General features: G+C 70.2%; 191 protein-coding genes, 1 tRNA gene and 1 pseudogene (1 of these 193 only partly in view). 106 read left to right on the forward strand and 87 right to left on the reverse strand.

What is annotated here, in order from left to right; all coding sequences use genetic code 11:
* The coding region (locus tag DX914_RS15115) for a beta strand repeat-containing protein (protein WP_196778938.1) at window positions 1-2,805 on the reverse strand (2,805 nt) is incomplete at its 3' end.
* A 757-nt stretch (window positions 2,806-3,562) separates the two neighbouring features.
* Here DX914_RS15115 and DX914_RS15120 point away from each other — a divergent pair.
* Window positions 3,563-4,189, forward strand: coding sequence for a helix-turn-helix domain-containing protein (locus DX914_RS15120; RefSeq protein ID WP_115860252.1), 627 nt, complete (start codon window positions 3,563-3,565; stop codon window positions 4,187-4,189).
* Between the two features lie 247 nt (window positions 4,190-4,436).
* Here DX914_RS15120 and ung read toward each other — a convergent pair whose 3' ends face one another.
* The 4 genes from ung to ftsE form a co-directional block, all read right to left on the reverse strand.
* On the reverse strand, window positions 4,437-5,144 hold the full coding sequence (ung, locus tag DX914_RS15125; protein ID WP_115860254.1) for a uracil-DNA glycosylase: 708 nt from the start codon (window positions 5,142-5,144) through the stop codon (window positions 4,437-4,439).
* Window positions 5,141-5,974 carry a response regulator gene (locus tag DX914_RS15130; protein WP_115860256.1) on the reverse strand — a complete coding sequence of 278 codons (834 nt, stop codon included), beginning with the start codon at window positions 5,972-5,974 and terminating at the stop codon, window positions 5,141-5,143. Before DX914_RS15130 ends, ung begins: the two co-directional genes overlap by 4 nt.
* A 93-nt stretch (window positions 5,975-6,067) precedes the next feature.
* Complete coding sequence (ftsX, locus tag DX914_RS15135; RefSeq protein WP_115860258.1) at window positions 6,068-7,012, reverse strand: permease-like cell division protein FtsX; 945 nt, start codon at window positions 7,010-7,012, stop codon at window positions 6,068-6,070.
* Window positions 7,009-7,695 (reverse strand): cell division ATP-binding protein FtsE, encoded by a 687-nt coding sequence (gene ftsE, locus DX914_RS15140; protein WP_115860260.1) that lies wholly within the window; start codon window positions 7,693-7,695, stop codon window positions 7,009-7,011. Before ftsE ends, ftsX begins: the two co-directional genes overlap by 4 nt.
* Before the next feature lie 306 nt (window positions 7,696-8,001).
* Here ftsE and DX914_RS15145 point away from each other — a divergent pair, with 306 nt between their 5' ends.
* Entirely contained in the window at window positions 8,002-8,439 is a 438-nt protein-coding gene (locus DX914_RS15145; RefSeq protein WP_115860262.1) for a hypothetical protein, read from the forward strand.
* A 111-nt stretch (window positions 8,440-8,550) separates the two neighbouring features.
* On the opposite strand, the gene rhlB is transcribed toward DX914_RS15145, so the two are convergent.
* Entirely contained in the window at window positions 8,551-10,290 is a 1,740-nt protein-coding gene (gene rhlB / locus DX914_RS15150) for an ATP-dependent RNA helicase RhlB (RefSeq protein ID WP_115860264.1), read from the reverse strand.
* A gap of 255 nt (window positions 10,291-10,545) precedes the next feature.
* Between rhlB and trxA the strand changes: the two genes are divergently transcribed.
* On the forward strand, window positions 10,546-10,878 hold the full coding sequence (gene trxA, locus DX914_RS15155) for a thioredoxin (RefSeq protein ID WP_115860266.1): 333 nt from the start codon (window positions 10,546-10,548) through the stop codon (window positions 10,876-10,878).
* 240 nt (window positions 10,879-11,118) lie between these two features.
* Window positions 11,119-12,816, forward strand: a complete 1,698-nt coding sequence (gene rho, locus DX914_RS15160; protein ID WP_115860268.1) for a transcription termination factor Rho — start codon at window positions 11,119-11,121, stop codon at window positions 12,814-12,816.
* Window positions 12,817-13,433: 617 nt separating this feature from the next.
* Here rho and DX914_RS15165 read toward each other — a convergent pair.
* The 3 genes from DX914_RS15165 to DX914_RS15175 all read right to left on the reverse strand — a co-directional run bounded on the left by DX914_RS15165 (window position 13,434) and on the right by DX914_RS15175 (window position 17,273).
* Complete coding sequence (locus tag DX914_RS15165; protein ID WP_147300694.1) at window positions 13,434-15,230, reverse strand: XVIPCD domain-containing protein; 1,797 nt, start codon at window positions 15,228-15,230, stop codon at window positions 13,434-13,436.
* A gap of 226 nt (window positions 15,231-15,456) precedes the next feature.
* Window positions 15,457-16,281 carry a hypothetical protein gene (locus DX914_RS15170; protein ID WP_147300695.1) on the reverse strand — a complete coding sequence of 275 codons (825 nt, stop codon included), beginning with the start codon at window positions 16,279-16,281 and terminating at the stop codon, window positions 15,457-15,459.
* Between the two features lie 101 nt (window positions 16,282-16,382).
* The gene (locus DX914_RS15175; RefSeq protein ID WP_115860274.1) at window positions 16,383-17,273 is read right to left on the reverse strand and encodes an energy transducer TonB; all 891 of its coding nucleotides are present in this window, start codon (window positions 17,271-17,273) and stop codon (window positions 16,383-16,385) included.
* Window positions 17,274-17,539: 266 nt separating this feature from the next.
* Between DX914_RS15175 and DX914_RS15180 the strand changes: the two genes are divergently transcribed.
* Window positions 17,540-19,378, forward strand: a complete 1,839-nt coding sequence (locus DX914_RS15180) for a monovalent cation:proton antiporter-2 (CPA2) family protein (protein WP_115860276.1) — start codon at window positions 17,540-17,542, stop codon at window positions 19,376-19,378.
* Between the two features lie 112 nt (window positions 19,379-19,490).
* Here the strand turns inward: DX914_RS15180 and DX914_RS15185 are convergent, their stop codons facing one another.
* The 4 genes from DX914_RS15185 to DX914_RS15200 form a co-directional block, all read right to left on the reverse strand.
* Window positions 19,491-22,805, reverse strand: coding sequence for an ankyrin repeat domain-containing protein (locus DX914_RS15185; RefSeq protein WP_115860278.1), 3,315 nt, complete (start codon window positions 22,803-22,805; stop codon window positions 19,491-19,493).
* Window positions 22,798-23,052 (reverse strand): YcgL domain-containing protein, encoded by a 255-nt coding sequence (locus DX914_RS15190; protein WP_115860280.1) that lies wholly within the window; start codon window positions 23,050-23,052, stop codon window positions 22,798-22,800. The genes DX914_RS15185 and DX914_RS15190 overlap by 8 nt, the downstream gene beginning before the upstream one ends.
* 793 nt (window positions 23,053-23,845) lie before the next feature.
* A complete protein-coding gene (gene cydB, locus DX914_RS15195; RefSeq protein WP_115860282.1) occupies window positions 23,846-24,853 on the reverse strand; it encodes a cytochrome d ubiquinol oxidase subunit II in 1,008 nt (335 codons plus the stop codon).
* Between the two features lie 46 nt (window positions 24,854-24,899).
* Window positions 24,900-26,315, reverse strand: coding sequence for a cytochrome ubiquinol oxidase subunit I (locus DX914_RS15200; RefSeq protein ID WP_115860284.1), 1,416 nt, complete (start codon window positions 26,313-26,315; stop codon window positions 24,900-24,902).
* 175 nt (window positions 26,316-26,490) lie between these two features.
* Here DX914_RS15200 and DX914_RS15205 point away from each other — a divergent pair, with 175 nt between their 5' ends.
* The 3 genes from DX914_RS15205 to hemF all read left to right on the forward strand — a co-directional run bounded on the left by DX914_RS15205 (window position 26,491) and on the right by hemF (window position 30,624).
* On the forward strand, window positions 26,491-28,878 hold the full coding sequence (locus DX914_RS15205; RefSeq protein WP_115860286.1) for a S9 family peptidase: 2,388 nt from the start codon (window positions 26,491-26,493) through the stop codon (window positions 28,876-28,878).
* A gap of 107 nt (window positions 28,879-28,985) precedes the next feature.
* Window positions 28,986-29,660: a hypothetical protein gene (locus tag DX914_RS15210; RefSeq protein WP_115860288.1), complete on the forward strand. Its 675-nt coding sequence runs from the start codon at window positions 28,986-28,988 to the stop codon at window positions 29,658-29,660.
* 55 nt (window positions 29,661-29,715) lie between these two features.
* Entirely contained in the window at window positions 29,716-30,624 is a 909-nt protein-coding gene (gene hemF / locus DX914_RS15215; protein ID WP_115860290.1) for an oxygen-dependent coproporphyrinogen oxidase, read from the forward strand.
* A gap of 315 nt (window positions 30,625-30,939) precedes the next feature.
* Here the strand turns inward: hemF and DX914_RS15220 are convergent, their stop codons facing one another.
* Both DX914_RS15220 and polA read right to left on the reverse strand, forming a co-directional pair.
* Entirely contained in the window at window positions 30,940-31,416 is a 477-nt protein-coding gene (locus tag DX914_RS15220; RefSeq protein ID WP_115860292.1) for a DUF421 domain-containing protein, read from the reverse strand.
* 371 nt (window positions 31,417-31,787) lie between these two features.
* Window positions 31,788-34,559: a DNA polymerase I gene (gene polA, locus DX914_RS15225; protein ID WP_115860294.1), complete on the reverse strand. Its 2,772-nt coding sequence runs from the start codon at window positions 34,557-34,559 to the stop codon at window positions 31,788-31,790.
* 108 nt (window positions 34,560-34,667) lie between these two features.
* On the opposite strand from polA, the gene DX914_RS15230 reads away from it, so the two are divergent.
* From DX914_RS15230 to DX914_RS15240, 3 genes are all read left to right on the forward strand, one after another.
* Window positions 34,668-34,964, forward strand: coding sequence for a DUF2782 domain-containing protein (locus DX914_RS15230; RefSeq protein ID WP_115860296.1), 297 nt, complete (start codon window positions 34,668-34,670; stop codon window positions 34,962-34,964).
* 2 nt (window positions 34,965-34,966) lie between these two features.
* Window positions 34,967-35,407, forward strand: coding sequence for a GNAT family N-acetyltransferase (locus tag DX914_RS15235; protein WP_115860298.1), 441 nt, complete (start codon window positions 34,967-34,969; stop codon window positions 35,405-35,407).
* Window positions 35,408-35,634: 227 nt separating this feature from the next.
* Window positions 35,635-37,359, forward strand: coding sequence for a hypothetical protein (locus tag DX914_RS15240; protein ID WP_115860300.1), 1,725 nt, complete (start codon window positions 35,635-35,637; stop codon window positions 37,357-37,359).
* Window positions 37,360-38,096: 737 nt separating this feature from the next.
* On the opposite strand, the gene uvrD is transcribed toward DX914_RS15240, so the two are convergent.
* Entirely contained in the window at window positions 38,097-40,277 is a 2,181-nt protein-coding gene (gene uvrD, locus DX914_RS15245) for a DNA helicase II (protein WP_115860302.1), read from the reverse strand.
* Window positions 40,278-40,337: 60 nt separating this feature from the next.
* Here uvrD and DX914_RS15250 point away from each other — a divergent pair, with 60 nt between their 5' ends.
* Both DX914_RS15250 and DX914_RS15255 read left to right on the forward strand, forming a co-directional pair.
* Window positions 40,338-41,297 (forward strand): M61 family metallopeptidase, encoded by a 960-nt coding sequence (locus DX914_RS15250; protein ID WP_115860304.1) that lies wholly within the window; start codon window positions 40,338-40,340, stop codon window positions 41,295-41,297.
* Between the two features lie 269 nt (window positions 41,298-41,566).
* Window positions 41,567-41,797 carry a hypothetical protein gene (locus tag DX914_RS15255; RefSeq protein WP_115860306.1) on the forward strand — a complete coding sequence of 77 codons (231 nt, stop codon included), beginning with the start codon at window positions 41,567-41,569 and terminating at the stop codon, window positions 41,795-41,797.
* A 56-nt stretch (window positions 41,798-41,853) separates the two neighbouring features.
* On the opposite strand, the gene DX914_RS15260 is transcribed toward DX914_RS15255, so the two are convergent.
* Window positions 41,854-42,492 (reverse strand): TIGR00645 family protein, encoded by a 639-nt coding sequence (locus DX914_RS15260; protein ID WP_115860308.1) that lies wholly within the window; start codon window positions 42,490-42,492, stop codon window positions 41,854-41,856.
* A 180-nt stretch (window positions 42,493-42,672) separates the two neighbouring features.
* On the opposite strand from DX914_RS15260, the gene DX914_RS15265 reads away from it, so the two are divergent.
* The 3 genes from DX914_RS15265 to DX914_RS15275 are packed head-to-tail and all read left to right on the forward strand — an operon-like array spanning window position 42,673 to window position 46,444.
* A complete protein-coding gene (locus tag DX914_RS15265; RefSeq protein WP_115860310.1) occupies window positions 42,673-43,368 on the forward strand; it encodes a glutathione binding-like protein in 696 nt (231 codons plus the stop codon).
* Between the two features lie 47 nt (window positions 43,369-43,415).
* Complete coding sequence (locus DX914_RS15270; RefSeq protein ID WP_196778952.1) at window positions 43,416-45,611, forward strand: S9 family peptidase; 2,196 nt, start codon at window positions 43,416-43,418, stop codon at window positions 45,609-45,611.
* Window positions 45,608-46,444, forward strand: coding sequence for a transglutaminase-like domain-containing protein (locus DX914_RS15275; protein ID WP_115860314.1), 837 nt, complete (start codon window positions 45,608-45,610; stop codon window positions 46,442-46,444). The genes DX914_RS15270 and DX914_RS15275 overlap by 4 nt, the downstream gene beginning before the upstream one ends.
* Before the next feature lie 75 nt (window positions 46,445-46,519).
* On the opposite strand, the gene DX914_RS20085 is transcribed toward DX914_RS15275, so the two are convergent.
* Window positions 46,520-47,038: a hypothetical protein gene (locus DX914_RS20085; protein ID WP_147300696.1), complete on the reverse strand. Its 519-nt coding sequence runs from the start codon at window positions 47,036-47,038 to the stop codon at window positions 46,520-46,522.
* Window positions 47,039-47,171: 133 nt separating this feature from the next.
* On the opposite strand from DX914_RS20085, the gene DX914_RS15285 reads away from it, so the two are divergent.
* Both DX914_RS15285 and DX914_RS15290 read left to right on the forward strand, forming a co-directional pair.
* Window positions 47,172-47,690: a cytochrome c oxidase assembly factor Coa1 family protein gene (locus DX914_RS15285; RefSeq protein WP_158549346.1), complete on the forward strand. Its 519-nt coding sequence runs from the start codon at window positions 47,172-47,174 to the stop codon at window positions 47,688-47,690.
* Between the two features lie 70 nt (window positions 47,691-47,760).
* Window positions 47,761-49,563, forward strand: coding sequence for a DUF885 domain-containing protein (locus DX914_RS15290; protein WP_115860320.1), 1,803 nt, complete (start codon window positions 47,761-47,763; stop codon window positions 49,561-49,563).
* 51 nt (window positions 49,564-49,614) lie between these two features.
* On the opposite strand, the gene DX914_RS15295 is transcribed toward DX914_RS15290, so the two are convergent.
* A complete protein-coding gene (locus tag DX914_RS15295) occupies window positions 49,615-55,299 on the reverse strand; it encodes an alpha-2-macroglobulin family protein (RefSeq protein WP_115860322.1) in 5,685 nt (1,894 codons plus the stop codon).
* A gap of 171 nt (window positions 55,300-55,470) precedes the next feature.
* On the opposite strand from DX914_RS15295, the gene DX914_RS15300 reads away from it, so the two are divergent.
* A complete protein-coding gene (locus tag DX914_RS15300) occupies window positions 55,471-56,148 on the forward strand; it encodes a helix-turn-helix domain-containing protein (RefSeq protein WP_115860324.1) in 678 nt (225 codons plus the stop codon).
* 25 nt (window positions 56,149-56,173) lie between these two features.
* Here the strand turns inward: DX914_RS15300 and DX914_RS15305 are convergent, their stop codons facing one another.
* Complete coding sequence (locus tag DX914_RS15305) at window positions 56,174-56,857, reverse strand: YdcF family protein (RefSeq protein ID WP_115860326.1); 684 nt, start codon at window positions 56,855-56,857, stop codon at window positions 56,174-56,176.
* 174 nt (window positions 56,858-57,031) lie between these two features.
* On the opposite strand from DX914_RS15305, the gene DX914_RS15310 reads away from it, so the two are divergent.
* From DX914_RS15310 to DX914_RS15325, 4 genes are read left to right on the forward strand one after another with little or no spacing between them, the layout of a single operon-like run.
* Window positions 57,032-58,216 carry a beta-ketoacyl-[acyl-carrier-protein] synthase family protein gene (locus DX914_RS15310; protein ID WP_115860328.1) on the forward strand — a complete coding sequence of 395 codons (1,185 nt, stop codon included), beginning with the start codon at window positions 57,032-57,034 and terminating at the stop codon, window positions 58,214-58,216.
* Window positions 58,213-58,995, forward strand: coding sequence for a beta-ketoacyl synthase chain length factor (locus DX914_RS15315; RefSeq protein WP_115860330.1), 783 nt, complete (start codon window positions 58,213-58,215; stop codon window positions 58,993-58,995). The genes DX914_RS15310 and DX914_RS15315 overlap by 4 nt, the downstream gene beginning before the upstream one ends.
* On the forward strand, window positions 58,988-59,812 hold the full coding sequence (locus DX914_RS15320; protein ID WP_115860332.1) for a glycosyltransferase family 2 protein: 825 nt from the start codon (window positions 58,988-58,990) through the stop codon (window positions 59,810-59,812). Before DX914_RS15315 ends, DX914_RS15320 begins: the two co-directional genes overlap by 8 nt.
* Before the next feature lie 21 nt (window positions 59,813-59,833).
* Window positions 59,834-61,087, forward strand: coding sequence for a cation:proton antiporter (locus tag DX914_RS15325; protein WP_115860334.1), 1,254 nt, complete (start codon window positions 59,834-59,836; stop codon window positions 61,085-61,087).
* A 2-nt stretch (window positions 61,088-61,089) separates the two neighbouring features.
* On the opposite strand, the gene DX914_RS15330 is transcribed toward DX914_RS15325, so the two are convergent.
* The 10 genes from DX914_RS15330 to DX914_RS15375 form a co-directional block, all read right to left on the reverse strand.
* Window positions 61,090-61,578 carry a DUF4156 domain-containing protein gene (locus tag DX914_RS15330; protein ID WP_115860336.1) on the reverse strand — a complete coding sequence of 163 codons (489 nt, stop codon included), beginning with the start codon at window positions 61,576-61,578 and terminating at the stop codon, window positions 61,090-61,092.
* Between the two features lie 110 nt (window positions 61,579-61,688).
* Window positions 61,689-62,429 (reverse strand): 3-oxoacyl-ACP reductase FabG, encoded by a 741-nt coding sequence (gene fabG, locus DX914_RS15335; RefSeq protein ID WP_115860338.1) that lies wholly within the window; start codon window positions 62,427-62,429, stop codon window positions 61,689-61,691.
* 103 nt (window positions 62,430-62,532) lie between these two features.
* Window positions 62,533-63,018, reverse strand: coding sequence for a hypothetical protein (locus DX914_RS15340; RefSeq protein ID WP_147300697.1), 486 nt, complete (start codon window positions 63,016-63,018; stop codon window positions 62,533-62,535).
* 76 nt (window positions 63,019-63,094) lie between these two features.
* Window positions 63,095-63,529, reverse strand: a complete 435-nt coding sequence (locus tag DX914_RS15345; protein WP_115860342.1) for a hotdog family protein — start codon at window positions 63,527-63,529, stop codon at window positions 63,095-63,097.
* Entirely contained in the window at window positions 63,516-65,858 is a 2,343-nt protein-coding gene (locus DX914_RS15350) for an MMPL family transporter (protein ID WP_115861203.1), read from the reverse strand. The genes DX914_RS15345 and DX914_RS15350 overlap by 14 nt, the downstream gene beginning before the upstream one ends.
* Window positions 65,855-66,445, reverse strand: a complete 591-nt coding sequence (locus DX914_RS15355) for a LolA-related protein (protein ID WP_231118299.1) — start codon at window positions 66,443-66,445, stop codon at window positions 65,855-65,857. The genes DX914_RS15350 and DX914_RS15355 overlap by 4 nt, the downstream gene beginning before the upstream one ends.
* A 34-nt stretch (window positions 66,446-66,479) precedes the next feature.
* A complete protein-coding gene (locus tag DX914_RS15360) occupies window positions 66,480-67,511 on the reverse strand; it encodes a lysophospholipid acyltransferase family protein (protein ID WP_115860345.1) in 1,032 nt (343 codons plus the stop codon).
* Window positions 67,508-67,798: an ApeI family dehydratase gene (locus DX914_RS15365; RefSeq protein ID WP_115860347.1), complete on the reverse strand. Its 291-nt coding sequence runs from the start codon at window positions 67,796-67,798 to the stop codon at window positions 67,508-67,510. The genes DX914_RS15360 and DX914_RS15365 overlap by 4 nt, the downstream gene beginning before the upstream one ends.
* A gap of 60 nt (window positions 67,799-67,858) precedes the next feature.
* Window positions 67,859-68,548, reverse strand: coding sequence for a COG4648 family protein (locus DX914_RS15370; RefSeq protein ID WP_115860349.1), 690 nt, complete (start codon window positions 68,546-68,548; stop codon window positions 67,859-67,861).
* Window positions 68,549-68,586: 38 nt separating this feature from the next.
* Window positions 68,587-68,856 carry a phosphopantetheine-binding protein gene (locus DX914_RS15375; RefSeq protein ID WP_115860351.1) on the reverse strand — a complete coding sequence of 90 codons (270 nt, stop codon included), beginning with the start codon at window positions 68,854-68,856 and terminating at the stop codon, window positions 68,587-68,589.
* Window positions 68,857-68,979: 123 nt separating this feature from the next.
* On the opposite strand from DX914_RS15375, the gene DX914_RS15380 reads away from it, so the two are divergent.
* From DX914_RS15380 to DX914_RS15390, 3 genes are all read left to right on the forward strand, one after another.
* Window positions 68,980-70,365 carry an NAD(P)/FAD-dependent oxidoreductase gene (locus tag DX914_RS15380; protein WP_115860353.1) on the forward strand — a complete coding sequence of 462 codons (1,386 nt, stop codon included), beginning with the start codon at window positions 68,980-68,982 and terminating at the stop codon, window positions 70,363-70,365.
* Between the two features lie 14 nt (window positions 70,366-70,379).
* On the forward strand, window positions 70,380-71,381 hold the full coding sequence (locus tag DX914_RS15385) for a chorismate transformation FkbO/Hyg5 family protein (protein WP_196778953.1): 1,002 nt from the start codon (window positions 70,380-70,382) through the stop codon (window positions 71,379-71,381).
* A gap of 226 nt (window positions 71,382-71,607) precedes the next feature.
* Entirely contained in the window at window positions 71,608-71,856 is a 249-nt protein-coding gene (locus DX914_RS15390) for a hypothetical protein (protein ID WP_115860355.1), read from the forward strand.
* Window positions 71,857-72,173: 317 nt separating this feature from the next.
* Here DX914_RS15390 and DX914_RS15395 read toward each other — a convergent pair whose 3' ends face one another.
* Window positions 72,174-73,730: a dipeptide ABC transporter ATP-binding protein gene (locus tag DX914_RS15395; protein WP_115860357.1), complete on the reverse strand. Its 1,557-nt coding sequence runs from the start codon at window positions 73,728-73,730 to the stop codon at window positions 72,174-72,176.
* Window positions 73,727-74,566, reverse strand: coding sequence for an ABC transporter permease (locus tag DX914_RS15400; RefSeq protein WP_115861207.1), 840 nt, complete (start codon window positions 74,564-74,566; stop codon window positions 73,727-73,729). The genes DX914_RS15395 and DX914_RS15400 overlap by 4 nt, the downstream gene beginning before the upstream one ends.
* Window positions 74,567-74,672: 106 nt before the next feature.
* Here DX914_RS15400 and DX914_RS15405 point away from each other — a divergent pair, with 106 nt between their 5' ends.
* The 8 genes from DX914_RS15405 (at window position 74,673) to hemB (ending at window position 82,724) form a co-directional block, all read left to right on the forward strand.
* Window positions 74,673-75,116, forward strand: a complete 444-nt coding sequence (locus tag DX914_RS15405) for an RrF2 family transcriptional regulator (RefSeq protein ID WP_115860359.1) — start codon at window positions 74,673-74,675, stop codon at window positions 75,114-75,116.
* Window positions 75,113-75,340, forward strand: a complete 228-nt coding sequence (locus tag DX914_RS15410) for a DUF2292 domain-containing protein (RefSeq protein ID WP_115860361.1) — start codon at window positions 75,113-75,115, stop codon at window positions 75,338-75,340. Before DX914_RS15405 ends, DX914_RS15410 begins: the two co-directional genes overlap by 4 nt.
* Window positions 75,341-75,463: 123 nt before the next feature.
* Entirely contained in the window at window positions 75,464-76,948 is a 1,485-nt protein-coding gene (locus DX914_RS15415) for an OprO/OprP family phosphate-selective porin (RefSeq protein ID WP_115860363.1), read from the forward strand.
* 32 nt (window positions 76,949-76,980) lie between these two features.
* Window positions 76,981-77,985, forward strand: a complete 1,005-nt coding sequence (locus DX914_RS15420) for a sulfate ABC transporter substrate-binding protein (RefSeq protein ID WP_115860365.1) — start codon at window positions 76,981-76,983, stop codon at window positions 77,983-77,985.
* Between the two features lie 186 nt (window positions 77,986-78,171).
* Entirely contained in the window at window positions 78,172-79,041 is an 870-nt protein-coding gene (gene cysT / locus DX914_RS15425) for a sulfate ABC transporter permease subunit CysT (RefSeq protein ID WP_115860367.1), read from the forward strand.
* Window positions 79,031-79,885 (forward strand): sulfate ABC transporter permease subunit CysW, encoded by an 855-nt coding sequence (gene cysW, locus DX914_RS15430; RefSeq protein ID WP_115860369.1) that lies wholly within the window; start codon window positions 79,031-79,033, stop codon window positions 79,883-79,885. The genes cysT and cysW overlap by 11 nt, the downstream gene beginning before the upstream one ends.
* A 130-nt stretch (window positions 79,886-80,015) precedes the next feature.
* Complete coding sequence (locus DX914_RS15435; RefSeq protein ID WP_115861209.1) at window positions 80,016-81,059, forward strand: sulfate/molybdate ABC transporter ATP-binding protein; 1,044 nt, start codon at window positions 80,016-80,018, stop codon at window positions 81,057-81,059.
* Between the two features lie 672 nt (window positions 81,060-81,731).
* Window positions 81,732-82,724 (forward strand): porphobilinogen synthase, encoded by a 993-nt coding sequence (gene hemB / locus DX914_RS15440; RefSeq protein WP_115860371.1) that lies wholly within the window; start codon window positions 81,732-81,734, stop codon window positions 82,722-82,724.
* A 61-nt stretch (window positions 82,725-82,785) separates the two neighbouring features.
* Here hemB and DX914_RS15445 read toward each other — a convergent pair whose 3' ends face one another.
* Window positions 82,786-83,694, reverse strand: a complete 909-nt coding sequence (locus tag DX914_RS15445; protein ID WP_115860373.1) for a TolB-like translocation protein — start codon at window positions 83,692-83,694, stop codon at window positions 82,786-82,788.
* A 48-nt stretch (window positions 83,695-83,742) separates the two neighbouring features.
* On the opposite strand from DX914_RS15445, the gene aroE reads away from it, so the two are divergent.
* From aroE to DX914_RS15465, 4 genes are all read left to right on the forward strand, one after another.
* Window positions 83,743-84,588, forward strand: coding sequence for a shikimate dehydrogenase (gene aroE, locus DX914_RS15450; protein ID WP_115860375.1), 846 nt, complete (start codon window positions 83,743-83,745; stop codon window positions 84,586-84,588).
* A 4-nt stretch (window positions 84,589-84,592) separates the two neighbouring features.
* Window positions 84,593-84,922, forward strand: a complete 330-nt coding sequence (locus DX914_RS15455; RefSeq protein WP_158549348.1) for a DUF952 domain-containing protein — start codon at window positions 84,593-84,595, stop codon at window positions 84,920-84,922.
* Between the two features lie 62 nt (window positions 84,923-84,984).
* Window positions 84,985-85,329 carry a hypothetical protein gene (locus DX914_RS15460; protein WP_115860379.1) on the forward strand — a complete coding sequence of 115 codons (345 nt, stop codon included), beginning with the start codon at window positions 84,985-84,987 and terminating at the stop codon, window positions 85,327-85,329.
* An 8-nt stretch (window positions 85,330-85,337) separates the two neighbouring features.
* Complete coding sequence (locus DX914_RS15465) at window positions 85,338-85,595, forward strand: YkgJ family cysteine cluster protein (RefSeq protein ID WP_115860381.1); 258 nt, start codon at window positions 85,338-85,340, stop codon at window positions 85,593-85,595.
* 9 nt (window positions 85,596-85,604) lie between these two features.
* Here the strand turns inward: DX914_RS15465 and DX914_RS15470 are convergent, their stop codons facing one another.
* The 8 genes from DX914_RS15470 to DX914_RS15505 form a co-directional block, all read right to left on the reverse strand.
* Window positions 85,605-86,963, reverse strand: a complete 1,359-nt coding sequence (locus tag DX914_RS15470; RefSeq protein ID WP_115860383.1) for a DUF58 domain-containing protein — start codon at window positions 86,961-86,963, stop codon at window positions 85,605-85,607.
* Window positions 86,960-87,952, reverse strand: a complete 993-nt coding sequence (locus tag DX914_RS15475) for an AAA family ATPase (RefSeq protein WP_115860385.1) — start codon at window positions 87,950-87,952, stop codon at window positions 86,960-86,962. Before DX914_RS15475 ends, DX914_RS15470 begins: the two co-directional genes overlap by 4 nt.
* Window positions 87,949-89,097 (reverse strand): DUF4350 domain-containing protein, encoded by a 1,149-nt coding sequence (locus DX914_RS15480; RefSeq protein WP_115860387.1) that lies wholly within the window; start codon window positions 89,095-89,097, stop codon window positions 87,949-87,951. The genes DX914_RS15475 and DX914_RS15480 overlap by 4 nt, the downstream gene beginning before the upstream one ends.
* Complete coding sequence (locus DX914_RS15485) at window positions 89,094-90,809, reverse strand: DUF4129 domain-containing protein (RefSeq protein ID WP_115860389.1); 1,716 nt, start codon at window positions 90,807-90,809, stop codon at window positions 89,094-89,096. The genes DX914_RS15480 and DX914_RS15485 overlap by 4 nt, the downstream gene beginning before the upstream one ends.
* On the reverse strand, window positions 90,806-91,840 hold the full coding sequence (locus DX914_RS15490; protein WP_115860391.1) for a stage II sporulation protein M: 1,035 nt from the start codon (window positions 91,838-91,840) through the stop codon (window positions 90,806-90,808). The genes DX914_RS15485 and DX914_RS15490 overlap by 4 nt, the downstream gene beginning before the upstream one ends.
* Window positions 91,837-92,517: an RDD family protein gene (locus DX914_RS15495; protein WP_115861211.1), complete on the reverse strand. Its 681-nt coding sequence runs from the start codon at window positions 92,515-92,517 to the stop codon at window positions 91,837-91,839. The genes DX914_RS15490 and DX914_RS15495 overlap by 4 nt, the downstream gene beginning before the upstream one ends.
* 130 nt (window positions 92,518-92,647) lie before the next feature.
* Entirely contained in the window at window positions 92,648-93,196 is a 549-nt protein-coding gene (locus DX914_RS15500) for a gamma carbonic anhydrase family protein (RefSeq protein WP_115860393.1), read from the reverse strand.
* 232 nt (window positions 93,197-93,428) lie between these two features.
* Entirely contained in the window at window positions 93,429-94,742 is a 1,314-nt protein-coding gene (locus DX914_RS15505) for a DUF4303 domain-containing protein (protein WP_115860395.1), read from the reverse strand.
* Between the two features lie 146 nt (window positions 94,743-94,888).
* Between DX914_RS15505 and DX914_RS15510 the strand changes: the two genes are divergently transcribed.
* Both DX914_RS15510 and xth read left to right on the forward strand, forming a co-directional pair.
* Window positions 94,889-96,310 carry a coniferyl aldehyde dehydrogenase gene (locus tag DX914_RS15510; RefSeq protein WP_115860397.1) on the forward strand — a complete coding sequence of 474 codons (1,422 nt, stop codon included), beginning with the start codon at window positions 94,889-94,891 and terminating at the stop codon, window positions 96,308-96,310.
* A 48-nt stretch (window positions 96,311-96,358) separates the two neighbouring features.
* Complete coding sequence (gene xth / locus DX914_RS15515; protein WP_115860399.1) at window positions 96,359-97,129, forward strand: exodeoxyribonuclease III; 771 nt, start codon at window positions 96,359-96,361, stop codon at window positions 97,127-97,129.
* Between the two features lie 672 nt (window positions 97,130-97,801).
* Here xth and DX914_RS15520 read toward each other — a convergent pair.
* Entirely contained in the window at window positions 97,802-98,077 is a 276-nt protein-coding gene (locus DX914_RS15520; protein ID WP_115860401.1) for a GlsB/YeaQ/YmgE family stress response membrane protein, read from the reverse strand.
* Window positions 98,078-98,201: 124 nt separating this feature from the next.
* A complete protein-coding gene (locus DX914_RS15525) occupies window positions 98,202-99,563 on the reverse strand; it encodes an AMP-binding protein (RefSeq protein ID WP_115860403.1) in 1,362 nt (453 codons plus the stop codon).
* A gap of 163 nt (window positions 99,564-99,726) precedes the next feature.
* On the opposite strand from DX914_RS15525, the gene DX914_RS15530 reads away from it, so the two are divergent.
* The 8 genes from DX914_RS15530 to DX914_RS15565 all read left to right on the forward strand — a co-directional run bounded on the left by DX914_RS15530 (window position 99,727) and on the right by DX914_RS15565 (window position 105,991).
* The gene (locus tag DX914_RS15530; RefSeq protein WP_115860405.1) at window positions 99,727-100,326 is read left to right on the forward strand and encodes a 4'-phosphopantetheinyl transferase family protein; all 600 of its coding nucleotides are present in this window, start codon (window positions 99,727-99,729) and stop codon (window positions 100,324-100,326) included.
* Window positions 100,327-100,462: 136 nt separating this feature from the next.
* A complete protein-coding gene (gene rsmG / locus DX914_RS15535) occupies window positions 100,463-101,125 on the forward strand; it encodes a 16S rRNA (guanine(527)-N(7))-methyltransferase RsmG (RefSeq protein ID WP_115860407.1) in 663 nt (220 codons plus the stop codon).
* 138 nt (window positions 101,126-101,263) lie between these two features.
* Entirely contained in the window at window positions 101,264-102,079 is an 816-nt protein-coding gene (locus DX914_RS15540; protein ID WP_115860409.1) for a ParA family protein, read from the forward strand.
* On the forward strand, window positions 102,076-102,981 hold the full coding sequence (locus tag DX914_RS15545; protein WP_115860411.1) for a ParB/RepB/Spo0J family partition protein: 906 nt from the start codon (window positions 102,076-102,078) through the stop codon (window positions 102,979-102,981). The genes DX914_RS15540 and DX914_RS15545 overlap by 4 nt, the downstream gene beginning before the upstream one ends.
* A 262-nt stretch (window positions 102,982-103,243) precedes the next feature.
* Window positions 103,244-103,678 (forward strand): hypothetical protein, encoded by a 435-nt coding sequence (locus DX914_RS15550; protein ID WP_115860413.1) that lies wholly within the window; start codon window positions 103,244-103,246, stop codon window positions 103,676-103,678.
* Between the two features lie 162 nt (window positions 103,679-103,840).
* Window positions 103,841-104,806, forward strand: a complete 966-nt coding sequence (locus DX914_RS15555) for an NAD-dependent epimerase/dehydratase family protein (RefSeq protein WP_115860415.1) — start codon at window positions 103,841-103,843, stop codon at window positions 104,804-104,806.
* Window positions 104,807-104,909: 103 nt separating this feature from the next.
* Entirely contained in the window at window positions 104,910-105,650 is a 741-nt protein-coding gene (locus DX914_RS15560) for a glycosyltransferase family 2 protein (protein WP_115860418.1), read from the forward strand.
* A 5-nt stretch (window positions 105,651-105,655) separates the two neighbouring features.
* Window positions 105,656-105,991 carry a lipid-A-disaccharide synthase N-terminal domain-containing protein gene (locus tag DX914_RS15565; RefSeq protein WP_115860421.1) on the forward strand — a complete coding sequence of 112 codons (336 nt, stop codon included), beginning with the start codon at window positions 105,656-105,658 and terminating at the stop codon, window positions 105,989-105,991.
* 22 nt (window positions 105,992-106,013) lie between these two features.
* On the opposite strand, the gene DX914_RS15570 is transcribed toward DX914_RS15565, so the two are convergent.
* Complete coding sequence (locus DX914_RS15570; RefSeq protein WP_115860423.1) at window positions 106,014-106,412, reverse strand: GFA family protein; 399 nt, start codon at window positions 106,410-106,412, stop codon at window positions 106,014-106,016.
* A 285-nt stretch (window positions 106,413-106,697) separates the two neighbouring features.
* On the opposite strand from DX914_RS15570, the gene rpmB reads away from it, so the two are divergent.
* The 3 genes from rpmB to DX914_RS15585 all read left to right on the forward strand — a co-directional run bounded on the left by rpmB (window position 106,698) and on the right by DX914_RS15585 (window position 111,317).
* Window positions 106,698-106,934 (forward strand): 50S ribosomal protein L28, encoded by a 237-nt coding sequence (gene rpmB, locus DX914_RS15575; protein WP_115860425.1) that lies wholly within the window; start codon window positions 106,698-106,700, stop codon window positions 106,932-106,934.
* Between the two features lie 11 nt (window positions 106,935-106,945).
* Window positions 106,946-107,110, forward strand: a complete 165-nt coding sequence (gene rpmG, locus DX914_RS15580; RefSeq protein ID WP_115860427.1) for a 50S ribosomal protein L33 — start codon at window positions 106,946-106,948, stop codon at window positions 107,108-107,110.
* Between the two features lie 769 nt (window positions 107,111-107,879).
* Window positions 107,880-111,317 carry a hybrid sensor histidine kinase/response regulator gene (locus tag DX914_RS15585; RefSeq protein ID WP_115860429.1) on the forward strand — a complete coding sequence of 1,146 codons (3,438 nt, stop codon included), beginning with the start codon at window positions 107,880-107,882 and terminating at the stop codon, window positions 111,315-111,317.
* Between the two features lie 3 nt (window positions 111,318-111,320).
* Here the strand turns inward: DX914_RS15585 and DX914_RS15590 are convergent, their stop codons facing one another.
* From DX914_RS15590 to acs, 5 genes are all read right to left on the reverse strand, one after another.
* Window positions 111,321-111,782 (reverse strand): SRPBCC family protein, encoded by a 462-nt coding sequence (locus DX914_RS15590; RefSeq protein WP_158549350.1) that lies wholly within the window; start codon window positions 111,780-111,782, stop codon window positions 111,321-111,323.
* A 46-nt stretch (window positions 111,783-111,828) separates the two neighbouring features.
* Complete coding sequence (locus DX914_RS15595; protein ID WP_115860434.1) at window positions 111,829-112,332, reverse strand: hypothetical protein; 504 nt, start codon at window positions 112,330-112,332, stop codon at window positions 111,829-111,831.
* A gap of 105 nt (window positions 112,333-112,437) precedes the next feature.
* Window positions 112,438-113,796, reverse strand: a complete 1,359-nt coding sequence (locus DX914_RS15600; protein WP_115860437.1) for a PQQ-dependent sugar dehydrogenase — start codon at window positions 113,794-113,796, stop codon at window positions 112,438-112,440.
* Window positions 113,797-113,857: 61 nt separating this feature from the next.
* Window positions 113,858-114,526 (reverse strand): response regulator transcription factor, encoded by a 669-nt coding sequence (locus DX914_RS15605; protein ID WP_115860440.1) that lies wholly within the window; start codon window positions 114,524-114,526, stop codon window positions 113,858-113,860.
* A gap of 95 nt (window positions 114,527-114,621) precedes the next feature.
* Entirely contained in the window at window positions 114,622-116,574 is a 1,953-nt protein-coding gene (acs, locus tag DX914_RS15610; protein WP_115860442.1) for an acetate--CoA ligase, read from the reverse strand.
* A gap of 227 nt (window positions 116,575-116,801) precedes the next feature.
* Between acs and DX914_RS15615 the strand changes: the two genes are divergently transcribed.
* The 4 genes from DX914_RS15615 to DX914_RS15630 all read left to right on the forward strand — a co-directional run bounded on the left by DX914_RS15615 (window position 116,802) and on the right by DX914_RS15630 (window position 121,010).
* Window positions 116,802-118,220 carry a DcaP family trimeric outer membrane transporter gene (locus DX914_RS15615; RefSeq protein ID WP_115860444.1) on the forward strand — a complete coding sequence of 473 codons (1,419 nt, stop codon included), beginning with the start codon at window positions 116,802-116,804 and terminating at the stop codon, window positions 118,218-118,220.
* Between the two features lie 17 nt (window positions 118,221-118,237).
* On the forward strand, window positions 118,238-119,902 hold the full coding sequence (locus tag DX914_RS15620; RefSeq protein ID WP_115860446.1) for an MFS transporter: 1,665 nt from the start codon (window positions 118,238-118,240) through the stop codon (window positions 119,900-119,902).
* 153 nt (window positions 119,903-120,055) lie between these two features.
* Window positions 120,056-120,586: a hypothetical protein gene (locus DX914_RS15625; protein ID WP_115860448.1), complete on the forward strand. Its 531-nt coding sequence runs from the start codon at window positions 120,056-120,058 to the stop codon at window positions 120,584-120,586.
* 25 nt (window positions 120,587-120,611) lie between these two features.
* Window positions 120,612-121,010 (forward strand): cupin domain-containing protein, encoded by a 399-nt coding sequence (locus DX914_RS15630; protein ID WP_115860450.1) that lies wholly within the window; start codon window positions 120,612-120,614, stop codon window positions 121,008-121,010.
* On the opposite strand, the gene DX914_RS15635 is transcribed toward DX914_RS15630, so the two are convergent.
* A complete protein-coding gene (locus DX914_RS15635; RefSeq protein ID WP_196778939.1) occupies window positions 121,007-122,068 on the reverse strand; it encodes an arginase family protein in 1,062 nt (353 codons plus the stop codon). The two genes, DX914_RS15630 and DX914_RS15635, sit on opposite strands and share 4 nt — an antisense overlap.
* 78 nt (window positions 122,069-122,146) lie before the next feature.
* Between DX914_RS15635 and DX914_RS15640 the strand changes: the two genes are divergently transcribed.
* Complete coding sequence (locus tag DX914_RS15640; RefSeq protein ID WP_115860452.1) at window positions 122,147-122,764, forward strand: CGNR zinc finger domain-containing protein; 618 nt, start codon at window positions 122,147-122,149, stop codon at window positions 122,762-122,764.
* A gap of 131 nt (window positions 122,765-122,895) precedes the next feature.
* Window positions 122,896-123,396 carry a hypothetical protein gene (locus tag DX914_RS15645; protein WP_147300698.1) on the forward strand — a complete coding sequence of 167 codons (501 nt, stop codon included), beginning with the start codon at window positions 122,896-122,898 and terminating at the stop codon, window positions 123,394-123,396.
* Between the two features lie 4 nt (window positions 123,397-123,400).
* Here the strand turns inward: DX914_RS15645 and DX914_RS15650 are convergent, their stop codons facing one another.
* From DX914_RS15650 to DX914_RS15665, 5 genes are all read right to left on the reverse strand, one after another.
* Window positions 123,401-124,201 carry a penicillin-binding transpeptidase domain-containing protein gene (locus tag DX914_RS15650; protein ID WP_147300699.1) on the reverse strand — a complete coding sequence of 267 codons (801 nt, stop codon included), beginning with the start codon at window positions 124,199-124,201 and terminating at the stop codon, window positions 123,401-123,403.
* A 28-nt stretch (window positions 124,202-124,229) separates the two neighbouring features.
* Window positions 124,230-124,565, reverse strand: coding sequence for an EF-hand domain-containing protein (locus DX914_RS15655; RefSeq protein ID WP_115860459.1), 336 nt, complete (start codon window positions 124,563-124,565; stop codon window positions 124,230-124,232).
* 176 nt (window positions 124,566-124,741) lie between these two features.
* Window positions 124,742-124,912, reverse strand: coding sequence for a hypothetical protein (locus tag DX914_RS20280; RefSeq protein ID WP_158549352.1), 171 nt, complete (start codon window positions 124,910-124,912; stop codon window positions 124,742-124,744).
* Window positions 124,909-125,514: a redoxin family protein gene (locus DX914_RS15660; RefSeq protein WP_115860461.1), complete on the reverse strand. Its 606-nt coding sequence runs from the start codon at window positions 125,512-125,514 to the stop codon at window positions 124,909-124,911. Before DX914_RS15660 ends, DX914_RS20280 begins: the two co-directional genes overlap by 4 nt.
* A 191-nt stretch (window positions 125,515-125,705) precedes the next feature.
* Window positions 125,706-126,911: a DesA family fatty acid desaturase gene (locus tag DX914_RS15665; protein ID WP_115860463.1), complete on the reverse strand. Its 1,206-nt coding sequence runs from the start codon at window positions 126,909-126,911 to the stop codon at window positions 125,706-125,708.
* 266 nt (window positions 126,912-127,177) lie between these two features.
* Here DX914_RS15665 and mutM point away from each other — a divergent pair, with 266 nt between their 5' ends.
* The 3 genes from mutM (at window position 127,178) to DX914_RS15680 (ending at window position 131,508) form a co-directional block, all read left to right on the forward strand.
* Window positions 127,178-127,990, forward strand: a complete 813-nt coding sequence (mutM, locus tag DX914_RS15670) for a bifunctional DNA-formamidopyrimidine glycosylase/DNA-(apurinic or apyrimidinic site) lyase (RefSeq protein WP_115860465.1) — start codon at window positions 127,178-127,180, stop codon at window positions 127,988-127,990.
* A 116-nt stretch (window positions 127,991-128,106) separates the two neighbouring features.
* Window positions 128,107-128,670, forward strand: coding sequence for an ECF-type sigma factor (locus DX914_RS15675; protein WP_115860467.1), 564 nt, complete (start codon window positions 128,107-128,109; stop codon window positions 128,668-128,670).
* 12 nt (window positions 128,671-128,682) lie between these two features.
* A complete protein-coding gene (locus DX914_RS15680) occupies window positions 128,683-131,508 on the forward strand; it encodes a serine/threonine-protein kinase (RefSeq protein WP_115860469.1) in 2,826 nt (941 codons plus the stop codon).
* 409 nt (window positions 131,509-131,917) lie between these two features.
* Here DX914_RS15680 and DX914_RS15685 read toward each other — a convergent pair whose 3' ends face one another.
* The 3 genes from DX914_RS15685 to DX914_RS15695 all read right to left on the reverse strand — a co-directional run bounded on the left by DX914_RS15685 (window position 131,918) and on the right by DX914_RS15695 (window position 134,424).
* Window positions 131,918-132,538, reverse strand: a complete 621-nt coding sequence (locus DX914_RS15685; RefSeq protein ID WP_115860472.1) for a thymidine kinase — start codon at window positions 132,536-132,538, stop codon at window positions 131,918-131,920.
* 99 nt (window positions 132,539-132,637) lie between these two features.
* On the reverse strand, window positions 132,638-133,417 hold the full coding sequence (locus DX914_RS15690; RefSeq protein ID WP_115860475.1) for an SEL1-like repeat protein: 780 nt from the start codon (window positions 133,415-133,417) through the stop codon (window positions 132,638-132,640).
* A gap of 221 nt (window positions 133,418-133,638) precedes the next feature.
* A complete protein-coding gene (locus tag DX914_RS15695) occupies window positions 133,639-134,424 on the reverse strand; it encodes an SEL1-like repeat protein (protein ID WP_115860477.1) in 786 nt (261 codons plus the stop codon).
* Between the two features lie 132 nt (window positions 134,425-134,556).
* Here DX914_RS15695 and DX914_RS15700 point away from each other — a divergent pair, with 132 nt between their 5' ends.
* From DX914_RS15700 to DX914_RS15730, 7 genes are all read left to right on the forward strand, one after another.
* On the forward strand, window positions 134,557-136,539 hold the full coding sequence (locus tag DX914_RS15700) for a UvrD-helicase domain-containing protein (protein WP_115860479.1): 1,983 nt from the start codon (window positions 134,557-134,559) through the stop codon (window positions 136,537-136,539).
* 38 nt (window positions 136,540-136,577) lie between these two features.
* Window positions 136,578-137,069, forward strand: a complete 492-nt coding sequence (locus tag DX914_RS15705) for a GNAT family N-acetyltransferase (RefSeq protein WP_115860481.1) — start codon at window positions 136,578-136,580, stop codon at window positions 137,067-137,069.
* 116 nt (window positions 137,070-137,185) lie between these two features.
* Window positions 137,186-137,602 (forward strand): RidA family protein, encoded by a 417-nt coding sequence (locus DX914_RS15710; protein WP_231118300.1) that lies wholly within the window; start codon window positions 137,186-137,188, stop codon window positions 137,600-137,602.
* Window positions 137,603-138,202: 600 nt separating this feature from the next.
* Complete coding sequence (locus DX914_RS15715) at window positions 138,203-139,123, forward strand: 5'-nucleotidase, lipoprotein e(P4) family (protein WP_115860485.1); 921 nt, start codon at window positions 138,203-138,205, stop codon at window positions 139,121-139,123.
* A 384-nt stretch (window positions 139,124-139,507) separates the two neighbouring features.
* A complete protein-coding gene (locus DX914_RS15720; RefSeq protein ID WP_147300700.1) occupies window positions 139,508-140,413 on the forward strand; it encodes a hypothetical protein in 906 nt (301 codons plus the stop codon).
* A gap of 245 nt (window positions 140,414-140,658) precedes the next feature.
* Window positions 140,659-143,556, forward strand: a complete 2,898-nt coding sequence (plsB, locus tag DX914_RS15725) for a glycerol-3-phosphate 1-O-acyltransferase PlsB (protein WP_425480698.1) — start codon at window positions 140,659-140,661, stop codon at window positions 143,554-143,556.
* A 243-nt stretch (window positions 143,557-143,799) separates the two neighbouring features.
* Window positions 143,800-145,092, forward strand: coding sequence for a hypothetical protein (locus DX914_RS15730; RefSeq protein WP_147300701.1), 1,293 nt, complete (start codon window positions 143,800-143,802; stop codon window positions 145,090-145,092).
* 148 nt (window positions 145,093-145,240) lie between these two features.
* Here the strand turns inward: DX914_RS15730 and DX914_RS15735 are convergent, their stop codons facing one another.
* The 4 genes from DX914_RS15735 to DX914_RS15750 all read right to left on the reverse strand — a co-directional run bounded on the left by DX914_RS15735 (window position 145,241) and on the right by DX914_RS15750 (window position 147,418).
* Window positions 145,241-145,867 carry a hypothetical protein gene (locus tag DX914_RS15735; RefSeq protein ID WP_115860491.1) on the reverse strand — a complete coding sequence of 209 codons (627 nt, stop codon included), beginning with the start codon at window positions 145,865-145,867 and terminating at the stop codon, window positions 145,241-145,243.
* On the reverse strand, window positions 145,864-146,496 hold the full coding sequence (locus DX914_RS15740) for a hypothetical protein (RefSeq protein WP_115860493.1): 633 nt from the start codon (window positions 146,494-146,496) through the stop codon (window positions 145,864-145,866). The genes DX914_RS15735 and DX914_RS15740 overlap by 4 nt, the downstream gene beginning before the upstream one ends.
* Window positions 146,493-147,107 (reverse strand): hypothetical protein, encoded by a 615-nt coding sequence (locus DX914_RS15745; protein ID WP_115860495.1) that lies wholly within the window; start codon window positions 147,105-147,107, stop codon window positions 146,493-146,495. The genes DX914_RS15740 and DX914_RS15745 overlap by 4 nt, the downstream gene beginning before the upstream one ends.
* Window positions 147,108-147,208: 101 nt before the next feature.
* Complete coding sequence (locus DX914_RS15750; protein ID WP_115860497.1) at window positions 147,209-147,418, reverse strand: YdcH family protein; 210 nt, start codon at window positions 147,416-147,418, stop codon at window positions 147,209-147,211.
* Between the two features lie 175 nt (window positions 147,419-147,593).
* Here DX914_RS15750 and DX914_RS15755 point away from each other — a divergent pair, with 175 nt between their 5' ends.
* The 4 genes and pseudogenes from DX914_RS15755 to DX914_RS15770 all read left to right on the forward strand — a co-directional run.
* Window positions 147,594-147,911, forward strand: a complete 318-nt coding sequence (locus DX914_RS15755) for a hypothetical protein (RefSeq protein WP_115860499.1) — start codon at window positions 147,594-147,596, stop codon at window positions 147,909-147,911.
* A 160-nt stretch (window positions 147,912-148,071) separates the two neighbouring features.
* Window positions 148,072-148,989, forward strand: a complete 918-nt coding sequence (gene ttcA / locus DX914_RS15760; protein WP_115861217.1) for a tRNA 2-thiocytidine(32) synthetase TtcA — start codon at window positions 148,072-148,074, stop codon at window positions 148,987-148,989.
* Window positions 148,990-149,043: 54 nt separating this feature from the next.
* A complete protein-coding gene (locus tag DX914_RS15765) occupies window positions 149,044-149,949 on the forward strand; it encodes a recombination-associated protein RdgC (RefSeq protein WP_115860501.1) in 906 nt (301 codons plus the stop codon).
* Window positions 149,950-150,155: 206 nt separating this feature from the next.
* Window positions 150,156-150,935 (forward strand): annotated as a pseudogene (locus DX914_RS15770) (M48 family metallopeptidase); the annotation flags it as partial.
* A 402-nt stretch (window positions 150,936-151,337) separates the two neighbouring features.
* Here the strand turns inward: DX914_RS15770 and DX914_RS15775 are convergent.
* A complete protein-coding gene (locus DX914_RS15775; protein WP_115861219.1) occupies window positions 151,338-152,213 on the reverse strand; it encodes an alpha/beta fold hydrolase in 876 nt (291 codons plus the stop codon).
* Between the two features lie 29 nt (window positions 152,214-152,242).
* On the reverse strand, window positions 152,243-153,232 hold the full coding sequence (hemH, locus tag DX914_RS15780) for a ferrochelatase (RefSeq protein WP_115861221.1): 990 nt from the start codon (window positions 153,230-153,232) through the stop codon (window positions 152,243-152,245).
* A gap of 160 nt (window positions 153,233-153,392) precedes the next feature.
* Here hemH and DX914_RS15785 point away from each other — a divergent pair, with 160 nt between their 5' ends.
* The 6 genes from DX914_RS15785 (at window position 153,393) to DX914_RS15810 (ending at window position 158,250) form a co-directional block, all read left to right on the forward strand.
* Entirely contained in the window at window positions 153,393-154,370 is a 978-nt protein-coding gene (locus tag DX914_RS15785; protein WP_115860505.1) for a DUF4350 domain-containing protein, read from the forward strand.
* Between the two features lie 145 nt (window positions 154,371-154,515).
* Window positions 154,516-155,373, forward strand: coding sequence for a lipid-binding SYLF domain-containing protein (locus DX914_RS15790; protein ID WP_115861223.1), 858 nt, complete (start codon window positions 154,516-154,518; stop codon window positions 155,371-155,373).
* Window positions 155,374-155,494: 121 nt separating this feature from the next.
* Window positions 155,495-155,728 carry a Sec-independent protein translocase subunit TatA gene (gene tatA, locus DX914_RS15795; protein WP_115860507.1) on the forward strand — a complete coding sequence of 78 codons (234 nt, stop codon included), beginning with the start codon at window positions 155,495-155,497 and terminating at the stop codon, window positions 155,726-155,728.
* A 41-nt stretch (window positions 155,729-155,769) separates the two neighbouring features.
* Window positions 155,770-156,174 (forward strand): Sec-independent protein translocase protein TatB, encoded by a 405-nt coding sequence (gene tatB / locus DX914_RS15800; protein WP_115860509.1) that lies wholly within the window; start codon window positions 155,770-155,772, stop codon window positions 156,172-156,174.
* Entirely contained in the window at window positions 156,161-156,943 is a 783-nt protein-coding gene (tatC, locus tag DX914_RS15805) for a twin-arginine translocase subunit TatC (RefSeq protein ID WP_115860511.1), read from the forward strand. Before tatB ends, tatC begins: the two co-directional genes overlap by 14 nt.
* Before the next feature lie 116 nt (window positions 156,944-157,059).
* Entirely contained in the window at window positions 157,060-158,250 is a 1,191-nt protein-coding gene (locus DX914_RS15810) for an MFS transporter (RefSeq protein WP_115860513.1), read from the forward strand.
* Between the two features lie 558 nt (window positions 158,251-158,808).
* Here DX914_RS15810 and DX914_RS15815 read toward each other — a convergent pair.
* The 3 genes from DX914_RS15815 to DX914_RS15825 form a co-directional block, all read right to left on the reverse strand.
* Window positions 158,809-159,729, reverse strand: a complete 921-nt coding sequence (locus tag DX914_RS15815; RefSeq protein ID WP_115860515.1) for a hypothetical protein — start codon at window positions 159,727-159,729, stop codon at window positions 158,809-158,811.
* A 77-nt stretch (window positions 159,730-159,806) separates the two neighbouring features.
* Window positions 159,807-160,535, reverse strand: coding sequence for a glutamine amidotransferase (locus tag DX914_RS15820; protein ID WP_115860517.1), 729 nt, complete (start codon window positions 160,533-160,535; stop codon window positions 159,807-159,809).
* Window positions 160,532-162,289: a GspE/PulE family protein gene (locus DX914_RS15825; protein WP_196778954.1), complete on the reverse strand. Its 1,758-nt coding sequence runs from the start codon at window positions 162,287-162,289 to the stop codon at window positions 160,532-160,534. Before DX914_RS15825 ends, DX914_RS15820 begins: the two co-directional genes overlap by 4 nt.
* A 153-nt stretch (window positions 162,290-162,442) precedes the next feature.
* Here DX914_RS15825 and glyQ point away from each other — a divergent pair, with 153 nt between their 5' ends.
* From glyQ to DX914_RS15855, 6 genes are all read left to right on the forward strand, one after another.
* On the forward strand, window positions 162,443-163,384 hold the full coding sequence (gene glyQ / locus DX914_RS15830; protein ID WP_115860521.1) for a glycine--tRNA ligase subunit alpha: 942 nt from the start codon (window positions 162,443-162,445) through the stop codon (window positions 163,382-163,384).
* On the forward strand, window positions 163,384-165,594 hold the full coding sequence (glyS, locus tag DX914_RS15835; protein ID WP_115861225.1) for a glycine--tRNA ligase subunit beta: 2,211 nt from the start codon (window positions 163,384-163,386) through the stop codon (window positions 165,592-165,594). Before glyQ ends, glyS begins: the two co-directional genes overlap by 1 nt.
* A gap of 296 nt (window positions 165,595-165,890) precedes the next feature.
* On the forward strand, window positions 165,891-167,840 hold the full coding sequence (locus DX914_RS15840; RefSeq protein ID WP_231118301.1) for an autotransporter assembly complex protein TamA: 1,950 nt from the start codon (window positions 165,891-165,893) through the stop codon (window positions 167,838-167,840).
* Between the two features lie 55 nt (window positions 167,841-167,895).
* Window positions 167,896-171,753 carry a translocation/assembly module TamB domain-containing protein gene (locus DX914_RS15845; protein WP_115860523.1) on the forward strand — a complete coding sequence of 1,286 codons (3,858 nt, stop codon included), beginning with the start codon at window positions 167,896-167,898 and terminating at the stop codon, window positions 171,751-171,753.
* Between the two features lie 201 nt (window positions 171,754-171,954).
* Window positions 171,955-174,147 carry a M66 family metalloprotease gene (locus DX914_RS15850; RefSeq protein ID WP_158549354.1) on the forward strand — a complete coding sequence of 731 codons (2,193 nt, stop codon included), beginning with the start codon at window positions 171,955-171,957 and terminating at the stop codon, window positions 174,145-174,147.
* A 429-nt stretch (window positions 174,148-174,576) separates the two neighbouring features.
* A complete protein-coding gene (locus DX914_RS15855) occupies window positions 174,577-175,098 on the forward strand; it encodes a GNAT family N-acetyltransferase (RefSeq protein WP_115860525.1) in 522 nt (173 codons plus the stop codon).
* 37 nt (window positions 175,099-175,135) lie between these two features.
* Here DX914_RS15855 and DX914_RS15860 read toward each other — a convergent pair whose 3' ends face one another.
* From DX914_RS15860 to DX914_RS20420, 3 genes are all read right to left on the reverse strand, one after another.
* Window positions 175,136-176,278, reverse strand: a complete 1,143-nt coding sequence (locus DX914_RS15860) for a sialidase family protein (protein ID WP_231118302.1) — start codon at window positions 176,276-176,278, stop codon at window positions 175,136-175,138.
* Between the two features lie 734 nt (window positions 176,279-177,012).
* Window positions 177,013-178,902 (reverse strand): tRNA uridine-5-carboxymethylaminomethyl(34) synthesis enzyme MnmG, encoded by a 1,890-nt coding sequence (gene mnmG, locus DX914_RS15865; protein ID WP_115860529.1) that lies wholly within the window; start codon window positions 178,900-178,902, stop codon window positions 177,013-177,015.
* A gap of 519 nt (window positions 178,903-179,421) precedes the next feature.
* On the reverse strand, window positions 179,422-179,988 hold the full coding sequence (locus tag DX914_RS20420) for a hypothetical protein (RefSeq protein ID WP_115860531.1): 567 nt from the start codon (window positions 179,986-179,988) through the stop codon (window positions 179,422-179,424).
* Window positions 179,989-180,157: 169 nt separating this feature from the next.
* Between DX914_RS20420 and DX914_RS15875 the strand changes: the two genes are divergently transcribed.
* Window positions 180,158-181,162, forward strand: a complete 1,005-nt coding sequence (locus tag DX914_RS15875) for a DMT family transporter (RefSeq protein ID WP_158549356.1) — start codon at window positions 180,158-180,160, stop codon at window positions 181,160-181,162.
* Between the two features lie 54 nt (window positions 181,163-181,216).
* Entirely contained in the window at window positions 181,217-182,197 is a 981-nt protein-coding gene (locus tag DX914_RS15880; RefSeq protein ID WP_115860535.1) for a pyridoxal-phosphate dependent enzyme, read from the forward strand.
* Between the two features lie 16 nt (window positions 182,198-182,213).
* Here DX914_RS15880 and DX914_RS15885 read toward each other — a convergent pair whose 3' ends face one another.
* Entirely contained in the window at window positions 182,214-182,480 is a 267-nt protein-coding gene (locus DX914_RS15885; RefSeq protein WP_115860537.1) for a hypothetical protein, read from the reverse strand.
* 417 nt (window positions 182,481-182,897) lie between these two features.
* Here DX914_RS15885 and DX914_RS15890 point away from each other — a divergent pair, with 417 nt between their 5' ends.
* The 4 genes from DX914_RS15890 to DX914_RS15905 all read left to right on the forward strand — a co-directional run bounded on the left by DX914_RS15890 (window position 182,898) and on the right by DX914_RS15905 (window position 186,614).
* Window positions 182,898-183,689, forward strand: a complete 792-nt coding sequence (locus tag DX914_RS15890) for a hypothetical protein (RefSeq protein ID WP_115860539.1) — start codon at window positions 182,898-182,900, stop codon at window positions 183,687-183,689.
* A 27-nt stretch (window positions 183,690-183,716) separates the two neighbouring features.
* Window positions 183,717-184,466, forward strand: coding sequence for an MHYT domain-containing protein (locus tag DX914_RS15895; protein WP_115860541.1), 750 nt, complete (start codon window positions 183,717-183,719; stop codon window positions 184,464-184,466).
* A 124-nt stretch (window positions 184,467-184,590) separates the two neighbouring features.
* Window positions 184,591-185,016, forward strand: a complete 426-nt coding sequence (locus DX914_RS15900) for a ketosteroid isomerase-related protein (RefSeq protein WP_115860543.1) — start codon at window positions 184,591-184,593, stop codon at window positions 185,014-185,016.
* An 89-nt stretch (window positions 185,017-185,105) separates the two neighbouring features.
* Window positions 185,106-186,614, forward strand: a complete 1,509-nt coding sequence (locus tag DX914_RS15905; protein ID WP_115860545.1) for an ArnT family glycosyltransferase — start codon at window positions 185,106-185,108, stop codon at window positions 186,612-186,614.
* A gap of 163 nt (window positions 186,615-186,777) precedes the next feature.
* Here the strand turns inward: DX914_RS15905 and DX914_RS15910 are convergent, their stop codons facing one another.
* The 6 genes from DX914_RS15910 to bioB are packed head-to-tail and all read right to left on the reverse strand — an operon-like array spanning window position 186,778 to window position 192,229.
* Entirely contained in the window at window positions 186,778-187,770 is a 993-nt protein-coding gene (locus DX914_RS15910; protein ID WP_115860547.1) for a multidrug resistance efflux transporter family protein, read from the reverse strand.
* Window positions 187,767-188,675 (reverse strand): malonyl-ACP O-methyltransferase BioC, encoded by a 909-nt coding sequence (gene bioC, locus DX914_RS15915; protein ID WP_115860549.1) that lies wholly within the window; start codon window positions 188,673-188,675, stop codon window positions 187,767-187,769. The genes DX914_RS15910 and bioC overlap by 4 nt, the downstream gene beginning before the upstream one ends.
* 55 nt (window positions 188,676-188,730) lie before the next feature.
* Window positions 188,731-189,504, reverse strand: coding sequence for a pimeloyl-ACP methyl ester esterase BioH (gene bioH / locus DX914_RS15920; RefSeq protein ID WP_115860551.1), 774 nt, complete (start codon window positions 189,502-189,504; stop codon window positions 188,731-188,733).
* A gap of 9 nt (window positions 189,505-189,513) precedes the next feature.
* Window positions 189,514-189,933: an ACT domain-containing protein gene (locus tag DX914_RS15925; RefSeq protein ID WP_115860553.1), complete on the reverse strand. Its 420-nt coding sequence runs from the start codon at window positions 189,931-189,933 to the stop codon at window positions 189,514-189,516.
* On the reverse strand, window positions 189,930-191,156 hold the full coding sequence (gene bioF / locus DX914_RS15930) for an 8-amino-7-oxononanoate synthase (RefSeq protein ID WP_115860555.1): 1,227 nt from the start codon (window positions 191,154-191,156) through the stop codon (window positions 189,930-189,932). The genes DX914_RS15925 and bioF overlap by 4 nt, the downstream gene beginning before the upstream one ends.
* A 5-nt stretch (window positions 191,157-191,161) precedes the next feature.
* Window positions 191,162-192,229: a biotin synthase BioB gene (gene bioB, locus DX914_RS15935; RefSeq protein WP_115860557.1), complete on the reverse strand. Its 1,068-nt coding sequence runs from the start codon at window positions 192,227-192,229 to the stop codon at window positions 191,162-191,164.
* Window positions 192,230-192,278: 49 nt separating this feature from the next.
* Between bioB and DX914_RS15940 the strand changes: the two genes are divergently transcribed.
* On the forward strand, window positions 192,279-193,022 hold the full coding sequence (locus tag DX914_RS15940) for a ComF family protein (RefSeq protein ID WP_115860559.1): 744 nt from the start codon (window positions 192,279-192,281) through the stop codon (window positions 193,020-193,022).
* Window positions 193,023-193,057: 35 nt separating this feature from the next.
* Here the strand turns inward: DX914_RS15940 and DX914_RS15945 are convergent, their stop codons facing one another.
* Together DX914_RS15945 and DX914_RS15950 are read right to left on the reverse strand one after the other, a co-directional pair.
* Window positions 193,058-193,555: a hypothetical protein gene (locus DX914_RS15945; RefSeq protein WP_147300702.1), complete on the reverse strand. Its 498-nt coding sequence runs from the start codon at window positions 193,553-193,555 to the stop codon at window positions 193,058-193,060.
* 66 nt (window positions 193,556-193,621) lie between these two features.
* Entirely contained in the window at window positions 193,622-195,052 is a 1,431-nt protein-coding gene (locus DX914_RS15950; RefSeq protein ID WP_115860563.1) for a short-chain fatty acid transporter, read from the reverse strand.
* A 955-nt stretch (window positions 195,053-196,007) separates the two neighbouring features.
* On the opposite strand from DX914_RS15950, the gene DX914_RS15955 reads away from it, so the two are divergent.
* Window positions 196,008-196,568 (forward strand): dihydrofolate reductase family protein, encoded by a 561-nt coding sequence (locus DX914_RS15955; protein ID WP_115860565.1) that lies wholly within the window; start codon window positions 196,008-196,010, stop codon window positions 196,566-196,568.
* 44 nt (window positions 196,569-196,612) lie between these two features.
* On the opposite strand, the gene DX914_RS15960 is transcribed toward DX914_RS15955, so the two are convergent.
* The 3 genes from DX914_RS15960 to ubiA form a co-directional block, all read right to left on the reverse strand.
* The gene (locus tag DX914_RS15960) at window positions 196,613-198,838 is read right to left on the reverse strand and encodes a DUF11 domain-containing protein (protein WP_115860567.1); all 2,226 of its coding nucleotides are present in this window, start codon (window positions 198,836-198,838) and stop codon (window positions 196,613-196,615) included.
* Window positions 198,839-198,953: 115 nt separating this feature from the next.
* Window positions 198,954-199,496: a Rid family hydrolase gene (locus DX914_RS15965; protein WP_196778940.1), complete on the reverse strand. Its 543-nt coding sequence runs from the start codon at window positions 199,494-199,496 to the stop codon at window positions 198,954-198,956.
* 75 nt (window positions 199,497-199,571) lie between these two features.
* Entirely contained in the window at window positions 199,572-200,495 is a 924-nt protein-coding gene (ubiA, locus tag DX914_RS15970) for a 4-hydroxybenzoate octaprenyltransferase (RefSeq protein WP_115860569.1), read from the reverse strand.
* Window positions 200,496-200,640: 145 nt separating this feature from the next.
* Between ubiA and DX914_RS15975 the strand changes: the two genes are divergently transcribed.
* The 7 genes from DX914_RS15975 (at window position 200,641) to zapE (ending at window position 208,059) form a co-directional block, all read left to right on the forward strand.
* Window positions 200,641-200,717 (forward strand) — tRNA-Arg (locus tag DX914_RS15975).
* Between the two features lie 111 nt (window positions 200,718-200,828).
* The gene (locus DX914_RS15980) at window positions 200,829-201,344 is read left to right on the forward strand and encodes a c-type cytochrome (protein ID WP_115861233.1); all 516 of its coding nucleotides are present in this window, start codon (window positions 200,829-200,831) and stop codon (window positions 201,342-201,344) included.
* A gap of 221 nt (window positions 201,345-201,565) precedes the next feature.
* On the forward strand, window positions 201,566-203,629 hold the full coding sequence (locus DX914_RS15985) for a GEVED domain-containing protein (RefSeq protein ID WP_158549358.1): 2,064 nt from the start codon (window positions 201,566-201,568) through the stop codon (window positions 203,627-203,629).
* 277 nt (window positions 203,630-203,906) lie between these two features.
* On the forward strand, window positions 203,907-204,458 hold the full coding sequence (locus tag DX914_RS15990; RefSeq protein ID WP_115860573.1) for a hypothetical protein: 552 nt from the start codon (window positions 203,907-203,909) through the stop codon (window positions 204,456-204,458).
* 2 nt (window positions 204,459-204,460) lie between these two features.
* Entirely contained in the window at window positions 204,461-206,260 is a 1,800-nt protein-coding gene (locus DX914_RS15995) for an ExeM/NucH family extracellular endonuclease (protein ID WP_115860575.1), read from the forward strand.
* A 23-nt stretch (window positions 206,261-206,283) separates the two neighbouring features.
* Entirely contained in the window at window positions 206,284-206,955 is a 672-nt protein-coding gene (locus DX914_RS16000; protein ID WP_115860577.1) for an alpha/beta hydrolase, read from the forward strand.
* A 3-nt stretch (window positions 206,956-206,958) separates the two neighbouring features.
* On the forward strand, window positions 206,959-208,059 hold the full coding sequence (gene zapE, locus DX914_RS16005; protein ID WP_115860579.1) for a cell division protein ZapE: 1,101 nt from the start codon (window positions 206,959-206,961) through the stop codon (window positions 208,057-208,059).
* Between the two features lie 956 nt (window positions 208,060-209,015).
* On the opposite strand, the gene DX914_RS16010 is transcribed toward zapE, so the two are convergent.
* Window positions 209,016-211,364: a TonB-dependent receptor plug domain-containing protein gene (locus DX914_RS16010; protein WP_115860581.1), complete on the reverse strand. Its 2,349-nt coding sequence runs from the start codon at window positions 211,362-211,364 to the stop codon at window positions 209,016-209,018.
* A 149-nt stretch (window positions 211,365-211,513) separates the two neighbouring features.
* Here DX914_RS16010 and DX914_RS16015 point away from each other — a divergent pair, with 149 nt between their 5' ends.
* From DX914_RS16015 to DX914_RS16025, 3 genes are all read left to right on the forward strand, one after another.
* Complete coding sequence (locus tag DX914_RS16015; protein WP_115860583.1) at window positions 211,514-212,632, forward strand: NHL repeat-containing protein; 1,119 nt, start codon at window positions 211,514-211,516, stop codon at window positions 212,630-212,632.
* Window positions 212,633-213,140: 508 nt separating this feature from the next.
* The gene (locus DX914_RS16020) at window positions 213,141-214,301 is read left to right on the forward strand and encodes an alpha/beta fold hydrolase (protein ID WP_115860585.1); all 1,161 of its coding nucleotides are present in this window, start codon (window positions 213,141-213,143) and stop codon (window positions 214,299-214,301) included.
* 215 nt (window positions 214,302-214,516) lie between these two features.
* Window positions 214,517-214,945 (forward strand): hypothetical protein, encoded by a 429-nt coding sequence (locus DX914_RS16025; RefSeq protein ID WP_147300703.1) that lies wholly within the window; start codon window positions 214,517-214,519, stop codon window positions 214,943-214,945.
* An 826-nt stretch (window positions 214,946-215,771) separates the two neighbouring features.
* Here the strand turns inward: DX914_RS16025 and DX914_RS16030 are convergent.
* Window positions 215,772-219,902 (reverse strand): RHS repeat-associated core domain-containing protein, encoded by a 4,131-nt coding sequence (locus tag DX914_RS16030; protein WP_231118303.1) that lies wholly within the window; start codon window positions 219,900-219,902, stop codon window positions 215,772-215,774.
* 318 nt (window positions 219,903-220,220) lie between these two features.
* Here DX914_RS16030 and DX914_RS20285 point away from each other — a divergent pair, with 318 nt between their 5' ends.
* The gene (locus DX914_RS20285; RefSeq protein WP_158549360.1) at window positions 220,221-220,544 is read left to right on the forward strand and encodes a hypothetical protein; all 324 of its coding nucleotides are present in this window, start codon (window positions 220,221-220,223) and stop codon (window positions 220,542-220,544) included.
* A 159-nt stretch (window positions 220,545-220,703) separates the two neighbouring features.
* Here the strand turns inward: DX914_RS20285 and DX914_RS16035 are convergent, their stop codons facing one another.
* Together DX914_RS16035 and DX914_RS16040 are read right to left on the reverse strand one after the other, a co-directional pair.
* Window positions 220,704-222,029 (reverse strand): APC family permease, encoded by a 1,326-nt coding sequence (locus tag DX914_RS16035; RefSeq protein WP_158549362.1) that lies wholly within the window; start codon window positions 222,027-222,029, stop codon window positions 220,704-220,706.
* Window positions 222,030-222,285: 256 nt separating this feature from the next.
* Complete coding sequence (locus DX914_RS16040; protein WP_115860591.1) at window positions 222,286-223,179, reverse strand: LysR family transcriptional regulator; 894 nt, start codon at window positions 223,177-223,179, stop codon at window positions 222,286-222,288.
* A gap of 107 nt (window positions 223,180-223,286) precedes the next feature.
* Here DX914_RS16040 and DX914_RS16045 point away from each other — a divergent pair, with 107 nt between their 5' ends.
* From DX914_RS16045 to DX914_RS16060, 4 genes are all read left to right on the forward strand, one after another.
* The gene (locus DX914_RS16045; protein ID WP_115860593.1) at window positions 223,287-224,060 is read left to right on the forward strand and encodes an SDR family NAD(P)-dependent oxidoreductase; all 774 of its coding nucleotides are present in this window, start codon (window positions 223,287-223,289) and stop codon (window positions 224,058-224,060) included.
* Between the two features lie 48 nt (window positions 224,061-224,108).
* A complete protein-coding gene (locus DX914_RS16050; RefSeq protein WP_115860595.1) occupies window positions 224,109-225,101 on the forward strand; it encodes an aldo/keto reductase in 993 nt (330 codons plus the stop codon).
* A 286-nt stretch (window positions 225,102-225,387) separates the two neighbouring features.
* Window positions 225,388-226,689 carry an amidohydrolase gene (locus DX914_RS16055; protein WP_115860597.1) on the forward strand — a complete coding sequence of 434 codons (1,302 nt, stop codon included), beginning with the start codon at window positions 225,388-225,390 and terminating at the stop codon, window positions 226,687-226,689.
* 458 nt (window positions 226,690-227,147) lie between these two features.
* Window positions 227,148-228,464: a M20 family metallopeptidase gene (locus DX914_RS16060; protein WP_115860599.1), complete on the forward strand. Its 1,317-nt coding sequence runs from the start codon at window positions 227,148-227,150 to the stop codon at window positions 228,462-228,464.
* 238 nt (window positions 228,465-228,702) lie between these two features.
* On the opposite strand, the gene DX914_RS16065 is transcribed toward DX914_RS16060, so the two are convergent.
* Window positions 228,703-228,711 carry the 3' end of a glutathione S-transferase family protein gene (locus tag DX914_RS16065; protein ID WP_115860601.1) on the reverse strand. The gene runs 630 nt beyond the window's last position, so the window shows 9 of its 639 coding nt (coding positions 631-639); the start codon falls outside the window, past its right edge; it ends in the stop codon at window positions 228,703-228,705.

Genomic DNA, 228,711 nt, shown 5'->3' on the forward strand with positions numbered 1-228,711 from the left:
GCTGCCGGCAGTGTTACCCGACGGCGTACCCGCCGTCTTGTCGACGGTCAGCGCAGGCGCCGGAGCGATCGGCGTGGCCGTGGTGTCCGGCGGGCTGGTGGTGGTGCCGCCGCCCGGCGGCGTGCCGGTCACGGTGGCGCTGTTGTTCACCGTGCCCGCGTCGATCTCGGCCTGCGTGATGGTGTGCGTGCCGGTGCAGGTGGTCGTCGCACCCGGAGCCAAGGTCGTGACCGGGCACACGGCCGCCGCATCCAGCTGCGCGTCGTTCACGGCGATGCCGGTGATCGTCACGTTGCCGGTGTTGGTCACCAGGAAGGTGTAGGCGATGGTGCTGCCCGCAGTGTTACCCGACGGCGTACTCGCCGTCTTATCGACGGTCAGCGCCGGCGCCGACGTGATCGGCGTGGTGGTCGTATCCGGCGGGCTGGTGGTGGTGCCGCCGGTCGGATCGGTGCCGCTGGCCGTCGCGCTGTTGTTCGAAGTGCCGGCGTCGACTTCCGCCTGGGTGACGGTATGGGTGCCGGTGCAGGTGGTGCTCGCGCCTGGAGCCAACGTGGTCGCCGGACAGGTGGCGGCGGCATCCAGCTGCGCGTCGTTTACCGCGATACCGTCGATCGTCACGTTGCCGGTGTTGGTCACCAGGAAGGTGTAGGCAATGGTGCTGCCCGCGGCGTTGCCCGAAGGCGTGCCGGCGGTCTTGTCGACAGTCAACGCCGGAGCAGGCGTGATCGGCGTCGTCGTGGTATCCGGCGGACTCGTGGTCGTGCCGCCACCCGGCGGCGTGCCGGTCACGGTGGCGCTGTTGTTCACCGTGCCCGCGTCGATTTCGGCCTGGGTGATGGTGTGCGTACCGGTGCAGGTGGTGCTCGCACCCGGAGCCAGCGTGGTCGCAGGGCACACGGCCGCCGCGTCCAGCTGCGCGTCGTTGACCGCGATGCCGGTCACGGTCACGTTTCCGGTGTTGGTGACCAGGAAGGTGTAGGCAATGGTGCTGCCGGCGGTGTTACCCGACGGCGTGCCCGCCGTCTTGTCGACGGTCAGCGCAGGCGCCGGAACGATCGGCGTGGTCGTGGTGTCCGGCGGACTGGTGGTGGTGCCGCCGCCCGGCGGCGTGCCGGTCACAGTCGCACTGTTGTTAACCGTACCGGCGTCAACTTCCGCCTGAGTGATGGTGTGGGTGCCAGTGCAGGTAGTGCTCGCACCCGGCGCCAGCGTGGTCACAGGACAGGTCGCGGCCGCGTCCAACTGCGCGTCATTCACGGCAATACCGGTGATCGTCACGTTGCCGGTGTTGGTCACCAGGAAGGTGTATGCGATGGTGCTGCCGGCGGTGTTGCCCGAAGGCGTACCCGCCGTCTTGTCGACGGTCAGCGCCGGCGCGGGCTGGAAGGTGTTGGTGATGGTGCAGGTCGCGGTCTGTCCGAGATCCAGCGCCAGACTGTTGCCCGAGAGGTCGCCTGCGGTGCAAACCCAGCTGCCCGCGGCGTAGTCGGCGGGACCACCGCTTTCCGACAAGTTGTAGGTACCGCGCGAGACAGTGCGGTTGGTGATCGCCGCCTGACCTTCGGTGCCGGTGACGCCGGTGGTGGGGCCGGTCGCGGTCAACGTCCAGGCGGTGTCGACGGCGGTGCCGCCGTTGTCGTTGACCACCGTCTTCAGCAGGGTCAGCGTGGCAGCCTGATCGTCGTTGGTGATGGTGCACGATGCGGTCTGGCCGTTGGCCAGGACCAGGCTGTTGCCGGTCAGCGTGCCTGCGGTGCAGGTCCAGGCGCCGGCGGTGTAGCCGGCCGGGCCGCCCGCTTCCGTCAGCGTGTAGGTGCCGGCCGAGACGGCACGGTTGGTGATCGCCGCCTGGCCCTCGGTGCCGGTGACGCCCGTGGTGGGGCCGGTCGCGGTCAACGTCCACGCCGTGTCGATCGCGGTGCCGCCGTTGTCGTTGACCACCGTCTTCAGCAGGGTCAGCGTGGCGGCCTGATCGTCGTTGGTGATGGTGCACGATGCGGTCTGGCCGTTGGCCAGGACCAGGCTGTTGCCGGTCAGCGTGCCTGCGGTGCAGGTCCAGGCGCCGGCGGTGTAGCCGGCCGGGCCGCCCGCTTCCGTCAGCGTGTAGGTGCCGGCCGAGACGGCACGGTTGGTGATCGCCGCCTGGCCCTCGGTGCCGGTGACGCCCGTGGTGGGGCCGGTCGCGGTCAACGTCCAGGCGGTGTCGACGGCGGTGCCGCCGTTGTCGTTGACCACTGTCTTCAGCAGGGTCAGCGTAGCGGCCTGGTCGTCGTTGGTGATGGTGCAGGTGGCGACGTCGCCCGCGGCCAGGGTCAGGCTGTTGCCGACCACCGCGGCGCCGCCGTTGACCACGCAGCTGTAATTCGAAGCGGTGTAGCCCGCCGGCCCGCCGCTCTCGCTGAGGGTGTAGGTGCCGACCGGCACCGAAGCATTGGTGATGGCCGCGGCGCCCTCGGTGCCGCTGATGGTGGCCGGGCCGGTTGCGGTCAAGGTCCAGGCGGTGTCGAGGGCGGTGCCGCCGTTGTCGTTGGCGACGGTCTTGAGCAGGGTCAGGCGCGGCTGGATGGGATCGCTGTCGATCGCGGTGCAGACGCCGGTGGTGGCGTTGTAATTAGCCGCACCGTTGGTGGAGGTGCAGGTGGTGCCGGTGTTCTGCACGCCCGTCGGCGGCGTCACCGTGGTGGTGTTCACCGCGTTTTGAGCCGTGGCCGGCAGCGCGATCGCTCCCAGGGCCAGCAACGCGAAGGTCAGGCATAGGCGGCGACCGGCCGAAGCCAGCGTGAGTCGGATGTCTGCAGCCACGTGTTGCGCTCCCCTGAACCTTATCGACCGCCGCCTGGGGCGCCGACCGTGTAATGGATCCCGATTCGTCGCTTATCGACCTAAACGGAATATTAATTTCATGTAGGCAACTATCGTGCCATTTGGAAAACACCCCAAACCTGCGTTTGCGCCGCGTTCGCAACTCATGCCACGAAGAGAACGACCCAATCAGTCACATTAGGACGTAAATGGTCCAATCGTAGAATTTGTCTGCAATCAGCACCCGGCCTTTCGAGCACGTCGCAGCCTGGCTGCAGCGATCGCCCGCGGGATTTCGCATCGGTGCTCGCCGCTGGCCGAATCGCCAAGCCGGCCGTACTCCAGACTCGTCCTTAGTGACTGGGATCGCGAAACCACGCCCAGTGAGGACATCGCGCGCTACAAATGGGTGGCCCGGCCCCCGGATGGACGCGGCCAGGCAGGCTGGGTGGCATACCCTGGATGCCGCCATTTGCGCTGAGCGGCGCGCCTTCACACGCTCCTGTGCCCCCGCCTAACGGCTTGGAGCACGCCTATGGCACACAAAGCACTTGAGCTGCGAGCGCGTTAGCTGAACAATGCCCGGCGCCTTGCCCGAATGGAAAATCTCGACCGGGCAAGGAGTTAGGCTGACTTTTTGCACCAGTCTTGTGTATTTTTCACAAGCTGACGCCTTGCCCGCCGCGGACGCTGCCTCCAGGTCCCCTGCTCTTTCCGGGTAATGACACCGTTTTCAAGCCTGCGGAGACCCTATCCCATGAAGTCGTCTCACCCGACCATCGGCGGCCTGCTGCGCTCCCTGCGCGCGCGCAACAAGTGGACGCTGAAGCAGATGAGCGAACGCTCGGGGATCCCGCTTTCCACGCTGTCCAAGATCGAACACGACCGCCTGTCGCTGACCTACGACAAGCTGCAACAGCTCAGCGAGCGCTTGAACATCCGCATGTCGGAGTTGTTCGCCGAGAGCGAAGACGCGAACACGCCGGCGGTGACGGCGCGGCGCAGCGTGGGCCGGCTGAAGGACTCGCAGCGCGTGGAAACGCGCAATTACGACAATCATTACCTGTGCATCGAATTGCGCCGCAAGCGTATGATTCCGGCAGTGACGCAGCTGCGCGCGCGCACCCTGGAAGAGTTCGGCCGCTTCTTCAGCCACCCGGGCGAGGAGTTCGTCTACGTGCTGGAAGGCGCGGTGGTGCTGCACACCGAGTTCTACGATCCGCTGACCCTGCAGCAGGGCGAGTCGGTCTACATCGACTCCAACATGGGCCATGCCTACCTGATCGCACCCGGGCACGAAGCGGCGACGATCTTGGGCGTGAGCGCCAGCGACGGCGACGAAGGCGCGCTGGACGCGCTGCTGGCCGCGCACGACGCGAGCTGAAAAAGCGCGCTCTGCAGCGCGCTAGCCGGAACCCGACCGAAGGCACACTTTGCGCCAACTCTGGGCGTGAACCCTATTGCAATTCTCCAATCAGGACAAATATCCTGATTCCGAAAGCCCGCGCGCCGGGCTGCCCCCATGACGACGCCCGCCCCGCGGCCCGTCGTCCCGGTCTCGAGCTGGAGTAGCGGTCTTTTGCGCCTCGCCCATCGGTCGAGGCTCTTTTTTTGCCGGCGCCGGCAGCGCCTCAGAGCTCGCTGCGCGGCGGCAGCGACCAGTCGATCGGCGCCTGCCCCTGACGGGCCAAATACTCGTTGGCGGCGGAGAAGTGGCCGCAGCCGATGAAGCCGCGATGCGCCGACAACGGCGAGGGGTGCGGCGCCTTGAGCACGCGATGGCGGCGCGGGTCGATAACCTTGCCCTTGGCCTGGGCATAGCTGCCCCAGAGCAGGAACACCAGGCCTTCGCGCTCGCGGTTGAGGGTGTCGACTACATGGTCGGTGAAGCCTTCCCAACCCTTGCCCTGGTGCGCACCGGCGCGGCCCTCCTCGACCGTGAGCACGGCGTTGAGCAGGAGCACTCCCTGGCGCGCCCAGGCCATCAGATAGCCGTGATCCGGGCGCGGCAGGCCCAGGTCGCGGTGGATTTCCTTATAGATATTGTCCAGCGACGGCGGCACCGGCACGCCCGGCAGCACCGAGAAGCACAGGCCATGGGCCTGGCCGTAGCCGTGGTAGGGGTCCTGCCCCAGCACCACCACCTTGACCTGTTCGAACGGGGTGGCATCGAAGGCCGAGAAGATCTGCGGGCCGGGCGGGAAGATGCGGGCGCCGCCGTTCTTGCGCTCGCGCAGGAACGCGCCCAGCGCGCGCATGTCCTCGCGCGCGAACCAGTCGCCCACGCGCGCCTTCCACGACGGCTCCAGCTTCAGGCGCTCGTCGCCGTCGCCGGTCATGCGGCGCGCTCGGGCAGCCGCGCCAGGCGCAGCTGGAACAGGGTCTTGGTCACCAGCAGGCGCTCTTCGATCGGCTTGAGCACCAGGTCGTTGGCGCCGGCGCGCAGCAGCTCGCTCTGGTTGTCCTGGTTGGCGTCGCCGGTCATCACCAGCACCGGCAGGCGGCGCTTGCCGTAGCCGAAATCGCGGCGCAGGCGTTCGAGCAGGTCGTTGCCGCTAAGCGCGCCCTTCAGATAGACGTCGGTGAGCACCAGGTCGGCGCCCACGTCGTCGGCGCCGCGATGGGTTTCCAGGTACTCCAGCGCTTCTTCCACGCCGATGAAGTGCAGCACCTGCAGACCGTGGCGTTCGAGCATGCGCTTGGTCGCCACCGCGACCACGCGGCTGTCCTCGACGTAGAGCACGCGCGCGCCCGGGATCGGTTCGGGCTGGACGTAGCCGCGGATGAAGGCGGCCAGGGCGCTGTGGCCTAGCGACTTGTCGAAATAGTCGGTGACGTCTTCGGTGAAGCGGCGCGATTCCAGGTGCGATTGGGCATCGCCGGAAACCACGATCACCGGCACGTAGGCCTGGCCGCCGGCTTCGCGCACGCTGCGCGCCAGGCCGATGCCGTCGCCGTCGGGCAGCACCAGCGAGGTGGTGACCAGGTCCACCGCGCCCACGCCCAGCGCGGCACGCGCCTCGGAGATGCTGCCGCAGGGGACCACTTCGACGTTCGGCAGTTCGCGCGCGAGTACGTCGCCGATCAGCTTGCGCACCAGCTTGGAACCGTCGACGACCATCACCCGGGGCGCGGCATTGTCGAAATGGCGTAGATCGTGACTGTGCATGCGGGCGGATGGGACGGGCGGCGCGGAGACCGGAGTGTAGGCAGGAACCGGCGACGAATCCGAGCGGCCGGTTCCGTCCTGCGGGGTTAGCGATCAGGTGTCGGTGGGCCGGGTCTGGCGCAGGTAATGGCCGGCGACCAGGCCTGCGCCCAGCCAGCCCAGCACGCCGGCGCCGGCCACGATCGCCGCGGCGTAGAGCGGGTCGAAGCCCTGCAGGGCGAAGCCGCTGCCGTAGCTGCGCGCCAGCTCGGCCAGCGGCTGGCGCAAGGCGACATCGGCCGCGGTGAGCAGGCCCAGCGCGAGCGCGCCGGCGGCCAGCCCGTAGCAGGCGCCCAGGTACAGGAAGGGGCGGCGGATGAAGCCGTCGGTGGCGCCGAGCAATTGCAGCACACCGATCTCCTCACGCCGCGACTGGATGTCCAGGCGCACGGTGTTGCCGACCACCAGCAACGCGCCCAGGCCCAGCAGCGCGGCCAGCACCCAGGCCAGGCGCGTGCCGAAGCGCAGCCAGCCGTCCAGGCGCTGGCGCCAGCCGGCGTCGTGCTGGACCAGGTCGGCCTCGCTCAGGCCCTTCAGCGATTCGGCCAGCAGCAATTCGTCGCCCTTGGGCACGATCAGCAGCACGGCCGGCAGCGGATTGCCTTCCAGCGTGCCGATGGCTTCGTCCAGGCCGCTCTTCTCGCGCAGCTCGGCCAGGCCCTGCTCGGGCGTGCGCAGTTCGACGGCGGCGATGTCCTTGCGCGCGCGCAGCTCCTCGGCCAGGGCGCGGCTGCGTTCGGCGGCCAGTTCGGGTTTCAGGAACACCGCGATTTGGCGCGAGCGCTCGACGTCGCCGCTGAAGCGTTCGATGTTGGCCAGCGCGGCCCACAGGCCCACCGGCAGGGCCAGGGCCACAGCCATCACGCCGATGGTCAGCGCGCTGGCCCAGGGCTTGCCCAACAGACGGCCCAGGCTGGCGACCAGGCTGTAGACATGATGGTCGAACCAGGTGCCCAGGCGCGAGCGCGAATCGGCGGGGGCGGCGGACTTGGCATTCATTCGGCCAGATCCTCCGGCGAGATGTCGTCGACCAGGCGGCCCTGGTTGAGCACCAGCACGCGCTTGCGCATGCGCTTGACCAGGGCCAGATCGTGGCTGGCCACCAGCACGCTGGTGCCGCGCTCGGGCAGCGAGGCGAACAGGGCCAGGATCTCGGCCGACAAGGTCGGGTCGAGGTTGCCGGTGGGTTCGTCGGCCACCAGCAGGCGCGGCTCGCCGACGATGGCGCGGGCGATGCCCACGCGCTGTTGTTCGCCGGCCGAGAGCTGGCCGGGCAGCGCGTTCGCGCGCGCGCCCAGGCTCACCCGGTCCAACACCGCACGCACGCGCTTGGCGATGTCGCCGCGGCGCAGGCCGCGCAGCAGCAGGGGCAGACCGACGTTGTCGGCCACGCTGCGATCGGCGAGCAGGCGATGGTCCTGATAGACCACGCCGACCTCGCGCCGGTGCAGGGCGACGCGGCGGCCGCGCACCTTGAGCAGGTTCTTGTCGCCGAACAGCACCGCGCCGCGGCTGGGGCGCTCGCTGAGGTGGATGAGCTTGAGCAGGGTGCTCTTGCCGGCACCGGAGTGGCCGGTGACGAACAGCATCTCGCCGGGGGCCACGTCGAAGCTGACTTCGCTCAGCGCCTCGTGGCCGCTGCTGTAGCGTTTGCTGACGTTATCGAAGCGCAGGACGGTCATGGCCGGAGTATCGCAGATGCGCGATTGTCGAGAACACATCACGTTTCCGCCGACGCGCTTGCACTAGCGTGACCCTGCGGTCGGCATGGACGACGGTCGCAGCACGGGGCCGACGCGCCCCGCAACCCCGACCCTTACTCCAGCCACCGCGGGCGCTGCGCGCCGGTGGCCGGCCGAGCTCGGCCTACGGCGCAATGCCGCGTCCTGACCGCAGGCATCAAGGAAGGCTCCACGATCCAGCCGCCGCCCGCAGGACGATAGGGCGGGTGCGCGGTATCCCGGTTTTTCATCCTTAAGGAGAAGGTTATGGGAACCACCCGTTTGCAAGTCGCGCTCGCCTTGGGCCTGGCCCTGGGCCTGCATGCCCACAGCGCCAGCGCCGAGCAGTACGACCCGCCGATCGCCATCGGCAGCATCGCCTGTCCGGCCGGCTCCACCGGCTACGGCAACGCGCGCTTCATCGTGTTTCCGTCCTGGGCCAGCGCGCCGCCGAACTGGCGCCTGACCATCTGGTGCAACGCGGCCGGCGCCGGTCGCCGCACCCATTTCGAACCTGGCGGCGGCGGCGTGTTCGCGCCCTGGCCGAACCTGGGCGGCGCCTTCGGCGTGGGCTGGCCGCCGCCGCCCAGCTACGGCAACCAGTTCCAGCAGCTGGACGTGGACAGCGACGGCGACCTGGACGTGCTGCAGCTGCTGGAAACCGCACCCAACACCTGGACGGTGTTCCTCAACCGGGCGCTGTGAGGCGCATTCGGCGCGGCACGCGACCGCGCTGGAGACGAAAGGACGAAACGAAAACGGGCGCCCAAGGGCGCCCGTATCGTGTCGCGCGGGCGGGCACCGGGCCCGCGCGCGTCAGTGCTGCGAACGCGGCGCGCGCGTGACCAGCGACTTCAGGCCGCGGCCGATGCGGCTGAGCAGGCCGGGCTTGGCCTCGCCGGACGCGGCCGGCGCCGGCTTGGCGGCGGCAGGCTTGCCGGCCGACGGCGCGGCGGCATTGGCCGCGGTCTGCACGCTGGCGCCCTCGGCGCCTTCGACGCGGCGACCGCCACGACGGCGACGGCGCTTGCGCGGCGCGCGCTCGCCTTCCACGGCCGGCGTGGCGGCGGCAGCGGCGGCAATGGGTGCCTCGCCTTCGACGCGCGGCTTGCGCTCGCGCGGCGGACGCGGCGCGGCGCCTTCGGCCGGTGCGGCATCGCCGGCTTCGCGGCGCGGGCGCTCGCTGCGCGAACCTTCACGGCGCGGACCGCCCTCGCGGCGACCGCCGTCGCGCGAACCGCCGCTGCGGCTGCGACCGCCGCCACCGCGGCGCGCGTCGTCGGCGGCGCGCTGCTCGCGCGCCTCCTTGAAGATCGCGCCGATGCTTTCGTTCTCTTCGCCTTCCTCGCCCGCCGGCACCTCGCGCGGAGCGCGCGGCAGCGCCACCAGCAGGTCGGCGTCGACCGTGGCCACCGGCAGCTTCTGCTCGATGTAGGACTCGATGTCCGGCAGGCTCATCGCGTAGCGCTCGCAGGCGAAGCTGATCGCGTCGCCCTCGGCGCCCAGGCGCGCGGTGCGGCCGATGCGGTGGACGTAGTCCTCGGCATCGAACGGCAGGTCGTAGTTGTAGACGTGGCTGACGCCGTCGATGTGCAGGCCGCGGGCGGCCACGTCGGTGGCGACCAGGATTTCCAGCTGGCCCTTCTGGAACTTGTTGAGCAGCGACTCGCGCTTCTTCTGCGGCACGTCGCCCGAGAGCACGCCCACGCGGTAACCGCCGCGTTCCAGCGCGCGCGCCACGCGCTCGACCCAGGCCTTGGTGTTGACGAACACCATGGTGCGCGCGCCCTCGCTGCGCGAGAGCAGGCCCAGCAGCAGCGGGATCTTCTCTTCGTCGGCCGGGAAGTAGACCTTCTGCCGGACCTTGGCCGCGGTGATGAACTCGGTCTCCACCACGACCTTCTCGGGCTCGTTCATGTGCTCGTAGGCCAGCTCCAGCACGCGGTGGCTGAGGGTGGCCGAGAACAGCAGGGTCTGGCGCTCGGTGCGGATCGGCATGCGCCGCAGCAGGAAGCGGATGTCCTTGATGAAACCCAGGTCGAACATGCGGTCGGCTTCGTCCAGCACGCACATCTCGCAGGCGTGCAGGCTGACCACCTTGTGCTGCTTGACGTAGTCGATCAGGCGGCCGGGCGTGGCGATGATCACGTCGGCGCCCTTCTGCAGCAGTTCGCGCTGCTTGTCGTAGTCCACGCCGCCGTAGACCAGGGCGAACTTCAGGCCCAGGTCGGAGCCGAACTTCACCGCGTCCTTATGGATCTGGATCGCCAGCTCGCGGGTCGGCGCCAGGATCAGGGCGCGCGGGTCCTCGGGCTTGCGCTCGGCCAGGGCCGGGCGGGTCAGCAGGCGGTTCATCACCGCGACCAGGAAGGCCAGGGTCTTGCCGGTGCCGGTCTGGGCCTGGCCGGCGACGTCGCGTCCGGTCAGGGCGATGGGCAGGGTCAGCGCCTGGATCGGCGTGCAGCGCGAGAAGCCGGCGGCTTCGAGGCCGGCGAGCAGGCTGGGATGCAGGTCGAACGAGGAAAACGTTACGTCGGTTAAGGGCTTGTCGCTCATACTTCTTCTAAAGGGTCCGCGCGCAGGGCTGCGCTTGCGTGGGTGGCGTCGGCGAAGCAGACTGCCGGGGCCGGGCTGACCGCCCACAGGCGTGGGGCCGATCCGGCGTTCTGCCTCTCCATGAGGCCGTGGCGCAGCCCTTGAAGGTGCCGCGAAACGCCCCAGTTTACCGTAAGGCCCCGCCCGGCATGGCCCGCCCGGGGTTCCATTCAAGAATTGCCCGTTCCGTACGGGCGAGTACCGCAGGAGATCCCCGTGAGCGAGAAAGTTGTGCATGCTGGCGCTTCCGATTTCGACGCCACCGTGCTGCAGTCGTCCGAACCCGTCCTGGTCGATTTCTGGGCCCCGTGGTGCGGCCCGTGCAAGGCGATCGGGCCGATCGTCGAGCAGCTGGCCGACCAGTACGAGGGCAAGGCCAAGGTGGTCAAGGTCGACGTGCAGGAACACCCCGCTCTGGGCGTGCGCTTCAACGTGCGCAGCATCCCCATGCTGCTGATGTTCAAGGACGGCCAGGTCCATTCCAGCCAGATGGGCGCCCCGCCGAACATCAAGTCGATCCTGACCCAGATGATCGACCGCGCGATCTGATCCCGCGCTCCGGCCTGTGCCCCGCACCGCGGGCGCAGGCCGCCGGGCCCGGTCCGGCAACGTGAACGGCAAGCCCCGCAACGCTTGCCGCCACGCAACAGCAGTGCTAGTTTCGCCATACCCGGCGCGCACCCGCAGTACGGCAGCGCCGCACCCCTTCTAGCAACTCATCATCCACCCACGTCCCCGACGTCCCGCTCGCCGCCTGCGAGCGCTCGCCCCTTAGCGAGGATTCCCTGCTTGTCCGATAACACCCCCGACGCTGGCGATACCGCCGAAAAGCGCGTGCGCAAGTCGCGTGTCGCCAAAGCCGACGCCGCTCCCGCCGCCAGCCAGCCCGCTCCCGTAACCCCCGCCGCCGCTCCGGCTCCGGCACCGGCGCCCAGCGCGCCCCCCGCACCTCCCGCTCCTTCCGCAGGCGAGTCCGCACCGGCCCCGGCCGCTGCCGAGAGCGCGCCGCAGGGCGGCGGCGACGGCAACCCGAATTCGAACAACCCGCAGCGCGACGGCGGCGGCAACTACGAAGGCCGCGGCAACCGTCGCGACCGTTTCCGCAACCGCCGCGACCGCGATCGCGACCGTGGCGGCCGCCCGCGCGACGACGGCATGAACGACAACGGCAACGGCGAGAACTTCGTCCCGCGCCCGCACCCGCAGGTGCCCGAGGGCTTCCCGCAGTACTCGCTGGGCGACCTCAAGCGCATGCCGGCGCCCAAGCTGCTGGACCTGGCCGACCAGCTGAGCATCCAGGAAGGCGTGGCCCGCGCGCGCAAGCAGGACGTGATCTTCGCCCTGCTCAAGGTGCTCACCCGCCACGGCGAAGGCGTGGCCGCCGACGGCGTGCTGGAAATCCTGCCCGACGGCTTCGGCTTCCTGCGCGCGGCCGAGGCCAGCTACCTGGCCGGCCCGGACGACACCTACATCTCGCCCAGCCAGATCCGTCGCTTCAACCTGCGCACCGGCGACCACCTGTCCGGCCGCATCCGCTTCCCCAAGGACGGCGAGCGCTACTTCGCCCTGTCGGTGGTGGACAGCATCAACGGCGAGCCGCTGGAAGCGTCCAAGAACAAGGTCCTGTTCGAGAACCTGACCCCGCTGTTCCCGCGCAAGCGCTTCCGCCTGGAACGCGGCGACGGCTCCACCGAAGACATCACCGGCCGCATCCTGGATCTGATGGCGCCGCAGGGCAAGGGCCAGCGCGCCCTGATCGTCTCGCCGCCCAAGGCCGGCAAGACGATGATGATGCAGCAGGTGGCCACGGCCATCACCACCAACCACCCGGACGTGCACCTGATCGTGCTGCTGGTGGACGAGCGCCCGGAAGAAGTGACCGAAATGCAGCGCACCGTGCGCGGCGAAGTGGTCAGCTCCACCTTCGACGAACCCGCCGGCCGCCACGTCCAGGTCGCCGAGATGGTGATCGAGCGCGCCAAGCGCCTGGTCGAACACAAGAAGGACGTGGTGATCCTGCTCGACTCGATCACCCGCCTGGCCCGCGCCTACAACAACGTGGTGCCGTCCTCGGGCAAGGTGCTCACCGGCGGCGTCGACGCCAACGCCCTGCACCGCCCCAAGCGCTTCTTCGGCGCCGCGCGCAACGTCGAGGAAGGCGGCTCGCTGACCATCATCGCCACGGCGCTGATCGACACCGGCAGCAAGATGGACGAGGTGATCTACGAAGAGTTCAAGGGCACCGGCAACTCCGAAGTGCACCTGGACCGCCGCATCGCCGAAAAGCGCGTCTACCCCGCGATCAACATCAACCGCTCCGGCACCCGCCGCGAGGACCTGCTGATCGAGCCGGAACTGCTGCAGAAGATCTGGATCCTGCGCAAGCTGCTGCACGGCATGGACGAGATCGGCGCGATGGAGTTCCTGCTGGACAAGATGAAGACGACCAAGAGCAACGACGAGTTCTTCAGCTCGATGAAGCGCTGAGGTTCGCCTCGCCCTTGTCGCGAAACGCCCCGCCTTGTGCGGGGCGTTTTGTTTTGGGGTGGTTGCGGGCTGCCCTCACCCCAACCCCTCTCCCGCAAGCGGGAGAGGGGCTAAAGCAAAGCGGCATCGGATCTGTCCCCTCTCCCGCTTGCGGGAGAGGGCTAGGGTGAGGGGATGAGCGCAACGCGCGAATGCTCTTGATCCTCGCTCGGGCACCGAACTCGCCGTCCAATGGAAGACCCGGAGGGCGGCGCACAGGACGTGCGCCGTTTTCCGCTCGGGCAGGAGGCCCGATCGGAAAATCCCCGCGCACGCTCCGCTCCCGCACGGGAGCTCTGGGGCAGCGTTTTTCTTTGGTTACTTTCTCTTGACGCTTATCAAAAGAAAGTGACCCGGCCGCTTGCGGACAGAAGCTGTTGCTGTTGCTTCGACCAACACACCCACACACCTTCGCGAGTTCGGAGCTGATCGCGGCTCACGCCGCTCCTACAGAAAGCAGAAAGCTGCGCCGAAGTTGCGGGTTCGCGGTCGCAGCTTGCGCAGCTCCTACAGGAAGCGATTGGGGCAAAAAGAAACGCCCCGCGATGCGGGGCGTTTCGGTGGCGCGGGTTGCCGACTCAGAACCCGCGGCCGGCACCCTGCGTCGTCTGCTGCGTCGGCGCGTCGCCGGCGGCCATGTTGCGCGCCGCCAGCTGGCTGCTGACTTCCAGGCTCTGGCTAGAGCCGGCGGCCACGTCGATCGAGACCATGCGTCGGTTGGCCGAGGCGGGATCGCCCTGCACCGCGAACAGTTTGCTGCCGTCCTTGCTCGCGAACAGATGGTCGACCTGGGTCAGGCCGCCGTCGCGGCTGACCGGCACCAGCGCCGCGGCCAGGTTCTTCTGCTGCTGCTCGTCCAGCTTGGCCGCGCCCGTATCCACGCCCTTCACCTTGTCCAGCATGTCCTTGTACATGCCGTTGAGCGAGTTGGCGCTGCTGCTGAGGATGCCGGCCACGCGCAGGCCTTCGTCCAGCGCGCCGCCGAGCTTGTTGGTGTTGCGGTTGGCCGCTTCCTGCTGCGCGGGCGGCAGCAGATAGGTGCCGCGCTCGCGGTCGCCATCGCGGTCTCGCACGTAGCGCTTCACGTCCTGCAGTTCCAGGTCCAGGAACTCCTTGGACGAGCCCTTGGCCGCACGCGCCAGCTCCATGGCCTGCTGCGCGGTCAGGCGCTCCAGGCCCTGGCCGGAGGCGAGCACGTCCACCAGCGACTCGGGCTGCACCTTCTGCTTGAGGAAGGCCAGGAAGCGCTCGCGCGTTTCCGCGTTTTCGCCCATGGCGTCGAGCACGCGGGTGGCGGTGGACAGGGCGTTGCCGGCGTCGGTGGGCATGCCCGAGATCTGGCGCATGATGCCGTTGATCGCCTTGCGCGGTTCCAGGCCTTCGGCGAACGGGAAACGCTCGCGGAACTCGTCCCAGCGCGGCGCCAGCAGGGCTTCGCGCGCGCGCTTGATCAGCTCGTAAGCGCCCGCGGCGAAGGCGACGATGGCCACGCCGGCCGGGGCCACGCCGATCAGGCCGGTGACCAGCGGGCTGCGGATGCCCATCATCATCGCGGTGCTGCCGATGTTGCCGGCCAGCTTGAAGCCGTTGCTGAGCAGGTCGAACGCGGCGTCCACGCGCTGGTCGGTGTCCAGCGGTTTGCGCGTGATCGGGTCGCGGCCGTTGAACACGCGGGTGGCGTCGCGACCGATGGCCTTGGCATCAGTGGCCACGCCCTTGACCGCGGTGTAGCGCTCCAGGATCTTGGCCGCCTCGCGTTCGCGGCCGCTCTTGAGCGCGAACTCCAGCACCGCGGCCATCGCCACCGCGTCCACCGGCTTGCCGGCCTGGCTGGCGGCGCTGCCGGCCTTGATCGCCGCTTCCAGCGCTTCCAGGGTCTGCGCCACGTCGCCGTGGCCGCCGCTGCGCGCCAGCTGCTTGAGCTGTTCGATCGAGGCATCGACCGGCGCTTCGGGCGCGGCGTCGCGCTGCGCCGACCAGGTCTTGGCATAACCGACCAGCGCGGCCTGGGTGGCGGCGGGCACCTCCACCGCGTAACCGTGGAACGGCGGCGCCATGCGGCCGTCGCTGCGCGATTCGCCGGGGTTGAGTTTCCACACCAAGGGCGTTTGCGCGAGCGCGCCGCCGGGCCCCGATACCGAGGCGATGGTCGCCTCCAGGGTGTCTTCGTCGACGACCTGGCCGTTGCGTTGCAAGGCGTCGGCGACCACCGCGCGCAGGATGTTGCCGCGCGACCATTCTTCGTCGGCCGGCAACAGCGCGGTGTAGTTGAGCGCGCGCTCCTGCGGCGCGCCTTGTCCTGCGTACCAGCGTCGGGCGGCGAATCCCGCCCGCGCGTCCCCCTCATGAGGGGTCGTATCGACCACTGCATTCATTGCACTTACTCCATGTCCGGTGAGATAGCTCCTGGGTACACCAACCCCTGGCGCTCCGGCCGGGGGTCGAGTCCGCATCATGCGCCGGTCGGGGAGCGGGGGCAATTCGGGGGCGAATGGAGCCCTGTTCAGGAGCAGGAGTTAGTGGGTAGGAGTTAGGAGTTAGCCAAATCCAGCGGACCCGCTTCCGCTGACTCCTAACTCCCACCCTCTATTTTCTAAAGCCCTACTCCACACTCTCCAGGTCCGACTCCACCCGATGCCAGCCGCTGGCGTCGCGGCGCATCAGCACGCGGCCGCGGCGGCGGATCTCGTCGCGGTCCACGCCTTCGACCCAGAGCACGACCTCGTCGCCGTGCTGGCGGCCGCGGGCGATCACGGCCTGCACCGGTTCGCCGTCGCGCAGCGACTTCAGCGACTCCTTGACCGTGCCGGGGTCGTCTTCGGGGAAGCGCCAGCGCGCGTCCTCGCCGCCCATGCGCCGCAACGCGGCGACGTCGCCCTGGGCCAGCGCGGCCAGCCAGGCGCTGTAGGCCGCGCCCGGGGCGCCACCGCCGGCCGGCAAGGCGTTTCCTGGCGCGGGGACGACCGGCGCGTCGAAGCGCAGGTCGAAGTCGTAGGGCGTGCCGAGGAAGTCGCCTTCGGCCAGGGCCCAGCGCCCGGCGACGGCGGCGGCCTGGTGGCGCTGCAACTGCAGCTCGCCGTAGCCGCCGCTGTTGAAGCCTTCGGGCGAATAGAACAGGCCGCATTCGTTGCCGTCGGCGGTGATGCAGATGCGCACGAAACCGCCGGGCGGCGCCTGTTCGCGCACGGCATCGAGCGGGTCGAAGGCCGCGGCGATGCGCTGCGCGTCCAGCGGCGCGGCGCTGAGGAAGACCAGGGTGCGGCGCTGCTCGGCCAGGTCGGTGGGCTCTTCGGCGACCGCGACCGCATGCTGCACGGCCAGCCGCGCCGTACCGTAGCGGAAATGGCCGGAAGCCGACTGCGCCTGCGCGGCGCCCATGGCCAAGGCAGCCAGGGCGGCGGCGAGGCATCGCGAATGCAAGGTCATGGCGGCGCTCCTGTCGCGGGGTCCTGCCCTAGCGGACGTAAGCGCGGCGCGGCGGCGGACAACGGCCGCCGGGATGGGCCCGGCGGCCGTCGCGGCTTCGCTTACAGGGCGACGCCCTTCACTTCGCTGGTCAGGCGCACGGCGCTGGCCAGGGGCAGCAGGTCGCCCGAGTCCAGGTCGGACACGCCGATGCGCTGGGCCTGCGCGTCGCCGCGCAGCCAGGCGGCCTCGCGGCGCTCGCCGCGGACCTCGGTGCGCCACTGGCCGGGGCGGGTCTCGCGGTGGCCGGGGGCGTGGTATTCCACCGGCATGCTCACGGTCAGGTCGCGCGCGTTGGGCGTGGCGCCGGCGAGCACCTGCACGTCGAATTGCCATTCGCGCGCGGCGCGCACGCTGGACTGCTCGAAGGCCTTCACGCCCTGGGCCAGGGTCTGCGCGCTGCCCTGAGCGTTGAACAGGCTGGTCTGCACCGGCACGGCCTCGAGCACGCGGCCTTCGGGCGACAGGCGCAGGTACAGCAGGACCATGCCGCTGACGCCGGCGCGCGCCAGCGACATCGGGTAGCCCGGCGCGCCGATCTTGCGCGAGGCGATGGTCGCCGCAGCCGGCGGCGCATCGGGCATCACGGCCTGGTTGTTGGCGGGGAAGGTGACGTTGTCCACCGACACCGCGTATTGCTCGTTGCCCAGGTCGCGCGCGGCCAGGGTCACGCGCATGCGTGCGCGGGCCGTGACCGGCTGGCCCTGCACCAGCACCGGCTCGAAACGCCAGCTGCGCACCTGCTTTTCCAGGCTGACGCGCACGTTGTCGGGCAAGGGGGTTTCGCTGCGGTAGTCGAGCAAGGCGCCGCTGGGGTCGATCTTGATCTCGCTGTCCACGCGCGTGGTCATCAGGCTGTTGACCGCCGGGGACGGCGGCGCCTGCGCCGACGCCGGCAGGGCGAAGGCGATGGCCAGGCCGCACGCGGCCAGGCGGAGGGAGTTTCCTTGCATGTTGTAGCTCCTGTGATTGTGCTGAGTCCGCGCGGCCGCCGGCATCCGGCCGGTCGGCGCGCGCGGGGTGCAGCTTAACAACGCGCGCGGCGCGGCGGCGTGGCCGCCGCACCGTTTTGGCGCATGTCTTGGGCGTGTTGCGGCGCCGCATGCGGCGATTGGACCGCCACGGCGGAAGCTGTTTCCCGTCAGCGCGCCCCCACCGCGGCGGGTGCGCTGGGTAAGATGGAAGCGCGCGCATCCGGCGCGAGCGAATGGGTCGATGCATGCATAGCGGTGGTCTGGAACTTGCGCTGGTCTTCCTGCTGGCCGCGGTGATCGCGGTGCCGGTGTTCCGCAAGTTCGGCCTGGGCGCGGTGCTGGGCTATCTGGCCGCGGGCGTGGTGCTGGGGCCCTACGGGGTCAAGGTGATCCGCAACGCCGAGCCGGTGTTGGCCGCGTCGGAAATCGGCGTGGTCATGATGCTGTTCGTGATCGGCCTGGAGCTGTCGCCCTCGCGGCTGCGGGTGATGCGTAAGCCGGTGTTCGGCGCCGGCGGGCTGCAGGTGCTGCTGTCGGGCCTGGCCCTGGGCGCGATCGCGATGTTCGGCGGCGGCCTGGGCTGGAAGGCGGCGCTGGTGGTGGGCGTGGGCCTGGCCCTGTCGTCCACCGCGGTCTGCCTGCAGTTGATGTCCGAGCGCAAGGAACTGACCAGCGACTACGGCCGGCTGGCCTTCGCGATCCTGCTGTTCCAGGACCTGGCCGCGATCCCGCTGCTGGCGGCGATCCCGCTGCTGGGCAAGGCCGCGGCGGTGCAAGGCGGCGGCCTGGAATGGATGGCCATCGCCAAGGCGGTGGGCGCGATCGGCGCGGTGATCTTCGGCGGCCGGGTGCTGCTGCGGCACGTGTTCCGGATCGTCGCGCGCACGCAGATGCCGGAGGTGTTCACCGGCGCGGCGCTGCTGACCGTGCTGGGCGCGGCCTGGGTGATGCAGATCGCCGGGCTGTCGGCGGGCCTGGGCGCCTTCATCGCCGGCGTGCTGCTGGCCGATTCGGAATTCCGCCACGAACTGGAATCGCAGATCGATCCGTTCAAGGGCCTGCTGCTGGGCCTGTTCTTCATGGCCGTGGGCATGAGCATCGACCTGCAGCGGGTGATGTCCGAGCCGGCGATGATCGCGGCCATGGTGCTGGCGCTGATGTCGGTGAAGTTCGCCCTGCTGTTCGGCATCGGCCTGCATCCGGGCGGACTGGACAAGCGCGAATCGGTGCAACTGGCCGCGGTGCTGGCGCTGGGCGGCGAGTTCGCCTTCATCGTGTTCAACGAAGCGGTCAACGCCGGCCTGCTCGACGACCCCTCGCGCGACCGCCTGATCGCCGCGGTCGGCGTGTCGATGGCGCTGACGCCGCTGCTGCTGATCGCGGTCTCGCGCGCGCTGTCGGCCGCGCCCAAGGCCAAGCCCAAGCGCGAGTTCGACCAGATCCCCGACAACCACCCCAAGGTGATGATCGCGGGCATGGGCCGCTTCGGCCAGATCGTGGCGCGCCTGCTGCTGGCGCACAAGGTGCCTTTCATCGCGATCGAGAACAGCGCCGAGCAGGTCGACTTCATGCGCCGCTTCGGCAACATGGTCTATTACGGCGACCCGGCGCGGCCGGAGCTGCTGCGCTCGGCCGGCGCGGCCCAGGTCGACGTGTTCGTGATCGCCATCGACGATCTGGAAGGCAACATCCGCACCGTGCGCACCCTGCGCCGGCTGTACCCGCGGGCCAAGGTGTTCGCGCGCGCGCGCGACCGCCGGCATGCCTGGCAGCTGATGGACCTGGGCGCCGAGCCGATCCGCGAGACCTTCCACTCCAGCCTCAAGCTGGGCGAGGAAGTGCTGATGGCGCTGGGCGTGGCGCCGGAGATCGCGCACGACCACGCCGAGCGGTTCCGCGACCACGACGAACGCATGCTCAACGCCCAGTACCTGGTCCACGACGACGAAGCGGCGCTGCTGCAGTCGGCCAAGGACGCGCGCAAGGAACTGGAGGAGCTGTTCGAGGCCGACCAGGGCCAGGGCATCCTGGGCGAGATCAGCGCCGAGGCCGATGCCGCCGCGGAGCAGCGCTCCTTGCATTGAGCGACGGCATCGATACGCAGGGTGCGGTGAGCCGTAGGCGAACCGCACCGTCGCCATCCGCCGAGCGCACGCGCCGATGCGGTCGTCGCCGCATCCCACTTACATACTTTGATCAGCTCTCGCGCAGGAAGCGCGCCATCGACACGCCGTTGCCCGGCGCGGGCGGCGCGAATTCGGCGGCGATGTCGACGAAGCCGCGCATCACCGCGATCTCGCGCGGGGTGCGGTTGAGCGAGTCGCGCTGATCCGGATCGGCGCCGGCGCGCAGCAGGCGCTGGACCACGCGCAGCAGGCCGTGCAACGCGGCCAGGTGCAGCGGGCCGAAGCCGCGCGGGTCTTGCGCGTCGAGCGCGGCGTCGTGGTCCAGCAGCAGGTCCAGGCCGGCGATCAGCACGTCCTCGTCGGCGGCGGTGCCGGGCTCGGCGCGCGCGCCCAACAGCAGCAGCAGCGGCGTAGCGCCGGCGGCTGGGCGGTCGGCATCCACGCCGGCCAGCAGCAGGGTGTCGAACAGCGCGACCAGGCGGCTGCGCTCGCGCGCGGTGAAGCCGTACATGGCCGCGCAGTGCAGCGCCTGGCGGCCCTGCGCGTCCTGCGCGTGCACGTCGGCGCCGGCGGCGAGCAGGCGCGCGGCCAGGTCGGTCAGGCCCAGCGCGCAGGCCACCATCAGCACGGTCAGGCCGCCGGGCAGACGCTGTTCCAGCGAGGCGCCGGCGGCGACCAGGCGGTCGACGATGTCGGCGTGGCGCATGCTGACCGCGGCCGACAAGGGCGTGGCGCCGGAATGCGCGGGCAGCTGCGGATCGGCGCCGCGCGCCAGCAGCAGGTCGACCACGGCGCGATGGCCGCCGCCGGCCGCGCGCAGCAGCGCGCTGCAGCCCTGGCGGTCCAGCGCATCGACCGACAGGCCCAGGTCGAGCAGGCGGCGCACCGCGTCGGCGTCGCCGACGATGGCGGCGGCCGGTACGTCGAACGCCTGCAGCGGACGCTTGGGCAGCGGCCAGCCGCGCCAGTCCAGCCAGTCGGCCAGATCGCGGCGGCCCGAGGACAGGGCCACGCCCAGCGGGGTCTGGCCGTCGGCGGCGAGCAGGTCGGGCGAGGCGCCCTGCGCGACCAGGCGCTTGAGCATGGTCTCACGGCCCAGCGCGGCGGCCAGGTGCAAGGCGCTCATGCCGTGGCTGTCGCGGGTGTCCAGGGCCACGCCGATCGCGACCAGGCGGTCGACCAGACGGGTCCAGCCCAGGCGCACCGCCAGCGCCAGCGGCGGGTCGCCGTTGCGCGCGGGCGCGAACGGGTCGGCGCCGCGCTCGATCAGTTCCAAAGTGAAGTGCTCCAGGCCGCGCGCGGCCTGTTCGGCGCTGGCGCAGGCGGCGAGGAAACGGGCCAGGCCACCGGCACCGGCCGGCGACACGCCGCGGCGCAGCAGCGCCTGCAGCGCGGGCACCGCGTCGGGGCCGCGGCCGAGCAGGGCGAACATCGGGGTGTCGCCGTGGACGTCGCGGGTTTCGGCGTCGGCGCCCTGCGCCAGCAACCAGCCGATGCGCTCGGGCGACAGCGCCTGTTCGTCGTCGTGCAGCTGCGCGCCCAGTTCGGCCGGGGTCAGCAGTTTGGCCAGGCCGCCCAGGTCGGCGGCGCGGCCTTCGCGCAGGCCGTCGCGCAGCAGGCTGGCGGGCATGCGGTCGGGCAGCGGCGCGTCGCCGTCTTCGTCGCTGACCGCGGCCGGCAGCGGATAGGCGCGGTCCAGCGCGGCCACCAGCGACCAGCGCCCGGATTCGGCCGCGCGATCCACCGCGCGCTTGCCCTGCGCGTCGCGCTGCTCGGGGTCCACGCCCAGGTCGAGCAGGCGCTGCACCAGCGCCGGGGTCGCGTTCTCGGCCATGCAGGCCAGGGCCAGGGCATTGCGGCCTTCGCCGTCGGTCATCGCCGCTTCGGCGGCGCCGCCGCGCGGCAGGTGTTCGAGCAGGCGGTCGAGCACGGCCAGGCGCGCGCCGCGCGCGGCCTCGAGCATCGGCGTGCGGTTGCGCGCGTCGATCGCGTTGGGATCGGCGCCGGCGCCGAGCAGCACGGTGACGATGTCCAGGTGGCCGGCGTAGGCGGCCTCGTGCAGGGCGCTGCGGCCCTGGCTGTCGCGCGCGTCGATCTTGGCCTTCTGCTTCAGCAGCAGGCTGACGCCGGCCGGGTCGTCCTCCTCGGTGCCGGCCGCGGCCAGCAGCACCGGCTGGCCGCCGGGCGGCTCGGGGCGCGCGCCGCGCTCGAGCAGGAACTTGGCCAGGCGCCAGTTGCCGCTGGCGCAGGCCACGCCCAGCGGCGACTGGCCGTCGCGGTTGAGCGGCTCCAGTTCGGCCTGGGCGTCGCGCAGCAGCGCGGCCACGCCGGGGTCGGAACTGCGCGCGGCGTGGTGCAGCGGGGTATTGCCGTCGCCGTCGGCCAGGCGCGGATCGGCGCCGTTGGCCAGCAGGGTCATGACCGCGTCGGGGCGGCCGTGCCAGCTGTCGCGGGTGGCGGCCAGCAGCGGGGTCATGCCGGCGACGGCGGCGTTGAGGTTCACGCCATGAGCGATCAGGGTGCGCAGCAGGCGCAGGTCCGGCAGCACCGCGGCCAGCACCGCCAGGCTGCGCTGGTCGCGCTCGTCGGCGGGCGGCGCGGCGTTGACGTCGGCGCCCAGCTCGATCAGCTCCAGCGCGCGCTCGACCCGGCCCGCGCGCGCGGCCGCATACAGCGCCGGCTCCAGCGGCTCGCCGCTGACCAGCGGCGCCTGGGTGGGATCGGGCAGTTCTTCGTCGGCGTCCAGCTCCAGACCCGGCAGCGGGTCGGCGGGCTCGATCCGCTGCAGCAGCCAGTGCAGCACCGGCGAAGCCAGCGCCAGCGCGACCGCCAGCGCCCAGCGAGCGCCGCCCGGCAGCAGGCCCGGCCAGGCCAGGGCCAGCACGGCCACGATCAGCGCGGCGACGATGGCCGCCACGCCCAGACCGCGCCAGGCGCCCAACTCCAGTTCGCCCAGCGACTGCCAGTACTCGCGCAGGCCGCCGCCGTCGCGCTCCAGTTCGTGCCACAGCGGCCACAGCCGCCACAGGCCGAGCAGGGCGATGCCGGCCACCGCGCTCAGGCCCAGCGCCGCCATCAGCGAACCGTTCTGCAACAGCGAGGACAGCGGCCAGGCCGCGACCAGAGCCATCAGGGCCACGCCCGCGCCCCACAGCGCGGCCAGCGCCGCGGCCTCACGCAGCCAGGCGGTGTGCGGCGGTTCGGCGCCGTTGCGCCACCAGCGCATGGCCAGCGCATAGGCCGGCTGCGCCAGGGTGCCGGCCAGCGCGGCCACGACCCCGCCGACACCGGCCAGCAAGGCCAGGACGAAGCCGGCGGCGGCGGTGCCGGCCAGGCGCAGGCGGGCGTGTTTCTGGGCGTTGGCGGGACTGCGGCGCTCAGCCATCGGTCCGCACTTCGCCGATCCGGGGCGGGAACTGAATATGGAAACCGCGCGAGGACAGGTTCTCGCGCACCACCGCGGCATCGCCCCGGGCCAACTGGCGCTCGGGCGTCAGCGCCAGCTCCAGCACGAACTGCAGCCCCCCGAGCTGGGCGCGCAGGGGTTCGGGCAGCAGCGCGAACTCGTCGCGCGCGGCCAGGAAGACATAGGTGTCGTCCTTGCGGAGGCTCTTGTAGACGTAGGCTTGCATGCGCTGGCGGGGCGGCCTTGCGGTCGATTTCGGCTGCAGGTTTGTGTGACGCACAGCATACCTGCCCATACGCGTCACGCGAACACTGACGTTCAGCGTCAGGGCGGAAATTTCAGGGGGAACTCGACGGCTGGGCTCGGGCCGCGGGAGGCGCGATGGGCGGCCGGGCACCCGGCCGAACGCGCGCCGTGGCCCGAGGGCCGGCTGCCCTCACCCCAACCCCTCTCCCGCAAGCGGGAGAGGGGCTAAAGCAGCAGCATCGATTGCGTCCCCTCTCCCGCTTGCGGGAAAGGGCTAGGGTGAGGGGGTGAGCGCAGCGAATGCTCTTGATCCTCGCTCGGGCGCCGAACTCGCCACGAAAACAGCAGACCCGGAGAGCCTGCCCCCGCGAAGGCGGGGGGCGGCGCACAGGAGGTGCGCCGTTTTTCGCTGGCACAGGGATGTGCCATCGAAAAATCCCCGCGCAAACTCCGATCTCGCAAGGGAGCTCTGGCGTAGCGTTTTTCTTTGGTTACTTTCTTTTGACGCTTATCAAAAGAAAGTAACCCGGCCGCTTGCGGACGGAAGCTGTTGCTGTTGCTTCAACCAGCACACCCAAACACCTTCGCGAGTTCGGAGCAATCGCGGCTCACGCCGCTCCTACCCCAAGGCGCCAGAGGAGACCCCACGCCGACCGCAACTGCGGATTCGCGGTCGCAGCTTGCGCAGCTTCTACAGGGGCAATCGCGGCTTTCGTCGCAGATGAGAGGTCGCGGTCGCGGCTTACGCCGCTCCTACCCCAAAGCGGAGGCGGTCAGTGGTAGCCCACGTCGGCCGCAATCTTGCCCTTGAATACGCTGTACGACCAGTAGGTGTAGCCCAGGATCGCCGGCAGCAACACCACCAGTCCCGTCAGCACGAAACCCTGCGACGACGGCGGCGAGGCTGCTTCCCAGATCGTCAGATCCGGCGGCACGATGTTCGGCCAGATCCCCAGCACCAAGCCAGCGAAGCCGAGCACGAAGAAGCACAGCGTCAGCACGAACGGCGCCGCATCGCGATCCTTGCGCATCGCCGCCCGCCACAACGCGAACGCGTTGGCCGCCACCAGCAGCGGCACCGGCGACAGCCACAGGAAATTCGCGCCCTCGAACCAGCGCGCCATGATCCGCGAGTCCAGGAACGGCAGCCACGCGCTGACCAGGCCCATGAACACCACCACCACCAGCACCAGCGGCCGCGTCAGCGTGCGCGCCACCTGCTGCATGCGGCCCTCGGTCTTCAGGATCAGCCAGGTCGAACCCAGCAACGCATAGCCGAACACCACCGCCGCGCCGGTCAGCATCGAGAACGGGCTGAACCATTCGAACGCGCCGCCCACGTACTTGCCTTCCTGCAGCGGCATGCCTTCGACGATCGCGCCCAGGATCACGCCCTGGGCGAAGGCCGCGAACAGCGAGCCCAGCGCGAACGCCGCGCCCCAGGCGGGCTTGGCTCGGTGGGCCTTGAAGCGGAATTCGAAGGCCACGCCGCGGAACACCAGCGCGATCAGCATCAGCAGCACCGGCAGGTACAGCGCCGACAGCACCACCGCATAGACCTTGGGGAACGCCGCCAGCAGGCCGGCGCCGCCCAGCACCAGCCAGGTCTCGTTGCCGTCCCAGATCGGCGCGGCGGTGTTCATCATGTGATCGAGCTGGCCCTCGTCCTCGGCGAACGGCGCCAGGATGCCCAGGCCGAGCACGAAGCCGTCCAGCAGCACGTACATCAGCACGCCGAAGCCGATCACCCCGAACCATACGATTGGCAGCCAGTATTCCATCGCACACCACCTTTGCTTCGCTCCCGCCGCGACGGGAATGATTCGATCACGCGCCAGGTTCAGCCGGTTCGTCGGGCACCGACAACGGCCGCGCCGGCGTCTTGTCGCCCTGCCGCGGCCGCGGTGCCGGCTCGTGCGGATGCGGCCCCTTGCGGATCAGCTTGACCAGATAACCGATGCCCGCGCCGAACACGGTCAGGTACACCACCACGAACACGATCAGCGAAGTCAGCACGCTGCCCGCATTCACCGCGCTGACCGCATCGGCGGTGCGCAGCAAGCCGTAGATCACATAAGGCTGGCGGCCGATCTCGACCACGTACCAGCCAGCCAGGATCGCGACGAAGCCGCTCAGGGTCAGCGCGCGCCAGCCGTTCAACACCCAACGGCCCAGCGCGCTGTCGAGGTCGTACAAGCGTTTGCGCCGCCACGCCCACAGCGAGGCCAGCACCAGCAGCAGCATCGCCACGCCCAGGCCCACCATGAGCCGGAACGCGTAGAACACCGGCTTCACCGGCGGCCGCTCCTCGGGCGGCACCGAGGTCAGCGGCTGGATCTCGCCGTCCAGGCTGTGGGTCAGGATCAGGCTGCCCAGCCGCGGCACTGCGATCTCATAGTCGTTGCGCTCGGCGCGTTCGTTGGGCACCGCGAACAGCACCAGCGGCACGCCCTCGCCCTTGGGCTTGTGCTGCCAATGCGCTTCCATCGCCGCCACCTTGATCGGCTGATGCTCACGCGCGTTCAAGCCGTGCAGGTCGCCGACGAAGACCTGGGTGGGCACGGTGATCGCGGCGAAGATCACCGCCGCCTTGAGCATGCGCCGCGCCGCATCGACGTGGACGCCGCGGCGCAGATAGCCCGCCGCCACGCCGCCGATCACGAAGCAGGTGGTGATGAACGCCGCCAGCACCATGTGCGCCAGGCGGTAGGGGAAAGAGGGATTGAACACGATCGCCCACCAGCTCGCCGGCTCGAACACGCCGTCGACGATCTTGTAACCGGCAGGCGTCTGCATCCAGCTGTTGGCCGAGATGATCCAGAACGTGGAGATCAGCGTGCCCAGCGCGACCATGCAGGTCGCCAGGAAATGCATCTTCTCGTCGACCCGGTTCCAGCCGAACAGCATCACGCCCAGGAAGGTCGCTTCCAGGAAGAACGCGGTCAACACTTCGTAGGACAGCAGCGGGCCGAGGATGTTGCCGGCCTGCTCGCTGAGCACCGACCAGTTGGTGCCGAACTGGAAGCTCATGACGATGCCGGACACCACGCCCATGCCGAAGGACACGGCGAAGACCTTGGTCCAGAAGAAGAACAGGTCGCGCCAGACCGTGTCGCGGGTGCGCAGCCAGCGCCATTCCACGAACGCCAGCCAGCTCGCCAATCCGATCGTGAAGGCCGGGAACAGGATATGAAACGAGATCACGAATCCGAACTGGATACGCGACAGCATCAATGCATCCACGGCACGACTCCTGTGTTGCCTCGCGGTTCGCCGCGGGACTTCAGACTCGCCGGATCATTGTGCGCCGCGTCATCGGGCCGGTAAAGCACCGTGACGCATGGCCTAATCACGCAAACCATTGAGGCTGTTAACCTGCGTCAATTTGCCCACCCCAGACTTCCCATCAGGTCCGCCGATGCGCCTAGTTCCCAACGCTCTGACCCTGTCGCTGGCCGCGCTGCTGCTGGCTCCCCACGCTTACGCCCAAGCGCCGATCACGCTCGCCCAGACCATGGCCGATCCCGATTGGATCGGGCCGCCGGTCGAGCAGTTCTGGTGGAGCTGGGACAGCCGCCGCGCGCAGTACCAGCTGCGCCGCGAAGGCGCGAGCATCCGCGACACCTGGCAGGTCGGCGCCAGCGCCGACGCGGTGGCCGCCAAGATCGACGGCGCCGCGCGCGCCGACCTCGACGCCGCGCAGCCCGCGTACGACGCGCAACGCACGCGCATGGCCTATGTGCGCAACGGCGACGTGTTCGTGCGCGACCTGCGCAGCGGCGCGCTGACCCAGGTCACCCGCAGCAACGAAGCCGAAGCGCGTCCGCAGTTCGGCCGCGACGGCAACCTGGTCTTCCGCGTCGACAACAACTGGTACCAGTGGCGCGCCGGCCAGGGCGTGAGCCAGGCCGCGCAGCTCAAGGCCGAGAACGATCCGGCCAAGCCGCCCAAGGCCGACACCCTGCGCGACTACCAGCTCGCCACCATCCGCACCCTCAAGGACGACCGCGACCGCCGCGACGCCGCGCGCGCGCAGGACGAGCAGTGGCGCCGCGCCGACACCAGCCGCGCGCCCGCGCCGCTGTACCTGGGCAGCGATGTCGAGATCTCCGACAGCGCTCTCTCGCCCGACGGCCGCTGGATGCTGGCGGTGACCCAGGCCAAGGGCGGCGACGCCGGCCAGGGGGGCAAAATGCCCAAGTACGTGACCGAATCGGGTTACGAGGAATTCGAGGAAGTGCGCACCCGCGTGGGCCGCAACGCGCCGCTGCCGCAGAAGCTGTGGCTGATCGACGTGGCCTCGGGCAAGGTCAGCGAACTCAAGTACGACCGCCTGCCCGGCATCGCCGAAGACCCGCTGGCGGCCATGCGCAAGGCGGCCAAGAAGGAACCGCTCAAGGGCGACCGCGTGGTGCGCATCGAAACCGATGGCGACGGCAGCGGCCCGGCGATCCGCTGGAGCGACGACGGCCGCCAGGCCGCGGTGCTGGTGCGCGCGGTCGACAACAAGGACCGCTGGCTGACCACGGTGGATCTGGCCAAGGCCGAACTGGTCTCGCGCCACCGCAGCAGCGACCCGGCCTGGGTGGGCTGGAACACCACCGACTTCGGCTGGCTGCCCGCCGCCGGCAACGGCGCCGCGTCGCTGTGGTGGGTGTCGGAGCAAACCGGCTACGCCCACCTGTACGTGAGCGACGGCGGCACCGGCCGCGCGATCACCTCCGGCCAATGGGAAGTGTCCTCGCCTCAGGTCAGCGCCGACGGCCGCGGCTTCTACTTCCTGTGCAACCGCAAGTGGCCGGGCGACTACGAAGTCTGCGCCGTGGACCGCAACGGCGGCAGCGTGCGCGAGATCACCTCGCTGGACGGCGTCGAAGACTACGCGCTTTCGCCCGACGGACGCCGCCTGCTGCTGCGTTACTCGGCCAGCTACCTGCCCGCGCAACTGGCCAGCATCGGCACCGACGGCGAAGGCCTGGCCAAGCTCACCGACACCCGCACCGCGCAGTTCAAGCAGCGCGAGTGGATCCAGCCCGAATACGTGCAGGTGCCGTCCAAGCACGGCGCCGCGCCGATCTGGGGCAAGTTCTACGGGCCGAAGAACTACGAGCCGGGCAAGAAGTACCCGATCGTGATGTTCGTCCACGGCGCCGGCTACCTGCAGAACGTCAGCGCGCGCTACCCCAACTATTTCCGCGAGCAGATGTTCCACAACCTGCTGGTGCAGCGGGGCTACGTGGTGCTGGACCTGGACTACCGCGCCAGCGCCGGCTACGGCCGCGACTGGCGCACCGCGATCTACCGGCAGATGGGCCACCCCGAGCTCGAGGATTACCTGGACGGCCTGGACTGGCTGGCCGAGCACAAGCAGGGCGACCGCGATCGCGCCGGCATCTACGGCGGTTCCTACGGCGGCTTCATGACCTTCATGGCGCTGTTCCGCGCGCCGGGCAAGTTCAAGGCCGGCGCCGCCCTGCGCCCGGTCACCGACTGGTCGCAGTACAACCACGAATACACCTCCAACATCCTCAATACGCCGGAGCTGGATCCGGAGGCGTACAAGAAGTCCTCGCCGATCGAATTCGCCGACGGCCTGCAGGACCACCTGCTGATCGCCCACGGCATGATCGACGACAACGTGTTCTTCAAGGACTCGGTGATGCTGTCGCAGCGCCTGATCGAGCTGCGCAAGGACAAGTGGGAACTGGCGCCCTACCCGCTCGAGCGCCACGGCTTCACCCATCCGGACAGCTGGTACGACGAATACCGCCGCATCTACGAGCTGTTCGAGCGCACGTTGAAGTAAGACGAACGCGGCCCGCTGCGGCGCCAAGGCGCGCCGTGGCGGGCCACCGTCACGTTTCGCCATCGCGCGCTGCTAGCATCGTGCCGATCCCGCCATCGAGGCCGCCGATGCGTACCCTGCCTATTCTCGCCGCCGCGCTGCTGCTGCCGGCCGTCGCCGCCGCCCAGGCGCCCGGGGCCAAGCAGCCCAGTCACCAGGAACAGGTGGCGCTGCGCGACTACACGACCGCGCTGATGAACGAGGCCATCGTCGGCGAGTGCGATGCGCAGCGTTATTCCGGCGGCGGCCAGCTGCGTCAGGCCTACGCCAAGTGGCGCGCGCCGCGCGAGGTATCCATCGCCACCGGCGGCCAGCTCGCGCTGACCCGTTACCCCAGCCTGGGCGGCAGCGCCGCCGCGCAGCGCAGCAACTTCCGCAAGCAGTTCGAGACCAGCCTGAAGCCGGGCATCGATGCGGCGCCGGAGCGCGCCTGCGCCGCGGCGCTGGCCACGCTGTCCACCGGCCTGCCGATCCCGTTTTCCGGCACCACCCGGACCACGGCCGAGCTGCGCTTCGACATCTACAAGCAGGCCATCGTCGCCGGCAGCGCCGCCAGCAACTGCCTGGAGTTCGACGCCATCGAAGCCAGCGTGACCGAGGCCTCCGCCACCGACACCGGCGCCACCGAGCGCTGGGTGCTCAAGGGCTGCGGCCAGGAGGTTGCGCTGAGCGTGAAGCACCAACCCTCGGCCAAGGGCGGTTCGGACTTCGTGATCTCCATGGCGCCGGCCGCCGCGCCCTGACTCCGCTGGGCCCGGCCAGCACGACCCCGCGCGCGCGGCCGGTAGAATGCGCGCCATGAGCGATTTCGACCGCGTACGCGACTACCTCACCGGCCTGCAGGACCGTATCTGCGCCGCCATCGAACAGGCCGACGGCGGCGCCCGCTTCGTCGAGGACCGCTGGCAGCGCGCCGAAGGCGGGGGCGGGCGTACCCGCGTGCTGCGCGACGGCGCGGTGTTCGAGCAGGCCGGTATCGGCTTTTCCGATGTGTCGGGCACGAAGCTGCCGCCCTCGGCCAGCGCGGCGCGGCCGGAACTGGCCGGAGCGTCCTGGCGTGCGGTCGGGGTGTCGCTGGTGTTCCACCCGCGCAATCCCTACCTGCCCACCACCCACGCCAACGTGCGCCACTTCCGCGCCATGCGCGACGGCGAGACCGTGGCCTGGTGGTTCGGCGGCGGCTTCGACCTGACCCCGTTCTATCCCTACGACGAGGACGTGCGGCATTGGCACGGCACCGCTCGCGCGCTGTGCGAGCCTTTCGGAGGCGAGGAGCGCTATCAGGCGCACAAGCGCTGGTGCGACGAATACTTCTTCCTCAAGCACCGCAACGAAACCCGCGGCGTCGGCGGCTTGTTCTTCGACGACCTGCACGAGGACTTCGAGCGCGACTTCGCCTATCAGCGTGCGGTCGGCGACGGCTTCCTGGACGCCTATCTGCCGCTGGTGCAACGCCGACGCGACCTGCCCTATGGCGAGCGTGAGCGCCAGTTCCAACTTTATCGTCGCGGTCGCTACGTCGAGTTCAATCTGGTGTTCGACCGCGGCACCCTGTTCGGCCTGCAGTCGGGCGGGCGGACCGAGTCGATCCTGATGAGCCTGCCGCCGCTGGTACGCTGGGAGTACGGATATCAGCCGGAGGCCGAGAGCGACGAGGCGCGGCTGGCGCAGTATCTGGTACCGCGGGATTGGCTGGGCGAGGGCTGAAACCCGCCCGCTGTCGCTTTTGGCTTTCTGTGGGAGCGGCATGAGCCGCGATCGCGACACCCAGATTCGACGCGACCTGCACCCCTGCGGTCGCGGCTCACGCCGCTCCTACCCCGAAGCCCGGCAGATTGCGTAGCTGACGCGGCATTTGCACCTGCGCAATCGCGGCTCACGCCGCTCCCACAGAAAGCAATGCGCGAGGCGGCAACGGTAGCCCCTGTAGGAGCGGCGCGAGCCGCGACCGCGAAGTCGCAAGTCGCGTCGTATATGTGGTGTCGCGGTCGCGGCTCGCGCCGCTCCTACCCTGCGAATCCTTCAGCTACCGCGCTTCAACAGCGTGATATGCCCATTGGTCTCCAGCATCGCCAGCGCGATGTGGTCGACGTCGGCGCAATCGTTCTCGCGCATGGCCTTGTGGAAATCGGCGCGGCTGACCAGTTCGCGGCGCAGCACTTCGTGGAATACATGGCCATCGCGCGCCAGCACCACCGGCACGCCTTCCAGCGCGCGTTCGATGCGGTCGTTGCGCGCGGTCACGAAACCGATGCCCCAGTTCAACGCCATCAGCGTGCCGGCCAGCAGCAGGCCGCCGCCGATGGAGGTGTCGGTGCCCAGCAACGCGTTCTGCACCGCGTTGCCCAGCAGCACGATCAGCAGCATGTCGAAGGAGGTGAACTGGCCCATGGTGCGCTTGCCCGACACCCGGATCATCGCCAGCAGCACGAAATACACCACGCAGGCGCGCAGCACGTACTGCCACCAGGGCATGGACAGGTCGAAGGCCTCGGACATCGCACGCTCCGCTGGTTGGCGGCCCGGTGCCGCGCCGGCGATTGTCCAACGCCGCCCCGCCACCGCGCACGCGCCGTCGCGATGCCCATGGCGCGGCAGAAACTCCGAAGTAAATATCGCGGGCAATAAAAAGCCCCGCTGGCAGGGGGGGCCGGCGGGGCTGGGGAGCGGGACCTGGGGAGGGGCCTTCGCTCCGGGGATCACTCCAGGGGAGGGAGAGATCGGCGACAGACGTTGCATCTGTCGCGACCTATATGACCACCCTGCACATGGATAGTTCGTGAAGATCGAAGTTAATAAATTGTTGGATTCAGGACCGATTCATTCTGCCAAATCCAGCAATCACAAGCATTTACGATTATTAATGAAAATTAATGCGCCTGGTCCCAATTGTCGCCGACGCCGCTGTCGACGACCAGCGGTACCCGCAGCTCTGCCGCGGCCGACATACGGTCGGTGACCTGCGCCAGCAGGGTGTCGACGAAGCCGGCGTCGACCTCGAAGACCAGTTCGTCGTGGACCTGCAGGATCATCTTGGCGCGCTCGGCATGGCCGGCCAGCCAGGCGTCGATGGAGATCATCGCCCGCTTGATGATGTCGGCCGCGGTGCCCTGCATGGGCGCGTTGATCGCCGCGCGCTCGGCGCCCGCGCGCAGGCCCTGGTTGGAGGCCTTGATGTTGTCCAGGTACAGGCGGCGGCCGAACACGGTTTCCACGTAGCCCTTGTCGCGCGCGTCCTGGCGGGTGCGCTCCATGAAGTCGCGCACGCCCGGGTAGCGGCTGAAGTACAGGGCGATGTAATCCTGCGCCTCGCCACGGCCGATGCCGAGCTGGCGGGCCAGGCCGAATGCGCTCATGCCGTACATCAGGCCGAAGTTGATCGCCTTGGCCGCGCGGCGCTCGTTGCCCTCGACCTGGTCGATGGCCTTGCCGAACACCTCGGCGGCGGTGGCGCGGTGGATGTCGGCGCCGGAGGCGAACGCGCGCAGCAGGCCTTCGTCCTCGGACAGGTGGGCCATGATCCGCAGCTCGATCTGCGAGTAGTCGCAGGCCACCAGCTTGCGCCCGGCCGGAGCGACGAAGGCGCGGCGGATGCGGCGGCCGTCGTCGGTGCGGATCGGGATGTTCTGCAGGTTGGGGTCGCTGGAGGCGAGCCGGCCGGTGGCCGCGCCGGCCTGGTGGTAACTGGTGTGCACGCGGCCGGTGTCGGGATTGACGATCTCCGACAGCTTGTCGGTGTAGGTGCTGCGCAGCTTGGCCAGGCCGCGGTATTCCAGGATCACCCGCGGCAGCTCGTGCTGGTCGGCGATGGCCTCCAGCGCCTCTTCGTTGGTGCTGGGCTGGCCGGTGGGCGTCTTGATCAGCGCCGGCAGCTTGAGTTCGTCGAACAGCAGCGCCTGCAGCTGCTTGGGCGAGTCCAGGTTGAAGGTGCGGCCGGCCAGCTCGGTGGCCTGCTGCTGCGCGGCCAGCATGCGCTTGGCCAGGTCCTGCGACTGCCGGCGCAGCTCATCGGCGTCGATCATCACGCCGTTGGCCTCGACCCGCGCCAGCACCGGCACCAGCGGCATTTCGATCTCGCGGTACACGCGCTCCAGCGCCGGCTCGGCGGCCAGCCGGGCGCCCAGCACGCGGTGCAGGCGCAGGGTCACGTCGGCGTCCTCGGCGGCGTAGCGGGTGGCGTCGTCCAGCGCCACCTGCGAGAACGAAATCGCCTTGGCGCCCTTGCCGGTCACGTCGGCGTACTTGACGGTGTCGTAGCCGAGGTAGCGCTTGGCCAGCGAGTCCATGTCGTGGCGGCTGGCGGTGGCGTTGTAGACGAAGCTCTCCAGCATGGTGTCGTCGGCGTAGCCGTCCACCTCCACGCCGCAGCGGCGCAGCACGTGCAGGTCGTACTTGCCGTGCTGGCCGAGCTTGCGCCGCGCCGGGTCGGCGAACACCGGGCGCAACGCGGCCAGCACCGTCTCGCGGTCCAGTTGCGCCGGCGCGCCGGGGTAATCGTGGCCCAGCGGCAGGTACCAGGCGCGGCCGGGCTCGATGGCGAAGCTCAGACCGACCAGGTTGGCGCGCATGGGGTCCAGCGAATCGGTTTCGCTGTCGAAGGCGAACTCCTCGGCCGCCGACAGCGCCGCGACCAGCGCGTCCAGCTGCGGCTGGGTCAGCACGGTCTCGTACTCGCCCTTGGCCGACAGTGCGGCGTCCGGGGCCTCGGCCGGCGCCGAGGAGCGGGCGTGGCCGGCCGCGGTCGCGCGCAGGCCGGCTCGGTCGGAGGCGGCGTCCAGCTCGGCCGACGCCGCCGCGCCGCCTTCCAGCTCGCGCAACGCCTGCTTGAAGCCATAGCGTGCGTACAGGCCGCGCAGCGATTCGGCGTGGCGCTCGCGCAAGGCCAGGTCGGTGGGGCCCTTGTCCAGCGCCACGTCGGTCTTGATCGTGGCCAGCTGGCGGTTCAGCGGCAGGCGCGGCAGCGCGGCGCGCAGGTTGTCGCCGATCTTGCCCTTGATCTGCGCGGCGTTGGCGATCACCCCGTCCAGGCTGTCGTACTCGGCCAGCCACTTGGCCGCGGTCTTGGGCCCGCACTTCTCCACGCCGGGAATGTTGTCGACGCTGTCGCCCATCAGCGAGAGCAGGTCGATGACCTGGTTGGGGCGCACGCCGAACTTGGCGAACACGCTCTCGTCGCTGTCCATGCGGCTGCCGCTCATGGTGTTGACCAGGGCCACGTGCGGGCGCACCAGCTGGGCGAAGTCCTTGTCGCCGGTGGAAATGGTCACGTCGATGCCGTCGGCGGCCGCGCTCAGGGCCAGGGTGCCGATCACGTCGTCGGCTTCCACGCCCTCGATGCGCAGGATCGGAATGCCCAGCGCCTCGACGATCTCGCACATCGGCAGCACCTGCGCGCGCAGGTCGTCGGGCATGGGCGGGCGGTTGGCCTTGTACTGCGGGTCCAGGTCGTCGCGGAAGGTCTTGCCGGGCGCGTCGACCACGAAGGCCACGTAGTCCGGGCGTTCGTTCAAGGTCGCGCGCAGCATGTTGACCACGCCGAACAGAGCGCCGGTGGGCTCGCCGGCGTCGTTGCTCAGCGGCGGCAGCGCATGGAAGGCGCGGTAGAGGTAGCTGGAACCATCGATCAGGACGAGTCGTTTCATGTCCGCGATTCTACGCCCGGCGGTCGCCGCCGCCGCGACCGTGACGCCGATGCGGCCGCTTCACGCCGGCCGGAGGTATGCTGGGCCTCTGACCTACGGAGTACCGCCATGCGTCCCCTCACCGCATCGCTCGCCCCGCTGCTGCTGGCCCTGGCCGGCTGCGCCACCATGGGCGGCGGCGATCCCACCTCGGGCCTGGACGGCGCCGAGGTCACCCGACGCGCGACCCAGGACGGCGACAGCGTCGAGGAATACCGCGTGGCCGGCCAGCTGCGCGTGGTCAAGATCACCCCGCTGCGCGGCCCGGTCTATTACCTGGTCGACAGCGACGGCGACGGCACCCTGGACAGCAGCAAGGGCGAAGGCCCGATCTCGCCGGTGCAGTACAAGCTGTTCAGCTGGTAAGCATGGCCACCGCGCACGACATCCGCACGCTCACCGGCGAGGACGAGCTGCGCGCGGTGTGGCCGCTGGTCTCGCAGCTGCGTCCGGAGTTCGACGAGGACCGCTTCGTCGCCCAGATGCACCGTCAGATCGCCCAGGGCTGCCGCGCCACCGTGCTCTACGACGCGCAAGGCGTGCCGCGCGCGTTCGCCTGCTGGCGGGTGATGGAGATGCTGGCTGTGGGCGTGCATCTGTACGTCGACGATCTGGTTACCGATCAGGCCGCGCGCAGCCGCGGCCACGGCAAGGCGATGCTGGACTGGCTCAAGGCAGAAGCGCGGCGCCTGGGCTGCGCGCGCCTGCAGCTGGATTCGGGCACCCAGCGCCAGCACGCGCATGCGTTCTACATGCGCGAAGGCCTGCGCATCGAGGCCCTGCATTTCGGCATCGCCCTGGGCGACTGATAGCGCACAACCGCGCCGATACAGCGTGAGGGCGCGCTACCGTTCTTGGCATCGGCGCCGCGAAATGGGCATTCGCGCACGTCCGCGCGCGGGCGCCGGTCACGGTACCGCCCACTCGCCCCTCTTTTGCAACCCAGGGCTGCGTTAATCGCTCAGCCGGCGTGGAATGCCGCGCGCCGGTCCGGTCCAGACGACCGGTCCCGAGGTTCAACAAGGAGGTTTACCCGATGCTTAGGCTCACGCCGCGCAGTCTGTCTGCGCTGATCGCCCTGACCCTGACCGCGCCCGCCGCTCTGGCGGCCCCGACCTGTCCCAGCAACGTCCTCGCCCAGCCGAAGACGAACTACCTGTACGTGTTCTTCCCGACCGCGACCGCGCCGTTCCCGACCATCGGCCCGTCCAGTTCGGCCGCGCCGTTCAACGTCGCCGACCTGGACCCGGTGGTCGGCTCCACCGCCACGTTGCGCAACCGCATCTTCGACTTCGTGGTCGACGACTACTGCGAGTTCAACCTGCAGGTGAACCAGACCACCACCCTGCCCAGCCCGACGGTGCCGCGCTGGCAGATCGTAGCGGTGGGTTCGGACACCGCCGGCAGCCTGTTCGGCCAGGCCCAGGCCGTGGACACCAACGACGCCGATCCGCAGGACTACGCGCGGGTCTGGGCCAAGTCGTTCAAGGACACCTACGGCGCCGCCGGCCAGCCGCTCAACGGCGTGGGCTCCACCCTGGAGCGCTGGTCCACCGCGATCGGCACCACCACCTCGCATGAGGCCGCGCACAACTACGGCGCCGCCCATGGCCATTCCGCGCCGCGCCCGACCGAAGACGCGCAGAACTGGCACATCATGGCCACCGGCTCCACCGGCCTGACCGGCGAAATGCGCGCCGCGCGCAACCGCCACTTCAGCGACACCGAGTACGAAATCCTCGGCCACAACATCGGCCTGAACACCAAGACCCTGCACAACTGGGATTTCGTCAATCCCAACAACACCAACGCCAACAAGATGCGGATCAAGCTGCTGAGCACCAGCAACAGCCTGAGCATCAACTGGTGGTACAACGGCTCTGCCAGTCCGTGGCAGAACCCCACGGTGAGCTACACCGGCAGCACCCAGAACTTCCAGGGCAACGTGTACTACGTGCACAACCTGGACTTCGCCACCGCCAAGCCCTGGAGCGGACCCAGCCCCGGCATCGTGATGCCGGCCGCGCCGTTCCACACCGGCGCCAGCTTCGCCGGCAGCGCCACGGTGATCGTGTTCGACGTGCAGCTTTTCAACGGCGCCACCCTGCTGCCGCTGGCGCCGCGCCTGGCCGGCTACGACGCCGGCGACATCGATGCGGACACCGGCGCGTTCACCCTCAACTTCTTCAACACCAACCCCGGCGCCGGCGCGCTGGAACTGTCGGAAGTGCAGATCTTCCGCTCGCCGCGCATGCTCGACATCTCGGCGATGATGCGCGACGGCCGCCCGGTGGACGTGCGCGGGCAGCCGGTGTCGTTCCATTCCAGCAGCGTGATCCGCAAGCAGTCGGTGGCCGAGCGCCTGGAACTGCCGCTGGCCAAGATGACCGACCCGCGCACGGTGGACATCGTCTACAAGCCCGAGGACTGCCCGCAAGGTTCCAAGGGCGCCAACGGCCCGGGCGACCACGCCACCGGCGAGATCCGCTACTGCCACAAGGGCAATGCGCTGAGCCTGTTCCCGAACACCTACACCTACCTGATCGCCAACGTGGTCGATCCCAACGCGACCTATTGGGATCCGCAGCTGCGCAAGTTCGTGCAGGGCCCGCTGCAGAACACGATCTATTACCAGGTGGGCGGCGTGGTGCCGGATCTGAACCGCAACGGCCAGGACGACCTGCTCGACATCCGCAGCGGCCGCTCCAAGGACGAAGACCGCAACGGCGTGCCCGACGAGGCACAGCAGCAACAGCGTTGAAGCGATGGCTGCGGTGCGCCCGGTCCCTGCCGGGCGCATCGCGGCTCATCGATAGAGCAGAGCCTGCCCTCACCCCAACCCGCATCCCGGCCCGACCGCATAGCGGTCGGGCGTTCGGTGCAGCGCGAGCCAATGGCTCGCAAGCGCTGCCCCTCACCCCGCGAGCGGGAGAGGGGCTAAAGCAGCAAGCGGCGTCGGATGCATCCCCTCTCCCGCTTGCGGGAGAGGGTTAGGGTGAGGGGGTGAGCGCAGCGAATGCTCTTGACCCTCGCTCGGGCACCGAACTCGCCGTACCAATAGAAGACCCGGAGAGCCTGCCCCCGCGAAGGCGGGGGGCGGCGCACAGGAGGTGCGCCGTTTTTCGCTGGCACAGGGATGTGCCATCGAAAAATCCCGGCGCAAACTCCGATCTCGCACGGGAGCTCTGGCCAAGCCTTTTTCTTTGGCTACTTTCTTTTGACGCTTATCAAAAGAAAGTGACCCGGCCGCTTGCGGACGGAAGCTGTTGTTGTCGCTTCAACCAGCACACCTAAACACCTTCGCGAGTTCGGAGCTGGTCGCGGCTCACGCCGCTCCTACCCCAAGGCGTCAGAGCAGACCCCACGCCGACCGAGGGCTTGGTCGTAACTGTGGATTCGCGGTCGCAGCTTGCGCAGCTCCTACGGGGGAACCGAGGCTTTCGCCATGAGGCGGGTTCGCGATCGCGACTCAGGACGCTCCTACCCCAAGGCTAAGCGTCAGGCGGGTTGCAGGTTGGCGTAGGCCAGCACCAGCCACTTGCTGCCGGCGTCGTCGAAGTTGACCTGCACGCGCGCGTGCGCGCCGGTGCCCTCGTAGTCCGTGACCGTGCCCGTGCCGAAGCTCGGGTGCCGCACCAGCGCGCCCAGGCGCACCGGCGGCGCCTCGGCCACCGCCGCATGGCCGTAGTCGCGACGCGGCTGGCCGCCGGGCACCGGGCGCGAGACCTGTACCTTCGGCCGCACCTCGTGCAACAGCGCCGGCGGAATCTCGCGCAGGAAGCGCGACGGCACCCCGTACATGTCCATGCCGTGGATGCGCCGGGTCTCGGCATAGCTCAGCACCAGCTTCTGCCGCGCGCGGGTGATGCCCACGTAGGCCAGGCGGCGCTCCTCTTCCAGTCGGCCGGATTCCTCGGTGGAGCGGTTGCTGGGGAACAGCCCCTCTTCCAGACCACCCAGGAACACCAGCGGGAACTCCAGGCCCTTGGCGCTGTGCAGGGTCATCAGCTGCACGCCGTCGTCGCCGGCCTGGGCCTGGCCCTCGCCCGCTTCGAGCGCGGCATAGCTGAGGAAGGCGATCAGCTCCGGCATCGCCGCCGCGTCGTCCTCGTCGCTGCGGGTGAAGCGCGAGGCCACCGAGACCAGTTCGTCCAGGTTGTCGGTGCGCGAATCCAGCTGACCGCGCGACTCGTTGGCGTAATGCTCGCGCAGGCCCGAACGCTGCAGCACGTGGTCGATCTTCTCCGGCAGCGGCATCGGCGCGAATTCGGCTTCGAGCTGATCGATCAGCGCGATGAAGCCGGCCAGGGCGTTGCGCGCGCGCGCGGCCAGCACGCTCTCGCCGGTCATCCAGCGCGCGGCCGTCCACAGCGGCGCGCCGTCGGCGCGCGCGCGTTTGCGCACTTCGTCCAGGGTGCGCTCGCCGATGCCGCGCGCCGGGGTGTTGACCGCGCGCTCGAAGGCGGCGTCGTCGGCGCGGTTGGCGACCAGGCGCAGGTAGGCCAGGGTGTCCTTGATTTCGGCGCGCTCGAAGAAGCGTTGGCCGCCGTAGACGCGGTAGGGCACCTGCTCGGACAGCAGCGCCTCTTCGTAGGCGCGCGACTGGGCGTTGCTGCGGTAGAGCACGGCGACCTCGCCGTAGCTGCCGCCGTCGCGCACCCATTGGCGCAGGCGCTCGACCACGAAACGCGCCTCGTCCATCTCGTTGTAGGCCGCGTACAGGTCGATGGGTTCGCCCTGGCCGGTGTCGGTCCACAGCTTCTTGCCCAGGCGGTCGGGGTTGTGGGCGATGACCGCGTTGGCCGCTTCCAGGATGTTGGCGCTGGAACGGTAGTTCTGCTCCAGGCGGATGGTCTGGGCACCCGGGAAGTCGCGCAGGAAGCGCTGCACGTTCTCGACCTTGGCGCCCCGCCAGCCGTAGATGGCCTGGTCGTCGTCGCCGACCACGAACACGTGGCCGGAATCGCCGGCCAGCACGCGCACGAAGGCGTACTGGATGGCGTTGGTGTCCTGGAATTCGTCGACCAGGATTTCGCGGAAGCGGTGGCGGTAATGCGCCAGCAGCGGCGGGTTGTCGCGCAGCAGTTCGTGCGCGCGCAGCAGCAGCTCGGCGAAATCGACCAGGCCGGCGCGCTCGCAGCGCTCCTGGTAGGCCTCGTAGGCGCGGCGCATCACGTCGGCCCAGGGGTCGGCGGCGGGCTGGATGTGCTCCGGCCGGCGGCCCTCGTCCTTCTGCGCGTTGATCCACCAGGCGATCTGCCGCGGCGGGAAGCGCGCCTCGTCCAGTTCCAGCGCCTGCACCACGCGCTTGACCAGGCGCAGCTGGTCGTCGCTGTCCAGCACCTGGAAACCCTCGGGCAGCCTGGCGTCCTGCCAGTGCAGGCGCAGCAGGCGGTGGGCCAGGCCGTGGAAGGTGCCGATCCACATGCCGCGCGCGCCATGGCGCAGCTGCAGGTCGACGCGGTTGCGCATCTCGCCGGCGGCCTTGTTGGTGAAGGTCACCGCCAGGATGCCGTGGGTGGGCACGCCGAAGACTTCGTTGAGCCAGGCGATGCGGTGGGTCAGGACCCGGGTCTTGCCCGAGCCGGCGCCGGCCAGGACCAGATAGTGGCCGGGGGCGGCCGATACGGCTTCGCGTTGGGCGGGATTGAGTGCGTCGAGCAGGTGCGATACGTCCATCCTTGTATTGTAACGGCCGCACCCGCGGGAACCTTGCCCGGGCCTGGACATCCAATACGCATGCGCCGCCCGCCCCGCTTGTTCACGATCGCCTGCGCGCTGGCCCTGTTGGCCGGTCCGCGCGCCCATGCCGACGACGCCGGTCCGGCGCGCACCCTGCACAGCGGCGGCAACGTCTTGCAGGTCAGCGTGGAAGGCGTGTCCGATCCCGAACGCGTGACCCTGCTGCAGCGCTGGCTGGCCGAATGCGCGGACGCCAGCCTGACCGCGTTCGGGCGCTATCCGCTGCGCACGGCGCGGGTGCGCATCCGCGAGATCGACAGCCGCGATCCCAGCCCGGTGCCCTGGGGCCAGACCCGCCGCGGCGACGGCGTGGCGGTGCTGCTGTACGTGCGCCGCGGCGCCAGCCTGGAACAACTGCGCGCCGACTGGACCGCGGTGCACGAGCTGTCGCACCTGTTCCACCCCTACCTGGGCCGCGAAGGCCGCTGGATGGCCGAGGGCCTGGCCAGCTACTACCAGAACGTGTTGCGCGCACGCGCCGGCTTGCTCACGCCGGAGCAGGCCTGGCGCCAGCTCGATGCCGGCTTCGGCCGCGGCCGCCGGGTCGGCGCGGGCGCGCCGCTGGACGAGCTGGGCCGCGGCGGCACCATGCGCGTGTACTGGGCGGGCGCGGCCTATTGGCTGGAGGCCGACCTGGCCCTGCGCGCGCGCGGACTGGACCTGGACACGCTGCTGTCGCGCTACGCCGCCTGCTGCCTGGACGCGACGGCCGACGACATGGACGCGATGACGCCGCAGCGCTTCGCCGCCGAACTCGACCGCCTGGGCGGCGACGGCGTGTTCGTGCGGCTGTATCGGCGCTATGCGAGCGCGCGCGAGTTTCCGGATCTGAGCGCGGCCTATGCCGCGCTGGGCCTGGACACCGACGCGGGTGGTTTGCGCTACTCGCCCGAGGCCGACGCGGTGCGCTTGCGCACGGCGATCATGGGGCCCAGGGCCAGCCGCGAACGGCGTTGAAAGCGCTGCGCGTAGCGGCGCCAGCATACGCACGAGTATCGCCGCGCGGCCGCGATGCGGTTCGCCTTTGCGCGCGCCGGGAGCGGTGTGCCGAGTGTGCCGAGGGTCTCAGCCCGGTTCGGCGCAAGCTCGCATCCGACGGCGCCGACGCGCGCGCGGCGGTGATAGATTGCAACGGTAGATGCGCTAGGCCATGGATTCGGCAGAGACGCCGCTGGCTGCCGGAACTGTCCACCACCCATAGCGGCATAGGACAAGGAGAGTTACAGATGCACAAGATCTTGCTCGGCGCGGCGATCGCACTGCTCGGCCTGGGAATGAGCTCCAGCGCGAACGCATGGCCGCCGCCGACCTACCCCTGCAACGCCAGCAACCAGGGCGCGCAGACCGCCACGCCGTTCGGCTCGGGCTACATCGTGTGGGAATGCGACGGCCAGAACTGGCAGTTCATGCTGCAGTACGTCTGCGATTCGCAGGGCAACAACTGCATTCCGCTGTAAGGCGGCGCCGGACGCAGAGGCCCGCGCCTCTGCGTCTTCGCTTGGGCCCGGGCGACTCAGTGCGCCTTGGCCGCCTTGGGCGCGTGCGCCATGACCTTGTCGGTCATCGCGATGCCGATCGCCGAAAGAATGAAGACCGTGTGGATGATGGTCTGCCACATCACGCCCAGCGAGCTGGACTTGGTGCAGGCCGCACCCAGGCCGGTCACGCCGGCGGCGGTCGCGTCGGCCACCATCTTCATCGCGGCCAGGCCTTCGGGGCTGCTGCACATCGGCAGGCCCAGATCGCCGGCGGCGATGAAGGTCTTGAGCAGGTGGATCGAGGAGATGCCGATGATCGCCATCGCCAGCTTGACCTTGAGCACCGAGGCGTTGACGTGGCTCAGCCACTCCGGCTGGTCCGGGTGCCCTTCCAGGCGCAGGCGCGAAACGAAGGTCTCGTAGCCGCCCACGATCACCATCACCAGCAGGTTGGAGATCATGACCACGTCGATCAGGCCCAGCACGATCAGCATGATCCCCTGCTCGTTCAGGGTGTTGGCGCCACCGATCAGATGCCACAGCTCCTTGAGGAACAGGAACACGTAAACGCCTTGGGCCACGATCAGGCCCAGGTACAGCGGCAGCTGCAGCCAGCGCGAACTGAAGATCAGGGCGGGCAGCGGATTGAGGCGTTCGGTACGCTCGATGGTCATGCGATGGCCTGGCGGGCGGGCTTAAAAGGCCGTCCAGGGTAACGGCGCGCCCATGACCGCGCCAAGTCGGGGCCTGAACGAAGCGTGCGGCGCGGTACCGGAACGGGCCATCGCCCGGCAGCCCGGACCGGCAAGCGGCACTGCGCTTACACTCGCCCTTCGTCCCCGCGCGGCCCGCCCATGATCGACCTGCACTACTGGCCCACGCCCAACGGCCACAAGATCACCCTGTTGCTGGAGGAGGCGGGCCTGGACTACCGCATCCTTCCCGTCGACATCGGCGCCGGCGACCAGTTCCGACCCGAATTCCTCGCCATTTCGCCGAACAACCGCATGCCGGCGATCGTCGACCATGCCCCGGCCGATGGCGGTGCGGCCATCAGCGTGTTCGAATCCGGCGCGATCCTGCAGTACCTGGCCGCCAAGATCGGCAAATACCGCCCGGCCGACCTGCGCGCGGGCGTGGAGACGGACGAGTGGCTGTTCTGGCAGGTCGGCGGCTACGGCCCCATGCTCGGCCAGAACCACCACTTCAACCGTTACGCGCCGGACAAGATTCCCTACGCGATCGACCGCTACCAGCGCGAGACCCAGCGCCTGTACGGCGTGCTCGACCGCCGCCTGGCCGGGCGCGACTACGTCGCCGGTGGCGAGTTGAGCATCGCCGACTTCGCCTGCCATCCCTGGGCGCACGCGCACGCCTGGCATTACACCGACCTGGCCGACTACCCCAACGTGCAGCGCTGGCACGACGCGCTGTACGCACGGCCCGCGTTCCAGCGCGCCTATGCGCTGGAGCAAACCTACCGTCCGTCTCGCGAACTCAACGACGAGGCGCGCAAGCACCTGTTCGGAACCCCGACCCGACCCGCATGAACACTCCCATCGTCCGCCGCGGCCTCGCCGCCTGCCTGTTGCTCGCCATGTCCCTGACCGCCGTCCCCGCATTGGCGCAGAGCGCGCCCGAAAAACTCACGCTCGAAGCCCTGGCCGGCGACGCGCCGCTGTCCGGCCCCAGCCTGACCAAGCCGCGCATCGCCCCCGACGGCAGCCGCGTGGGCTTCCTGCGCGGCAAGGAGCGCGACAAGAACCGCCTGGACCTGTGGGCCTACGACATCGCCAGCGGCAAGGCCACCTTGCTGGTGGATTCCGACGATGTGCTGCCGGGCGAGGAAGTGCTCAGCGATGCCGAAAAGGCGCGGCGCGAGCGCCAGCGCATTTCGGCGCTGTCGGGCATCGTCGATTACCAGTGGTCGCCCGACGGCAAGCGCCTGCTGTTCCCGCTGGGCGGCGAGCTCTATCTCTACGACCTGGAAAAGACCGGCAAGGCCGCGGTGCGCCAGCTCACCCACGGCGAAGGCTTCGCCACCGATCCCAAGCTGTCGCCGCAGGGCGGCTACGTCAGCTTCGTGCGCGACCGCAACCTTTGGGTGATCGACCTGGCCGACGGCCAGGCCGTGCAGCTGACCCGCGATGGCAGCCAGACCATCGGCAACGGCGTGGCCGAATTCGTCGCCGACGAGGAAATGGACCGCCACACCGGCTACTGGTGGGCGCCGGACGACTCGGCCATCGCCTATGCCCGCATCGACGAAGCGCCGGTGCCGGTGCAGAAGCGCTACGAGGTCTATCCCGACCGCACCGACGTGATCGAGCAGCGCTACCCGGCCGCGGGCGACCGCAACGTGCTGGTGCAGCTGGGCGTGATCGCGCCCAAGGGCGGCAAGACCCGCTGGATCGACCTGGGCAAGGACACCGACATCTACCTGGCGCGCGTGGACTGGCGCGATGCCCAGCGCCTGAGCTTCCAGCGCCAGAGCCGCGACCAGCACCGCCTGGACCTGATCGAGACCGACCTGCGCAGCGGCAAGCAGCGCACCCTGGTCACCGAGACCGCGCAGACCTGGGTGCCGCTGCACAACGACCTGCGCTTCCTCGACGACGGCCGCATCCTGTGGAGCAGCGAGCGCAGCGGTTACGAGCACCTGTACCTGCTGTCGGAGGACGGCTCCCAGGCCACCGCGCTGACCTCGGGCGACTGGCCGGTGGACAGCGTGCTGGCGGTGGACGAACGCGCCGGCCAGGTCTATTTCGCCGCCGGCAAGGACAGCCCGCTGGACGTGCAGGTCTACCGCGTGGCGCTGGCCGGCGGCGCGATCGAACGCCTGTCCAAGGCCGACGGCATGCACAGCGCCAGCTTCGCCCGCAACGCCAGCGTCTACGTCGACAGCTGGTCCAACCCGTCCACGCCGCCGCAGCTGGAGCTGTACCGCAACGACGGCAGCCGCATCGCCGCGCTGATCGACAACGATCCGGCCGACGCCAAGCATCCGTATGCGCGCTACCGCCAGGCGCACCGCCCGATCGAGTTCGGCACCGTGGACGCCGCCGATGGCAAGACCCAACTGCAATACAGCCTGATCAAGCCCGACGGCTTCGACCCGAGCAAGCGCTACCCGGTGGTGGTCAACGTCTACGGCGGCCCGGCCTCGCAGACGGTCAAGCGCAACTGGGCGCCGGACTTCAATCAGTACCTGGCGCAGCACGGCTACGTGGTGTTCTCGCTGGACAACCGCGGCACGCCGCGACGCGGCGCGGCCTTCGGCGGCGCGCTGTACGGCAAGCAGGGCACGGTGGAAGTGGCCGACCAGCTCAAGGGCGTGCAATGGCTGAAGTCGCAGCCCTGGGTCGACGGCGCGCGCATCGGCGTGTACGGCTGGTCCAACGGCGGCTACATGACCCTGATGCTGCTGGCCAAGGCCAGCGACGCCTACGCCTGCGGCGTGGCCGGCGCGCCGGTCACCGACTGGGCGCTGTACGACACCCACTACACCGAGCGCTACATGAACCTGCCCGACCGCAACGTGGACGGTTACCGCGAAGCGCGCGTGCTCGAACACGTCGACGGCCTGCGCTCCAAGCTGCTGCTGATCCACGGCATGGCCGACGACAACGTGCTGTTCAGCAACTCCACCGTGCTGATGAGCGCGCTGCAGCAACGCGGCCAGCCGTTCGAGCTGATGACCTACCCGGGCGCCAAGCACAGCCTCAAGGGCAAGGACAATCTGCACCGCATGCGCATCACCGAGAGCTTCTTCGGCCGCTGCCTGAAGCCGTGATCCCGGCGCCGCGCATCGCCCTGGCCATGGCGGCGCTGGTTTGCGCCGCCTGGCCTGCGCGGGCGCAGGACGGCGCCGAATCGCAGGCGCGCGCGCTGGCGCACGCGCGCCTGGTGGCCTCGCCGTACAAGATGTCCGAGCGAGCGCGCAGCGGCCGCATCCGCTACCTGCTGGAATTCGAGCCGGCGCTGGCCTGGGCCTGGCCCAGCACCGGCGAGCAGCGCGTGCGCATGCGCGACGCCGCCGACGCGCGCGCCCTGATCGACGTGTGCGCCGATTGCGGCGACGAGGCCGCACCGGATGCGGCCGAATTGCAACGCTACCTCCAGCCCAATGCATGGGTCGACAGCGATCACCCGCAGGTGCGCGCGTTCGCGCGAGCGCATGCGCGCGGCAGCGGCACCGAGCGGCGCATGCGCCTGCTGGTCGAGGCGGTGCAGCGGCACATGAACGGGCCCATCGCCTATAGCGGCTATCTCAGCGCCTCGCAGGCACTGGACACGCGCGGCGGCGACTGCACCGAATTCGCGGTGCTGCTGGCCGCCCTGGCGCGCGCATCGGGCATCCCCGCGCGCGCGGCCTACGGCATGGCCTATTCCAGCCGCTTCACCGGCGAGAGCCACGTGTTCGGTCCGCACCTGTGGGTGCAGGCATGGAACGGCCGGCGCTGGGTCAGCTACGACGCCGGCCTGGGCCGTTTCGACGCCGGCCACATCGCCCTGCGCGTGGGCGACGGTTCGCCGCGCGATGCCGACGGCGTGATGGCGGCGTTGGGGCGGCTGAAGGTGCGCGACGCGGCAGGCCTGCAAAGCGAAAGCGCAACACAGCCGTAGGGTGTGGCGAGCCGAAGGCGAACGCACCGCCGCGCATGCTTCGCAAGCACGCGATGGTGCGCCTGTCACCGCATCCTATTGCTCGGGCGTTGCGTTCCGTTCGACCGAGGCGATCGCGGACTCCAAAGCATTCGCATCGCGCTGCGGTAGCTCAGGCAAATCGCGGTCGTCGGCCCACTGCGCATCGCCCGGGTCGCTGACGCCGCCCATGACCAAAATCTCGTGCAACTCCTCGGGCTCGCATTCCTTGCCCTGCTGTTCTGCCGGCAGCAAGGATGCGGCCGGCACCGGCGAGGCATTCGCCTCGGTCGCCAACGGCAACGCCGGCGGATCGGCCGCGAACGCACCGCCCGAGACCAGGGTGGCGGCGATGGCGATGCCGAAACCCACGCCGCGGCGCGCGGCTGGTGCGGGGCGCTTGTAGGACACGCAGATCTTGCCGCTGGCGCTGTCCAGCAGCGCGCGGCGCTGCGCATCGTCCAGCGCGTCCAGGGCGTGGACGTGGCGTTCGCAATGACCGCAGTAGCCGGACAGCCGGCGCTGCTCGTCGATGCCCAGTGGGCAAGGCGTGTCGATCCTAGGCACCAGCGCCATGGCGTTCCCCTTGTCGGCCTGCGTGTCGGCCTGTGCCGCCGTTGTAGCACGCGGCCGGCCGCCGCGCGACGCGTGCTTGGCGGCGGCGACAGCGCCGCCGATACTGGCCGTACCCGTCCCGCCGGAAACCGCCATGACCGCCGTGCCGCCGCCGCTGCCCCAACGCGACTGGGCGCAACGCAACCGCGCCTGGTTCCTGCCGCTGCTGGTGGTGCTGGGCCTGGCGCTGACGGTGGGCTTCGTCTACGGCATCTTCTCGCTGGTGGTCGGGCAGATGAAGTCGCACCCGGCCTATATCGAGGCCCTGGCGCGCACCCGCGGCAATGCGCAGGCGGTGGCCGCGCTGGGGCTGCCGATCGAGGAACCATGGATGGTCATGGGCAGCGTGGCGGGCGGCGCCAAGCGCGGCTCGGCCCACCTGCAGATCCCGCTGACCGGGCCCAAGGGCGCGGGCACGGTGTACGTGGACGCCACGCGCGAAAGCGGCGCCGACTGGGTCTACCACCGCATGGACCTGCGCCTGAAGGACGGCCGCGAGATCGTGCTGATCAAGCCTGCGCCGGAGACCGAAGGCGAGGACGAAGAGACCGCGGCCGGCTGCGAGGACCCGCGTTTGGACGACGAGACCGCGACCGCCGCCTCGGGCTCGTGACCTACGGCGCATGCCCGCCCCCGGCCGGGCGCCTAAGGTCGGCGGACCTCCCAGCCACCGACCCGGACCGATGAAGACCCTCGCCCTAGCGATTTCCCTGGCGCTGCTCGCGCCCAGCGCGGCGTTCGCCGCCCAGGCCGCGGCCAAGCCCGCCGCCGCGACCACCCGCCCGGTACCGGCGTGGGTGACCCAGAGCAATGAGTACGCGCACATCCTGCTCAAGGCGCAGGGCGAGTTCGCGCCCGAGACCATGTCCTTCTTCGGCGTGCCCGGCTTCGACGAGCGGGTGACCGACCTGGGCCCGGACAACGGCGCGCGTTTCCGCGCCGCCATGGCCAAGGGCCGCGACGCGCTGCGCGAGAAGCTGCAGTTGGAGCGCGATCCCAACGTGCGCCAGGACCTGGAGATCATGATCGCCGCCGCCGACCAGAACATCGCCGGCAGCGAACTCAACGAACGCCTGACCCTGCCCTGGACCGACGCGCCGCAGCTGGTGTTCCAGGGCATGCGCGGCCTGCTCTCCGACCAGACCCCGCCGGAGCGCCGCGCGCGCGCGCTGCAGCGCCTGAAGAACTACGTGGGCCAGGGCGCCGGCGGCACCCCGATCACCGTGCTCGCGCGCCAGCGCTACGAGGAGCGCGCCACCGACCCGGCCAAGCTGCGCCCGACCAAGCTGGAAGTGGAGCAGGCGCTGGGCAACATCGAGACCTACTCGGCCGGCATCCGCAAACTGTTCGAGAAGTACAAGATCGCCGGCGCCGAGCCGGCGCTGGCGGCCATGGACCAGCAGTTCAAGGACTACGCCGCCTGGGCCCGCGCCCAGGTGCTGCCGCAGGCGCGCACCGACAACCGCCTGCCGCCGGAGCTGTACGCCTTCGGCCTGCAGCAGTTCGGCATCGACATCGACCCGCAGCTGCTGATCCGCCGCGCCCAGGTCGAATTCATGGAAACCCGCGCGGCCATGCGCCAGCTCGCGCCGCTGGTGGCGCAGGCCAAGGGCCTGAACGTGGCCGACCCGCACGACTACGTGGCGGTGATCCGCGCGCTCAAGCTCAAGTCGATTCCCAACGACCAGCTCGAAGCGCGCTACCGCACCGTGATCGACGCGATCGACCCGATCATCCGCAAGGAGAAGATCGTCGACGTGCCGCAGCGGCCGATGATCATGCGCCTGGGCACCGAGGCCGAATCGGCCGCGCAGCCGGCGCCGCACTTCCTGCCCGCGCCGCTGGTGGGCAACACCGGCCAGCAGGGCCAGTTCGTGCTGCCCATCGCCGTGCCCAACCCCGACGGCAGCGCGCTGCAGTACGACGACTTCAACTTCGACTCGGTGGCCTGGACCCTGTCGGCGCACGAAGGCCGCCCCGGCCACGAACTGCAGTTCACCGCCATGGTCGAGCGCGGCATCTCGCTGGCCCGCACCATGTTCGCGTTCAACTCGGTCAACGTCGAAGGCTGGGCGCTGTACGCCGAGGCCGAGATGGTTCCCTACGAGCCGCTGGACGGCCAGCTGATCGCGCTGCAGTTCCGCCTGATGCGCGCCGCGCGCGCCATGCTCGATCCCATGCTCAACCTGGGCCTCACCGACCGCGACCGCGCCGGCAAGGTGCTGACCGAACAGGTCGGCCTGTCGCCGGCGATGACCAAGCAGGAGCTGGACCGCTACACCTTCAACTCTCCCGGCCAGGCCGGCAGCTACTTCTACGGCTACAGCCGGATCCTGGAGCTGCGCATGGAAACCGAGCTGGCGCTGGGCGACCGGTTCGACCGCCTGGCGTTCAACAACTTCCTGCTCGACCAGGGCCTGCTGCCGCCCGACCAGCTGGCCAAGGCGGTGCGCGAGGTGTTCGTTCCGGCGCAGCGCAAGCGCTGATCGCCCGCGATGACGACGGGCCGGAGCGCTGCGCTCCGGCCCGTCTTGCTTTCAAGGTGGTGCGGGCGCCTCGATGCGCACGCGCGCGGCGTCGGTATTGGCGCGGGTGGCCGCACCGTACATCAGTTCCAGCCGCGCCGGCGCGGCCAGATAGTCGCCGCCGTTGCCGGCCACGGCGAAGTAATGCAGCTCGTGCCGCCCCGGCGGCAGTTCTTCGGCGTAGAAGCGCGGGCTGCGCGGGTCCAGGCGGCGGGTACCGAACCAATAACTGCCTTCGTCGGACACTTGCTCGAGATCCAGCCCGGCCACGCCGTTAAGGCGCAGATCGGTGGGACGCAGGCCGCCGGGCACCTCGTCGGTGATGGCGACGAAATGGCGCGTGGCGCTGTTGTGCACGACCAGGGTGATGCGCACCCAATCACCGGCGCGCAGCGACGATTGCGCCAGCGGCCGCCACTGGCCGCCACGCAAGACCGCGTAACGCCGATCCAGGCCCAGACCGACAGCGGCGGCGCGGGCGACACGCGCGTCTTCGCGGTACTCGACGCTGGCCACGTAGCTCACCGGCGTAGCGTCCTGGGCGCCGCCCACCAGGCGCAGCTGCGCGCCGGCGGGAGCAGGCGCCGACCACTGCGTCTGCGTGTCGCCCGCCGCCATCCGCAGCTCGCCGCGCTCGGCCCCTACGCTGGCGGCGACCGCGTAGGCCTGCGCCGGCGGCGAGCCGGCCGGTTCGTGCAAGGCGATCAGGCAAGTGGCGCCGCTCTGGGTGTCCAAGGCGTCCGACCCTCCGGCATGCAGATCGGTAAGACCGGCGATCAGCTCGCGCCGCACCGCCGGCGCGGCCAGGTCCGGGTGGTCGCGCAGCAGTTCGATCAACGCGCATTGCTCGCGCTGGTCGGAACTCATCCAGCGGTCATAGGCGCCGGCGTGGACCTTGCGTGCCGATCCGCGCGCAGGCGCCAGGCTCAGCACCCGGGTCATCGCTTCCTTGGCCTGCGGCCGGCGCTGCTGCGCCAAGCCGCGCAGCAGGGCGATCTGCGCCGGCGGCGACAAGTCCTGCCAGCGCACCCATAAGGCATCCAGGTCCACGCCGCGCACCTTGGCGCCCGCGCCGGCGGCGAACGCGGCACGGTTCGCCGCTTCGTTGAGGTCGGCGCTGGAGGACTTGGCGCCATGTTGCGCGGCCTGCTGGCTCAAGAAATCCTGCGCGCTGTCCAGCAGCCGCGGCGACACCGCGTAGCCCAATGCCTGCAGACGTTGCAGCGCCTCCACGCTGTATGCGGTCAGCGCGACCTGCGGACGCGCGGCGGGATCGTCTTCCAGGTTCAGGCTATAGCGCTCCGGATTCTCGGTGAAGTAGCGGAAACCGCCGTCGCCGTTCTGGAACACGGCGGCATTGTCCAGCGCTTCGCGCACCACGGCCTGGGCCTGCGGCCATTGCGCGCCGCCGTCGCGCTCCAGGGCCAGGGCGGCGGCGACGGCGCGGCTGAGGATCTGCTCCCAGCAGCGGTGCGGGTAGTCGCGCAGGTCCGCCGTCCAGCGCTCGAGCAGGGCACCGTTGCCGCGATGCAGGTTCAGGCGCAGCGTGGCGTCGCGAGCGCTCGGCGGCAGCGTGGGCAACGGCAGATTCGATTCGCCTGCGCCGATCCAACCGGTTTGCATGCGCCGCCCCGGAATCCAGGGCGAGGCCACCTCGATCTGGGCGGCGACCGCGTCGTGCTGCTCGCCTGCCTCGACCTCGGCCGTGGCCAGCACTGGACTGGGCTCGCTCGCGGCGATCTCCATCGACAGGCCCGCTTCGCCGCGCGGCGCGAGCGCGATGCCACGCTCGACCTGCTGGCTGCGATCGCCTTGCGTTTTCAAGCGGGCGATCGCCCGCAGCGACTGCACGCCGGTCTGGCGCAGATTGGCGCCCAGGCGCGCGCGGTCGCCGGGATAGAGTCGTACGGGCGCTTGCACACGCGCCTCCAACGGCAGGCCGGCTTCCAGCGTGGCCTGCGCCATCTGGAAATCGTGGTCCTCACCCGCGCTCCAGGCCACCGCGCGCCAGCGGGTCAGGTTGTCCGGCAGGCTCAGTTCGATCCGGCGGCTCTCGCCGGGTGCCAGCATCAGGGAAGGCTGCCAGATCACGGTATCGGCGAAGCGCGTGCGCACCCGCGCGATGGTGCGCGCCAGATTCTGCGCGGCCTGGCGCGCGCCGACATCGGCCCGGCCTTGGCCGCTGCTGAAGATATCGGCCAGGTTGATGCGCGAGCCGGTGACCTCGATGCGGTCCAGAGCCGTTCCTTCCGCCTCTCCGTTCCGCGAGTAGGCGATTTCGAAAAAGTCCCGCCCCTTCGGCTCATCAGCACCAGGTGCATCCGATTCTTGCGGCCAAGGCAGATGGAAGCTCCAGGCGTGAGCGCTCCAGTTCATGAAGGACGCCAGCGACAGGCCTTCCCGCACTGCGTCCAAGCCACCGAGCCAGCGCTTGCCTTGCGGGTCGAAACCGCTCCATTCCTCGCCGGCCAAGGCGCGCAGCGCGTCGTCCAGGACCGTTAACGTGGCCACCCGTGCTTGCGCGCTGTCGTTGCGCAGCATCAGGGCGACCGCCTGGCCGGGGCGCGCCGCATCGCGCTCGAAATGCAGCGACAGCGCGGGCGCGGGCGCAGGCGGCACAGGCAGGTCGACCTCCGCGTGCGCGGTCGTGCGTGCCGGCGGGTGGCGATAACCGTCTTCGACCCGCCCCGCACTCTCCGTCGCGTCCAGCAGATGAGCGGTGACCTGCACATTGGCGACGCCGCTGTCGCCCACGGCCACGCTCAACACGCCTTCCGGCTCGTCCATGCGCTGCACGCGATGGCTGAGGATGCGGTCTCCGTCGTGCACGACCAGCAGCACCTGGGCGCTACGGTAGGGTTGGCTCAGTTGCAGCTGCGCGTTGGCGTCCGATCCGTCCGGCGGTTGCGCCAGGCGCAACTCCGCTTTCGGCGGCGATTCGGTGTCGGCGTACGCCCCGCTCCACACATAGCGCCGCAACTCGGCCGGCGCCGCATCGCCGCTGCGCGCGAGCAGGCGATAGACGCCACGTCGCTTATGTTCGAAATCGCAAACCGCGGAACGGCGAACGCTCAGGCTGCAGCGGTGCAGCACCGGCGCATCGGCGGCCTCGCCGTAGCGCACTTCGACCTCGATAGGCGCATCGGCGAGCTCGCGGCCTTCGGCATCGATCACCACGCCCTCCAGCTTCACTGGCGTATTCGGGTCCAGCGACCAGGTCGAGTCGGTGCGCAAGCCGACGTAGCGGGCGTAATGCGCATAGCGCGCTTCGACCGCATTGCTGGCCGTGCCTTCGCGCTCGCTGGGATATACGCCGGCGGTAAGCCGGAAGCGACCGAACGCCGGTAGCCGGTCGGTCTCGGGATCGCGCAAATCGAAATTCGCCGGAACGCGCAGGCGTAACCGTCCCTGCGCATCGGTACGCCCATGCACGGGACGGTCGCCCTGACCGACCAGGCCGATGCCGCCGTCGGCGGCGTCCGTGTGCACGTCGACGAACCGGTAGCCGCCGTATTGGGGATAGGCTTGTTCCAGCGGCAGCGCCGTCAGCATGCCGACGACGTCGCGCACCTGCGCGCCCACCGCGACCCCGCCGGAGTAGTACCCGGCCTCGAGCTCGACCTCGAATACCGAGCCGTCGCGCAGCACCCGGTCCTCGGCCTTGGCCTGAGCCCACAGGTCCTGCGCACGGTAGGTGCCGACGAAGAAGCACGCGCCCTGCCCGGTGCCGCCGCCGTAACGTTCGGGCACACCGATGCAGTAGTAGTCGTCGGGCAGGTGCACCGGCAACACCAATTCCCCCTGATAGGCGCCGTCCGCTTCCGGCCTGAGCTCCCAGTCCAGCACCGTTTGCAAGCCGGAGCCCAACTGCAATCGTTGCGGCACCGGCGCCGTGTCGCGCAGCACCGTGCCGTCCAGTTCGCGCGCCCAGATCCGATAGCGCACGGTCTCGCCAGCGCGGTACAGCGGCTTGTCGGCCACGCCCCAAAGCCGGCGTTGTGCGGGCAGGCCCAGCCGCTGGTACCAGCCGCTCGTCTCGCCCATCGGCAACACCGCGCGCGTCGCGGTGCGCCCGTCACCGTCGGTCGCGCGCACCCACCAGCTGGCTGGATTGCCGGCGGAATCGCGTTCTTCCAGCCTTGTATCGCTGCGCAGGCGCAGGCGCACGGTGCCGTCGGCCGCGGCTGTGCCGGTCGCCACCGCCCTCGGCTCAAGGCGGGCGCCTTGACTCAGCAGTAGCTCGACGCGGACGCCGGCGACCGGCTCGCCCCGATGCCAACGCGTGGCCCATACCAGGACTTCGCGCCGGCCGGCGACCGCATACAAATCGAATGCCGGCGCCGCGAAGCTGGCCGATCCACTTCGGCCCGAGTCGGTGATTACCTGCCACTGAGTCCAACCGCCCTGGGCCAGGACGCGCGAGGCCGATGCGGAGCGCATCGGCGACGATGCGTCGGCCCGCGCTGTAGGCATCGGCACGATCTGCGTGCCGGCCTCGTCTCCGATGGCCAGTACGCGTACCTGCGCCCGATCCGCGTTGGCGGCTTGAATCAAGTCGGGTGGCCGGCGGCCATCGGCGATCAGACCCAAACCGTAGCGCGCGTTCAGCGAAGGCCGATAGCCAAGCGTGCGGATGCGCAGTTGTACGGGTGGTAAAACGCTGCCATCGTCATCGGAACGTATCTGGTCCAGCGCGATGGCGTATTCGCGGTGGGCGGCCGTCAACGCGAGGGCGGCCGCATGCCCCTGCCGGCGACGCGGCGCCGTAGGCCCGGCGTCGAATCGCGAGGCGCCGTGTTCGTATACCACTTCCAGTTCCGGAGCCGCGCTGGCCTGAGCCGGCAAGCGCGCCGACCAGGCCGTCAGGTCGACCTTCCGCCAGGGGTGCGAAAACACCAGCCTCACCGCCTCGTTGGGCAGGCATTCGATGTCCAACCGGCCGTCCTTGGGCACCGCCAGAGAGTTGCCATCAGGCCCGTTGCAGACCACGCCGCGCAAGCGGAAGGATTCGTTGAGCACTGCCCGCAGCAACTCCCGGCCCTGCTTACCGGCCAACGGCCCGCGCGGGCTGCGCAGGCCCTCGCGATAAGACAATTGCACCAAGGCGTCGGGCGCGGTCACCGAAGACAGATCGAGCTCGTAGCGGTCGGCAGCCTCCGCGACCGGCCGCAGCGCCGGCAACGGCTGCGGCCGCCCGTCCACTCGCAGTTCCAGCACCTGCGCCACTTGCTGCGCGGTGCTGCCGGCGTTGACGCGGAGCGTGACTTTGAAGCCATCCTCGTGCCATTGCCCGGAGTCGCTACTCAAGTTGGGCCGCTCGTATTCGACGTCCAGCGCCTGCGCCGCCAGTCGATCGCCGTCCTCGGTGCGCAGACCGGCACCAATGCGAACGCGGTAGGCGGTGGCTTCCGTGGGCTTGTGGCCGTCCAGAAACCGGCAGGCGATCGTTGCACTCCCGCCCCAAGCGCAGCGCATCGGCAGAGCCGGCTCGATCGACACCTGATCGCCGGGCACCGCGTTCTCCCAGTTCTGCATGGTCCGGTCGAAGTCGATCAGCAGTTCGTCTTCGTCGATCTCGGCCTCGATCTCGACCGGTTCCGGCCCTTCCGCGGCGCTCCCCCGGGCATGGGCGGCCCACGCCGTAGCGGCCATGAGCGCGATCACCAGCCACCGCACCGCCGTCCCGTACTTGCGCATGCCTTACTCCCCCAGGTTCGCCGGCATGATGGTTGGGAACGTCCGGGCTTGCCAATCGGGGCTAGGGTTCCTGCGCCAGGACGGGGCCATGCGGCGACGACGCCGCGATGGCGATACCGCGACCGTCGTCGCGACTTGGCGCGCTCCCCGGTCTGGGCCTAAAGTGGGGGGATGACCGCCAATACACGTTCGGCCCGCCCCAAGCGCGTGGCCGCCGCCGACGCCTCGGCCCTGCCGGCCCAACCCGGCGACACCCTGCGCGCGCTGCGGGCGCGGCGCGGCTGGACCCTGGCGGAACTCAGCGAACGCACCGGCCTGCCGATTTCGACCCTGTCCAAGGTCGAGAACAACCGCATGTCGTTGACCTACGACAAGCTCAGCCGCATCAGCCGCGGGCTGGAAGTGGACATCGCCGACCTGTTCGGTTCGCCCGCGCAGGCCTCGGCCAAGCAGGAGCCCACCGGCCGCCGCAGCATCACCCGCGCCGGCGAGGGCTATGCGCTGGAGAGCGCGAACTACGGCCATCTGTTCCCGGCCGCGGAACTGCGGCAGAAGCGCTTCACTCCGATCGTGGCCGAGGTGCGCGCGCGTTCGATCAAGGAATTCGGCGAGCTGGTGCGCCACACCGGCGAGGAATTCGCGCTGGTGCTGGAAGGCACGCTGGAACTGCACAGCGACCTGTACGCGCCGGCGCGGCTGGAAGTGGGCGACTCGATCTACTTCGACAGCAGCATGGGCCACGCCTACATCAACGCCGGCGACGGCCCCTGCCGGGTGCTGTCGGTGTGCACCGAGGCCGAGGCGCCGTTCGCGGTGCAGGCGCCGGCGGCGCGCAAACGCAACAACTGAGCGGGCGCGCGGCGCGCGGCGCCGCTCAACTCACCCGCGACAGCATGCGGCGGTGGCCGATCAGCCGCGCCCAGCGCGCGCCGATGTCGCTCATGCACACGTAGGCCGCCTCGCCGGCCAGCCGCCACAGCATGGCCGGGCCCAGGCGCAGGCGCGGTTCGGCCGCGCACAGCTCCCAGTCGAAGCCCAGCTGGCGCGCGAACAGCGCGCAGCGCGCCAGGTGGTAGCGGCTGCTGAGCAGGGTCACGCGCGAACGCATGCCCTCGCCCAGCAATAGGCGCGCGTTGCGCAGGTTCTGCAGGGTGTCGCGCGATTGCGCTTCCAGGCGCAGCGGCGCGTCGGGCGACAGGCCGCGCGCGAGCAGGGCGCCGCGCGCCACTTCGGCCTCGCTGGGTTCGTTGGGCGCGCCGCCGCCCAGCAGCACCACGCTGCGCGGCGGGCGTTCCCGCCACAGCGACACCGCGCGATCCAGGCGCGCTTCGAAATCGCGGTCGATGCGGCCCTGCGGCGCGTGCTTGCCGAACAGCAGCACGCATTCGCCGCGCTCGGGCGAGCACGGCGCGTTGCGCGCCACCCGCAGCACGTGGACGAAGTAGCCCACGTAGACCAGGCCGGCGCTGAGCGCGCAGACCGCGCCGGCCACGGCGCAGGCGTGCAGCACGTCGCGGTCGCCGAACAGGGACAGGCGATGGGCGGTGCGACTGGACATGCGTGGGCGCGGAGACGGCCGGGAGGATGCGCAGTCTACGCCGCGGCGCGCATCCGCGCGGGCCGCGCGGCCAGCTGAATGCGCGCTGCGGCCAGACCACGCCGCCGTGGCTATACTCCGGGGCCGTACCGCCCGGAGTCCTGCGTGCCGCCAGCGCCGTTGCCGCCACCACCGATGCCTGCATTGGCGATCCGCGCCTACACCGCGACCACCGCCCTGGGGCGCGGCCGCGAGGCCCAGGCCCAGGCGCTGCGCGAGGGCCGCAGCGGCTTGCGCCGCAACGACTTCGGCGCCCACCCGCTGGACTGCTGGATCGGCCGCGTCGACGGCCTGGAAGACGCGCCGCTGCCTCCGGCGTACGCCGACTGGGACTGCCGCAACAACCGCCTGGCCTGGCTGGCGCTGAACCAGGACGGGCTGCTGCCCACGCTGGCGGCGCTGGTCGAACGCCGCGGCGCCGCGCGCGTGGCCCTGGTGCTGGGCACCTCCACCGCCAGCATCGGCGCCACCGAGGAAGGCTATGCGCGCCTGCAGGATGGCCGCTTTCCCGCCGAGCTCGCGCACGCGCGCATCCATCAGCCGCATTCGCTGGCCGGCTTCGTCCAACAGGTCACCGGCCTGCGCGGGCCCTGCGTGACCGTGGCCACGGCCTGCTCGTCCAGCGCCAAGGTCTTCGCCCAGGCCGCGCGCCTGATCGCCGCCGGTTACGCCGACGCGGCCCTGGTCGGCGGCGTGGATACCCTGTGCGGCAGCGTGCTGTTCGGCTTCAACTCGCTGCAGCTGGTGGCGGCCGAGCCCTGCCGTCCGTTCGACGCGACGCGCAACGGCCTGTCGCTGGGCGAAGCCGGCGGCTATGCCCTGCTCGAACGCATCGACGCAGGCGACGCGCCGGGCGCGCTGCAGCTGCGTGGCTACGGCGAGACCAGCGACGCCCACCACATGTCCGCGCCGCACCCGCAGGGCCTGGGCGCGCAACTGGCCATGCGCGACGCGCTCGCGCGCGCCGGCATCGGCGCTGGCGACGTCGGTTACCTCAATCTGCACGGCACCGCCACGCCGGCCAACGACCTGGCCGAAGCCCAGGCGATATCGGCGCTGTTCCCCGACCGCCTGCACGCCAGTTCCACCAAGGGCTGGACCGGCCACACCCTGGGCGCGGCCGGCATCGTCGAATCCACCGTGGCGCTGCTGGCGTTGGAGCGCGGCGAACTGCCGGGCACGCTCAACAGCCAGTCGCCCGATCCCGCCTGCGGGCCGCAGATCCGCTTCGCACCCGCGCGCGCCGAGATCCGTTACGCGATGAACAATTCCTTCGGCTTCGGCGGCAACAACTGCTCGCTGGTGTTCGCGCGCGCATGAGCGGCCACGACGTCGCCATCGCCGGCATCGCCTATTGGAGCCGTGGCCTGCCCTCGTGGGCGGCCGCGCGCGACTACGCGCTGGGCGGCGAAGCCGTCGCCGACGCGCCCGCACGCCCGTCGCCGCAGCTGCTGCCGGCCAACGAACGCCGGCGCGCGCCGGAGACCGTGGCGGTAGCGCTGGACGTGGCCCTGGCCGCGTGCCAGGCCGCCGATCGCGACCCGGCCGAGTTGCCTTCGGTGTTCGCATCCGCGCACGGCGACATGGCCATCACCGACTACATGTGCCAGACCCTGGCCGCCGATCCGCGCGCGCTCTCGCCCATCCGCTTCCACAACTCGGTGCACAACGCCGCGGCCGGCTACTGGACCATCGGCGCCGGCTGCATGCGCGCGGCCACCGCGATCTGCGCCGAGCGCGCGAGCTTCGCCCAGGGTCTGATCGAAGCGCTGGCGCAACTGGCCGAAGGCTCCGAAGCGGTGTTGCTGGTCGGCTACGACGGCCCGTCCGCGGGCCCCTTGAGTGCGATCACGCCCAGCGAGGATCTGCTCGGCGGGGCCTTGCTGCTGTCGCGCGCGGCCAACACGAGCGCGCCGCGCCTGCGCGCGCGCCTGGACGAAGGCGCGGCCGATGCCGGCGGCGCGCTGACCCGGCGCCTGAGCGGCAATGCCATGGCGACCATGCTGCCGCTGTTCGATGCCTTGGCCACCGGCGCGGCGCAGGTGCGCCTGGACGCCGGCAGCGGGCGCGCCTTGGTGGTGGAGCTCACGCATGGCTGAGCCGCGCCCGGAACGCGACACCGTCGCGGTGGTGATTCCGGCGCTGAACGAGGCGCTGCGCATCCGCGAGGTGGTGCTGGGCGCGCTCGCCCATTGCCCCAACGTGATCGTGGTCGACGACGGTTCCGACGACGGCACCGCCGACTGCATCGCCGACCTGCCGGCCACCGTGCTGCGCCATGCGCGGCGCCAGGGCAAGGGCGCCAGCCTGCGCGACGGGTTCGCCGAAGCCCTGCGCCGCGGTTATGCCGGCGTGCTGACCATGGACGGCGACGGCCAGCACGACCCCGCCGACCTGCCGCGGCTGCTGGCCAGCGCACAGCGCCATCCGCGCTGCATCGTGATCGGCGCGCGCCTGCGCAAGCGCGCGGCGCAACCGGGCTACCGCCGGTTGGCCAACGAGTTCGGCGATTGGGGCATAGGCTGGGGCTGCGGTTACCGCATCGCCGACAGCCAGAGCGGCCAGCGTTACTACCCCGCCGCGGTGTGCGCCCTGGACGACGTGCCCGGCGAGGACTTCGTGTTCGAAGCGCAGATCCTGATCTCGGCCGCGCGCCGCCTGGGCACGGGCGTGATCTCGGTGCCGATCGAGTCGCGCTATCAGCCGGCCGACGACGGCCAGGCCTTCCGCAAGAGCCACTTCCGCCCGCTGCGCGATCTGTACCGCATCACCTCGCACGTGGTCGGCCAGGTCTGGGGCCGCGGCGACGTGATCGCCGAGTACCGGCGCACGCGCGCCAACCCGCCCGCCATCGACGATCCCAGCGGCGAATTCGCCGCCGCGGCACGGCGCGACGCGCCTGTCGAGCCGCGCTGAGCCGATCTTTCCGGAGCTTCCATGGTCCACGCGCTGCTGCTGCAGATGCTGGTCATCCTGGCCACCGCGCGCGCCTGTGGCCTGCTGCTGCGCCACCTGGGCCAGCCGGCCGTGGTCGGCGAGATGGCCGCCGGCTTCGTGCTCGGGCCGGTAGTGTTCGGCGCGCTGTTCCCGCAATGGCATGCGCAGCTGTTCGCCGCCGACAGCCTGCCGGCCTTGAGTTCGCTGTCGACCCTGGGCCTGGTGCTGTTCATGTTCATCGTCGGCGCCGAGCTGCGCGCGCCCGACGGCGTGCGCGCGCAACTGCGCGAAGCCGGCGCGGTCGGCGCGCTGGGCGTGCTGTTGCCGATGGTGCTCGGGCTGGCGGTGTCGCCCTGGCTGCATCCGCTGGCGCCGGCGGGCGTGGGCTTCTGGCCGTTCGCCTTGTTCATGGCCGCGGCCATGTCGATCACCGCCTTCCCGGTAATGGCGCGCATCCTCAAGGACCGCGGCATGTCGCAGACCCGGCTGGGTCGGCTGGCGTTGGGCTCGGCGGCGATCGCCGACGTGTTCGCCTGGATCGTGCTGGCCCTGGTGGTGGCGCTGACCGGCGCCGGCGAAGGCGCCTGGGGCCTGGCCAAGACCACGCTGGGCCTGGTCGCGCTGATGGCGCTGGCCTTCGGCCTGCTCAAGCCGCTGTACGCCTGGCTGCTGCGCCGTTATGCCGCCGACGGGCTGCCCTCGGTCAACGTGCTCGCGGCGTTGATGATCGGCCTGCTGGCCTGCGCCGCGCTGACCGAATGGCTGGGCCTGCACGCGGTGTTCGGCGCCTTCGTGTTCGGCGCCTGCCTGCCGCGCGACGACCATCTGCTGCGCACGCTGACCGAGCGCCTGGAGTACGCGTCGGTGGTGATCCTGATGCCGATCTTCTTCGCCCTCGCCGGGCTCAACACCCGCGCCGACGCCTTCGTCGGCGCCGGCCTGGGCGCGCTGGCGCTGATCCTGGCGGTGGCGGTGGTGGGCAAGGTCGTCGGCGGCGCGCTGGGCGCGCGCATCGCCGGCTACGGCTGGCGCGACAGCATGGCCGCCGGCGCGCTGATGAACGCGCGCGGGCTGATGGAGTTGATCGTGATGAAGGTGGGCCTGGACGCCGGCCTGATCGGACCCGAGCTGTTCACCATGCTGCTGGTGATGGCCATCGTGACCACGGTGATGACCTCGCCGCTGCTGAGCCTGTTCGCAGGCCGCGCCGCGGCCGGCGACGCGCCGCATACGCGCGGCGCGCGCTCGCCCTAGCCTTAGTTGTTGCGCGGCGGGGCCGGAGGCGCCGGCGGTGCGGGCGGGGCCGGCACCGCGTCGGGCGGCGGCGGATTGGCCATCCAGATCGCCACGCCATGGCCATACTTCTGCCGCGGGCTGATGTCGATGCCCACGCCGCCGGAACTGAAGCTGCGGCCGCCGTAACGGCCGCCGCCGGCGCCGACGCTGACTCCGCCGCCGCCGTAGCCGTCCTCGGTGCCCTGGAACAGCACGCCGTTGGCGCCGAGCTTGGCCGCCTCGTTGCGCAGCTTGGTGATCACCGAGTTCATCTTGTTCTGTTCGCCGTAGGTGAACGCGCCGCTGTTGCTCTGGAGCATGGCGATCTGCTCGTAGCCGCCGGCGGGCGGGGCGAAGTACACCCGCACCTGGGCGGGATCGATCGGCGGCCGCGGCGAGCCGACCAGCACGTGCGAGCTGGCGCAGGCGGCCAGCAACGGCAGCAGCAAGGCGAGGGCATAACGGCGCATGGCAGGACTCCGCTGCGGTGGTGGTTGCATGCTACCGCCGCCCCGGCCAGGCCGCGTGAGCGCACGCCGAACGGGCGCGGCGGCCCGACGGAAGGCCGCCGGGGCGGGGCCTAGCCCATACCGCCGTTGACCCCGATCACCTGGCCGTTGATGTAGCCGGCCAGGTCCGAACACAGGAAGCCGACCAGGGCCGCCACCTCCTCGGGCTTGCCGGCGCGGCCGGCGGGCACCAGCTGGCGCAGGGTTTCGGGCGGGAAGGTGTCGGCGGTCATGCGGCCCTCGATCACGCCCGGCGCGACCACGTTGACGGTGATGCCGCGCGAGGCCATCTCGCGCGACAGCGACATCGAGGCGCCGTGCAGCCCGGCCTTGGCCGCGGCGTAGTTGGTCTGGCCGCGATTGCCCAGCACCGCCGCCACCGACGACACGCTGACGATGCGGCCCCAGCGCGTGCGCGCCATCGGCAGCAGCAGCGGCTGGGTGACGTGGAAGAAGCCGTGCAGCGACACGTCGACGACCCGCTTCCACTGCCGCTCGCTCATGCCCGCCATCGGCGCGTCGTCGTGCACGCCGGCGTTGTTGATCACGGCCTGGATCGGCCCGTCGGCCAGCAGCGCTTCCAATGCCTGGCGCGCGGCCTCGCCGTCGGCCACGTCGAAGGCGCAGGCCTGGGCGCGGCCGCCGTCGGCGCGGATCGCCGCGGCCACCGCTTCGGCGCGTTCCAGGTGGGCGTTGGCATGCACGATGGTGTCGAAGCCGTCCGCGGCCAGGCGCCGGCAGATCGCGCCGCCCAAATCGCCGCTGCCGCCGGTGACCAGGGCGCGGCGGACGGTGGAGGACGGCTGGCTCATGCGGCGGACTCGAGGCAACGGAAACCACGATTGTCCCCGCAGCGCGGTCACGGCGGAAGCGGCCCGCGCGCGCATGGCGAACCTCCGGCCGCGCCGCGGCGCTTCAGTACGGCGAGAACCCCTCGGGGTACGGCGGCTCGCCGTCGTCGCCGTGGTCGCGCCCGGTCTGCTCCAGGGTCTGGGTGACGATGGCGCCGGTGTCGCTGCAGGCCAGCTGCTGGATGCCCTGCCATACCGCCCAGTCCTCGCCGTTGCCGTCCAGCGCCACGATCCAGAACTGCAGCGTGCGCCGCGCGTAGGGCTCCTCGCGGATCGAGGGCGGATCGACGAACGTCACCAGGGTCGCGCCGCTGTCGTCCTGGCTCTCGTTCCAGCCGTTGAACACCCGCGACTGGCCGTGCACCAGCTGGAACAGGTCGGTCCAGGTGTCGGGCTCCATACCTTCGACGTAGGGCCGGTCGGTACGCTCGATCCAGTTCAGGCGCGCGTTGTCGCGCTCTTCCAGGGCCAGACGCAGGGTGAAGCGATGGCCGAACTGGCCGTCCTCCCGATAAGGCACGACGCTTACTAACTCGAACGCGATGGGCACGGCGGCTCTCCGGTGGCGTGGGCGCATGCGCGCGCGACACCTACCAGGAACGCGGCGCCGACAGCGCCGTGAACGCTCAGCCTTCCGGGCGCAGCATCACCGCGGCACGGCCTTGCGCGAGCAGCTCGCCTTCGTGACGCAAGGCGAACTCGTACTGCCAGCTGTCGCCGCCATCGACGAGCTTGCGCGCCTGCGCCCGGATCGCGCCGGGCAGGTCGTCGATGCGCGCGGTGTGCAGCTCCACGCCGCGCAGCGCCACCAGCAAACCCGGCCGCGCCGCACCATCGGCCTGCTGCGCCAGCAGGCCGCCGTGCACCGCCATCGCCTGCGCGCCGTATTCGCACAGATGCACCGCGTGCAGGCGGTCGCCGCTGCGCAGCGGGTGCGCGGGATCGCGGTGGCCGTGGCTGCGCAGTTCGATGCTGTCCTGGTCCCAGGCCAGCACTTCTTCCCACAGGCACATCAGGCCCTGGTGCGGGATCAGCGCGGCGATGGCCTCACGCGTGCGCATCGACGCCTCCGCGCGAGGCGGGCGCACGCACGATCAGCAGCGCCATGACGAAGTTGAAGGCCACGCCCAGGGCCACGGTCAGGCCGATCGCGCGCAGCACCGGAATCGACGACAGCGCCAGCAGCGCGAACACCAGCAAGGTGGTCAGGCTGCAGACGATCACCGCGTGCAGGGTGCGCAGCTGCTCGGCGTAGTCGTCGCTGGCATGGTCGAAGAACAGCGCGTAGTCCAGGCCCAGGCCGGCGGCCAGGATCAGCGCGACCAGGTGGAACAGGTTGAGCTCCACGCCCAGGCCGCGCAGCACGGCCAGGATCAGCAGCGTGGTCAGCGCCATCGGCGCCAGCACCCGCAGCACCCGGCGCGGCGAGCGCAGCGCGATCCAGACCGTGCCCGCCAGCAGCACCGCGGCGATCGCCAGCGCCAGCAGCACGCGGCCGCGGTAGGCGGCCACCAGCGACTCGGACGCCTGCTTCAGATCCAGCAACTGCGCGCCCTGGGCCTGGGCCACGCGCGCGACCGCGGCCGGATCGCGCAGGCCGCTCAGCGATACCAGCGCGGTGGCGCGGCCGGGGTGCTGCAGCAGCAGGCCGGCCACGCTGGCCGCCAGCGGCGTGTCGTCCAGGTCGCCGGTGCGCAGCGGCGGCGCGGCGCGCGCGGCGGCCACGTCGTCCAGAAACGGCGCGAAGGCATCGGCGCGGAACGGGCTGTCGGCCACGGCGCTGTCCAACGCCGCGCGCAGCGCGGCCGCGTCGGGCAGGCGCGCCTGGCGCGCGCGCTGGGTCGCGGCGCTGGGCAGGTAGCGCGCGGCCAGGTCGTAGCCGCCGATCGCCCCGCGCGCTTGCAGCGTTTGCAATTGCGGCAGCAGGCGTTCGGACGCGATCAGCGCGGCTTCGGCATCGGCCGCGCTCACCGCGATCACATAGCGCACGTCCGGCGCGCCGAGTTCGCCGCGCAGTTGCGCATCGCGCGCCAGCGCGTCGGCCGGCACCGGCGTGAGCTTGGCCAGGTCGTTCTGCCAGAACGCGCCCGGCGCCCACACCGCCACGGCCAGCGCGAGCGCGGCCAGCGCGAGCACCGCGCCCGCGCGCAGGCGCGGCAAACGCGCCAGCGCGGCCCAGGCGCGCGCCAGCCAAACCGAAGCGGCGGCATCGCGCGGCGCCGGGTCGATCAGCGCCGGCAGCAGGAAGCGCGTGGTCAGGGCGGCCGTGCCCAGGCCGACGATGGTGAACACCGCCAGCTGTTCCAGGCCGTCCACGCCGGACACCAGGAAGGTCAGATAGGCGATGCAGGTCGAAGCCACGCCCGTGCCCAAGGTCGGCCACAGCGCGCGCGCGCTGGCCCAGGGCGACAGACCCGGGCGCTGGTGACTGAACAAGTGGATCGGATAGTCCTGGGCCACGCCGATCAGGGTGAAACCGAAGGCCACGGTGATGCCGTGCACGCCGTCGAACAGCAACGCCACCGCGCCCAGGCCGGCCAGGCCGGCGCTGGCCAGCGGCAGGCCGCCCAGCAACGGCGCCTTCCAGCTGCGGTAGGCCAGCCACAGCAGCAGCACGAACACCAGGCTGTCGACGGTGCCGATCAGGCTGGCCTCGCGCGCGGTGCGTCCGCCGATTTCGACCGAGAACGCACCGGGGCCGCTCAAGGTGAGCGTCGACGCCGAAGCGCCGCGCGCCTGCGCGAACGCGGCGTGCACCGCGTCCACCGCCGCTTGCTGGCCTTGCGGATCGAAACCGGCCGCGCGCGTTTCCAGCGCCAGCAAGGCCTCGCGGCCAGCGCGGTCGAACCAGACCCCGTGCAGGCGCTGCGGCGCGTTCGCCGGTTGCCAGGCTTCGGCCAGCTTCAGCGTTTCCAAGGTGGGATCGTGCGGCAGCAGCGGCTCCAGCATCGACGCCGCGGGCGAACCCAGGTCCTGCACGCGCGCCTGCAAAGCGTCGGCCAGCGTCGCCGCGTCGTAGCGCTGCGCGTCCAAGGTGGGCGACAGCAGATAGCGGTAAGGGCGCAGCCGTTCGGGAATCGCCTCCAAGCCCAGGTCGGCGCCGTTGGCGACGAGCTTGAACTCCGGCCGAGCGGCCAGGGCGTTGCGCATGGACTGCGATTGCGCGGCCAGCGTCTCGGCCTTATCGCCCGACAGCGCCACCAGCAGCAGGCGCGAACCCGGGCCTTCGCCCAGCTCGTCGATCAGCAACTTCTGCGCCGGCGTCTGCGCACTGGGCATGAAGCGGCGCAGGTCGCCGCTGAGCTGCAGGTGTTGGCCGATGGCCCAGCCGGCCGCGGCCAGCGCCGCCAGCCACAGCAGCGCCAGGGCGATGCGTCGCGCTGGCGTCATCGCGCGGCGGCCGCGCCGTGGCCGCGGCACAGCGCCGCCAGCTGGCTGGCGTCGGCCACGTCCGCGGCCTGGCGCGCGGCGCCGGCCAGCAGGGTGCGCTGCAGTTCGATGCCGCCGGCCGCGTCCGAGCGCGCGGGGCGCGCCTCGATGCAGCGCAGTTCGGCGCCGCGGCCGCGCAGGGTGATGCCTTGCAGCTTGGCCGCCAACGCGGTGGCGCGCGGGGTCAGGCTCAGCGTCCACTGCTGGCGCGTGCCTTCGGCGGCCACGCGGTAATGCTGTTCCAGGCGCTTGCGGTCGCCGCCGAGCAAGGCGCCGAAGCTGGCCTGCAGGCCGGCCAGTTCCGGCGCGCGCGACAGCGCGAAGCTGCGCGCGGGCTTGCCGGCGCGCTGGATCTTCACCTCTCCGGCGCGGATGGTGGTGGTTTCGGCGTAAGGCGCGCGCACCTCGCGGATCAGGGTGTCGTCGGCCAGGCGCTGGTACTCGCCGCTGAGCCGCAGCGGCGCCTTGAGCAGGGCCGAACCGCGGATCTCGACGAACGAGGTGCGCACCGACGCCGGCTGCGCCAGGCGCGCCAGGATCCAGTCCACGTCCACCGCCGCGGCCGCGTCGGCCGGCGGCGGCTCAGGCGGGGCGAACGGGTTCGGACCCGCTGTGGTGGGAGCCGCCCAGGTGGTGCTGATGGCGGCGGCTAGCGCCAGCCACGGCGCCCAGCGGCGCCGCGTCGTCGGCCGGGTCGCGCCCGGTGCCCTCGTGTGCGTCATCGGCATGCCAGAAGTCGTAGAAGTTGAACCAGTTGTAGGGCGCGCTCACGGCGTGGTGCTGCAGGCGCGCGGCATAGCGTTCGACCCGGCCGGCCAGCACGCGCGAGCGATCCTGCCGCGCCACCGCCGATCCGTCGCTGAACGGCTCGAACACTAGATCGTAGCGGGCGCCGCCACGGTACAGGCCGAAGGCCAGCAGCACCGGCGCTTTCAAGGTCAGCGCGATCAGCCAGGGCGCGATCGGAAACGGCGCCGGCGCGCCCAGGAACGGCGTGCGCAGCCAGGGCTCGCCGGGCCGCGCCCGGTCCACCAGCAGCGCCACCAGCGCGCCCTCGTCCAGCGCCTGTTTTACCGCCAGCACGATGGACGGGCCGTCCTGGCCGGCGTCGATCACGCCGGCGGCGATCTTCGGGTCCAGCGCGTCCAGCAGCCGGGTCATGGCCGGGTTGTGCGAGCGGTCGAACACCACCCGCACCTGCACCTCGGGTGCAGTGCGCGCCAACACGCGCAGCGCCTCGAAGCTGCCCAGGTGCGAGCCGAAGATCAGCGCGCCGCCGTGCGCGTGCACGGCGCGCAGTTCGTCCAGGCCGTGAACCTGGATGTCGAAGTGCTGCATCTGCCCGCTGAGCAGGAACAGCCGGTCCAGGATGGTCGCGGCGAAGGTGTGGATGTGGCGGGCCACGTCCCACGCCGACGGCGCCCGGCCCAAGGCCCGCGCCAGGTAGTCGCGCGAGGCGCGGCGTTCGGGACCGCGCACGATCAGAAAATACAGCACGATCGGATAAAGGCAGACGCGGGCCACGCCGCGCCCGCCCACGCGCGCGATCGCGCGCAGCAGCCGCAATGCGAACGGGCTGCCGCCTTCCGGGCGCTGCTTCCAGTCCGCGCTCACGCGCCCTCCAAAGCGGCCACGTCGCCGCTGGCGAGCAAGCGCCCGTCCTGGCCCAGCACGCGGAAGCGCCAGCGCGGCGCGGCGCCGTCCAGTTCCACCCGGGCGGTCTGCTCCGGCAGCAGCGGCTGCAGGAACTTCACCTGCGGCAGGCGCAGCGCGGGCAAAGGCCCGTGCGCGGCTTCGATCGCCTGCAGCACGCGCTCCAGCACCACCACGCCGGGCACCACCGGGCGGCCGGGGAAATGCCCGGGCAGGCTGGGGTGGTCGGCGGCGATGCGGAATTCCATGCGGCGTGCGGGCGGTGTGCGACCGGGCAAGGATAAGCCAGCCTTAGGCGCAAGCCGGCCTCAGTCGAACAGACCGCGCCAGAACGCCGGGCCCAGCTTGGCCATCTTGCGCAGGAAATCGAAGAAGCCGGTGTAGGGGCGGTCGCGGAACCGGCGCTGCCGCCACAGGTATTCGCCGATGAAGAAGCCGCCGACGATGCCGTAGTTGAGCAGGTTGGCGAACCACGACCACTGGTCCTGGGTGATCGCCACCGGCGGCGCCTGCCCCAGCCGCGCGAGCACGCCGCCGGGCACGGCGATCGTCGCCAGCGCCGCGTTGGCCAGCGCCAGGCCGCCCAGCAACCAGGCCCAGGCCGCGGTCAGGCGGCGCGAATAGCGGTACACGTCGGCCGGCAGCTGCGCCGGCGCGCAGCCGTCCAGAGCGGCGACGATGCGGGTGATCAGGCCCTCGCGCGGCGCGCGCAGGCTGCGCCCGAACCACCACGCCAGCGCCGCGGTGAACAGCACCGGCGGGGTCAGCAGCAGCAGTTGCGGGTACACGGTGTCGGCCAGCGCGGCCAGGCCGGCGACGATCGCCGCGAACAGCGCCCAGGGGCCCGCGCGCAGCGCCAGCAGGCCGTCGACCTGCACGATCAGGGCCAGGTCCACCAGCGCCAGCACCGCCGGCCAGCCGCCGCCGTCGTGGCTGGCCCAGTGCGCCAGCAGCGGGTAGGCGACGGCCAGCAGCAACCGCAGCACGGCGGCGGTCATCGACGGCGCATCCGCGGCCGGCCGGGGCGCGGCGGCGTTCAGGCCGCGCGGCTGCGCTCGACGTGCGCCGACAGCGCGCGCAGCGAGCCGAAGATGCGGCGGTTTTCCTCGTTGTCCGAGCGCAGCTGGAAGCCGTAGCGCTTGGACACCGCCAGCGCCAGCTCCAGCGCGTCGATCGAGTCCAGGCCCAGGCCTTCGCCGAACAGCGCCGCCTCGGGGTCGATCTGCGCCGGGTCCACGTCTTCCAGGTTCAGGGATTCGACCAGGAGCTGGGCGAGTTCGTGTTCGGCGGGGCTCAGTTGCGACATCGGGTCGGGTCCAGCGGTTACGGCAAGGTGCGCCACGATCCGGCATCGCGGGCCGGCGCGCAACCCGCCCGGTCGGGCGCGCGATGCGGGCGGCGGACCGGGGCGGCGAGCTATCATTCGCCGATGAGCTCAACCACCCCCGCGCCCGGCCCTGCCGGCGCCCCGGACGCCAAGCTGAACGAAACCGCGTCCGCGCCCCTGACCCCCGACGTGCTGGTCATCGGCGGCGGCCCCGCCGGCACCACCGCCGCCACCCTGCTGGCGCGCAAGGGCTGGCAGGTGCTGCTGCTGGAGAAGGACGCGCATCCGCGTTTCCACATCGGCGAATCGCTGCTGCCGATGAACCTGCCGATCCTGGAGCGCCTGGGCGTGCTCGAACAGGTCAAAGCGATCGGCACGCACAAGCCCGGCGCCGAGTTCCCGATCGACGACCGCAACTACAACACCTTCCGCTTCGAGCGCGCGCTGAATCCCAAGTTCGGCTACGCCTACCAGGTCAAGCGCGAGGAGTTCGACCAACTGCTGTTCCGCAACGCCCAGGCCAACGGCGTGGACGCGCGCGAACGGGTCAAGGTCGAGAAGGTGGAGTTCGGCGCCGACGGCCGTCCGGCCACCGTGCATGCGCGCGCCGCCGACGGCAGCGCGCTGACCGTGCGCCCGCGCTACGTGGTCGACGGCAGCGGCCGCGACGCGTTCTTCGGCAGCCAGCTCAAGCTCAAGCGCAAGAACCCGCTGCACCAGTCCGCGGCGATCTTCAGCCACTTCACCGGCGTGCAGCGCCGCGAAGGCGAGGACGCCGGCAACATCACCGTGCAGCGCTTCGCCCACGGCTGGATGTGGCTGATCCCGCTGCAGAAGGACGTGATGAGCGTCGGCGCGGTGTGTTTCCCCGAATACCTCAAGCAGCGCCGCGGCGAGACCGAGGCGTTCCTGATGAAGACCCTGGAATCCGAACCGCAGGTGTGGGCGCGCATGCGGGGCGCGCAGCGGGTGGGCGCGGTGCACGTGACCGGCAACTATTCCTACACCTGCACGCAGATGACCGGCCCGGGCTGGGTCATGGTCGGCGACGCCTACGCCTTCGTCGATCCGGTGTTCTCCTCCGGCGTCTACCTGGGCATGAACAGCGGCGAACAGGCGGCCGAGGTGGTCGACGGCGCGCTGCGCGAGCCCGCGCGCGAGGCGCAGCTGCAGCGCGCGATGGTCAAGCGGCTCAAGCGCGGCCTCAAGCACTTCCAATGGTTCATCTACCGCTTCACCACACCGGTGATGCAGAGACTGTTCAGCGACCCGCGCAATCATTGGCAGGTGGAACAGGCGGTGATCTCGATGCTGGCCGGCGACGTGTTCGACAACCCGGCGGTGCTGCGCAGGCTCAGGCTGTTCCGTCTGGTCTATGCGCTGACCGCGCTGCGCATGGCGCCGACGGCGCTGCGCGGCTGGCTGCGCCGGCGCCGTCAGGTCGGCGTGGATTTCCGCGGCGACACGCTGCAGCAGGGCAACCCGTGAGCGCCGCCGCGACCATGGCCGCGCCCACGCCGCGCTACAACGTCGACTACGCCGACGCCGCGCCCGCGACGGTGCTGGCCGGCGAGGACGTGCTGGCGGTGTTCGGCTTCGGCGCGCAGGCGCCGCGGCACGACGATCCGCGCTACCTGCGCGTGGCGCTGGAACCGCAGGACGCGCCGCGCCTGGAAGTCTGGCGCGGCTGCGCGCCGGTCCAGTACGGCCGCGACGGCGACGTGGCCTGGTCCGAGGACGGCGCGCTGCAGTTCGGCGCGATCGAACTGGACGAGCCGGAAGGCGGCGAGCGCAACGAAGGCATCGCCGCCGCCGCCGAGGCGATTTATGCGCGCCTGACCGAATTCACCCGCGAGCGCGGCTACCCGCATCTGCTGCGCATCTGGAATTATCTGGACGGCATCACCGTCGGCCAGGGCGACGCCGAGCGCTACCGCATGTTCTGCATCGGCCGCGCCGCGGGCCTGGGCGATTTCGACCCCACCCTGCTGCCGGCCGCCACCGCCGTGGGCCAGGTCAGCGACGGCAGCCGGCCGCCGCGTCTGCAGGTGTACTGGCTGGCCTCGCGCACGCCGGGCACGCCGCTGGAGAACCCGCGCCAGGTCAGCGCCTACCGCTACCCGCGCCAGTACGGCCCGCAGCCGCCCAGCTTCGCCCGCGCGATGCTGCCGCCGGCCGCCAGCGCCATGCCGCTGCTGCTGTCGGGCACCGCCGCCATCGTCGGCCACGAGTCGCGCCACGTCGACTCGGTGGACACGCAGCTGGACGAAACCCTGGCCAACTTCGACAGCCTGATCGCCGCCGCGCGCGCGCAGCGCCCGGCGCTGCCTTCGCGCCTGGGCACCGGCGCGCGGCTCAAGGTGTACGTGCGCGACCGCGAGGAGGTGCCGGCGGTGCTCGCCGGCCTGGACGCGCGCCTGCCCGGGGTGCCGCGCATCGTGCTGCAGGCCGCGGTCTGCCGGCGCGAACTGCGCGTCGAAATCGACGGCGTACACGATCTCTAGGAGCAGCGTTTCTGCCTTGGGGTAGGAGCGGCGTGAGCCGCGACCGCGAAGCTTCGGGCGCCTGCGCAAGTCGCGGCTCACGCCGCTCCTACCCCAAAGCGATGGCTGCGAGCCGCCCAGGGGTGCCGAAAGACACCCTGTCCGGCGACCACCGGCCCTTGAATCCGCGCCAACCGCCAGCATCATGGCCCCGAGCGCATTTGCGCCTGCACGGGAGACCGCAACGATGGGATTGATCAGCCTGATCTGGGGCATAGTCGCGATGATCTGGATGGTGATCGCGTTGATACCGTTGCTCGGTTGGGGCAACTGGTTCCTGATCCCCTTCGCCGCCATCGGCGCGATCATCGCGGCCATCGGCATCCTGTTCACCCGCGAACAGCACCGCGGCCGCGCCAAGGCCGGCCTGGTGCTCAACGCCATCGTCATCGTGGTCGGCGTGATCCGTCTGTCCATGGGCGGCGGGATCATCTGATGTCCGAAGCGCCGGGCGGCCCAGCCGCCCGGCGCCATTGCCCTGACTTCGGGGTAGGAGCGGCGCAAGCCGCGACCGCGCAACTACGACCACCGACGCGAGCCTCGATCCGGACTGTGTGAGCGACGTGACTCACGATTACTCCACAAACCGAAATGCCGCTGCAGCCGAGCAATCGCGGCTCACGCCGCTCCCACAGAAGGCTAAGAGCAACCGCTTTGGGGTAAGAGCGGCGTAAGCCGCGACCGCGGAGCTTCGGCCACCTGCGCAGGTCGCGGCTTACGCCGCTCCTACCCCAAAGCCAAAAGCCAGAAGCGCTAGGCCGTGGCCGTCTGCGGCCGCGCTGCCAGCAGCGCACGCGTATGCGCATGCCGCGGCGCGCGCAGCACCTGCGCGGTGGCGCCGGTCTCGACGATGCGGCCGGCTTCGAGCACGGCGATGCGCTCGGCCACCGCAGCCGCCGCGGCCAGGTCGTGCGTCACGAACAGCAATGCCAGCCCGCGTTCGCGCTTGAGCCGCGCCAGCAAGGCCAGTACCGCGGCGCGGTGGTGCGCATCCAGCGCCGACACCGCCTCATCGCAGACCAGCAAGTCCGGATCGGTGGCCAGCGCGCGGGCGATGGCGATGCGCTGACGCTGGCCGCCGGAGAACTGGTGTGGATAGCGGTCCAGCATCGCCGCCTCCAACCCCACCGCCTGCAGCAGCTCGCCGGCGCGCGCGCGGCGCGAGCCGGCGTCGCCGCGCCCGTGGATGCGCAAGGGCTCGGCGACGATATCGGCCACGCGCATGCGCGGGTCCAGCGACGCATAAGGGTCCTGGAACACCACGCCGGTGCGCGCGCGCAGCGCACGCAGGGCGCGCGACGTGGCGCGGTTCAAATCGACGCCATCCAGCAGCACCCTGCCCTGCGCGCCGCGCAGCAAACGCAGCAGCGCGCGGCCCAACGTGCTCTTGCCGCTGCCGCTCTCGCCGACCAGAGCCAGGCCTTCGCCGCGCCGCAGTTCGATATCGACCGCGTCCAGCGCCGCGCGCGGCGCACGCGGGTAGCGCATGCTCAAGGCCTGGCCGCGCAACAGCACCGGCGCCTCGCCGGTAACCGGCGGCAAGGCTGCGATCGCGTCTGCGGCCAGCAACTCGCGCGTGTAGGCATGCGCGGGCGCGGCGAACACCGCACGGGTCTCGCCGCGCTCCACCGCCTGCCCGCGCTGCAACACCACCAGTTGTTGCGCGTAGGCGCCCACCAGCGGCAGGTCGTGGCTGATCAGCAGCAGCGCCAGCCCGTCCTCGCGGCGCAGCGCGTCGAGCAGGTCGAGGATGTCGCGGGCGATGCGCGCGTCCAGCGCGGACGTAGGTTCATCGGCGATCAACGCGCGCGGGCGCGTGGCCAAGGCCAGGGCGATCGCGATGCGCTGGCGCTGGCCGCCGGAGAACTGATGCGGGTAGCGGCGCAGCGCCGCATCCGGCTCGGGCAGTTGCACGCGCGCGAGCAGCGCCTGCGCTTCGGCGCGCGCGGCGCCGGCGTCCAGGCCGCGCACCGCGCGCAAGGTTTCCTGCAACTGCGCGCCGACGCTGCGCAGCGGATGCAGCGCCGCCAGCGGGTCCTGCGGCACCCAGCCCAGCACGCGGCCGCGCAGCGCGGCATGCGCGCGCGAACCCAGTGCGATCTCCTCGCCGCCGACCTGCAGGCGGCCTTGCGCGCGCAACGCCGGCGGCAGCAGGCCCAGCAGCGACAAGGCGCTCAAGCTCTTGCCGCTACCGCTCTCGCCGACCACGCCCAGGCACTGCCCGGCCTGCAATTGCAGATCCAACGGTCCCAGCAATTGCCGCGCGCCGGCATCCACGCGCAAACCGCTGAGCGTCAGCAGCGCGCTCATGCGGCCGCGGCCTCGCGGTCGCCGCGCACGTCCAGCCAGTCGCGCAAGCCGTCGCCCAGGAACTGGAACGCGGCCAGCGTGACCACCAGGAACGCCGCCGGGAACAGCAGCGTCCACGGCGCGCTGTCGAGTTCCTGCACGCCCTCGGCGAGCAAGGTGCCCCAACTGGCCGAAGGCTCGTCCACCGACAGGCCCAGGAAGCCCAGGAAACTTTCGACCAGGATCGCCTGCGGCAGGATCAGGCCCAGGTAGACGAAGGCCAGCGGCAACAGGTTGGGCAGCACGTGCCAGCGCAGGCGCTGGCCGAAACCGGCGCCGGCGGCCTGCGCGGCGAGCACGAACGGCGCCTCGCGCAGGCGCGCGGCCTCGGCGCGCATCACCCGCGCCAGGTCGATCCACACATAGCCGCCGATGGCCGCCAGCAACAGCCCCAGCGAACGCTCGAACAGGGTCAGCAGCAGGATCACCACCAGCAGGAACGGCAGCGCCGAGAACACGTCCAGCACCCGCAGCAGCGCGCGCTCGACCCGGCCGCCGGCCAGCCCGGCCACCGCGCCATAGCCGAGCCCGATCGCCAGCGCGACCACGCTGGCGAGCAGGCCGATGCTCAGCGACAGCCGCCCGCCGGCCAGGGTGCGCGCGTACACGTCGCGGCCGATGGCGTCGGTGCCGAACCAGTGCCCGGCCTGCCCCGGCGCGGCCGACAGCGCCTGCCAGTCCGGGGTGTGCGGGTCGTAGGCGCTGAGCCCGGGGCCCAGCCAGCACAGCAGGGCCAGCCCCGCCAGCACCGTCAGGCAGGCGCGGGCCAGGGGCGGGAGGGTGCGCAGGGGCGGCATGCGGGCCATCGTACCGGCACATGCCGGCTCGGCATATGCAGATGACGCATCGCCTTTTCCGTCGCGGCGGCCTTTGCGGCCTTATTCCCTACATGGCGAATAGGAAATGCTGACGATGAAGGCCAAGTACGCACTGCGCGCGATGTGCGCGCTGGCGCGCGCCGACGACGGCCGGCTGCAAGCCCGCGCCATCGCCGAACACAGCCGCACGCCGGAAAAATTCCTGGAATCGATCCTGGTCGACCTGCGCGAGGCCGGCTTCATCCACAGCCGGCGCGGCCACAAGGGCGGCCACGCCCTGGCGCGGCCGGCCGAGCAGATCCGCGTGGGCGACCTGATCCGCGCCATCGACGGCCCGCTGGCGCCGGTGCGCTGCGCCAGCGTCAGCGCCTACCGCCCCTGCACCGACTGCCCCGATCCGGCGCAGTGCGAACTGCGTGGTCTCATGCGCTCGGCGCGCGACGCCCTGGCCCAGGTGCTGGACGGCTGCAGCCTGAGCGAGCTCGCGCGCGGCCACGGCGCGGCGCTGCTGGCGGAGCACGCGGCATGAACGCCGCGCGCCGCCGCCGCGGTCCCGCCCCCGCCGTGCCCGGCGACGAGGCCGAGCCGGCGGTGAACATCGTCAACCTCAGCGACAGCGAGTTCGCGGTGCTGACCGCATTGCGCGAAATCGGCTACGGCCAGGTCGAGGTGGTGGTGCACGCATCGCAGATCGTGCAGATCACGCGCAGCCAGCGCGTGCGCGTGGACGAAGGCCGGAGCCGGCCGCTGTGAAGGCGCGCCTGCGCCCGCACGGCTTAGGCTGTCGTCGCTGGCCACCGGCTTCGACGGACTGAGGCCCTCGCCCCGACGCGCGCGTTCCGCCGCGAACGCACCTCCCCCTTTCAGGATCACGCCATGCCCTACCGACATCGGCGCGCCACCGCGACCGCCGCACTCTCCACCACCGTGCTCCACCCCGTTCCCTGGCTGCTGGGCGCGCTGGGCTGCGCGCTCGCCCTGCCCGCGCAGGCGCAATCGCAAGTCAGCGTCGAAGAACTCGCGCGCCGGCTCGAAGCCATCGAACAACGCCTGGGCACCGCCAGCCCCGCGGCCGGCGACGGCACCGCCGCCGTCGACACCGCCGATCTGGACCAGCGCCTGCGCGTGATCGAGCGCAAGCTGGAGCTGCAGGCCGAAGCCGAGGCCGCGCGCGTGGCGTCCGCGCCCGTGGTCTCGCTCAGCGCAGCCAAGGGCCTGTCGATCAAGTCGGCACCGCCCGGCGACGTCGAAGTGAAGTTCCGCGGTCTGATCCAGGCCGACGGCCGCTTCTTCATCGGCGACGAGCGCGTTCCGCAGAACGACACCTTCCTGTTCCGCCGCGTCGAACCGACCATCGAGGGCACCTGGGGTTCGCTGTTCGCGTTCCGCCTGGGCGCGCAGCTGGCCGGCGACAGCGCCACCGTCAACGACGCTTACGTGGACCTGCGCTTCAGCCCGCGCGCGACCGTGCGCGTGGGCCGCTACAAGGTGCCGCTGGGCCTGGAGCGGCTGCAGTCCAGCAGCGCCGGGGCCATGGTCGAGGGCGGCTTCGCCAGCGAACTGGCGCCGGTGCGCGACCTGGGCGTGCAGCTGCAGGGCGAGTTCGCCGAAGGCGCGCTCAGCTACGCGATCGGCGCGTTCAACGGCGCGCCCGACGGCCGCGACGGCGCCACGACCAACCCCGACAACGAGTTCGAGCTGATCGGCCGCGTGTTCGTGGAGCCGTGGAAGAACAGCGGCGGCGCGCTGTCGGGCCTGGGTTTCGGCGTCGGCGCCAGCCAGGGCGACAAGCGCGGCAGCGGCAACAATTTCCTGCCGCGCTACCGCACGCCGGGGCAGGCGCAGTTCTTCAACTACCGCAGCACCGTGCTCGCCGACGGCCAGCACAGCCGCTGGTCGCCGCAGGCCTACTACTACCGCAACCGTTTGGGTCTGCTGGGCGAATACATCAGCGCCAGGCAGGAGGTGCTGCTGCCCACCGGCAACGCGCGCGCCGCGCTGGACCACCGCGCCTGGCAGCTCACCGCCGGCTGGGTGCTGACCGGCGAGGACGCCAGCTATCGCGGCGTGGTCCGGCCTAACCAGGCGTTTACTCCGGGCGGCGCAGGCTGGGGCGCGTTCGAACTGGTCGCGCGTTACGGCCGCCTGAGCATCGACGAGGACGCGTTCCCGCGCTTCGCCGATCCCAACGCGGTGGCCTCGCAGGCCGACAGCTGGGGCCTGGGCCTGAACTGGTACCTCACTTCCAACTTCAAGCTGGTCGCCAACTACACCCACACCGACTTCGAAGGCGGCGCGGCCGCAGCCGCCGATCGCGAAGACGAAAAGGCTTTCTTCACGCGCGCGCAACTGTCTTTTTGAGCCCATCGCCACGACCGCACGGGAACCTAACGATGAAGACCCTGCTTTCTAGCTTCGCCCTCGCGTTCGCCCTGGCCGCCGGCACCGCCTCGGCCAAGGACGTGGAACTGCTCAACGTCTCCTACGACCCCACGCGCGAGTTCTACGCCGAGGTCAACACCGCCTTCGCCGCGCAATGGAAGCAACAGACCGGCGAAACCCTGAAGATCCGCGCCTCGCACGGCGGCTCGGGCAAGCAGGCGCGCTCGGTGATCGACGGCCTGGAAGCCGATGTGGTCACCCTGGCGCTGGCCGCCGACATCGACGCCATCGCCAGCAACGGCAAGCTGCTGCCGGCGAACTGGCAGACGCGCCTGCCGCATCAGAGTTCGCCCTACACCTCGACCATCGTGTTCCTGGTGCGAAAGGGCAACCCCAAGGGCGTGCGCGACTGGGGCGACCTGGTCAAGCCGGGCGTGGCGGTGATCACGCCCAACCCCAAGACCTCCGGCGGCGCGCGCTGGAACTACCTGGCCGCCTGGGCCTGGGCCTCGCAGCAGTACCGCGACGGCGGCAAGGTGGTGGACTACCTGACCCGCTTGTTCAAGAACGTGCCGGTGCTGGACACCGGCGCGCGCGGATCCACCACCACCTTCGTCGAGCGCGGCATCGGCGACGTGCTGCTGGCCTGGGAGAACGAAGCCCTGCTCACCCTCAACGACCCGGCCACGCGCGGCAAGTTCGAGATCGTGGTGCCCAGCCTGAGCATCAAGGCCGAACCGCCGGTGGCCTGGGTCGACAAGAACGTGGCCAAGCACGGCACGCGCAAGCAGGCCGAGGCCTATCTGCGCTTCCTGTACACGCCCGAAGGCCAGCGCCTGGCGGCCAAGCACGGCTACCGCCCGGCCGAGCCGGACAAGGTGCCGGCGGCCGAGCTGGCGCGCTTCCCGCAGGTCAAGCAGGTGACCATCGACAACGCCTTCGGCGGCTGGAAGAAGACCCAGGCCGAGCACTTCGCCGATGGCGGGTTCTTCGATCGGATTTATCAGCCCAAGTGAGAGCCGATAACGCCACGCACTGCGTTTGCCGTCATTCCCGCGAAAGCGGGAATCCAGTGACTTCAGCGCGTGGTGTCAATTCTCGGAAGACATCTATACAACGCCGGCCCTCTGGATGTTCGGCTCACGCCGAAGTAAAGCGGAGCCCGCCTTCGCGGTAATGACGAACCAAAGCAAACCCATGTCATGAGCACTCTCGCCCTGCCCTCGCTCCCCGCCGCACGCGGCCGCCGCCCCTTGCCGGGCTTCGGCCTCAGCCTGGGCCTGGGCCTGGCATGGCTGAGCCTGGTGGTGCTGCTGCCGCTGGCGGCCTTGGCCGTGCGCGCCGCCGGCCTGGGCCTGGACGGTTGGCTGCGCGCGGTGCAGGACCCGCGCGTGCAGGCGTCGCTCAAGCTCAGCTTCGGCGCGGCCTTGCTCGCCGCCGCGCTGGCCTCGCTGGCCGGCGCGCTGGTGGCCTGGGTGCTGGTGCGTTACCGCTTCCCCGGCCGGCGCCTGCTCGACGCACTGGTCGATCTGCCCTTCGCGCTGCCCACCGCAGTGGCCGGCATCGCCCTGACCGCGATCTATTCGGCCAACGGCTGGATGGGGCGCTGGCTGGAACCGGCCGGGCTGAAGATCGCCTACGCGCCGGCCGGCATCGTGATCGCGCTGGTGTTCATCGGCCTGCCGTTCGCGGTGCGCACGGTGCAGCCGGTGCTGGAAGCGCTGGGCCGCGAACAGGAGGAGGCCGCGGCCTCGCTGGGCGCCTCGCGCCTGACCACGCTGCGCCGGGTGATCCTGCCGGAATTGCTGCCCGCGCTGCTGACCGGCTTCTCGCTGGCCTTCGCCCGCGGCCTGGGCGAATACGGCTCGGTGATCTTCATCGCCGGCAACCTGCCCTACAAGACCGAGATCGCGCCGCTGCTGATCACCATCCGCCTGGAGGAGTACGACTACAACGGCGCCATCGCCATCGCCGCGCTGCTGCTGGCGGCCTCGTTCCTGTGCCTGCTGGCGATCAACGCCATACCCTCGCTGTTCGCGCACGAACGCCGGGAGCAACGCCATGACGCGTGAACGCGACGACTTGCAGGAACCGGCCTGGCTGCGCTGGACGCTGATCGGCGCGGCGGTCCTGGTGATGGCGCTGCTGGTGGTGATGCCGCTGCTGATGGTGCTGGGCGCGGCTTTCGAGAAGGGCGTGGGCGTGTGGTTCGCCGCGCTCAAGGAGCCCGACGCGCTCGCCGCGCTGCAGCTGACCCTGTTCACCGCGGCCATCGTGATCCCGCTCAACGCGGTGTTCGGCGTGCTCACCGCCTGGGCGGTGACGCGCTTCGAATTCCGCGGCAAGCGCGTGCTGCTGGCGCTGATCGACCTACCCTTCGCGGTGTCGCCGGTGGTCGCCGGCCTGTGCCTGGTGCTGCTGTTCGGCTCGCACGGCTGGTTCGCCGATTGGCTGGCCGCGCACGAGATCAAGATCCTGTTCGCGCGCCCGGGCATTGTCCTGGCGACGCTGTTCATCACCTTCCCCTTCGTGGTGCGCGAGCTGATCCCGCTGATGCAGCAGCAGGGCGCCGACGAGGAACTGGCCGCGCGCTCGCTGGGCGCCGGCGCCTGGACCATGTTCCGCCGCGTGACCCTGCCCAACATCAAATGGGGCCTGCTCTACGGCGTGCTGCTGTGCGCGGCCCGGGCCATGGGCGAGTTCGGCGCGGTGTCGGTGGTGTCGGGCCATATCCGCGGACTCACCAACACCCTGCCGTTGCATATCGAGATCCTCTACAACGAATTCGACAGCACCGCGGCGTTCGCGGCCGCGTCGCTGCTGGCCGGCCTGGCGCTGATCACCCTGGTGATCAAGTTCTGGCTGGAAGCGCGGCACGGCGACGCCCTGGCGCAGTCCCATCACAGGCGGCACTGACATGAACCTGGCGAGAGCGAACGAAACCGCGCTGTGGCGCACCGACCTGGACGCGCTGGTGCCCTCGGCCGTCGCGGCATCGTCGCCGGCATTGGGCGATGATGGCACCGGCACCCCAGCGGGCAAGGGCATGGACCTGCACATCCAGGGCATAGGCAAACGCTACGCCAACGTCGCCGCGCTGGACGCGGTGGACCTGGACATCGCCTCGGGCGAGCTGGTCGCGCTGCTGGGTCCCTCGGGTTCGGGCAAGACCACCCTGCTGCGGGTGATCGCCGGCCTGCTGCACCCCGACCGCGGCCGCTTGCTGTTCGGCAGCCAGGACGCCACGCGCCTGAGCCTGCGCGAGCGCAACGTCGGCTTCGTGTTCCAGCATTACGCCTTGTTCAAGCACATGACCGTAGCCGAGAACATCGCCTTCGGCCTGCGCAGCCGGCCGCGTTCGCGCCGCCCCGACAAGGCCAGCATCGCCCGCCGCGTGCAGGAACTGCTGGGCCTGATCCAGCTGCCCGATCTGGGCGGCCGCTACCCCGAACAGCTGTCCGGCGGGCAGAAGCAGCGCGTGGCGCTGGCACGCGCGCTGGCCATCGACCCCACCGTGCTGCTGTTGGACGAACCTTTCGGCGCGCTCGACGCCAAAGTCCGCGTGGAACTGCGGCGCTGGCTGCGGCGCCTGCACGAGCAGACCGGGCAGACCACGCTGTTCGTCACCCACGACCAGGAAGAGGCGCTGGAACTGGCCGACCGCGTGGTGGTGCTCAAGGACGGCCGCATCGAACAGGTCGGCACGCCCGAACAGATCTATCGCGAACCGGCGTCGGCCTACGTGTTCGATTTCATCGGCCGCGCCAACGCGCTGGACGGGCGTGTGGATGCGGGGCGTTTCGTCGCCGAGGGCCAGGCGCTGGCGTTGCCCGCCGAAGGCCTGGCCGACGGCGCCGCACGCCTGTACGTACGCCCGCACGACCTGACCCTGGCCGCTCCCGGCGAGGGCCTGCCCGCGCGCGTGCTCAGCGCGCATCGTTTGGCCGACCGTATCACCGTGGAACTGCAGGTCGCGGGCCAGGCCAAGCCGCTGGAGTTGGACTTGGTGGCAACGCCGGAAGCGGCGACGCCGGAAGCGGGCAGCACGGTGGGGCTGCGGCCGTTGCGGTATCGGGTGTATCCGGCTTAGTGAAAAGCTGCCCTCACCCCAACCCCTCTCCCGTGAACGGGAGAGGGGCTAAAAGCAGAAGCGTCGGATCTGTCCCCTCTCCCGCTTGCGGGAGAGGGCTAGGGTGAGGGGATGAGCGCGCAGCGCGAATGCTCTTGATCCCCGCTCGGGCATCGAACTCGCTGTCCCAATAGAAGACCCGAAGGGCGGCGCACAGGATGTGCGCCGTTTTCCGCTAGGCCAGGGATGGCCTATCGAAAAATCCCCGCGCCCACTCCGCTCTCGCACGGGAGCTCTGGCGAAGCGTTTTTCTTTGGTTACTTTCTTTTGACGCTTATCAAAAGAAAGTAACCCGGCCGCTTGCGGACGGAAGCTGTTGCTGTTGCTCCTAAAAAAGCACACCCACACACCTTCGCGCGTTCGGAGCTGGTCGCGGCTCACGCCGCTCCTACAGAAAGCAGATCACACGCAGACCGAGGCCGTCGCAGTAGTTGCGGATTCGCGGTCGCAGCTTGCGCAGCTCCTACAGAGGATCTGCGTAGCTCTCGTCGTAGGTGAGGATTCGCGGTCGCGGCTCACGCCGCTCCTACCCCAAGGCGCCACTCCACCTGGGCGCTTTGCTCCACCTGGCGAAACGCTGCATCCGCCCCCGGCGCCCCGGTCCTGGCGCCCCCAGGAGTACACTAGCGCGCCATGAGCTACCCCTACGCCCGCCCGCGGCGCATGCGCCGCGACGAATTCTCGCGCCGGCTGATGCGCGAGACCGTCCTCACCGCGAACGACCTGATCTACCCGGTGTTCGTGCACGAACTCGACGGCCGCGCCGCCGTGCCGTCCATGCCCGGCATCGAGCGCCTGTCGATCGACGAACTGCTGCGCGTGGCCGAACAGGCCAGCGAACTGCGGGTGCCGGCGCTGGCGCTGTTCCCGGTGACCGCGCCGGAAGCCAAGTCGCTGACCGCCGAGGCCGCTTGGCGCGAAGACGGCCTGTGCCAGCGCGCGGTGCGCGCGCTCAAGCAGCGCTTCCCCGAACTGGGCGTGATCACCGACGTGGCCCTGGACCCGTACACCAGCCATGGCCAGGACGGGCTGATCGACGATAGCGGTTACGTGGTCAACGACGAGACCGTCGAAGCCCTGGTCAAGCAGGCGCTGTCGCACGCCGCCGCCGGCGCCGACGTGGTCGCGCCCAGCGACATGATGGACGGCCGCATCGGCCGTATCCGCGAGGCACTGGAGCAGCAGGGCCACATCCACACCCGCATCCTGGCTTACAGCGCCAAGTACGCGTCCAGCTTCTACGGCCCCTTCCGCGACGCGGTCGGCAGCGCCGGCGCGCTGGGCAAGGGCAACAAGTACACCTACCAGATGGACCCGGCCAACGCCGACGAGGCCCTGCGCGAAGTGGCGCTGGACCTGGACGAGGGCGCCGACATGATCATGGTCAAACCGGGCATGCCGTACCTGGACATCGTGCGCCGGGTGAAGGACGAGTTCGGCGCGCCGACCTTCGTCTACCAGGTCAGCGGCGAGTACGCGATGCTGCGCGCGGCGATCCAGAACGGCTGGCTGGACGAACGCGGCTGCGTGCTCGAGGCGCTGACCTCGATCAAGCGCGCCGGCGCCGACGGCGTGCTGACCTACTTCGCGCTGGATGCGGCGCGCTGGCTGCGCGAATCAGCGTAAGCGCTATGCCGACGGACGATGCGGTTCGCTTGCGGACCGCACCGTCGCGCACCGATCCGACTCAGTTCGCCGCCACACAACCGCCCTGCCCCGTCGCCGCCGGCGCCTTCATCCGATAGATGTCGAGCTTGCCCGCTTTCGGCGCCTTTGCCCGCCCGGTCACCAGCAGTTCCGCCGGCTTGTTCCAATCCAGCGCCGGGCCCAGGGTCGCACCGTCCTCGCTGTTGAACGACAGCGCCAGCGGCACGGCGGCGCCGTAGGCTTTGCCCTCGCACTGCGCCAGCCACAGGCGGATCGGTTCCTTCTCGACGTTGCGCGAACGCGCGAACACCAGCGCGCGGCCGTCGCCCAGCCAGGCCGCGTCGAACTCGTCGTCGCCGGTGTTCACGCCCGGCACCGGTTGGGGATCGGCGAAGGCCTGGCCGTTCCATTGCGCCACGAACAGATCGTGGCGCCCCGCGCCGCCGTGGCCGTCGCTGGCGAACAGCAGGCGCCGGCCGTCGGTGCTGGGCGTGGGCGCCCACTCGTCGCCGCGTGTGTTCACGCCCGCGCCCAGGTTCTCGGCCGCGCCGACGCTGCCGTCGGCGCGCACCGGCGCGCGGTAGAGATCGTCGCCGCCGCGGCCGCCGGGGCGGTTGGAGAAGAAGTACAGCCAGCGGCCGTCGGCGCTGTAGGCCGGGTCGAAATCGTTGGCCGCGGAGTTCAGCGCCAATGGCGTGGCGTCCTGCCAGCGCCCGTCCTTGAGCTGCGCCTGCCACAGGTCCCAGCCGCCGGCGCCGCCCGGGCGGTCGGTGCTGCCCCAGACGATGCGCCGCCCGTCGGGACTCACGCTGGCGCGCACTTCGTTGCCGGGCGTGGACACCACGCCCATGCCCTCGATGCCGAATTCGGACAAGTAGCCCGCCGCCGGCATGGCCAACAGCAGCGCGGAGAGTAGACTGAGGCCAGCCAAGGCCGCGGCGCGTCGCATAGTGCGTCTCCCTTGATTACCCCCTCAGCATCGGGAACGAGGCGCCTCATGTCCATTCCACGCTTTGCGGTGATCGGCCACCCGGTGGCGCATTCGCTGTCGCCGCGGATCCACGCCGCGTTCGGACGCCAGCTCGGCATCGCCCTGGAGTACCACGCCATCGACGCGGCGCCCGAGCAGTTCGACGCGCTGCTGGCCGAATTCGCCGCCGAGGGCGGAGTGGGCGCCAACATCACCCTGCCGCACAAGGCGCGCGCGGCGGCGATCTGCACCCACCTGAGCGAGCGAGCGCAACGCGCGGGCGCGGCCAACACCCTGATCCGCAGCGCCACCGGCTGGGAAGGCGACAACACCGACGGCGTGGGCCTGGTGCGCGACCTCACCGACCGCCACGGCCTGGACCTGCGCGAACGCCGCACCCTGCTGATCGGTGCCGGCGGCGCCGCGCGCGGCGTGGCGCCGGCGCTGCTGGATGCCGGCATCGGCGAGCTCTACATCGTCAACCGCACGCCCGAGCGCGCCGACGCGCTGGCCGATGCGCTGGGCCAGCCCGGCCGCGTGCATCCGCGTTATCTGAAAGACCTGGTCGCACTGGGCACCTTCGACCTGATTGTCAACGCCACCTCGGCCGCGCGCGAATCGGCGCTGCCCTCGCTGCCGATGTCGCTGGCCAATCCGCGCTGCGCCGCGGTCGACCTAAGCTACGGCGAGGCCTCGATCGCGTTCCTGGCCTGGGCGCGCGCGGCCGGCGCGCACGACCGCATCGACGGCCTGGGCATGCTGGTCGAACAGGCCGCCGAGAGCTTCCAGCGCTGGCACCGCGTGCGGCCGGAGACCGACCCGGTCTATGCCGCGCTGCGCGAGCGCGACGACGCCCTGGTCACCGCCGACTGAGGCGATGACCGCCGACGCGGCGGCCGACGCCGTCTACCACTTTGCCGCACCCGAGGACTGGGCGCAGGCACAGCGCGAGGGCGCTTATGCCCCCGACGCGCTGCAGCGCGACGGCTTCCTGCATTGCGCCACCGCCGCGCAGTTGCCCGGCGTGATCGAACGTCATCAACGCGGCCGCGGGCCGCTGGTGCTGCTGCAACTGGACGCGGCGGCGCTGGGCGCGGCGCTGCGCTACGACCTCAGCCCGCGCAGCGGCGAGGCCTATCCGCACGTTTACGGCCCCATCGCCCTGAGCGCGGTGCGCAGCGCCGAGCCCTTCCAAGCGCCGGCGTGAACGCGGTGCCCGCGCCGATGCGGGACAATGCCGGCCACACCCACCCCAGGAGCCGCTAGCCCATGGAATCGAGCGAGTTTTTGCTGTCCCTGCTGGGCCCGGCGGCCTATGCCGTGCCCTACCTGCTGGTCTGCGGCATCGGCCTGACGCTGTGCCTGATGCGCCGCCAGCGCTTGGGCGCGGCCGCCACCTACGGCGCCGCCGGTTTCGGCCTGCTGATGCTGGAGTCGCTGCTGGGCCTGACCAACCACGCCTGGATGATCTGGTCGCTGCACGCCGGCGGCGACTCGTCCGGCATCTCCCTGCGCTCCAGCATTTTCGGCGGCGTGAACATGCTGGTGACCCTGACCGGCCTGTCGCTGCTGATGACCGCCGTGCTGATGCGCCGCCCCGGCCAGACCGCCTGAGCCACGCCATGCACTGCCGCGACCGCTGCGGCGCCTGCTGCATCGCGCCCTCGATCTCCAGCCCGATCCCGGGCATGCCCGCCGGCAAACCCGCCGGCGTGCCTTGCGTGCAGTTGGACGAGGAGTTGCGCTGCCGCTTGTTCGGTAAACCGGAGCGGCCGGCGGTGTGCGCCTCGCTGCGGCCTAGCGCGGGAATGTGCGGCGACAGCCGCGAGCAGGCGATGGCGACGCTGAGCTGGCTGGAGCAGCAGACCCAGCCCCACTAGGCGACGCGCTCAGAGCAAGCCGTCGCGCTTCACCGCCAGATACTTCTCCACCAGCGACGCGGCCAGCTGGTCGCAAGATACGTCCAGCACCATCACGCCGTGGTTGCGCAGGGCGTCGTGGGCGGCGCTGCGCTGTTCCAGGTATTGCGCGGTGGCGCCGGCGCGGACGGCGCCGCGCAGGTCGTGGACTTCGGCCGAGAGCGCGGCGTCCAGCGAGTCCTCGCGCAGCGAGGCCACGCAAACCAGATGGCGCTTGCGCAGCATCTGCACCGCGGCCAGCAGGTCGTCCATGTCCTCGTCGCGCAGGTTGGTCACCAGCATCACCAGCGAGCGGCGGCGCTGCCGCAGGCTTAGTTCGGTGGCGGCGGCGACGAAGTCGGTGGCCACCGGCTGCGGCTGCAGCGCGTAGCTGGCGCGCAACAAGCTGTCGATGGCGCCGACGCCGCGGCGCGGCGGCACCCAGGCGCTGGCGCCGCCGCTGGCGAGCAGGCCGACGGCGTCGCCCTGGCGCAGCGCCAGGTAGGCCACCACCAGCGCCGCGTCGAGCACGCGGTCGAAGTGCGAGAGATCGCCGTCGCGCGCGAGCAGGCGGCGGCCGGTGTCGAGCATCATCACCAGTTGCTGGTTGCGCTCGTCCTGGTACTCACGCGAGATCAGGCGGCGCGCGCGCGCGGTGGCCTTCCAGTCGATCTGGCGCAGGCTGTCGCCGACACGGTACTCGCGCATCTGGTGGAAGTCGGTGCCTTCGCCGCGGCGGCGCTTGAGGTGCGCGCCAACCAGGCGCGAGGCCTGTTCGGCGCTGAACATCGCGAACTTGGCCAGCGGCGCGAAGTTGGGAAACACGCGCACCGGCTGCGCCGCGCCGGCCACGCGCGAATGCCACCACAGCCGCCAGGGCGAATGCAGGCGCAGCTGCACGCCTTCGAAGCTGAAATCGCCGCGCTCGGTCGCGCGCAGGCGGTAATCGATGCGGCCGCTTTCGCCGCGGCGCAGGGTCAAGCGGCGCGGCAGACCGTGCATGGCCCAGTTACCCGGATGCAGGTCGAACACGTCCAGGGCCTGGCTGCGCGCGTCGGACTCCAGGGTCAGCGACACCTCGCGCTCCAGGCCGATCGGCCAGGTCTCGGCCATGCGCCGCTGCACCGACGGCGTGGTGCGCAGGGTCACCCGCCAGGCATCGAGCAGGGCCAGCGCGAACAACGCGGCGCCGGCGATCCACCATTGCTGCGGCGTGGCCCAGCCCAGGCTGGCGACCAGCCCGAACAGGCCCCACAGCACCAGCACCGCGAGCAGCGCCGGCGACGGGCGCGGCAGGCTGCGCGCGGGCTGGGCCGGCGCGGCGGGAGCCGTTGGCGCGACGGCACTCATTGCCGCGGCGCTTCGACCTTGGCCATCAGCGTCTTGAGCACGGCGTCGGGCGACTGGCCTTCGATCTGCATTTCCGGCGCCAGCGCGATGCGATGACGCAGTGCGGGGATGGCGATCTCGCGCACGTCGTCGGGGGTGACGAAGTCGCGGCCCTGCAGCACCGCCTGCGCGCGCGCGGCGCGCACCAGCGCCAGGCTGCCGCGCGGGCCGGCGCCCAGGGCGATGCCCGGCCAGTCGCGGGTGGCGCCGGCGATGCGCACGGCGTAGTCGATCACCGCCTCGTCCACGGTGACCAGGGCGGTGCCCAGCTGCATGGCCACGATCTCTTCGGGGCCGAGCACGCGCTGCACCTGCGACAGATCGAAGTCCGAGGCGCTGCGGCCCTGCGCGACCGCGCTGACCATGCGCTTCTCGTCGGCGCGGCTGGGGTAGCCGATCAGCACCTTGAGCAGGAAGCGGTCCAGCTGCGCTTCGGGCAGCGGATAGGTGCCCTCCTGCTCCACCGGGTTCTGCGTGGCCAGGGTCAGGAACGGCGGCGCCAGTTCGAAGCTGTGGCCTTCGATGGTGACCTGCAGTTCCTGCATGGCCTCCAGCAACGCCGACTGGGTCTTGGCCGGCGCGCGATTGATCTCGTCGGCCAGCAGCAGGTTGGTGAACACCGGGCCGCGGCGGATGTTGAAGGTTTCGGTCTTGGGGTCGTAGACCGCGTGGCCGCTGATGTCGCTGGGCATCAGGTCGGGGGTGAACTGGACGCGGGCGTAACCGCAGTCCAGCGCCTTGGACAGCGCGCGCACCACCAGGGTCTTGCCCAGGCCGGGCACGCCCTCGATCAGCACGTGGCCACCGGCGAGCAGGGCGATCAGGATCTGGTCCAGGACCTCGTCCTGGCCGATGAACGCCTTGCCGACCTCGTCGCGTACCGCGGCGGCGCGCTGCGCCAGTTCGGTACCGGTGATCGGTGCGGGCACGTTGGGCTGCGCGGTGGTCATAGCGAGTTTCTCAGTCGGATCAGGGTGGCGATGCGGGAACGGAACGCGGCGTGGTCGCGCGCCAGCGGGGTGGCCAGCGCGTCGCGGATGTCCGCGGGCGCGAGCTTGAAGCGTTCGGCCAGCAGCGCCGCCTGCGGCTCGCCTTCGAGCGCGGCGGCATGCGGGTCGCGCCGGCGCAGGCGCAGCAGGAAGGCCTGGCGCACGGCCGCGTGCAGCAGGTGGCCGTAGCCGTAGCGGTAGGCGTGCTCGCCGCTGGCGACGATGTGCTCCAGCAGCGAGCGGCGCTCGCTGGCCGGCGCCGGCAGCAGCGGGCCGAAGCGCTGCATGCGCAGCCACAGCCACAGCAGCAGCGCCAGCAGCAGCGGCGCCCAGGCCATCCAGCTGCGCAGGAACAGCAGCTTCCACAGCGAGGGCATGTCCGCGGCGTAGATCAGATGGATGGTGCCGGCGCGGTAGTTCGGCGCCAGCAGCTGGCGCACCAGCGCCAGGTGCGGCACGTCGTTGATCGCCTCGGCGTGTTCGTCGCCGGCGGCGTTGACGGCGAAGTCCAGGTCGGCGATCACGTCCACGCTGCCGCGGCCCTGCGGCAGGCGCGCGAACACGTAGCCGGTCTCGTAGGCGCCCCAGGCGTGCAGGGGCGTGGCCGCGCGTTCCATCAGCAGGAAGCGGCGGCCCTGACAGAACTCCACGTGCGAGTCCTGCTTTTCCACGTACATGGCCACGCATTCCACCGGGCGCTGCGGGAAGAACTTCACCCCCAGCGCGCCCAGCAACGGGATCTCGCTGCTGGCGCTGAGTTCGCCCGGCGGCGGCGTGCGCACGATCAGGTGGCCGCCCGCGCCGACGAAGCGCAGCAGCGCCTGCGAGTCGCTGGGCGACAGCGAACGCGGATCGCGCAGCAGCAGCACGGTGTCGCGCGCGCCCAGAACGTGCTCGTCCGGCAGCAGGCGCTGGCGCGTCTTGACCTTGGCGCCGTCCTTGATCAGCGCCAGCTTGAGCACGTACAGCGGATTGCTGGCGGCCTCGCCGCTGCGCGGCAGCTCGATGGTCTCCTCGACCCGCTCGTAGCTGCGCCAGAACCACACGCCGGCGCCGACCAGCAGCAGCACGACCAGGACCGTGGCCAATACGGTGCGCAGGTTCATGCGGCCCACCCGAAGCGTCGGCTCAGCAGCCCCAGCAGCGCGTCGAATTCCTCCAGCGCCGGCAGGCGCTGGGCGTAGGCGGCGTACTGCCAGGTGCGCACGGTGCTGGCGAAGGCCTCGCGGTCCTCGGCCAGCGGCATGCGGCGCGAGGCGCGCAGGCATTCGGCCTCGGTCGCGCCCGGCACCAGCACCACCTGCGCGCGCTCGGCCATGGCCTCGACGCTGGCGCGGTACAGCAGCGCCAGCGCGTCGCGCTGGCGGCCGGCCTGCCACAGCCGGCGCGCGGCGGCGGGCACGTTGTCGGGCAGCGGTTCGGGCGCGGTCGAGGCGGCGCGATGCACCTGCTCGGGCTCGCGCTGCTCGGCGCTCACGCTATTGCGCAGCCAGCGCAGCCAACGCGGCGCGGTCACCAGCAGCAGCGCGGCCAGGGTGCCGACCAGGACCCACAGGCCGTACTTGCCGATCGCGGCGAACACCGCGCCCAGCCAGGCCAGGGCGGGGTTGTCCTGGAATTCCTTGGGCTTCTTGTCCGGGTTGCGCAGCTTCCACTGGGTGACCTTGCGCTTGGGCGTGACGGTCGGGTCCAGGTAGGCCTGCTTGACCGCCTTGTCCAACGAGTCGTGGCTGGCGCGGTCGTCGCCGAACACTTCGTCCAGGGTCGGCGGCGACTGCGCCTGAAGCTTGGCATTGGCCTTCTTCAGGGCCTCGGGATCGGAATCGACCGGCTTGCCGTGTTCGTCCTCGTCGTCGGGCTGCACCGGCGCGCGCAGCGGCGCCGCGCCCGCCACCACCGGGCCGTCGGGCGCGTCGATGGCCGCGCCTTCGTCGTCTGCGGCCATCGCCTCGGCATCGTCTTGCTCGGCCGCATCGGCCGCCATCGTCCCGGCCGACTGCGCCGCCGCCTCCGGCGCCAGGCTTAGGCTCAGGCACAGCGCCAGCAGCAAGGCCGTGGCGCCCGCGCTCAGGCGCGCGCGCAGGCGGCGGAACACGATCTCGATGTCCCAGCCTTCGATCTCGGTGCGGCGGTTGAGGTAGAGGCCGAAGCCGGCGCCGACGTAGAACGGCGCCATCGCCGCCGCGGCCAACCAAACCAAGGCATTGCCGACCAACTGCAGCCAGTTGGCATCGGCCAGCAGCGCCTGCCACACGCCTTGGCCGACTTCGGCGAGATATTCCTTGGGAATGAAGATCGCACTGGCCAGCGCGCCGCCCAGATACAGCGCGACCTCGAAGTGCACGCAGACCAGGGTCAGCAGCGCGGCCACGCCGTACACCGGCGCGCCCAGCGCGGCGCGGCGGCGGCGCGCCTCGGCGCCGCGCCCGCCTTCGAGCAGGTCCACCGGCAAGTACAGCGAGCGCGCCGGGCTCAGGCGGCGCCAGGTCAGGTACGGCAGCCACCAGCGCGCGCCCCAGCTCCACTGCATACGCAAGGTTTCGCGCGTGCCGGGCACGGTGCCGAACACCGCGCGCGACAGCACGTACAGCGGCACGCGGTCGAACACCGGCTTGAGCCACCACATCAGCAGCCCCGCCAGCCACAGCATGTCCAGCGCCCAGGCCGCGGCGTTGAGCAGCACGAACACCGGCAGGGTCAGCAGCAGGTAGGGCTTCCAGATCGCGGCGGCGTGGCGGCGGGTCAGCGCCGAGCCCAGCTCCACCGCCTCCCAGGCGGTGCGCGGGCGCAGCGCGACGGTGATCGACTCGATCTTCATGACTCGATCCGATCCTCGATCGCCACGTCCGGGTTGCGCCCGCCCAGCCACAGCCAGGCGCCGACCAGCAGCCACAGGCCCGCGCCCACGCCGTACTTGATCCAGGCCGGAATGCTCGAGATCGACGACCAGAACGCTTCGACGAACGCCGCGAACACCAGCATGAACAACACGCCCATGCAGATCTTGGCGCCGCGGATGCCGCCGTCGACCAGAGCGTCGATGCGCCGGCGCTGGCCGGGCGCGACCAGGTTCAGACCCATGCGCAGGCCGGCGCCGCCGGCGATCCAGATCGCGTTGAGTTCGGGCGCCGAATGGCCGGCGACGAAACGCCAGAACGGATCGCCGTGGCCCACCGCCTGCAGGTGACCGGCCACGCCGCCGATCATCACCCCGTTGGAGATCAGCACCGCGATCGAACCCAGGCCGAACAGCAGGCCGCTGGCGAAGGTGCGGAAGCCGATGCTGACGTTGTTGTAGATGTAGTAACCGAACATGGTCAGATCGGTTTCGGCGCTGCGGCCCAGTTTCTGCACCGCGCCGTTGGGATCGTACATGCGCTCGAATTCGGCCAGCTGCTCCGGCGGGAACAGCGCGCTGGCCAGCTCCGGCCGCAGCTGGATGGCCACGTAGATCGCGATCAGCGGCAACCAGAACAGCGCCGCGGCCGCGGCCATGCAGCCCGGCTCGGCGCGCACCAGGCGCGGGAAGCCGGCGAACAGGAATTCCAGCGCGCGCCGCCAGCGCGGACGCGGCGCGCGGTAGAGCAGGCCGTGGCCGCGCTGCATGATTTCCTGCAGGCGGTCGGTCACCGCTGGGCTGTAACCGCGCCGGCGCGCCAGCGCCAGCTGCTGGCACAGGCGGCGGTAGCGCGCGGGCATTTCGTGGTCGGCCATGCCGCTCCAGCCGCGGCGGTTGGCGCGCGCCTCGCGCGCGCTGCTACGCGCGTCCAGCCATGCTTCCAGCGCCACCCATTCGGCCTGGTGACGTTCGACGAAGCGTTCCTGGCGTACCGTCGCGGCCTGGCTCATCGGCGCCCCAGCAACCAGTTGGCGATGCCGTACAAGCGCGCCACGCCGGCCGCGCCGTGCTGGCCGGTCAGCGGCTGCGCCAGATCGGCCAATTCGGCCTGGCGCGCGGCGGTCAGCCGCGGCGCGCGTTCGGCGAAGGCGACCATCGCCGCCTGCTCGTGCGGCAGCAGCGGCTCGGGCGGGGCCATGGCCGGCTCCGGCGGCGTGGTCGCGGTGTCGTGACGGCGCACGTCGTGCACCACCAGGGTGCCGGCAACCATGTCGCCCAGACGCCGGCCCCAGGGGTCGGCATAACTGGCGACCAGGCCGAAGGCGTAGCCCACCGGCAGCATGTCCACGGTGCGCAGCAGGTTGCGCAGGAACGAACCCATCCAGCCCACCGGCGCGCCGTTGCTGGCGACCACGCGCAGGCCCAGCGCGCGCTTGCCCGGCGTGCGCCCGTCCCACATCGCCTCGAACGCGACGTGGTAGAACCACAGCAGCAGGAACATGACCACCAGATAGGCGCCCATGCCGCCGTCGCCGAGCAGGCCGAACACCAGGCCGCCGATGAACAGCAGCACCAGGCGGATGCACAGGTCGATGCCCCAGGCCAGCGCGCGCGGCACCGGCCCGGCCGCGGGCAGGCGCAGGGCCACGCCTTCGGGCGTGACCACTTCGCGGTAGGTGTCCAGCATCATGGCGTCGCGGCGCCGGCAGGTGGCGTGGGCCGCGTCGGCAGGCGCGCGGCGGGTGTGCGGTGAAGCTCGTCCATGCGGTATCCGGCCTGTCCCCTGAGGCGACTGTAAACGCGGTGCGGCCCCGGTGCTAGCCGCCCAGCGCGGGCATGCCCAGGTAGCGGTCCTTCAGCCGTACGTAGTGTTGCGCGCTGTATTGCAGTTGTTCGATCTCGCGCTCGCTGAGTTTGCGCACGAAGCGCGCCGGATTGCCGAGCCAGAGTTCGGCCTCGCCCACCGTCTTGCCCGGCGCGATCACCGCGCCCGCGCCGACGAAGCCGTAGCGCTGCACGGTGGCGCCGTCGAGGATCTTGGCGCCCATGCCGATCAGGGCGAAGGCCTCGATGCGGCAGGCGTGGACGATGGCGCCATGGCCGATGGTCACGTCGTGAGCGATCACCGTGGGCAGCCCGCCCGGCTGGGTATACGGGCCTTCGTGGGTGACGTGGACGATGGTGCCGTCCTGGATGTTGGTGCGATCGCCGATCTCGATGGTGTTGACGTCGCCGCGGACCACGCAGCCGGGCCAGATCGACACGTCGTCGCCCAGGCGGACGCGGCCGATCACGGTGGCGGCCGGGTCCACATAGACGCGTTGGCCGAGTTCGGGGTGGTGTTCCAGGTAGGGGCGCAGGCTCATGCGGCGATTGTAAGCCGCCGGCGATGGCGGCCGTGCACGGCTTGGCGCGTTTCCATCCCGTCGCTCGCCCCGTTGTTCGCCCCGTTATCCACACCGTCATTCCGGCGCAAGCCGGAACCCACTTTGACCTTGGGCTTTCCCTGCGAAGGTGGCGCCGCACCCGCGTGCGCACAAGCAAAATGGGTTCCGGCTTGCGCCGGAATGACGGGACATGAGGACGTCGGATACCGCGCTAAGCCTCCCCGCACGCTTCCAACGCAGCACGCGCGGCCCGCCGCACGCGCTCGTCGGCATCCTCGCAGGCCGCCGCCAGCACCCCGCGCCAAGGCGCGGCTTCGCGTTTCCAGTAGCCCAGGCTCAACGCGGCCAGGAAGCGCACCTGCGCATCCGGGTCCGCGGCCACGCGCTGCGCCAGCGCCGGCAGCAGTCGCGCGCCGGCCGCGGCGCCCAGGCCGCGGTCGTCGCAGATCGCCGCCGCGTGCGCGCGCACGAAGGCCTGCGGCGCGGCCAGGCCCAACAGCGCGGTGTCGATCTCGTCCGCGCGCAGGCGGCAATAACTGGTTCCGGGTTTGAGCGTTTCGCGCGCACGTTCGGCCACCGCGACCGGGCCGGACAGTAGCCGCTGCAAGGGCGCGTAGTCGAGCCGGCAGGGGCCGGGGTCGCGGCTGGCGGTATAAGGCGCGCACAAGCCCTCCAGCGCCGGGCCGCGCGGCGAACGCGCCAGTTGCGCGAACAGCCATTCCCGATCGCCGCACAAGGCCAGCGCGCGCGCCGCCCATTCCTGCGCTGGCGGATCGCGATGGCCGGAAAACTGCTTGCGCAAGGCGGCGACGGTGTCGGCATCGGCCAGACCGATGCGCGACAGCAACATCGCGGCGCGCCAGCCTTCGCGCTGCGGCAGTAGCGCGCGCAGCGCCGGCACCGCGGCCGCGCCCAGCGCGCAGAGCGCGTCCTGCGCCTGCTCGGAAGAGAACGCGCCGTCGTAACGATCGACCTGCTCCAGCAAGGCGTCGACACGCTCGGCCACGGGCAAGGCGAGCACGCGCTCGCGTTGCGCGGCGTGAGCGATCTCGTCGGGGAACAGCCGCGCGAAAGCCGCCTCGCCCACGCACTCGCGCAGCCAGTGCGCGGTGTCGGCTTCCTCGTGCAGGAACACCACCCAATCCGGCGCCACGCCGGCCTCGTTGCGCAGCTGCGCCTGCACCTCGCGGCACGCAGCCACCAAAGTCTGCAGCCATTGCCGCTCCAGCGCTTGCCATTGCTCGCGCGCCGCATCTTGCGCTGCACGCTCGACCGCAGTGGCCAGGCCGTCCAAGGCCGCGCTGCGGAAATCGATATCGCTCCACTGCCACTCCGGCGGATTCCAGGCCGCGCTCCACAGCGGCTCGGACGCCTGGTCCAGCGGCCGCTCGCGGCCCAGCGCCTGCAGGCTGTTGGCGGCCAGCGCCGGCCAGCCGATAGTTCCGTCCAATTCGCGGTAGCTGCCGTGCAGCGCCGCCGCCATGTCCGCGACCAGCCGCCGCTGCAGTTCCGCCCAGTCGATCACCGCTCGCTCCCGCCCCGAACCGCTGCGCAGCGTGCCCGATCCCGCACCCGCACGGCCAGCCCGGCGCAACACGGCCGCGCCGCCCCCCGTCGCTGGCCCCGCCGGCCCCGTGCGCGGGTCCGCCGCAGGCGACTACACTGCCGCGTATGGACATCACCGCCGACACCACGCCCAGCGAGCTGGCCGCCACCCGCGAACGTCTGCGCACGGCCTGGCAGGCGCGCAAGCCCGACTACGCCCAGCGCCGCGCCGACCTGCTGCGCCTGCGCGACGCGTTCCGCGCGCGCGTGCCGGCCATGGATGCGGCCATCCAAGCCGACTTCGGCCACCGCTCGCGCCACGAGAACCTGCTGTCGGAGGCCATGATCACCCTGGCCGAAATCGACCACGCCCTGAGCCGCCTGCGCCGCTGGATGCGCCCGCGCCGCGCCGCCGTGGGCTGGCGCTTCTGGCCCGCGCGCGCCGAAATCCGGCCCGAGCCGGTGGGCGTGGTCGGCATCCTCTCGCCGTGGAACTACCCGGTGAACCTGGCCCTGGTGCCGCTGGTCTCGGCCATCGCCGCCGGCAACCACGTCTACCTCAAGCCCTCCGAACACACCCCGCGCACCAGCGCCTACCTGCGCGAACTGCTGGCCGAGGTGTTCCCGGCCGACCGCGTGGCCGTGGCCATGGGCGGGGCCGAGGTGGGCGCGGCGTTTTCCGCGCTGCCCTTCGACCATCTTCTATTCACCGGCTCCACCGCGGTCGGCCGTAAGGTCATGGCCGCCGCCGCGCCCAACCTCACTCCGGTCACCCTGGAGCTGGGCGGCAAGGCGCCGGCCGTGGTCTGCGAGGACTTCCCGATCGAACTGGCGGCCTCGCGCATCGCCAGCGGCAAGTGGTTCAACGCCGGCCAGACCTGCATCGGCGTGGACTACGTGCTGGTCGACGCGACCCGCCGCGACGCCCTGGTGGCCGCGCTGCAGGCACAACTGCTCGCGCGCTACGGCGAACTCGACGCGTCGCAGGACTACACCCGGATCATCAACGACAGCCAGTACGCACGCCTGCGCGGCTACGTCGACGACGCGCGCACGCGCGGCCTGCAGGTCATCGAACCCTTCGCCGTAGACCCGGACACGGCCGCGCGCGAACGCCTGTTCCCGCCGACCCTGGTGATCGAACCCGGCACCGACGCCCAGGTCATGCAGCACGAGATCTTTGGCCCGATCCTGCCGGTACTGTCCTACCGCAACCTGGACGAAGCGATCGCGCGCATCAACGCGCTCGACCGCCCGCTGGCGCTGTACCCCTTCGGCTACGACCGCGAACGCGTCGAACGCATCCTGGCCCAGACCCTGGCCGGCGGCGTCACCGTCAACGACACCCTGCTGCACTTCGGCGCCCACGACCTGCCCTTCGGCGGCATCGGTCCCAGCGGCATCGGCGCCATCCACGGCCGCAACGGCTTCGACACCTTCAGCAAACTGCTGCCGGTGTTCCACCAGCGCCGTTTTGCCGCCAGCGACTGGCTCAAGCCGCCCTACCGCGGCAGGATCGACAAGCTGGTGCGGGCGCTGGTCAAGTAACGGGGCCGGCACAAGGCAAAACCGCGGCGCGCTGGGTACACTCGCGGCATGAAGATCTACAGCTGGAACGTCAACTCGCTCAACGTGCGCATGCCGCACCTGGAAACCTGGCTGGGCCTGCGCGTGCCGGACGTGGTGGCGCTGCAGGAAACCAAGCTGGAAGACCACCGCTTTCCCGACACCGCGCTGTCGGCGCTGGGCTACCGCAGCGTGTTCGTCGGACAGAAGACCTACAACGGCGTGGCCATCCTCTCGCGCGAACCCGCGCGCGAGGTGCAGATCGGCGTGCCGGGCCTGGAGGACGAGCAGAGGCGCGTGATCGCCGCCACCGTCGGCGAGCTGCGCATCGTCAATCTGTACGTGGTCAACGGCCAGGACGTGGGCACCGACAAGTACGCCTACAAGCTGCGCTGGCTCGACGCGGTGCACGCCTGGATCGCGCAGGAGCTGCAGCGCTATCCGCAGATGATCGTGCTGGGCGATTTCAACATCGCCCCCGACGCGCGCGACGTGTACGACCCGGCGGTGTGGAACGAGGACCACATCCTCACCTCCACCGCCGAGCGCGAGGCACTGCAGCGCTTGCAGGCCTTGGGCTTGCACGATGCCTACCGTCTGCATCCGCAGGCCGAGGGCGAGTTCAGCTGGTGGGATTACCGGCAGGCGGCGTTCCGGCGCAACCTGGGACTGCGCATCGACCTGACGCTGATTTCCGATGCGCTGCGCGCGCGCTGCACGGCAGCAGGCATCGATCGGGAGCCGCGGACGTGGGACCGGCCTAGCGATCATGCGCCGGCTTGGGTGGAGTTGGCGGACTGAGTTGAGGCGGCGGCGCGAGCTTGATGGTTCGCGTGCCCTCACCCCAACCCCTCTCCCGCAAGCGGGAGAGGGGCTAAAGCAGCAAGCGGCGTCGAGTGCGTCACCTCTCCCGCTCGCGGGAGAGGGCTAGGGTGAGGGGGTGAGCGCAACGCGCGAATGCTCTTGCTCCTCGCTCGGGCACCGAACTCGCAGTCCCAACAGAAGACCCGGAGGGCGGCGCACAGGAGGTGCGCCGTTTTTCGCTGGCACAGGGATGTGCCATCGAAAAATCCCGGCGCCCACTCCGCTCTCGCAAGGGAGCTCTGGCGTAGCGTTTTTCTTTGGTTACTTTCTTTTGACGCTTATCAAAAGAAAGTGACCCGGCCGCTTGCGGACGGAAGCTGTTGCTGTTGCTTCAACCAGCACACCCAAACACCTTCGCGAGTTCGGAGCGGATCGCGGCTCACGCCGCTCCTACCCCAAGGCGCCAGAGCAGCCCCCCGCCGACCGAGGGCTTGGACGTAGCTGCGGATTCGCGGTCGCAGCTTGCGCAGCTCCTACACGGGGCGTGCGTAGTTATCGTCGCAGGTGAGGATTCGCGGTCGCGGCTTACGCCGCTCCTACCCCAAAGCAGGGGGCTGGAACGAAAAAGCCCGGCGCTGGCCGGGCTTTTTCGTTCGTGGCGATGCGGGTTCAGCGCACGCGCCCGCGCCGGAACAGATTGACGATGCCCAGCAGCACGATCGCGCCGATCAGCGACAACAGCAACCCGGTCAGGCTGAAGTTGCCGTCGTTGATGTCGCCCGCACCCAAGCCGAGCACACCGCCCAGCCAACCGCCGAGGAAGGCGCCGACGATGCCGACGATCACGTTGAGGAAGATGCCCTGTTGACCGTCCGTCCTCATGATCATGCTGGCGATCCAGCCGATGACGCCGCCTACTACCAGCCAAATGATGATGCCGAGCATGTGCTGTCTCCTAATCGATTGCGGGGACGCCCGCCGCGCAGCGGGGCCAGCAAAAGTGTGGGCTCGGCGTCGTGATGGCTGCGTCTGCGCGCGGCGCGCTTCACGCCGCGTAGACGCGTGCGGCTCAGTCGTCGCCGCGCAGCAGTTGCAATAGACGGTCGCGCGGCAACTTGCCGGTTTCGTTGCGCGGCAGCGCATCGACCAGGCGCAGCGGCCGCGGCAGGAACACCGGGTCGATGCTGGCACGCAATGCATGCAGAATTTCCGCCTCATCGCGGCCCGGTGCGACCGCCAGCGCGGCGATGCGCCGTACCGCGCTGTCGTCGGCATCCAGCTGCAGCACCACGCCGTCGCGGACGCCGTCGATGGCCAGCAGCTTGCGGGTGAGATCGCCGAGCGAGGCGCGCTTGCCGGCGATTTCCAGCAGGTCGGCGCTGCGCCCGCGCAGCACGAAGCGGCCGTCGGCGCCGACTTCCATCAGATCGGCCAGCGCCACCGGTTCGGGCAGGTGCGGCGCATGCACCGCGCTGCCGTCGGGCTGCGGACACACGCGCACGCCGGGCAAAGGCGTCCACGCCTGTTCGCATGCGGTGCGGCGGCGCGCGATCACGCAGGTTTCGGTGGAGCCGAACACTTCGCGCACTTCGCAGCCGTAGCGCTGCTCGGCGGCCTGCGCCAGTTCCTGCGCCAGCGGCGCGGTGGCCGAGACGATGCCGGCCAGCGGCGGCAGCGCCACGCCGGATTCGACCAGCGCGCGCAGATGCACCGGCGTGGTCACCAGCAATGGCGGCACCGGCGCGTCGGCCAGCGCGGCGGCCACGTCCTGCGGAAAGAACGGACGTGCCGCATGCACCGACACCGGGCCCAGCAGCGGCAGCAGCACCGACATCTCCATGCCGTACATGTGCTGCGGCGGCACCGTGGCCACCAGCGGCGTTTCGCCTTCGGCGCGCAGCAGGTCGGCCAGCGCGGCCAGGTTCTGCGCGGTGCTGGCGCGGAATGCGCGCCAGGTCTTGGGATTGGGGCGCGGCTGGCCGGTGCTGCCGGAGGTGAAGCCGATCGCGGCCAGCGCGGCGGCGTCCACGGTCAGCCGCGCGCCGTCGGCCTGCGGCAGGACGTGCGGCAGGCGCCAGTAGCGCGGCGGCGGCGGATCGATCGCGTCGTCGCCCAGGCAGTAGGCATCGCCATGCTGGGCCAGCACCTCGCCGACCACCGCCGGCGCGCGCGACGGCGGCAGCAGGGTGGTCTGTCCGCGCAGGGCGGCGGCGCAGAAGGCGACCAGAAAGCGGTAGCGGTCCTCGCACAGATTGACCGCGTGGCCGGACTCGGGCAGCAACGCGGCCAGTGCGCGCACTTCGCGCTCGAAGCGCTGGCGGTCCACGGCCAGGCCGGGCGCGAACGCGAACGCGCGCTCGGGCAGGCCCGCGATCAAAGCGGTGGGCTCCGCGCCCGCCGCACCCGGATGACTATCGACTACTGCTGACATCTGCCCTTCATCGTTCTGCGCCCATCGCCGATGCCGACGAGCGCCGACGGCCGCGGCCGTCGCCCCTGTGCGCTCGCCTTGCGGCGGCATGACCGCGGCCGCAGCCGCGTTCCCCGGGTTTAGCTTACGCTGGCGCGCCGGCCTACGGCCAAACGGCGCGTTCATGTCCCTGTCCCAGCCCGATCCGCACGCCGCCGACGCCCCGCGCTGGAGCTGGCACCCGCAGGCGCCCAGCCGCAGCGCCGAGGCCCTGGCGCGGGCCTGGCTGGCGCAGCAGCTGGGCAGCGACCCGGCCACCTTGCCGCTGGCGCGCGACGAGCGCCAGCGGCCCTACCTGCTGCCGCCGTGGCAGCGCTGGGACTGCAACTGGAGCCACAGCGGCGAGGGCCTGCTGGTGGCGCTGGCCGGCCGCGGCCGGGTCGGCGTGGACCTGGAACGGCTGCGCCCGCGGCCGCGCGCGCTGGAGGTGTCGCAACGCTATTTCACCCCCGCCGAGACCGCCTGGCTGCAGGCCCAGCCCGAGCGCGACCGCGCCTTCCTGCGCCTGTGGTGCGCCAAGGAAGCGGTGCTCAAGGCCCACGGCCACGGCCTGTCCTTCGGCCTGCACCGGCTGCGCTTCGAAGAGCACGGCGGCCGGCTGCGGCTGGTCGACAGCGACCCGGCGCTGGGCGCGCCGGCGGACTGGCAGTTGCAGGAACTGGCGCCGGCGCCGGACTACGTGGGCGCGCTGGCCTGGCGCTCGGGCGCGGTCGGCGCCGCCTAGGGCGCGTCGCGTTGCCCCCTGCAACTCTTGCCCAAGCCCGTCATTCCGGCGAAAGCCGGAACCCATTTTGCGTTTGCCTTTCCCGTGACCGCCGCGCAACGGAGTACGGCGCGCGCCATCGGCGATAATCGCGCCGATGAACGCCCCCGCCCCCCTGCCGCCCGGGCTCCGCCGCGAGCTCGAATCCGGCCTGTCCGCGCTGGCCCTGGACCCCGCCCTTGCCGCGCCGCTGCTCGACTACCTGGCCCTGCTCGCGCGCTGGAACCGCACCTACAACCTCACCGCGGTGCGCGACCCGCAGGAGATGGTGGTCAAGCACCTGCTGGACTCGCTGGCCATGCATCCCTATGTGGATGCGATCGCCCAGGCCGGCGGTGCCCTGGCCGACCTGGGCACCGGCGCCGGCCTGCCCGGCATCCCGCTGGCCATCGTCAAGCCGGGCCTGCGCGTGACCCTGGTGGAGAGCAACGGCAAGAAGGCGCGCTTCATGCGCGAGGCGCTGCGCCAGCTGGGGCTGGGCGAGGCGCGCGTGGCCGAATCGCGGATCGAGGCCTTCGCCGAGCCCGGCGCCTATGACGCCATCACCGCGCGCGCGCTGGCCACGCTGCCGCTGATCCTGGAACTGGGCGGCCACCTGCTCAAGCCCGGCGGCAGCCTGCTGGCGATGAAGGGCGCCTACCCCGCCGACGAGATCGCCGCCCTGCCCGCGGGCTGGCGCCTGCAGGCCTCGCACCCGCTGCGGGTGCCGGGCCTGGACGCCGAGCGCCATCTGGTGGTGGTGGAGCGGGCGCCGGCTTGACCCCCACCCACCCGCACCGGCGCCCGGTCCGCCGCGGCGAACCCCAATCCCGGCCGCAGCGGGCATAATCCCCAGTCCGGCCGGTGCCGTGCGCCGCCGCCTTCTTTTCACAGCCCGATCAGACAGGGGACGAGCCGCATGGCCCGCATCATCGCCGTCGCCAACCAGAAAGGCGGGGTCGGCAAGACCACCACCGCCGTCAACCTGGCCGCGGCGCTCGCGCGCGCGCCCAAGCGCGTGCTGCTGGTCGACCTGGACCCGCAGGGCAACGCCACCATGGGCAGCGGCATCGACAAGCGCTCGATCGAGGACACGATCTGCGACGTGCTGCTGGGCGAAGCCGACGCCGCCTCGATCCTGGTGCGCACGCCGGAAGAGTTCGACCTGCTGCCGGCCAACATCGAGCTGACCGCGGCCGAAATCAGCCTGATGAACGAGAACGGCCGCGAGCAGCGGCTGAAGACCGCGCTGGCGCCGCTGCGCGTCCACTACGACTACATCCTGATCGACTGCCCGCCGGCGCTGTCGCTGCTGACCTTGAACGCGCTGACCGCGGCCGATTCCATCATCGTGCCGATGCAGTGCGAGTACTACGCGCTGGAAGGCATCAGCGCGCTGCTGGACACCATCAACGCGCTCAAGGCCAAACTCAATCCGGAGCTGGAGATCGAAGGCGTGCTGCGCACCATGTTCGACGTGCGCAACAACCTGGCCAACGCGGTCTCGGCCGAGCTCACCCACCACTTCGGCGACCGCGTGTTCCGCACCATCGTGCCGCGCAACGTGCGCCTGGCCGAAGCGCCCAGCCACGGCCAGAGCATCGTCGGCTACGACAAGGCCAGCCGCGGCGGCATCGCCTACCTGGGCCTGGCCGGCGAAGTGCTGCGCCGCCAGCGCGAACGCGACCAGGCGGCCAAGACCGCCGCACGCGACAGCAAGGAGACCGTGGCATGAGCGCGGCCAAGAAGCGCGGCCTGGGCCGCGGACTGGAAGCCCTGCTCGGCCCCAAGGCCGCCGCCGAAGCGCCGGTGCTGGAAGCCACCGAGCACGACGTCATGCGCACCCTGCCGGTGGACGCGCTGACCGCCGGCAAGTACCAGCCGCGCAAGACCTGGGACCACGACAAGCTGGCCGAGCTGGCCGAGTCGATCAAGGCCCAGGGCGTGATCCAGCCCATCGTGGTGCGCGACATCGGCGGCAAGCGCTACGAGATCATCGCCGGCGAGCGCCGCTGGCGCGCGACCCAGCTGGCCGGGCTGACCGAGATCCCGGTGGTGATCCGCGAAGTCGACGACCGCACCGTGGTTGCGATGGCGCTGATCGAGAACATCCAGCGCGAAGACCTCAACCCGCTGGAAGAAGCGCAGGCGCTGCAGCGCCTGATCGACGAATTCGACCTCACCCACGCCCAGGCCGCCGAGGCCGTGGGCCGTTCGCGCGCGGCGGTGTCCAACCTGCTGCGCCTGCTGGAACTGCCGGCCGAGATCCGCGTGCTGGTGGAAACCCGCGCGCTGGAAATGGGCCACGCCCGCGCCCTGCTGACCCTGGCGCCGCAGGCCGCCATCGCCCTGGCCCGTCAGGCCGCCGAGCTGGGCTGGTCGGTGCGCGACGTCGAGCACCGCGTGCAGCAGCTGGCCGCGGGCAAGGTGCCCACCGGCAACGGCAAGCCCAAGCCGGCCAAGGCCAAGCCGCAGGCCGACATCGCCACCCTGGAACGCGAGCTGTCCGAATCGCTGAACACCCAGGTCAACGTGCTGCACGGCCGCGGCGGCAAGGGCCGCCTGGTCATTCACTACAGCGACCTGGACTCGTTGGAAGGCGTGTTGGAAAAACTGCGCGGCCGCAGCGAAGGCTGAGCCGCCGCGCGCGCCGATTCGTGTCATGCTGGCCCGGCATGCTGGCCCGGCCGCGTGCACAGGGGGACACATGGACGCGCATGCCGCCGCACCCGACGGTGCCGGCCACGATGCTACGACCGCCGCCGCTGGCCGCGCCGCCGTGCACTGGCGCGGCCGCCCCCGATGCCCTCCGTCCGTGCCGCCGCGCCCGCGCCGCGGCTAGACTGGTCCGGCGCCACGGCCCGCACAACGCAACACCCCACCACCGAAGGAGATGCATATGAAACGGACAGCCCTCGCGGCCCTGCTGCTGGCACCGTCCCTGGCCTCGGCCCAGGCCGGCGCGACCTGCCCCGCGCTCAACGACGCCGACCTGGCGTGGACCCAGCGCAACGGCGACGACTACACCCTGTGCTACCTGGAACTGCCCTCGGCCATCGCCACCGGCAAGGGCCTGGGCGTGTACCTGGGCGCGCGCAGCTTCAAGCCGGACAAGAAGGCCCGCGCCGAGAAAGGCACGGTCGGCACCCAGGTCGTGACCTGGTACAAGAAGGCCACCGTCAACGACGCCCGCCCCTACTCGCGCGAGACCACCATCGTGCTGCCGGGCGAAAAGCCCAAGAGCAAGGTGCGCGTGTACGTGTGGATCGACGCGGCCACCCAGAGCCAGCTCGACGAAGCCTTCGCCCTGGCCAAGAAGCTCTCGGTCAAGTGACGCCTGCCGGTGCGGCGGGCCCCGGCACGGCCGGGGCCGCTGCGCCGCGCAAGGCCGGCGGGTCGGCCGGCAAACGCAAGAGATAACGCGATTCCTACGTACGTTCGCAGACAATAGCGCGCCGGCTTGCGGCCGCCCCCTCCGAACCCACGCCACCGCCCCATGACCATCCTCGTCACCGGCGCCGCCGGTTTCATCGGCAGCTACGTCTGCCGCGCGCTGCAGCGGCGCGGACAGGCCGTGATCGGCCTGGACAACTACAACGACTACTACGACCCGCAGATCAAGCGCGACCGCGTGCGCGCGCTGTGCCCGGACACCGACATCCGCGCCCTGGACCTAGGCGACCGCGACGGCCTGGCCGCGCTGTTCGACGAGGCCGCGCCGACCCGGGTGATCCACCTGGCCGCGCAGGCCGGCGTGCGCTACTCGCTGACCCATCCGCACGCCTACGTCGACAGCAACCTGGCCGGCTTCGTCAACCTGCTGGAACTGTGCCGCCATCGCGGCGTGCAGCATCTGGCCTATGCCAGCTCGTCCTCGGTCTACGGCGATTCGGCGGTACCGCCGTTCTCCGAAGACCAGCGCATCGACAAACCGCGTTCGCTCTACGCCGCCACCAAGGCCGCCAACGAGCTGATGGCGCACACCTATGCCCACCTCTACGGCCTGCGCGCGACCGGCCTGCGCTTCTTCACCGTCTACGGCCCCTGGGGCCGGCCGGACATGGCTCCGCTGCTGTTCTCGCGCGCGGTGCTGGCCGGGCGCCCGATCGAGGTGTTCAACCACGGCCGCATGCGCCGCGACTTCACCTTCGTCGACGACATCGTCGCCGGCGTGCTGGGCGCGCTGGACCACCCGCCTCAGGACGATCCGCCGCACCGGGTGTTCAACCTGGGCAACCACACCCCGGTCGAGCTGGAGCGCTTCATCGCCGTGATCGAGGCCGCCGCCGGCCGCCCGGCGCAGAAGGTCTACAAGCCCATGCAGCCCGGCGACATGATCGAGACCATGGCCGACACCGCGCGCGCCAAGGCCGCCTTCGGCTTCGAGCCGGCCACCTCCATCGACACCGGGCTGCCGCAGGTGGTGGCGTGGTGCCGGGAGTATTTCGGCGACAATGCCTGACCCGGCGCGCGCGCGGCCGGCCACGCGCCGCGCGCAGGGACGGCGGCGCGCGACCGTTGCGGCCGCCGTCGGCGCCGCGCACAGCACTCCTGCGAGCTAGTCCATGACCGACACCCCCCATCTTTCCGTCGTCGTCCCGGTGTTCAACGAACAGGACAACGTCGCACCGCTGGTCCACGAGATCGTCGCCGCCCTGCGCGGGCGCGCGCCCGAGGACGGCGGCGACTTCGAGATCGTCTACGTCGACGACCGTTCGCGCGACGGCACCCTGGACGCGCTGCAGGCGCTGAAGGCGCAGGTGCCCGAACTGCGCGTGGTCCGCCACCTCAGCCAGAGCGGGCAGAGCACCGCGGTGCGCAATGGGGTCAAGGCCGCGCGCGGCCAATGGATCGCGACCCTGGACGGCGACGGCCAGAACGACCCGGCCGACATCCCCAAGCTGCTGGCTAAACGCGCCGAATCGGCGCCCGAGGTCAAGCTGTTCGCCGGCTGGCGCGTCAACCGCCAGGACTCGGGCAGCAAGCGCTGGGCATCCAAATGGGCCAACGCGATCCGCAGCCGCATGCTGCGCGACGACACCCCCGACACCGGCTGCGGCATCAAACTGTTCGAACGCGCGGCCTTCCTGGAACTGCCGCACTTCGACCACATGCACCGCTACCTGCCCGCGCTGATGCAACGCGCCGGCTGGAAGACGGTGAGCGTGCCGGTCAACCACCGCGCGCGTTCGGCCGGCGTGTCCAAGTACAACAATCTCAACCGCGCCCTGGTCGGCATCAGCGACCTGCGCGGCGTGGCCTGGCTGATCAAGCGCGGCAAGGTCACCGCCACCGAAGAGGTCTGAGCCGCATGGACTTCATGAATTCGCCGATCGAGTGGCTGGCCTGGACAGGCCTGCACATGTCGCCGTGGAAGCTGATCGGCCTGACCGGCGCGCTGATGTTCGGCGGCCGCTGGCTGGTCCAGTTCATCGCCAGCAAGCGCCACGGCAAGCCGGTGATTCCGCGCGCGTTCTGGTACATGAGCCTGATCGGCAGCGCCATGACCCTGAGCTACTTCGTGTTCTCGCAGAAGCAGGACTCGGTGGGCGTGATCCAGAACCTGTTCCCGGCCTTCACCGCCGCCTACAGCCTGTACCTGGACATCAAGCACCGCGGCTGGCGCCGCGACCGCGCCGGGCACTAGCCCACAAGGCGACGGCGGGCGCTCACTCGTAGTGCTCGATGCTCTCGGGCACCACCACCCAGCCGTGGCGCCGCACCTCGTACACCGAGACGGTGGGCGCCGGGAAGGTCGGGTCGGCGAAGGCGCCCACCGCGACCACCAGCGCGTCGGGGAAGGCCTCGGGCTCCCAGTACACGATGGAGCTGCAGTTCGGGCAGAAGTGGAAGGTGGCCAGGGTGCCGCTGTCGCCGCGGCGCTGGAAACGGCTGGACTGGCCCTCGAGCAGTCGGGTGCGCTCGCGCGGATAGCGGGCTTGCACCGCGAACACGCTGCCGGTGCGGCGCTGGCACTCCAGGCAGTGGCAGATCGAGATCCGGGTGGGCTCGCCCTCGCAGGCCAGGCGCAGCTGGCCGCAGGAGCAGGTCGCCAGGCGAGGGTTCATGGTCGTTCGCCCCGTTCAGGTAGTCGCTATGGGCCCCAGCATACCCCGCGCCCGGCCCGCCTGGACCCAAGTGCTTGTCCCGGCTGGAATTTGCCGCCATAATACGCGGCTCGCTGTGCCGGCCCGCCCCTGTGGCGTGCCCGCGCGGTACCGGAAGCGCGATTCCGGACCGTCCGACGGCGGGGTTTCCAACCCGTATCGCGCGCTGTCCGCGGAGTTCCGCGCCGACGGCGGGGCCGCCGCCTCCCTGGCTAAGGGAAGCTCCTACCTTTATCGAGGTGCGCAATGTCCCGCGTATGCCAAGTAACGGGCAAGCGAACGACGACCGGCAACAACGTCTCGCATGCCATGAACAAGACCCGCCGCCGTTTCATGCCCAACCTGCACGAGCGCCGCTTCTGGGTCGCCAGTGAAAACCGTTGGGTGAAGCTGCGTGTTTCCGCCAACGCCCTGCGCACCATCGACAAGAACGGCATCGACGCCGTCCTGGCCGATCTCCGCGCTCGCGGCGAAAAGATCTGAGGACCTGAACCATGGCTTCCAAGCGCGACAAGATCCGCCTGATCTCTTCGGCCAACACCGGTCACTTCTACACGACCGACAAGAACAAGAAGAACACCCCGAACAAGATGGAGATCAAGAAGTTCGATCCCGTCGTTCGTAAGCACGTGATCTATAAGGAAGGCAAGATCAAGTGACCTTTCGGCCCGTTCGCGCCTGGCGCGAACGGCTTTGCCGAAAGGTCATTCCCGCGAAAGCGGGAATCCAGCCCTCGCGAAAACCCGCCCACAAGGCGGGTTTTTCGTTTTCCGGGCCGGCAACGTTTGGCAACCGCGCCCCTCCCCTCTGTAGGAGCTGCGCAAGCTGCGACCGCGAATCCGCAACTACGTCGCAACCTGGTTCTCTCCGCTTCCGCTTCCGCCTTTGCCTGTCTTCCCCCTTTGAAAAAGGGGGGATTGAGGGGGATTTGCTCTTACCTCCAAGCAACAGCAACAGCTTCCGTCCGCAAGCGGCCGGGTCACTTTCTTTTGATAAGCGTCAAAAGAAAGTCACCAAAGAAAAACGCTGTCCTTGGACAGAGCCCCCCTGCGAGATCGATGCGTGCGCGGGGATTTTCCGATCGGGCCTCTTGCCCGAGCGGAAAACGGCGCACGTCCTGTGCGCCGCCCCCCGCCTTCGCGGGGGCAGGCTCTTCGGGTCTTCTGTTTGCGCGGCGAGTTCGGTGCCCGATCAAGAGCATTCGCGCTGCGCGCTCACCCCCTCACCCTAGCCCTCTCCCGCAAGCGGGAGAGGGGACAGGGCCGCCGCTGTTGCTTTAGCCCCTCTCCCGTTCACGGGAGAGGGGTTGGGGTGAGGGCGCGCGAACCCCCAAGCACCGACGCCAGCAACCCTACGACCTTAGTCGCCCCCTCCCCTCGCCCACCACCCCGTACACTCGACGCCACCCCCAGCGGAGCGAGCATCACGGTGATCCCGGGCTGGATACTGCTGCTGGTATCGGCCGGCTACGTAGGCCTGCTGTTCGCCGTGGCCTACTACGGCGACCAGCGCACCGCGCGTACGCCCAAGCTGCGCTGGCTGCGCCCGGCGGTGTATTCGCTGGCGCTGGCCGTCTACTGCTCCTCCTGGACCTTCTACGGCGCCGTCGGCACCGCCGCGCGCACCGGCCTGGGCTTCCTGCCGATCTACCTGGGCCCGCTGCTGATGCTGGCCTTCGGCTGGCGCATCCTCGAGCGCCTGGTGCTGATTTCCGGCGAGCACCGCATCGTTTCCATCGCCGACTTCCTGTCCTCGCGCTACGGCCGCGCGCCGGGCCTGGCCGCGCTGGTCGCGGCGGTGGCGCTGACCGCCGCGGTGCCCTACGTGGCGCTGCAGTTCAAGGCCGTGGCGATGAGCGTGGAAGTGCTGGCCGGCGTGCCCGCCGACGCCGACCTGATCGCCGACCCCGCGCTCTACGTCGCCCTGCTGCTGGCGGTGTTCGCGATCCTGTTCGGCACCCGTCAGATCGACGCCACCGAGCACCACCACGGCATGGTCCTGGCCGTGGCGCTGGAATCGCTGGTCAAGCTGGTGGCCTTCGTCGCCATCGGCGTGTTCGCGCTGATCCACCTGCCCGGCGACGGCGCACTGGCCGCGCGCATCGGCCAGGCCGCGCGCGTGGTCACCGCACCGGGCCTGCCGGCCGGTTTCGCCGCGCAGACCCTGCTGGCTTTCGCCGCGATCATCTGCCTGCCGCGCCAGTTCCACGTGGCCGTGGTCGAATGCCAGGACCCCAACGACCTGCGCCCGGCGCGCTGGCTGTTCGGCGGCTACCTGGCGCTGATCAGCCTGCTGGTGGTGCCCATCACCCTCACCGGCCAGGCGGTGCTGTCGGGCACCACGGTCTCGCCCGACACCTACGTACTCGCCCTGCCGCTGGCGCTGGACCAGCAGACCCTGGCGCTGATGGTCTATATCGGCGGTTTCTCCGCCGCCACCGGCATGGTGATCGTCGCCAGCGTGGCCCTGGCCACCATGGTCAGCAACGACCTGATCGTGCCCGCGCTGCTGCGCAGCGGCGCGCTGCACGAGAGCCAGGGCATCGACCGCCAGGTGCTGTGGGTGCGGCGCGCGACCATCCTGGTGCTGGCGATGATGGCCTACGCCTACCACCGCGCCTCGGCCGGCGCCGACAGCCTGGCCCAGCACGGCCTGCTCGCGTTCGCGGCGGTGGCGCAGTTCGCGCCGGCGCTGATCGGCGGCCTGTACTGGCGCGGCGCCAGCCGTTCCGGCGCGTTCGCCGGCGTGCTCGCCGGCGCCGCGTTGTGGCTGTACACCCTGCTGCTGCCGGCGCTGGCGCGCGTGGGCTGGCTGGACACCGGCTGGATCGAGCACGGCCCGCTGGGTGTGTCCTGGCTGCGGCCCGAGCAGCTGTTCGGCCTGTCCGGCTGGGACGCGCTGACCCACGGCACGTTCTGGTCGCTGCTGTTCAACGTCGGTGCGTTCCTGTTCGTCTCGGTGCGCCAGCGCCCGCGCCTGCACGACCAGCTGCGCGCAGCGACGTATCTGGATCCCTATGTGCAGCGCCCCGCGCTCGGCCCGGGCGGCTGGGCCGGCAGCGTGCGCGGCGGCGAACTGCTGACCCTGGCCGAACGCATCGTCGGCGAGCGCCACGCACGCCGCGCCTTCGAGGAATACGCACAGGCGCAAGGCCGCCCCTGGCTGCCCGACCAACCCGCCGACCGCGCGCTCGCGCAGTTCACCGAACGCCTGCTGGCCGCGGCGATCGGCGCGGCCTCCGCGCGCCTGACCCTGACCACCGCGCTGCGCGGTTCGGGTATGGAGCTGGGCGAAGTGGTCGCGCTGCTGGACGAGGCCAACCAGGAACTGCGCTTCAATCGCCAGGTGCTGTCGACCACGCTGGAGAACATCAGTCAGGGCGTGAGCGTGGTCGACCGCGACATGCGCCTGGTCGCCTGGAACCGCCGTTATCAGGAACTGTTCGACTACCCCGACGGCATGCTTTACGTCGGCCGCCCGGTCAGCGACCTGATCCGCTGGAACGCCGAGCGCGGCGAGCTGGGCGCCGGAGACACCGACGCGCAGGTGCGGCGCCGGCTCGCGCATCTGCGCGCGGGCGCGGTGCACGTGTTCGAGCGCGTGCGCGCCAACGGCCAGGTCATCGAAATGGTGGGCCAGCCGTTGCTGGGCGGCGGCTACGTCACCAGCTACAGCGACGTCACCGATTACAAGCGCGCCGAGCAGGCGCTGCGCGAGGCCAACGAAACCCTGGAGCAGCGCGTCGAACAGCGCACCCAGGAAGCCGAGGCCGCGCAGCAGTCCAAGACGCGCTTTTTGGCCGCGGTCAGCCACGACGTGCTGCAGCCGCTCAACGCCGCGCGCCTGTTCACCACCGCCTTGCGCGAAACCACCGACGCCGACGAACAGGCGCGCCTGGCCGAGCGTGTCGACGCGTCCTTGCGCGCGGCCGAGGATCTGCTCGACGGCCTGCTCGACATCTCGCGCCTGGACGCCGGCGCGCTGCAGCCCGAACCCAGCGATTTCGATGCCGCCGAACTGCTGCGCGAGCTGGCCGCGCAGTACGCGCCCGGCGCCGCCGGCCGCGGCCTGCAACTGCGCGTGCGCGCGCCGGAACACGCGCTGCCCGTGCGCAGCGATCGCCGCCTGCTGCGCCGCGCACTGCAGAACTTCATCGCCAACGCCCTGCGCTACACCCGCGAAGGCGGCGTGCTGATGGCCGCGCGCGAACGCGCTGGCCGCGTGGAACTGCAGGTCTGGGACACCGGCCCCGGCATCCCCGAGCACCACCTGGAACAGATCTTCGACGAGTTCCGCCGCTTCGATCAGCCCGGCGTGGGCGGCGAACGCGGCCTGGGCCTGGGCCTGTCGATCTGCCAGCGCATCGCCCGCACCCTGGACCATCCGCTGCGCGTGCGCTCGCAAGTGGGCCGCGGCAGCGTGTTCTCGATCAGCGTGCCCTGCGGCCGCACCCCGCGCGTGCGCAGCGCCGCGCCGGTCATGGCCGACTCGCTGTCCGGCCTGCGCGTGCTGTGCGTGGACAACGACCTGGAAATCCTGGATGGCATGCGCACCCTGCTCAGCCGATGGCAGGCCACCGCCCTGGTCGCGGCCACCGTCGACGAGGCTCTAGCCCTGGTCGATCAGCAGCCCGACGTGGCCCTGGTCGACTTCCACCTGCACGACCGTCTGGACGGCCTGGGCGTGGTCGACGCGCTGCGCTCGCGCGCCGGCCGCGCGTTGCCGGCGGCGCTGCTGACCGGCGACGGCAGCGACGCGCTCAAACTGGCCGCGCGCGAACGCGGCTGCCGCGTGCTGACCAAGCCGATCAAGCCGGCGTCGCTGCGCGCGTATCTGGCTGCGCAGCGGCAGGCGGCGCAAAGCTGAGTTTCAGCGCGGCGCGGCCGACCCGGTTTCGGCGTAGCGCTTGAGCGCGGCGAGCGCGACTTCCCAGTAGTAATTCAGGTGGCCGTACACGGCGTAGTTGCCCAGGTTGCGCAACTCCAGGTCCAGACGCGTGCCCGCGTCGGCCGGACGCAGCGCGAAGCGCTGCAGCACATGGTGTTCGGGCCGGTCCGGCAGCACGCGCCGCGACAGCGAATTCCAATGGCTGTACTCGAGCAGCCGCTCGGGCTCGAACACGTGCACCGTGCCGCGGTTTTCGAAGCGCAGGCGCCCATGCAACACCCCGCGCGACACCACCGCACCGCCCGGCGTCCAGTCGACCTCCACCGTCAACGGCTCGTCCGACATCCACAGCGGCATGCGCAGCGGGTCGGTCAGCGCGCGCCACACGGTTGCGGGCGAGGCTTCGATCTCGGTCGATTTCGCGATTCGGTCGGGGTAGCCCATATCCGCCCCACCGTTCATGCAGCCGATCGCGGGCAGAAGGAGAACATCAACCCTCCGTCCAGGTCACCGCGACCCCGGCAGGCGTGATCGACAGCGTTAGACCTAAAGGAAAAGCCGAGCCGTCGCCCCGCTGCAGATCCAGTTCGGTCAATTTGGGACTCTCGGATCTGGTCTCGAATTGGTGCTGCGCGAACGCCGCGACCATGTTGTCGGCATCGGCCTTGGACCAGCGCTCCGAAACGGCGGCGAACAGTCGTCGCAACGCGATGCGAACCTCAGGTCGTTTGCCCGGGGGATAATTCAGCCGGATCGTCGTACCCAGGTCCGCGCAGCCGCCATGACTCAGGCTCAGGACGCTGCCGTCGGCGTTGCGCCAGGATACGGCGTGTCCTTGCTCACCGATACGACCGCCCGGACGGCGCGCAGCTGCCTCGGCAATACGCTTGATCTGATTGGCTTGATCGAAACTGCACTCGAATGTCTCGGCATGCGACAAGCCGCTGACGCTTACGAGCAGCCAGGCCAGGACCACAATGATGCGCTGCCTCATAGTTGTTTCCCCGCACGTGGCCGACCATGACCCTGACGATAGCGTACGCCACCGCTCCCATGGATGGTGCGCCCTCTATCGCCGCGATAGGCGCACTGCGGTGCGCTACTTGGCCGCACCCGCGGCGGTCACGCGCCACACCGCGTTACCCACATCGTCGGCCACCAGCAGCGCGCCATCGCGCGCGATCGACACGCCTACCGGGCGGCCACGCGCGTCGCCCTGGGCGTCGAGGAAGCCGGTCAGCACGTCGCTCATCGGGCCGGCCGGGCGGCCGTCGCGGAACGGTACGAACACCACCTTGTAGCCGGCCAGCGGTTTGCGGTTCCAGGAACCGTGCAGGCCGACGAAGGCGCCGTCGGCGTAGGGCGCGCCTAAGCGCTGATTACCGGCGAAGCTCAGGCCCAGCGATGCCACGTGCGCGCCCAGGGCGTAGTCGGGCACTCGCGCGCGCGCGACCAGGTCGGGGCGCTGCGGTTGCACGCGGCTATCGACGTGCTGGCCCCAATAGCTGTAAGGCCAGCCGTAGAACGCGCCGGCCTCGACCTGGGTCAGATAGTCCGGTGCCAGGTCGCTGCCCAGTTCGTCGCGCTCGTTGACCACCGCCCACAGCGTGCCGCTGCTCGGCTCCCAGGCCAGGCCGACGGGATTGCGCAGGCCATGGGCGTAGACGCGGCGCGTGCCCGTCGCGGGGTCGATCTCCAGCACCGCGGCGCGGTCGGTCTCGGCCGGCAGCCCGTTTTCGGCGATGTTGCTGTTCGATCCCACGCCTACGTACAGGCGCGCACCGTCGGCGGAGGCGACCAGGCTTTTGGTCCAGTGATGATTGAGCTGGCCTTCGCCGCCCGGCAGATCGGCTACCTTCTGCGGCGCGGCGCCCGCGCGTTGTTGACCGTCGGCGTAGGGCAGTTTCACCAGCGCATCGGCATTGGCGATGTAGAGCGTATCGCCTACCAGCACCATGCCGAACGGCGAGGTCAGACCTTGCGCGAACACGCCGCGCACCTCGGCCACGCCGTCGCCATCGGCGTCGCGCAACAGGCTGATGCGGTCGGCGCTGGGCACGCCGGAACCGGCGCGCTTCATCACCGCGCCCATCACCTTGCCCTTGAGTCCGCCGATGCCGCGCTTGCCCGCCGGCGCGTTGCTCTCGGCCACCAGCACGTCGCCGTTGGGCAGCACGTACAGCCAGCGCGGATGGTCTAGGCCGGTCGCGAACGCCTGCACGGCTAAGCCTTGCGCCGCCGTCGGCGTTAGGCCGGCAGGCCAGCCCTTGGCCGGGGCGATATCGAGCGTGGGGATCGCGGAGGGATTGGGCGCCGCGATCACCGGACGCGAGCCGGTGTCCTCGCCCGCGACGAGTTTGGCCCGTCCGCCGCAGCCGATGAGCGCGGCGACCGCGCCGGCGCCGAGCAACGCCACCACGGCGACGATCGCGACCGTGCGCCTGCGTTTACCGTTCATGCGGCCGGTATACCGCAGCGCCCGTGCAACGCGTGCGAGGGCGGCGTGATGCCGTTGTGAGTTACTCGCTTTCTTCCGGCGGCGGCACGATCGCGCCCGGGTCCAGCGCCAGACGGCCCGCGATCAGCACCGCCTGGGTGCGGTTGTTCGCGCCCAGCTTGCGCAGGATCGCGGTCACGTGCGCCTTGACTGTGGCTTCGGACACGCCCAGCTCGTAACCGATCTGCTTGTTGAGCAGACCCGCGCCCAACATCTGCAGCACGCGGAACTGCTGCGGGGTGAGCTCGCGCAGGCGCTGCGCGGCATCGTGCTCGTCGGCGGCAGCCGCCGGTGCCGACAACGCGGCCGCCGGCGCCCAACGGTCGCCGTCGAGCACACTGGTCAGCGCTTCGCCCAACGTGGCCGCATCGGCGGATTTGGGGATGAAGCCCACCGCGCCATGATCCAGCGCGCGCCGCATCACCGCTGGTTCTTCGCGCGCGGACACCACCACGATGGGCAGTTGCGGGTGCAGCGCGCGCAGGTGCACCAGCGCGCTGAAGCCCTGCGCGCCGGGCATATTGAGGTCCAGCAACAGCAGGTCGGCATCGGACTCGGCTTCTACCAGCGCATACAGCGCATCCACGCTGTCGGCCTCGCGCAGCTCCGCATCGGGCAGCACCCGCGCCACCGCGCCGCGCAGCGCCTCGCGGAACAGGGGGTGATCGTCGGCGATCAGCAGGGTCGGCATGGGGGGCTCCTACGGGCGGGCGCGGCGTTGTCCGATAGCGGCTTCATCGCGGAACGGCCCGGAATGAAGGCATTCCGCTCGCGGCCGCCCCAGCCTCACTTGCCCAGCCGCTCGTTGACCAGGTTCTCCACCACCGACGGGTCGGCCAGGGTGCTGGTATCGCCCAGTTGGTCCGGTGCGTTCTCGGCGATCTTGCGCAGGATGCGGCGCATGATCTTGCCCGATCGCGTCTTCGGCAGACCCGGCGCCCATTGCAGGTGGTCGGGCGTGGCGATGGGACCGATTTCCTTGCGCACCCAGGCCACCAGTTCCTTGCGCAGCTCCTCGCTGGGCGATTCGCCGGCGATCAGGGTCACGTAGGCGTAGATGCCCTGGCCCTTGAGGTCGTGCGGGAAGCCGACCACCGCGGCCTCGGCCACCTTAGGGTGCAACACCAGCGCGCTCTCGACTTCGGCCGTGCCGATGCGGTGGCCGCTGACGTTGATGACGTCGTCGACGCGGCCGGTGATCCAGTAGTAGCCGTCGGCGTCGCGGCGGCAGCCGTCGCCGGTGAAGTAGCTGCCCGGGTAGGTCTTGAAGTAGGTCTCGATGAAGCGGTTGTGGTCGCCGTAGACCGTGCGCATCTGCCCGGGCCAGGAATCCAGCAGCACCAGGTTGCCTTCGGCCGCGCCTTCCAGCGCCGCGCCGTTGGCGTCCACCAGTGCCGGCTGCACGCCGAAGAAGGGCTTGGTCGCCGAGCCGGGCTTGAGGTCGATCGCGCCGGCCAGCGGCGTGATCAGGATGCCGCCGGTCTCGGTCTGCCACCAGGTATCGACGATGGGACAGCGTGCGTCGCCGACCACGTCGTAGTACCACCGCCAGGCTTCGGGGTTGATCGGCTCGCCCACCGTGCCCAGCAGACGCAGCGAACGCCGCGAAGTGCGCGTCACCGGCTCGTCGCCCTCGCGCATCAGCGCGCGGATCGCGGTGGGCGCGGTGTAGAAGATGGTGACCTGGTGTCGGTCGATCACTTCCCAGAAGCGCGACATGTTGGGATAGTTGGGCACGCCCTCGAACACCAGCGCGGTCGCGCCGTTGACCAGCGGGCCGTAGACGATGTAGCTGTGGCCGGTGACCCAACCCACGTCGGCGGTGCACCAGTAGACGTCATCCTCGCGCAGGTCGAACACGGTCTCGTGGGTGTAGCTGGCATAGACCAGATAGCCGCCGGTGGTGTGCAGCACGCCCTTGGGCTTGCCGGTGCTGCCGGAGGTGTAAAGGATGAACAGCGGGTCTTCCGCGTTCATGCGCTCGGGCTCGCAGGTGTCGGGCTGGCCTTCCACCACGGCCTCGTACCAGCGGTCACGCGGCATCTGCATGTCCACCGCGGCGCCGGTATGACGCACCACCAGCACGGTTTCCACCGAGTTGGTGCCCGGCAGCTTGAGCGCGGCGTCGACGTTGGCCTTGAGCGGAATCTTCTTGCCGCCGCGCAGGCCCTCGTCGGCCGTGATGATGAGCTTGCTGGCGCAGTCGGCCACGCGGTCGGCGATGGAGTTGGGGGCGAAACCGCCGAACACCACCGAGTGGATCGCGCCGACGCGCGCGCAGGCCAGCATGGCCACCACCGCCTCGGGAATCATCGGCAGGTAGATGGTGATGCGGTCGCCCTTGCGCACGCCCAGCGCGCGCAGCGCATTGGCCAGCCGGCACACGCGCGCGTGCAGTTCGCGGTAGGTCACGTGCTCGGCCGGCAGCGCGGGATCGTCGTGCTCGAACAGCAACGCGGTCTTGTCGCCGCGCGTGGCCAGATGCCGATCCAGGCAGTTGACGCTGGCGTTGAGTTCGCCGTCCTCGTACCAGCGGATGCGGAAATCCTCGAGCTGGTAGCTCACGTTCTTGATCCGGGTCGGCTTGCGGTACCAGTCCAGGCGCTCGGCCACCCGGCCCCAGAACGCCTCGGGCTGCTGCACCGATTCGGCGTACAGGCGCTCGTAATCCGCACGCGCGACCCGGGCCTGGGCGGCGAAGTCCTCGGCGACGGGATAGACGGTGGCGGGTGCGTTCATCGGCGGCTCCGGAGCAAGGCGTAGAGGGTTGGCGCGCGCGTCGCGCGCGCGAAAGCCGAAGTGTGCCGCATCCGCCGCCCGGGCCGTCGTGATGGCGGTTTAGACCATGGTCGTAAGCGCGGTCTGAATGGGTGCTTTTACGACCATAGGCGTATGGCCCCGCCCCATCCCGGCGCGCAGGCTGCCCACAGCCGCGCCGCCCGCGCGGCATTCCTCGGGAGGGAATCATGAATTTCATTAGCGTGCGCACGCGCACCGCAGCGCCGGCGGGGAGTCCGGCCCGGCGGCGTCCCCTGGCCGCGGCCGTACTGGTCGCGCTGGCGCTGCCCGGCCTGGCCTATGGCCAGACGGCGAAGGAAAAAGAGCTGGAGGCGCGCGTCGCCCAGCTGGAAGCCATGGTCCAGCAACTGGTGGCGCAGCAACAGCAGCAGCAAAGCCAGATCGCCGAGGTCAAGACCGCGCAAGTCGCTGCGCCCGCCGCTGCGCCGGTGGCCGCGGCCGGCAAGCCCGGCATCCAGTCCACCCCGATCACGCCCGGCGCCAACCCCGGCACCCGCTTCAGCTACGGCGGCTTCATCAAGCTCGACGGTTCGGTCACCCGCACCAACGACGGCGACATCGCCGACGGTTCCGTCGGCCGCCTGTTCTACGTGCCCAAGGCCATCCCCGTGGGCGGCGGCGGCAGCAAGGAAGGCGGCACCGACACCGACATGGGCGCGAACTTCTCGCGCTTCTGGTTCGCCGCCGACACCGACCTGGACAGCGGCGACAAGCTCAAGGCCTACCTGGAATTCGACCTGTTCGGCGGCGGCAGCACCGCTTTCACCGGCAACGAGATCGCCACCAACACCTACGCCCTCACCCTGCGCCAGGCCTACGTGACCTGGAACAACTGGCTGGCCGGCCAGGCCTGGTCGAACTTCCAGGACACCGCGGCGCTGCCGGACACGGTCGACTTCCTCGGCCCCACCGAGGGCACGGTGTTCGTACGCCAGGCGCAGTTGCGCTACACCAAGGGCCCGTGGTCGTTCTCGATCGAGAATCCGGAGACCGTGTACACGCCCTTCCGCGGCAACATGGCCCAGGTGGCCGGCGACGACGGCACCGCGCCGGACCTGACCGCGCGCTACACCGCCAAGGGCGACTGGGGCCACTTCGGCGTCGGCGTGCTCGCGCGCCAGCTCAAGTACCAGAACGGCACCGCCAACGACAGCAACACCGGCTACGGCGTGAGCGTGTCGGGCAAGCTCAACGTGGGCAAGAACGACGACCTGCGCTACATGGTCACCGCCGGTAGCGGCATCGGCCGTTACGTCGGCCTGGCCCTGAACAACGATGCCGTGCTCGACGCCAGCGGCGATCTGGAGAACATCGACCTGATCAGCGGCTTCGTCGGCTGGCGCCACGTGTTCAGTCCCAAGCTGCGCACCAACCTGTTCTATTCGCGCGCCGAGTATGACAACGACACCGCCCTGACCGGGCTGGGCATCACCCGCTCGGCCCAGTCGGCGCACCTCAACCTGATCTATTCTCCGTTGCCCAAGCTCGACGTCGGCGCGGAACTGATCTGGGGTAAGCGCGAACTCGAGAACGGCGACTCCGGCGAACTCAACCGCCTGCAGACGCACGTCAAGTACAGCTTCTAAATCTAGGGGATCGCATCATGTCCAGCGTCACCGCCACCGCGTCGCCCGGATCGGGCGAGCTCACCAAGGGCCACAAGAAGGTCATTTTCGCGTCCAGCCTGGGCACGGTCTTCGAGTGGTACGACTTCTACCTGTACGGCTCGCTCGCCGCGATCATCGGCAAACAGTTCTTCGGCGGCCTCAACGACACCAGCCAGTTCATCTTCGCCCTGTTGGCCTTCGCCGCCGGCTTCGCGGTGCGTCCCTTCGGCGCGCTGGTGTTCGGCCGCCTGGGCGACATGATCGGGCGCAAGTACACCTTCCTGGTCACCATCGTCATCATGGGCCTGGCCACCTTCCTGGTCGGCATCCTGCCCAGCTACGCCACCTTGGGCATCGCCGCACCGATCATCCTGATCACCTTGCGCTTGGCGCAAGGCTTGGCGCTGGGCGGCGAGTACGGCGGCGCGGCGACCTACGTGGCCGAGCACGCGCCCAACGGCAAGCGCGGCCTGTACACCAGCTTCATCCAGACCACCGCGACCCTGGGCCTGTTCCTGTCGCTGCTGGTGATCTGGGGCTGCCGCAACTATCTGGGCAAGGAAGCGTTCGAGGAATGGGGCTGGCGCATTCCGTTCCTGGTCTCGGTGGTGCTGCTGGGCGTGTCGGTGTGGATCCGCATGCAGCTGGCCGAATCGCCGCTGTTCCAGCAGATGAAGGCCGAAGGCAAGACCTCCAAGGCGCCGATCACCGAGAGCTTCTTCTCCAAGAACGGCAAGATCGCCCTGCTCGCCCTGCTCGGCGCCACCGCCGGCCAGGCCGTGGTCTGGTACGGCGGCCAGTTCTACTCGCTGTTCTTCCTGACCAAGACCCTGGGCCTGGACCCCAACCGCGCCGACATCCTGATCGCCATCGCCCTGGCCCTGGCCACCGGCGGCTTCATCTTCTTCGGCTGGCTGTCGGACAAGATCGGCCGCAAGAAGATCGTGCTCGCCGGCTGCCTGATCGCGGTGTTCACCTACTTCCCGGTGTTCAAGGCGCTGACCCACAACGTCAATCCGGCGCTGGAGGCCGCGGTGGCGAAGTCGCCGGTCACCGTCAACGCCGACCCGGACCGCTGCGCGTTCCAGTTCGACCCGGTGGGCAAGGCGACCTTCAAGCAGTCCTGCGACATCATCAAGTCGGCGCTGGCCAAGAAGGGCATCCCGTACGTCAACGCCCCGGCCGCGGCCGGCAGCGTGGCCACGGTGTCCATCGGCGGCGTGAGCCTCAACAGCTTCGAAGGCGAGGCGCTGGGCAAGGACGAGTTCAAGGCCCAGTCCGACGCCTTCGGCAAGCAGCTCACCGAAGCGCTGAAGACCGCCGGCTACCCGGAAAAAGCCGACCCGGCCGGCGTCAACACGCCGGTGGTGATCGCGCTGCTGACCTTCCTGGTGCTGCTGGTGACCATGGTCTACGGCCCGATCGCGGCCTGGCTGGTGGAACTGTTCCCGACCCGCATCCGCTACACCTCGATGTCGCTGCCCTACCACATCGGCAATGGCTGGTTCGGCGGCTTCCTGCCCTTCACCGCCTTCGCCATCGTCGCCGCCACCGGCAATATCTACAGCGGCCTGTGGTACCCGGTGATCGTGGCCTCGATGACCGTGGTGATCGGTTCGCTGTTCCTGCGCGAAACCAAGGATGTCGATATCCGCGACTGATACCGGCTCCACCGAACGACCCCACGTCGTATGCAGTGAAGGCGACGCCGGCGCAAGCCGGCGTCGCTTTTTTCGGGTGAGCGCGTTGCCGAGCACTGCGGCGGCGCTTACAGTCCGGCGAAACCGGAAGTTCATCCGTCGCAGGGAGCGTGCATGCCTCGCCAGTTCCTGATGGGCGCCTTGTACGCCCTGCTCGCGCTGCTGGCGCCGACGCTGTACGGCATGGGCGCGATCGCACAGGCGCTGCCGCCGAACGCGGTGCTGGATTTCGAATTCTGCGGCTTGGAACGCAACTGTTACGTGTTCCTGCAGACGCTGTCGCCCACGCAACGCGACTGGATGATGGCCAGCCTGGGCCTGGATTACCTGCTCATGGCGCTGTACGCGCCCCTGGGCTGGGTGCTGTTGCGCCTGTTGGAACCCGCGCTGCCCGTACGCTGGCGACGCGCCACGCGCGTGCTGGCCTGGGCCATGTGGCTGGCCGGCCTGGCCGACGCGATGGAGAACGCGCTGCTGATCCAGGTGCTGGCCGCCGGCGCCGACCGCGGCCTGGCCTGGCCGGCGGGTCTGTGCGCGGCGATCAAGTTCGCGCTGCTGGCGATCGGGCTGCTGTGGTGGCTGGGCTTCGGCGCTGCGGCCCTGTGGCGGTGTTGGCGCCAGCGCCCTTTATCGACAACGGCTTGAACCCGCATCGGCTAGGCTGTGGCGCATGAAACCCTCGATCCGCCCCTACGACGCCAGCGGCGAGTTCTACATCGCCGAGCAATGCCACGTCATCGAGCTGTCCAACAGCGACGACGACCCCACGCTGTCGATCGCGCGCGTGCGGGTGACGTCGGGCACCACTACGCGCTGGCACCGCCTGACCGCCACCGCCGAGCGCTACGTGATCCTGGAAGGCCAAGGCCGCATGGAAGTCGGCGAGTTGCCGCCGCAGGACGTGGGCCCCGGCGACACCGTGCTGATCCCGCCGGACGGCCGCCAGCGCATCGCCAACCTGGGCCAGGGCGACCTGGTGTTCCTGGCGATCTGCACGCCGCGGTTCCGGCCCGAAGCCTACGAGGATCTGGACCCCGAACCCCTGCCCTGCAGCTTCGAAGACGCCTAACGCGCGGCGGGCAGCGCGTAGCGGCCGCTGTCGGCGAACGCACCGGTCACCGCATCCACCAGCCGCCGCGCATACACGCCCTTCGGGTCCAGGTCGGGATCGTAGATGGTCAGGTCCAGACCCACGGCCTTGGGGCTGGCCAGCAGCGGCGTCAGCATCGCGCGCAGCTGCGCATAGCTCAGGCCGCGCGCGTTGGGCGAGTCCACCGCCGGCATTGCGCGCGCATCCAGCACGTCGGCATCGACGTGGATCCAGTAGCCCTGCGTGGCATCCGCTTCCAAACGCGTGCGCGCGGCCAGGCCGGCGGCGCGCGCGTCGCGGCGCACCGTATCGACGTCGAAGGTGAGGATGCCGGAGGCATCGTAGGTTTCGGTGGCGGCGTAGTCGCTGTCGCCGGGTTCTCGCGACAGGCCCAGCTGCACCACATCGGCCTCGCGCACATAGGGCGACATGCCGCCGATGTCGGTCAGCACGGCCGGACCGTGGCCGGTGGCCAGGCCCAGGTCCACGCCGGCGGCGGTGACGATGCCGCGATAGCGTGCGCGGTCGCGCACGTAGGAGTAGTCGTCGTGCGCATCGACGAAGGCCAGGCCGTAACGGCCGCGGCGCTTCAGCGCCAGGCTCGCGCCCAGCAGCACGCTGCAGTCGCCGCCCAGCACCAGCACGAACTCCCGACCGTGCAGCAGCGGCTGCAGATGCTCGGACAGCGTCTGGCTGTAGGCCGCCAGCGCGGTGCCGTTGCGGAAGCCCACCGCAAGGTCGGGCTGCGGCGAGTACGGCGGCGCCGGCACGGCCCCGCCGTCGCGCGCGCCCAGGCGCGCGAGCAGGCCGGCGGCGCGCAGGGCCGCGGGCGCCTTGCGCGCGCCGGGCTCCACGTCGGGCGCGGGCGGGCGCAGGCCGAGATTGCTGGGTGCGTCTATCGCGACGATCTGCATGGGTTGCTCCGCCTGCACCGGTCTGTGCGCCACCGGCCCGGCGGCAGGGGCGCAAGCCGCCATGCTCAAACCGGCCAGCAGCAGGCCGCTTTCCAGGCAACGCCGGACCCGGGTCGGGCTCATGACCTTAACCGTTGAATTGTGTTTTGACGGTTATAGGCCCGCGGTCTTAACCTGTCAACATCGTTTAGCAGGTTAAGCATGCGGATCGAACGCCACGCCTTCCAAGCGGCCGACCTGGTCGGCGGCAACCTGGCCCTGGACCTGGCCAATACGGTCACGGCGCGCGATAGCCAGCCGCGCGACTGGCTGGACGACTACGACGCCCTGCTGCGCTGGGCGCGCCAGTCCGGCCATTACCCGCGCGCAGACCTGGCCGCGCTGGAAAGCTTGGCGTTGGCGCAGCCGGCCAAGGCCGCCGCCGCGCTGACCCGCGCCAAGACCCTGCGCGAGGCGCTGTGCGAACTGCTCTACGCGCTCGCGCAGGAGCGCACGCCGCCCGCCGCCGCGCTGGCCGTGCTCGACCGCGCGCGCCTGGCTGCGTCCGCCGCCGCCCGCCTCGCCGCGCGTCAGGGCCGCCTGCATGCGGAATGGGCGCCGCAGCGCTCGGGCCTGGACCTGATCGCGCACGTGGTCACCGCGCACGCCATCGACCTGCTCAAGGACGCCCAGCTCGACCGCCTGCGCATCTGCGACGGCCACGACTGCGGCTGGGTGTTCATCGACACCTCCAAGAACGGCCGCCGGCGCTGGTGCGACATGGCCACCTGCGGCAACGTCGCCAAGGCGCGCCGGCACCAGCAGCGCAGCGCGCACTGAGCACCCGCAGCTTCGCGTCTGCATGGCCGTACGCATCGATGCGGTTGTCGCCGCATCCTGCGAATTGCACGGTCGGGTCGCTCCCGCGTGCGCGGCCGATGCTAACGTGCGCGCAACCGCCGGAGCCCGTCATGAGACTCGCCGCCGCTCTACTACTCGCCCTGATGCCGCTGGCGCCGGCCATGGCCGCCGACGACATCGACTTCGTGCGCGGCTGCTGGGCCACGCGCGCCACGCCGGGCGGCCCGGTCGACGGCTTCCTACGCCTGCTGCCCGACCGCGAACGCGGCGACCGCCTGGAGGGCCACGCGGTGGCCGCCTACGGCGATCCGCCGCCGGTGCGGCTGGACCTGAGCTTCGCCCGCGACGGCAGCGCGCTGGGCCTGCGCCGCCCGGCGCCGGGCTACGAGGCCTTGGATGCACGGCTGCCCAGCCGCTACCTGCGCTTGCCGCAGGTGGGCGCGGCGCTGCTGCCGCGCGCAGGCGGCCATGTCGCCGCGTACGCGCAGGAAGACGCGAAGGACTGGATCGTGGTGAAGGCCTACGACGAACGGCTGACCATCCAGCAGATCGACGCCGAAGGCCGCGTCGCCGTTACCTACTTCGACGGCGAGCGGGACGGCTGCGACTGAGCGCCTACAGCACCTGCGCCGCTTGCAGCTCGCGTGCCGCCAGGTCGATCGCCGCGTTCTGGTCCAGATCCTTGGCTCCGACCACGCAACTCACGAACACATAGGCGCGTTTGCCGCGCTGCACGTGGCCGACCAGCCAGCGCACACCGCGCCCTGCGCGGTCGGTGACCGAACCGGTCTTGGCCGACACCACGGCGCCGGCCGGCCAGGGCGCGGCGAAGGCGTGCTCGCCGCGCGCATTGGTCACCTGGCCCTGCGGCTGCACCAGCATGGCCCGCACTTGCGCCATCGCCGGCTTGGACAGCGGCAGGCGATCGGCATACAGGTCCAGCAGGAAACGCTGCTGTTCCAGCGGCGAGATCGTCAGCGCATCGCCCAGCCAGAAATGGGTGAGGTCGCTGCCCGCATCCTGGTTGCCGTAGCCGATCTTGCGCAGGTAGTCGCGCTCGCGCTGCATGCCCAGGCGCTGGGCGATACGCTGGAAGTACCACACCACCGAGTAGCGCATCGCCGTGGCCAGGCTGTGGTCGCGGCGCGCCAGCGGCGCCCAATCGCCCTGGCCGTCGTAGGCCATGACCTCGTCGGGGCCGGACACCGCGCCGGCATCGAGCGCGAACAACGCGTGCGGGATCTTGAAGGTGGACGCAGGCGAGTAGCGCTGTTCGCAGGCCGGATCGGGATCGCGCGATCGCTGGCCTACCCCCACCTCATACAGCAGAAAGCACGACTGCTGCGCCGGCGCAACGGCCGCGCGCGCATACGCCGGCGCCAGCAACACGCACGACACCAGCAACGCCCGCAACATTCCGATCACGCGCCTGTCCCCGTTGCGGCTACTGCGGCGGCGCGGCCAGCTCGCGCGCATCCAGGCTGCCATCGTGGTTGCGATCCTGCTTGCGGAAACGGTCGGCCAGCTGCGCGCGGTGCTGCTCGCGCGTCAATGCGACCTGGCCGCGGCGCGGCCCGCCCGGCATTTCGTCCGGCGACAGCGTGCCGTCGCGGTTCTTGTCCATGGCGTCGAAGCCGTAGCTCAGCCAGTCCTGATATTCGACCAGGGACACGCGGCCGTCGCCGTCGCTGTCCATGCGCGAGAGGTAGTCGCCGGTGGACTGCACCTGCGCCGGTAACGGCGCGGCCAGCAGCAGTAGGAACAGGGGCGTAAGGCGCATGCGTGCACGGCGGCGGGACTTGTCGCGCAGCCTGACGCGCCAAGGCCGCGCAGGCAAGCGGGCCGCGGCGCGCGCTACGCGGCGGTTCAGCGCGCGGCGCCCGAATAGGTGCGCGGCCGGCTTAGGGGGCCGGCCGCGCGAGGGCGACAACAGGGGAATCGCCCTGGGGGGAGCGGTTACGGCAGCTGGCAGCAACCCACGCGCTGCCCGCCGTACTTGCAGCCTGGCTTGATCGGGCAGCCCGTGTCCGGATGCGTGCCGAAGGCCTGCGCGGCGCCGAATCCCAGGGTGCCGACGATCGCGATCGCGAATGCGACCGCCTTCAGACGCTTGCCGATGTGCTTCATCGTTCTCTCCATTGCGATGATCCAACCGCTACATGCTGTGGCATGGCATGCCGTTCCGTGGCGCGCAACGCGGTCAGGATGGTGGGCACCTGCTCCTTGGTATCGATCAGCCCGGCGTGCGAGTAGACGACCCGGCCGTCGCGATCGACGACCACCAGCAGCGGCACGCGCCTCAAATGGAACAAGGCGCGGATCCGCGGCGTCGACAACGCCACCGGAAACGCGAATCCGCGCGCGCGCAGGTAGCCGTCCAAGCCGGCCTGCTCCTGCCGCGCCACCCCCACCAGTTGCGCGCCGCCGGCCGCGCGCTGCAGCGCGCCGCTGAGCTCCAGGATGGCGGGCACCGAGGCCTCGCACACCGGGCAGGTGGGGTCGAAGAAATACAGCACCTGGCGCTCGCCGCCGGTGCGGCCCAGGGTCAGTCGGCCGCCGCCCAACACCTCGGCCTGCGCGCTGGGCAGCCAACCGCCCACCGGCGGACGCACGGTGTCCTCGATCAGCGCGGCATAGTCGTATCGCAGTTGCCGGTTCTGTACGCCGAGCACGGCGATCAGGGCGCAGGCCAGCGCCAACGCGGCATAGGCAACGCTCTCCCTGCGCATCCGGGCAACCTCCTTGTGACCCGCAATCCCGACCGGCTATCGCGCGGCGGGCGTCCATACGGCGAACCTAACACCGCCATGGCGCGACGGCGTCAAGGCCGATGCCAAGCCGCGACGGCGGACACAAAAAAGCCCGCGTATCGCTACGCGGGCTTTCGATGCGCGCACCTTTGGGGTGCGCGCGACAGAGCTCAGGCGCGCGCGGGCGCCAGCGCGTAGCCCTTCAGGCGTGCGGAGAAGGCCTGCAGCGCGTGGATGCCGCTGGCCTCGGCCTCGGCGCACCAGGCATGCAGGCGCTGCAAGGTGGCCTGGGCGTCGTGCGAACGGTCGTCCAGCACCTGCGCCAGGCGCTGGCGGAAGTCGGCCAGCGTGGCCATGCGCGGGCGCTCGGCCACCCAGCTGTGCAGGCGCTCGCGCGCGTCGCCGTCCAGCCAGCGGCCGCCGTCGGCCAGGCCCTTGCGCAGCTTGCGCGGCAGCGCGCGCATGCGGTCGCCCGCGCTGGACGCTTCTTCGCGCAGCGCCGGCAGGGTGACGTTGCGGTAGTAATCGGTCATGGCCTGGAAGCGGATCGCCAGCAGCGCTTTCAGCGTCTCGGCATCGGGAATGGCGATGTTCGGGCGCACGTCCAGCGCCGGCGCCACGCGCAGCACCTTGGCCAGGCGCAGCTTCTCCAGCACGCGGATCGCGGCCCAGCCGATGTCGAACTCCCACTTGCGCAGGGCGAACTTGGCCGAGCTCGGGAACGCGTGGTGGTTGTTGTGCAGTTCTTCGCCGCCGATCCAGAAACCCCACGGGGTCAGGTTGGTGGCGGTGTCGGTGGTTTCGAAATTGCGGTAGCCCCACCAGTGGCCCAGGCCGTTGACCACGCCGGCGGCCCAGAACGGAATCCACAGCATCTGCAGCGCCCACACCGCCACGCCGGCGAAGCCGAACAGGGCGAAGCTGATGAACAGCAGCAAGGTCGGGCCCATGGTCGCGTGCGGCGTGTAGAGCTTGCGTTCGATCCAGTCGTCCGGGCAGCCCTTGCCGTACTTCTCGATGTCCTCGCGCTGGGTGCGCGCTTCGCGGTACAGCTCCACGCCGCGCCACATCACCGTGTCGATGCCCTTGAACTGCGGGCTGTGCGGATCTTCCTCGGTCTCGCACTTGGCGTGGTGCTTGCGATGGATCGCCGCCCACTCCTTGGTGATCATCGAGGTGCTGAGCCAGGTCCAGAACCGGAAGACATGCGCCAGCGCCGGGTGGAAGTCCACCGAACGGTGCGCCATCGAACGGTGCAGGTACAAGGTGACCGACATGATCGTCAGCTGGGTGACCACCAGGAAGTAGATCACCATGGTGCCGAAGCTGGCCTGCAGCAAACCGCCGGCGATGAAGTCGAGCAATGAAGCGGGCATGGAACGGAACTCCGAACGCGCGGGGCGTAGGTAGCGGGCGACCGGCCGGGGCCGGGAGGGGGACGGATCGGGCGCAGTCCCGCGCGGGATGATGACACCCTGGCCGCACCGTTCGCGCCGGTATGGCCGGGTTCTGTGATGGGGATCGTTCCGTCGCCGCGCAAGGCGGGACGCGGCGCGCGGCTGAACGGCGCCGTCGTTAAGCGTTGTGACGAACGCGGCCGCCCCCACCATGGCGGCAGGCCACCCTAAGGTACCCTGCGCGCATGCCCGAGCTGCCCGAAGTCGAAACCACCCGCCGCGGCCTGGCCCCGCACCTGGAAGGGCGCAGCGTGGTCGCCGCGATCCTGCGCCGCCCCGATCTGCGCTGGCCCATCCCCGACGCCATCGCCAGCGAGCTGCCCGGCCAGCGCATCGACGGCGTGCGCCGCCGCGCCAAATACCTGCTGCTGGACACCACCGCCGGCAGCGCCGTGCTGCACCTGGGCATGTCCGGCAGCCTGCGCGTGCTGCCGGCCGACACGCCGGTGCGCGACCACGACCACGTCGACCTGCTGCTGGATTCGGACCGGGTGCTGCGCTTCAACGACCCGCGCCGCTTCGGCTGCCTGCTGTGGCAGCCGCCCGGCCAGACCCACGAACTGCTGCGCGACCTGGGCCCGGAGCCGCTGTCCGACGACTTCGACGGCGACTATCTGTTCAATCTAAGCCGCGGCCGCAAGGCGCCGGTCAAGACCTTCCTGATGGACCAGAAAGTGGTGGTGGGCGTGGGCAACATCTACGCCGCCGAGGCCCTGTTCGCCGCCGGCGTGTCGCCGCTGCGCGCGTCCGGCAAGGTCTCGCGCGAGCGCTACGCCGAGCTGGCCGGCGCGATCAAGGCGATCCTGGGCTATGCGATCCAGCGCGGCGGCACCACCCTGCGCGACTTCATCAGCCCCGACGGCGCGCCGGGCTATTTCGAGCAGGAACTGTCGGCCTACGGCCGTGGTGGCGAGCCCTGCCCGCGCTGCGGCCGGCCGTTGAAGCAGGCCGCCATCGGCCAGCGCACCACGGTCTGGTGCGGGCACTGCCAGCGCTGAAGATCGCGCCGGCGTAACCGTTTGCACGAGTTCGCATCAGCAATTTTGATGCCAACGCATGGATGCGCCAGGCCAAGATGAACACGTTATAGTCGGGCCTTAGCTCGGGGATCACGATGGCCGAAAGCGCTGACATCACGCTGTTGTTGGACGCCGCCCGCGAGGGCGACCGCGGCGCGCTGGACCGCGTGCTGGCCACCCTGTACCAGGAGCTGCACACCATGGCCCGGCGCCAGCTGGCCGGCCAGCACGGCCAGACCCTGGACGCCACCGCCCTGGTCCACGAGGCCTACCTGAAGCTGGTCGGACGGCGCGAGGCGCAGTTCGACGACCGCGCCCACTTCTTCGCCTACGCCGCCTCGGCCATGCGCTCGGTGGTGGTGGACTACGCCCGCCAGCGCCTGGCGCAGAAGCGCGGCGGCGACCTGCACCGGGTCACCGAACTGCCCGACGACGTCGAAGGCGGCCTGCGCCTGGACGAGGAAACCCTGGGCCTGGACACCGCCCTGACCAAGCTGGCCGCGGTCGACCAGCGCCTGGCCCAGGTGGTGGAGCTGCGCTACTTCGCCGGCCTGTCGGAACTGGAGATCGCCGCCCTGCTGCAGCGCTCCGAACGCAGCATCCGCCGCGACTGGCAGAAAGCCCGCCTGTTCCTGCTGGCATCGCTCAAAGACGACTGAGCCGCCGCCCCCATGGACGCCGAGCGTTGGCAACGGCTGTCCCCTCTGCTCGATGCGCTGTTCGAGCTGGACCCGCCCGCGCGGGCGCTGCGCCTGCGCGAACTGCGCGACGAAGACCCGGCCCTGGCCGAAGAACTGCAGACCCTGATCGCGCTGGAGGAAGGCCATGAGGACTTCCTGGCCGAACCGCTGGTGGCCGCCTTGTCCGGCGCGCGTCCGGGCAGCAACGTCGGTCCTTACCGCCTGGAAAGCCTGCTCGGCGAAGGCGGCATGGGCCAGGTCTGGCTGGCTTCGCGCGCCGACGGCCTGTACCAGCGCCGCGTCGCGCTGAAACTGCTGCGCCCCGGCCTGGCCGACACCAACCTGCGCATCCGCTTCACCCGCGAACGCCAGATTCTGGCGCGCCTGGCCCACCCGCACATCGCCCGCCTGCTCGACGCCGGCATCAGCACCGACGGCCTGCCCTACCTGGCGCTGGAGTACGTCGAAGGCGAGCCGATCACCGACTACTGCCGCAACCACGCCACCGCGCTGGACAAGCGCCTCCGCATGTTCCAGCAGATCTGCGACGCGGTCAGCCACGCCCACGCCAACCTCATCGTCCACCGCGACCTCAAGCCGTCCAACATCCTGGTCACGCCCGGCGGCGACGTGCGCCTGCTCGACTTCGGCATCGCCAAACTGCTCGACACCGACGTGCCGATCCCCGAGCAGACCCGCACCGGCGTGCGCGCCTTCACCCTGCACTACGCCGCGCCCGAACAGGTGCGCGGCGAGCCGGTCACCACCATGACCGACGTGTACTCGCTGGGCGTGGTGCTGTACGAACTGCTCACCGAGACCAAGCCCTACCGGCTCAAGCGCCAGACCGACGCCGAATGGGAAGAGGCCATCCTCGCCGCCGATCCGCTGCGGCCCTCGCAGGCGGTGCTGCGCAACGCCGAGACCACCGGCGGCGAAGGCGGCGATGCCGATGCCGCCGCGCTGCGCCGGCACGCGCGCCAGCTCACCGGCGATCTCGACAACATCGTGCTCAAGACGCTGTCCAAGCGCCCCGAGCAACGCTACCCCTCGGTGGAAGCCCTCGCGCTGGACCTGCAGCGCTTCGAAGCCGGCCGCCCGGTGCAGGCGCGCGCGCAGAGCCTGAGTTACCGCTTCAACAAATACGTGCAGCGCCATCGCTGGGCCCTGGCCACGGCGACGCTGGTGACTTTGGTGCTGGGCGCGGCCCTGGCCATCGTCGCCTGGCAGGCGCGCCAGGCCGTGCAGGAAGCCAGCCGCGCCCAGGCCATGCAGGACTTCATGGTCGGCCTGTTCGAGAACGCGCGCGGCACGCCCGAAGGCGAAGCGCTGGACCTGCGCGGCCTGCTCGACGCCTCGGTCGCGCGCGGCAACCGCGAACTCGCGCGCCAGCCGCGTGCGCGCGCCGAACTGCTGGGCGTGGTCGCGCGTTTGCGCACAGGCCTGGGCGACTACCAGGAAGCGCGTGTGCTGCTGGAACGCCAGGCCGCGATCATCGAACTCACCGACGACATTCCCAGCAGCCTGCGCCTGGAATCGCTGACCCAGCGCGGCCAGGTGTTGCGTCTGCTCGGCGAATCGCGCGCCTGCATCGAACTCATGCAGCCCTGGCTGGACCGCGCCCGCCGCGAACAGGCGCAACTGCCCACCCAAGCCGCCGAGTTCTATTCGCAGCTGGGCCGCTGCCGCCGCGCCAACGGCGAGCGCCAGAGCGCGCGCCAGCTGTTCGAACGCTCGCTGCTGCTGCGCCGCGAAATCCTCGACGACGACGTGGGCGAAGTCGAAAACCTCATGGACATGGCCGGCCTGCAGGCCGACGTGGGCGAAAGCCGCGCCGCCCTGGCCGGCTTCGAACGCGCACGCGCGCAACTGCGCCAGAGCGGCGGCGAGAAACATCCGTTGCTGGTGGAAATCGGCTGGAACATCGCCGCGCGCCAGCGCGACCTGGGCCAGACCGACGCCTCCGAACGCGAAGCGCGCGACGCCCTGGCCATCGCCCAGGAAGTCAACGGCGCCCAGCACCCCGCCACCCTGGCCGCGCGCCGCCAGCTCGCCGCCATCCACGTCGACCAGGGCCGCTTCGCCCTGGCCGAAGGCGAGTTCGCCGAAATCCGCGACCTGCTCAGCTCGCGCCTGGGCGCCGACCACGCCGACCTCAGCGCCACCTACAACAGCCTGGGCGTGATCGCCTGGGAGCGCGGCGACCTGGACGCCGCCGTCGTCTCGCTACGCCGCGCCATAGAAATCGCACGCAAGCAGGGCGACACCGGCCGCCTCTCCGGCACTCTGTTCAACCTGGCCATGGTGCTGCACGAACAGACCCGCGACCGCGAAGCCCTGGCCCTGCTGCAGGAATCGCGACACCTGCGCGACGCCCGCTACGGCGTGGACCACCCGCTGCTCGGCGACACCGATCGCATGGAAGGCGAAGTCCGCATCGCCCTGGGCGAACGCGAACGCGGCATGACCCTGCTCGCCGACGCCGTACGCCAAACCCGCGCCGGCTACGGCACCACCCATCCGCATACGCGCCGCGCCGAACTCAGCCAGGCCTACCAGCAAGCCCAACTCGGCGACACCGACGCCCTCAACCGCCTGGACACCCTGTCCTCGTTGCCCAACGCCGACATCGAACTGCGCAAGATCGGCTGGCTCGCCCAGGCGTACGCCGCCCGCATCCGCTGCGCCCGGACCGGCGCCGATGCCGTCGCGGCCCGCGAACGGTTGGACGTGCTGCATCGCACGCTGCATGCGCAGCGGCCGGATGGGAGTGCGATTGGGAGGGAGATTGATGGGATTAGGCGGGGGTGTGGCTAAGCCGGCGTGTGCCGCGATGCCGCCCGTTTATGCTTCGACGACTTCTACGCGTGTTCCAAAAAAGTCGTAAAGCACCCTTTCCACATGCGTTACCAAGGTCGCTCGTTGCGACCGCGTACCTCGGTGAACGACAACGAACAGAGCGTCGTCTTCGAGCGTTAAGCCGATATCCTCAGGCCATCCTTCGCCCACATCCATGCCCCACCTCAAGCCAGCGCTTCTAGACTGGCTGGGCTCCGCAAGCTCGCATATGCCTTCTTCGACCAGCGATTCAATCACCAACGCGAAGACGTCTTGCGCAAGCTTAGGATGACTCGCTCGATACTCGTGTCCCAAGCGATGCTCCTTGCGCAAGACGGGCTGGCTTGCATCGATCCCGATCGACGTCGCCGATCGCGTCGTTAGCGGCTTATAAAGGCAACGACGCCTGCAACGGCTCGATCGTCCCCTCCCCCCGCATCACCCGCTTGAACTCCGCGCGCGAGACCGAGATGTAGCGGTCGTTGCCGCCGATCTCGACCTGCGGGCCGTCGTGCACGGCGCGGCCGCGTTCGTCCACGCGCACGGTCATGGTGGCCTTCTTGCCGCTGTGGCAGATGGTCTTGATCTCGGTGAGCTCGTCGGCCCAGGCCAGCAGGTACTGGCTGCCTTCGAACAGTTCGCCGCGGAAGTCGGTGCGCAGGCCGTAGCACAGCACCGGGATGCGCAGGGCGTCGACGATTTCGCTGAGCTGCCAGACCTGGGCGCGTGTGAGGAATTGGGCTTCGTCGACCAGCACGCAGTTGAGCGCGCCGTGGGCGGCGATGTCGGCATGGATCAGTGCTTCCAGGTCCTGGTCGCGGTCGAAGGCCATGCCGTCGGCGCGCAGGCCGATGCGCGAGGCGACGGTGCCGGTGCCGGCGCGGTCGTCCAGGCGCGGGGTGAGGATGGCCACGCGCATGCCGCGCTCGCGGTAGTTATGCGCGGACTGCAGCAGGGTGGTGGTCTTACCGGCGTTCATCGCCGAGTAGTAGAAATAGAGCTTGGCCATGGGCCTAGTGTAGGCGCGGCCGGGCCCGGTGCCGAGATTGCGCGGCAGGCCGCGGCGTGCTGTGCCGCGGCCTGCGTAGGGCGGATGAATGCGCCGGGCTCAGTCCGCTTCGGACGGGGCCGGCGTCTTGCCTTCGACCTTATCGACATCGCCTACCTCGACCTGGCCGGTCAGGGTGCGCAGCAGCAGGCCCTGGTCCTTCCAGTAGGCGTCCGGGCGGGTGCGGTGGGCGCCGTAGAACTCGCCGGTCTGCACCCCCTTCATGGCCTGGGTCGACACGGCGCTACCGCCGCCGCCGGCCCAGATGTCGGGCCTGCCCAGGCCGATGTCCAGGCGCGCGGTCTGCGCGCCCACACGGCTGCCGGTCTGGCTGCGGGCGAAATGGCGGATGTGCGAATTGATTCGCGGCAAAGCGGCCTTGTCGCCGTAACGCGTGGCGTAGTCCTCACCGCGCTCGGCCACCTGTAGCTGCTGCTCGGCGCTCAGCGAGGCCCAGATCTTTTCGCGGATTTCCAGCAGGTCGGCGTTGTCGCCACGCTCGGCGGCCAGGTCGGCCCACAAATAGGCCTCGACGCGGTCGGGCGCGGCTCCTTCGCCGTACCAGTACATCATGCTCAAGAAGTGCTGCGAGTACTTGTCGGCGTAGCGCGCGGCGCGGCGGAACTGGACGATGGCTTCGTCGTAGCGGCCGTTGTCGTAGGCCCACACTCCGTGCCAGCGGTGCAGCTCATTCGGGTGGCCGGCCGACTGCAACACCGCGGCATGATAGGTGTCGAAGTTGAGCGCGCGCTCGCGCTGCTCGGTGGCCGGCGCGGCCAGGGCCGTCAACGGCAGCAGGATGGCCAGCAGCAGGGGCAGGCAAGGCAAGGGTCGGTCCATGGCGGCGCTCCGGCGGCGGGCGCCGGATGCGCCCCTGCGTGCCGTTTAGCACCGGGGCAGGGGGCGGGCAATGGCGATTTTAGGCTTTTGGCCGGTTGGCCGACCTGCGGTGGTCAGCGGAGAGGCTGCGGCCGCGCGCCTTGTCGCGCAAGACGAAACGCCCCGGCTGCCGGCCCTGCCCCCCACCCGCGACCGGGAGAGGGGCTTTGGAGCCTGTCCGCTTACGGCGTGGGCTTGGGCGCCGGCTCGTCGGGCACCTCAGGCTCGGGAGCGTCGATGTTGGGCGCGGCCGACCGGATGCGGGTGCCGACCTCCTCGACCTTTTCGACATCGCCGATATCGACGGTACCCACGCGCGGCTTCATCCAGATCTGATCGTGCCACTGCGCGTACTGTTCCGGATCCCAGTAACGCTCGTCGTAGAACTTGGACCCGGAAATGACCTGCTGGCTGCCGCCAGGGCCCGGCACGATGATCTGCATGTTGCCGGTGAAACCGGTACGGCTGCCGGTGGTCTGACGCCGGCCGCGCCGCAGCTCGCGATTCAAACGCTCGCGCGCCGCCGCATCGCCATTGACCGCGTAGAGGGCCGGCCCCTCGGCCAGCGCACGGGCGCGCTCATCCTCGGACATTTCACGCCAGTACTTCTCACGTAGCAACAGGAAACCGCGGTAGCCGCGTTCGGCGGCCAAGTCCATCCAGACGTAAGCCAGAGCCCGGTCCTTGGGGGCACCTTCGCCATTCCACAGCATCTCACCGACCATGCCCTGCGACGCCTTGTCGGAGTAGTAGCCCGCGCGGACGAAGAACTTCATCGCCTTTTCGAGCTTCTTGTCCTTGTACGCCTCGATGCCGAGCAGGCGATAGCGCAGATCCGGGTGGTGGGTCAGGAAACCGCCGCTGAGGATCAGCGGGTCTTCCGTGGGATCCGGCGGCGGCGCAGCCCGCTTTTCGGCCGCAATGGCCCCTATCGACAGCGGCAACAAGGCCAACAGCAGGATCGTCATACGCATTACGGCAGTTCCTTCTTACGGTTCTGGAGTTCCAGGGAGCCAGAGTAGCCGGTCCGGGCCACCCGAGCGGGTAAACTGATGGGCTATAGCTAGGTAGTCGGCCCCACCGGCCGAAACATGACAACGATGCACGGCCTCAATCCCCCCCAGCGCGCCGCCGTCCTCGCCACCGAGGGCCCCCTGCTCGTGCTTGCCGGCGCAGGCAGCGGCAAGACGCGCGTGATCGTCGAGAAGATCGCCCACCTGATCGGCTCCGGCCGCATGCCGGCCAAGCGCATCGCCGCCATCACCTTCACCAACAAATCGGCGAAGGAAATGAAGGAGCGCGTGGCCAAGCGCATCAAGGGCGACGCGACCGAAGGCCTGACCATCTGCACCTTCCATGCGCTGGGCCTGCGCTTTCTGCAGATCGAGCACGCCAAGGCCGGCCTGCGCCGCGGTTTCAGCGTGTTCGACAGCGACGACAGCGCCGCGCAGGTCAAGGACCTGTTGCCGCCGGGCAGCAAGCCCGACGTGCTCGACAACATGCGCGGGCTGATCTCGCGCGCCAAGAACGCGGGCCTGTCGCCGGAGGAAGCGCTGGCAGCCGCGGGCAGCCCGCGCGAGATGGAAGCCGCGCTGCTGTACCAGCGCTACCAGCAGCGCCTGACCACGTTCAACGCGGTCGACTTCGACGACCTGATCCGCCTGCCGGTGCAGATGCTGGAAAGCGACGAAGACCTGCGCCTGGGCTGGCGCGAGCGCATCGGCTATTTGCTGGTGGACGAATGCCAGGACACCAATGACGCCCAGTACCGCCTGCTCAAGGCCCTGGCCGGTCCGCGCGGGCTGTTCACCTGCGTGGGCGACGACGACCAGTCGATCTATGCCTGGCGCGGCGCCAACCCGGACAACCTGCTGCAGCTGGGGCAGGACTATCCGGCGCTGCAGATCGTCAAGCTCGAACAGAACTACCGCTGCAGCAACCGCGTGCTGCGCGCGGCCAACACCCTGATCGCCAACAACCCGCACGAGCACCCCAAGACGCTGTGGAGCGACCAGCCCGACGGCGAGCGCATCCGCGTATGGGAATGCCGCGACAGCGCGCACGAGGCCGAGAAGGTCGCCAGCGAAATCCACTTTCTGGCGCAGAAGCACGAGGCGCCGTGGAGCGATTTCTGCATCCTGTTCCGCGGCAATCATCAAAGCCGCGCGCTGGAAAAGGCGCTGCAGCTGCTGCGCGTGCCCTATCACCTCACCGGCGGCACCGCGTTCCTGGAGCGCGGCGAGGTCAAGGACGCGCTGTCCTGGCTGCGCCTGATCGCCAACCCCGACGACGACGCCGCATTCCTGCGCGCGGTCGGCTCGCCCAAGCGCGAGGTCGGCGCGACCACGCTGGCCAAGCTGGCGGAACTGGCGCAGCAGGCGCATATGCCGATGTCGCGCGCGGCCGAGTCCATGCACGCGCTGAAACAGCTGACCCCGCGCGCGGCCAACGCGCTGGACGGTTTCACCCAGATCGTGCGCGGCCTGCGCGGCGAGGCGCAGCGCGTGTCGCCGGCCGAGCTGGTGCGCACCCTGGCCGAGCGCAGCGGGCTGCTCGCCGCGATCCGCGCCCAATGCAAGGACGAGGCCAGTTTCCAGCGCCGCAAAGCCAACCTGGAAGAGCTCTCGGACTGGTTCGACGCGGGCAAGGGCGCCGGCCCCGGCGAGTTGGCCGCGCAGCTGGCGCTGCTGTCGCACGCCGACAAGGGCGAGGCCGGCAATCAGGTGCGGCTGATGAGCCTGCATGCGGCCAAGGGCCTGGAATTCCGCTTCGTGTTCATCGTCGGCGTGGAGGAGGGCAACCTGCCGCACGAGGCCAGCATCGAGGAAGGCCGCCTGGACGAGGAGCGGCGCCTGATGTACGTGGGCATCACCCGCGCCAAGCAGGCCCTGTACCTGTCGCATTCGCGCGAGACCCAGCGCTGGGGCGACCGCATCCGCCTGCTGCCTAGCCGCTTCATCGAGGAACTGCCGGCCGGCGAGCTGCAGCGCGACGGCGCCGACCCGGTGGCCGACGCCGCCCGCAAGCAGGAACGCGCCAGCGCCGGCTTCGCGGCGATCAAGGCGCTGCTGGAAGGCGGATAATCCCCCCTGCCCCGTCCCCCTCCGCAAGGATGCGACCCATGCCCGTGCAGATCCGCCCCGCCACGACCGCCGATCACCCGGCGATCGTGGCGCTGAACCTGGAATCGGAACACCTGCTCAGCCCGATGGACGGCCCGCGCCTGGCGCGGCTGGAGCGCGAGGCCGCCTACCTGCGCGTGGCCGAAGAGGGCGGCGAAGTGCTCGGCTTCCTGCTGGCGCTGCGCGAGGGCGCCGATTACGACAGCCCCAATTATCTGTGGTTCGCGCAGCGCTATCTGCGCTTTCTCTATATCGACCGCGTGGTGGTGGCGCTGCACGCGCAGGGCCGGCGCGTGGGCGCGGCCATGTACGACGACCTGTTCGCGTTTGCGCGCGCGCAGGCGGTGAGCCCGGTGACCTGCGAGTTCTACAGCGAACCTTTGAACGAGCCGTCGCAGCGCTTCCATGCGCGCTACGGATTCCACGAAGTGGGGTCGCAATGGGTGGCCGACGGGGCCAAGCGGGTGTCGCTGCAAGTCGCCACGCCCTGAGCGCCACGTTGCGCGCGTGCGCCGCATGAGGGAAGGTGCGATCTCCGTTCCGTGAGGTCCAGGCCATGTGTACTGCCCTGCTTCGTTCCCGCCGCTATGCGCTCGCGCTCCTCGCGTTGTCCGCCGCGCACGCCGCGGCGGCCGCGCCGCCCGAGTTCCTGACTTCGCCCGATCCGGCGGCCGCGTCGCTGCCGTTTTCCGAAGCGGTGCGCAGCGGCGACCTGTTGTTCCTGTCGGGGCAGATCGGCACGGTGCCGGGCAAGACCGAGGTGGTCGCCGGCGGCATCGCGGCCGAAGCGGAGCAGACGCTGAAGAACATCGAGACGGTGCTGGCGCGGCACGGGGCCGGCATGGGCGACGTGGTGAAGTGCACGGTGTTCCTGGCCGACATCAAGGAATGGCCGGCGTTCAACGAGGTCTACCGCAAGCATTTCAAGCCGCCGTATCCGGCGCGCAGCGCGCTGGCCGCCTCGGGCTTGGCCTTGAACGCGCGCGTCGAGGTGGAATGCATCGCACACGCACCCAAGCGCTAACCGCAACTCCCGCTCCCGCTTTCGCCTTGGGGTAGGAGCGGCGTAAGCCGCGACTGCGCCCCTACGACGAGAGCCACGCACGCCCCTGTAGGAGCTGCGCAAGCTGCGACCGCGAATCCGCACCTACGCCGCAACCCCTCGCTCGCCCTGCTTCCGCCTTTGCTTGTCTTCCCCTTTGAAAAGGGGGATTGAGGGGGATTTGCTTTGGCTCTTAAGCAACAGCAACAGCTTCCGTCCGCAAGCGGCCGGGTAGCTTTCTTTTGATAAGCGTCAAAAGAAAGTAACCAAAGAAAAAACGCTGTCCTTGGACAGAGCTCCCGTGCGAGATCGGAGTGGGCGCCGCCCTACGGGTCTTCTGTTTGCGCGGCGAGTTCGGTGCCCGAGCGAGGATCAAGAGCATTCGCGCTTTGCGCTCACCCCCTCACCCTAACCCTCTCCCGCAAGCGGGAGAGGGGACAGATCCGACGCCGATTTGCTTTAGCCCCTCTCCCATTTACGGGAGAGGGGTTGGGGTGAGGGCCGCCCCACCCGCCAGCCCAAGCACCAACCGCGTCACCCGCCTCCGCTACACTTCAGCCCTTTCCACACTCCGGATCGCGCATGACCGCTCGCGTCCTCACCCTGTCCGTCCTTTCCTGCGCGCTGGCGCTGGCGGCTTGCAAGCGCACCGAGACGCCAGCCGCGGCGCCGGCCGACAACGCTGCGCCCGCGCCCGCGGCCACTGCCGCCGCCAAGCCGGCCGGCCTGGCCGCCGACGACAACCTCAACGCCGTGCTCTGGGTGCAGACCTCGGCCGAGTACCGCGCAGCCACCCAGACCGTCTACCGCGCCGCGGCCGATCACCTGGATGCCGCGCTGAAGCAGAAGAACTGGGACGCGCTGGTGCCGGACGAGCGCGGCAACGCCGCCACCGGCCTGCCGCCGGCGGTGATCATGGACGTGGACGAGACCGTGCTGGACAACTCGCCCTACCAGGCGCGCCTGGTCCGCGACGGCAAGGAATACGACGAAGTCACCTGGGACGCCTGGGTCGCCGAGAAGAAGGCCAAGCCGCTGCCGGGCGTGGTCGATTTCGCCAAGGCCGCCAGCGCCAAGGGCGTGACCATCCTGTACCTGTCCAACCGCGCCGAGCACCTGCAGGCCGCCACCCTGGCCAACCTGCGCGACGCCGGCCTGCCGGTGAAGGACGAGAGCGTGTTCCTGGGCCTGGGCACCTTCGTCGAAGGCTGCGAGCAGAACGGCAGCGAGAAGAACTGCCGGCGCAAGCTGGCCGGTCAGAAGTACCGCGTGCTGATGCAGTTCGGCGACCAGCTCGGCGACTTCGTCCAGGTGGTGGCCAACACGCCCGAAGGCCGCGATCAGCTGCTGCAGCAGTACGACGACTGGTTCGGCGAGCGCTGGTGGATGCTGCCCAACCCGACCTACGGCTCCTGGGAACCGGCGCTGTTCAACAACGCCTGGGACCAGCCGCGCGAGGCGCGCCGCAGCAGCAAGCGCGAGGCGCTGAACACGGCGCCGTAAGCGCCTTGGCGCAGCGCAACACCGGTTGATTTATTTAAATCAAATACTTACGACGCAATACTTCAGGTATTGCATTAGCTTGGCGGCGAGCGTAACCTGCTCCCGTCCGGTGCGAACCGGAGCCATGCCACAACTCGACATCCCGGCTACGGCCGGTTTAAAGGAGGCCCAGCGCCTCCTTTTTTTATGCGCCGGTTCGCCGCCATTCGCCGTCTATTCGATGGCATTACCGGCTTTTGTCGATCCGTAACCCAGGCGACCGACTTTGCTCCATCCCGCCGTAACCCCCGCGACGCGGGCGCCCGCCACGATCCGCGACCGACTTGGCTTGTCCGCGGCCGGCGCCGCAGCCAAGATGCCGCCAGCGACTGGGGGAGCCGCCGCATGCCACCGATCCGACGCGCCATGGCCGCGTTGCTGCTGAGCCTCGCCGCGCTAGTCGGCTGCGACCGCTCGCCTCCGGCCGACACCGACGCGCCGCCCAAACTGCCGGCCGAGGCGGTGCAGCAACTGGTGCACGACCTGCGCCGCAACGACCTGCGCGGCTACGCCCGCCACGCCGTGCCGCCCGAGCTGCACCGGCGCCTGGAAACCGCTTGGCGCGAAGGCCGCACCACCTGGCCGCTGACCGAGCTGCCGCTGGACGACCGCCTGCCCGCCTTCCTGCAAGCCCTGGCCGCGCCGGACGCGGAGAAGAAACTGCAGGCCGTGTACAAGCGCCAATTCGCCGGCGCCCATACCGAACTGCGCTCGGCCGCCGCCACTTTGGGTCTGTTCGCCACCCAGTACGTGCGCAGCGAGGGCGACTACAGCGACGAGGAGCGCGACCACTACGCGCAGCTGATCGCGGCGATGAGCGCCTGGGGCCAGCGCGCGCCGCTGGGCGACGCGACCCGCGCGCGCGTGGCGATCGCGCAGCTGTCCGCGGCCGCGCGCCAGAGCGGCCTCAGCGGCCCCGACGCGTTCCGCCTGACCGGCATGGACCGCAGCCTGGAGCGGCTGGGCCCGTTCTTCGGCCGCTTCAAACAGGTGCTGGTGGGCTACGGCCTGGACTTCGACGCCAGCCTGGACGGCGTGGACGCGAGCCTGGCCGAGCAGACCGGCGACACCGCGCGCGTGCGGATTCGTTACACGTTGGCCGAGCAGCCGATCGATGCCTTCGTAAAGGTGGAGCGCCACGACGGACGCTGGTATCTGAGCGATGTGTTGCGGCATGCGGAAACCGAAGCGGCGCGGACGGCGGCAGCCAGCGTTGCGCCGAAGGCGCCTGGGGCAAAGACGGCGCCGTAGCAAGTCGCGACGACACCGCCGGCGATGCCGGCGCGGTGGTTGCGGATTCGCGGTCGCGGCTCACGCCGCTCCTACCCCCGCCGACGGCGCGCCGATGCTTCTGTAGGAGCGGCGTAAGCCGCGATCGCAGGTTCCGGCCGTTCACGCTGCCGCGGTAAATCGCGCTGTCGCGGTCGCGGCTCACGCCGCTCCTACCCCGAAGCTTGGGCGGTGCTAGCCGCGACCTGCGGGGCCGAATGGGCATAATGCAGGCGATGCCGAAACAGACGCCCCTGCCCTTCCCCGACGCCACACCGTCAGCGGACGGCGCCCCTCCGGCGGCCACCGCCACGGACGCCGGCGCCGAGCCTGCGCCCGCAGGCGCCGTGGAAGGCGCGCGAGACGCGCAGCCCGAAGGCGCCGATAGCATCGCGATCGGCACCGAATCGCCGCCGATCGCCGACATATCGCACTCCCCGGCCGAACCGGACTTGGCCCGCCCCCCTTCTTCCGAGCCCGACTTGAGCAACCACCCGCATTCCCAACCCGACCCCGCCCAGGCCGAGCTGCCGATACCGCCGCCGGCCGCCGAACCGCGCCCGCTGCCGCCGCCCGCGCGCCGCCCCTGGTGGGCCAAGCTGCTGGGCAGGCTGATGGCGCCGTGGGTGCAGCTGACCATCGAGCCCAAGTCGCCGACCGAGCACGTGGCCGAGGAATGGAACGGCCGCCCGGTCTGCTACGTGCTCGAGGACTACGGCCTGTCCAACGCGCTGATCCTGGAACGCGCCTGCCGCGAATCCGGCCTGCCCTCGCCGCTGCAGCCGCTGCCCGGCGATCCGCTGGGCCGCAAGCGCGCTTATGTCGCGTTGTCGCGGCGCAATGCCGGCGGCACCCTGGCGCCGCTGCAGTCGCTGGGCGAAACCCTGGTCGGCGCGCCGCAACCGCCGCCGCCGGCCAAGACCCATTCCGGCTCGCTGGCGCGCCTGATCGACGCCCACCGCATCGATCCCGAACTGGACGTGCAGCTGGTGCCGGTGTCGATCTTCGTCGGCCGCGCGCCGGACCGCAGCACCGGCTGGTTCTCGGTGCTGTTCTCGGAAAACTGGACCCTGGTCGGCCGCTTCCGCCGGCTGTTGGCGATCCTGCTCAACGGCCGCCACACCGTGGTGCGGTTCTCGCCGCCGGTCTCGTTGCGCGGCATCGTCGCCGAAGGCCTGCCGCCCGAGCGCACCGTGCGCAAGCTCTCGCGCGTGCTGCGCACCCACTTCCGCCGCATCCGCGCCGCGGTGATCGGCCCCGACCTGTCGACCCGGCGCCTGCTGGTCGACCAGGTGCTGGCGTCCGAGCCGGTCAAGGAAGCCATCGCCGACCAGGCCCGCCGCGACGGCAACGGCCTGGCCGAAGCCTGGAAGAAAGCGCATGCGATGGCGTACGAGATCGCCGCCGACTATTCGCATCCGGTGGTGCGCTCGGCCAGCTTCCTGCTGACGCCGGTGTGGAACCGCATCTACCGCGGCGTGCTGGTGCACCACCTGGACAAGCTCAAGCAGGACGCGCCCGGCTACGAAGTGATCTACGTGCCCTGCCACCGCAGCCACCTGGATTACCTGCTGCTGAGCTACCTGCTGTACACCAAGGGCATCGTGCCGCCGCACATCGCCGCCGGCGCCAACCTCAACCTGCCGGTGGTGGGCACCATCCTGCGCAAGGGCGGCGCGTTCTTCCTGCGCCGCAGCATCCGCGGCAGCGCGCTGTATTCGGCGGTGTTCTCCGAGTACGTGGCGCAGCTGGTCGCGGGCGGCTATTCCATCGAGTACTTCATCGAAGGCGGACGTTCGCGCACCGGCCGGTTGCTGCCGCCCAAGGGCGGCATGATCGTGATGACCGTGCGCGGCTTCCTGCGCCAGCCCACGCGACCGGTGCTGTTCCAGCCGGTCTACATCGGCTACGAAAAGCTGATGGAGGGCAACAGCTACCTGGACGAACTGTCGGGCAAGCCCAAGCAAAAGGAATCGATCTGGCAGCTGCTGTGGGGCATCCCCAAGGTGCTGCGCTCCAACTACGGCCAGGTGGTGGTGAACTTCGGCGAACCGATCCGCCTCAACGACGTGCTCGCCGAGCACGCGCCGGAATGGAACGGCCAACCGGTGAGCGAAGACGAAAAGCCGCAGTGGCTGTCCGACACCGTCGAGGCGCTGGCGCAGCGGATCCAGGTCAACGTCAACCGCGCCGCCGACGTCAACCCGATCAACCTGCTGGCGCTGGCGCTGCTGTCCACGCCCAAGCACGCCATGGGCGAGGCCGACCTGCTGGCGCAGATCGCGCTGAGCAAGACCCTGCTGGCCGAACTGCCGTATTCCGACCGCGTCACCGTCACCCCGCACACGCCGCAGGAAATCGTCGCCCACGGCGAGGAGATCAACGTGCTCGAGCGCATCGCCCATCCGCTGGGCGACGTGCTCGGCGTGGACGAAGACAAGGCGGTGCTGCTGAGTTACTTCCGCAACAACGTGCTGCACCTGTTCACCGCGGCCTCGTGGATCGCCTGCTGCTTCCAGCACAACCGGCGCATGAGCCAGGCCGGCCTGCTGCGCCTGGGCCGCAGCGTGTACCCGTTCCTGCAGTCCGAATTGTTCCTGCCCTGGAGCGAGGACGAATTTGCCGAGCGTTTGAGCCGCACCGTGGAGGTGTTCATCCGCGAAGGCCTGCTCGAACGCGTGAGCGAGGACGACGGCGGCATCCTGGCGCGCAACGCCGGCCAGACCGACGAAGTGTTCCGCCTGCGCGCGATCGGCCATTCGCTGCAGCAGGCCTTCGAGCGCTATTACATCGCCATCTCGGTGCTGGTGAAGAACGGCGCCGGCACGCTCTCGGCCGGCGAGCTGGAAAGCCTGTGCCAACTGGCCGCGCAGCGCCTGTCGCTGCTGTACGCACCGGCTGCGCCGGAGTTCTTCGACAAGACCCTGTTCCGCGGCTTCATCCAGAAGCTGCGCGAACTCAAGCTGGTCTGGCCCGACGCCAACGGCAAGCTGGCCTTCGACGCGCGCCTGGACACCTGGGCCAAGGACGCCAAGGTCATCCTGGGCCGCGAACTGCGCCATACGATCGAGAAGATCAGCCCGGAGATGGCCAAGCCGGCGACGGCGGAGCCGGCGGCCGGCTGAGCGTCCGACGGCCCGAAACCGTCATTCCCGCGAAGGCCGGAACCCATTCTGCTTTTTTCGCTGAATGAGATCCCCGCCGCAGGGAGGCGGCTAAAGATCAAAATCGGTTCCGGCTTTCGCCGGAATGACGATGTGTGGAATCGCGGCCACCACCGCATACCGGCTTCCGCCGACCTGATACTCGTCACTGCTCGCGCCCCCGCGACCCGGTTACCATCGCCGGACCCCGCACCGGTCTCGCCGATGTCCGCACGCGCCTCGACTTCCGCGCTCCCGTCCAACCCCGCCGCGCTCGCGCCGGCACGCGACGATGGCCCGCCGCGCGGCGCCTGGCTCGAAATTCCGCTGCTGTCCGCGCGCCTGCTGTGGCGGCACTGGCCGGCATTGTTCTTCTGGTTTTTCGCCCAGCGGGTCTGCTACGACCTGCTGATGGACCTGGCGGTCAAGCTGGGCGAGCGCTCGGTGCTGATGTCGTTCGCGGCGCTGTCGGTGCTGATCGTGACCCAGCTGGTCGGCACCATCTTCATGTTCCAGTCGTTGCGGCCGTCCTTGCCGATGCTGGCCTACGGCGCGGTCACCCCGGACACCCGGGCGGTGCGCAAGCAATGGATCACCGCGTTGGCGATCGCGTTGCTGCCGTTCTTCGCCTACTACGTGGGTTGGGGCCTGATGGAGGGCCTGCGCCGCTACTTCGGCATCGCTTATTTCTTCAGCATATGGGAGCGCGAGGACCTGGGCCACGTGCTTGGCCTGAAAGGCCTGTGGATCGCGCTCGCAGTGGCCTGGGCGGTGCGCTGGCTCAGCAAGCGCCGCGCCGCGGCCACGGGACACGCCTCATGGAACGTGCTGGCGACGATCTGCGAGGCCTACTGGGTGTTCGTGGGCGTGGCCGCGATCGGCCAGATCATCCAGACCGGCAAGGACTGGTGGCACCAGCGCGCGGTGTACGTGGCGGTCACCGACTGGTGGGAAAGCCCGACCGCGCTGTTCAAGCTGCTGGCGCCGATCAAGCGCGCGCTGGCGCCGCTGTGGGACTTCGTCGCCACCGCTGGCGGCGCTGTGGCGCTGCCGCTGATCTGGCTGGCGATCACCGCGATCATCTACGGCATCGACCTGCGCAAGGCCCAGCGCATCGACCAGGCCGACGCGCCGCTGGACCGTGCGGTCGCGCGCTTCAAGGCCATGCACTTCACCCTGCGCATGCTCGCCGACAAGGCCAGCGCCGGCTGGACCAGCAAGGGCGTGCCGGTGGTCAATAGCCTGCGCCTGGTGTTGCGCGCGGGCCTGCCGGCGCTGCTGACGCTGTGCGTGTGCTGGCAACTGCTGGCCTACCTGGACTCGTGGTCGTGGCACTGGATGCAGCAGTGGGTCGGGCCCATGGACCCGGACTGGCAGCGGGTGGAGGGGCAGATTTACGCGGTGTTCCTCAATACGCCGCTGTCGTTCCGAACCTCGTTGCTGACCGATGTGCTGCGCGTGGTGCTGCTGGCGGCGACGTTCGATCGGGCGATCGCGCGGCTGCCGCGGGCGGGGTGAGCGGCTGCGGACCGGACCCCGGAGTCTGGTCGCGATGAAGCCCTGGATCCCCGCGTTCGCGGGGATGACGAGCAAAAGACGAGGCGGCGGTGGCGAGACGTGCCGCGTGGTCACGCCCCCGCGTTCGCGGGGATCACGGCAAAGGCCGTTATAGCTTGAATTCGAGGTAGCGACCTGCGGCGGTCTTCGAGTTTTTCAGTTCGATGCGTGCGCGCAGTTGATCGGGGCGCTGCCCGCGCGGCAACACGAAGGCATGGCGGAATGCGAACGGCTTGCCCGGCGCGGCGATCACGCGCCGGAACGCGTCGTCGTAACCGCTGCCGCAGGTCTCCGGCAGGCGCGGGCCGGACAGGCGCGGCAGCGCGGCGCCACCGGTTTCCCAACGCCGGCCCTGCGCATCCACGATCGCGCCGCGGCATTGGTCCAGATCGGTGATCTTGGTGCCCGGCTCGGGGATCACTTCGTAGCTCAGCAGCAGCACTTCGGCGTCCTTGCGCAACGGGCCGCGCAGGCGCGGATCGCGCGCCACCATCGACTCGGCGGACACCAGCCTCCAACGCGCGCCGGCAAAGGCGTTCCAGTCGCCCTTGGCGCCGGCGACCGTCACCGTAGGATTGCGCTCGCGATACTGCTGCAAGGCGTCGCGATAGGGCAGCCACAACGCCAGCGTGCCGAGCACGGCGGTGCCGAGCAGCCAAGCGGCGTTGCGCCGCCACCAGCCGGCCGGCGGCGCGGCCACTATGGTGTCGTCGGTGTTCGTCGTGGCGGTGTTCACAGGCGCAGGTCCAATACCGGTTTGGCGTCGGCAAGCAATTTCTGCGCAGCGGCTTTGTCCAGCTCCAGGTCGACATCGACCAGGCTGTCGCCGCCTACCGGCAGCAGGCTGCCCCAATACAACTGCAGGTGCGCGCCCTCAAGCTGATCCGGCGGCAGTTCGAAGAACCACGCGCCCTCCTCCGGCAAGCCCGGCGCCAGCTCGCGCTCGCTGAGGTTGAAGCCCTTGAGCTTGGGCCGTTCCTTGTTCGAAGCGACATAGATCAGGCCGTCGCGGGTGCGGATCTGCGCGGTCAGATAGCCCGGCCGCTCCAGCGCCTCGACCTTGGCCAACACCGACAGCCACACGCCGGGACTGCGCAAGGTGCGGTCGCCGGGTTCGCCGGGCTCGCCCTTGAGCAGATAGGCCTGGGCGACCTTGCGCCGGCCGACCTCGACCACGAAGTTGCGCCCCTGCGCACGCGCGGCCGGCGCCGATTGCAGCAGCGGCGCGTCGCGCTGTTCGTAATCGGACTGGCCCTTGCGCAATGCGACCACGGCCACCAACGCCAGCACGATCCACAGCGCGTCGCGCCAGCGCCAGCGCGGCAGGCGCCAACGCGGCGGCGCGGCGGGAGTAGGCGCGCTCATGGCGCCACCCGGCGATCGCGCAAGTCCTGCACGGGCAGCTCGAGTTTGGCGAAGGGATCGCCCTGCACCCAGGCGCCCTCGTCGTTGAGATAGGCCTTGGCCTTGTAGTCGCGCGCGAACAGGCCAAAGGTCTGGCGCGGCGCGTAGACGTAATTGCGCGGCAGCTTCCAGACCAGATCCACGCGCTGGGTCAGGCGCGGGTGCAGGTCGCCGGCGATGCCGTGGTCGTCGGCCATGAGCAGGTTATCGGCCTGCACCGGCTCGCGCGTGGCCGAGACCAGGATCAGGTCCTTGAGCGGATAGCCGAAGGCGTTGAAGCTGCGCCCGGTGCGGTTCTCGATATCGGCCTGCAACACCAGGTACAACTGGTCGGGCTCGACCTGCCGGCCCGGGCGGTAATGCGCAACCCAGGCGCGCAGCGGCGTCACCGCCATCGCACCGCTTTGCACGCGTTGGCCGGCCGCGAACTGCGGCAGCGGTTTGGTCGTGCTCTTGGCTTGCTTGAAACCGCCGAGCAGCAGGGTCGCCACCAGCGCCACCGCGGCCACGGCCGCTGCGGCCTGCCACCACGGGTTGCGCGCCGCGCCGATGAGTTCGTCCTTGTCCGCCATGCCGTGGTCCGAAGCGAGTGCGCGCACCGTAGCACAGGGGTCGGCGCGGGCCAGTGACGTATGTCAGCAGCCGCGCAACTTGCGCGCTTCGTCGGCGCCGCTCAGGCCGGTTCGTCGGGGATCAGCGCGCTTTCCAGCCGTGCGATGCAGTCCTTCAGCCACAGCTTGCGCTTCTTCAAGCGCTTCACCGTCAGTTCGTCGGCTTCGGTGTCCACGGTCAGGCGATCGATCGCGGCGTCCAAGTCCCGGTGTTCCAACCTCAGTTCGGCCAGTTTGCGCGCTATCACGGCAGGATCGTCGCTCTCGAGCATGGGCGGAGCTTAACGCGCGGCGATGGCGCTGCCATCTCCCTGGCGCGGGAGCGGCGCTCGCCTGCGTTCACGGGCTGTCCGTCGCCTGAATAGTAAAAATTTCGTTCATATTTAGTTAGAATATCGTTTGCCTATCCTGCGACCGCGGATCGCCCGCACACCAAGGAGAGGTCAGATGAAGCGTTTGGTTCTGATATCGGCTTTCGTGCTGTTCGCCTGTGGTTCGCCGCTGGTCATGGCCAAGAACATCGTCATCAAAGGCGAGAGAGGCACCCGCTGGTGCTGTCCGGATGGCAAGAAGGGCCCCGACTGCGAGAAATTCCCGGACAGCGTTCCGCTGGGCGCGAACTGCAGGCTCAATATCGCGATCGCCCCCGATCCCGGCATCACCCCGCAGGCGCCCGTGCGCGACGGCCGCGATACGACGCTGAAGCCGGTGGCCGAGGAAAGCCCGGCGCCGGTTCGGGGCAAGGATGCCCCCAAGCAGAAGTAAGCGGGCCATCGGTCGCCGACCGCTCCGCAGAAGGGTGGCGGCTTTCGGCGGAAAGCTCAGGCTTTGCCGCCACGACGGCGCGGTGCACCGCGCCGTTCGTTTGTGCGGCCCGGCCCAGGATCGCAGCCGCCCCGACCCAGCCCGTAGAATGGTGGGTCTGATGAGCACCGTCCTGCCCCTAGCCGAACCCCAGCGCCACGTGCGCGCCGACCAGCGCCGCACGCACGAGCACCAGCGCCTGGCCAAACGCCTGCGCCACCAGGTCGGCCGCGCGATCGCCGACTTCGGCATGATCGAGGACGGCGACAAGGTCATGGTCTGCCTGTCCGGCGGCAAGGACAGCTACACCCTGCTCGACATCCTGCTGCAGCTGCGCGCCAAGGCGCCGGTGAAGTTCGAGCTGGTGGCGGTGAACCTGGACCAGAAGCAGCCCGATTTCCCCGAGCACGTGCTGCCGGCCTACCTGGACTCGGTGGGCGTGCCCTACAAGATCCTGGAGCAGGACACCTACTCGGTGGTCACGCGCGTGGTGCCGGAAGGCAAGACCATGTGCTCGCTGTGCTCGCGCCTGCGCCGCGGCGCGCTGTACAGCTACGCCGAGCAGGAAGGCTTCACCAAGATCGCGCTGGGCCACCACCGCGACGATCTGGTGGCCACCTTCTTCCTCAACCTGTTCTTCCACGCCAAGCTCAGCGGCATGCCGCCCAAGCTGCTGTCCGACGACGGCAAGCATGTGGTGATCCGGCCGCTGGCCTACGTGCGCGAGGACGACATCGCCCAGTACGCGGCCGCGCGCGAGTTCCCGATCATTCCTTGCAACCTGTGCGGCTCGCAGGAGAACCTGCAGCGCAAGCAGGTCAAGAAGATGCTCGACGCCTGGGAACGCGAGTCGCCGGGCCGGATCGAGACCATCTCGCGCGCGCTGGGAGATATCCGGCCTTCGCAGCTGTCCGACCCCAAGCTGTTCGACTTCCTCGCGCTGGGCCTGCGCGGCCAGGCGCCGCTGCCCGACGCGCACGCCTGGCTGGGCGGCGAACCGCACGAACGGGATCCGGCCGTGGAGCCCGGCGCGCCCTGATCGCGCCCCGCTCCGCCCGGTTCCGCATCCCCACTTTTTTCTACCGGATTTTCGATGTTCTTCCGCAACCTGACCCTGTTCCGCTTCCCCACCACCGCCAAGATCGACGACCTGGAAACCGGACTGGAAGAGTGCAAGCTCAAGCCGGTCGGCCCGCTGGAGCTGTCCTCGCGCGGCTTCATCTCGCCCTTCGGCCGCGACGCCGAGGCCATGTCGCACCGCATCCGCGACGCGATCTGGCTCAGCGTGGGCGGCGAAGACCGGCTGCTGCCGGGCTCGGTGGTCAACGACCTGCTGGCCAAGAAGCTGGCCGAGATCGAGCAGAAGGAAGGCCGCAAGCCCGGCGGCCGCACCCGCAAGCGGATCAAGGACGAGCTGATCGTCGACCTGCTGCCGCGCGCGTTCATCAAGCCCAGCCGCACCGACGCGCTGCTGGACCTGGAGCACGGCATCGTCGTGGTCGACACCTCCAGCCGCAAGACCGGCGAGAACGTGGTCAGCGAAATCCGCCGCGCGCTGGGCAGCTTCCCGGCGCTGCCGCTGAACGCCGAAGTGGCGCCGCGCTCGGTGCTCACCGGCTGGGTCGCCGGCGAACCGCTGCCCACCGGCCTGTCGCTGGGCGACGAGTGCGAACTGCGCGACCCGGTCGACCAGGGCGCGGTGGTGAAGTGCCAGCGCCAGGAACTGCAGAGCGACGAAATCGGCAAGCACCTGGAAACCGGCAAGCAGGTCACCCGCCTGGCCCTGACCTTGGACGACCACGTGTCCTTCGTGCTCGGCGAGGACCTGGTGATCCGCAAGTTCAAGCTGCTCGACGGCGCGGTGGACAGCCTGGAAAGCACCGAGCGCGACGACCTGCGCGCCGAACTGGACGCGCGCTTCGCCCTGATGAGCGGCGAGGTCAAGCGCCTGTTTAACGTGCTGGAGCCGGCGCTGAAGTTGAGCAAGGCCGAGGCTTGAGCCGAGGCGCCTCAAAGGCCAAAGGCACCCCCCTCAACAAAAGGGAAGTTTCAAGCCACAGCGCCACCCCTGACCGCCCGATAAGTCCCCCCCTTTGAAAAAGGGGGGCTAGGGAGGATTTGCCTTTGCTGTTGCCATCGCTTCCAAAGCCGCCCCGCAACCGTCATCCCCGCGCGCTATCCTGCCCCCATGCCGGGCCCCCACCCATGACCAGCCTGCTGCGCCTGCTCACCGGCAAGCCGCGGCCGGCCCCGCGCACGGTCGAACGCGAGACGGTGACGATCGCGCTCGCCGACGGCCGCCAGATCGAGGTGCTGCGCGTGCGCGACCCGCGCGCGCGCCGGCTCAAGCTCAGCGTGGACGAACGCGGCGCGCGCCTGACCCTGCCGCTGCGCGCCAGCGACCGCGCCGGCGAACAGTTCGTGCGCCAGCACGGCGACTGGCTGGCCAAGCAACTGGCGCAGACGCGCAGCCCGCACACCGCGCTGCAGCCGCACGCCGAGGGCGAGATTCCGCTGCGCGGCACGATGCGGCCGCTGCGCTGGACCGTGGGCCGCTACCTGCGCATCGCCGAGGACGAGGACGGCGCCATCGCCATCGTCGCGCCGGAGGCCGTGGCGCCGGCCACCTTGCGCCGCGCCCTGCGCGATTTCTACGAAGCCCAGGCCCGCGCCGACGTCGGCCGCTGGCTGCCCAAGTACCTGCAAGGCCTGCCGCGCGCGCCCGCGCGCATCCGCCTGCGGGTGATGTCGTCGCAGTGGGGCTCGCTCTCGCCCGACGGCGCGCTGTCGCTGGACCTGGCGCTGGTGCTGGCCCCGCCGGCGGCGTTCGAGTACGTGCTGGTGCACGAACTCTGCCACCTGATCCACGCCGATCACTCGCGCGCGTTCTGGCGCGAGGTCGAAGCGCGCAGCCCGCACTGGCGCGACCAACGCGAGTTCTTCCGCGCCGAAGGCCGCCCGCTGAAAGCAGCATTGAACGCGCTGTGCGGCAAAACCTCTAGCGACCCGCTTTGGGGTAGGAGCGGCGTAAGCCGCGACCGGACGGGTCGGTTATCTGCGCTGTCGCGGTAGATCGTATTGCCGCGGTCGCGGCTCACGCCGCTCCTACCCCGAGAGATGGCTGTTACGAACGCGACGGCCCCGTGGCCGCTACCTGTAGGAGCGGCGCGAGCCGCGACCGGCGACCTCGGCCACCTGCGCTGTCGCGGCAAATCGCATTGACTCAATCGCGACTCACGTCACTCCCACAGAGGACCAGGGCCGCCCGACGGCTGCCTGTGGGAGCGGCGTGAGCCGCGATCGGATGAATCGGTTGTCGACGCTGCCGCGGCCGATCGCATTGGCGCGGTCGCGGCTCACGCCGCTCCTACCCCGAAGCGCGACGCGTTAGAGCGGGCGGGTGAGGAAATCGCCGATCGCGGCGGCGACGCTTACCGGATCTTCCATATGCAGGTGATGGCTGCCCTGCACGCCGACGCTGTCGCCATTGCGCAGCAGCGCGCTGCGCGAGGTGCGCAGTTCGGTGCCGAAGTACTGGAACGCGGGCTCGGCGTGGATCACCCGCACCGGGCAGGCGATGGAGGCGATCAGGTCGCGCACCTGGCCTTCGGTCATGCGCACGGAGGTGGCCATGGTCAGGCGCGGGTCGCTGCGCCAGACGTAGCCGCCGGCCATGCCTTCGGCCGCGCGCCCCGCCGGCACCGGCGCCAGGCCGCGCTCCACCAGCAGCCGCGCCACCGGTTCGCTGAGCCCGTTGACCATCATGCGCGTGCGCACCGCGGTGGCCAGGTCCGGGAACACGCGCAGCTGCTTGGACGACAGCTGCGACAGGTTGGCGAACGCCCCGCGCAGGCGCGCCGCGGTGCGGTCTTCGGTTTCCGACAATCCGCCCAGCGCTTCGATCAACAGCAGGCGTTCCACCCGCTGCGGCACCGCGGCGGCCATGGTGCTGGCCACGGCCCCGCCCATCGAATGCCCGAGCAAGGAAAAGCGCTCCCAGCCCAAGGCATCGGCCACTGCGAACGCGGCGCGCGTCGCGGCGACCAGGGTGTATTCGGCCGCCATCGGCAGATGCGCGCTGGCGCCGTGGCCGGGCAGGTCGGGCGCGACCAGATCGAAACCGGCCAGATGCGGCGCCAGCGGCACGAAGCTGGCACCGTTGTCGAGCCAGCCGTGCAGCGCCAGCAGCCGCGGCGCGCCGGGCACGTGGTTGCGCAGGCCGCAGATCCGGCCGAACGCGGTGTCGACCACGAACTCGCGCATCGCCGCGCCGGCGCTCACGCCGTCGCCGCTCATGCCCAGGCCCCCAGTTCGCGGCGCGCGATCGCCGCCAGCGCCGCGGCGTGTGCGGGCGTGTCGTTGAGGCAGGGCACGTAGCGCAGTTCGCCGCCGGCCTTGCTCACGTCTTCGGCCAGCATCATCGCCACTTCCTCCAGCGTTTCCAGGCAGTCCACCGCGAAACCGGGCGCGACCACGTCGATGCGGCGCGCGCCGCGCGCGACCAGCGCCTGCAGGCTGTCGGCGGTGGCCGGCTCCAGCCAGCGCTCGCGGCCGAAGCGCGATTGATAGGCCAGGGTCCAGTCGCCGGCGCCCAGGCCCAGCTTCGCGGCGATCGCGCGCGCGCTGGCCTCGCATTGGCGCGGGTACGGATCGCCCTCGTCGGCCAGGCGCTGCGGCAGGCCATGGAAGGAGAACAACAGGTGATCGCCGGCGCCGTGTCGGGCGCGGTGCGCGGCGACGGAGTCGGCGACCGCGGCGATCCAGCCCGGGTCGTCGTGGTAGTGATCGACCATGCGCGCGGCCGGGCCGGGCGTGCGCGCGAGCACGTCGCAGACCGAGGCGGTGGTGGTGGTGGAGTACTGCGGGTACAGCGGCAGCACCAGCGCGCGGGCCACGCCCTGGTCGCGCAGGCGCCGCAGGGTGGCATGCAGCGAAGGCTGGCCGTAGCGCATGGCGTCGATCACCTGCAGCTGCGGCAGCTCGGCCTGCAGCTCGCGCGCCAGGCGCCGGGTGTACACCGCCAGCGGCGAGCCGCCGTCCTCGCCCGGCATCCAGACGCTGGCGTACTTGTGCGCGACCCGGCCCGAGCGCAGCGGCAGGATGCCGAAGTGCAGCAGCGGGCACCACAGCCAGCGGGTCAGGCTGACCACGCGCCGGTCGTGCAGGAATTCGGACAGGTAGCGGCGCACCGCTTGTGCGGTCGGCGCCTGGGGCGTGCCCAGGTTGACCAGGATCAGGGCGGTGTCGGGGCGGGCGGCGTCGGTGCTGGCGGGGGCTGGCATCGGCATAGGATGACAGCAGCGGGCACGGCGGCGGAATCTGCACGGCATCGAATGTTCCGATCGCTGCGATAGGCGCCCGCGCCCGCCGCGATGGGCGATGATGTCAACGGCGGCGCGCGCGGCGCGTTCGCGTCCCCATTCGGGCACCGGAGCCGACCGCATGCGCACGACCGCCCTTGCCGCCCTGGTGCTGTTGGCCGGCCTACCGGCCGCCGCGCAGCAGGTCGCCGACCGCGACTACCGCCCGGACATCGCCGAACCGGCCTACCCGGCCGGCCAGGGACCGGTGCTGTGCCTGGACGAAGGCCACCACAACTTCCATACCCTGGACGGCCGCTACTGGACCTTCGGCGAACTGCTGCGCCGCGACGGCTACCGTGTGCAGCCGCTGCGCGCGCGCTTCGACGCGGCCGCGCTGAAGCCCTGTTCGATCCTGGTGATCGCCAACGCCCAGCCCAGCGACCGGCCCTGGAACGAATACCCCTCGCCCACGCCGTCGGCTTTCGCCGACGCCGAGGTGCGAGCGGTCAAGCGCTGGGTCGAGCGCGGCGGCCGGTTGTGGCTGATCGCCGACCACATGCCGCTGGCCGGCGCGGCCGCGCCGCTGGCGCGCGCGTTCGGGATCGAATTCACCGACGGCTTCGCCATGCCGGGCTTCGACGCCGACCCGCAGCGGCGCGCGGCGCTGTTCGCCGAGCCCACCGTGTTCCGCCGCAGCGACGGCACCCTGGCGGAACACGCGGTCACTCGCGGCGCCAACGCCGGCGAGGCGATCGAGCAAGTGCGCAGCTTCACCGGCCAGGCCTTCCGCCTGCCGCCGCGTGCCGAGGCGGTGCTGACGCTGCCGCCGGGCTACGTCTCGCTGCAGCCGGCGCAGGCTTGGCAGTTCCATGCCGACACGCCGCGCCTGGACGTGGGTGGCTGGTCGCAGGGCGCGGTGCTGCGCTTGGGCAAGGGCCGCGCGGCGTTCTTCGGCGAGGCGGCGATGTTCAGCGCGCAGCGCCAGGGCGCGCGGGGCGGACCGATGGGCATGAACGCGCCGGGCGCCGAACGCAATTACCAGCTCGCGCTCAACATCGCGCATTGGCTGTCGGGGCGCCTGGATGCGAAGCCCGACCATAAGGGCGCAGTTCCGTAGCGATTCATCGCCGCGCCGTTAGCCTCGGGCCGATGCCGTGACCGTCGCGGTTGCTTACCATGGGCGCGCTGCGCGCCCGCCGCGCGGCCTTTCCCTTCGCTGTACTTCTTCGTACGCCCCGCCGGAGTCCGCCATGTCCCGTACGCTGCCCCGCGCCCTCAGTCTGAGCCTGGCCCTGTGCCTGGGCCTTGCCGCCACCGCCGCCGTCGCCGGCCCCGAGGAGGACGAGCGCGCGCGCAACGCGGTGCGCGTGCTCGGCGACATCCAGCAGATTCCCGAATCGGCCATTCCCGACAAGCTGTTCGACGAGGCGCGCGCGATCGTGGTCGTGCCCGACACGCTCAAGGTCGGCCTGGTGGTCGGCGGCCGCCGCGGCCACGGCCTGGTCTCGGTCAAGAACCCCGACGGCACCTGGTCCAACCCCAGCTTCGTCAAGCTCACCGGCGGCAGCGTGGGCTTCCAGGCCGGCGTGCAGTCTTCCGACATCGTGCTGGTGTTCCGCGGCGAGCGCGGCCTGGACTCGATCGTCAACGGCAAGGTCACCCTGGGCGCCGATGCCGGCGTCGCCGCCGGCCCGGTCGGCCGCAGCGCGGCGGCGGCCACCGACGGCCAGCTCAAGGCCGAGATCTGGTCGTGGTCGCGCGCGCGCGGCCTGTTCGCGGGCGTGGCCCTGGACGGCGCGGTGCTGCAGATCGACGACCAGGCCAACCAGGTGGTCTACGGGAACGGCACCACCCCGCGCATGATCTTCGAAGGCCGCGCCGCGCAGGCGCCGTCGGAGTCGGTGGTGGATTTCCGCGACCGCCTGGAGGAAGCCAGCGCCGTGGCCCGCGCCAACCGCCAGGAGCCGGCGCGCCCGGCCACCGGCGCCACCGTCTACCGCGAAACCGGCGCCGCCCCGCCCGCGCAGGCCGCCGCGCCCGCGCCCGCGCCGGCCAGCACCCAGCCGGCCCCGGTCCAGACTGACGATCCCAACCAGACCAAGGTCGAACCTTTGCCTTAACGGCGCTCTCGGGGCCACCTGCGGAAACGTGGCCCCATTCACCTGCGACCCTGTCCGAAGTCACGAGCTCTGTCACAGGGCTTGCGGTATCCTCAGCGTCCCAACTTCGGCGGAATTCCTCATGGGCGGTTTGAGTCTCTGGCACTGGCTGATCGTGCTGCTGGTCGTGGTGCTGATCTTCGGCACCAAGCGCCTGAAGAACGTCGGCCAGGACCTGGGCGAAGCGGTGAAGGGCTTCAAGAAGGGCGTGCAGGACGAGGACAAGCCGGCGGCGCAGCTGTCGGACGAAACCCGCCGCGACGAGGCGGCACGTAAAGACGCCAACGCGTCCTCGCACAACGACGAACAGCGCTGAGCCCGCGTTAGCGGCTCACCCGGCGTTACCGGCGCGCGGTCATGTTCGACATCGGCTTCTCCGAAATCTTCGTCATCGCGGTCGTGGCTCTGCTGGTGCTGGGCCCCGAACGCCTGCCCAAGGCCGCGCGCTTCGCCGGCCTGTGGGTGCGGCGCGCGCGCGCGCAGTGGTATTCGGTGAAGTCCGAACTGGAACGCGAACTGGCCGACGAAGAGCTGCGCCGCAGCCTGCGTGAGACCCAGGCCGACCTGCGCGAGGCGCAGGAGAGCCTGCGCAACCAGCTGCACGAAAGCCGCGACCACCTGCAGCGCGAGCTGCGCGAGGCCGAACAAGGCGTGCAGGCGCTGGACCGCCACGACGAGCCGGCGCAGGCCGAACCCACCGCCGCCCCGCTGGACGCGCCGGCCGACGCCACCCCCACCGCGCCCGCCGATGAACGACGCTGACCCCCGCGCCGCAGCCGCCGACGAAGCCGGCGGCGCCGAACTGCGCCTGCTCGACCACCTGATCGAACTGCGCGCGCGCCTGCTGCGCGCCGTGGTCGGCCTGCTGATCGTGTTCCTCGCGCTGCTGCCGTTCGCGGCCGACATCTTCGCCCTGCTGGCCGGCCCGCTGCTGGGCAAGCTGCCCGACTCGGGCAAGCTCACCGCCTACGATCCGGCCGGCGGCTTCTTCGTGCCGGTCAAGCTGGCCTTCTTCACCGCGCTGTTCGTGACCGTGCCCTGGCTGCTGTACCAGGCCTGGGCCTTCGTCGCGCCCGGCCTGTACAAGCGCGAGAAGCGCCTGGCGCTGCCGCTGCTGGGTTCGGCGGTCACCCTGTTCTACGCCGGCTGCGCCTTCGCCTATTTCCTGGTGCTGCCGGCGGTGTTCGGCTTCCTGGTCAAGTTCACCCCCTCGGTGGTGGCGATGACCCCGGACATCGGCAAGTACCTGGATTTCGTGCTGGTGATCTTCCTGGCCTTCGGCGCCAGCTTCGAGCTGCCGGTGGCGCTGGTGATCCTGGTGCTGCTGGGCTGGGTCACGCCGCAGCAGCTGCGCGAGGCGCGCGGCTACGCGGTGGTGGGCATCTTCGTGATCGCCGCGGTCATCACTCCGCCGGACGTGGTCTCGCAGCTGATGCTGGCCATTCCGATGTGCCTGCTGTACGAGCTGGGCATATTGGCTTCGCGCTGGATCACGCCGCGCAGCGCGCCCAGCGAGTCGGCGCCGGAATAGCCGCAGCGGCGATCGCGCCGGCGTCGTTCGGCTGACGGGACGCTGCGATGCGGACCTGCGGCTTCGGCCGTTGCTGCAATGCAGCATAATGGCGGTCCCTGCCCCGGGACGTTTCGATGACCCACCCTCTTTCGCGACGCCAGGTCGCGCTGATCCTGTTCGCGCTGGCCATGGGCGGCTTCGCCATCGGCACCAGCGAATTCGCGGTGATGGGCCTGATGCCCGACATCGCGCGCGGCCTGGGCATCAACGAACCGCAAGTCGGCCATGCCGTCAGCGCCTATGCGCTGGGCGTGGTGGTGGGCGCGCCGCTGCTGGCGATCCTGGGCGCGCGCCTGCGCCGGCGTCCGCTGCTGCTGGCGCTGATGGGCTTCTACGCGCTGGGCAACGTGGCCAGCGCGCTGGCGCCGAGCTACCCGGCCATGCTGCTGTTCCGCTTCATCGCCGGCCTGCCGCACGGCGCCTACTTCGGCGTGGCCGCGCTGGTGGCCGCCGCGATCAGCCCGCCGGAACAGCGCGGCGTGGCGGTGAGCCGGCCGCTGCTGGGCCTGGCGATCGCGCTGCTGATCGGCAATCCGTTCGCGACCTGGCTGGGCCAGGTGCTGGACTGGCGTTACGCCTTCGGCCTGGTCGCGCTGATCGCGCTGCTGACGGTAGCCCTGGTGGCCAAGCTGCTGCCGGCCGATCCCAACGAACGCCGCCAGGACCCGATGCGCGAACTGCGCGACTTCAACCGCGCGCCGGTGTGGCTGGCGCTGGGCATCGGCGCGATCGGTTTCGCCGGCATGTTCTGCGTGTTCGGCTACCTGGCGCCCACCCTGATCCACGTCACCGGCGTGCCCGAATCCTGGACCCCGCTGGCGCTGATCGCCTTCGGCATCGGCGGCATTCTGGGCAACCTGGCCGGCGGCTGGCTGTTCGACCGCCTGCAGTTCCGCGCCGCCGCCGCGGTGCTGCTGTGGTCCACCGCCCTGCTGCTGGTGTTCCCGCTGGCCGCGCAGTCGCTGTGGTCGGTGCTGCCGGCGGTGATCGCCGTGGGCACCATGGGCGCGCTGGCACCGGTGCTGCAGGCGCACCTGATGGACGTGGCCGCCGACGCGCAAACCCTGGCCGCCGCGTCCAACCACTCCGCCTTCAATGCCGCCAACGCCTTGGGCCCCTGGCTGGGCGGCCTGGCCATCAGCGCCGGCTACGACTGGACCAGCACCGGCTACATCGGCGCGGCGACGGCGGTGGGTGGATTGCTGATCTACCTGTGGGCGCGGAAGGATTTGCAGCAGCGTGCGCCGGTGGGCGAGGCGGCGTGATTTTTTGCTGGGGATGCGGCGCGAGTTTGCAGCCCCGCGCGCCCTCACCCCAACCCCTCTCCCGTGAACGGGAGAGGGGCTAAAGCAGCAACCGCGTCGAATGCATCCCCTCTCCCGCTAGCGGGAGAGGGCTAGGGTGAGGGGATGAGCGCAAAGCGCGAATGCTCTTGATCGGGCACCGAACTCGCCGCCCCAATAGAAGACCCGAAGGGCGGCGCACAGGACGTGCGCCGTTTTCCGCTCGGGCAGGAGGCCCGATCGGAAAATCCCCGCGCGCGCTCCGATCTCGCAAGGGAGCTCTGGGGCAGCGTTTTTCTTTGGTCACTTTCTTTTGACGCTTATCAAAAGAAAGTTACCCGGCCGCTTGCGGACGGAAGCTGTTGCTGTTGCTTCAACCAGCACACCCACACACCTTCGCGAGTTCGGAGCTGATCGCGGCTCACGCCGCTCCTACGGAAAGCGCATCCCGCAGAGACCGCAGCGTTCGTCGTAGGTGCGGATTCGCGGTCGCAGCTTACGCAGCTCCTACCCCAAAGCCAGCGTCCGCGGCAGGAACGGTCAGGCCTCGATGTGGGTGTTCGACGACGGCGGCGGCGTGGGGGCGGCTTCGTCGCCGAAGGTGTCGCGCCAGGCCAGATAGCTGCCGCCGACCAGCACCACCAGCACCGCTGAACCGAAGGCGGCGTAGACCAGCAGCGACAGGATCGCGCCCAGCGCCGGGTGGATCAGCGCGCCGATCACACCGACCAGCAAACCCACCAGCGCTACCACCAGCGTGCCCGCCAGCATACCGGCCACGAACAGGCCGCTGGCCAGCAGGTTGGCGGCGATGTTGGACACCGACGCGCGCAGCGCCGCCTTCAGCGAATCGCCCACGCCCAGGTGCGAGAACAGGATCAGCGGAACGCAGAACAGCAGCAGCGCGTAGCTGAAATAATTGAACAGCAATTGCACCAGCATCATCAGCAGCGGATGCTGCGGCTCGGGCATCACCGGCACCGCGCCGTTCATGGCGTTGCGCATGGCGGTCATGTGGTTGGACCAGTAATCGTCGCCGGCCAGCACCGCCACCAGGGCCACGCCGATGGCCGCCAGCGCGATCTGGATCGCGCCCAGCAGCGCCAGCGGGCCGGCCTTGCGCGTGCGCAGCGGCGCGAACAGGTCGCGCGCGCGCACCGGACGGCCGGCTTCGGCCTCGCGGATCACGTGCATCAGCCCGCCCAGCAGGATCGGGAACACGAACACCAGCATCAGGAACAGCGCCGCCACCACCGGGAACAGCTGCTTGGGATCGGGCGCGGCGCCCTCGCCCATCGACGCCGCCACCGGCAGCATGAACAGCACCGCCAACGCGTACAGGGTGATGATGAACAGCAAGGCCGCGCCGAACACCGCGCGCGGATTGCGCGCGCCGATGTTGATCGCCTGCACGAACCACTGCACGCCCTGAGCGAGCGGCACCTTGCGAAGCTGGGTCATCCGATCCGTTCCTCTGTCTGCCTGCGGCTCCCGGCCGCATGGCGTTATCTGCTGTTGCGTTTGCAACGTCCCTGGCGTCAGCGGCCGTGCAGGCCGCGCGCGTGGTGGACGAAGCGCCGCAGCACGCGGCGCGCGTGCGGCGTGGCGGCGATGTCGCCGACGATGGTCTTGGGGCAACGGCCTTCGTTGCGCAGCGCGTCCTGGCGCGCGCGCACGTAACCGCGCATGTGCGTGGCGCTGAATTCGGGATGGAACTGCACGCCCCAGGCGCGATCGCCCCAACGGAAGGCGTGACAGGCGTCGTGCACCGAGCGCGCGAGCACGGTCGCGCCGTCGGGCGCGCGCAGCACGGTCTGCAGGTGCGTGGCCTGGGCGCCGAAGCGTGGCGGCAGCCCGGCGAACAACGGGTCGCTGCCGGCGGTGTCGTGCAGTTCCAGCGCCACCGTGCCCATCTCGCGGCCCTGCGGATGATCGCCGACCTCGCCGCCCAGCGCATGCGCGAGCAATTGGTGGCCGTAGCAGATGCCCAGCAGCGGCATGCCCGCGTGCGCGGCCTCGCGCAGCCACGCCGCGCTGCGCTCGCTCCACTCGGCGCGGTCGGTGACCATGGCGCCGGAGCCGGTGACGATGGTGCCGGCGAAGCCCTCGCGCGAGGGCAGCGCCTGACCGGCCTCGACGTTGACCGTCACCGCCTGGTCGCGCTCCAGCCCGGCGGCCACACGGATCCAATGCGGAAAGCCGCGATGGCGGCGCATCGAGGCCACCGGCTGACCGGTCTCGAGGATCAAGAAGGGGGCGCTGTTCATTCCTGCGGGGGCAATACCGACACGACTTCCGGAATTGTAGTCAATCCCAGCGCGACCTTTTCGGCCGCGGCCGCGCGCAGCGAACGCACGCCCTCGGCGGCGGCGGCGCGGTTGAACGCGGCCAGGTCCAGGTCGGGGCGGATCATCCGGCGCAGGCCGGGGGTGATCGGCAGCAGTTCGTAGAGGCCGACCCGGCCCAGGTAGCCGGTGCGACGGCATTCCAGGCAGCCCACCGGCGCCTGCGGCGCGGCCGGCGCCGGCGGCGCCTGGCCCGGGCCCAGCAGCGAGGCCCAGTCGCCCTCGCTGAGCTGGGTCGGCCGCTTGCAGTGCCGGCACAGGGTGCGCACCAGGCGCTGCGCGAGCACGCCGTTGAGGGTGGACGCGACCAGGTAGTGCGGAACGCCCAGGTCGAGCAGGCGGGTGATCGCCGATGCCGCGTCGTTGGTGTGCAGGGTCGACAGCACCAGGTGGCCGGTCAGCGCGGCCTGCACCGCCATCTGCGCGGTCTCCAGGTCGCGGATCTCGCCGATCATGATGATGTCCGGGTCCTGGCGCAGCAGGGTGCGCACGCCGCTGGCGAAATCCAGATCGATCGCCGGCTGCACCTGCATCTGGTTGAACTCGGGCGCGATCATTTCGATCGGGTCCTCGACGCTGCACACGTTCACGTCCGGCGTGGCCAGCTGCTTGAGCGTGGAATACAGCGTGGTGGTCTTGCCCGAACCGGTGGGGCCGGTGACCAGGACGATGCCGTGCGGGCGCTGCACCAGGTCGTTCCAGCCATCGGCTTCGCGCGCGCTGAAACCGAGCTGGTCGATGGATTTGAGCGCGGTGTCCGGGTCGAACAGGCGCGCCACGCATTTCTCGCCGAAGGCGGTGGGCATGGTCGACAGGCGCATTTCGACCTCGCGCCCGCCCGGCGAGCGGGTCTTGATGCGGCCGTCCTGCGGGCGCCGGCGCTCGGCCAGGTCCATGCGCCCCAGCACCTTGATCCGGCTGACCACGGCATTCATCACCGGCGGCGGCATCTCGAACACTTTGTGCATCACGCCGTCGATGCGGAAACGCACCCGGCCGATGTCGCGGCGCGGCTCCAGGTGGATGTCGGAGGCGCGTTGCTCGTTGGCGTACTGCAGCAACCAGTCGACGATGTGGACGATGTGGTGGTCGTCGGCGCCGACCTCGCCGACCCGGCCCAGTTCGACCAGCTGTTCGAAGCTGGGCATGCCGGCGGCGTGCTCGCGGTTGCCGTCGCGGGCGCCGCGCACCGAGCGGGTGACGCCGAAGAACTCCATGGTGTAGCGGTGCAGGTCCAGCGGATTGACCACCGCCAGCTCGATCTCGCGCCGGGTCAGGTGGCGCACGTCGGGCAGCCAGTCCAGGTCCAGCGGCTCGCTGGTGGCGATCAGCACGCGGTCGGCGTTCACCGCCAGCGGCAGGATGCGGTGGCGGCGCGCATAGGCGTGCGAGACCACCGCGGCGGCCGCGGGCACGTCCACCCGGGTCGGGTCGATGCGCAGGTAGCGCAGGCCGGTGACGCCGGCCAGCCATTCGGTCAGCCGCTCCAGGCCCAGTTCGGTGCCCGGCGCCTGGCCGGCGAGCTTGAGGTTGGCGATCAGCACCAGCGGGTGCACGTCGCTGGCATGGCGGGCACCGGCGGGCAGCTGCACGCGCTTGACGTCGGCCGGGCCGATCAGCCCGTCCTGGGCCAGGGCCGCGGCCACCCGCTCCAGGCTCAGCCGGCCCGGCGGCAGGCGCTGCGCGCCCGGGGCCGGTTCGGCGCCTGGCCGTGGTTGCCGCTGCGTCGCGTCCCCGTACGTACCGTTCACCAGAACCGCTCCTGCCTGCTCAGACACCGTGGGGGCGGCCGCTATACTAGCGCGCCCCGCGTAACGCACTCTTTGAACATGTCTGCGAATTCGCCCACGATCGCCGCCGCTGCGCCGACGTTCCAACAGCTGATCCAGCGCCTGAACGCCTACTGGGCCGAGCAGGGTTGCGTGCTGATCCAGCCGCTGGACCTGGAAGTCGGCGCCGGCACCTTCCACCCGGCGACCTTCCTGCGCGCGCTGGGTCCGGAGCCGTGGAACGCGGCCTACGTGCAGCCCTGCCGCCGTCCCACCGACGGCCGCTACGGCGAAAACCCCAACCGCCTGCAGCGCTACTACCAGTACCAGGTGGCGATGAAGCCCAGCCCCGACAACATCGTCGAGCTGTACTTCGACTCGCTCAAGGCGCTGGGCGTGGACCCGCTGGTGCACGACCTGCGCCTGGTCGAAGACAACTGGGAGTCGCCCACGCTGGGCGCCTGGGGCCTGGGCTGGGAGGTCTGGCTCAACGGCATGGAAGTGACCCAGTTCACTTATTTCCAGCAGGCCGGCGGCCTGGAGTGCAAGCCGGTGCTCGGCGAGATCACTTACGGCCTCGAGCGCCTGTGCATGTACCTGCAGAACGTGGACAACGTGTTCGACCTGGTCTGGACCTACGGGCCGGACGGCACCCCGGTGACCTACCGCGACGTCTACCACCAGAACGAAGTCGAGCAGAGCGCCTACAACTTCGAGCACGCCGACGTGGCCGAACTGTTCCACCGCTTCGATGCTTGCGAGCGCGAGGCGCTGAAGCTGATCGAACTGGGCCTGCCGCTGCCGGCCTACGACCAGGTCTGCAAGGCCAGCCACTCCTTCAACCTGCTCGACGCGCGCCGCGCGATCAGCGTGACCGAACGCCAGCGCTACATCCTGCGCGTGCGCCGCATCGCCCAGGGCGTGGCCGAGGCCTACTACGCGCAACGCGAAAAACTCGGCTTCCCCGGCCTCAAGCGCGACGCCGCGCAGGAGGCCGCGTGATGTCCGCCGCCATGCAGCCGCTGCTGATCGAACTGGGCACCGAGGAACTGCCGGTCAAAGCCCTGCCCGGCCTGGCGCAGGCCTTCTTCGACGGCGTGATCGACGGCCTGTCCAGGCGCGGCATCGGCTTCGACCGCGACGGTGCCAAGCCGCTGTACACCCCGCGCCGCCTGGCCGTGCTGCTCAAGGGCGTGGCCGTGGAGCAGCCCGAGCAGAAGTCCGAAGTGCTGGGCCCCTACCTCAACATCGCCCTGGACGCCGACGGTCAGCCGACCAAGGCGCTGCAGGGTTTCGCGGCCAAGGCCGGCATCGACTGGAGCGCATTGGAGAAGACCAGCGACGCCAAGGGCGAGCGTTTCGTGCACCGCGCGGTCAAGCCCGGCGCGCGCACCGCCGAGCTGCTGCAGGAGGTGATCGCCGAGGCCCTCGCCGCCATGCCCATCCCCAAGCCCATGCGCTGGGGCGCGCACGAGTACGGCTTCGCCCGTCCCGCGCATTGGCTGGTGGTGCTGCTGGGCAAGGACGTGGTCGACGCCCAGGTGCTGGGCGTGCGCAGCGACCGCATGAGCCGCGGCCACCGTTTCATGCACGACAAGTCGGTGTGGTTCAGCGCGCCGGAGGACTACGTCGAGTTCCTGCGCGGGGCCAAGGTGCTGGTCGATCCGGACGAGCGCCGCGAGCGCATCGTGCAGGAAGTGACCGCCGCAGCCGTCGCCGCCGGCGGCGTGGCGCGCATCGACGAGGGCATCCTGGAAGAGGTCAACGGCCTGGTCGAATGGCCCAAGGCCGTGGCCTGCGGCTTCGAGCACGAGTTCCTGGCCGTGCCGCAGGAAGCGCTGATCGCGACCATGGAAGCCAACCAGAAATTCTTCCCGGTGCTGGACGCGGCCGGCAAGCTCAGCGAGCGCTTCGTCGGCATCGCCAACATCGAGAGCCGCGACGAGGCCGAGGTGCGCAAGGGCTACGAGCGCGTGATCCGTCCGCGCTTCGCCGACGCCAAGTTCTTCTTCGTCGAAGACATGAAGCAGGGCCTGGCCTCGATGGGCGACGGCCTGAAGACGGTGAAGTACCAGGACAAGCTGGGCAGCGTGGCCGACAAGGTCGGCCGGGTGACCGCGCTGGCGCAGGACGTGGCGCAGCGCATCGGCGTGGACCCCGCGCTGGCGCGCCGCGCCGCCGCGTTGTCCAAGAACGATCTGCAGTCGCGCCTGGTCAACGAGTTCCCGGAACTGCAGGGCATCGCCGGCCGCTATTACGCCGCGGTCGAAGGCGAGCCGCTGGAAGTGGCCGCCGCGATCGATGAGGCCTACATGCCGCGCAATGCCGGCGACGGCATCGCGCCCTCGCCGCTGGGCCGCGCCGTGGCCATCGCCGAGCGCCTGGACACCCTGGCCGGCGCCTTCGCCGCGGGCCTCAAGCCCAGCGGCAACAAGGACCCCTTCGCCCTGCGCCGCAATGCGCTGGGTCTGGTGCGCACCATCATCGGCGGCGAGCTGGAATTGGATCTGCCGGCACTGATCGGCACCGCGCTGCGCGATGCGCAGTGGCAGATCAATGCGGTGGCCACGCTGGAAGCGTCGAACAAGAAGGGCGGCGCGCAAGTCGCCGGCCCGGCCTACGACGGCATCCAGCGCGACGAGCGCGGCCGCCTGCTCGCGTTCGCCGAGAACCAGCAGCGCGAGGTCTCCGCCGAGGAAGTGCAGGAACTGGTCGGCTTCGTGCTCGACCGCCTGCGCAGCTACTGCCTGGAGCAGAACGTGCCGGTACAGCAGTTCGAAGCCGTGGCCGCGCTGCGCCCGGCCTCGCTGCTGGACTTCGATCGCCGCTTGCGCGCGATCGCCGAATTCGCCCAACTGCCCGAGGCCCAGGCCCTGGCCGCGGCCAACAAGCGCATCCGCAACATCCTGAAGAAGGTCGAAGGCGAACTGCCCACGGCCATCGATCCGGCGCTGTTCGCGGTGGATGCCGAGCGCGAGCTGGCTTCGGCGGTGGAGGCCGCGGTGGCCGACACCGACCCGCTGCTCGCGCAGCGCGACTACGTCGCCGTGCTCGGCCGCCTGGCGCGGCTGCGCCCGCAGGTGGACGCGTTCTTCGACGGCGTGATGGTCAACGTGGACGATGCGGCCGTGCGCAACAATCGGTTGGCATTGCTCAAGCGCCTGTCGGATCGCCTGGGCAGCGTGGCGGCGATCGAGCATTTGTCGATTTGACGATGCGGGCGCTGCGGCGCTTGCGCGGCACGAGCGAACTCCATGGATTGCCCCCTTTGAAAAAGGGGGCTGCGGGCGCGCAGCGCACGCGGGGGATTTGCTCTTGCCTTTGCTGTTGCTTGCTCTAACGCTCAAAAGCAAATCCCCCCTACCGCCCAAAAAAGGGGGGAACAGCATGAGCAAATGGCTGCACACATGCGGTGCCGCTCTCCACAACACATCACGCGCGCTTAACGTCGCGCCCGATCGCCACGTGCGCGCAAGCAAGGCGCGCATTCGTTGGTTATCCTGACCGCATGCCCCCCGTCCCCCGCCTGATCCTCGCCGCCGCCCTGACCCTTGGAGCCGCCGGCGTGGCCCAGGCGGCCACCTTGACCACGGTGGAGATCCGCGGTCTGGACGAGGCCATGACCCTCAACGTGCGCACCTCGCTGGCGCTGGTGGACGCGATCGGCAAGGACGTGTCCGGCCGGCGCCTGGCCTACCTGCTGCGCGAGGCCGAGGACGAAACCCGCGAAGCGCTGGAGCCGTTCGGCTACTACTCGCCCACGATCAAGGTCGAAGACACCCGCACCGGCGGCAACGGCGCGCGCAACAACGCCGCCACCACCGCCGCGCCCACGGATGCGTCGGCCGTACCCGCGGCCGACGCGCCGCCCAGCGCCGCTGCCAGTACCGGCAGCGAGCCCGCGGCGCCGGCCGACAGCGGCGACCCCAACGCACCGCGCCAGCGCTCCAACGCCAAGGTCGCCGTGGTCATCACCGTCGACAAGGGCGAACCGGTGCGCGTGCGCCGCTCGGATGTGGCCATCCTCGGCGCCGGCAGCCAGGACCGTTACCTCAAGGAAGACCTGGCCGCGTTCAAGCCCGATGTCGGCGACGTGTTCGACCACGGCCTGTACGAAGCGGCCAAGACCAAGATCACCCGGCGCCTGGCCGAGCGCGGCTATTTCGACGCCGATTTCAGCTCGCGCCGGGTCGAAGTGACGCGCGCGCAGCGCGCAGCCGACATCGACCTGGTCTGGACCAGCGGCGAGCGCTACGACATGGGCCCGATCAGCTTCGAGCAGACGCCCAAGCGCATCATCCGCGACAGCCTGCTCGACAAGCTGGTGTACTGGGACCAGGGCAGCTATTACCACCAAGGCAAGCTCGACCGCTTCCGCGAATCGCTGGCGCGGCTGGACTACTTCGCCAGCATCGACATCGAACCGCAGCCGGAGAACGCGGTGGACGGCGAAGTGCCGGTCAAGGTCACCCTGACCCCGGCCAAGCGCAGCATCTACACCGCAGGCCTGAGCTTCGGCACCGACAGCGGCGCCGGCGTGCGCATGGGCGTGGAGCGGCGCTACGTCAACGACCGCGGCCACAAGGCGCTGGCGCAGGTGGACTGGGCCGAGAAGCGCAAGACCGCGACCCTGCAGTACCGCATCCCCGCGTTCGCCTGGCTGGACGGCTGGTACACCTTCAGCGCGCAGATGGCGGACGAACAGACCGACTACATCGACAACCGCCGCATCGAAATCGTCGCCAGCCGCAGCGGCCAGGTCGACCGCCATTGGACCGCGACCGCGTCGCTGCACGCGTTGCGCGAGCGCTGGGCCTACGTGGCCGACGACGACGGCGACGACACTACGCCGGTGCAATACCGCTACGCCACTTTCACCTACCCCTCGCTGCGCGCCGAGTACGTCGACGCCGACGATCGCATCTACCCGCGCGACGCCTTCGGCGCGACCTTCATGATCCGCGGCGGCCTGGAAGGCGCCGGTTCCGATGCCAGCTTCGGCCAGGCCCACGCGACCGCGCGCTGGTACCGCGGCCTGGGCGCGCGCAGCCGCCTGATCGCACGCGGCGAACTGGGCCATACCTTCACCAACGCGCTGATCGACATGCCGCCCAGCCTGCGCTTCTTCGCCGGCGGCGACCGCAGCATCCGCGGTTACGCCTGGCGCGAAGTCGGCCCGCGCATCCTGGGCAGCGACGGCAAGCAATACGCGGTGGGCGCCAAGAACGTGGCCACCGGCAGCATCGAGTTCGAGCAGTATTTCAACGACAGCTGGGGCGCGGCGGTGTTCGTCGACAGCGGCAGCGCTTTCGACGGCACGCCCGACTGGCGCACCGGCGTGGGCGTGGGTCTGCGTTGGCGTTCGCCGGTGGGGCCGCTGCGCGTGGACATCGCGCGCGGACTCAACGATCCCGATTCCGGCTTCCAGTTGTATTTGAACATCGGCGCCGATCTTTGAGCGCAAGCAACACCTGCAGCGCACTCTCTGGCTACACGACGGACCGCACCCGGACATGAGCGACACGCCCAAAACCGCCGCCGAACTGCTTGCCGAGCGCCGCCAGCGCCGGCGTGCCGCCGCGCGGCGCTGGGCCTGGCGCAGCAGCGCGCTGGCCGGCGCGCTGACCCTGCTGATCGCCTTCGCCCTGTACTGGCTGCTGGCCACGGTGGGCGGCCGCAACGTGCTGTTGAACCAGATCGTGGCGCGTCTGCCGGAAGGCGCGGTGTTCACCTGGCGCGACGCCGACGGCCCCGCGTCGGGCCCGCTGACCCTGCGCGGCGTGCACTTCGCCTACGAGGGCATCGACTTCCGCGCCGAACGCGTCTACCTGGACACCGCGATCCGCCCGTTGCTGGGCCGCAAGCTGCGGCTGGACGCGTTGCAGGTCGAAGACGCGACGCTGGAGCTGCCCAAGAGCGACGAGCCCTTCGAGCTGCCGAGCTGGCCCGACGTGCTGCCCGACATCGCCCCGCCGTTGTCGCTGCAGGCCGACGACGTGCGCGTGGACCGGATGAAGATCAGCCAGGCCGGCGAACACCTCATCGACATCCGCCGCCTGCGCGGCGGCCTGGATGCGCAGACCGGCAAGCTCAAGGTCGAAAGGCTGGGCATCGACAGCGATCGCGGCCGCATCGGCCTGCACGGCGAGTACGCGCCGCGCGACGACTACCGCACCGATCTGGTCGCCACCGCGGTGCTGCCGGCGCCGGCCGGGCGCACGCCGCCGCGGCTGGGTCTGGTGGCCAAGGGCGACCTCTCGCGCATGGACGTGGCCCTGGCCGGCTACGCGCCGGGCCGGGTGCGCACCACCCTGGTGCTGCGCGGCAAGGACGATCCGCGCTGGCAGCTGCGCGGCCGCGCCGACGCGCTGGACCTGGGCCTGCTGCTCACGCCGGGCGCGCCGCCCAGCGAGACGCCGATGACCGCGCAGTTCGAGATGCACGGCGTCGGCGGCGCCGCCGAGTTGAGCGGCCTGTTCGAGCAGGGCGATCTGCGCGCGCAAATCCTGCCGTCGAAACTGCGCCTGGAAAAGCAGGTGCTGGACGTGCAGCCGCTGGCGCTGCACCTGTTCGACGGTACCGCCACCTTGCGCGGCCAAGCCGACTTCACCGATCCCGGGAACGGCCGCTTCAAGTTCGCGGTCAACGCGCGCGGCCTGCGCTGGGGCGGCGCCGCGCCGGCGCCGACGGCGAAGACGCCGGTGCCCGTCGGCGCCACGCCGGCCATCGTCGCCGATGCCGATCTGGGCTTCGCCGGCACGGTCAAAGCCTGGGCCGCGATCGGCAACGCGCGTATCGAGCGCGATCGTCAGGCCGCGATCGTGCGCTTCGACGGCCGCGGCGACGACCAGCGCATGAATCTGAAAACGCTGCAGGTGCAGATGCCCACCGGCCGCCTCGACGGCCAAGGCGACGTGGCCTGGGCGCCGAAGCTGGGCTGGAATTTCGATGCGACCCTGGCCGGCTTCGACCCGGGCTACTTCGCGCCGGACTGGAAGGGCGCGGTCAACGGCAAGCTGTTCACGCGCGGCGACACCCGCACCGACGGCGGTTTGGAGATCGCGGTGGATGCCAGCCAGCTCGGCGGCCGCCTGCGCGACCGCCCGTTGCAGGGTCGCGGCCGTTTCCTCATGCACGGCGCCGCCACCGGCCAGAGCAACGATGCCTACGAAGGCGACGTGGCCCTGACCCTGGGCGGCAGCCGCATCGACGCCAAGGGCAAACTCGCGCAAACCCTGGACGTGGACGCGAAGTTCGCGCCGCTGCAGTTGGCCGACCTGCTGCCCGGCACGGCCGGCAGCGTGCGCGGCACGCTCAAGCTCAGCGGCGCGCGCGATGCGCCCAACGTCGATGCCGACCTCACCGGCAGCGGCCTGAAGTACGGCGATTACAGCGCGCAGACGCTGGTGGCCAAGGGCAGGCTGCCCTGGCGCGGCCGCGGCGGCGCGCTGGAATTGCGCGCGACCGGTCTGGACGCCGGCCTGCCGATGGACACGATCGCGCTGGACGCGCGCGGCGCGGTCGAAGCGCTGCAGCTGCAGGGCGAAGCGCGCGGCGAGATCGGCACGCTGGCGCTGTCCGGCCACGCCGACAAGCGCGGCGCCACCTGGCAGGGCGCACTGGCCACGCTGCAGCTCACGCCGAGCAAGGGCGCTTCCTGGCGTTTGCAGCAGGCCGCGCAGTTCCGCTGGGACGGCAACAACGGCGCGCTCAGCAACGCCTGCCTGGCCAGCAGCGGCGGCGGCTCGCTGTGCGCCAGCGCCGACTGGCCGCGTCGCGGCCTGGACGTGAAAGGCCAGGGCTTGCCGCTGACGCTGGCGCAGCCGTATCTGCCTGCGCGCGCCGACGGCCGGCCCTGGCTGCTGCGCGGCGACATCACCGTCGACGGCCAGCTGCGCCCGGTCGGCAACGCCTGGCGCGGCCAGGCCACCGTGACCTCGGCCAGCGGCGGCCTGCGCTTCTCCGAACGCTCGCGCCGCGAGCCGGTGCGCTACGGCAACCTCAGCCTGCGCGCCGAATTCGATCCGCGCCGCATCGACGCCGAACTCGGCGCGGTGCTCAACGACGACGGCCGCGTGGATGCGCGCATCGCCACCGGTTGGGACGCCTACTCGCCGCTGGACGGCGAAGTGGCGATCAACACCGACGAGCTGACCTGGGTGGAGCTGTTCTCGCCCGACATCGTCGAGCCCAAAGGCAAGCTCGACGGCCGCATCGGCCTGAGTGGCACCCGCGATGCGCCGCGCCTGAGCGGCCAGGCGCGGCTGAGCGAATTCAGCACCGAACTGCCGGCGCTGGCCATCGCCCTGCAGGACGGCGACGTGCGCCTGGACGCGCAGGCCGACGGCAGCGCGCGCATCGCCGGCAGCGTGCGCTCGGGCGAAGGCACGCTGAACATCGACGGCACCCTGGGCTGGCAGGGCGAGGACACGCCGCTGGTGCTGAACCTGCGCGGCAAGAACGTGCTCATGTCCGACACCCGCGACCTGCACGCCGTCGCCGACCCCGAACTCACCGTGCGTTACGCCGCGCGCCAGCCGTTGCAGGTCACCGGCAAGGTCGGCGTGCCCAAGGCGCGCATCGACCTGGAGCGCCTGGACCAGGGCGTGTCGGCCTCGCCGGACGTGGTGGTGCTGGACCCGGAAGACCCCGAGCGCACCGCCAGCGCGCCGCTGGACCTGGACCTGACCCTGGCCCTGGGTGAGGACGTCAAACTCAATGGCTTCGGCCTGGACGGCAGCCTGGAAGGACAGATGCGCGTGCGCGCACGCCCCGGCCGCGAGATGACCGCCAGCGGCCGCCTCGACGTGTCCGGCCGCTACCGCGCCTACGGCCAAAAATTGCAGATCACCCGCGGCCACCTGGCCTGGTCCAACGGCCCGGTGTCCGATCCGATCCTGGACGTGCGCGCCGAGCGCGAAGTCGGCGAAGTCACCGCCGGCGTCGACATCAGCGGCCGCGCCAGCGCGCCGCAGGTCAATGTATGGTCCAACCCCGCCAGCTCGCAGTCCGAAGCGCTGGCTTACCTCGCCCTCGGCCGTCCGCTGTCCAGCGTCAGCGGCGACGAAAGCCGCCAGCTCAACGCCGCCAACGCCGCGCTGTCCGCCGGCGGCAGCCTGCTGGCCTCGCAGCTGGGCGCCAAGATCGGCCTGGACGATGCCGGCGTGATGGAAAGCCGCGCCCTGGGCGGCTCGGTGCTGGGCGTGGGCAAATACCTCTCGCCGCGCCTGTACGTGGGTTACGGCGTATCCCTGCTCGGCACCGGCCAGGTGCTGACCCTGAAGTACCTGCTGCGCAAGGGCTTCGACATCGAAATCGAATCCAGCACGCTGGAGAACCGCGCGTCGATCAACTGGCGCAAGGAAAAGTAGCGGCTTCGGCGTTCGTACAACCGACAGCGACACCCGATAGCGGGACCGAATCGCCGGCGCCGAGCGAGTCAGTGCTCGATTCGCGAACGGCATCACAAGCGATCCGTGGTGCGCGCCGCCGCCGCCATCGCTTTCGCACACCCGCAAGCGCCAAGATTTGCGCGCGGCGCAACGGCCGCCCTTTCGCCGAACGGGAACGCCATGCGCCTACATCCACTCGCCGCCGCTTTGACGGCTACGCTCTGCCTGATCGCGTGCACGCCCGGTGCCCATGACGCCGCCGACGCCGACGGAACTTCGGCCGCCGACGCAGCCAGCGGCGCGTCGATAGCGGTGTGGAACGCGCCGCAGGCGGCGCCCTTCAGCACGCCCTTGGACATCGTGCAGCTGCACCTGGCGCAGACCCACGTCGTGCCCGAAGCGGGCCTGCAGTGGACCTTGGCCAATGCCAAGGAAGAGCTGCACGCGGTCGGCAACCGCGAAACGCTGGTCCTGATCAAGCTGGCGGCGGACAACGCGATCAATCCGAAGATCGAAGGCTGGCGCGACGGCCAGCGCCTGGGCGCGATCGCATTGACGACCTCGCTGCCGGCCACCGAAGCCGCGGGTCCGGCGCCGCCGTATGGCAGCCTGAGCGCCACGCTGCCGGCCAGCTGGCTCGCGCCCGGCCTGCAGTTGCGAGCGATCGCCGACAATTACGCCGCCGGCGCGTTCCGCTCGCCCTCGATCGGCGCCGACAGCCCGGTCACCCTGCGCGTGCTGCCCTTCTACCTGTTCGGCGCCAACGAGCTCAATTCGATCCCGCTGGCCACCACCGCCGTACCCGACGCCGCCACGGTCGACGAGCTCTACGCCAAGTGGCCGGTCGCCAGCGTGATCGCGCAGAACCATCCGGCGCGGCTCGCACAATGGCCGCTGCTGGTGGTCGGGCCCAACGGCGGCCGCCCGGCCTATGTCGCCCGCAACACCAACCAGGAACAGGCCGGCTACGAGTTCATGGGCGCGGTGCTGGATGTGTTGGGCGGCCTGCTTCACGCCAACGGCGAGTCCGACGGCCCGGTGCAGTACTACGCGCCGCTGATCATGTTCGACGCCAGCGGCGTGTACCGCAGTCCCGGCGGCGGCCTGGGCACGGTCGGCGGCGACACCGGCGTCGGCGACCATCACTACCGCGGCATCTTCGTGCACGAACAAGGCCACGCCATGGGCCTGCCGCATCAGGACGACGGCCACAAGGGCGGCCGTTACCCGTACCTGGCCGGCAGCCTCAACGGCTCGGCCTGGGGCTACGACAGCGTGCGCAAGCAGTTCCTGGGGCCGTTCGTGCCCTCCACCGCCTCGCGCTACGCCAACTGCCGCGGCGACACCTTCGCCGGCACGCCGCGACAACTCGATGCGCAGGGGCGCTGCATCAAGCAGGACCCCATGCAAAGCGGTTCCGGCGACGAAGCCGCGGGTTACCGCTTCGCGACCTTCTCCGACTACAGCACTGCCATGATGCAACGCCACTTCGAGGGCGTCGCCCGCAACGACGACCAGGGCCGGCGCGTGTACGACGGCGGCAGCATCGTCGCCGACGCCGCCTTCCCCGGCGGCTACAAGCGCTGGGACAGCCTGGACCGGCGCTGGGTCAACGTCGAACGGATCACCGTCGACAAGGGCCTGTACGGCCTGGACGGCGGCCTGCCGCTGCAGCGCGACGTGCCGGTGCATGCGATCGCGATCACCTACAGCCTGGCCGGCACGCCCGAGGTCTCGCAGATCTATCCGGTCCTGAGCCACCGCGGCAACCTGCTGCGCACGATCGACCCCACTGACGCCGCGCAGCGCGCCAGCATCGTGCCCAACACCGGGCCGGTGCCCTGGTACTGCCATGCCAGCGGCTGCGACTACAGCCTGCGCGTGACCTACGCCGACGGCCGCGTGCGCCACGTGTTGCTGCAGGGCGGCTTCCGATCCTGGTGGGGCCCGACGACCGCGCCGCCGGCGAGCGCGAGCGATCCCAAGGACGACGACAGCTTCCGCACCTGGGTGATCAACGTCCCCGGCGACGCGATGCTGCGCAAGGTCGAACTGCTCGACACCCCGCGCGCCTGGGAGGGCCTGCCGGCCAATCCGACGGCGCTGGCAGTGCGCGAGCACATCGAAATGCGCGACACCCCGTACCGCGGCCAGGGCGTGCCGATCGCCCCGGGCGCCCCCGTCGCGATGCGCGCGCAGGCCGCAAGCATGGGCGCTGCGGAAGCCACCTGCACCGAACTCGCCACGGTCGCCGCGCCGCGCTCGGCCCTGCCCGCACCGCTGTGTCCCGGAGGTCCGGTCAGGCCCGAAAGCGAATCGCGGCCGCCCCTCTACGACATGCGCGATTCGCTGCCGCGCTTGTTGCGGCGCTGATGGGGCGCGGCGCGCACCACAAGGCGCCGCAGGCGTCGCCTTGGGTTCAGAGAACGGCGCGAGCCGCGATTGCGCGAGGGCCGAGCATTCGACCTCGCGTGCGGCCATCGCGACTCATGTCGCTCCCACAGGAAGCGCAATGCCACAGCTCCGACTGTAGGAGCTGCGTAAGCTGCGACCGCGAAAACTCGCTGGCCGGCGCCAGCGCGATGTGACGTGATAGCAAGGTCGCGGCTTGCGCCGTCCTGCCCCGAAGCGGGTGAACAGGCTCTGCTAGCAGCGCCGCGACAAGGCGGTCGAGGCTTCTGCGGCAATGCTGATACCGCTCGCCATGGGCTTTGCAATTCCTGGCTTCGACGTTCACATGCACTGGCGCCGGGCCTGCGCAAGCAGCCACACTCGAATCATCGCTTCCCCTAGGATGCTTCCGTGAAGATCGAACTGGACACCCTGCGCCTGCGTCTGCGCGAGTTGGGCCCCGAGGATGCCGCCTTCATCGTCGAGCTGCTCAACGACCGCGACTTTCTGCAGAACATCGGCGACCGCGGCGTGCGCGATGCCGACGACGCCCAGCGCTATCTGCGCGACGGGCCCATGGCCAGCTACCGCCGCCACGGCCACGGCCTGCTGGCGGTGGAGCTGAAGGAAACCGGCGAGACCCTGGGCATGGCCGGCGTGCTGCGCCGCGACAGCCTGCCCGATCCGGACATCGGCTACGCCTTCCTGCCCCGCCACCGTTCGCGCGGCTACGCGGTGGAGGCGTGCAAGGCGGTGCTCGAGCATGCGCTGGTCACCCTGCAACTGCCGCGCGTGCTGGCGATCACCCTGCCCGCGAACCAGGGCTCGGTGAACGTATTGCAGCGGCTGGGCCTGCGTTTCGAGCGCGAACTGCCTAGCACCGACAACGGCGTTCCCGAGACGCTGCACGTGTACACCACGGCGCCGGTTTAAGTGCCGCTGCTGGTGGGGCTGGGCTAACGCTTCGGCACTACTCGGCCAGCACGCGCGCGCCGCGCAACTGCGGACGGCCGTCGACCACGTCGGTCCACAGCACATGCGCCACGCCGTTGGCCAGCGCCAGTTGCGGGAAGCCGGTGGCGCGGCCGCGGCCTTGCAGGCGCGCGACTTGCAGGCGCTGCGGTTCGCCGGAGAGATCGGACGCGTAACGCGCCAGGTGCAGCGACTGGCCCTGCGCGTCCTCGCGCAGCCACAGCACCCAGGCCGCGCGCGGGTCCAAGGCCAGATCGACGCGACCCTGCACCTGCGTGCCCTGATCGAGGACCAGCGGCGCGGCGTAACTGTCGCCGGAGTCGTCGCTGCGCGCGAGTTTCAGCGTGGGGTTGCCACCGGCCGCGGTGTGCCAGGCCACCAGCGCGCGCGCGCCGATGGCGGCCACGGCCGGTCCGTTCACCGGGCAGGCCGGCATGGTCCATCGGTCGGCGTGCACCGCGCGCGCCGGGGTCCAGGCGCCGGCGTCGTAGCGCAGGGCGGCGATGTCGCGAATTTCCTCGGGCGTGCGGTCGCGATAGATCAGCAAGGGGCCCCGCGCGGTCAAGGCGGCATCGGTCTGGCAGCAGTCGCAGGTCATCGTGTCCAGCTCGGACTCGCCGCCGCGTTGCAGGGCCGCGTCGAATTGCGCGCTGCGCAGGGTCATGGCGCCGCCGTGCCCGGCGTGTTCCCCGTGCCCCGCCCCACCGCCGCTGCGGCGGCCGTCCAACCAGGCGATGCCCAGCTTTTCGCCGCCGGCCGGCCATAGCGAAACGAAGCCGTGTTCGGTGGGCGTGCCGTCGTCGTTGACCGCGACCGGCGCCGACCAGCTCGCGCCCTGATCTGCAGAGCGCGAGAGCACCACATCGTAGGCGTAGGGCGCGGCCGCGGACTTGCGCAACCAGTGGGCCCAGAGCGCGCCGTCTTCGGTGGCCATCACGTGCGGGGTGTCGGCCCAATTGACGAACCAGTCCTTGCCTGAGGCGACTTGCACGGCGGGAGACCACGTCGCGTGCGCGGCAGCACGCGATTGCGACAAGCGTAAGGCGTGGCCTTCGTCGCGCGGTTCGATCCACAGTAGTAGCAGGCGGTGGTCGGCGGTGGCGACCAGATCGGGTTGTGCGGCAGCGTCTTGGGTCGGCAAAACCCAAGGTTCGATGCGCAACTGCACCGGCTTTACCGAGGCGGCAGGTGTACTCGGCGGCGGCGCCGCAGTCCGGTCGCAGGCGGCGACGAGGCATAAGGGCAGCAGCGCCAGGAGCGGTCTTGGGTTCATGGCGGCAGCGTAGCGCGCGGGATAGGGCAGCGCCTATGGTCGCTACGGAGGTTGCGATGCGATGTGCTAGCTCGTGTGCCCTCACCCCAACCCCTCTCCCGCAAGCGGGAGAGGGGCTAAGTGCAGCAAGCGGCGTCGAATGAATCCCCTCTCCCGCTTGCGGGAGAGGGTTAGGGTGAGGGGATGAGCGCAGCGAATGCTTTTGATCTTCGCTCGGGCGCCGAACTCGCCGTACCCATAGATGACCCGAAGGGCGGCGCACAGGACGTGCGCCGTTTTCCGCTCGGGCAGGGATGCCCGATTGGAAAATCCCCGCGCACGCATCGCTCTCGCACGGGAGCTCTGGGGCAGCGTTTGGTTACTTTCTTTTGACGCTTATCAAAAGAAAGTTACCCGGCCGCTTGCGGACGGAAGCTGTTGCTCTTGCTTGGAGGCAAGAGCAAATCCCCCTCAATCCCCCTCAACAAAGGGGGAAGACAAGCAAAGGCGGAAGCAGAAGAAGTGCGTGTTGCGGCGTAGTTGCGGATTCGCGGTCGCAGCTTGCGCAGCTCCTACAGGGGTGGCCGCAGCGTTCGACGTAGTGGCGGATTCGCGGTCGCGGCTCAGGCCACGCGCGTGCGGCGCGTACGGGTCAGGTGCACCAGCAGCAGCGAAATCGCCGCGGGCGTCATGCCCGGGATGCGCTGCGCCTGACCCACCGTTTCCGGCCGCACCCGCTCCAGCTTCTGCTGCACTTCGGCCGACAGACCGCGCACGGCGGCGTAATCGAAGTCCGCCGGGATGGCCGTGTTCTCGTGGCGCTGCTGGTGCGCGATCTCCTCGCGCTGGCGATCCAGATAGCCGGCGTACTTCACCCCGATCTCCACCTGTTCGGCCACCGCCGCATCGGTCACCGCCGGGCCCAGCGAGGGCACCGTCATCAGCCGCGCGTAATCCAGCTCCGGGCGCTTGAGCAGGTCCAGCGCGCTGGTCTCGCGGCTGATCTCGATCTGAAGCGCCTGCATCGCCTCGCGGCCCAGCGCGTTGTTGGGCGCCGCCCACACCGCCGACAGCCGCGCCTGCTCGCGCTCGATCGCCTCGCGCTTGCGCGCGAACGCGTCCCAGCGCGCATCCCCGACCAGGCCCAGCTCGCGGCCTACCGGAGTCAGGCGCAGATCGGCGTTGTCCTCGCGAAGCTGCAGCCGGTACTCGGCGCGCGAGGTGAACATGCGATAGGGCTCGCTGGTGCCGTGGGTGATCAGGTCGTCGACGAGCACGCCCAGATAGGCCTCGTCGCGACGCGGGCTCCAGCCTTCCTCGCCGCGCACGCTGCGCGCGGCGTTGACGCCGGCCAGCAGGCCCTGCGCCGCGGCTTCCTCGTAACCGGTAGTGCCGTTGATCTGGCCGGCGAAGTACAGGCCGCTCACGGCCTTGGTCTCCAGCGTGGTCTTCAGACCGCGCGGGTCGAAGAAGTCGTACTCGATGGCGTAGCCCGCGCGGGTGATGTGCGCGCGTTCGAAACCGCGGATCGAGCGCACCAGCGCCAGCTGCACGTCGAAGGGCAGCGAGGTCGAGATGCCGTTGGGATAGATCTCCACCACGTCCAGGCCTTCGGGCTCGACGAAGATCTGGTGGCTGGCCTTCTCGGCGAAGCGCACCACCTTGTCCTCGATAGAGGGGCAGTAGCGCGGGCCGATGCCCTCGATCTGGCCGGTGTACAGCGGCGAGCGGTCCAGCGCGCCGCGGATCAGCTCGTGGGTGTGCTCGGAGGTGTGGGTGATCCAGCACGAGACCTGACGCGGATGGTCGGCGGTGCTGCCCAGGAAGGACATCACCGGGCGCGGATCGTCGCCGGGCTGCTCCTCCATCACCGAGTAGTCCAGGCTGCGGCCGTCGATGCGCGGCGGCGTGCCGGTCTTGAGCCGGTCGACCACGAACGGGCCTTCGCGCAGGCGCGCGGCCAGCGCGGTCGCGGGCGGATCGCCGGCGCGGCCGGCGGCGTAGGTGGTCTGGCCCACGTGGACCTTGCCGGCCAGGAAGGTGCCGGCGGTCAGCACCACCGCGCGCGCGCCGAAGCGCAGGCCGGTCTGGGTGAGCACGCCGGTCACTTGGCCCGCCTCGAACTCGATGTCGTCCACCGCGGCCTGGAACAAGGTCAGGTTGGGCTGGGCTTCGACCGCACGGCGGATATAGCTGCGGTACAAGGCGCGGTCGGCCTGGCAGCGCGTGGCGCGCACGGCCGGGCCCTTGCTGGCGTTGAGCCGGCGCCACTGGATGCCGGCAGCGTCGGCGGCGCGCGCCATCACCCCGCCCAGCGCATCGATCTCCTTGACCAGGTGGCCCTTGCCGATGCCGCCGATGGCCGGGTTGCAGCTCATCGCGCCCACGGTTTCCACCGAATGGGTCAACAGCAGGGTGCGCGCGCCGGCGCGCGCCGAGGCCAGCGCGGCCTCGGTGCCGGCGTGGCCGCCGCCGACCACGATCACGTCGTATTGGTAGAAGGAATCGGTCATGGCTCAGGTCCGGTGCCGCGTGCGGCCGGGACGGATTTTAGGGCATGGCGGGGCGGCGGGCCGCAGGACGGAAACTTGGCACGGTTCCTGCGTCATTACTCTTGCACCCAGCGGGGCAGGCGCTAGACGCCGGTCGGAATTGGAACAGGGGCTGGCCAAGCGCTCGCGGGGGAAGCAGGGGGCCGAATGTCGGGGGACATTCGGCCCCTTATTTTTTGCGCGATTTCTGGCGATTCCGTGGGCCGATGCGGCCTGCGGCGGGCGATCGCGCCCGGAAAGCGCCGTGGCGGGGCCTGACGCCCGCAGCCGGAAAGGGCGCCGACGCCCGACGGGGACGGAACAGGGGGGATCCGTGATTCCTCGCCGGGCGCCGACATGGAGCCGGTCTTACCGGACTACGTCCAAATACGACGTAGTCGGTCAATAACCGTAGATTGCGGTCAGGGCGCCCCCGATGCAATACCCCGGGGTGTGACCGCAAACCCGCTTGCGATCACTGAGCCCCGGCGCCGCGGCCGTTCACTGTTCGTGCGTGGCCGGGCGGCTGTCGGTGGTGGCGCGGCGGATGGCTTGCTGAATGGGCGAGCCGCGATCCATCCGTGGCGCGCTGGGCTGCACCCGCGGCATCGGCTGCGACGGCACATGGGTCGGCGGCCGGTTGTCGGCGTGATCGCGGCGGACCCGGTCCAGGTTGCGCCAGGGCGAACCGTTGTAGTCCGGACGGCCCGGCGGGTTGGTGGACGGCGGCGTGGGATTGCCCGGATTCACCACCACCGGCGGCCGCGGACGGTGCGGGCGGTGGTAGTACGGGTAGCCGGGGTAGCCCGGATAGCCGTAACCGTAGTTGTAGGGATAGCCGTAGCCATAGCGATACGGGTAGCCGTACGGCGAACCGTAACGGTAGCCGTAGCGATAGGCTTCGCCGTACGGGTAGTAACCGCCGTAATTGCCGTAGTACCGGTATTCGGTGCTGGGCTGACCGTAGTAATAGTCGCCACGCGCACCGCCATCGCGGTACACGTAGTCGGGATAGCAGCCCGCCAGCAGCGCAGCGGCGACGACGGGCAGGATCAGTTTGCGGATCATGTCTGGAACCCCCCAGGGTGTGTCGCCAGCTTCGGCCCGCGGCATTGAACTCGGGCTTAACTCCGGCGTATGGCGTCCGACCCCATCCTGACCGGTTCAGGCGCGCGGGACCAGTGTCCGAGCGGTCCGGCCGATGGCGTCATTGCCGGCGCGGTCGGCCGGTGCCAGCATGCCCGCCCACGGCGTCCCCACCGCCGGTACCGAGCGCTCCATGACCCTGCACCGCACCACCGGCCAATGGCGGCTGGGCCTGCTGCTGACCCTGATCACCGCCGCCTGCTGGGCCACCTTGCCGATCGCGCTGAAGATCGTGCTCGAGGTGCTGGATCCGATCACCCTGACCTGGTTCCGCTTCCTTGCCGCGGCCGTGCTCACCGGTGCGTGGCTGGCGCTGCGCGGGCAGCTGGGCGGCTATCGCGCCCTGAGCCGGCGCGCCTGGGTACTGCTGGCGCTGGCGGCGCTGATGCTGCTGGGCAACTACGTGTTCTACCTGCTGGGCGTGCAGTACACCTCGCCGGCCAACGCCCAGCTGCTGATCCAGCTGGCGCCGCTGCTGATGACCCTGGGCGGGATCGTGGTGTTCGGCGAACGCTTCCGCGCCATGCAGTGGCTGGGGCTGGCGCTGCTGCTGGCCGGCCTGGGCCTGTTCTTCCGCGACCAGCTCGTCCACGCCTGGGCGCGCGAAGCGGCGGCCACGACCGCCGCGCACAGCGGCGACTACGTGCTGGGTTCGGCGTTCGTGGTGATCGGCGCGGTGGTGTGGGCGGTCTACGCGCTGGTGCAGAAGCAGCTGCTGGTGCGGCTGGGTTCGATGCAGATCCTGCTTTTCATCTACGCCGCCGCCAGCGTGCTGCTGCTGCCGTTCGCGCGGCCCTCGGCGCTGCTGGCGATGGACGGCTTCCACTGGGCCATGCTCGCCTATTGCGCGCTCAACACCGTCGGCGCCTACGGCGCCTTCGCCGAAGCCCTGGCGCACTGGGAAGCCTCGCGGGTGTCGGCGATCGTGGCGACCACGCCGCTGCTGTGCATCGCCGCGGTGGCCGCGGTGCATGCGCTGTGGCCGCAGGCCTTGGCGCCGGAACGGATCGCACCGCTGGGCTGGCTGGGCGCGGCGCTGGTGGTGGCGGGCTCGGCCGCGGTCAGCCTGCTCGGCCGGCGCCGCGACGGCGACTGAACGCCGCGCGCCGGCGATGGAGCGCGGCCGGCCGCTTGCGCTAGGCTGGCCGCGATGAACGACTCTTCCCCGCCGCGCACCGCGCTGCCCGAATTCCGCGACGTGTTGGCCGCGGCCGCACGCATCGCACCCTACGCCCACGCCACGCCGGTGCTGCGCTCGCGCTCCATCGACGAGATGGCCGGCTGCGAACTGCACTTCAAGGCCGAACACCTGCAGCGCATCGGCGCGTTCAAGTTCCGCGGCGCCTGCAACGCGGTGTGGTCGCTGTCGGACCAGGACGCGCGCCGCGGCGTGGTCACCCATTCCTCCGGCAACCACGGCGCCGCGCTGGCGCTGGCCGCGCGCACGCGCGGCATCGACTGCCACGTGGTGGTGCCCGAAGGCGCGGTCGCGGCCAAGGTCGCGGCCATCGCCGCCTACGGCGCCACCTTACACACCTGCGCGCCGACCATCGCCGCGCGCGAGGACGCCTGCGCGCGCGTGCAGCGCGAGACCGGTGCCGAGCTCGTGCATCCGTACACCGATGCGCGCGTGATCGCCGGCCAGGGCACCGCGGCGCTGGAGCTGCTGACCGCGGCGCCGGAGCTGGACGCGCTGATCGCACCGGTGGGCGGTGGCGGCCTGATCGGCGGCACCGCGATCGCCGCCGCGTCGGTGTCGCCGTCCACGCGCGTGTACGGCGCCGAGCCCGCGGGCGCGGCGGAAACCTTCGCCTCGTTGCAAGCCGGCGAGCGGGTGACCGAGTTCGTGCCCGACACCCTCTGCGACGGCCTGCGCGGCACCCTGGGCGCTCCCAATTTCGCCCTGCTGCAGCGCCACGGCGTGGAAGTGCTGGTGGCCGACGACAGCGACACCGCGGCCGCGCTGCGTTTGTTCCTGCATCGGAGCAAGCAGCTGCTGGAACCGTCGGCGGCACTGGCCCTGGCGGCGGTGTTCGTGCACCGCGAACGGTTCGCGGGCTTGCGCGTGGGCGTGATCCTGTCCGGCGGCAACGTCGACCAGGGCGCGCTGGCGACGCTGCTGGCGGGCTAAGGCCTTCGCCGGCCGCTCACCGCAACGCCAGCGGCGCCAGTATCAGCACGGCCAAGGCGCAGCCGGGCAGGGCCAGACTCAAATCCTGACGCCGGCGCAGGTACAGGTACAGCGGCAGCAGCACCAGCAGGTTGAACGCCAACGCCAGCATCCCCGCGGCGCCTATCGGCCCGGCGGCCATGGCCCGGTCCCCGGGCAGTTGGCCGGCCTGGGCCAAGCCATCGAACATCCAGGCTTCGAACGCGGTCAGCAACAAGATCAGGATCAGCACGGTAGCGCGCATGGGTGGGTCCGAGGGCGGTCGCCGGCAGTCTACCCGCACCGCTTTTGGATCGACGCGCGCGTGCCGGCCGATGCCAGCACAGGGGCGGTCGTTCGTACCGCCATGGGCGATGCAAAAACGCGATGCGAGCGCGATACCGGTCACGTCTTGCGCATGCCGTTTTTGGCGCGCGCATGCTTCAACATCGCAACGTTCGCGCACGCGTCCTTTCGTCGCCTGCCGTCGTCACCGCCATGGCCGCAGCGACGACGCTACGGTATGTTTTATTTGTGACATCACTACCATTTTTTTACGGATGCGACTGGCACGCTGATTCGCGATACGCACCCCACGGCGTTGGCTGATAGCGCAGTGCGGGCGAAATAAATCCAACCATTTCGTTCAAGCACGAACACACACTAGCCAAAGGGGCGGCTGATGGTGGATGTTGAGTTTCGGGTGGTCTCCGACCGCCGCGACGGGCTGTTGCTGGCCCTGGGCCAGACCGTGATCGCCGCGGGTTTCACCTTGTTGCGCCAGCGCATGGTGAACAGCGAAGAAGGCGTCGTGCTGACGATGGTCGTGCGCGGGCCCGAGAACGGGCTGCTGCTGCTGGAAGAGCGGCTGGGCACCCATCATCTGGTCAACAGTTTCGAAGCCTCGCCGGTGGATGCCAGCGTGGCCAACGCGGTGAGCGCGCCGGCCGCCGCCGCGCCGGCGCCGGCGCCGGCTGCCAGGAGCAACGGCGGCGCGCCCAAGCCCGCGTCCGACGATGCCGCCACCGCCATGGACACGCGCCGGGTCGAAGCGCTGCTGCCGCAACTGGCGCGCGACTATCCCAACATCTTCATCCAGCTGCTGGCGCTGGAACACGACCTGCCGCCGGCCCAGCGCGAAGCCACGCTGCGTTACGTCGGCCAGCGCGTGGGCACCTGGGTGTACAAGCGCGACTTCTCCCTGGGCGGCCACCTGGCCCTGGCCGACGCGGTGCGCCACATCGCCCTGCCGGCGATGCGCCAGCTGGTCCAGGCCGAGCTGCAGGACGACACCCTGCGGATCAAGAACAGCCCCTTCTGCCATCGCGGCGAGCACGGATCGTCCTGCCATTTCCTGCGCGGAATGCTGGGCGGCCTGCTCGGCGGCCCCCACGGCACCGAAGGATTGCGCGTAGTCGAAAGCCATTGCCGCAACACCGGCGCGGAGGCTTGCTGCTTCGAGTTCCACGCCTGATCCGACCAACCACCACGGGGGACCACCATGCCGCACGATCACGCTATCCAATGCATACACGACCCGTTGCTGGTCGTGCTTTCCTACCTGGTGTCGGTGCTGGGCTCGTTCACCGCCCTGCAGCTGGCGATCGGCATTCCGGCCGCGCAGGGCGCGGCGCGCTGGCGCGCGATCTTCGCCGCCGGCGCGGCCATGGGCGGCGGCGCGATCTGGGCCATGCACTTCATCGCCATGCTGGCCTGCCAGATGCAGATTCCGGTGACCTACGACCTGGGCATCACCGTGGCCTCGGCGCTGGTCGCGATCGCCTCGTGCATGGCCGGCCTGGCCATCGCCAGCGCGGGCGTGTTCGGTTGGGGCAAGCTGGCCGTGGCCGGCCTGTTCATGGGCCTGGGCGTGACCGGCATGCATTACGCCGGCATGGCGGCGATGCGCATGCCGGCCGACATCCATTACGACAGCACCCTGGTGCTGGCCTCGGCGGTCATCGCCGTGGTCGCCTCGATCGTGGCGCTGTGGCTGGCGTTCAACCTGCGCGGCTGGCTGCAGATGCTGGGCAGTGCGCTGGTCATGGGCGTGGCGGTGTGCGGCATGCATTACACCGGCATGCTCGCGGCCAGCTTCACCCCCAACGACGCCGGCGCGGCGGCCCTGGCCGGCGGCATCAGCGGCGCCAACCTGGGCATGGGCATCTTCGCGGTGACCACGCTGCTGCTGGCCACGGTGCTGGCGCTGAGCATGATGCGCCAGCGCCAGCGCGCGGCGGTGCAGATCTGACCCGGCCGCGGGCCTGAGTCCGAAGGCGGGGCCCGCGGCGCGGGCCCCGTTTTTGCTGCGGCGCTCACGCCGCCAACGCCCGGCCTGGGTATCATCGCCGCGTCCCGCAGCGCACAGGCCCCCGATGAAGATAGACGGCACCCGCAGCCACGACCGCGCCACCGAGGTGGTGCTGGCTTATTACGCGGCCTTCAACCGCGGCGACTGGGACGGCATGCTGGCCCTGCTCTCCGACGACGTCGCCCACGACCTCAACCAGGGTCCGCGCGAGACCGGCCGCGCCGCGTTCGCGAGCTTCCTGCAGCGCATGCAGGCCAGCTACCGCGAGCAACTGCACGACATCGTGGTGCTGGTCTCGCCCGACGGCAGCCGCGCGGCGGCCGAGTACGTGGTCCACGGCCAGTACCTGGCCAGCGATGCCGGCCTGCCGGAGGCCCACGGGCAGAAGTATGTGCTGCCGGGCGGCGCCTTCTTCGAGCTGCGCGAGGGGCGCATCCAGCGCGTGAGCAATTACTACAACCTGCAGGATTGGATCGAGCAGGTGCGCTGACACCGCACGCGCCGAGCCGGCGCATTCCGACTTTGCCCTAACGCCGGCCCGGCTAGGCTGTGGCCCTATCCGCGCCGACCCGGTCCCGCATGCGCCGACTGCTGCGTTCGCCCGCTTTCCGGATCGCCGCGATGGCGCTGCTGCTGGCGTTGTGCCTGCTCGGCAGCCGCGGCATCTGGGATCCGGACGAGGGCCGCTATACCAACGTCGCGCTGAACATGCTCGACAGCGGCGACTGGCTCAACCCGCGCCGCAATCACGAGGTCGGCCACTGGACCAAGCCGCCGCTGACCTATTGGGCGATCGCCGCCAGCGTGAGCGTGTTCGGCCAGCACGCCTGGGCCGCGCGCCTGCCCGCGGCCTTGGCCTATCTGCTCAGCGTGTGGCTGGCCTGGCGCATCGCACGGCGGCTGGTGTCGGGCGCGCAGGCGCAGGCGGCGGCGATCTACGCCAGCTTCGTGTTCACTGTCGGCGCCTCGCAGCTGGTCACCGCCGACTATCTGCTGGCGGTGTGCAGCGGTCTGGCGATGTGGGCCTATGCCGAAGCGCGCTTCGGTCCGCCGCGCGGCGATCCCGCGCGCGAGCGCCGGCGCGCGCGCTCGTGGGTGGCGCTGATGTGGGCCGGCTTCGCCCTGGGCTTCCTGGCCAAGGGGCCGCCGGCGCTGGTCGGGCTGCTGCCGATCCTGGCGTTCAACCTGCTGCAGCCCGGCGGCTACCGCGTGCTGCAATGGTCGGGCCTGGCGATCTTCGTGCTGATGGCGCTGCCCTGGTACGTGGCGGTGATCGCCGACCATCCGGGCTTGTTCAAGTACTTCGTCGGCGACGAGGTGGTGAACCGCGTGGCCACCGACGAGTTCGGCCGCAACGGCCAGTGGTACGGCTGGCTGCAGGTGTACGCGCCGACGCTGGTGCTGGGCACGCTGCCGTGGACGCCGGCGTTATGGCGTTGGCTGCGCGGGCTGCCCGCCGCGGTGCGCGCTTGGCGCGACCGGACCGCGCGCGCGACCGATGCGCCCGCGCTGTGGCTGGCCTTATGGCTGTGGTTGCCGTTGCTGCTGTTCTGCCTGGCGCGCTCGCGCATGCCGCTGTACGTACTGCCGCTGTTCCTGCCGTTGGCGGTGATCGCGGCGATGCAGCGCCAGCGCGAAGGCCGCGCCCTGCCCGCCTGGCCGCGGCTGGCGGCCTGGGCCGCGCTGCTGCTGGCGCTGAAGCTGGCCGCGGTGCACTGGCCCACGCACAAGGACGCCTCGGCCTGGGCCGAGGCGATCCGCGCGCGCGCCGGCCGGCCGGTGCCCGAGGTGGTGTTCGTCGAGGACATGGCGCGCTACGGCCTGCACCTGCATCTGGATGCGCAGATCGAGAAGATCTCGCTGGACCCGGTGCCCGATGCGCCGCGCTTCAATCCGGAGTTCGACGAGTCGCTGGCGCAGGAGCTGGCCGAGCACGAAGTATCGGCGGTGTGGGTGTGCAAGCAGGCGCTGTGGCCGCAATTGCGCGCGCGCATCGCCGCGGCCGGCTATCGCGCGACCGCGTTGGGAACGCCGTACGAGCAGCGGGTGATCTTCGAAGTCGAACTGGCGACGCATCGATCTCGATAACGCAAGTTCACTTCTCCGTCATTCCGGCGAAAGCCGGAACCCATGTTGCTGTTGCTCTCCGGGCTCTCGTGAGCAAGATCAAAATGGGTTCCGGCTTTCGCCGGAATGACGGGGATGGGTCGGCGACACGAGGAACCCGCCGCATCGCGCTTCCGTCGCGAGCTCAAGCCCCGCGATCGCTACTCAACTCGCGCGTGCGATGATCGTCGCCCGCCGCCGCGCGCGCGGCGACCAGGCTGAAAGCGACGATGCCCGCCACCACCAGCACCGCGCCCAGCAAGGCGCGCCCCTGCGGCCAGGCTTCGCCCAGCCACAACGCGCCGATCAGGGTCGCAAACAAAATCTCGGCCGCCTGCATGGCCTCGGCCGCGGCCAGCGCGGTGGGCTCGTTGCGGACCATGCCGGTGGCCTGGAAGAACAGCACCGTGGCGATCACGCCCGCGCCCAGCGCCACGCCCGCGGCCAGCCACAGCTGACCGGCCGACGGCACGCCGGCCTGGGTGTAGGCGTACACCGCCACCGCCAGCCACAGCGGCTGGCTGGCCAGGGTCATGCCGTACACGCGCTGGGTCGCGTTGAGCTCGACGCCGCTGTGCTCCAGGTGCAGCAGCAAGCCGCGGTTGCCCAGCGGATAGGCGAACGCCGACACCGCCACGCACACCAGCGCGATCCAGCCGTCGCGGTCCAGGCGGCCGCCGCCGTGGCCGAACTGCATCAGCAGCACGCCGGCCACCACCACCGCGCCCACCGCCAGCGCCGGCAGTGGAATGCGCGCGCGCTCGTCGCGGTACAGGAAGGGCGCGCACAGCATGCCGGCGATCACGGTGAGCTGGAACGTGCCGGCCACCAGCCACGAAGGACCGCTGGACGCGGCCCAGCTCAGGCATACGTAGAACAGCACGAAGCCGATGCCGCTCCACAGCAGCCACGGTCCCGGCCGCGCGCGGATCGCGCGCCACACCGGCGCCGCGCCGCCTTGCAGCGGCATGATCGCCAGCAGCAGCGGCAGGGTAATCAGATAACGCAGCGACGCGGTCCAGGCCCAATGCCCGCCGCCGACCGCTGCGGCGCGGTTGAGCACGTAGGTGCAGGTGAAGAACAGCGCCGAGGCCAGCGCGATGGCGACCGCCAGCAGCGCGGCTCGGCGCCGGTTCACGGCCGCCTCCGGATCGGAATGCTGGACAGCGGCACCTGCACTTCGTCGATGCCGCCGCTGCGGATCGGCGTGCCGGGCGCCGGGCCCCAGGCCTGGGCGTAAATCACTTCCCAGGTCGCGGGCAGGCGGCCGTCGGCAGCGCGCAGGCCTTCGTAGGCCTGCGCTGCACGGGCGAAGCGCGCGCGGCCGGTCAGGCTGCGGCGGCGGTCGCTCATGGCGTTGGTCGCGCCCAGGGTGCGCAGTTCGCGCATCAGGCCGCCCAGGTCGTCATGGCCGAGCACGAATTCGTCGCGGTCCAGCACCGGGTTCTTGAAGCCCGCGGCGATCAGCGCGTCGCCGAATTGGGCGATGGACGCGAACGGACTCACGTGCGGCGCGTTGTCGGCCTGAGCGAAGGCGCTGCGCAGCTCGAACAGCGTGTCCGGGCCGAAGGTCGACACCAGCAGCAGGCCTTCGGGCTTAAGCACGCGGCGGAAGCCGGCGAACACCGCCGGCAGGTCCTCGACCCATTGCAGGCACAGGTTGGAATACAGCACGTCCACGCTGGCGTCGCGCAACGGCAGCGCGCGCGCGTCGGCGCAGACCAGGTCGGGGCGGCGCGCGCCACCGAGAAAGCGCGGCAGCACGCCGCCGCCGGCATGGACGCGGGTCTCGCCCAGCATCGGCAGGGCCAGGTCCAGCGCGATCACCTGCGCGCGCGGCCAGCGCTTCTGCATGGCCACGGCGGCGTGGCCGGGGCCGCTGCCCACGTCCACCACCACCGCCGGCGCGCGGTCGTCCAGGTAATCCAGGGCTTCGGACAAGCGGGCGCCGACTTCGCGCTGCAGCGCGGCGGCGCCGTCGTAGCCATGCGCGGCGCGCGAGAACGCGCGGCGGACTTGGCGGTGGTCGAACAATTCGGTCATCGGTCGTACGGGTTCTGCGTGACGTCGCGGCGCGGGCGCCGCGGCGGTGGGGGATTCAGTGCGGCGCCAGCAACGCGGCGATGAAGTCGTCGATCAGCTGCGCGACTTGCTCGGCCGCGCTCAGGAACGGCGCGTGGCCGGCGCGGTCGATGACCACGCTGCGCGCCTGCGGCGCCAGCGCCGCCGCCGCCGGCATGGCGCCGGCCGGCACCAAGCGGTCGCGGCGGCCGGAGATCCACAGGCTGGGCACGGCCAGGCGCGGCAGTTCGTCGCGCATGTCGAGGGTGTCCAGCAGGGTCAGGCCCTCCTGCAAGGCATGCTCGGCCGGTTCGCCGCGCTCGAAGGCCTGGCTGCGCAGCCGCCGCAGTTCGTCCTGCGCGGCGGGCGAGCCCAGCGCTTCCAACGCCAGGAACCCTTCCAGGGTGCCGCGGAAGTCGTGGCGCAGCGCCTGGCCGAAATCGCGGAACAGACTGGGCGACACGCCGTGCGGCCAGTCCGGCCCACCCACGAAGCGCGGCGAGGACGCGATCATGATCAGGCCGCGCACGCGGTCGGGATAGTCGAGCGCGGCGCGCAAGGCGAACTGCCCGCCCAATGACCAGCCCAGCCACACCGCGTCGGGCACGCGCTGCACCAGTTCGGCGGCCAAGGTTTGCGGCTGCAACGCGGTGCGTTCGTCGCGGGCGTAGCCGTGGCCCGGCAGGTCGATCAGGTGCAGGGTGTAGGCATCGGCCAGGCGTTCGACCAGCGGCGCGAACAGGCCGCCGTGCATGGCCCAGCCGTGGATCAGCGCCAGCGAGGGTCCGCTGCCGAGGGTCTGCACGTACATGCGCGGCCCTCAGTGCGTATCGGCCGGACGCCGCAACGCGGCCAGCGCCGCGAGCGCGTCGCCGGCGCGATCGGCCGGCACCAGCAGGTGGTCGTGGTAGTAGCCGGCCAGCACGTTGCAGGCGATGCCCTGCCGCGCCAGCGCGGTGGAGAACGCGGCGGTCAGGCCCACCGCTTCCAGTGCCGAATGCACCTGCAGGCTCAGCCAGGCGGCGACGAAGGCGTAGTCCAATCCTTGCGCATCGGCGTCCTCGCGCGCGATCACGTAGCTGATGCCTTCGGCTTCGCGGATCCAGGCGTGGGCCTGCGCGGCGAGCGTCGCATCCGGCTGCGCGCGGCTGACGTAGACGTACTCGCCTTCGCGCCGGGTGGCCTGCAGGGTGGCGAGCATGCGCGCCAGGTCGCGTTCGGCGACGGGGACCGCGCTCATGGTGTGGGCGTGGCGCGCAGCTCGGCCCGCAAGGCTTCGCGCGACAGGCCCGCGCGTTCGGCCGCGCGCGCGAGCGCGTCGAGCAGGCCGTCGACCTCGGCCGGCGCATGCAGCGCCGACAGCGTGACCCGCAGGCGCGCGCGCCCTTCGGGCACGGTCGGAGGACGGATCGCGACCACCCAGTAGCCGCTCTCCTCCAGCGAGCGCGCCATGCCCATGGCACGCGCGTCGTCGCCGCAGATCACCGGCTGGATCGGGGTGCTGGAGGGCGCCAGTTCCAGCCCGAGCTTGCGCGCGCCTTCGCGGAAGCGCTGCACCAGTTCGCCCAGCTTTTCGCGGCGCCAGTGCTCCTGCCGCGCCAGCTTCACCGCCGCCAGCGTGGCGGCGGCCTGGCCCGGCGGCAGGGCGGTGGTGTAGATGTGGCTGCGCGCGGTTTCGGCCAGGTGGCCGATGATGTCCGCATCGCCATGCAGCGCGGCGCCGTAGCTGCCCAGCGCCTTGCCGAAGGTGACCAGCTGCAACGGCACTTCGCGCACCGACAGCTTCACCGCCGGCACCGAGCCGCGGCCCTCGGGGCCGAGCACGCCCACGCCGTGGGCGTCGTCGACGTAGAGCAGGGCCTTTTGCGCACGCGCGATCAGCGCCAGGTCGCGCAGCGGCGCGATGTCGCCGTCCATGCTGAACACGCCGTCGGTGGCGATCATGGCCATGCCGTCGGGCACGCTGCGCAGCTGGCGGATCGCGCCTTCGGCGTCGGCATGCGGATAGCGGCGCAGGCGGCAGCCGGACAGGCGCGCGGCGTCGATCAGGCTGGCGTGGTTGAGTCGGTCCTGCACGCATACGTCGTCTTCGCCGAGCAGGCCCTGCACCGCGGCCAGGTTGGCCATGAAGCCGCTGCTGAACAGCAGCGCGCGCGGCGAGCCCAGCCAGTCGGCGACCTCGCGTTCCAGCGCTTCGTGCAAGGCGTGATGGCCGCAGACCAGGTGCGAGGCCACGCCGCCGGCGCCCTCGCGCGAGACCGCGTCCTGCAGCGCGCCGACCACGGCGAAATGCTGCGACAGGCCCAGGTAGTCGTTACCGCAGAAGTTGAGCAGCTTGCGCCCGTCCACTTCGCAACGGGCGCCGTCGCGGTGGGTGACCTTGCGCATGACGCGGGTGCGCGAGGTCGCCTCGCGCTGTTCGCGCGCGGCGGCGATGCGTTCGGGCCATTGCGCTCGTTGCATGGTGGTCAGGCCGCGCAGGAATGGGTGGGCGGGACGCCGGTTTCGACGATGTCGGCGTGTACGGTAGAACTTTCCTCGACGATCTGCATCGGCCGCAGCCCCAGGCGCTCGAACAGGGCCAGGTCGCGCTCGGTGTCCGGGTTACCGGTGGTCAGCAGCTTTTCGCCGTAGAAGATCGAGTTGGCGCCGGCCAGGAAGCACAGCGCCTGCAGCTCGTCGGACATGCTCTCGCGGCCGGCCGACAGGCGCACCATGGAGCGCGGCATCAGCAGGCGGGCCACCGCGATGGTGCGCACGAACTCGAACGGGTCCAGCTCGGCCGTGCCCGCCAGCGGCGTGCCCTCGACCTGGACCAGGCGGTTGATCGGCACCGAATCCGGGTGCGCGGGCAGGTTGGCCAGGGTCTGCAGCAGGCCGGCGCGCTGCGCGCGCGACTCGCCCATGCCGACGATGCCGCCGCAGCAGGTCTTCATGCCCACGTCGCGCACGTGCGCCAGCGTGTCCAGGCGGTCCTGGAACTCGCGGGTGTGGATGATCTCGTTGTAGAACTCCGGCGCGGTGTCCAGGTTGTGGTTGTAGTAGTCCAGGCCGGCCGCCTTCAGCGCCAGCGCCTGTTCGCCCGAGAGCATGCCCAGGGTGGCGCAGGTCTCCAGGCCCAGGGCCTTCACTTCGCTGATCATGGCCGCCACCTTGGGGATGTCGCGGTCCTTGGGCGAGCGCCAGGCCGCGCCCATGCAGAAGCGCGAGGCGCCGGCGGCCTTGGCCTGCTTGGCCTTTTCCAGCACCGTCTCGGTGCTCATCAGCTTGGTCGCGTCCACGCCGGTGTGGTAACGCGCCGCCTGCGGGCAGTAGCCGCAGTCCTCGGGGCAGCCGCCGGTCTTCACCGACAACAAAGTGCTGACCTGGACCTCGGTCGCGTCGAAATGCTCGCGGTGGACGCTGGCCGCACGGTGCAGCAGCTCCGGGAACGGCAGGTCGAATAGCGCGCGGACTTCGGCGCGCGACCAGTCGTGGCGCAGCGCCCGGGGGGACGTTACGGACGGCTCGGCGGGGACTTTACTGACAACGGACATGGGCGGCTTCCGACGGACGACGCGAGGCAGGAGCGGCAGTCTGGAAAGCATGGACCCACCTGTCAACCAAATCCCGACCGCCGCGGTTGACGGCCCGCCCGCCGGCTGGGCCCGGCTGGCCCGCGCGCTGTGGCCGCCGCGCTGCCTGGCCTGCCGGGAGCCGGGCCAGGGCGCGCTGGACCTGTGCGCGGCCTGCGCGCGCGACCTGCCCTGGAACCGGTGCGCCTGCAGCCACTGCGCCCTGCCCTTGCCGGCGCCGGGGGTGTGCGGGGCCTGCCTGCGCAAGCCGCCGCCGCTGGACGCGGTGCGCGCGGCCTTCGTCTACGCCGCGCCGCTGGACCAATGGTTGCGGCGTTTCAAATTCCACGACGATCTCGCCGCCGGCCGGCTGCTGGCGGCGCTGATGGCCGCCGACCCGCAGCGGCCGCCGGCCCTGCCCGCGGCCACGGCCCTGGTCGCGGTGCCGCTGGCGCGGCGGCGCCTGCGCGCGCGCGGCTACGACCAGGGGCGCGAGCTGGCCCGGCCGCTGGCGCGCGCCTTGGGCGTGCCGCTGCTGGGCGGGGCCTTGCGGCGCGTGCGCGACACCGCCGCGCAGTCGCGGCTGGACGCGCCCGCGCGCCGGCGCAACCTGCGCGGCGCCTTCCTCGCCACCTTCGACGGCGCGCCGCCGCCGCGGGTGTTGCTGGTGGACGACGTGATGACCACGGGCGCGACCTTGCATGCGGCGGCGGCCGCGCTCAAACGCGCGGGGGTGGCGCAGGTGGAGGCTTGGGTATGTGCGCGGGTGCCGTGAAGACGCTTAGCCACCCGCGGCGGCGCCCACCGCGTTCAGTCGGACAGATGCTTGTCGATCTTGGCGCCGATGGCATCCATAGCGCCCTGCTGCCAGCCGTCCTGCAGCTGATGCAATTCGCGGCTGTAGAACAGCAGCATGCCGATCGACAGGTACAGGAAGACCACCGTCGCGATCAAGGCCAGCGCCCAGGGATTGGTCCAGGACACTTGGCTACTGCGCAACAGCAGCGTCGTCACCAGGGTCATGCCGATCGTCAGGATGGACGCCACTCCCATGAACACTGCCGATCGCGTGCGATCGCCTTCGAACTCGATGGCGCGCAGGGTCAGATAGGCATGGATGTCGGCCCGGCGTTCCGGATTGGTCGCACGCGAGGCCAGTTCTCGCGCCAGCGCCCGTCCCTGCTCACTGGCCTGGCGAGTCTCGGCGATGCGCCGGCGCAGAGTGCGCGCGAAGCGCCACAACCCGCCGATGATGAGCACCACGCCACCGAGTACGCCGAGGATGTCCGCTATCGTCGAAAGCTCCATGGCCCGATTCTAATCAAGGCCGATCCGCACCGGGAGGCGTTCGCCCTCGGCGCAAAGCCGCTGCCGCTACGGCATCACCGGCGGCTGGTAGGTCAGCGTCAGCCCCAGCGCCCACAGCAGGCCCAGCACCAGCGGGATATGCACCAGCAGCTGGACGAAGGTGAAGCCGACGATGTCGCGCGCCTTCAGCCCCAGCACGCCCAGCAGCGGCAGCATCCAGAACGGGTTGATCAGGTTGGGCAGGGCCTCGGCGGCGTTGTAGACCTGCACTGCCCAGCCCAGGTGCACCTTCAGATCGTTGGCGGCCTGCATCACATACGGCGCCTCGATGATCCACTTGCCGCCGCCGGAGGGCACGAAGAAACCCAGCACCGCCGAGTAGGCGCCCATCACGATCGAGAAGGTCTCGGCGTTGGCGACGCGCACGAACACGCTGGACAGGTGGTGGGCCAGGGTTTCGCCGCCGTGGCCGGGCGCAGCGGTGAGCAGCGCGGCGATGCCGCCGTACAGCGGGAACTGGATCAGCACGCCGGTGGTGCTGGGCACCGCGCGCGCGACCGCATCCAGGAAGCTGCGCGGGCGCCAGTGCAGCAGCAGGCCCAGGGTCAGGAACAGGAAGTTGTAGGTGTTGAGGCTGGCAATGGCGGTCACCGCCGGCTTGTTCGCGAACTCGTACGCCAGCCAGCCCAGGCCCAGCGCCGACAATGCGAGGGTGATCAGCGGGCTGTACTCCAGCCATTCGCCCGGGCGCGTGCGCGGCGGCAGCGCCGGCGCGGCGTCGCGCGCTTCGGCCACGAATTCGCTCGCGCGCCGCACCGAAGCGCCGCGCGGCGCGGTCACGTAGCACACCAGCAGCGAGACCAGGATCAGCGCGGCGGTCAGCGCGATCGACTGCCACAGGAAGATGGTCTGGCTGAAGGGAATCACGCCGGTGATCGCCAGCAGCGCCGGCGGCATGCTCGCGGGATTGGCCTGCAGCTGCGCGGCCGAGGAGCTCAGGCCCATCGCCCACACTGCGCCCAGGCCCAGGTAGGCGGCCGCGCCGGCGGCGCGGTAGTCCATGTCCAAGTCCTCGCGGCGCGCCAGCGCGCGCACCAGCAGGCCGCCGAACACCAGCGAGAAGCCCCAGCTCAGCAGCGAGGTCAGCATGCTCAGCAGGCCCACGTAGCAGACCGCGCCGCGTCCGCTGCGCGGCACCCGCGCCAGCGCGTCGATCAGCTTGGCCACCGCCGGCGCGGTGGCCACCACGTAACCGCCGATGACCACGAAGGCCATCTGCATGGTGAAGGGAATCAGGCTCCAGTAGCCCTCGCCGAAGGCGCTCACCGTGGCCCGGGGCGTGGCGCCGAAGGCCAACGCAACCGCCGCCACGGCCACCACCGCCAGCGCGGCGAATACGTAGGCATCGGGAAACCAGCGCTCGGCCCAGGCGGCGCTGCGCAAAGCGAAGCGGGCAAGCGGACCATCGGTGGCGGTGAGGGGCGTGCTGGCATTCATGGCAAGGGATTCCGAGGTGGCCGCGTCATGGTCGGCCACGACAGGCGTGGCGCCACTAGCACTTTAGTCGCAGCGCGGGCGCAAGGGACGGCGCCCTCATTTCGACACCCCGCTTTGGGGGAGGAACGTCATAAGCCGCCACTGCGACGAAGGCCGCGCCACCCCTGTAGGAGCTGCGCAAGCTGCGACCGCGAATCCGCAACTACTGCGACGGCCTCGGTCTGCGTGTGATCTGCTTTCTGTAGGAGCGGCGTGAGCCGCGATCAGCTCCGAACTCGCGAGGGTGTGTGGGTGTGCTTTTTTAGGAGCAACAGCAACAGCTTCCGTCCGCAAGCGGCCGGGTTATTTTCTTTTGATAAGCGTCAAAAGAAAGTTACCAAAGAAAAACGCTTCGCCAGAGCTCCCGTGCGAGAGCGGAGTGGGCGCGGGGATTTTTCGATAGGTCATCCCTGGCCTAGCGAAAAAACGGCGCACCTCCTGTGCGCCGCCCTACGGGTCTTCTATTGGGATGGCGAGTTCGGAGCCCGAGCGAGGGTCAAGAGCATTCGCGCTGCGCGCTCACCCCTCACCCTAGCCCTCTCCCGCAAGCGGGGTGAGGGGCGGCGCTTGCGAGCCACTGGCTCGCGCCGCACCGAACGCCCGACCGCTATGCGGTCGGGCCGGGGTGCTGGTTGAAGTCGGCGGTGATGATGCCTGCTTTAGCCCCTCTCCCGCTTGCGGGAGAGGGGTTGGGGTGAGGGCAGCTCGCAAGCAGACTCGCTCCGTATCAAACGCCTACCCGCTGCGCGGCCCGATTGGAGCGCGGTTCGAAATGTGGTCGTGCGCCCCTGCTAATCCTTTTACCCCCGGTCATCCGCATCGGCGTCAAATCCACTCTCCCTTCTACGTCAGCCCAATCTCACCCTCTGCGACGCCGCCCTGCTAGCGTCCCCACCCTTCCCCGGCGAGGCTCGCTTTGAAGACCGTCTACTACACCTCCTCCAGCCTCGACGGCTTCCTCGCCACCGAAAGCGACTCCCTGGACTGGCTGTTCCCACTGGGCGACATCGCCCAGACCAGCTATCCCGCCTTCATCGAAAGCGTAGGCGCGATCGCGATGGGCTCCTCGACCTACGAGTGGATCCTGCGCAACGCCGGGGCGGTGTCGGAGCAAACCGGCTCCGCTTGGCCTTACCTCCAGCCGACCTGGGTATTCACCACGCGTGAATTGCCGCGCATCGACGGCGCGCAGGTGACCTTCGCCCAAGGCGACGTGCGCGCCGCGCATCGGGACATGCAGGCCGCTGCCGACGGCAAAACGATCTGGATCATGGGCGGCGGCGATCTGGCCGGCCAGTTCCACGATGCCGGGCTGCTGGACGAAATCGTCGTCCAGATCGGCTCGGCCACGCTAGGCCGGGGCAAGCCGCTGTTCCCACGCCAGGTGCTGGGCCCGGGCCTGAGCCTGGTGTCGGTTAATCAGGTGGGCAGCGGTTTCGCCGAATTGAGCTACCGCGTATCGAAGGACGCGCGCTGAGCCGATGCGCGTCCGTCTGCCCGCGGTGAGAGCGGGCGCCCCGCTCAGTACCCTGTCGGATCCGCCGCAAACCGTACCGGCACGGTGATCGTCGCAGTGCCGCCGTTGTTGAGGCTCACGCTGAGATTGACCGCGCTGTCGCCGGCATTGCCGCCCGAAGCCGGGCAGCTGCCGCCGGTCGCGGTGCAGGACCACGCGCCGGCCAGGGTCACCCCGGTAGGCAAACTGTCGCTGACCGTGGCGGCATTGGCCGCATCCGGCCCGCTATTGACCACGGTCAGGGTGTAGCTCGCGGTGCCGCCGGGCGTGTACGTGGTTGCGCCGTCGCTCTTGCTGATGCTCAGGTCGGCCTGGCGCAGCGCATTGACGATGGTGCAGCTGAGGTCGTCGCCGGCGGCGGGCGAGAACTCCGGCCACTGCTGCCGATTGCCCGCGTTGCTGCCGCTGCCCGAGGGCAGCACCGTGGCCGAACCGCTGTGGGCGTTGCTGCAGCTCAGCGACACGCGGTAGTCGGTCAGCGCCTGGTCGGCGCCGCCGGGCGTGGTGCGGATGGCTTCCTCGAACTGCATGGTGTTGCCGGCCGGCACGATCACCACGCCGGTGGTCGCCGTGCCAGGCAGGGTGCCGCCGCTGGTCGCGGCGCTGGCGGCCAGGATGCCGCCGGAATAGACGCGCACCGTGGCCTGGTGATTGCCGGCGAAACGCGCCTGCAATTGCTTGGACAGGCTCACCCACACCGGCGTGGGCGTGGGCCGGCAAGCGGAAGCGTCGAAGTTGGTGTTGCTGATCAAACCGCGCAGCACCGCGCGCGCGGCGTTGTGCAAGCCGCTGCCCGACGCGCTGGGCGAGGCGCAGGCGTCGTTGCCCGTGCCGCCGCCGCGGGCGATGCGCACGCGCACGTCGATCACATAGGTGTCGGTCTGCCCCGCCGCGAGGTTGCGCCATTGTCCCTGCAGCTGCCACGGCCCGCCGCCGGTCAGCGCGGCCGAGGCGCCGCCGTTGAGGGTGTAGCTGGCCGAGACCACGCTGGCATCGGGATCGAAACCCGGCGTGTCGGTCAGGCTGTAGCTCGCGCTCACCAGGCTGGGGTTGTTCACCGCCACGGTGTAGCGGATGTCGGCCAGGTCGGCGCTGCCGGCCACGGTCACCGGCGCGGCCGCGTTCTTGGTGATGGCCAGGTTGGCGTCGTCGTCGGTGATGGTGTAGCTGCGCGTGTTCTGCGCGGCAGCGCCGCAGGTGCCGCTGGAAGCGATCAGGAACGGCGCCGGCACCGCCGTGGGCGGGGAAACGCTGAGCGTGATGGTCTCGTTCGCTTCGGGCAGAAAATCGCTGGTGATCGCGATCGGCAGCGTGATCAGGCTGCTCGCGCCGCCGTCGTAGGTGCCCGCCGGCACCGTCACGTTGAACGTCGTCGCATTGCCCGGCGTGGTGTAGTCCACCCCCAGGGTCGCGGTGCCGCCGGTCACCTGCACCTGCACCGTGATGCCGCCGGCCGGCACGGTGCCGTTGATGCGCAGCGCCGGTAGGTTGCCGCCGGTGGATTCGGGCGAGGAGCTGCTGGGCTGGTCGAACTCGACGAAGGGCCGCAGCACCAGTTGGATCGCGTCCAGGAAGTTGCCGACGGTGAGATCGCCGCCGGCGGTGCTGATGGACTCGAAACCCAGGCTGTTGGTGCCGGTGGCGCCGGCATAGCTGAAGTTGCCGGCGTAATCGACCCAGCCGTTGCCGCCGGCCACCGGCGTGCTGGCGGTGCCCTGCGACACGACCGGCGTATCGAACGTGCCGTTGCTGGTGGTGCCCACGCGGATCACGGTGGAGGACGCGCCGACCTTCATCTCGGCGATGTCGCGCACCGTGGCGCTGCTGCGGCCGCGATGGCTGAACACCCAGTCGATGCGCTCGCCGTTGATCATGCACACGTTCTGGTACATGCGCGATGTGGCCGCGGCGTTGAGCTCGGCGAACTGCCGGCCCTCGCGCGCGGGCACGCCGTTGAAACTGTTGGCCCACAGTTCCATCAGCCGGCCCGTGGTGCCGACCGAGCCGGCCGGCACGCAGGTGCCGCTGGCGGTGCCGTTGGGATGGGTGGTGGTCCAGCCGGGGATCGCGCCCTCGGGGATCAGCGCGTAGCAGGCGGTGGTGCCGTTACCCAGCACCGGCTGCTCGAAACCGATGTTGACGAAACTGCGCTGGACCTGCGCGGCGGCAGGAAACGCGAGGCAGACGGCGGCTAACGCGGTCAGGCCGCGTGCGAACGGACGTAAGACCATGGACTCCCCCTGTAGCGTGACTAGTGTCACAAAATCACGGAGGGCGTACCTGAACTGGTCTTCACATGCCGCTGTTTTTAATCACTTTTCCACAAAAACGGTGCCAGCCGTCCCGTCAGGGCTTGGCCGCCTTGGGCGGCTCCGGCGGTACCTCGGAGCGCGGGCGCTTGCCCGAGCCGATGATGGCCTCGGCCCGGATTTCCATTGGCGCGCCCTTGGAGAACAGCGCGGTGGTGCCCACCGCGGTCCAGGCCGGGTAATGGTCCTTGAAGAACTCGCGGTGCACCTTCAGCGCCGGCGCGGCGCGGCGGCGGAACTCCTCGTGGTCCTGGGCCACGTGGAAGCTGGTCAGTTCGACCACGTCCTCCAGGCTGGCGCCGGCGCGCTTGAGGTGCGCCTCCAACTGCTGGAAGGCCCAGCGGATCTTGGCCTCGTCGTCGGCGCCCTCGATGGCCGGGATGCCCGACACGATCACCCGGTCGCCGATGCGCACCACCGGGGTGTAGTGGAAGCCGTGATACGAGCCTTCCCAGCCGGGCGGCGCCATGTGCACGCGCGTGGCGTCGTCCCCCGTGGCGGGCGCCGTCTGCGCGAACGCAGTGGCGGAAAATGCGGCGGCCAGACCGGCCAGGACGAACGCAGCGGGCACTCGGCGCATGACGGCGCTCCTTGCTCAGGACGGTGCCGCGATTCTAGGCACGGCCCGCCGGCCGCCCGCCCCTGCCGAAAGGCCTCAGCCGGCGCGCGCCGCGCCGCCCAGGGCGTAGTCCAGCGCCAGGCCGGCGAACACCGCCAGGCCCACCCAATGGTTGTGCAGGAAGGCCTTGAAGCAGGCCGCGCGCTCGCGCCGGCGCGCGATCGCGAACTGGTAGACGATCAGCAGCGCCGCCACGCCCAGGCCGGCGTAATACCAGACGCCCAGCCCGGCGCGCTGCCCCGCCAGCGCCAGCGCGGCCAGGAACAGCGCGTACAGCACGCCCTGCGCGACCAAGTCCATCTCGCCGAACAGGATCGCGGTGGACTTGGCGCCCATCTTCAGGTCGTCCTCGCGGTCGACCATGGCGTACCAGGTGTCGTAGGCGGTGGACCACAGGATGTTGGCCGCATACAGCAGCCAGGCCACCGCCGGCACCTCGCCGCGCACCGCCGCGAACGCCATCGGGATGCCCCAGCCGAAGGCCATGCCCAGGTAGACCTGCGGCAGGTAGGTGTAGCGCTTGAGGTAGGGGTAACTGGCCGCCAGCACCACGCCCACCACGCTCATCAGCACGGTCAGCCGGTTGGTGGTCAGCACCAGGGCGAAGGCGGCCAGCATCAGCACCGCGAACACGGCCAGCGCCTCGCGCCCGCGCACCGCGCCGGACGCCAGCGGGCGGTCCTTGGTGCGCTCCACATGCGGGTCCAGCCAGCGGTCGGCGTAGTCGTTGATCACGCAGCCGGCCGAGCGGGTCAGCCACACCCCGGCGCTGAACACGAACAGCAGCCACAGCGACGGCACTCCGCCCGCGGCCACCCACAGGCCCCACCAGGTCGGCCACAGCAGCAGCAACCAGCCGATCGGGCGGTCGCCGCGCACCAGCTTCCAGTACAGGCGCAGGCGCGCCTGCCAGGCCGGCACCGGGGCGGGAACGGGGGATTCGTAACGCTCGTAAGTCATCGGATCAGAGTAACAAGGCCGGCGGCGCGGACGCGGCGCCGGATCGGGCGGTTGCGCGCGGCGCCACCTTGGCCCGCGTTTGCGGCTAGAATGCCGATCCCGCGCGGCCCCGGCGAATACCGGTGCGGCACGGGATCTCAGCCAGGCGCCCGTAGCTCAGCCGGATAGAGTAGTGGCTTCCGAAGCCATTGGTCGGGGGTTCGAATCCCTCCGGGCGCGCCACTCCCTGCCTGCGGGCGTGGGAGTGGGCTTTATACTGGCGCGCGGCCGCACCCGGTGCGGCTTTGTCGATGGCTACGCGGGCCCCGGCCGGGCTTGCGCAATAGGTGGATCGTGCGCAATTACGACCTCGAATTCCTGAAGAAATTCTCGATGGTGATCGGCTTCCTGATGCTGGTCACCCTCGGGCTGATGATCGCCGCCTACTTCGTGCACCAGCAGCTGCCGCCGGAGCCCAATCCGCAGGCGGTCAAGCGCCAGCAGGACCGCATCGCTCCGTCCGGCGCGGTCTACGCCGGCGCCACCGGCGCCTCGGCCCAGGCCGCCGCCAAGGCCGCCGCCGCCGCCAAGGCCGCGGCCCAGGTCGCCTACGGCGGCACCCTGGACGGCCAGGTGATCTTCGACAACCTCTGCGCGGGCTGCCACAAGTCCGGCGCCGGCGGTGCCCCGACCATGGACCAGGCCCATTGGGGCCCGCGTCTGGCCAAGGGCAAGGACACCCTGCACAAGCACGCGATCGAAGGCTTCACCGGCACCGCCGGCATCATGCCGCCCAAGGGCGGCAACCCGGCCCTGACCAACGAGCAGGTCGCCGCCACGGTCGACTGGATGCTGGGCAATCTGAAGTAAGCGCTTGCCCGCTTCGTCATACGCACAACGCCGCCTCCGGGCGGCGTTGTCGTTTCCGGATCCGCTTCTCATCAGCCGCTTCTCATCAGCCGCTCCGCCAGCCGATGTCTGACACGGTGCCGATGCTGCGATTCCCCAATTGACCGCCAGCCCGCCCGAAATCGGAGTCGGGCGTAGGCGTCCCGTCAGCGATGGCGGTTTACTGGGCCAAAGGGGACTCCATGCATTCGTTCCGCAAGACCGCGCCGACCCGCACACCCGACTGCCGACACGGCGATGGCTTGAGCGAACGGCGCCCGATCAGGCCGGTGTCCGGCCTGATCGGTGCCGTCCTCTCCCTGGGCCTGTGCTTCGGCGCGCAAGCGCACGAACAGAACGGCGCGCCCAATGCGGCCGGTACCCAGGCCACCACGCCCTCGGGCGTCACCATCACCTTGTCCCAGGTCGACGGCCCCGCCAGCGCCTGTCTGGACGGCTCCAGCCCGGGCGGCACCACCTTCACCGCCAACGGCGCCGCGTTCAACGGCAACCCACCCGCCAACTACGATCCTGGCATCAACACCGCCGCAACCAGCTTCAACCTGACCACGGCGGGCACCGCGGGCGCCTGCCAATTGGTTGCGGTCGGCGGCGAAGTGGTCAAGGGCACGGTCACGCTGAGCTTCAGTCAGCCGGTAACCAACCCGCGCCTGCATTTCGCCCGCGTGGGCGGCATCAACGGCACCGAGGCCCAGGTCACGGCCTGGACGCTGGCCAACGGCGCCACCGGCACCACCGCCGACATGACCGCGGTGGCCGGAGCGATGACCGTGATCGACGAACCTGGCGCGGGCACGCGCGCACGCTTGCAGACCACCAGCAACAACCCGACCACCGCCTGCGGCAATCCGGCCACCACCTCGGGTTGCGGCACGATCCGGGTCAACGGCACCTACACCGTGCTGAGCTTCAACGTGGCGCTGGCGCATCGCAGCGGTACCGGGCCGTTCAACCAGGCTGCCGACGCCTATGGCCTCATCGTCAGCATCGACGAGGACTTCGCCGACGCTCCCGCCAGCTACGGCGCCGCCAGCCACGCCTACGGCGACCTGGCCATCGGCAGCGGCGGCACCCCGGAACCGAATCCGCCCGTGGCCGGTGTGGCCGCCAACACCGGCGTCAGCGCCGACACCGCCACCACGATGTACGCCACCACCGCGGCCCTGGCGGTCACGCCGCTGGCCGGCGCCGCCGCGTCCACCGACACCGACAACGGCCTGGCCAGCCTGGCCGCCGTGGCCGGCAACGCGACCACCCACACCCTCACCGTGCCGGTCTCGGGCGCGAGCAAGGCCGGACAGCTGTGCGGCTGGATCGACTTCAACCGCAACGGCAGCTTCGACGGCGGCGAAAGCGCCTGCGCCGCGCTGGCGGCCAATGCCGCCAGCGCCAATCTCAATTGGACCCTGCCGGCCGGCAACGCCTATGTTGCCGGCAACAGCTATTTGCGTTTGCGCGCCGTCTACGGCGCGACCGCGCCGGCCGCGACCGGCGCGGCCGACAGCGGCGAGGTCGAGGACCACCGGATCGCGCTGCAGCCGCGCCTGCGCGTCAACAAGGCGATCGTGCCGAACACCGATGGCGGCCGCTTCAACCTCAGCATCAACCCCGCGCCGGCGGCCGCTTTCACCGCCAACAACCAGGGGCATGGCGGCAGCACCGGCTTCCAGTCCATTCCACTCGGCAGCGCGGTCGCGGTCGCCGAGACCGCGGGCACCGCCACCAACCTGGGCGCCTATCGCAGCAGCCTGAGCTGCACCAATCGCGCCGGCGCCACCGTGCTGGGACCGACCGCGGCCACCTCCGCCAACTACACCTACACCAGCGCCAGCACCAGCGGCGCGAGCAGCGACACGCCGGCCACCAGCGCCAACATCGACGACACCGAACTCACCTGCGTGTTCACCAATACCTTGAGCTCCGATCTATCGGTCACCAAGACCAACACCTTCGCGCCCGGCCAGGCCAGCGACCTGGCCAACGACACCGTGCAACGCGGTCCCACCACCTACACGCTGGTGGTCACCAACAACGGCCTGATGCCGGTCACCGGCGCGGTGGTGCGCGACACGCCGGGCGCCGGCATCGCCTGCGCTGCCGGCAACGCCGTCACGATCACCGGCAACGGCATCCCCGGCGGCGGCCCGTATACCGTCGGCCATCTGACCGGCGCAGGTGGCATCGTGTTGGGCGCTTTGGGCAGCGGGCAAAGCGCCACGCTGAGCTTTCAATGCACGGTGCAATGACGGACGCAGCCGCTGCATCGCGCCGGCTCCGACTTTCGGCTGATGGCACAAATATTCTGAGGATTTAGTAGCGATACGCCATTCGACTAGTGCCACTCAACACAAATCCACGCGCAATGTCCTGATTCGCGCGGTGAATTCGATTTGCTGATTCAAACCACCGCAATCATGGACGTTTGGAGCAGCGCGTGGATGGCATCTTCCACATCTTCGGTGGAAAGACCGGTCTTTCCGCCACCGCCGCGCGAGTACGAAGCCCCGCGCGATCGGCCTAGCGGTGGCGGCCGGCCGCGCAACCGCGTTGCGCGCGATGCTGTGCCTGGCCACGGCGCCGGCGATCGCGCCCGCAGCGGCGCAAACGCCTAGTCTGGTCCAGCGCAACTGCAATAACGTTTGGGGCGACGGTCTCACCGCCGACAACGGCCTGAACTTTTTCAACGTGAGCACCGCGCCCACGTCGGGCACCCCGCTGGTCACCAGCGGTTCCAACACGCGCGGCGCGGCCATGGCCATCGACGGGCGCACCGGCTACCTCTACGTGATCCAGGACGATCTGCGCATCGTCCGTTACGACGGCCGCAGCGGCGGCGGAACCCAGGTCGTGGACATGGACGGCGCGGGCGCCAATCCGTCGGCAGGCAACCGCTATGCGCGCGCCACCATCGTCAACGGCATCCTGTTGATCATGAGCTCGGGCGCCGCCTCGTCCACCGGCATGACGGCCGGGCAAGTGACCCCGGCGCCGGGCACGTCGCGGACCAGCGCGCCGGTCACGCTGTCCGGCCCATCGATCCGGCGGATAATGCGCCACCCCTCCTCGGCACCCTGACGATGCCCGCACCGCGCCCCCGTTCCGTCGCCCTGCTGCTGCCCTGCCTGCTCGCCGCCTGCGCCGCCGGGCCTGATGCGGCCCTGCGCGACGACGCTCCACGCACGCCGATCGGCGCGGTGCAGGGCCGCGAGACGCGCAGCCCCCTGGCCGGCAACGAAGTCACCGTGGGCGGCACCGTCACCGCCGCGCTCAGCGCCGGCGACGCGGCCGGGCCGGCGGGCTGGTTCGTGCAGGACGAAGGCGACGGCGACGAGGCCACGTCCGACGCGCTGTTCGTGCTCGCCGCCCCGGGCGTGTCGTTGCGCGTGGGCGACCGCGTGCGCGTGCACGGCCAGGTGCAGGAACTGGACACCGGCCGCGGCAGCCGCCTGACCGCGCTGCAGCCCAGCCTGGCACGCAGCCTGGGCCCGGGCCGCGCCGACACCGTGGTGCTGGACGCCGCACCCGCGGATTGGTCGCGCTACGAAGGCATGCGCGTCGGCATCGGCCGGCCGCTGACCCTGGCCGACAGCGGACAGATCGCCAGCGAAGGCCGCCCCCTGGTCGCCTTCGACGGCCCGCTGTGGCAGCCGGCCGAACGCGCCCAGCCCGGCAGCGAGGCCGCGCGCGCGGTTGCCGCCGACAACGCGCGCCGCCGCCTGTGGCTGGACGACGGCCGCCTGTCCGGCGCACCCGCGCTGGACAGCGGCGTGCTGCCGCCGGGCCTGGCCGCCGCACGCAGCGGCAGTACCCTGGACGGCGTGGAAGGCGTGCTCGATGCGCGCGACGGCGGCTGGCGCCTGCAACTCACCGCCACCCCGGTGCTGCACGCGGCCGCGCGCGCGCCGGCGCCGCGCGTGGGCGAGGACGGCGACCTGCGCGTGGCCGCCTTCAACCTGGAAAACCTGTTCAACGGCGACGGCCACGGCGCCGGGTTCCCGACCCCGCGCGGCGCGCGCACCGCGCAGGAGTACGCGCTGCAGCAGGACAAGCTGGTCGCCACCATCCAGGGCCTGCGCCCCGACGTGGCCGCGCTGATGGAGCTGGAGAACGACGGCTACGGCCCCGATTCCACCCTGGCCCAGCTGGTCGCGCGGCTCAACCGCGACGGCGGCCACTGGCGCTACGTGTCCACCTGCCGCCAGCCCTGCGCGGCCGATGCGCGCGGCCCCGGCGACGACCAGATCCGGGTCGGCCTGATCTACCGAGGCGACCGCGTGGCCCCGCGCGGCGCCGCCGCCAGCCTGCACGGCGGGCCCTTCGGCAACGGCAGCCGCGAACCGCTGGCGCAGGCCTTCGTGCCGCAGCGCGGCGGCCGCGCCGTCGGCCCGGCCTTCGTGGTCGTGGCCAACCACTTCAAGTCCAAGGGCTGCGGCCAGGCCCAGGGCGCCGACCGCGACCAGGGCGACGGCGCGGCCTGCTGGAATGCCCTGCGTACCGAGTCGGCGCGCCGCCTGGATGCCTGGCTGAAGACCGATCCCACCCGATCGGGCAGCGATCTGACGCTGATCCTCGGCGATCTGAACGCCTACGCCGAAGAAGACCCGGTGCGCCTGCTGAAGGACGCGGGCTGGCGCGACGCTTTCGCCGTGGCCGCCATCGAGCGCCCTTACAGCTACGTCTACCGCGGCGAACTGGGACGCCTGGACCACGCCCTGCTGAGCCCGGCGCTGGCCGGCCGCCTGCGCGGCGCGGCCGAGTGGCACAGCAACGCCGACGAGCCCGAAAGCGCCGGCTACCGTGGCGGCGGCGCCGGCCCCTGGCGCAGCTCCGACCACGACCCGCTGGTGCTGGCGCTGCGCCTGGCGCCGGGCCGCTGAGGCCCGCCCGGTATGATGCGCGCATGACCACCCCCGCCTTCCCCGGCGACGCCAGCACCGCGCTGACCCTGCAAGGGCCGGCCGGCGGGCTCGAAGCCATCGTCGAAGCAGCCGAAGCCGACACCCCGGCGCGGCCGCTGGTCGCGATCGTCTGCCACCCGCTGCCCACCGAGGGCGGGACCATGCACAACAAGGTCGTGACCATGACCGCGCGCTCCCTGCGCGAAAGCGGCGCGGCCACGGTGCGCTTCAACTACCGCGGCGTGGGCCAGTCCGAGGGCGAGTTCGACCACGGCAACGGCGAGGCCGACGACCTGCGCGCAGTCGCCGCCTGGGTCCGTGCCGCGCGCCCCGACGCCCAGCTCTGGCTGGCCGGTTTCAGCTTCGGCGCCTACGTCTCGCTGAAGCTGGCCGACGAGCTCAAGCCCGGCATGCTGATCTCGATCGCGCCGCCGGCCGGCCGCTGGGATTTCGCCGGCATCGTGCCGCCGGATTGCCCCTGGCTGGTGATCCAGGGCGAGGCCGACGAGATCGTCGATCCGCAGGCGGTGTACGCCTGGATCGACAGCCTCAAGCAGCCGCCGGAACTGGTGCGCATGCCCGACACCAGCCACTTCTTCCATCGCCGCCTGATCGACCTGCGCGGCGCGATCAAGAACGGCATCAAGCCCTACCTGCCCGCCGAGATCGGTTGACGCATGAGCGATGCCACCCCGGCGGCGCCGCCGTCGGCCGCCTATGCCGCCGGCCACGCGCGCGGCGACTGGAACGACGATCCCGCCCAGCACGCCGCGCTGGCCGAACTCGACCGCATCCATCACGCGCTGCTGGCGCCGCAACGCCGCGGCCTGCTCGACGGCCTGCTGGGCAAGAAGCCCGAACCGGTGCAGGGCCTGTACCTGTGGGGCGGCGTCGGCCGCGGCAAGACCTTCCTGATCGATCTGTTCTACGACGGCCTGCCGATCGCCGAGAAGCGCCGCACCCACTTCCACCGCTTCATGCGCGAGGTGCACGCGCAGCTGCGCGCGCACGCGGGCGAAAGCGATCCGCTGGCCAAGATCGCGCGGCAATGGCGGCGCGACCTGCGCGTGCTGGTGCTGGACGAGTTCTTCGTCATCGACATCGGCGACGCCATGCTGCTGGGGCGTTTGCTGGAACGGCTGTTCGCCGAAGGCGTGACCCTGGTGACCACGTCCAACACCGCGCCGCCGAATCTCTATGCCGATGGCCTGCAGCGCGACCGCTTCAAACCGGCGATCGAACAGATCCAGCGCCATTGCGCGGTGCTGTACCTGGACAGCGCGCACGACTACCGCCTGCGCGCGCTGACCCGCTCGCCGGTGTACCGCGCGCCGCTGGACGCCGAGTCCGACGCCTGGCTGGCCGCGCGCTGGAAGGAGTTGTCGATGGCCTGCCCCAAGGAGGCCGGCCCGCTGCATATCGACGGTCGCGACATCCCCGTGCGCGCCCTGGCCGAAGGCCACGCCTGGTTCGATTTCGCCGCGCTGTGCGAAGGGCCGCGCGCGGCCAGCGACTACATCGAGATCGCCACCGAGCACCACACCGTGCTGCTGGGCGGCATCCCGCTGTTCGACGGCCGCAACGACGATCCGGCGCGCCGCTTCGTCAACCTGATCGACGAGTTCTACGACCGCCACGTCAACCTGGTCTGCACCGCCGCGGCCGCGCCCACCGAGCTCTACCGCGGCCAGCGTTTGAGCGGCGCGTTCGAGCGCACCGCCTCGCGCCTGATCGAAATGCAGTCGGCCGAGTACCTGGCGCTGGAACATCGCGGCTGAGCGCCTAGGCCGAATCGGGATCGCGGCATCCTAACGGTGCCAACGCGCACCAGCGATCCGCACGAACACACGATCGCAACAAATGCGCCGCTACCCTCCCCCGACGGACGCGTTCAGGGACGGAGGGAGCGATGGGCGGAATCAGCCTCTGGCACTGGATCATCGTGCTGGGACTGCTGGTGGGCGTGGCGGTGCTGGCGGTGCTCGTCGCCGTGATGGTGCGCACCGGCCGCCGGCCGGGGGAATGAGCGACGGAAGGTCACACCCGCGCCCTGTAGGAGCGGCACACGCCGCGACCGCGCAAACACGACAACCGCGCATGCGCCGCCGAGCGAATTTTCGCGGTCGCAGCTCACGCAGCTCCTACAGTCGGAATCGAAGCCGCGCGCTACTGTGGGAGCGACGTCGCTTGCTTTGGGGTAGGAGCGGCGTAAGCCGCGACCGCGCCACACGACGCACCGCGCATGCGCCGCCGAGCGAATTTTCGCGGTCGCAGCTTACGCAGCTCCTACAGTCGGAATCGAAGCCGCGCGCTACTGTGGGAGCGACGTCGCTGGCTTTGGGGTAGGAGCGGCGTAAGCCGCGACCGCTACAACCCCGCCACCGCGCAAGCGCCAAAGGCTAGGTTCCACGATCACGGCTTACGCCGCTCCACCGCCACTGCCGCACCGCCTGCGCTCCACGCAGGCGCGCGAGGCCGGTCCGTGTGCCGGCCTCGCGCGCCGCAAGAGTCGCTGTCGGCCTGAGGCCGAGCCATCTTCCTGGCGGAGCGATGGAACCGCGCAATCCTGGGCGGTCCGTTATTGAAGAACGCAGGTGGCGCGCAACACCGGCCACGCACGCATGCAAGCGATCGCGCCGACGTCTGCGACGCGCCATCGCCGCGCAAACTCCGGGCGCGGCGACCGCTACGTCGCCACGCCCGGCCCCCATGCAGACGTAGGCCGCCACGCGGCTCAGAACTTGTAACGCGCGATCAGCTGATACACCGGCCCGGCCTGCTCGCTCTCGCGCTCGAACTCGTCGTAATCGCGGTCGAGCTGATCGCCCAGGGTGTCGAACTTGTGGAAGTCCTCGCGCTTCTTCGCATCCAGCAGATTGGACCCGGTCAGGCGAATCGAGAAGCTCTCGCCGAAGCGCTTCTCCACGAACACCTCCAGATCCGCGCCATAGCGCGTCAGCACTTCCTCGGCCAGCGCCCGCGAGCGCACGTCGCCCTGGCGACGATAGCTGGCGCCGAAGGCCCAGCCGTACTCGCGCACGTCGTGGATGAAGCCCACGTTGTAGACATAGCGCGACTGGTTGTTGAAGCGGCGCTTGCCCAGCGCGTCCTCGACCTCGCTGTCCAGCCAGGAATAGTTCGCGAACACGCCGGTGTCCGGCAGGCCCAGCGCGGTCAGCGGCGTGGAGGCGTCGAACTCGATGCCGTAGACGTAACCGTCGCCCACGTTGGCGGCCGTATAGACGAAGCTGTTCGGATCCAGCTGCGGATAACCCGGCGTGGCCGGCGTGGCGCCGGGGTGATCGCCCAGGAACTCCTCCAGCTCGTCCTCGTAGTCGTCCAGCGCGGTGGCGCTGGGCCGGCCGGTGTTGACGACCTCGATCAGGTCCTTGACGTCGCGGTAGAACAGATTGACGCCGACGATGCCGTGCGCGCCCAGGCGGCGCTCGAAGCCCAGGTCCAGGCCCCAGGCGGTTTCCGGGTCCAGCTTCGGGTTGCCGGCGAAGTCGTTGTCGCCGTACTCCTCTTCCAGGGTCAGCGGCAGCACGTAGTTGAAGCTGGGGCGGCGCACGGTGCGCGCCAGCGACAGACTGATGCGGTCGCGCTCGCCCAGGTTCCAGCGCAGGTGCGCCGAGGGCAGCAGCACCGCGTAGTCGTTGGATGCGCGCTCGTCCTCCTCGCGCACGTCCACGTCGGTGGTCTCGTAACGCAGGCCGGCCTCCCACTCGAACGCGCCGCCGCCTGGGCCGGACAGCATCAGGTAGGGATCCAGGCGACGTTCCTCGATGCGGCTGGCGGCGCGCTCGAAGTCGGCGTAGGGCGGCAACGGCGCGCCTTCGTCGTCGGTGTCCACCTCGCTGGTGCGGCGCAGGGTGTCGCGGTCCTTGGACTGCGCGTCGATGCCGAACTCCAGCTTGGCGCCGCCGGCCAGGCGGCGCTGGTGCGACAGCGACAGGCTGCGCTCCACGTCCTTCTGGTCGCTGAGGATGCGCGTGCCCTCACGCTCGTCGAACGCCGGCGGCGTGTCGTCGTCGTCGTAGCCGGTCTCTTCCTCGGTGTCGGTGCGCACGTCCTCGAAGCGCGAATAGCCCAGATCCGCCGTGGTCCGGCCGCCGAGCATGTCGAAACGGTAGCTGCCCGACAGGGCCAGGTTCTTCTGGTCGATATCCACGACCTGGTCGTTGTCCGACAACAGATGATCGCGGTCGTTGCGCGTGGGATCGTTGTACTCCAGCGAGTGCTCGCGCTCGGTGCGGTCGGTGCGCACGTACAGACCGCTCAGCGACAGCTGGCCGCTGCCGATCTCGCGGGTGTAGGACAGGTTGGCCGAGTAGTCGGTACCGTCGCGGGTGTCGGTCTGGTTCTCGGCGTCGGTGAAGTCGCCGTCCGGCTCCTCGAAACGGTCGCTGCGCTTGAGCTTGGGGTTGTAGCGCCCCTGCACGTTGAAGCCGCCAAGCAGGCGGCCGCCGCCGAAGTCGCCGCTGGCCACGCCGCCCACCGTGCCCTTGACCTCGCCGTCGTCGAACCGCAGCGCGCCGGCGCGCAGGTAGCCGCCGTCGAACTCGTAGGCATCGCGCAGCACGATGTTGAGCGCGCCGGCGACCGCGTCGCCGGAACGGTTGGCGCTAGGGCTGCGCACGATCTCGATACGCTCCACCAGCTCGGCCGGAATGCGGTCGACGAAGAACGAACGGTCGTCGCCGGCGCCCGGCACCTTCTTGCCGTTGATCAGCACCTGGGTATAGCCCGGGTCCAGGCCGCGCAGGCGCGCGCCGTCGTACTCCAGCACGTCGGACACGAAGGTCACGCTGGGCACGCGCTTGAGCATGTCGCCCACGGTCAGCGGCTCGAAGCGCTGGAAGTACTCCAGGTCGTAGGACAGCGTCGGCGCCAGCGCGTCGGTGCGGTTGCGGTAGACGATCTGGCCTTCCACCACCACCGCGTCCAGGTCGCGCGCATCGGCTGCGGGCGCGGCGGCGGCGGCGGTCATCGGCGCCTGCGCGAACGCGGCGCCGGTGGCGGCGAACAGGGCCGCGCCGGCAAGCGCGCGCGCCAGGCCGGCGGCCAGGGGAGTGTGGTTCATGACGGAAGTCCGCTTCGGGGAAGCGCGACTATTTACGTAGGCTGCATGGCGGAACGATGACACCTGGCGTTTCTCGCAACTGTCACGATCGCGCTTTACGCTCCGCGCGCCGCGGACCGTCGCTCCGCACCACCCTGTCGAGACTCCGTATGCGCCTACGCCACGCGCCGCTGCTGTCCCTGTTGCTGCTGAGCGCCTGCGCCAGCGACCGCGCCGCGCGCGAGCCCGACGAGACCGGCGCCGAGCCCATGCTCACCGCCGCGCAGCTGCCGCACGCGGTGGTGCGCGAGGCCTTCGTCACCGCGCTCACGCCCAAGGAGAACGTGGACTCGCCTGCGTCCTGGGTCGCGCCCGACGGCCGCGTGCTGCTGCTGGCCACGGCCAAGAAAACCAGCCGGCTGATGGTGTACGACGGCGACAGCGGCACCGAACTGCGCCGCTACGGCAGCCCCGGCGCCAAGCCCGGCCAGTTCCTGCGCCCCAACGGCATCGCCGTGCACGGCGACTACGCGTTCGTGGTCGAGCGCGACAACCGCCGCGTGCAGGTGCTGCGCCTGCCCGACCTGACCCCGGTGGGCATGTTCGGCAACGCCGAGCTCAAGCAGCCCTACGGCCTGTGGGTGCGCGAGATGGGCCAGCGGCAAGTCGAAGTGCTGGTCAGCGATGCCTATATGGCCGGCGAGGACGCCAACGGCGACGAGATCCCGCCGCCGCTGGCGGAGTTGAACCAACGCTACCAGCGCTATGCCATCACGCTAGAAGGCGCCAGCTTGCAGGCGCGCTCGCTGGGCGCATTCGGCGATACCAGCGAAGCCGGCGCCATCCGCGTGCCCGAATCGCTGTGGGGCGACGTGGCCCACGACCGCCTGCTGATCGCCGAGGAAGACCTCAAGACCGGCACCGCCCTGCGCGAGTACGACCTGCAAGGCCGCTACCGCGGCCGCACCCTCGGCCTGGGCCTGTTCCGCGCCCAAGCCGAAGGCATCGCCCTGTGGACCTGCGCCGACGGCAGCGGCTATTGGCTGGCCACCGACCAGTTCAAGGACCGCAGCCTGTTCCACGTCTTCGACCGCAACACCCTGGCCCACCTGGGCGCCTTCGCTGGCGGCACCGTAGGCAACACCGACGGTGTCTGGCTGCAGCAGGGCGCGACGAAGCGCTTCCCCCGCGGCGTGTTCTACGCCGTGCACGACGACATGGGCGTAGCCGCATTCGACTGGCGCGATATCGCCAAAGCCCTGTCCCTGCGCGAGAGCTGCGAAAGCTGACCTTCCCCAACGTCGCCCCGACCGCCCCCTCTAGGAGCGGCGCAAGCCGCGACCGCGCCAACGCGATCCACCGCGACATGGCCTGCGCCCGCAACGCCCCATCGCGACTCGCAACGCGCTTTGGGGTAGGAGCGGCGCAAGCCGCGACCACGCCACCACGACCCACCGCGCACCGCTCCACCCCCAAGCGTCTCGCTTTGGGGTAGGAGCGGCGTAAGCCGCGACCACGCCACCGCGCTACACCGCGGCAGCGCCGCCGAGCGAGTTTTCGCGGTCGCAGCTTACGCAGCTCCTACCGTCGGAATCGAAACCCCGCCTTCTGTGGAAGCCGCGTGAGCCACGATTGCCGCGCACGAAGCCGAACCCTCAGCGCCGAAGCATTCTCCACACATCGACGCGACCACGATCACGGAACGCCGCGTATCGCACACACGCAACCGCTACGCCTCCCACCGTATCCCTGATACTGCGCCCCCACGCCAGCAGCGCTAACCCGCCAGGAGACACGATGGGATACCCAACCGCACCGAAATGGATCGCGTCCTGGCTGCTGGCACTGGCCTTGCCCTGCACCGCTTACGCCGCCGATCCCGACCAAGACGCCGCCAAGAACGCACCCAAAGACCCCTACAGCGACGCCCGCGCCATCGTCGCCGACCTCCAGCGCATCGTCACACCCAACGGCGTGCAGGAAACCTTCAAGGCGCCCATCGGCGGCATCGACCAATGGGTCTCGGTGCGCGGCAAAGACCGCGCCCACCCGCTGCTGCTGTTCGTGCACGGCGGCCCCGCCTCGCCGTCCATGCCCGTGGCCTGGACCTTCCAGCGCCCCTGGGAGGACTACTACACCGTGGTCAACTGGGACCAGCGCGGCGCCGGCAAGACCTACCTGGCCAACCCGCCCGACCAGGTCGCACCGACCATCCGCATCGACCGCTACGTCGACGACACCATCGACCTGATCGAGCTGCTGGGCAAACGCTACGGCAAGCGCAAGGTGGTGCTGGTGGGCCACAGCTGGGGCAGCATCGTCGCCCTCAAGGCCGCCCTTAAGCGCCCCGACCTGATCCACGCCTACGTCGGCATCGGCCAGGTCATCAGCGTGCCCGAGAACGAGCGACTGAGCTACGAATACGCGTTGCGCATGGCGCGCGAACACAACAACCAGGAAGCCATCCGCGACCTGCAGGCGTTGGCGCCCTACCCCGGCCCCGAGCCGCTGACCCGCGAACGCATCATCCGCGAACGCAACTGGGCCCAGCTGTACAGCGGCCTGACCGCCTACCGCACGCAGTCCGACTACTACTACGACGCCCCCAAGCTATCGCCCGAATACACCGCCGCCGACCGCGCCGCGATCGACCAAGGCAATCAGCTCACCCTGGGCCGGATCCTGCAGGAATGGAGCCGGGTCGACTTCACCCCCGTGCGCAACGTCCCGTTCCCGGTGTTCATGCACATGGGCCGCTACGACCAGACCACGCCCTCGGCGCCGACCGCGCGCTGGATAACCGCGGTGAAAGCCCCGGTGAAGCGCGGCATTTGGTTCGAGCATTCGGCGCATCTGTCGCCGATGGAGGAGCCGGGGAGGACGTTGGTGAGTTTGGTGGAGGATGTGTTGCCGGTGGTGAAAGGAGACGCCGCGGATACGAAGGCCGGTAACAGATAGGAATCGGCTTGACGAAATCGTTATCCGGAGCGCAGTGGTCGCTGCCTTATCGCAGCGCATTCGCGATCCTGTCCTCGATGGCACAGCTCCTAGCTCGTGCGCGCCGCTAAGAAAGCGCGCCTTCACCAGAAGTTATGAGGGCCAAATGAACCTGACCCCTTTTTCTCAGATTCAAGGCCCAGGTGCTGTGCAACGAACGGTCTGTGTTGGCCGCCATGGCCTATGTCGACCTCAACCCGGTTCGCGCTGGGTTAGCCGATCGCCTCGATGCATGCAAACACACCAGCATCAAAGCGCGTCTGGAGAGCCCGGATACGACGACTCCCTCCCAACCGCTGCGCCCCATGGCCGGTTCCATTGCGGCCTGCCTGCCGATACAGCTGGGCGAGTACCTCGCCTTAGTGGAATGGACGGCGCGGCAGGTCCGGCCGGACAAGCGTGGGGCATCGACCCCGTGTGCACCTGCGGTGTTGAGGCGAATCGAGCCGCACTCTGGGCGCTGGGCGGTGAGAGTGAAGGCGATCGGCTCGGGCTACTGGCGCGTCGTCGGAGACGTCGAGGATCTGGTGGAGCGAGCGGCGAACCTGGGGCAGCGCTGGCTCAAGGGACTGGGGTTGGCCAAGGCGCTGACGTACGAGAGGTGAAACATGCCGAACGCTTTGAAGCCCGCAAGGGAGGATGGCGCGTGCGCGACGTTACTTCCGGCTGATCGCCGGGAAGCAACCCTTGCGCCTTGAATAGCAACTCTTCAACACGCGCATGAGGCACCGGAAGACAATGGGTCTCCTAGTTCGCTTCTCTGCGCCCCTCGGAGAACATGGGTGTCCTAGTTCGCCCTCACTCGTCCTAGTTCGCCCTCCTTGACACCGATGCTATCGGGTAAATGAACCTGACCCCTTTTCTGGGGAAAATTATGGGTGTCCTAGTTCATTCTGCCGTTCGTCGATATCGATTGGGGGTAAATGAACCTGCCCCCTTTTTTCGAGGGCACCGAAAGACAATGGGTGTCCTAAGTTCTTGCCCCTCTAGTTTGCCTCCCTCACACCCCTCTACCGTGCACGAAACACGAAGCACCTTTGTTGGGCTTGGAAAGTGTTTCGTGTGCACTGTTAAGCATGGCATTGACGATCACCGGACTTGGAGCATGCTCGCCAGCTGTCATCTCCCTTAAGGCGTGCAAGACCCGGGCTGCGTCGCGTAGAGCTCCAGCCTCATGAAACTCTCGGCACTTCGATCCAGCGCTTATTGCATAGGGCACGCAACGGTCAATGAGTTTTGAATACCGTTGGTCCATAGATGCGATGCGCGCAGTTAGATCCACATTTCCCGCCTTCGCGGAAAGCTGCATTCTTTGAATTTCGACTCTCTGCTCGTCCAGCATAGCTGATAGCCGCTGACATTCCGTCGGAAGTGCGTTGTCGTTAGCGCAAGCACATAAGACCAAGCAAAGAGCGATCATCGATAAGCGCGTCATGGCACTGGACCTCTAGGAGCTTTCGTTCCAACGATTCCCAAATTGCAAAGCTGACCAACGATGTCCCACCACGGCACAGGATCAACCAAATTCAAAGTCTTCTTCTCTTCCTCCAACTCGCAATCCACTGCTCGTGTCATTGCCTCGCAAGCTCTAACTGCATCTGGAACACAGGATGGGCCCGCATTGGGTGACTGGCAGGCCCAGTAAATTCGCGTGCACTCATTCGCCACGTTTTGCCTGCGCTCGCTACTCCATTTCTTGAAATGATCTTCCTTCCTTTTATGCCAGTATCCTCCCGTTCCGGTTATTAGCTCACATACACCTTGAGCTACCATCTGACCAAGAAGTCCATACTGATCGAATATAAGAAAAGGATTTGCATCGCTATATAAGTATGTATTTAGGCCGCCGTTAAGCCCTATCGGATCACTGGTGCTGTAGCGACCGACAGCCGCCTCATAATCTCGGAAGTAGTTGTAGTTCAGCCCACTGGCCGCGTCATACCGCTGCCCCGGATAGCGCAGATCGAATACGAAGCTCGTCCCGTCCAGGTCCGGGTCCTGCTCCGGCGGACTCGCGCCGAACGCCTCGCCCTTGAGCTGCCACTTCCACACGCTCACGTTGCGCTGCGGGTCGATCACCTCGCGCGGCGTGCCCAGGTGGTCGGGCTGGATGTAATGCAGTTTCTGCGCGGCACCGCTGCCGACCAATAGACCGACAGGGTAGTTATCCAGCCAGATTACCTGCTGTAGCGGCGTGGCGCCGTCGTACTCGCCCAGCCATTGCCCGGCCTCGTCGTACACGCTCAGCTTGCTGTTGGCGCCCAGGTAACGGCGCACCTGCTCGCCACGGCCGTTGTAGGCGTAGTTCATGACGACCGCGTTGTTGACCTGGGTCTGCACCAGGCGGTTGCTGTCGTCGTAGCTCAGCTGCAGCGCGGTGCCGCCCACGGACGTGGTGTTGCCGTTATCGCTGTAGGTGCGTACCACCCCGCCCACCGTGCTCAGGCGGTGGCTGGTGCTCGGGTAGGTGTAGGCCGCCGTGCCGGCCGACGTGGTCTTGCCGGTGCGGTTGCCGGTGGCGTCGTAGGTGTAGGTCTCGATCGGCGTGCCGCTGGGGCCGTCCTGCAGCTGGTCCAGGCGGCTCAGGGCGTCGTAGCGGTAGCGGGCGTCCAGCGCGTTGGAGCGGTTGCGCAGTTCGCTGATGCGGCTGACGTTGTCCAGGGTGAAGTCCACATACAGGCCGCTGCCCGACGTGTCGGCTACCCGAGTGGGGGCGTAGTTCTGGTCGTACAGGCGCTGCAGCACCCGGCCGTTGTCGTAGGTCCAGGCGGTGACCGGGCCGAAAGCGGCGTACTGCACGTTGTGGACCAGGCGCTGGCGGCTGCCCCCCACGGGGGTGTAGCCCACTTCGCTGATGCGGCCCTGGGCGTCGCGCTGGTAGTCCACCGCCGTGCCGTCGGGGTAGACGATCCCGGTCAGGGCGCCGCCCAGGGCGTAGCTGTAGCGCGTGGCCAGGGTGGTGCCGGTGGCGAAGGCGGTGGTCTTGCGGACCAGATTCCCGAAGCGGTCGTAGCAGTAGTCGGTCTGGCCGCTGGCGTCGCTCATCCGGGTCAGACGACCCTGGGTGTAGGTCTCTCCCGTGGTGCAGCTGGCCTGGGCGGTGTCGTAGCTGTAGGCCACGTTGAGGCTGGCCGTGGGGTAGGTCACCGCGGTCAGGCGGTTGAGCGCGTCGTACTGGTAGCCGCTGGCCACGGCGCGCGCGTCGGTCTGGCCGGTGCGGTTGCCGGCGGCGTCGTAGCTGTAGGTGGTGACGCCGGTGTCCGGGCTGGTCAGCTGGGTCAGGTCGCCCAGGCCGTTGTACTGGTACTGGGTGTGCAGGCCCTTGGGATCGGTGACCTTGGTCAGGCGGTCCAGAGCGTCGTACTGGAACTGGGTGTTGGCGTTGATCCCGGCGGTGTCCTGCAGGGTCTGGGTCAGGCGGCCCAGCGGGTCGTAGGCGTTGTCGGTGACCGTGCCCTGGGCGTCGGTGGTCGTGTCCAGGTTGCCGGCGGCGTCGTAGACGTAGCCGGTGGCGTGGTTGTAGGCGTCCTTGCCGGTCTTGAGCTGGCCCAGCTGGTTGTAGACCCGCGACAGGGTGCGCTTGAGAGCGCCGCCGCTGTCTTTGGTGTCTTCCCGGGTCCGGCTGCCGGCGTTGTCCAGGGTGTAGACGATCTGGTTGCCGGCGTTGTCGGTGATGCTGGTCAGCCGGTGCGCGGCGTCGTAGCCGAACACGGTATAGGCGCCGTCGGGCTGGGTGATCTGGCTGACCAGGCCGGTGGGCGTGTAGGTGTAGCGGGTGATGGCGTCGTCGGTTTCGCTGCCGGCGTTGGGGCCGCGGACCTTGCTGGCGGCCAGCCAGCCGCGCGGGTGGTACTCCAGGTCGGTGACCACGCCGTTGGCGTCCTTGACCGAGCGCGGGCGGCCGGCGCCGTCGTAGGCCAGGGTCTCCACCACCTGGCCCAGTGCATTGGTGACCTTCCACAGGTCGCCCTTGCGGTGCGGGCAGGTGGCCGGGGCGCTGGTGCAGCTGGCGTCGTCGCTGGCGTAGTAGGTGTAGGTCGTGGTGTCGTTGAGGTCGGTGCGTGGGCCGTTGACCGCGGTGACCAGACCCAGCAGCGGGCAGGTGCCGGCGGTGATGTCGGCCTGTTCGCAGTAGGTCGTGGTGCTGCTGCGGGTGTTAGTGGGAGTGGCCGGGTCGATCGACGTGGCCGTCAGCGGCTGGCCGCGGGTGTTGTAGGTCCAGGTGGACTTGCCGACCAGGACGTTGGCGTTGTTGTAGGTGCGGCGCTCGCTGGGCGCGGCCCAGGGTGCGTTCCAGTCGGTCTGGATGGTGCGCGTGGTCGCTATGACCGTGCCCCAGAAGTCCATGCCTTCGGTGCGGCTGGTCTGGCGCCAGTTGGTGTAGACGTAGGTGGTCCGTGAGCCCTGCTGGTCAATGGACCAATTGAGCCGGTCTCCCGAGTAGTTCGCGTGCGTGGTGTAGCCCAACGAGCCATCGGTACTGGCCAGCGTCATGTGGCTCGGCGCTTTGCCTGTGTTGTGCGACAGGTAGGAATAGGTCTTGGTAGCGCCCTGCGGCAGCGTGACCTTGGATTTGCCGTCGGCCTGATACTCCACCGTTACGCGGCCGGTGCCGCCGGCATGCTCGCTGAGCGTGGCGCGGCCGCGGTCGTCGTAGGTATAGGTGGCGTAACGAACGCCGTACTCATCCAACACACCGGTGAGGTAGTTGGAAAAGAACTGCGGATCGCATCCGGAGATGGCAGCGCCAGCCGCGTCACGGCAGAGCTTGGTCGTCTCCGCGTACAGATACTCGCGGCTGTCCATGGCCGACGGTGCGCCATGACTGGCGTACTTCACCCGGCCCAGGCTGTCGTAGGTGTAGGCCGCCATAGCCACGCCGTCGGCGCTGATGGCGGTGATGCGCGGCGGCGCACCTTCTGCGCCACCCGTGGGCGTGGCGGTGTAGGCGAAACTCAAGCTGCGACCCGACGGGCTATGTACCTTCAGCAGTAAGCCCTCTTTAAGACACTGCCCCAAGGCGACGGCCGCAGCTTCGCAGTACTCGTAAGAGAACACACGGTCGCCGTTGCGGCTGTACTTCATACGGCCGGCTTCGTCGAACCAGCGCACCTGGCCGGGGCCGGTGGTGACGCGCCAACGCGCGTAGGCCACCGGATCGGGCTCGCGGAACACGGCCGTCGACGTCGAGGTCCGCGAAACGAAATTGGACGCGTCGATCTTGACCAGAAGCTCGTAGTAGCCGTCGCTCTGGCGCCAGCTTTCCGGCTCTCCGCTGACCATATTCAGGCGATCGGAGAAAGAATGCGCCCAGTTGTTGCCCATGCCCGAATGCAAGGACAAGTCGCTGCTCGAGTTATAGGAGCGGCGGAAGGCAATGCCTTCCCACGAGAAATCTTCCTCGTTGTACTCCTTATTGCCGGTGGCGGCGACCAGCGGGTTGCCGTCCTTCGGGCATTTGCTGCATTGCGCCGCGCGATAGACGACGATCTGCCCTTGCGCATAGCTGCGGCAGACCTTGGACCATACCGGAACATCGCCGCTGAACGCGGTCTGAGCCACGTAGAACTGCGGGCATTCGAACCAGTCGGTCCTATTAACGCTGCTATCTTCGGTAACGCCATTGGTTGTCAATGTCGCTCGAAATCCCCGCATTTCAGGCCGGCTCGGATTGCGATTGACGAAGGCGTAACGGTCCGATGAGATCCAAGCGCCCCATCCGCTGGGCTCGGTCAGTACATAACTTCCAAAGAACGAGCCGCTCCAGGGCGAACCGGCGTAGGGGTAATTGTTAAGGATATCCTGCTGGAGTTGGACCTCATCCTCACACCCTCGGTGGTTGGGATCGGCTGGCACGCTCGGACAGTCACGCGTGTGCCCTTGAACGCTGGTGGCGTAGTAGTCCCCGATGAAGGTGGCCGCCGTGTCTGGCAGGTTGTACTGCAGCAGCAACGTGCCTTCAGTGAGTTGCTGCTCGCTGACCCGAACCAATTGCGCATTGCCCACGGCTGGCGAAGGCTCGGTGCGGATATAGGCTTCAGCTTCGCCCAATGTCTTGAAGCATTCGGATTGTTGTCCGGGCATATAGCGGGCGGCGCAGTACTGATCGGCCGCCAGAGATACACGGGGCAAGGCCAGCAGTACGAGCAGCATCAGCCATTGGATCGCGTTCTTCCCCAGCGTGCTCATACGACCGTCCCTTGATGCGTGTTGGATTTGTGCACCTATCATCCGGGAAGCCCGTCTCACCGTTCAAGACAGCACGCGGCACGTTTTATGACGGTTGCGCCAACCGCCAATTGCAATCAAGCGCAACGCCAGGCGCGAGATGAAAAAGCGTGATACGCACCACGCAGCGTCTCCTCAGCGCACGCTTCCCCGCCAAGCCCGCAACCCCAAATACACCAACACCAACCCCGCCAACGACACTCCGATCGCGCTCCACTCACGCGCGCTCATCGTGGCCAGGATGGCGGCCATGGTGAGTACGGCGACGGCGGGGATCACCGGGCCACCGGGCAGCACGAAAGGTTCGCCGCGTTCGCGCAGGTCGATGCGCTGCGCGCGCCAGGCCGCGATGGAGACGGCGGCGAAGACCAGGCAGATCGCGCCGCCGGAAATCAGCGCCAGCGATTCGAAGCTGCCGCCCAGGGCCAGCGCGGCGGCGACGCCGGCGTGAGTGAGCAGGGCCAGGCGCGGCACGCGGTGTTTGGCGTCGACGCGGCCGTAGGCGTGCGGCAGGTAGCCGTCGCGGCCCAGCGCGAACAGCAGGCGCGAGGAGGCGAACAGGTTGCCCATCAGAAAGCCGGTCATCGACACGCAGGCGGTGATCAGCAGCAAGCCGCGGCCCGGCGTCCACAGGCTGCCGGCGGCGTCGGCGATGGGCGCGCCGCTGGCCGGCAGCGCGGCGCCCAGCGTGCCTTGGCAGACCACCTGCAGGCCGATGTAGAGCAGCACGACCAGGCCGATGGCCGACAGCGTCGCGCGCGGCACGTGGCGCGCGGGGTCGCGCACTTCGCCGGTGGGCACCAGCGCGGTTTCCATGCCGGAGTAGGCGAACACCACCAGCACCATCGCGCTGCCCATCGCGCTCCATGAGCCGATGCCGCCCCAGCCCAGGTGCTGCCAGTCGACGAACAACAGGCCCAGCGTGGCCAGCAGGAACAGCGGCGCGAGCTTCAAGGTCGCCAGCAGCACGATCATGCGCGCGCCCAGGCGCACGCCGAAGGCGTTGAGCGCGAACAGCGCGGCGTAGGCACCCAGGATCAGCAGCGCGCGCGGCTGCGGTTGCGCGAACGCGGGCCAGGCTTGCGCGACCTGCGTGGCCAGCGCCGCGGCCACGCCGGCGCTGGAAGCGGTGTTGCAGATCCACATCAGCGCGCCGGCGATGAAGCCGGCGAACGGTCCGTAGGCTGCGCCCACATAGGTGTAGGGCCCGCCGGTGGCGGCGGCGCGGCTGCCCACCGCGGAGAAGCACATCGCGATCGGAACGATGGCGATCGCGCCGGCGATGAAGGCCAGCGGCGCGGCCGTGCCCAGGCGCGAGGACAGCAGCGCCGGCAGCATGAAGATGCCGGCGCCGACGATGATGTTGATGATCGAGGCGCCCAGCTGGAACGGTCCCAGCGCGCGCACCAGGGCGGCGTCGCCCTGCAGCGGTGCGGCGGCGGGCGGATCGGCGGTGCGCATGGGCGGCATCCCCTGGAAGGCTGCGCGGCAGCCTCGCACGGCACGGGGACGAAAGCGAGAAGGTGGCCGGCAGCGGCGGAGTAAGCCGCGATCCGCGTTCGACACGTATCGCCACGGCGCGATGCGTGACGGCGCGGATCGCGACTTACCCCGCCGCTGCGCAGGCCCCGGGGGACGCCGCCACCCTAGCTGCGCAGGTTGCGCACATAAATCCGGGGTTTCACTCAGGCCAGCGGCACAGAGTTCGCGCTTTGGATCATTCGTCCTGGCACATGAAGTCGACGAAGGCGCGCAGCTTGGGTGCCAGCTGGCGGCGTGCGGTGTAGTAAATGTGGAAGCCGGGGAAGGGCGGCGTGTAGCGGTCCAGCACCTGCACCAGGCGGCCGGCGGCGAGGTGGTCGGCGACCAGGACCGGAAACAGCTGGCCCAGGCCCAGGCCGGCCAGCAGCGGGGCGCGCGCCAGGCTGCTGTCGTTGAAGATCAGCCGCCCGCCCACGTCCACCTCGAAATCGCGGCCGTCGCGGGTGAACTCCCAGGGCTGCATGCGGCCGCTGCCGGGCAGGCGCTGGCGGATGCAGTCGTGGTGGATGAGGTCCTCGGGCACGCGCGGGGTGCCGCGGCGGGCGTAGTAGTCCGGCGAGCCGACCACGATGGTGCGCTGCGGGCCGCCGATGGGCCGGGCGACCATGTCGCGGGCCAGGCATTCGCCCAGGCGGATGCCGGCATCGAAGCCGCCCGCGACCAGGTCGGCGAGGGTGTCGTCGGCGAACAGCTCCACCTGCACATCCGGGTATCGTGCCAGGAACTCCGGCAAACGCGGCTCGATCAGGCTGCGTATGGCGATGCGGCCGGCATTGATGCGCAGCCGCCCGGTGGGCCGTTCGCGCACCGCGTCCAGGTCGTCGAAGGCGGCGTCGATCTGGGCCAGGCCCGGTCCGACCTGGGCCAGGAAGCGCGCGCCGTGCTCGGTCAGGCCGACCCGGCGGGTGGTGCGGTTGAGCAGGCGCACGCCCAGGCGCTCCTCCAGGCCGCGCACGGTCTGCGACAGGGCCGAGGTCGACACCTCCAGTTCGGCCGCGGCGCGGGTGAAGCTGCCCAGGTGGGCGACGCGGGCGAAGGCGATCACGGCGGGGAGCGGGTGCGCGGCCATTGTGAAGCGTTCCTTCAAGACACGTTCGGATAATCCCGATTTTTCGCCAAGTCGGCCAGCCCTAGAGTGGCCTCCGTCGGTCCCCACACCCCTAACGGAGCCACCCCATGAACCTCCCCCTTTCCGGCTTCGGCCTGCGCGACAAGATCGTCCTGGTCACCGGCGCGTCCTCCGGCATCGGCGCGGCCAGCGCCCGCGCCTTCGCCCGCGAGGGCGCCATCGTCCTGGCCGCCGCCCGCCGCGCCGCCGAAGGCGAGGCCGTGGCCGCCGCCATCCGCGCCGAAGGCGGCCGCGCCCGTTTCCTGCAAGCCGACGTCACCCGCCAGGACGACCTCCGCCGCCTGGTCGACACCGCGGTGGCCGACTACGGCCGCCTGGACGTGGCCTTCAACAACGCCGGCACCGACGGCCGCTTCTCGCCGTTCCTGGAGCAGGACGACGCCAACTACGACCTGGTGATGAACACCAACGTGCGCAGCGTGTTCTGGGCCATGCAGCACCAGATCGCGGCCATGCTGAAGACCGGCGGCGGCGCGATCGTCAACAACGCCTCGATGGGCGCGCTGATCGGCTTCCAGTCCGCGGCGGTGTACGTGGCCAGCAAGCATGCGGTGATGGGCCTGACCAAGACCGCGGCGCTGGAGTACTTCCCGCGCGGCATCCGCATCAACGCGGTGCTGCCGGGCATCATCGACACGCCGTTCCAGGATCGCGTCTGGGGCGACGAAGCCAGCAAGCAGGCCTTCGCCAATGCGACCGTGGCTGGCCGCAGCGGCACCGCCGAGGAAGTGGCGGGCGCCGCGTTGTTCCTGGCCTCCGACCACGCCAGCTTCTTCAGCGGCCAGGGCCTGGTGATGGACGGCGGCTACGTCGCGCAGTGACGCGCCGTTGCTAGCTCCCCTTTCGATCCTTCCCCCAAGGAGACACCGATGAACACCCGCACTCTCGGCCCGCAGGGCCCTGTGGTATCCGCGCTCGGCCTGGGCTGCATGGGCATGAGCTTCGCCTACGGCGCGGCCGACGAATCCGAATCCATCGCCACCTTGCAGCGCGCGCTGGATCGGGGCGTGACCTTCCTGGACACCGCCGACATGTACGGCCCGCACACCAACGAACAGTTGCTGGGCAAGGCGCTGCGCGGGCGCCGCGACCAGGTGTTCCTGGCGACCAAGTTCGGCATCGTGTTCGATCCGCAGCGCCCGGAACTGCGCGGCGTGAACGGCCGCCCCGAGTACGTGCGCGCCAGCGTCGAAGGCAGCCTGCAGCGCCTGGGCACCGACCATGTCGATCTGTACTACCAGCACCGCATCGATCCGGCCGTGCCGATCGAGGAAACGGTGGGCGCGATGGCCGAACTGGTCGCACAGGGCAAGGTGCGCTACCTGGGCCTGTCGGAGGCCTCGGCGGCCACCCTGGAGCGCGCGCATGCGGCGCACCCGATCACGGCGCTGCAGAGCGAGTACTCGCTGTGGACGCGCGAGCCCGAGCACAACGGCACGCTGGCGACCTGCGCGCGCTTGGGCATCGGCTTCGTGCCCTACAGCCCGCTGGGCCGCGGCTTCCTCACCGGCGCCATCACCGCCGCCAGCGACCTGGACAGCGCCGACTTCCGCCTGCAGACGCCGCGCTTCCAGGGCGACAACCTGCAAAACAACCTGGCCCTGGCCGACTTCGTGAAGGCGCGCGCCGCCGACAAGGGCTGCACGCCGGCGCAGCTGGCGCTGGCCTGGGTGCTGGCGCAGGGCGAACACATCGTGCCGATCCCCGGCACCAAGCGCCGCAAGTATCTCGACGACAACCTCGGCGCGCTGGACGTCGTGCTGGACGCGCAAGACCTGGCCGCGCTGGACGCCGCCTTCGCGCCCGGCGCGGCCGCGGGCGATCGCTATTCGCAGGCGGGCATGGCGCTAGTCGGCGGCTGACGGCCGGGGGGAGCGGCGTAAGCCGCGATGGGCTTCCCAGCACTGGCGCCCTCGCGACTCACGTCGCTCCCGCAACCCAAGCCGCCCAACGTTCCGCTTTGGGGTAGGAGCGGCGTAAGCCGCGACCGTGATGTCGCACCTGACGTCATTGTCGCGGTGGTTCGCATTGCCGCGGTCGCGGCTCACGCCGCTCCTACCCCACAGCAACGCTACGACCCGCCGGCGCAACACCGCTGGGGTTGCGGCCGAGCTAGCATCGGCGTTCGTCCTTTCGGCTCCCGCCCGCATGCGCCCTACCCGCCTCCTGCTCGCCAGCGCCCTGCTCGCGGCCACTTCCGCCGCTGCGCAAACGCCCGCCGCCGTCGACCGCGGCGCCCGCGCCGTGCAGGCCGAGGTCGTGGCCTGGCGCCGCGACCTGCACCAGCATCCGGAACTGGGCAACAACGAAGTGCGCACGGCCAAGCTGATCGCCGACCAGCTGCGCCGCATCGGCCTGCAACCCAAGACCGGCATCGCGCACACCGGCGTGGTCGCGGTGCTCAAGGGCGGCAAGCCAGGCCCGCGCATCGCCCTGCGCGCCGACATGGACGCACTGCCGGTCACCGAGCAGACGAACCTGCCGTTCGCGTCCAAGGTCACCAGCACTTACCGCGGCCAGCCGGTGGGCGTGATGCACGCCTGCGGCCACGACGCGCACGTGGCGATCCTGCTGGGCGTGGCCACCGCGCTGGCGGCGCAGCAGGCCGACCTGGCCGGCGAGGTGATGTTCGTGTTCCAGCCTTCCGAAGAAGGCCCGCCCAATCCCGGCGAGCCCTTCGGCGCGGCCTTGATGCTGGAGCAAGGCGTGTTCCGCGACTTCAAGCCCGAGGCGGTGTTCGGCCTGCACGTGTGGGCCGGCCTGCCGGTGGGCAGCATCGGCGTGCGCGCCGGCCCCTCGCTGGCCAGCGCCGACGAATGGAGCCTGACCGTGCGCGGCCAGCAAACCCACGGCTCGCGGCCCTGGGACGGCGTGGACCCGATCACCGTGGGTGCGCAGATCCTGCTGGCCTCGCAGAGCCTGATCGCGCGCCAGGTCAACATCGCCGCCACGCCGGTGGTGCTGACCGCCGGCCAGTTCAACGCCGGCGTGCGCTTCAACATCATCCCGGACGAAGCCAAGCTGGTCGGCACCCTGCGCACCTTCGACGCCAAGGTGCGCGAGGACGTGATCGCGCGCCTGCGCCGCACCGCCGAGGACCTGGCCCACGCCAGCGGCGCCACCGCAAAGCTCGACGTGGTCAACAACGCCCCGGCCACCATCAACGACCCGGCCCTGACCCGGCGCGTGCTGCCTTCGCTGCAGCGCGCGGTCGGCGCCGAGCGCGTGGTGGAAATGCCGATGGTGACCGTGGCCGAGGATTTCTCCCAGTTCGCCAACGCGGTGCCGGGCGTGTACTTCTTCGTCGGCTCCACCGCCGCCGGCACCGACCCGGCCCAGGCGCCGATCAACCATTCGCCGCAGTTCCTGCTCGACGAAGGCGCGCTGGACGTGGGCACGCGGGCGATGCTGCAGCTGACGCTGGATTACCTGGGGCAGCCCTCGCCCTGAATCTGTCGCCGTCCCGGGGTAGGAGCGGCGCGAGCCGCGATCGCGGCAGTGCGAGCGGCCGCGCCAACGCCGGTAGTCGAGACATCACGGTCGCGGCTTGCGCCGCTCCTACAGGTAGCGGCCGAACCACCGCTGCCGTCTGTGGGAGCGGCGTGAGCCGCGATCGCGGCAATGCGAGCGGCCGCGCCAACGCCGGTGGTCGAGACATCACGGTCGCGGCTTGCGCCGCTCCTACAGGTAGCGGCCGAACCATTACTGCCGTCTGTGGGAGCGGCGTGAACCGCGATCGCGGCAACGCGAGCGGCCGCGCCAAAGCCGGTAGCCGAGACATCACGGTCGCGGCTTACGCCGCTCCTACCCCAAAGCGCTGAGGCCGCCGCTTGGCGAATCGACCAAAGTGGACAGCCCTCGGCCGCGGGCTTGGGCTAGCATCGGGGCTTTCCTGCCGGAGTCCGTCGATGAAGCGTCCGCTGTCCGTCGCCCTGAGCTGCGCCCTGTTCGCCCTGCCCCTGGCCGCCGCGGCGCAGGACGCGCAACGCCCCGAGGTGCAGGCCGCGGCGGCGAAGGTCAAGGACAAGGTGGTGGCCTGGCGCCGCGACTTCCACCAGCACCCGGAGCTGTCCAACCGCGAGGAGCGCACCGCCGCCAAGGTCGCCGAGCACCTGCGCGCGCTGGGGCTGAAGCCGCGCACCGGCATCGCCCGCCACGGCGTGGTCGCGATCATCGAGGGCGGCAAGCCCGGCCCTCGCATCGCCCTGCGCGCCGACATGGACGCGCTGCCGGTGACCGAGCAGGTCGACCTGCCGTTCGCCTCCAAGGTCACCACCACCTTCAACGGCCAGACCACCGGCGTGATGCACGCCTGCGGCCACGACGCCCACACCGGCATCCTGCTCGGCGTGGCCGATGCATTGGTGGCGATGAAGGACCAGCTGCCGGGCCAGGTGATGCTGGTGTTCCAGCCCTCCGAGGAAGGCGCGCCGGGCAACGAGGAAGGCGGCGCCTCGCTGATGCTCAAGGAAGGGCTGTTCAAGGACTTCAAGCCCGAGGCCATGTTCGGCCTGCATGTGTTCTCCACCGTGCAGGCGGGCCAGATCGCGGTGCGCCAAGGCCCGCTGATGGCCGCCTCGGACCGCTTCAGCATCAAGATCAAGGGCCGCCAGACCCACGGCTCGCGGCCCTGGGGCGGCGTGGACCCGGTGGTGGCCGCGGCCGAGGTGATCGGCAGCGCGCAGACCATCGTCAGCCGCCGCACCGACATCGCCAAGCTGCCGGCGGTGGTCAGCTTCGGCGCGATCCACGGCGGCATCCGCTACAACATCATTCCCGACGAAGTGGAAATGGTCGGCACCATCCGCACCTTCGACGAGGCCATGCGCCAGCGCATCTTCGCCGACCTGAAGAACGTGAGCGAACACGTCAGCGCCGCGCACGGCGCCACCGCGGTGGCCAACGTGCCCGACAGCGAAGGCAATCCGGTCACCTACAACGACCCGGCGCTGACCGCGCGCATGCTGCCCAGCCTGCAGGCCGTGGCCGGGCGCGACAACGTGATCGAGCCTTCGCTGCAGATGGGCGCGGAGGATTTCTCGTACTACGCCAAGGAAGTGCCGTCGATGTTCTTCTTCGTCGGCGCGACCGAAAAGGGCGTGGACCCGGTGACCGCGCCCAGCAACCACTCGCCGCAGTTCAAGCTGGACGAGTCGTCGCTGGATCTGGGTGTGCGCGCGCTGTTGCAGGTGACGTTGGATTATTTGCATCAGCCCAAGGGTTGACGCGCGCATCGCGATAACAGCGCGACGGGAAACATCACGGTCGCGGCTCGCGCCGCTCCTACAGGGGGCGGCCGTAGCCACGCTGGCTCGGGGTAGGAGCGGCGCAAGCCGCGACCGCGCCAATACGAACCACCGCGACAGCAACGCCAGCCGAAAGCATCACGACCGCGACACCGCCGCTCTCTGCGGGAGCGGCGTCCCACGGGATTTCCTACGGTCATGAGCCGCGACCGTCACCTCACAACTC

The sequence above is a fragment of the Lysobacter silvisoli genome, assembly GCF_003382365.1.
GTDB lineage: Bacteria > Pseudomonadota > Gammaproteobacteria > Xanthomonadales > Xanthomonadaceae > Lysobacter > Lysobacter silvisoli.

What these genes read in the sequence shown, in the direction of transcription:
- DX914_RS15120 (WP_115860252.1), top strand. Translation starts at nt 3,563, where the DNA reads ATGAAGTCGTCTCACCCGACCATCGGCGGCCTGCTGCGCTCCCTGCGC.
- ung (WP_115860254.1), bottom strand. Translation starts at nt 5,144, where the DNA reads ATGACCGGCGACGGCGACGAGCGCCTGAAGCTGGAGCCGTCGTGGAAG.
- DX914_RS15130 (WP_115860256.1), bottom strand. Translation starts at nt 5,974, where the DNA reads ATGCACAGTCACGATCTACGCCATTTCGACAATGCCGCGCCCCGGGTG.
- ftsX (WP_115860258.1), bottom strand. Translation starts at nt 7,012, where the DNA reads ATGAATGCCAAGTCCGCCGCCCCCGCCGATTCGCGCTCGCGCCTGGGC.
- ftsE (WP_115860260.1), bottom strand. Translation starts at nt 7,695, where the DNA reads ATGACCGTCCTGCGCTTCGATAACGTCAGCAAACGCTACAGCAGCGGC.
- DX914_RS15145 (WP_115860262.1), top strand. Translation starts at nt 8,002, where the DNA reads ATGGGAACCACCCGTTTGCAAGTCGCGCTCGCCTTGGGCCTGGCCCTG.
- rhlB (WP_115860264.1), bottom strand. Translation starts at nt 10,290, where the DNA reads ATGAGCGACAAGCCCTTAACCGACGTAACGTTTTCCTCGTTCGACCTG.
- DX914_RS15165 (WP_147300694.1), bottom strand. Translation starts at nt 15,230, where the DNA reads ATGAATGCAGTGGTCGATACGACCCCTCATGAGGGGGACGCGCGGGCG.
- DX914_RS15170 (WP_147300695.1), bottom strand. Translation starts at nt 16,281, where the DNA reads ATGACCTTGCATTCGCGATGCCTCGCCGCCGCCCTGGCTGCCTTGGCC.
- DX914_RS15175 (WP_115860274.1), bottom strand. Translation starts at nt 17,273, where the DNA reads ATGCAAGGAAACTCCCTCCGCCTGGCCGCGTGCGGCCTGGCCATCGCC.
- DX914_RS15180 (WP_115860276.1), top strand. Translation starts at nt 17,540, where the DNA reads ATGCATAGCGGTGGTCTGGAACTTGCGCTGGTCTTCCTGCTGGCCGCG.
- DX914_RS15185 (WP_115860278.1), bottom strand. Translation starts at nt 22,805, where the DNA reads ATGGCTGAGCGCCGCAGTCCCGCCAACGCCCAGAAACACGCCCGCCTG.
- DX914_RS15190 (WP_115860280.1), bottom strand. Translation starts at nt 23,052, where the DNA reads ATGCAAGCCTACGTCTACAAGAGCCTCCGCAAGGACGACACCTATGTC.
- cydB (WP_115860282.1), bottom strand. Translation starts at nt 24,853, where the DNA reads ATGGAATACTGGCTGCCAATCGTATGGTTCGGGGTGATCGGCTTCGGC.
- DX914_RS15205 (WP_115860286.1), top strand. Translation starts at nt 26,491, where the DNA reads ATGCGCCTAGTTCCCAACGCTCTGACCCTGTCGCTGGCCGCGCTGCTG.
- DX914_RS15210 (WP_115860288.1), top strand. Translation starts at nt 28,986, where the DNA reads ATGCGTACCCTGCCTATTCTCGCCGCCGCGCTGCTGCTGCCGGCCGTC.
- hemF (WP_115860290.1), top strand. Translation starts at nt 29,716, where the DNA reads ATGAGCGATTTCGACCGCGTACGCGACTACCTCACCGGCCTGCAGGAC.
- DX914_RS15220 (WP_115860292.1), bottom strand. Translation starts at nt 31,416, where the DNA reads ATGTCCGAGGCCTTCGACCTGTCCATGCCCTGGTGGCAGTACGTGCTG.
- polA (WP_115860294.1), bottom strand. Translation starts at nt 34,559, where the DNA reads ATGAAACGACTCGTCCTGATCGATGGTTCCAGCTACCTCTACCGCGCC.
- DX914_RS15230 (WP_115860296.1), top strand. Translation starts at nt 34,668, where the DNA reads ATGCGTCCCCTCACCGCATCGCTCGCCCCGCTGCTGCTGGCCCTGGCC.
- DX914_RS15235 (WP_115860298.1), top strand. Translation starts at nt 34,967, where the DNA reads ATGGCCACCGCGCACGACATCCGCACGCTCACCGGCGAGGACGAGCTG.
- DX914_RS15240 (WP_115860300.1), top strand. Translation starts at nt 35,635, where the DNA reads ATGCTTAGGCTCACGCCGCGCAGTCTGTCTGCGCTGATCGCCCTGACC.
- uvrD (WP_115860302.1), bottom strand. Translation starts at nt 40,277, where the DNA reads ATGGACGTATCGCACCTGCTCGACGCACTCAATCCCGCCCAACGCGAA.
- DX914_RS15250 (WP_115860304.1), top strand. Translation starts at nt 40,338, where the DNA reads ATGCGCCGCCCGCCCCGCTTGTTCACGATCGCCTGCGCGCTGGCCCTG.
- DX914_RS15255 (WP_115860306.1), top strand. Translation starts at nt 41,567, where the DNA reads ATGCACAAGATCTTGCTCGGCGCGGCGATCGCACTGCTCGGCCTGGGA.
- DX914_RS15260 (WP_115860308.1), bottom strand. Translation starts at nt 42,492, where the DNA reads ATGACCATCGAGCGTACCGAACGCCTCAATCCGCTGCCCGCCCTGATC.
- DX914_RS15265 (WP_115860310.1), top strand. Translation starts at nt 42,673, where the DNA reads ATGATCGACCTGCACTACTGGCCCACGCCCAACGGCCACAAGATCACC.
- DX914_RS15270 (WP_196778952.1), top strand. Translation starts at nt 43,416, where the DNA reads ATGTCCCTGACCGCCGTCCCCGCATTGGCGCAGAGCGCGCCCGAAAAA.
- DX914_RS20085 (WP_147300696.1), bottom strand. Translation starts at nt 47,038, where the DNA reads ATGGCGCTGGTGCCTAGGATCGACACGCCTTGCCCACTGGGCATCGAC.
- DX914_RS15285 (WP_158549346.1), top strand. Translation starts at nt 47,172, where the DNA reads ATGACCGCCGTGCCGCCGCCGCTGCCCCAACGCGACTGGGCGCAACGC.
- DX914_RS15290 (WP_115860320.1), top strand. Translation starts at nt 47,761, where the DNA reads ATGAAGACCCTCGCCCTAGCGATTTCCCTGGCGCTGCTCGCGCCCAGC.
- DX914_RS15295 (WP_115860322.1), bottom strand. Translation starts at nt 55,299, where the DNA reads ATGCGCAAGTACGGGACGGCGGTGCGGTGGCTGGTGATCGCGCTCATG.
- DX914_RS15300 (WP_115860324.1), top strand. Translation starts at nt 55,471, where the DNA reads ATGACCGCCAATACACGTTCGGCCCGCCCCAAGCGCGTGGCCGCCGCC.
- DX914_RS15305 (WP_115860326.1), bottom strand. Translation starts at nt 56,857, where the DNA reads ATGTCCAGTCGCACCGCCCATCGCCTGTCCCTGTTCGGCGACCGCGAC.
- DX914_RS15310 (WP_115860328.1), top strand. Translation starts at nt 57,032, where the DNA reads ATGCCTGCATTGGCGATCCGCGCCTACACCGCGACCACCGCCCTGGGG.
- DX914_RS15315 (WP_115860330.1), top strand. Translation starts at nt 58,213, where the DNA reads ATGAGCGGCCACGACGTCGCCATCGCCGGCATCGCCTATTGGAGCCGT.
- DX914_RS15320 (WP_115860332.1), top strand. Translation starts at nt 58,988, where the DNA reads ATGGCTGAGCCGCGCCCGGAACGCGACACCGTCGCGGTGGTGATTCCG.
- DX914_RS15325 (WP_115860334.1), top strand. Translation starts at nt 59,834, where the DNA reads ATGGTCCACGCGCTGCTGCTGCAGATGCTGGTCATCCTGGCCACCGCG.
- DX914_RS15330 (WP_115860336.1), bottom strand. Translation starts at nt 61,578, where the DNA reads ATGCGCCGTTATGCCCTCGCCTTGCTGCTGCCGTTGCTGGCCGCCTGC.
- fabG (WP_115860338.1), bottom strand. Translation starts at nt 62,429, where the DNA reads ATGAGCCAGCCGTCCTCCACCGTCCGCCGCGCCCTGGTCACCGGCGGC.
- DX914_RS15345 (WP_115860342.1), bottom strand. Translation starts at nt 63,529, where the DNA reads ATGCGCACGCGTGAGGCCATCGCCGCGCTGATCCCGCACCAGGGCCTG.
- DX914_RS15350 (WP_115861203.1), bottom strand. Translation starts at nt 65,858, where the DNA reads ATGACGCCAGCGCGACGCATCGCCCTGGCGCTGCTGTGGCTGGCGGCG.
- DX914_RS15365 (WP_115860347.1), bottom strand. Translation starts at nt 67,798, where the DNA reads ATGGAATTCCGCATCGCCGCCGACCACCCCAGCCTGCCCGGGCATTTC.
- DX914_RS15370 (WP_115860349.1), bottom strand. Translation starts at nt 68,548, where the DNA reads ATGACCGCCGCCGTGCTGCGGTTGCTGCTGGCCGTCGCCTACCCGCTG.
- DX914_RS15375 (WP_115860351.1), bottom strand. Translation starts at nt 68,856, where the DNA reads ATGTCGCAACTGAGCCCCGCCGAACACGAACTCGCCCAGCTCCTGGTC.
- DX914_RS15380 (WP_115860353.1), top strand. Translation starts at nt 68,980, where the DNA reads ATGAGCTCAACCACCCCCGCGCCCGGCCCTGCCGGCGCCCCGGACGCC.
- DX914_RS15385 (WP_196778953.1), top strand. Translation starts at nt 70,380, where the DNA reads ATGGCCGCGCCCACGCCGCGCTACAACGTCGACTACGCCGACGCCGCG.
- DX914_RS15390 (WP_115860355.1), top strand. Translation starts at nt 71,608, where the DNA reads ATGGGATTGATCAGCCTGATCTGGGGCATAGTCGCGATGATCTGGATG.
- DX914_RS15395 (WP_115860357.1), bottom strand. Translation starts at nt 73,730, where the DNA reads ATGAGCGCGCTGCTGACGCTCAGCGGTTTGCGCGTGGATGCCGGCGCG.
- DX914_RS15400 (WP_115861207.1), bottom strand. Translation starts at nt 74,566, where the DNA reads ATGCCGCCCCTGCGCACCCTCCCGCCCCTGGCCCGCGCCTGCCTGACG.
- DX914_RS15405 (WP_115860359.1), top strand. Translation starts at nt 74,673, where the DNA reads ATGCTGACGATGAAGGCCAAGTACGCACTGCGCGCGATGTGCGCGCTG.
- DX914_RS15410 (WP_115860361.1), top strand. Translation starts at nt 75,113, where the DNA reads ATGAACGCCGCGCGCCGCCGCCGCGGTCCCGCCCCCGCCGTGCCCGGC.
- DX914_RS15415 (WP_115860363.1), top strand. Translation starts at nt 75,464, where the DNA reads ATGCCCTACCGACATCGGCGCGCCACCGCGACCGCCGCACTCTCCACC.
- DX914_RS15420 (WP_115860365.1), top strand. Translation starts at nt 76,981, where the DNA reads ATGAAGACCCTGCTTTCTAGCTTCGCCCTCGCGTTCGCCCTGGCCGCC.
- cysT (WP_115860367.1), top strand. Translation starts at nt 78,172, where the DNA reads ATGAGCACTCTCGCCCTGCCCTCGCTCCCCGCCGCACGCGGCCGCCGC.
- cysW (WP_115860369.1), top strand. Translation starts at nt 79,031, where the DNA reads ATGACGCGTGAACGCGACGACTTGCAGGAACCGGCCTGGCTGCGCTGG.
- DX914_RS15435 (WP_115861209.1), top strand. Translation starts at nt 80,016, where the DNA reads ATGGACCTGCACATCCAGGGCATAGGCAAACGCTACGCCAACGTCGCC.
- hemB (WP_115860371.1), top strand. Translation starts at nt 81,732, where the DNA reads ATGAGCTACCCCTACGCCCGCCCGCGGCGCATGCGCCGCGACGAATTC.
- DX914_RS15445 (WP_115860373.1), bottom strand. Translation starts at nt 83,694, where the DNA reads ATGCGACGCGCCGCGGCCTTGGCTGGCCTCAGTCTACTCTCCGCGCTG.
- aroE (WP_115860375.1), top strand. Translation starts at nt 83,743, where the DNA reads ATGTCCATTCCACGCTTTGCGGTGATCGGCCACCCGGTGGCGCATTCG.
- DX914_RS15455 (WP_158549348.1), top strand. Translation starts at nt 84,593, where the DNA reads ATGACCGCCGACGCGGCGGCCGACGCCGTCTACCACTTTGCCGCACCC.
- DX914_RS15460 (WP_115860379.1), top strand. Translation starts at nt 84,985, where the DNA reads ATGGAATCGAGCGAGTTTTTGCTGTCCCTGCTGGGCCCGGCGGCCTAT.
- DX914_RS15465 (WP_115860381.1), top strand. Translation starts at nt 85,338, where the DNA reads ATGCACTGCCGCGACCGCTGCGGCGCCTGCTGCATCGCGCCCTCGATC.
- DX914_RS15470 (WP_115860383.1), bottom strand. Translation starts at nt 86,963, where the DNA reads ATGAGTGCCGTCGCGCCAACGGCTCCCGCCGCGCCGGCCCAGCCCGCG.
- DX914_RS15475 (WP_115860385.1), bottom strand. Translation starts at nt 87,952, where the DNA reads ATGACCACCGCGCAGCCCAACGTGCCCGCACCGATCACCGGTACCGAA.
- DX914_RS15480 (WP_115860387.1), bottom strand. Translation starts at nt 89,097, where the DNA reads ATGAACCTGCGCACCGTATTGGCCACGGTCCTGGTCGTGCTGCTGCTG.
- DX914_RS15485 (WP_115860389.1), bottom strand. Translation starts at nt 90,809, where the DNA reads ATGAAGATCGAGTCGATCACCGTCGCGCTGCGCCCGCGCACCGCCTGG.
- DX914_RS15490 (WP_115860391.1), bottom strand. Translation starts at nt 91,840, where the DNA reads ATGAGCCAGGCCGCGACGGTACGCCAGGAACGCTTCGTCGAACGTCAC.
- DX914_RS15495 (WP_115861211.1), bottom strand. Translation starts at nt 92,517, where the DNA reads ATGCTGGACACCTACCGCGAAGTGGTCACGCCCGAAGGCGTGGCCCTG.
- DX914_RS15500 (WP_115860393.1), bottom strand. Translation starts at nt 93,196, where the DNA reads ATGAGCCTGCGCCCCTACCTGGAACACCACCCCGAACTCGGCCAACGC.
- DX914_RS15510 (WP_115860397.1), top strand. Translation starts at nt 94,889, where the DNA reads ATGGACATCACCGCCGACACCACGCCCAGCGAGCTGGCCGCCACCCGC.
- xth (WP_115860399.1), top strand. Translation starts at nt 96,359, where the DNA reads ATGAAGATCTACAGCTGGAACGTCAACTCGCTCAACGTGCGCATGCCG.
- DX914_RS15520 (WP_115860401.1), bottom strand. Translation starts at nt 98,077, where the DNA reads ATGCTCGGCATCATCATTTGGCTGGTAGTAGGCGGCGTCATCGGCTGG.
- DX914_RS15525 (WP_115860403.1), bottom strand. Translation starts at nt 99,563, where the DNA reads ATGTCAGCAGTAGTCGATAGTCATCCGGGTGCGGCGGGCGCGGAGCCC.
- DX914_RS15530 (WP_115860405.1), top strand. Translation starts at nt 99,727, where the DNA reads ATGTCCCTGTCCCAGCCCGATCCGCACGCCGCCGACGCCCCGCGCTGG.
- rsmG (WP_115860407.1), top strand. Translation starts at nt 100,463, where the DNA reads ATGAACGCCCCCGCCCCCCTGCCGCCCGGGCTCCGCCGCGAGCTCGAA.
- DX914_RS15540 (WP_115860409.1), top strand. Translation starts at nt 101,264, where the DNA reads ATGGCCCGCATCATCGCCGTCGCCAACCAGAAAGGCGGGGTCGGCAAG.
- DX914_RS15545 (WP_115860411.1), top strand. Translation starts at nt 102,076, where the DNA reads ATGAGCGCGGCCAAGAAGCGCGGCCTGGGCCGCGGACTGGAAGCCCTG.
- DX914_RS15550 (WP_115860413.1), top strand. Translation starts at nt 103,244, where the DNA reads ATGAAACGGACAGCCCTCGCGGCCCTGCTGCTGGCACCGTCCCTGGCC.
- DX914_RS15555 (WP_115860415.1), top strand. Translation starts at nt 103,841, where the DNA reads ATGACCATCCTCGTCACCGGCGCCGCCGGTTTCATCGGCAGCTACGTC.
- DX914_RS15560 (WP_115860418.1), top strand. Translation starts at nt 104,910, where the DNA reads ATGACCGACACCCCCCATCTTTCCGTCGTCGTCCCGGTGTTCAACGAA.
- DX914_RS15565 (WP_115860421.1), top strand. Translation starts at nt 105,656, where the DNA reads ATGGACTTCATGAATTCGCCGATCGAGTGGCTGGCCTGGACAGGCCTG.
- DX914_RS15570 (WP_115860423.1), bottom strand. Translation starts at nt 106,412, where the DNA reads ATGAACCCTCGCCTGGCGACCTGCTCCTGCGGCCAGCTGCGCCTGGCC.
- rpmB (WP_115860425.1), top strand. Translation starts at nt 106,698, where the DNA reads ATGTCCCGCGTATGCCAAGTAACGGGCAAGCGAACGACGACCGGCAAC.
- rpmG (WP_115860427.1), top strand. Translation starts at nt 106,946, where the DNA reads ATGGCTTCCAAGCGCGACAAGATCCGCCTGATCTCTTCGGCCAACACC.
- DX914_RS15590 (WP_158549350.1), bottom strand. Translation starts at nt 111,782, where the DNA reads ATGGGCTACCCCGACCGAATCGCGAAATCGACCGAGATCGAAGCCTCG.
- DX914_RS15595 (WP_115860434.1), bottom strand. Translation starts at nt 112,332, where the DNA reads ATGAGGCAGCGCATCATTGTGGTCCTGGCCTGGCTGCTCGTAAGCGTC.
- DX914_RS15600 (WP_115860437.1), bottom strand. Translation starts at nt 113,796, where the DNA reads ATGAACGGTAAACGCAGGCGCACGGTCGCGATCGTCGCCGTGGTGGCG.
- DX914_RS15605 (WP_115860440.1), bottom strand. Translation starts at nt 114,526, where the DNA reads ATGCCGACCCTGCTGATCGCCGACGATCACCCCCTGTTCCGCGAGGCG.
- acs (WP_115860442.1), bottom strand. Translation starts at nt 116,574, where the DNA reads ATGAACGCACCCGCCACCGTCTATCCCGTCGCCGAGGACTTCGCCGCC.
- DX914_RS15615 (WP_115860444.1), top strand. Translation starts at nt 116,802, where the DNA reads ATGAATTTCATTAGCGTGCGCACGCGCACCGCAGCGCCGGCGGGGAGT.
- DX914_RS15620 (WP_115860446.1), top strand. Translation starts at nt 118,238, where the DNA reads ATGTCCAGCGTCACCGCCACCGCGTCGCCCGGATCGGGCGAGCTCACC.
- DX914_RS15625 (WP_115860448.1), top strand. Translation starts at nt 120,056, where the DNA reads ATGCCTCGCCAGTTCCTGATGGGCGCCTTGTACGCCCTGCTCGCGCTG.
- DX914_RS15630 (WP_115860450.1), top strand. Translation starts at nt 120,612, where the DNA reads ATGAAACCCTCGATCCGCCCCTACGACGCCAGCGGCGAGTTCTACATC.
- DX914_RS15635 (WP_196778939.1), bottom strand. Translation starts at nt 122,068, where the DNA reads ATGAGCCCGACCCGGGTCCGGCGTTGCCTGGAAAGCGGCCTGCTGCTG.
- DX914_RS15640 (WP_115860452.1), top strand. Translation starts at nt 122,147, where the DNA reads ATGCGGATCGAACGCCACGCCTTCCAAGCGGCCGACCTGGTCGGCGGC.
- DX914_RS15645 (WP_147300698.1), top strand. Translation starts at nt 122,896, where the DNA reads ATGAGACTCGCCGCCGCTCTACTACTCGCCCTGATGCCGCTGGCGCCG.
- DX914_RS15650 (WP_147300699.1), bottom strand. Translation starts at nt 124,201, where the DNA reads ATGTTGCGGGCGTTGCTGGTGTCGTGCGTGTTGCTGGCGCCGGCGTAT.
- DX914_RS15655 (WP_115860459.1), bottom strand. Translation starts at nt 124,565, where the DNA reads ATGCGCCTTACGCCCCTGTTCCTACTGCTGCTGGCCGCGCCGTTACCG.
- DX914_RS20280 (WP_158549352.1), bottom strand. Translation starts at nt 124,912, where the DNA reads ATGAAGCACATCGGCAAGCGTCTGAAGGCGGTCGCATTCGCGATCGCG.
- DX914_RS15660 (WP_115860461.1), bottom strand. Translation starts at nt 125,514, where the DNA reads ATGCGCAGGGAGAGCGTTGCCTATGCCGCGTTGGCGCTGGCCTGCGCC.
- DX914_RS15665 (WP_115860463.1), bottom strand. Translation starts at nt 126,911, where the DNA reads ATGCCCGCTTCATTGCTCGACTTCATCGCCGGCGGTTTGCTGCAGGCC.
- mutM (WP_115860465.1), top strand. Translation starts at nt 127,178, where the DNA reads ATGCCCGAGCTGCCCGAAGTCGAAACCACCCGCCGCGGCCTGGCCCCG.
- DX914_RS15675 (WP_115860467.1), top strand. Translation starts at nt 128,107, where the DNA reads ATGGCCGAAAGCGCTGACATCACGCTGTTGTTGGACGCCGCCCGCGAG.
- DX914_RS15680 (WP_115860469.1), top strand. Translation starts at nt 128,683, where the DNA reads ATGGACGCCGAGCGTTGGCAACGGCTGTCCCCTCTGCTCGATGCGCTG.
- DX914_RS15685 (WP_115860472.1), bottom strand. Translation starts at nt 132,538, where the DNA reads ATGGCCAAGCTCTATTTCTACTACTCGGCGATGAACGCCGGTAAGACC.
- DX914_RS15690 (WP_115860475.1), bottom strand. Translation starts at nt 133,417, where the DNA reads ATGGACCGACCCTTGCCTTGCCTGCCCCTGCTGCTGGCCATCCTGCTG.
- DX914_RS15695 (WP_115860477.1), bottom strand. Translation starts at nt 134,424, where the DNA reads ATGACGATCCTGCTGTTGGCCTTGTTGCCGCTGTCGATAGGGGCCATT.
- DX914_RS15700 (WP_115860479.1), top strand. Translation starts at nt 134,557, where the DNA reads ATGCACGGCCTCAATCCCCCCCAGCGCGCCGCCGTCCTCGCCACCGAG.
- DX914_RS15705 (WP_115860481.1), top strand. Translation starts at nt 136,578, where the DNA reads ATGCCCGTGCAGATCCGCCCCGCCACGACCGCCGATCACCCGGCGATC.
- DX914_RS15715 (WP_115860485.1), top strand. Translation starts at nt 138,203, where the DNA reads ATGACCGCTCGCGTCCTCACCCTGTCCGTCCTTTCCTGCGCGCTGGCG.
- DX914_RS15720 (WP_147300700.1), top strand. Translation starts at nt 139,508, where the DNA reads ATGCCACCGATCCGACGCGCCATGGCCGCGTTGCTGCTGAGCCTCGCC.
- plsB (WP_425480698.1), top strand. Translation starts at nt 140,659, where the DNA reads ATGCAGGCGATGCCGAAACAGACGCCCCTGCCCTTCCCCGACGCCACA.
- DX914_RS15730 (WP_147300701.1), top strand. Translation starts at nt 143,800, where the DNA reads ATGTCCGCACGCGCCTCGACTTCCGCGCTCCCGTCCAACCCCGCCGCG.
- DX914_RS15740 (WP_115860493.1), bottom strand. Translation starts at nt 146,496, where the DNA reads ATGAGCGCGCCTACTCCCGCCGCGCCGCCGCGTTGGCGCCTGCCGCGC.
- DX914_RS15745 (WP_115860495.1), bottom strand. Translation starts at nt 147,107, where the DNA reads ATGGCGGACAAGGACGAACTCATCGGCGCGGCGCGCAACCCGTGGTGG.
- DX914_RS15750 (WP_115860497.1), bottom strand. Translation starts at nt 147,418, where the DNA reads ATGCTCGAGAGCGACGATCCTGCCGTGATAGCGCGCAAACTGGCCGAA.
- DX914_RS15755 (WP_115860499.1), top strand. Translation starts at nt 147,594, where the DNA reads ATGAAGCGTTTGGTTCTGATATCGGCTTTCGTGCTGTTCGCCTGTGGT.
- ttcA (WP_115861217.1), top strand. Translation starts at nt 148,072, where the DNA reads ATGAGCACCGTCCTGCCCCTAGCCGAACCCCAGCGCCACGTGCGCGCC.
- DX914_RS15765 (WP_115860501.1), top strand. Translation starts at nt 149,044, where the DNA reads ATGTTCTTCCGCAACCTGACCCTGTTCCGCTTCCCCACCACCGCCAAG.
- DX914_RS15775 (WP_115861219.1), bottom strand. Translation starts at nt 152,213, where the DNA reads ATGCGCGAGTTCGTGGTCGACACCGCGTTCGGCCGGATCTGCGGCCTG.
- hemH (WP_115861221.1), bottom strand. Translation starts at nt 153,232, where the DNA reads ATGCCAGCCCCCGCCAGCACCGACGCCGCCCGCCCCGACACCGCCCTG.
- DX914_RS15785 (WP_115860505.1), top strand. Translation starts at nt 153,393, where the DNA reads ATGCGCACGACCGCCCTTGCCGCCCTGGTGCTGTTGGCCGGCCTACCG.
- tatA (WP_115860507.1), top strand. Translation starts at nt 155,495, where the DNA reads ATGGGCGGTTTGAGTCTCTGGCACTGGCTGATCGTGCTGCTGGTCGTG.
- tatB (WP_115860509.1), top strand. Translation starts at nt 155,770, where the DNA reads ATGTTCGACATCGGCTTCTCCGAAATCTTCGTCATCGCGGTCGTGGCT.
- tatC (WP_115860511.1), top strand. Translation starts at nt 156,161, where the DNA reads ATGAACGACGCTGACCCCCGCGCCGCAGCCGCCGACGAAGCCGGCGGC.
- DX914_RS15810 (WP_115860513.1), top strand. Translation starts at nt 157,060, where the DNA reads ATGACCCACCCTCTTTCGCGACGCCAGGTCGCGCTGATCCTGTTCGCG.
- DX914_RS15815 (WP_115860515.1), bottom strand. Translation starts at nt 159,729, where the DNA reads ATGACCCAGCTTCGCAAGGTGCCGCTCGCTCAGGGCGTGCAGTGGTTC.
- DX914_RS15820 (WP_115860517.1), bottom strand. Translation starts at nt 160,535, where the DNA reads ATGAACAGCGCCCCCTTCTTGATCCTCGAGACCGGTCAGCCGGTGGCC.
- glyQ (WP_115860521.1), top strand. Translation starts at nt 162,443, where the DNA reads ATGTCTGCGAATTCGCCCACGATCGCCGCCGCTGCGCCGACGTTCCAA.
- glyS (WP_115861225.1), top strand. Translation starts at nt 163,384, where the DNA reads ATGTCCGCCGCCATGCAGCCGCTGCTGATCGAACTGGGCACCGAGGAA.
- DX914_RS15840 (WP_231118301.1), top strand. Translation starts at nt 165,891, where the DNA reads ATGCCCCCCGTCCCCCGCCTGATCCTCGCCGCCGCCCTGACCCTTGGA.
- DX914_RS15845 (WP_115860523.1), top strand. Translation starts at nt 167,896, where the DNA reads ATGAGCGACACGCCCAAAACCGCCGCCGAACTGCTTGCCGAGCGCCGC.
- DX914_RS15850 (WP_158549354.1), top strand. Translation starts at nt 171,955, where the DNA reads ATGCGCCTACATCCACTCGCCGCCGCTTTGACGGCTACGCTCTGCCTG.
- mnmG (WP_115860529.1), bottom strand. Translation starts at nt 178,902, where the DNA reads ATGACCGATTCCTTCTACCAATACGACGTGATCGTGGTCGGCGGCGGC.
- DX914_RS20420 (WP_115860531.1), bottom strand. Translation starts at nt 179,988, where the DNA reads ATGATCCGCAAACTGATCCTGCCCGTCGTCGCCGCTGCGCTGCTGGCG.
- DX914_RS15875 (WP_158549356.1), top strand. Translation starts at nt 180,158, where the DNA reads ATGCCCGCCCACGGCGTCCCCACCGCCGGTACCGAGCGCTCCATGACC.
- DX914_RS15880 (WP_115860535.1), top strand. Translation starts at nt 181,217, where the DNA reads ATGAACGACTCTTCCCCGCCGCGCACCGCGCTGCCCGAATTCCGCGAC.
- DX914_RS15885 (WP_115860537.1), bottom strand. Translation starts at nt 182,480, where the DNA reads ATGCGCGCTACCGTGCTGATCCTGATCTTGTTGCTGACCGCGTTCGAA.
- DX914_RS15890 (WP_115860539.1), top strand. Translation starts at nt 182,898, where the DNA reads ATGGTGGATGTTGAGTTTCGGGTGGTCTCCGACCGCCGCGACGGGCTG.
- DX914_RS15895 (WP_115860541.1), top strand. Translation starts at nt 183,717, where the DNA reads ATGCCGCACGATCACGCTATCCAATGCATACACGACCCGTTGCTGGTC.
- DX914_RS15900 (WP_115860543.1), top strand. Translation starts at nt 184,591, where the DNA reads ATGAAGATAGACGGCACCCGCAGCCACGACCGCGCCACCGAGGTGGTG.
- DX914_RS15905 (WP_115860545.1), top strand. Translation starts at nt 185,106, where the DNA reads ATGCGCCGACTGCTGCGTTCGCCCGCTTTCCGGATCGCCGCGATGGCG.
- bioC (WP_115860549.1), bottom strand. Translation starts at nt 188,675, where the DNA reads ATGACCGAATTGTTCGACCACCGCCAAGTCCGCCGCGCGTTCTCGCGC.
- bioH (WP_115860551.1), bottom strand. Translation starts at nt 189,504, where the DNA reads ATGTACGTGCAGACCCTCGGCAGCGGACCCTCGCTGGCGCTGATCCAC.
- DX914_RS15925 (WP_115860553.1), bottom strand. Translation starts at nt 189,933, where the DNA reads ATGAGCGCGGTCCCCGTCGCCGAACGCGACCTGGCGCGCATGCTCGCC.
- bioF (WP_115860555.1), bottom strand. Translation starts at nt 191,156, where the DNA reads ATGCAACGAGCGCAATGGCCCGAACGCATCGCCGCCGCGCGCGAACAG.
- bioB (WP_115860557.1), bottom strand. Translation starts at nt 192,229, where the DNA reads ATGTCCGTTGTCAGTAAAGTCCCCGCCGAGCCGTCCGTAACGTCCCCC.
- DX914_RS15940 (WP_115860559.1), top strand. Translation starts at nt 192,279, where the DNA reads ATGGACCCACCTGTCAACCAAATCCCGACCGCCGCGGTTGACGGCCCG.
- DX914_RS15945 (WP_147300702.1), bottom strand. Translation starts at nt 193,555, where the DNA reads ATGGAGCTTTCGACGATAGCGGACATCCTCGGCGTACTCGGTGGCGTG.
- DX914_RS15950 (WP_115860563.1), bottom strand. Translation starts at nt 195,052, where the DNA reads ATGAATGCCAGCACGCCCCTCACCGCCACCGATGGTCCGCTTGCCCGC.
- DX914_RS15960 (WP_115860567.1), bottom strand. Translation starts at nt 198,838, where the DNA reads ATGGTCTTACGTCCGTTCGCACGCGGCCTGACCGCGTTAGCCGCCGTC.
- DX914_RS15965 (WP_196778940.1), bottom strand. Translation starts at nt 199,496, where the DNA reads ATGCGCCGAGTGCCCGCTGCGTTCGTCCTGGCCGGTCTGGCCGCCGCA.
- ubiA (WP_115860569.1), bottom strand. Translation starts at nt 200,495, where the DNA reads ATGACTTACGAGCGTTACGAATCCCCCGTTCCCGCCCCGGTGCCGGCC.
- DX914_RS15985 (WP_158549358.1), top strand. Translation starts at nt 201,566, where the DNA reads ATGCATTCGTTCCGCAAGACCGCGCCGACCCGCACACCCGACTGCCGA.
- DX914_RS15995 (WP_115860575.1), top strand. Translation starts at nt 204,461, where the DNA reads ATGCCCGCACCGCGCCCCCGTTCCGTCGCCCTGCTGCTGCCCTGCCTG.
- DX914_RS16000 (WP_115860577.1), top strand. Translation starts at nt 206,284, where the DNA reads ATGACCACCCCCGCCTTCCCCGGCGACGCCAGCACCGCGCTGACCCTG.
- zapE (WP_115860579.1), top strand. Translation starts at nt 206,959, where the DNA reads ATGAGCGATGCCACCCCGGCGGCGCCGCCGTCGGCCGCCTATGCCGCC.
- DX914_RS16010 (WP_115860581.1), bottom strand. Translation starts at nt 211,364, where the DNA reads ATGAACCACACTCCCCTGGCCGCCGGCCTGGCGCGCGCGCTTGCCGGC.
- DX914_RS16015 (WP_115860583.1), top strand. Translation starts at nt 211,514, where the DNA reads ATGCGCCTACGCCACGCGCCGCTGCTGTCCCTGTTGCTGCTGAGCGCC.
- DX914_RS16020 (WP_115860585.1), top strand. Translation starts at nt 213,141, where the DNA reads ATGGGATACCCAACCGCACCGAAATGGATCGCGTCCTGGCTGCTGGCA.
- DX914_RS16025 (WP_147300703.1), top strand. Translation starts at nt 214,517, where the DNA reads ATGGCCTATGTCGACCTCAACCCGGTTCGCGCTGGGTTAGCCGATCGC.
- DX914_RS16035 (WP_158549362.1), bottom strand. Translation starts at nt 222,029, where the DNA reads ATGCGCACCGCCGATCCGCCCGCCGCCGCACCGCTGCAGGGCGACGCC.
- DX914_RS16040 (WP_115860591.1), bottom strand. Translation starts at nt 223,179, where the DNA reads ATGGCCGCGCACCCGCTCCCCGCCGTGATCGCCTTCGCCCGCGTCGCC.
- DX914_RS16045 (WP_115860593.1), top strand. Translation starts at nt 223,287, where the DNA reads ATGAACCTCCCCCTTTCCGGCTTCGGCCTGCGCGACAAGATCGTCCTG.
- DX914_RS16050 (WP_115860595.1), top strand. Translation starts at nt 224,109, where the DNA reads ATGAACACCCGCACTCTCGGCCCGCAGGGCCCTGTGGTATCCGCGCTC.
- DX914_RS16055 (WP_115860597.1), top strand. Translation starts at nt 225,388, where the DNA reads ATGCGCCCTACCCGCCTCCTGCTCGCCAGCGCCCTGCTCGCGGCCACT.
- DX914_RS16060 (WP_115860599.1), top strand. Translation starts at nt 227,148, where the DNA reads ATGAAGCGTCCGCTGTCCGTCGCCCTGAGCTGCGCCCTGTTCGCCCTG.